The sequence below is a fragment of the Croceivirga lutea genome, from assembly GCF_014235875.1.
Lineage (GTDB): Bacteria > Bacteroidota > Bacteroidia > Flavobacteriales > Flavobacteriaceae > Croceivirga > Croceivirga lutea.
Genome location: NZ_JACJUK010000002.1, coordinates 57,672 through 288,357 on the forward strand (window position 1 = coordinate 57,672; position 230,686 = coordinate 288,357).

Annotated in this window: 184 protein-coding genes and 2 tRNA genes (2 of these 186 only partly in view); 99 read left to right on the forward strand and 87 right to left on the reverse strand. The window is 35.1% G+C overall.

Annotated features, from left to right (window positions below):
- Positions 1-136 carry the beginning of a ribosome biogenesis GTPase Der gene (gene der / locus H5V42_RS03850; protein ID WP_185781814.1) on the reverse strand. Its footprint begins 1,166 nt before the window's first position, so only the first 136 of its 1,302 coding nucleotides appear in the window; its start codon is at positions 134-136; the stop codon falls past the left edge of the window.
- A gap of 73 nt (positions 137-209) precedes the next feature.
- Here der and H5V42_RS03855 point away from each other — a divergent pair, with 73 nt between their 5' ends.
- Positions 210-722: a GTP-binding protein gene (locus H5V42_RS03855; protein ID WP_185781815.1), complete on the forward strand. Its 513-nt coding sequence runs from the start codon at positions 210-212 to the stop codon at positions 720-722.
- A 45-nt stretch (positions 723-767) separates the two neighbouring features.
- On the opposite strand, the gene H5V42_RS03860 is transcribed toward H5V42_RS03855, so the two are convergent.
- Entirely contained in the window at positions 768-2,309 is a 1,542-nt protein-coding gene (locus H5V42_RS03860) for a choice-of-anchor I family protein (protein WP_185781816.1), read from the reverse strand.
- Positions 2,310-2,529: 220 nt separating this feature from the next.
- Here H5V42_RS03860 and H5V42_RS03865 point away from each other — a divergent pair, with 220 nt between their 5' ends.
- Positions 2,530-3,063 (forward strand): lipid-binding SYLF domain-containing protein, encoded by a 534-nt coding sequence (locus H5V42_RS03865; RefSeq protein WP_185781817.1) that lies wholly within the window; start codon positions 2,530-2,532, stop codon positions 3,061-3,063.
- A gap of 66 nt (positions 3,064-3,129) precedes the next feature.
- Here H5V42_RS03865 and era read toward each other — a convergent pair whose 3' ends face one another.
- The 3 genes from era to H5V42_RS03880 are packed head-to-tail and all read right to left on the reverse strand — an operon-like array spanning position 3,130 to position 5,856.
- Positions 3,130-4,011, reverse strand: a complete 882-nt coding sequence (gene era, locus H5V42_RS03870; protein ID WP_185781818.1) for a GTPase Era — start codon at positions 4,009-4,011, stop codon at positions 3,130-3,132.
- A gap of 11 nt (positions 4,012-4,022) precedes the next feature.
- On the reverse strand, positions 4,023-4,487 hold the full coding sequence (locus H5V42_RS03875; protein ID WP_185781819.1) for an RNA methyltransferase: 465 nt from the start codon (positions 4,485-4,487) through the stop codon (positions 4,023-4,025).
- A complete protein-coding gene (locus tag H5V42_RS03880; RefSeq protein ID WP_185781820.1) occupies positions 4,474-5,856 on the reverse strand; it encodes an alanine/glycine:cation symporter family protein in 1,383 nt (460 codons plus the stop codon). Before H5V42_RS03880 ends, H5V42_RS03875 begins: the two co-directional genes overlap by 14 nt.
- Before the next feature lie 135 nt (positions 5,857-5,991).
- Here H5V42_RS03880 and H5V42_RS03885 point away from each other — a divergent pair, with 135 nt between their 5' ends.
- Positions 5,992-7,515, forward strand: a complete 1,524-nt coding sequence (locus tag H5V42_RS03885) for an InlB B-repeat-containing protein (RefSeq protein ID WP_185781821.1) — start codon at positions 5,992-5,994, stop codon at positions 7,513-7,515.
- A 156-nt stretch (positions 7,516-7,671) separates the two neighbouring features.
- Positions 7,672-7,744 (forward strand) — tRNA-Met (locus H5V42_RS03890).
- Between the two features lie 126 nt (positions 7,745-7,870).
- On the opposite strand, the gene H5V42_RS03895 is transcribed toward H5V42_RS03890, so the two are convergent.
- The gene (locus H5V42_RS03895) at positions 7,871-8,026 is read right to left on the reverse strand and encodes a hypothetical protein (RefSeq protein ID WP_185781822.1); all 156 of its coding nucleotides are present in this window, start codon (positions 8,024-8,026) and stop codon (positions 7,871-7,873) included.
- Between the two features lie 53 nt (positions 8,027-8,079).
- The gene (locus tag H5V42_RS03900) at positions 8,080-11,703 is read right to left on the reverse strand and encodes an alpha-L-rhamnosidase (RefSeq protein WP_185781823.1); all 3,624 of its coding nucleotides are present in this window, start codon (positions 11,701-11,703) and stop codon (positions 8,080-8,082) included.
- Between the two features lie 175 nt (positions 11,704-11,878).
- Here H5V42_RS03900 and H5V42_RS03905 point away from each other — a divergent pair, with 175 nt between their 5' ends.
- From H5V42_RS03905 to H5V42_RS03970, 14 genes are all read left to right on the forward strand, one after another.
- Positions 11,879-12,901, forward strand: a complete 1,023-nt coding sequence (locus H5V42_RS03905) for a GntR family transcriptional regulator (RefSeq protein ID WP_185781824.1) — start codon at positions 11,879-11,881, stop codon at positions 12,899-12,901.
- Between the two features lie 100 nt (positions 12,902-13,001).
- Complete coding sequence (locus H5V42_RS03910) at positions 13,002-15,101, forward strand: bifunctional aldolase/short-chain dehydrogenase (protein ID WP_185781825.1); 2,100 nt, start codon at positions 13,002-13,004, stop codon at positions 15,099-15,101.
- A gap of 85 nt (positions 15,102-15,186) precedes the next feature.
- On the forward strand, positions 15,187-16,467 hold the full coding sequence (locus H5V42_RS03915) for a sugar isomerase (RefSeq protein WP_185781826.1): 1,281 nt from the start codon (positions 15,187-15,189) through the stop codon (positions 16,465-16,467).
- A 5-nt stretch (positions 16,468-16,472) separates the two neighbouring features.
- On the forward strand, positions 16,473-17,837 hold the full coding sequence (locus tag H5V42_RS03920; protein ID WP_185781827.1) for an FGGY-family carbohydrate kinase: 1,365 nt from the start codon (positions 16,473-16,475) through the stop codon (positions 17,835-17,837).
- Between the two features lie 15 nt (positions 17,838-17,852).
- Positions 17,853-19,001, forward strand: coding sequence for an alpha-hydroxy acid oxidase (locus H5V42_RS03925; RefSeq protein ID WP_185782256.1), 1,149 nt, complete (start codon positions 17,853-17,855; stop codon positions 18,999-19,001).
- Positions 19,002-19,022: 21 nt separating this feature from the next.
- On the forward strand, positions 19,023-20,441 hold the full coding sequence (locus H5V42_RS03930) for a purine-cytosine permease family protein (RefSeq protein ID WP_185781828.1): 1,419 nt from the start codon (positions 19,023-19,025) through the stop codon (positions 20,439-20,441).
- Between the two features lie 368 nt (positions 20,442-20,809).
- A complete protein-coding gene (locus tag H5V42_RS03935; protein ID WP_185781829.1) occupies positions 20,810-22,294 on the forward strand; it encodes a serine hydrolase in 1,485 nt (494 codons plus the stop codon).
- Positions 22,291-22,785 carry a hypothetical protein gene (locus H5V42_RS03940; RefSeq protein WP_185781830.1) on the forward strand — a complete coding sequence of 165 codons (495 nt, stop codon included), beginning with the start codon at positions 22,291-22,293 and terminating at the stop codon, positions 22,783-22,785. Before H5V42_RS03935 ends, H5V42_RS03940 begins: the two co-directional genes overlap by 4 nt.
- Positions 22,786-22,793: 8 nt before the next feature.
- On the forward strand, positions 22,794-22,961 hold the full coding sequence (locus tag H5V42_RS03945) for a hypothetical protein (protein ID WP_185781831.1): 168 nt from the start codon (positions 22,794-22,796) through the stop codon (positions 22,959-22,961).
- A 138-nt stretch (positions 22,962-23,099) separates the two neighbouring features.
- Positions 23,100-23,450: a bleomycin resistance protein gene (locus H5V42_RS03950; protein ID WP_185782257.1), complete on the forward strand. Its 351-nt coding sequence runs from the start codon at positions 23,100-23,102 to the stop codon at positions 23,448-23,450.
- A gap of 111 nt (positions 23,451-23,561) precedes the next feature.
- Complete coding sequence (locus tag H5V42_RS03955) at positions 23,562-24,143, forward strand: Crp/Fnr family transcriptional regulator (protein ID WP_185781832.1); 582 nt, start codon at positions 23,562-23,564, stop codon at positions 24,141-24,143.
- Between the two features lie 80 nt (positions 24,144-24,223).
- Positions 24,224-24,637 (forward strand): DUF6326 family protein, encoded by a 414-nt coding sequence (locus tag H5V42_RS03960; RefSeq protein WP_185781833.1) that lies wholly within the window; start codon positions 24,224-24,226, stop codon positions 24,635-24,637.
- Between the two features lie 386 nt (positions 24,638-25,023).
- Positions 25,024-26,166 carry a DUF6090 family protein gene (locus H5V42_RS03965; RefSeq protein ID WP_185781834.1) on the forward strand — a complete coding sequence of 381 codons (1,143 nt, stop codon included), beginning with the start codon at positions 25,024-25,026 and terminating at the stop codon, positions 26,164-26,166.
- Positions 26,167-26,272: 106 nt separating this feature from the next.
- A complete protein-coding gene (locus H5V42_RS03970) occupies positions 26,273-26,953 on the forward strand; it encodes a hypothetical protein (protein WP_185781835.1) in 681 nt (226 codons plus the stop codon).
- Positions 26,954-27,054: 101 nt separating this feature from the next.
- Here H5V42_RS03970 and H5V42_RS03975 read toward each other — a convergent pair whose 3' ends face one another.
- Both H5V42_RS03975 and H5V42_RS03980 read right to left on the reverse strand, forming a co-directional pair.
- The gene (locus H5V42_RS03975) at positions 27,055-27,825 is read right to left on the reverse strand and encodes a 4'-phosphopantetheinyl transferase family protein (RefSeq protein WP_185781836.1); all 771 of its coding nucleotides are present in this window, start codon (positions 27,823-27,825) and stop codon (positions 27,055-27,057) included.
- Positions 27,806-28,345 (reverse strand): hypothetical protein, encoded by a 540-nt coding sequence (locus H5V42_RS03980; protein ID WP_185781837.1) that lies wholly within the window; start codon positions 28,343-28,345, stop codon positions 27,806-27,808. The genes H5V42_RS03975 and H5V42_RS03980 overlap by 20 nt, the downstream gene beginning before the upstream one ends.
- A gap of 484 nt (positions 28,346-28,829) precedes the next feature.
- Between H5V42_RS03980 and H5V42_RS03985 the strand changes: the two genes are divergently transcribed.
- From H5V42_RS03985 to xylA, 8 genes are all read left to right on the forward strand, one after another.
- On the forward strand, positions 28,830-29,861 hold the full coding sequence (locus tag H5V42_RS03985) for a LacI family DNA-binding transcriptional regulator (protein ID WP_185781838.1): 1,032 nt from the start codon (positions 28,830-28,832) through the stop codon (positions 29,859-29,861).
- A 162-nt stretch (positions 29,862-30,023) separates the two neighbouring features.
- The gene (locus tag H5V42_RS03990; protein ID WP_185781839.1) at positions 30,024-32,198 is read left to right on the forward strand and encodes an alpha-glucuronidase family glycosyl hydrolase; all 2,175 of its coding nucleotides are present in this window, start codon (positions 30,024-30,026) and stop codon (positions 32,196-32,198) included.
- A 13-nt stretch (positions 32,199-32,211) separates the two neighbouring features.
- On the forward strand, positions 32,212-32,952 hold the full coding sequence (locus H5V42_RS03995) for an SDR family NAD(P)-dependent oxidoreductase (RefSeq protein WP_185781840.1): 741 nt from the start codon (positions 32,212-32,214) through the stop codon (positions 32,950-32,952).
- A gap of 19 nt (positions 32,953-32,971) precedes the next feature.
- The gene (uxuA, locus tag H5V42_RS04000; protein ID WP_206682537.1) at positions 32,972-34,144 is read left to right on the forward strand and encodes a mannonate dehydratase; all 1,173 of its coding nucleotides are present in this window, start codon (positions 32,972-32,974) and stop codon (positions 34,142-34,144) included.
- 11 nt (positions 34,145-34,155) lie between these two features.
- A complete protein-coding gene (locus tag H5V42_RS04005) occupies positions 34,156-36,837 on the forward strand; it encodes a sialate O-acetylesterase (RefSeq protein ID WP_185781842.1) in 2,682 nt (893 codons plus the stop codon).
- A gap of 82 nt (positions 36,838-36,919) precedes the next feature.
- Positions 36,920-37,918 carry a GntR family transcriptional regulator gene (locus H5V42_RS04010; RefSeq protein ID WP_185781843.1) on the forward strand — a complete coding sequence of 333 codons (999 nt, stop codon included), beginning with the start codon at positions 36,920-36,922 and terminating at the stop codon, positions 37,916-37,918.
- A 2-nt stretch (positions 37,919-37,920) separates the two neighbouring features.
- Entirely contained in the window at positions 37,921-39,408 is a 1,488-nt protein-coding gene (locus H5V42_RS04015) for a xylulokinase (RefSeq protein WP_185781844.1), read from the forward strand.
- 6 nt (positions 39,409-39,414) lie between these two features.
- Entirely contained in the window at positions 39,415-40,740 is a 1,326-nt protein-coding gene (xylA, locus tag H5V42_RS04020; RefSeq protein ID WP_185781845.1) for a xylose isomerase, read from the forward strand.
- A gap of 45 nt (positions 40,741-40,785) precedes the next feature.
- On the opposite strand, the gene H5V42_RS04025 is transcribed toward xylA, so the two are convergent.
- Genes H5V42_RS04025 through H5V42_RS04040 form a run of 4 tightly spaced genes read right to left on the reverse strand, consistent with a single transcriptional unit; the run spans position 40,786 to position 46,383 of the window.
- Complete coding sequence (locus H5V42_RS04025) at positions 40,786-42,087, reverse strand: ATP-dependent 6-phosphofructokinase (protein ID WP_185781846.1); 1,302 nt, start codon at positions 42,085-42,087, stop codon at positions 40,786-40,788.
- Between the two features lie 9 nt (positions 42,088-42,096).
- The gene (gene pckA, locus H5V42_RS04030; RefSeq protein WP_185781847.1) at positions 42,097-43,716 is read right to left on the reverse strand and encodes a phosphoenolpyruvate carboxykinase (ATP); all 1,620 of its coding nucleotides are present in this window, start codon (positions 43,714-43,716) and stop codon (positions 42,097-42,099) included.
- Between the two features lie 31 nt (positions 43,717-43,747).
- Positions 43,748-45,586: an SLC13 family permease gene (locus H5V42_RS04035; RefSeq protein WP_185781848.1), complete on the reverse strand. Its 1,839-nt coding sequence runs from the start codon at positions 45,584-45,586 to the stop codon at positions 43,748-43,750.
- A gap of 5 nt (positions 45,587-45,591) precedes the next feature.
- Positions 45,592-46,383 (reverse strand): universal stress protein, encoded by a 792-nt coding sequence (locus H5V42_RS04040; protein ID WP_185781849.1) that lies wholly within the window; start codon positions 46,381-46,383, stop codon positions 45,592-45,594.
- Between the two features lie 227 nt (positions 46,384-46,610).
- Here H5V42_RS04040 and H5V42_RS04045 point away from each other — a divergent pair, with 227 nt between their 5' ends.
- Together H5V42_RS04045 and H5V42_RS04050 are read left to right on the forward strand one after the other, a co-directional pair.
- Positions 46,611-47,282 carry a DUF2490 domain-containing protein gene (locus H5V42_RS04045; RefSeq protein WP_185781850.1) on the forward strand — a complete coding sequence of 224 codons (672 nt, stop codon included), beginning with the start codon at positions 46,611-46,613 and terminating at the stop codon, positions 47,280-47,282.
- Between the two features lie 107 nt (positions 47,283-47,389).
- Positions 47,390-48,115, forward strand: a complete 726-nt coding sequence (locus tag H5V42_RS04050; RefSeq protein ID WP_185781851.1) for an energy transducer TonB — start codon at positions 47,390-47,392, stop codon at positions 48,113-48,115.
- A gap of 53 nt (positions 48,116-48,168) precedes the next feature.
- Here the strand turns inward: H5V42_RS04050 and H5V42_RS04055 are convergent, their stop codons facing one another.
- Positions 48,169-49,368, reverse strand: coding sequence for a succinylglutamate desuccinylase/aspartoacylase domain-containing protein (locus H5V42_RS04055; protein ID WP_185781852.1), 1,200 nt, complete (start codon positions 49,366-49,368; stop codon positions 48,169-48,171).
- On the reverse strand, positions 49,368-51,215 hold the full coding sequence (locus H5V42_RS04060) for a CBS domain-containing protein (RefSeq protein ID WP_185781853.1): 1,848 nt from the start codon (positions 51,213-51,215) through the stop codon (positions 49,368-49,370). The genes H5V42_RS04055 and H5V42_RS04060 overlap by 1 nt, the downstream gene beginning before the upstream one ends.
- A gap of 147 nt (positions 51,216-51,362) precedes the next feature.
- Between H5V42_RS04060 and hemN the strand changes: the two genes are divergently transcribed.
- The 3 genes from hemN to H5V42_RS04075 all read left to right on the forward strand — a co-directional run bounded on the left by hemN (position 51,363) and on the right by H5V42_RS04075 (position 54,133).
- Positions 51,363-52,721 carry an oxygen-independent coproporphyrinogen III oxidase gene (gene hemN / locus H5V42_RS04065; protein ID WP_185781854.1) on the forward strand — a complete coding sequence of 453 codons (1,359 nt, stop codon included), beginning with the start codon at positions 51,363-51,365 and terminating at the stop codon, positions 52,719-52,721.
- A gap of 33 nt (positions 52,722-52,754) precedes the next feature.
- Positions 52,755-53,576 carry a universal stress protein gene (locus tag H5V42_RS04070; RefSeq protein WP_185781855.1) on the forward strand — a complete coding sequence of 274 codons (822 nt, stop codon included), beginning with the start codon at positions 52,755-52,757 and terminating at the stop codon, positions 53,574-53,576.
- Positions 53,577-53,713: 137 nt separating this feature from the next.
- On the forward strand, positions 53,714-54,133 hold the full coding sequence (locus H5V42_RS04075) for a CBS domain-containing protein (RefSeq protein WP_185781856.1): 420 nt from the start codon (positions 53,714-53,716) through the stop codon (positions 54,131-54,133).
- Between the two features lie 96 nt (positions 54,134-54,229).
- Here H5V42_RS04075 and H5V42_RS04080 read toward each other — a convergent pair whose 3' ends face one another.
- The 4 genes from H5V42_RS04080 to H5V42_RS04095 form a co-directional block, all read right to left on the reverse strand.
- On the reverse strand, positions 54,230-55,744 hold the full coding sequence (locus tag H5V42_RS04080; protein ID WP_185781857.1) for a pyruvate kinase: 1,515 nt from the start codon (positions 55,742-55,744) through the stop codon (positions 54,230-54,232).
- A 10-nt stretch (positions 55,745-55,754) separates the two neighbouring features.
- The gene (locus H5V42_RS04085; protein ID WP_185781858.1) at positions 55,755-57,029 is read right to left on the reverse strand and encodes an acetyl-CoA hydrolase/transferase family protein; all 1,275 of its coding nucleotides are present in this window, start codon (positions 57,027-57,029) and stop codon (positions 55,755-55,757) included.
- 82 nt (positions 57,030-57,111) lie between these two features.
- Positions 57,112-57,381 (reverse strand): heavy-metal-associated domain-containing protein, encoded by a 270-nt coding sequence (locus H5V42_RS04090; RefSeq protein WP_185781859.1) that lies wholly within the window; start codon positions 57,379-57,381, stop codon positions 57,112-57,114.
- Complete coding sequence (locus H5V42_RS04095; RefSeq protein ID WP_185781860.1) at positions 57,382-58,797, reverse strand: MBL fold metallo-hydrolase; 1,416 nt, start codon at positions 58,795-58,797, stop codon at positions 57,382-57,384.
- 242 nt (positions 58,798-59,039) lie between these two features.
- Here H5V42_RS04095 and H5V42_RS04100 point away from each other — a divergent pair, with 242 nt between their 5' ends.
- Positions 59,040-59,495 carry a pyridoxamine 5'-phosphate oxidase family protein gene (locus H5V42_RS04100; protein ID WP_185781861.1) on the forward strand — a complete coding sequence of 152 codons (456 nt, stop codon included), beginning with the start codon at positions 59,040-59,042 and terminating at the stop codon, positions 59,493-59,495.
- Between the two features lie 37 nt (positions 59,496-59,532).
- On the opposite strand, the gene H5V42_RS04105 is transcribed toward H5V42_RS04100, so the two are convergent.
- From H5V42_RS04105 to H5V42_RS04140, 8 genes are all read right to left on the reverse strand, one after another.
- A complete protein-coding gene (locus H5V42_RS04105) occupies positions 59,533-60,240 on the reverse strand; it encodes a sulfite exporter TauE/SafE family protein (RefSeq protein ID WP_185781862.1) in 708 nt (235 codons plus the stop codon).
- Positions 60,241-60,259: 19 nt separating this feature from the next.
- Positions 60,260-60,706 carry a FixH family protein gene (locus H5V42_RS04110; RefSeq protein WP_185781863.1) on the reverse strand — a complete coding sequence of 149 codons (447 nt, stop codon included), beginning with the start codon at positions 60,704-60,706 and terminating at the stop codon, positions 60,260-60,262.
- Positions 60,707-60,754: 48 nt separating this feature from the next.
- A complete protein-coding gene (gene ccoG, locus H5V42_RS04115; protein ID WP_390809391.1) occupies positions 60,755-62,167 on the reverse strand; it encodes a cytochrome c oxidase accessory protein CcoG in 1,413 nt (470 codons plus the stop codon).
- Between the two features lie 37 nt (positions 62,168-62,204).
- The gene (locus H5V42_RS04120; RefSeq protein ID WP_185781865.1) at positions 62,205-63,152 is read right to left on the reverse strand and encodes a cbb3-type cytochrome c oxidase N-terminal domain-containing protein; all 948 of its coding nucleotides are present in this window, start codon (positions 63,150-63,152) and stop codon (positions 62,205-62,207) included.
- Between the two features lie 11 nt (positions 63,153-63,163).
- Positions 63,164-63,340: a CcoQ/FixQ family Cbb3-type cytochrome c oxidase assembly chaperone gene (locus H5V42_RS04125; protein ID WP_185781866.1), complete on the reverse strand. Its 177-nt coding sequence runs from the start codon at positions 63,338-63,340 to the stop codon at positions 63,164-63,166.
- Between the two features lie 2 nt (positions 63,341-63,342).
- Positions 63,343-65,547, reverse strand: coding sequence for a cytochrome-c oxidase, cbb3-type subunit I (gene ccoN, locus H5V42_RS04130; RefSeq protein WP_185781867.1), 2,205 nt, complete (start codon positions 65,545-65,547; stop codon positions 63,343-63,345).
- A 2-nt stretch (positions 65,548-65,549) separates the two neighbouring features.
- Positions 65,550-65,741: a cbb3-type cytochrome oxidase assembly protein CcoS gene (gene ccoS / locus H5V42_RS04135; protein ID WP_185781868.1), complete on the reverse strand. Its 192-nt coding sequence runs from the start codon at positions 65,739-65,741 to the stop codon at positions 65,550-65,552.
- A gap of 135 nt (positions 65,742-65,876) precedes the next feature.
- Positions 65,877-68,273 (reverse strand): heavy metal translocating P-type ATPase, encoded by a 2,397-nt coding sequence (locus H5V42_RS04140; protein ID WP_185781869.1) that lies wholly within the window; start codon positions 68,271-68,273, stop codon positions 65,877-65,879.
- A 121-nt stretch (positions 68,274-68,394) separates the two neighbouring features.
- On the opposite strand from H5V42_RS04140, the gene H5V42_RS04145 reads away from it, so the two are divergent.
- Complete coding sequence (locus tag H5V42_RS04145) at positions 68,395-69,084, forward strand: Crp/Fnr family transcriptional regulator (protein WP_229665598.1); 690 nt, start codon at positions 68,395-68,397, stop codon at positions 69,082-69,084.
- A gap of 90 nt (positions 69,085-69,174) precedes the next feature.
- The gene (locus H5V42_RS04150) at positions 69,175-70,071 is read left to right on the forward strand and encodes a universal stress protein (protein ID WP_185781870.1); all 897 of its coding nucleotides are present in this window, start codon (positions 69,175-69,177) and stop codon (positions 70,069-70,071) included.
- Here H5V42_RS04150 and H5V42_RS04155 read toward each other — a convergent pair.
- The 8 genes from H5V42_RS04155 to H5V42_RS04190 all read right to left on the reverse strand — a co-directional run bounded on the left by H5V42_RS04155 (position 70,068) and on the right by H5V42_RS04190 (position 81,575).
- A complete protein-coding gene (locus tag H5V42_RS04155) occupies positions 70,068-70,295 on the reverse strand; it encodes a hypothetical protein (protein ID WP_185781871.1) in 228 nt (75 codons plus the stop codon). The genes H5V42_RS04150 and H5V42_RS04155 overlap by 4 nt on opposite strands.
- Before the next feature lie 99 nt (positions 70,296-70,394).
- Entirely contained in the window at positions 70,395-72,389 is a 1,995-nt protein-coding gene (locus H5V42_RS04160; protein ID WP_185781872.1) for a protein-disulfide reductase DsbD family protein, read from the reverse strand.
- A 116-nt stretch (positions 72,390-72,505) separates the two neighbouring features.
- Entirely contained in the window at positions 72,506-72,688 is a 183-nt protein-coding gene (locus H5V42_RS04165) for a CPXCG motif-containing cysteine-rich protein (protein WP_185781873.1), read from the reverse strand.
- A 23-nt stretch (positions 72,689-72,711) separates the two neighbouring features.
- Positions 72,712-74,028, reverse strand: a complete 1,317-nt coding sequence (locus tag H5V42_RS04170) for a TolC family protein (protein WP_185781874.1) — start codon at positions 74,026-74,028, stop codon at positions 72,712-72,714.
- Positions 74,025-77,306 carry an efflux RND transporter permease subunit gene (locus tag H5V42_RS04175; protein ID WP_185781875.1) on the reverse strand — a complete coding sequence of 1,094 codons (3,282 nt, stop codon included), beginning with the start codon at positions 77,304-77,306 and terminating at the stop codon, positions 74,025-74,027. The genes H5V42_RS04170 and H5V42_RS04175 overlap by 4 nt, the downstream gene beginning before the upstream one ends.
- On the reverse strand, positions 77,303-78,436 hold the full coding sequence (locus H5V42_RS04180; RefSeq protein WP_185781876.1) for an efflux RND transporter periplasmic adaptor subunit: 1,134 nt from the start codon (positions 78,434-78,436) through the stop codon (positions 77,303-77,305). The genes H5V42_RS04175 and H5V42_RS04180 overlap by 4 nt, the downstream gene beginning before the upstream one ends.
- Positions 78,437-78,641: 205 nt before the next feature.
- Positions 78,642-79,523 (reverse strand): hypothetical protein, encoded by an 882-nt coding sequence (locus tag H5V42_RS04185; RefSeq protein WP_185781877.1) that lies wholly within the window; start codon positions 79,521-79,523, stop codon positions 78,642-78,644.
- 150 nt (positions 79,524-79,673) lie between these two features.
- Entirely contained in the window at positions 79,674-81,575 is a 1,902-nt protein-coding gene (locus H5V42_RS04190) for an ABC-F family ATP-binding cassette domain-containing protein (protein ID WP_185781878.1), read from the reverse strand.
- Positions 81,576-81,640: 65 nt separating this feature from the next.
- Here H5V42_RS04190 and H5V42_RS04195 point away from each other — a divergent pair, with 65 nt between their 5' ends.
- On the forward strand, positions 81,641-82,036 hold the full coding sequence (locus H5V42_RS04195; RefSeq protein WP_185781879.1) for a DUF983 domain-containing protein: 396 nt from the start codon (positions 81,641-81,643) through the stop codon (positions 82,034-82,036).
- On the opposite strand, the gene H5V42_RS04200 is transcribed toward H5V42_RS04195, so the two are convergent.
- From H5V42_RS04200 to H5V42_RS04235, 8 genes are all read right to left on the reverse strand, one after another.
- Entirely contained in the window at positions 82,033-83,085 is a 1,053-nt protein-coding gene (locus H5V42_RS04200; protein ID WP_185781880.1) for an NAD(P)/FAD-dependent oxidoreductase, read from the reverse strand. The genes H5V42_RS04195 and H5V42_RS04200 overlap by 4 nt on opposite strands.
- Positions 83,086-83,170: 85 nt before the next feature.
- Positions 83,171-84,073 (reverse strand): type IX secretion system ring subunit PorN/GldN, encoded by a 903-nt coding sequence (porN, locus tag H5V42_RS04205; RefSeq protein WP_185781881.1) that lies wholly within the window; start codon positions 84,071-84,073, stop codon positions 83,171-83,173.
- 12 nt (positions 84,074-84,085) lie between these two features.
- Positions 84,086-85,657, reverse strand: a complete 1,572-nt coding sequence (gene porM / locus H5V42_RS04210; protein WP_185781882.1) for a type IX secretion system motor protein PorM/GldM — start codon at positions 85,655-85,657, stop codon at positions 84,086-84,088.
- Between the two features lie 56 nt (positions 85,658-85,713).
- On the reverse strand, positions 85,714-86,367 hold the full coding sequence (porL, locus tag H5V42_RS04215; RefSeq protein ID WP_185781883.1) for a type IX secretion system motor protein PorL/GldL: 654 nt from the start codon (positions 86,365-86,367) through the stop codon (positions 85,714-85,716).
- 77 nt (positions 86,368-86,444) lie between these two features.
- Complete coding sequence (gene porK / locus H5V42_RS04220; RefSeq protein ID WP_185781884.1) at positions 86,445-87,830, reverse strand: T9SS ring complex lipoprotein PorK/GldK; 1,386 nt, start codon at positions 87,828-87,830, stop codon at positions 86,445-86,447.
- Between the two features lie 116 nt (positions 87,831-87,946).
- Complete coding sequence (locus H5V42_RS04225; protein WP_185781885.1) at positions 87,947-89,104, reverse strand: formimidoylglutamase; 1,158 nt, start codon at positions 89,102-89,104, stop codon at positions 87,947-87,949.
- A gap of 31 nt (positions 89,105-89,135) precedes the next feature.
- Positions 89,136-91,622: a type I DNA topoisomerase gene (topA, locus tag H5V42_RS04230; protein ID WP_185781886.1), complete on the reverse strand. Its 2,487-nt coding sequence runs from the start codon at positions 91,620-91,622 to the stop codon at positions 89,136-89,138.
- A gap of 121 nt (positions 91,623-91,743) precedes the next feature.
- Complete coding sequence (locus H5V42_RS04235; protein ID WP_185781887.1) at positions 91,744-92,988, reverse strand: LVIVD repeat-containing protein; 1,245 nt, start codon at positions 92,986-92,988, stop codon at positions 91,744-91,746.
- A 168-nt stretch (positions 92,989-93,156) separates the two neighbouring features.
- Between H5V42_RS04235 and miaB the strand changes: the two genes are divergently transcribed.
- The 7 genes from miaB to groL all read left to right on the forward strand — a co-directional run bounded on the left by miaB (position 93,157) and on the right by groL (position 99,976).
- Positions 93,157-94,602 (forward strand): tRNA (N6-isopentenyl adenosine(37)-C2)-methylthiotransferase MiaB, encoded by a 1,446-nt coding sequence (gene miaB, locus H5V42_RS04240; protein ID WP_185782259.1) that lies wholly within the window; start codon positions 93,157-93,159, stop codon positions 94,600-94,602.
- 38 nt (positions 94,603-94,640) lie between these two features.
- The gene (locus H5V42_RS04245) at positions 94,641-95,918 is read left to right on the forward strand and encodes a sigma-54 interaction domain-containing protein (RefSeq protein ID WP_185781888.1); all 1,278 of its coding nucleotides are present in this window, start codon (positions 94,641-94,643) and stop codon (positions 95,916-95,918) included.
- Positions 95,919-95,938: 20 nt separating this feature from the next.
- A complete protein-coding gene (gene lptE, locus H5V42_RS04250; protein WP_185781889.1) occupies positions 95,939-96,451 on the forward strand; it encodes an LPS assembly lipoprotein LptE in 513 nt (170 codons plus the stop codon).
- A gap of 5 nt (positions 96,452-96,456) precedes the next feature.
- The gene (locus tag H5V42_RS04255) at positions 96,457-97,464 is read left to right on the forward strand and encodes a hypothetical protein (RefSeq protein ID WP_313792124.1); all 1,008 of its coding nucleotides are present in this window, start codon (positions 96,457-96,459) and stop codon (positions 97,462-97,464) included.
- A gap of 2 nt (positions 97,465-97,466) precedes the next feature.
- On the forward strand, positions 97,467-97,823 hold the full coding sequence (gene secG, locus H5V42_RS04260) for a preprotein translocase subunit SecG (RefSeq protein WP_185781890.1): 357 nt from the start codon (positions 97,467-97,469) through the stop codon (positions 97,821-97,823).
- 146 nt (positions 97,824-97,969) lie between these two features.
- Complete coding sequence (locus H5V42_RS04265; RefSeq protein ID WP_185781891.1) at positions 97,970-98,242, forward strand: co-chaperone GroES; 273 nt, start codon at positions 97,970-97,972, stop codon at positions 98,240-98,242.
- 99 nt (positions 98,243-98,341) lie between these two features.
- On the forward strand, positions 98,342-99,976 hold the full coding sequence (groL, locus tag H5V42_RS04270; RefSeq protein ID WP_185781892.1) for a chaperonin GroEL: 1,635 nt from the start codon (positions 98,342-98,344) through the stop codon (positions 99,974-99,976).
- A gap of 108 nt (positions 99,977-100,084) precedes the next feature.
- Here the strand turns inward: groL and H5V42_RS04275 are convergent, their stop codons facing one another.
- The 4 genes from H5V42_RS04275 to H5V42_RS04290 all read right to left on the reverse strand — a co-directional run bounded on the left by H5V42_RS04275 (position 100,085) and on the right by H5V42_RS04290 (position 104,001).
- The gene (locus H5V42_RS04275; RefSeq protein ID WP_185781893.1) at positions 100,085-100,798 is read right to left on the reverse strand and encodes a heavy-metal-associated domain-containing protein; all 714 of its coding nucleotides are present in this window, start codon (positions 100,796-100,798) and stop codon (positions 100,085-100,087) included.
- A gap of 122 nt (positions 100,799-100,920) precedes the next feature.
- The gene (locus tag H5V42_RS04280) at positions 100,921-101,274 is read right to left on the reverse strand and encodes a heavy-metal-associated domain-containing protein (RefSeq protein ID WP_185781894.1); all 354 of its coding nucleotides are present in this window, start codon (positions 101,272-101,274) and stop codon (positions 100,921-100,923) included.
- Position 101,275: 1 nt separating this feature from the next.
- On the reverse strand, positions 101,276-103,519 hold the full coding sequence (locus H5V42_RS04285; protein ID WP_185781895.1) for a TonB-dependent receptor: 2,244 nt from the start codon (positions 103,517-103,519) through the stop codon (positions 101,276-101,278).
- A 68-nt stretch (positions 103,520-103,587) separates the two neighbouring features.
- Complete coding sequence (locus H5V42_RS04290) at positions 103,588-104,001, reverse strand: HYC_CC_PP family protein (protein WP_229665599.1); 414 nt, start codon at positions 103,999-104,001, stop codon at positions 103,588-103,590.
- Positions 104,002-104,196: 195 nt separating this feature from the next.
- Here H5V42_RS04290 and H5V42_RS04295 point away from each other — a divergent pair, with 195 nt between their 5' ends.
- The 7 genes from H5V42_RS04295 (at position 104,197) to rodA (ending at position 111,839) form a co-directional block, all read left to right on the forward strand.
- On the forward strand, positions 104,197-104,625 hold the full coding sequence (locus H5V42_RS04295; RefSeq protein ID WP_390809394.1) for a GAF domain-containing protein: 429 nt from the start codon (positions 104,197-104,199) through the stop codon (positions 104,623-104,625).
- Positions 104,626-104,713: 88 nt separating this feature from the next.
- Entirely contained in the window at positions 104,714-106,246 is a 1,533-nt protein-coding gene (gene purH, locus H5V42_RS04300; RefSeq protein ID WP_185781896.1) for a bifunctional phosphoribosylaminoimidazolecarboxamide formyltransferase/IMP cyclohydrolase, read from the forward strand.
- 52 nt (positions 106,247-106,298) lie between these two features.
- Complete coding sequence (locus H5V42_RS04305; RefSeq protein WP_185781897.1) at positions 106,299-107,327, forward strand: rod shape-determining protein; 1,029 nt, start codon at positions 106,299-106,301, stop codon at positions 107,325-107,327.
- Positions 107,328-107,347: 20 nt separating this feature from the next.
- Entirely contained in the window at positions 107,348-108,169 is an 822-nt protein-coding gene (gene mreC, locus H5V42_RS04310; protein ID WP_185781898.1) for a rod shape-determining protein MreC, read from the forward strand.
- A complete protein-coding gene (locus H5V42_RS04315; protein ID WP_185781899.1) occupies positions 108,156-108,665 on the forward strand; it encodes a rod shape-determining protein MreD in 510 nt (169 codons plus the stop codon). Before mreC ends, H5V42_RS04315 begins: the two co-directional genes overlap by 14 nt.
- A gap of 40 nt (positions 108,666-108,705) precedes the next feature.
- Complete coding sequence (locus tag H5V42_RS04320; protein ID WP_185781900.1) at positions 108,706-110,574, forward strand: penicillin-binding transpeptidase domain-containing protein; 1,869 nt, start codon at positions 108,706-108,708, stop codon at positions 110,572-110,574.
- A complete protein-coding gene (gene rodA, locus H5V42_RS04325; RefSeq protein ID WP_185781901.1) occupies positions 110,568-111,839 on the forward strand; it encodes a rod shape-determining protein RodA in 1,272 nt (423 codons plus the stop codon). Before H5V42_RS04320 ends, rodA begins: the two co-directional genes overlap by 7 nt.
- On the opposite strand, the gene H5V42_RS04330 is transcribed toward rodA, so the two are convergent.
- Positions 111,836-112,636, reverse strand: a complete 801-nt coding sequence (locus tag H5V42_RS04330; RefSeq protein WP_185781902.1) for a DNA/RNA non-specific endonuclease — start codon at positions 112,634-112,636, stop codon at positions 111,836-111,838. The two genes, rodA and H5V42_RS04330, sit on opposite strands and share 4 nt — an antisense overlap.
- Before the next feature lie 50 nt (positions 112,637-112,686).
- Entirely contained in the window at positions 112,687-114,882 is a 2,196-nt protein-coding gene (locus tag H5V42_RS04335) for a carboxy terminal-processing peptidase (RefSeq protein ID WP_185781903.1), read from the reverse strand.
- A 195-nt stretch (positions 114,883-115,077) separates the two neighbouring features.
- Between H5V42_RS04335 and surE the strand changes: the two genes are divergently transcribed.
- From surE to H5V42_RS04360, 5 genes are read left to right on the forward strand one after another with little or no spacing between them, the layout of a single operon-like run.
- Entirely contained in the window at positions 115,078-115,857 is a 780-nt protein-coding gene (surE, locus tag H5V42_RS04340; protein WP_185781904.1) for a 5'/3'-nucleotidase SurE, read from the forward strand.
- Complete coding sequence (locus H5V42_RS04345; RefSeq protein ID WP_185781905.1) at positions 115,850-116,137, forward strand: hypothetical protein; 288 nt, start codon at positions 115,850-115,852, stop codon at positions 116,135-116,137. Before surE ends, H5V42_RS04345 begins: the two co-directional genes overlap by 8 nt.
- A 57-nt stretch (positions 116,138-116,194) precedes the next feature.
- A complete protein-coding gene (lpxB, locus tag H5V42_RS04350; protein ID WP_185781906.1) occupies positions 116,195-117,304 on the forward strand; it encodes a lipid-A-disaccharide synthase in 1,110 nt (369 codons plus the stop codon).
- A gap of 8 nt (positions 117,305-117,312) precedes the next feature.
- Positions 117,313-117,876: a C40 family peptidase gene (locus H5V42_RS15195; protein ID WP_313792132.1), complete on the forward strand. Its 564-nt coding sequence runs from the start codon at positions 117,313-117,315 to the stop codon at positions 117,874-117,876.
- Positions 117,876-119,885, forward strand: a complete 2,010-nt coding sequence (locus H5V42_RS04360; protein ID WP_185781907.1) for a ComEC/Rec2 family competence protein — start codon at positions 117,876-117,878, stop codon at positions 119,883-119,885. The genes H5V42_RS15195 and H5V42_RS04360 overlap by 1 nt, the downstream gene beginning before the upstream one ends.
- A gap of 4 nt (positions 119,886-119,889) precedes the next feature.
- Here H5V42_RS04360 and H5V42_RS04365 read toward each other — a convergent pair whose 3' ends face one another.
- Entirely contained in the window at positions 119,890-121,422 is a 1,533-nt protein-coding gene (locus tag H5V42_RS04365) for a peptide MFS transporter (RefSeq protein WP_185781908.1), read from the reverse strand.
- Positions 121,423-121,453: 31 nt separating this feature from the next.
- Positions 121,454-123,664: a S9 family peptidase gene (locus H5V42_RS04370; protein WP_185781909.1), complete on the reverse strand. Its 2,211-nt coding sequence runs from the start codon at positions 123,662-123,664 to the stop codon at positions 121,454-121,456.
- A 133-nt stretch (positions 123,665-123,797) separates the two neighbouring features.
- On the opposite strand from H5V42_RS04370, the gene H5V42_RS04375 reads away from it, so the two are divergent.
- Together H5V42_RS04375 and H5V42_RS04380 are read left to right on the forward strand one after the other, a co-directional pair.
- Positions 123,798-125,093, forward strand: a complete 1,296-nt coding sequence (locus tag H5V42_RS04375; RefSeq protein WP_185781910.1) for a hydroxymethylglutaryl-CoA reductase, degradative — start codon at positions 123,798-123,800, stop codon at positions 125,091-125,093.
- Positions 125,093-125,998, forward strand: a complete 906-nt coding sequence (locus H5V42_RS04380; protein ID WP_185781911.1) for a GYDIA family GHMP kinase — start codon at positions 125,093-125,095, stop codon at positions 125,996-125,998. The genes H5V42_RS04375 and H5V42_RS04380 overlap by 1 nt, the downstream gene beginning before the upstream one ends.
- Here H5V42_RS04380 and H5V42_RS04385 read toward each other — a convergent pair.
- The 7 genes from H5V42_RS04385 to H5V42_RS04410 all read right to left on the reverse strand — a co-directional run bounded on the left by H5V42_RS04385 (position 125,995) and on the right by H5V42_RS04410 (position 133,811).
- Complete coding sequence (locus H5V42_RS04385; protein ID WP_185781912.1) at positions 125,995-128,118, reverse strand: peptidylprolyl isomerase; 2,124 nt, start codon at positions 128,116-128,118, stop codon at positions 125,995-125,997. The two genes, H5V42_RS04380 and H5V42_RS04385, sit on opposite strands and share 4 nt — an antisense overlap.
- Positions 128,119-128,222: 104 nt before the next feature.
- Positions 128,223-129,512, reverse strand: a complete 1,290-nt coding sequence (locus H5V42_RS04390; protein ID WP_185781913.1) for a hemolysin family protein — start codon at positions 129,510-129,512, stop codon at positions 128,223-128,225.
- Positions 129,513-129,514: 2 nt separating this feature from the next.
- Positions 129,515-129,721, reverse strand: a complete 207-nt coding sequence (locus H5V42_RS15155) for a hypothetical protein (RefSeq protein ID WP_188669503.1) — start codon at positions 129,719-129,721, stop codon at positions 129,515-129,517.
- Positions 129,722-129,787: 66 nt separating this feature from the next.
- The gene (lptC, locus tag H5V42_RS04395; protein WP_185781914.1) at positions 129,788-130,390 is read right to left on the reverse strand and encodes an LPS export ABC transporter periplasmic protein LptC; all 603 of its coding nucleotides are present in this window, start codon (positions 130,388-130,390) and stop codon (positions 129,788-129,790) included.
- Complete coding sequence (locus H5V42_RS04400; RefSeq protein WP_185781915.1) at positions 130,390-131,760, reverse strand: hypothetical protein; 1,371 nt, start codon at positions 131,758-131,760, stop codon at positions 130,390-130,392. Before H5V42_RS04400 ends, lptC begins: the two co-directional genes overlap by 1 nt.
- 41 nt (positions 131,761-131,801) lie before the next feature.
- Positions 131,802-133,079, reverse strand: coding sequence for a hypothetical protein (locus tag H5V42_RS04405; RefSeq protein WP_185781916.1), 1,278 nt, complete (start codon positions 133,077-133,079; stop codon positions 131,802-131,804).
- Positions 133,080-133,811 (reverse strand): type III pantothenate kinase, encoded by a 732-nt coding sequence (locus H5V42_RS04410; RefSeq protein WP_185781917.1) that lies wholly within the window; start codon positions 133,809-133,811, stop codon positions 133,080-133,082.
- A 118-nt stretch (positions 133,812-133,929) separates the two neighbouring features.
- Between H5V42_RS04410 and H5V42_RS04415 the strand changes: the two genes are divergently transcribed.
- The 4 genes from H5V42_RS04415 to H5V42_RS04430 all read left to right on the forward strand — a co-directional run bounded on the left by H5V42_RS04415 (position 133,930) and on the right by H5V42_RS04430 (position 136,693).
- Positions 133,930-134,002 (forward strand) — tRNA-Phe (locus H5V42_RS04415).
- 75 nt (positions 134,003-134,077) lie between these two features.
- Entirely contained in the window at positions 134,078-135,049 is a 972-nt protein-coding gene (locus tag H5V42_RS04420) for a phosphotransferase (RefSeq protein WP_185781918.1), read from the forward strand.
- Entirely contained in the window at positions 135,046-136,341 is a 1,296-nt protein-coding gene (locus H5V42_RS04425; RefSeq protein WP_185781919.1) for an ADP-ribosylglycohydrolase family protein, read from the forward strand. The genes H5V42_RS04420 and H5V42_RS04425 overlap by 4 nt, the downstream gene beginning before the upstream one ends.
- A gap of 124 nt (positions 136,342-136,465) precedes the next feature.
- Positions 136,466-136,693, forward strand: a complete 228-nt coding sequence (locus H5V42_RS04430) for a hypothetical protein (protein ID WP_185781920.1) — start codon at positions 136,466-136,468, stop codon at positions 136,691-136,693.
- 25 nt (positions 136,694-136,718) lie between these two features.
- Here the strand turns inward: H5V42_RS04430 and H5V42_RS04435 are convergent, their stop codons facing one another.
- Entirely contained in the window at positions 136,719-138,275 is a 1,557-nt protein-coding gene (locus H5V42_RS04435; RefSeq protein WP_185781921.1) for a glycoside hydrolase family 32 protein, read from the reverse strand.
- A gap of 76 nt (positions 138,276-138,351) precedes the next feature.
- Here H5V42_RS04435 and H5V42_RS04440 point away from each other — a divergent pair, with 76 nt between their 5' ends.
- Genes H5V42_RS04440 through H5V42_RS04460 form a run of 5 tightly spaced genes read left to right on the forward strand, consistent with a single transcriptional unit; the run spans position 138,352 to position 141,961 of the window.
- Entirely contained in the window at positions 138,352-138,840 is a 489-nt protein-coding gene (locus H5V42_RS04440; RefSeq protein WP_185781922.1) for a rhodanese-like domain-containing protein, read from the forward strand.
- Between the two features lie 21 nt (positions 138,841-138,861).
- Positions 138,862-139,500 (forward strand): TIGR04282 family arsenosugar biosynthesis glycosyltransferase, encoded by a 639-nt coding sequence (locus tag H5V42_RS04445; protein ID WP_185781923.1) that lies wholly within the window; start codon positions 138,862-138,864, stop codon positions 139,498-139,500.
- Positions 139,481-140,296: a purine-nucleoside phosphorylase gene (locus H5V42_RS04450; RefSeq protein WP_185781924.1), complete on the forward strand. Its 816-nt coding sequence runs from the start codon at positions 139,481-139,483 to the stop codon at positions 140,294-140,296. Before H5V42_RS04445 ends, H5V42_RS04450 begins: the two co-directional genes overlap by 20 nt.
- The gene (gene arsM, locus H5V42_RS04455; protein WP_185781925.1) at positions 140,293-141,258 is read left to right on the forward strand and encodes an arsenosugar biosynthesis arsenite methyltransferase ArsM; all 966 of its coding nucleotides are present in this window, start codon (positions 140,293-140,295) and stop codon (positions 141,256-141,258) included. Before H5V42_RS04450 ends, arsM begins: the two co-directional genes overlap by 4 nt.
- 13 nt (positions 141,259-141,271) lie before the next feature.
- On the forward strand, positions 141,272-141,961 hold the full coding sequence (locus H5V42_RS04460) for a TIGR04283 family arsenosugar biosynthesis glycosyltransferase (protein ID WP_185781926.1): 690 nt from the start codon (positions 141,272-141,274) through the stop codon (positions 141,959-141,961).
- Positions 141,962-142,069: 108 nt separating this feature from the next.
- Here H5V42_RS04460 and H5V42_RS04465 read toward each other — a convergent pair whose 3' ends face one another.
- The 6 genes from H5V42_RS04465 to H5V42_RS04490 form a co-directional block, all read right to left on the reverse strand.
- Complete coding sequence (locus H5V42_RS04465; protein WP_185781927.1) at positions 142,070-143,041, reverse strand: N-acetylmuramoyl-L-alanine amidase; 972 nt, start codon at positions 143,039-143,041, stop codon at positions 142,070-142,072.
- A gap of 130 nt (positions 143,042-143,171) precedes the next feature.
- Positions 143,172-144,173, reverse strand: coding sequence for a glycoside hydrolase family 113 (locus H5V42_RS04470; RefSeq protein WP_185781928.1), 1,002 nt, complete (start codon positions 144,171-144,173; stop codon positions 143,172-143,174).
- Positions 144,174-144,232: 59 nt separating this feature from the next.
- A complete protein-coding gene (locus H5V42_RS04475) occupies positions 144,233-145,243 on the reverse strand; it encodes an N-acetylmuramoyl-L-alanine amidase family protein (protein ID WP_185781929.1) in 1,011 nt (336 codons plus the stop codon).
- A gap of 166 nt (positions 145,244-145,409) precedes the next feature.
- Positions 145,410-146,666, reverse strand: a complete 1,257-nt coding sequence (locus tag H5V42_RS04480; protein WP_185781930.1) for a POTRA domain-containing protein — start codon at positions 146,664-146,666, stop codon at positions 145,410-145,412.
- 115 nt (positions 146,667-146,781) lie between these two features.
- Positions 146,782-147,669, reverse strand: coding sequence for a hypothetical protein (locus tag H5V42_RS04485; RefSeq protein ID WP_185781931.1), 888 nt, complete (start codon positions 147,667-147,669; stop codon positions 146,782-146,784).
- Positions 147,670-147,687: 18 nt separating this feature from the next.
- On the reverse strand, positions 147,688-148,416 hold the full coding sequence (locus H5V42_RS04490) for a DUF547 domain-containing protein (protein WP_185781932.1): 729 nt from the start codon (positions 148,414-148,416) through the stop codon (positions 147,688-147,690).
- 215 nt (positions 148,417-148,631) lie between these two features.
- Here H5V42_RS04490 and H5V42_RS04495 point away from each other — a divergent pair, with 215 nt between their 5' ends.
- From H5V42_RS04495 to H5V42_RS04580, 18 genes are all read left to right on the forward strand, one after another.
- Positions 148,632-149,981, forward strand: coding sequence for an NAD(P)/FAD-dependent oxidoreductase (locus H5V42_RS04495; RefSeq protein ID WP_185781933.1), 1,350 nt, complete (start codon positions 148,632-148,634; stop codon positions 149,979-149,981).
- Between the two features lie 2 nt (positions 149,982-149,983).
- Positions 149,984-151,588: a 4Fe-4S binding protein gene (locus H5V42_RS04500; protein WP_185781934.1), complete on the forward strand. Its 1,605-nt coding sequence runs from the start codon at positions 149,984-149,986 to the stop codon at positions 151,586-151,588.
- Positions 151,588-152,058, forward strand: coding sequence for a toxin-antitoxin system YwqK family antitoxin (locus H5V42_RS04505; protein WP_229665603.1), 471 nt, complete (start codon positions 151,588-151,590; stop codon positions 152,056-152,058). Before H5V42_RS04500 ends, H5V42_RS04505 begins: the two co-directional genes overlap by 1 nt.
- On the forward strand, positions 152,055-152,747 hold the full coding sequence (locus tag H5V42_RS04510) for a glycosyltransferase family 2 protein (protein ID WP_185781935.1): 693 nt from the start codon (positions 152,055-152,057) through the stop codon (positions 152,745-152,747). Before H5V42_RS04505 ends, H5V42_RS04510 begins: the two co-directional genes overlap by 4 nt.
- A 2-nt stretch (positions 152,748-152,749) precedes the next feature.
- Positions 152,750-154,234: a cellulose synthase family protein gene (locus H5V42_RS04515; protein WP_185782264.1), complete on the forward strand. Its 1,485-nt coding sequence runs from the start codon at positions 152,750-152,752 to the stop codon at positions 154,232-154,234.
- A gap of 2 nt (positions 154,235-154,236) precedes the next feature.
- A complete protein-coding gene (gene mptB / locus H5V42_RS04520; RefSeq protein WP_185781936.1) occupies positions 154,237-155,604 on the forward strand; it encodes a polyprenol phosphomannose-dependent alpha 1,6 mannosyltransferase MptB in 1,368 nt (455 codons plus the stop codon).
- A 226-nt stretch (positions 155,605-155,830) separates the two neighbouring features.
- Positions 155,831-156,451 carry a GNAT family N-acetyltransferase gene (locus H5V42_RS04525; protein WP_185781937.1) on the forward strand — a complete coding sequence of 207 codons (621 nt, stop codon included), beginning with the start codon at positions 155,831-155,833 and terminating at the stop codon, positions 156,449-156,451.
- On the forward strand, positions 156,448-157,629 hold the full coding sequence (argG, locus tag H5V42_RS04530) for an argininosuccinate synthase (protein ID WP_185781938.1): 1,182 nt from the start codon (positions 156,448-156,450) through the stop codon (positions 157,627-157,629). The genes H5V42_RS04525 and argG overlap by 4 nt, the downstream gene beginning before the upstream one ends.
- Before the next feature lie 2 nt (positions 157,630-157,631).
- The gene (argC, locus tag H5V42_RS04535; protein ID WP_185781939.1) at positions 157,632-158,606 is read left to right on the forward strand and encodes an N-acetyl-gamma-glutamyl-phosphate reductase; all 975 of its coding nucleotides are present in this window, start codon (positions 157,632-157,634) and stop codon (positions 158,604-158,606) included.
- Between the two features lie 23 nt (positions 158,607-158,629).
- Positions 158,630-159,424, forward strand: a complete 795-nt coding sequence (gene proC, locus H5V42_RS04540) for a pyrroline-5-carboxylate reductase (protein ID WP_185781940.1) — start codon at positions 158,630-158,632, stop codon at positions 159,422-159,424.
- A gap of 40 nt (positions 159,425-159,464) precedes the next feature.
- On the forward strand, positions 159,465-160,589 hold the full coding sequence (locus H5V42_RS04545; RefSeq protein WP_185781941.1) for an aspartate aminotransferase family protein: 1,125 nt from the start codon (positions 159,465-159,467) through the stop codon (positions 160,587-160,589).
- A gap of 1 nt (position 160,590) precedes the next feature.
- Positions 160,591-161,355: a glutamate 5-kinase gene (gene proB / locus H5V42_RS04550; RefSeq protein ID WP_185781942.1), complete on the forward strand. Its 765-nt coding sequence runs from the start codon at positions 160,591-160,593 to the stop codon at positions 161,353-161,355.
- A 2-nt stretch (positions 161,356-161,357) separates the two neighbouring features.
- A complete protein-coding gene (locus H5V42_RS04555; protein WP_185781943.1) occupies positions 161,358-162,296 on the forward strand; it encodes an N-acetylornithine carbamoyltransferase in 939 nt (312 codons plus the stop codon).
- Positions 162,297-162,311: 15 nt separating this feature from the next.
- Positions 162,312-163,088: an acetylglutamate kinase gene (gene argB, locus H5V42_RS04560; protein WP_185781944.1), complete on the forward strand. Its 777-nt coding sequence runs from the start codon at positions 162,312-162,314 to the stop codon at positions 163,086-163,088.
- Positions 163,085-164,152, forward strand: a complete 1,068-nt coding sequence (locus tag H5V42_RS04565; protein ID WP_185781945.1) for a M20 family metallo-hydrolase — start codon at positions 163,085-163,087, stop codon at positions 164,150-164,152. The genes argB and H5V42_RS04565 overlap by 4 nt, the downstream gene beginning before the upstream one ends.
- Before the next feature lie 129 nt (positions 164,153-164,281).
- Positions 164,282-165,562, forward strand: coding sequence for an argininosuccinate lyase (argH, locus tag H5V42_RS04570; protein WP_185781946.1), 1,281 nt, complete (start codon positions 164,282-164,284; stop codon positions 165,560-165,562).
- 112 nt (positions 165,563-165,674) lie between these two features.
- The gene (locus H5V42_RS04575; RefSeq protein ID WP_185781947.1) at positions 165,675-173,102 is read left to right on the forward strand and encodes a BspA family leucine-rich repeat surface protein; all 7,428 of its coding nucleotides are present in this window, start codon (positions 165,675-165,677) and stop codon (positions 173,100-173,102) included.
- A 3-nt stretch (positions 173,103-173,105) separates the two neighbouring features.
- On the forward strand, positions 173,106-174,026 hold the full coding sequence (locus H5V42_RS04580) for a PorP/SprF family type IX secretion system membrane protein (protein ID WP_185781948.1): 921 nt from the start codon (positions 173,106-173,108) through the stop codon (positions 174,024-174,026).
- Between the two features lie 30 nt (positions 174,027-174,056).
- Here H5V42_RS04580 and H5V42_RS04585 read toward each other — a convergent pair whose 3' ends face one another.
- The 5 genes from H5V42_RS04585 to H5V42_RS04605 all read right to left on the reverse strand — a co-directional run bounded on the left by H5V42_RS04585 (position 174,057) and on the right by H5V42_RS04605 (position 178,984).
- Entirely contained in the window at positions 174,057-174,908 is an 852-nt protein-coding gene (locus tag H5V42_RS04585) for a pseudouridine synthase (RefSeq protein WP_185781949.1), read from the reverse strand.
- A gap of 45 nt (positions 174,909-174,953) precedes the next feature.
- Positions 174,954-175,910 (reverse strand): carbon-nitrogen hydrolase family protein, encoded by a 957-nt coding sequence (locus H5V42_RS04590; RefSeq protein WP_185781950.1) that lies wholly within the window; start codon positions 175,908-175,910, stop codon positions 174,954-174,956.
- Entirely contained in the window at positions 175,910-176,815 is a 906-nt protein-coding gene (locus H5V42_RS04595; RefSeq protein ID WP_185781951.1) for a geranylgeranylglycerol-phosphate geranylgeranyltransferase, read from the reverse strand. Before H5V42_RS04595 ends, H5V42_RS04590 begins: the two co-directional genes overlap by 1 nt.
- Positions 176,816-176,824: 9 nt before the next feature.
- Positions 176,825-177,757, reverse strand: coding sequence for a mevalonate kinase family protein (locus H5V42_RS04600; RefSeq protein ID WP_185781952.1), 933 nt, complete (start codon positions 177,755-177,757; stop codon positions 176,825-176,827).
- A 135-nt stretch (positions 177,758-177,892) separates the two neighbouring features.
- Positions 177,893-178,984, reverse strand: coding sequence for a diphosphomevalonate/mevalonate 3,5-bisphosphate decarboxylase family protein (locus tag H5V42_RS04605; protein ID WP_185781953.1), 1,092 nt, complete (start codon positions 178,982-178,984; stop codon positions 177,893-177,895).
- A gap of 83 nt (positions 178,985-179,067) precedes the next feature.
- Here H5V42_RS04605 and H5V42_RS04610 point away from each other — a divergent pair, with 83 nt between their 5' ends.
- Entirely contained in the window at positions 179,068-179,541 is a 474-nt protein-coding gene (locus tag H5V42_RS04610) for a TspO/MBR family protein (RefSeq protein ID WP_185781954.1), read from the forward strand.
- Here H5V42_RS04610 and H5V42_RS04615 read toward each other — a convergent pair.
- Positions 179,534-180,070 (reverse strand): DUF1697 domain-containing protein, encoded by a 537-nt coding sequence (locus H5V42_RS04615; RefSeq protein ID WP_185781955.1) that lies wholly within the window; start codon positions 180,068-180,070, stop codon positions 179,534-179,536. The two genes, H5V42_RS04610 and H5V42_RS04615, sit on opposite strands and share 8 nt — an antisense overlap.
- A 67-nt stretch (positions 180,071-180,137) precedes the next feature.
- Here H5V42_RS04615 and glpK point away from each other — a divergent pair, with 67 nt between their 5' ends.
- Together glpK and H5V42_RS04625 are read left to right on the forward strand one after the other, a co-directional pair.
- Positions 180,138-181,634 (forward strand): glycerol kinase GlpK, encoded by a 1,497-nt coding sequence (gene glpK, locus H5V42_RS04620; protein WP_185781956.1) that lies wholly within the window; start codon positions 180,138-180,140, stop codon positions 181,632-181,634.
- 12 nt (positions 181,635-181,646) lie between these two features.
- Positions 181,647-182,378, forward strand: a complete 732-nt coding sequence (locus H5V42_RS04625; RefSeq protein WP_185781957.1) for an MIP/aquaporin family protein — start codon at positions 181,647-181,649, stop codon at positions 182,376-182,378.
- Here H5V42_RS04625 and H5V42_RS04630 read toward each other — a convergent pair.
- From H5V42_RS04630 to H5V42_RS04650, 5 genes are read right to left on the reverse strand one after another with little or no spacing between them, the layout of a single operon-like run.
- A complete protein-coding gene (locus H5V42_RS04630; protein ID WP_185781958.1) occupies positions 182,364-183,623 on the reverse strand; it encodes a BaiN/RdsA family NAD(P)/FAD-dependent oxidoreductase in 1,260 nt (419 codons plus the stop codon). The genes H5V42_RS04625 and H5V42_RS04630 overlap by 15 nt on opposite strands.
- Complete coding sequence (locus tag H5V42_RS04635) at positions 183,623-184,375, reverse strand: glycerophosphodiester phosphodiesterase (RefSeq protein WP_185781959.1); 753 nt, start codon at positions 184,373-184,375, stop codon at positions 183,623-183,625. The genes H5V42_RS04630 and H5V42_RS04635 overlap by 1 nt, the downstream gene beginning before the upstream one ends.
- 43 nt (positions 184,376-184,418) lie before the next feature.
- Positions 184,419-186,293, reverse strand: a complete 1,875-nt coding sequence (locus tag H5V42_RS04640) for an alpha-amylase family protein (protein ID WP_185781960.1) — start codon at positions 186,291-186,293, stop codon at positions 184,419-184,421.
- Positions 186,290-188,593, reverse strand: a complete 2,304-nt coding sequence (locus H5V42_RS04645; protein WP_185781961.1) for a glycoside hydrolase family 65 protein — start codon at positions 188,591-188,593, stop codon at positions 186,290-186,292. Before H5V42_RS04645 ends, H5V42_RS04640 begins: the two co-directional genes overlap by 4 nt.
- 35 nt (positions 188,594-188,628) lie before the next feature.
- Positions 188,629-189,648, reverse strand: coding sequence for a LacI family DNA-binding transcriptional regulator (locus tag H5V42_RS04650; protein ID WP_185782266.1), 1,020 nt, complete (start codon positions 189,646-189,648; stop codon positions 188,629-188,631).
- Between the two features lie 339 nt (positions 189,649-189,987).
- Between H5V42_RS04650 and H5V42_RS04655 the strand changes: the two genes are divergently transcribed.
- Both H5V42_RS04655 and H5V42_RS04660 read left to right on the forward strand, forming a co-directional pair.
- Positions 189,988-193,086, forward strand: a complete 3,099-nt coding sequence (locus H5V42_RS04655; protein ID WP_185781962.1) for a SusC/RagA family TonB-linked outer membrane protein — start codon at positions 189,988-189,990, stop codon at positions 193,084-193,086.
- 18 nt (positions 193,087-193,104) lie between these two features.
- Positions 193,105-194,673 (forward strand): RagB/SusD family nutrient uptake outer membrane protein, encoded by a 1,569-nt coding sequence (locus H5V42_RS04660; protein WP_185781963.1) that lies wholly within the window; start codon positions 193,105-193,107, stop codon positions 194,671-194,673.
- Positions 194,674-195,090: 417 nt separating this feature from the next.
- Here H5V42_RS04660 and H5V42_RS04665 read toward each other — a convergent pair whose 3' ends face one another.
- A complete protein-coding gene (locus tag H5V42_RS04665) occupies positions 195,091-196,740 on the reverse strand; it encodes a solute:sodium symporter family transporter (RefSeq protein ID WP_185781964.1) in 1,650 nt (549 codons plus the stop codon).
- Positions 196,741-196,896: 156 nt separating this feature from the next.
- Here H5V42_RS04665 and H5V42_RS04670 point away from each other — a divergent pair, with 156 nt between their 5' ends.
- The 6 genes from H5V42_RS04670 to H5V42_RS04695 are packed head-to-tail and all read left to right on the forward strand — an operon-like array spanning position 196,897 to position 209,870.
- The gene (locus H5V42_RS04670; RefSeq protein WP_185781965.1) at positions 196,897-200,193 is read left to right on the forward strand and encodes an FG-GAP-like repeat-containing protein; all 3,297 of its coding nucleotides are present in this window, start codon (positions 196,897-196,899) and stop codon (positions 200,191-200,193) included.
- On the forward strand, positions 200,183-203,521 hold the full coding sequence (locus tag H5V42_RS04675; protein WP_390809392.1) for a VCBS repeat-containing protein: 3,339 nt from the start codon (positions 200,183-200,185) through the stop codon (positions 203,519-203,521). Before H5V42_RS04670 ends, H5V42_RS04675 begins: the two co-directional genes overlap by 11 nt.
- Positions 203,508-206,756, forward strand: a complete 3,249-nt coding sequence (locus H5V42_RS04680; RefSeq protein WP_185781967.1) for a VCBS repeat-containing protein — start codon at positions 203,508-203,510, stop codon at positions 206,754-206,756. The genes H5V42_RS04675 and H5V42_RS04680 overlap by 14 nt, the downstream gene beginning before the upstream one ends.
- A 3-nt stretch (positions 206,757-206,759) precedes the next feature.
- Entirely contained in the window at positions 206,760-208,109 is a 1,350-nt protein-coding gene (locus H5V42_RS04685) for a vanadium-dependent haloperoxidase (protein ID WP_185781968.1), read from the forward strand.
- A gap of 5 nt (positions 208,110-208,114) precedes the next feature.
- Positions 208,115-209,014, forward strand: a complete 900-nt coding sequence (locus H5V42_RS04690; protein ID WP_185781969.1) for a GyrI-like domain-containing protein — start codon at positions 208,115-208,117, stop codon at positions 209,012-209,014.
- A complete protein-coding gene (locus H5V42_RS04695) occupies positions 209,007-209,870 on the forward strand; it encodes a hypothetical protein (RefSeq protein WP_185781970.1) in 864 nt (287 codons plus the stop codon). The genes H5V42_RS04690 and H5V42_RS04695 overlap by 8 nt, the downstream gene beginning before the upstream one ends.
- Before the next feature lie 2 nt (positions 209,871-209,872).
- Here H5V42_RS04695 and H5V42_RS04700 read toward each other — a convergent pair whose 3' ends face one another.
- A complete protein-coding gene (locus H5V42_RS04700; RefSeq protein ID WP_185781971.1) occupies positions 209,873-213,586 on the reverse strand; it encodes a metallophosphoesterase in 3,714 nt (1,237 codons plus the stop codon).
- A 45-nt stretch (positions 213,587-213,631) separates the two neighbouring features.
- On the opposite strand from H5V42_RS04700, the gene H5V42_RS04705 reads away from it, so the two are divergent.
- A complete protein-coding gene (locus H5V42_RS04705; protein WP_185781972.1) occupies positions 213,632-214,849 on the forward strand; it encodes a Pycsar system effector family protein in 1,218 nt (405 codons plus the stop codon).
- Here the strand turns inward: H5V42_RS04705 and H5V42_RS04710 are convergent.
- Positions 214,846-217,218 carry a GAF domain-containing protein gene (locus tag H5V42_RS04710; protein WP_185781973.1) on the reverse strand — a complete coding sequence of 791 codons (2,373 nt, stop codon included), beginning with the start codon at positions 217,216-217,218 and terminating at the stop codon, positions 214,846-214,848. The two genes, H5V42_RS04705 and H5V42_RS04710, sit on opposite strands and share 4 nt — an antisense overlap.
- A gap of 121 nt (positions 217,219-217,339) precedes the next feature.
- Here H5V42_RS04710 and H5V42_RS04715 point away from each other — a divergent pair, with 121 nt between their 5' ends.
- Positions 217,340-218,239: a metallophosphoesterase gene (locus tag H5V42_RS04715; RefSeq protein WP_185781974.1), complete on the forward strand. Its 900-nt coding sequence runs from the start codon at positions 217,340-217,342 to the stop codon at positions 218,237-218,239.
- Here the strand turns inward: H5V42_RS04715 and H5V42_RS04720 are convergent.
- Both H5V42_RS04720 and H5V42_RS04725 read right to left on the reverse strand, forming a co-directional pair.
- Entirely contained in the window at positions 218,232-218,666 is a 435-nt protein-coding gene (locus tag H5V42_RS04720; RefSeq protein WP_185781975.1) for a PepSY-like domain-containing protein, read from the reverse strand. The genes H5V42_RS04715 and H5V42_RS04720 overlap by 8 nt on opposite strands.
- Positions 218,656-218,874, reverse strand: coding sequence for a hypothetical protein (locus H5V42_RS04725; protein WP_185781976.1), 219 nt, complete (start codon positions 218,872-218,874; stop codon positions 218,656-218,658). Before H5V42_RS04725 ends, H5V42_RS04720 begins: the two co-directional genes overlap by 11 nt.
- A gap of 241 nt (positions 218,875-219,115) precedes the next feature.
- Between H5V42_RS04725 and H5V42_RS04730 the strand changes: the two genes are divergently transcribed.
- Both H5V42_RS04730 and H5V42_RS04735 read left to right on the forward strand, forming a co-directional pair.
- Complete coding sequence (locus H5V42_RS04730; protein WP_241731841.1) at positions 219,116-222,730, forward strand: hypothetical protein; 3,615 nt, start codon at positions 219,116-219,118, stop codon at positions 222,728-222,730.
- Positions 222,731-222,857: 127 nt separating this feature from the next.
- Entirely contained in the window at positions 222,858-223,496 is a 639-nt protein-coding gene (locus tag H5V42_RS04735) for a hypothetical protein (protein WP_185781977.1), read from the forward strand.
- Between the two features lie 5 nt (positions 223,497-223,501).
- On the opposite strand, the gene H5V42_RS04740 is transcribed toward H5V42_RS04735, so the two are convergent.
- Entirely contained in the window at positions 223,502-225,679 is a 2,178-nt protein-coding gene (locus tag H5V42_RS04740) for an acylase (protein ID WP_185781978.1), read from the reverse strand.
- Between the two features lie 131 nt (positions 225,680-225,810).
- Here H5V42_RS04740 and H5V42_RS04745 point away from each other — a divergent pair, with 131 nt between their 5' ends.
- Complete coding sequence (locus H5V42_RS04745; protein ID WP_185781979.1) at positions 225,811-227,550, forward strand: ABC transporter ATP-binding protein; 1,740 nt, start codon at positions 225,811-225,813, stop codon at positions 227,548-227,550.
- Between the two features lie 13 nt (positions 227,551-227,563).
- On the opposite strand, the gene H5V42_RS04750 is transcribed toward H5V42_RS04745, so the two are convergent.
- The 5 genes from H5V42_RS04750 to H5V42_RS04770 all read right to left on the reverse strand — a co-directional run.
- On the reverse strand, positions 227,564-227,896 hold the full coding sequence (locus H5V42_RS04750) for a 2Fe-2S iron-sulfur cluster-binding protein (RefSeq protein WP_185781980.1): 333 nt from the start codon (positions 227,894-227,896) through the stop codon (positions 227,564-227,566).
- 76 nt (positions 227,897-227,972) lie between these two features.
- A complete protein-coding gene (locus H5V42_RS04755; RefSeq protein ID WP_185781981.1) occupies positions 227,973-229,031 on the reverse strand; it encodes an NAD(P)/FAD-dependent oxidoreductase in 1,059 nt (352 codons plus the stop codon).
- 70 nt (positions 229,032-229,101) lie between these two features.
- Positions 229,102-229,341: a NifU family protein gene (locus tag H5V42_RS04760; RefSeq protein ID WP_185781982.1), complete on the reverse strand. Its 240-nt coding sequence runs from the start codon at positions 229,339-229,341 to the stop codon at positions 229,102-229,104.
- 3 nt (positions 229,342-229,344) lie between these two features.
- Entirely contained in the window at positions 229,345-230,481 is a 1,137-nt protein-coding gene (locus H5V42_RS04765; protein WP_185781983.1) for an Mrp/NBP35 family ATP-binding protein, read from the reverse strand.
- 115 nt (positions 230,482-230,596) lie between these two features.
- A protein-coding gene (locus H5V42_RS04770; protein WP_185781984.1) for an MGMT family protein crosses the window boundary here: on the reverse strand, positions 230,597-230,686 show its final stretch. Its footprint extends 240 nt past the window's final position; only the last 90 of its 330 coding nucleotides appear in the window; its start codon lies off the right edge, out of view; the stop codon is at positions 230,597-230,599.

The following is a 230,686-nucleotide window of genomic DNA, read 5'->3' on the forward strand; positions in this document are numbered from 1 at the left end:
CGCTTTTACCGTAATGACGGTCTCTAGTAACCCCACTAACGGCATCTACAATAGCTTCTCTACGTTGAATTAAACGATTGAAGAATGTTGACTTTCCAACATTTGGCCTCCCCACAATAGCAACAATGGCACTCATACTAACAAATTTCCGCAAAAGTAGTACTATTTATCACGAAAATTAGATACCTTTTTTGGGCAATCTTTTCAAAATGAGTAATCTGACCAATGAAATAGTTCTAAGACCTAGATTTCAGTTGCATTATAATGCCGAAATCAATGAATTACAATCTGCGTTTCATAACAAAGCCAAGGAACCTTTTACCTTAAAAACCATTGATGAACACGTGTATTTAGGCTTTATAAAAAGTGAACGTACGTTTTGGTCGCCACAACTGCATTTAGAATTGACCTCTTTTGAGAAAGGAAAAAGTAGCATTCACGGCGTTTTTGGTCCGAACCCCACCTTATGGACATTCTTTATGTTTTTGCATTTTGGAGTAGCTACTTTTTTTATCATTCTTGGGATTTTTGCCTATTCTAAGCATGCCTTAGGGCATACTATTACCGGACTTGTAATTGGTATGATAGTAATGTTGCTGCTTTGGATTGCACTTTATGTGTTTGGTAGATTGGGAAAGAAAAAAGGAAAACCTCAAATGCAACAGTTATACAATTATCTTGAAGAACTACTTGAAGGGTATAAAAAAAGCGCAGCCAATTAAAATTGACTGCGCCACGAATATTAAATTCAAATTATGACCTTAAACTTAATTTTGGTAAAAGCTTACCGTTCCACTTACTTCATTGCTCACTACCAATAAGGTTTTACCGTTTGGACTCTCATCAGCTCCAATGACCAAAACTCCTTCTGGACCTATATCACCATTATGTGATAGAATTTGCAGAAAGGTTGGATTGCTAGGATTAGAAACATCGTAAACCATAACTTGGTTGTTTCTTTCTAAACCAACAAACAAAATTTGCTTACCATTGATTTCTTTAACAGTCACCGCTTCTGGCTCAGCACCTTTATCATCACTTCTATCATCTGGCTCTACTCCACCATTAAATGCCTCTGGTGTTAAGTCTAGCGTCTTAACAGCGATATCATTTCCGCTGTCATAAACCAACTGACCGCTACCTGACCAAATGGTAAAAGAACGTGCACCAAAACTGTACAATTCATCAAAATCACCATCGTCATCAATATCCCCTTTTGTAGTTGTAATTTTTAAACGTCCTAAATTTTCTTCGGCCTGTAATTCTTCAAAATCTGGAAAAACAGTAGGGTCTAAAACAATATCTTTAATACGCTCCTCTTCGATGAATCCAGGTTCACCTTCATACTCGCGAGCATCACCCTCATTGGCGGTTACCACATAGTCCATTCCATTTACGCTGTAATAAGCAATTGCATCTGGGTGATAGGTACCAAACACAGGTACATTGCGTAGTTCAAACTTACCGTCTTCATTACTTGGGTCAATTTCATTACCAGGAACCGAGTAATCTTTATACCCTAATGGCACTATAGCCTCAATAGTTTTAGTTTCTAGATTTACTACTGCAACACCATTATTTTCTTGTAAGGTAACCCATGCCGTTTTAGAATCGTCTGAGATAGCAACATATTCTGGTTCAACATCCATAGCTAAAGTAGCGCCAGGACCAAATACTCTAAAGCCCTGAGTTTCTAAAACTTCCTCTTCACCGTTGAAAGCATTAAAATCTAAATTGTAAACCATACCCGTTTCTAGTTCAATTACACTAACATAACCTTCAGGGTCTACTGTATAATCACCGTTAGGCTCACCTTCATTTGCCACCACTAACAGATTACCATCTGGTGAAAAGGTTACCATATCTGGTAATGGCCCCACATCAAAAGCACCTTCAAATGCTAATGATTCTGTATCATATATTTTAATGTAACCTGGGTCTTGTTTAATTTCTGCTTCAACTGCCACGGCCAGTTTACCATTACTAACACTTACACTATTTGGAGCGCCAACACCATTTAATGTTATATCGGCAACAAAAACAGCATTGTTGATGTCAGCTACATCCAATACTGAAACTACATCTGTTTCTGCATTGGTAATAAATAAGCGTTGTGTTAGTGCATCGTAAGCCGATATTTCGGCGGCGCCTTCTCCACCAACTAGAAAAGTTGAAGCGTACTTAAAATTGATGTTTTCAGCAGTGTCTTCTCCATTATCATCATCTGAATGACCTACAAAATCATCTAAATGTTCACATGAAAATAAGACAAGACATAAAATAATTAGGGGTGCTAGGGTTTTTCTCATTTTTTGTTCGGTTTTTATTTTGCATGAAGTTCTTAAGAAGCACAACATCTTATGTTAGCGGAAGGGTAAAAAATGTTTTCCTAATAGTTAAAATCACAACCCTAATGTTAACCCTACAAAAACTCAAAAAATAAATTCTAACACAACTTTAAGTAAAACTAACAATACGTTAACGACTACAGCTTGCTCTAACGGCGTACATAAAGAAACAAACAACAACATGAGATATTTAAAAACAGTTATAGTAGCGTTTACATTTTTTGGAGTGTTAACCGCTACAGCTCAAGACAACAAAACCAAAGAATTGATAAGCGATGCTGAGAAAGCCAAAAGCGATTTAATGTCAAAAAATGAGTCGTTAGCTACCTTTTTTGACAATTCTGCCGGGTACGTAATTTTTCCGAATGTGGGTAAAGGTGGATTAATTATTGGTGGTGCTTCAGGAAATGGCATAGTTTATGAAGAAGGTAATGTGATAGGAAAATCAAACCTGAAAAAATTAAATATTGGTTTTCAAGCGGGTGGCCAAGCAGTTGTGGAGGTTATCTTTTTTGAAACCAAAACAGATTTAGAACGATTTAAAGAAGACGATTTTCAGTTTGCTGCAGAAACTTCAGCAGTAGCAGTAAAATCTGGAATAGCCTTCAATGCAAAATATAAAGACGGTGTAGCTGTTTTTGCCATGCCAAAAGCAGGTCTTATGGCCGATGCCTCTGTAGGAGGACAACGATTTGAGTTTACTCCATTTGAGTAGTAGATTTCATTATTTGAGTTAGTTAGTTAGTAAAAAGGACGGCAATCGCCGTCCTTTTTTTATGTGCTATTGATAACCAAATCGTTTTAATTGCCTATCACTAGAACGCCAGTTTTTATTCACTTTTACATACAACTCTATATGTACTTGTTTATCAAAAAAGGTTTCTAAATCTTTTCTGGCTTCGACACCTACTTTTTTTAAAGCAGCGCCTTTATGGCCAATAATGATTCCTTTTTGAGAATCGCGCTCCACCATTATTACAGAACGAATTCTAATAATTTTATCATCTTCTACAAACTCTTCAGTCTCCACTTCTACCGAATATGGAATTTCTTTTTTGTAATGCAATAGAATTTTTTCTCTAATAGTTTCATTCACAAAAAAACGTTCTGGTTTGTCTGTTAATTGGTCTTTAGGATAGTAAGGTGGACCTACGGGAAGTAATTCTAAAATTCGATTAAAAACTTCCTTAACATTAAAATTAGTTAAGGCCGATATAGGATGAATTTCCGCTCTTGGCAACAATTCTTGCCAGTATTGTACTTGCTCTTCTAAAACCTGTTGCTCAGAAGTGTCTATTTTATTTAATAATAGTAAAACCGGAATTTTGCTATTCTGAATTTTTTTAAAAAAGGCTTCATCTTTTAAACCCTTTTCACCAATTTCTACCATGTAAAGCAATACATCGGCATCTTCAAATGCCGATTTCACAAAATCCATCATAGAATTTTGTAACTGGTACGCTGGTTTTATAATTCCTGGAGTATCTGAAAAAACTACTTGAAAATCATCACCATTTACAATACCAAAAATACGATGTCTTGTGGTTTGAGCCTTTGAAGTAATTATGGAAAGTTTCTCACCCACAAAAGCATTCATTAAGGTAGACTTACCCACATTGGGGTTACCTATAATATTTACAAAACCTGATTTATGTTCACTCATCTTATCTCTTTTTACGTCATTCGCGGTTTTGGCAGATTTCTATCGTACATCACAATGCTTCCCGCTACCGCAACATTAAGACTTTTAATTGATTTAAATTGAACCAAACGATGTGATTTTTCGCAAGCTCTGTTTGTTAACCCATGGTCTTCAGCACCTAATAAATACACACATCTTCTTGGATGATGAAAGCTCTCTAAATCTATAGCATCATCTGTTTTTTCTACACCAACCAACATGGCACCTTTTGGTAAGTTGTTATAAAACTCATCAAAGGTTTTGTAATGAAAATACGGCATGGCTTTAACAGCATGGTGGGTATCACTAGATTGTTTGGCATATCTATTACCAATAGTAAAAATAAAACTAGCCCCTAAGTTTTGCGCTGTACGCCATAAGACCCCTAAATTTTCTGGTGTTTTACCATTTTGTATGCCAATACCAAAAAACTCGTGTTCAAAATTATCTGTGCTCACTTTTTAGCTTCTGAAAATATTTCTTTGCCTCTTTATTCACTTTTGGTGCCAATAACAAAATGGCTATCATGTTAGGTATCACCATTAAGGCATAGGACAAGTCAATTAAATTCTTGACTAAATCTAAAGAGGCTACTGCTGCAAAAACAATCATAATTACAAAATACCAATTGTAAAGTCTTCCTATTTTAGGATTCGTTAAAAACGATAGGCATTTTACGCCGTAATACGAATAGGTAAAGAGCGTTGACATGGCAAAAGCTGCAACGATGACCATCAATAACACACCTCCCCAATCACCTAAAGAACTATTAAAGGCATTTAGGGTCATTACAATTCCACTACCTTCTTCTAAATACGCACCACTTAAAATCAGCACTACTGCAGTAAAGGTGCATACTAAAATAGTATCGATAAATGGCCCCAGCATAGCTACTAAACCTTCTCTTATGGGTTCATCATTTTTAGACTGGCCATGATACATAGGTGCAGAACCCAAACCCGCTTCATTAGAGAACATAGCTCTTCTAACCCCTATAATTACAAGCCCCCAAAACCCACCATTTACAAGTGAATTAAAATTCCAAGCCTCTGTAAAAATTAGTTTTAATGAAGGTAGCACTTGAGAAGCGTTCGCAATCATTACAAAAATCACTGCTAATAAATATACAATCACCATAAACGGCACTAAGGTAGTAGCTACTTTGGCAATCTTTTGTAGTCCGCCAAAAATCACAAACGAACTGGCAATAGCTAATAAAAATCCTATTAAAAGTTTCCAATTAAACACGGGATCATCTACAGTGCCCCCTAAGGCAACAATAGATTGCTCAGGTGTTATCACACTCATAAAAGTCTCTGTAAACTGGTTTGCGGTAAATACGCCTAAAAAGCCAAACATACCCGCAATACAAAAGAAAATAGCCAAGGGTTTGTATTTTTTACCAAGCCCTTGGGTAATGTAAAACATAGGGCCACCTTGTAGTTTTCCTTCAGAGTCGGTTGACCTAAACATAATAGCCAAACTTCCCGAATAAAACTTAATACACATACCTATTAAAGCGGTCATCCAAATCCAAAATACCACACCCGGACCACCATCATGTATAGCAATGGCAACACCAGAAATATTACCTAAACCTACGGTAGCCGCCACTGCAGCTGACAAAGCTTGTAACGAACTAACATCACCTTTTGCATTTTTGTCATCATACTTACCTGAAGTAATTGCTATGGCATGACCAAAATAACGGTAGGGCAAAAATTTTGAAGTTAAAACTAATAGTAATCCGCCTCCTATTAAAAGAATAAACATGGGCCATTCTGTTCCAGAAATGGCTTCAGCTAAAAAGCTATTTAATTTTTCCATAGGGCGTGAAGTTACACATTTTGCACATTTAGCTAGTGAGCACAAAACCCCAGAAAAGAATACATAATAAAATACATTTTATATTTTAACAGCCTAAATTCCTTAGAATTAATATTTTTAAACAAAAACTAACTCATGAAGAAGAATTTTGCATGGGCCATGGTAATGGTCGCATCCCTCCTTTTTATATCATGCGAAAATGATGATTCAGAAGCGCCTACCTTGTTTATGGTAACCATTTCTAGTAGCGAAGGTGGAACAACTAATGCTTCTACAGGCGAATATGCATCTGGAACCCTACTTAATTTAACGGCGACTCCTAACCAAGGCTATGTTTTTGAAAATTGGTCTGGTGATGTTTCTGGCACCCTTGCTAAACTATCAGTAACTGTTGAAGATGATATGACCATAGTTGCCAATTTTGCTCTTGATGAAATTGCCGAAGAACCTGATGAAAAAATTGCCTTTATCAATGAAAATTTAATAGATACTTCAGGCTATATTTTCGCTATTGAAAACGGAGGTAAAACTTGTTTTTTAATGGACCATTTAGGTGCCGTTGTGCATGAATGGACTTTTGAACTTTCTTTAGGGCAAGATGCAGAATTAACTCCAGAAGGCAATTTAATAGGACTTTTTAAAGGCGATACCAGTCCGGTAAATTTTGGAGGTCAAAGTGGAATATTACGAGAAATAGACCCTCAAGGTAATGTGCTATGGGAGTATACTATAATTACTGAAGATGAAATTGCGCATCATGATTTTACGCAAATGCCTAATGGTAATTTATTGGTTTTAGTGTGGTACCGTATTTCTAACGAAGAAGCCGTAGCCGTTGGCTTAAACAATACAGATGATGTTTTTGTTGAAAAAGTTATTGAACTAAATCCTGATACAAATGCTGTTGTATGGGAATGGAAAAGTTGGGACCATATAGTACAAGACCATAATAACACCCTTGCTAGTTTTGGTGACCCTGAGATAGAGAAAGAAAAAATAAATATTCTATACGCCAATAACGGAGTGCACCAATTTGTGGAATTGGGAGATTTAATACACTTTAACGGTATAGCCTATTACCCAGAAAAAGATATTATTGCGCTAAGTGCTAATTTTTACAGTGAGGTTTGGCTCATAGACCATAGTACTACAACTAGCGAAGCAGCAACGGATACTGGCGGACAGTTTAATAAAGGAGGTCGTCTACTCTACCGTTTTGGTAACCAAAAAGTGTATGGTGACAACAATGCGAGCAGCACCTTAAACTTTAATCACCACCCAAGTTTTATAGAAACTAATGATGCTTTAAGCTTGCTCATTTACAATAATAATAATGCTATTGAACAGTCTAGAGCAATGGAATTTTTATTACCAGAGTTAACAAGTACGACAACAATAGGTGTCGAACCTTCGTTACTTTTTGATTTTACTGATGAAGACCTCTATTTTGGTAGAGTAAGTGGGGCTGTACGGTTACCAAATGGCAATACACTTATATGCGAAGGCGATTATGGTTATTGGGAAGTTACTGCAAGTGGCGAATTAGCTTGGAAATACAATGGCCAAGGACAGAACTTTTGGCGTGGATTGTATTACACAGCTGATAGTGAAACCATTCAAAATCTAGCGGCTCGAAGCAATTCTTTTAAAGCGAAATAAAAAACTTTTAAATAGTTGCTAGTGTAAATTTGGTGTATCGTAAAATGCGTTGTATATTTGCCGTCCTGTTTTGCTGAGTAAACCATTTACGTTTCTTAAAAAAACATGAAAGTTTGAAGATTAGTTGCAACCGCAAAGCAACTTTAAAATATATATCGCGGGGTAGAGCAGTAGGTAGCTCGTCGGGCTCATAACCCGAAGGTCGCTGGTTCGAGTCCAGTCCCCGCTACTAGTAAAATCAAGGCTTCACAGAAATGTGAGGCCTTTTTTTGTTTCCCAGTAATGAGTATGGAATTGAGGGTTGAACCCTTGTTGTATTAACTCTGAATTTCGTATGGTGGTATAACCTGATTTATTATAATACTTTAGAACCTTTCGGTTTATTCTTAGCTGCTTCTCGACCTTTAGGAAGAATGCTTCCACCTTTTGCCACTGTGCGTATTGGTTTGAAGACTTGCACTTTAAACTGCAGTATTTCAGGAAAAGACTGGTAATCCGGAAATAGGTTCATCCGGAACAAGAATTTACGACTCAATTAAGGAGTACCTTTTAAGTATAAAATATTTACAATTTTATTTCGAAAGTATAAGTACCCGAATTCAATTCTATCTTAAGACTTTTATCTTTAGTGTCCACCACAAAATGTATCTCCTTTGCCTTTTTTAATTTTCTACCATTAACGGTAATATTTTTTACTGAATTAGCTTCTAGATATAAAGTTGCACTAGTATTGGCAGGCACTGTGGTTTTGTATTTCCAACCATCATCTTGCCACATCCATTCACTTTTAATACGACCATACATACTATCGTAATACCCTTTTGCAAACTTCATTTCTTTTGTAGGGTCTGGCTTAGGCTGTAAAACAAAATGCTTAAAGCCTGGGTTTTTCTCATCTCTTTGAATTCCAAGGGAATAATTGTACATCCATGCGGCTACGGCTCCAAAGGAGTAATGATTAAATGAGTTCATACTATTGTTACCACTAAAACCATTTTCAACTGTATATGAATTTAAACGTTCCCAAATAGTAGTGGCCCCATTTTTCACAGAATACAACCAAGAGGGATATGAAGTTTGCTGCAACAAGCGATATGCGGTTTCACTTTTTCCATTATCAGATAAGGCATGATTAAGGGATGCCGTTCCTATAAAGCCTGTCATAAGCGAATACTTAGGGCGCATAACGCCAAGTTCATCTTCATTTGGCCTTTGTATAGTAGCCACCAAATTAGAAACAGCCTTTTCTTTGTTCTCTTTGTTTAAAACACCCATATTCAATGGAATGGCATATGACGCTTGTGTATCTACAAAGTCTCCAGCTTTTTTTTGTTTGTCCTCTGGCAGTGGTGGTCCAAAGCGCAAACTTTGGTTCCCCAAGTGCAACGATTTTCCAGTAGAGGCATCCACATAAGTCTTATTAAAGAATCTTTTTCGCTCCTCATATTGTTTTTGAAATACTTCAGCATCAGAGCCCTTATCTAACAAGATTGCCGTTTTTGCCAAAATTTCTAAATCTTTTAAATGATATGCTGTCCAAAATGCGGTGTCCTCATTTTTGAATCCCTCTGGGCTTAACCAATCCCCTAAGGGCCCTTCATTGATTATGCCAGTCTCTGGGTCTATTTTTGAACTAAGAAAAGTTACATATCTTTTCATAGCATCATAATGTTCCTCGAGCAATGCCTTATCACCATATTGTTGATAGACCTCCCATGCGACAATGATACCGGCACTTCCCCATAAGGTTCCACCAAAACCGCCACCTACAGGAGCAACATCTGTGAACCTACCATCTTCTCTTTGAATATCCCTCATTGCCAACATATGCCTGCTTAAAAATGGGTCTACATCAGCAAGATAAGTGGATGCTTCCGAAAAGACATTAATATCCCCGCTCCAACCCATACGTTCATTTCGGGCAGGCGTATCTGTGGGAATGGATAAAAAGTTACTTCTCAAAGACCAAGTAATATTTTCCCATAGTTTATTCACTAATACGTTGGAAGTTTCATAGCTGGATGCCAAATTTTTGATTGAACTTACCACCAATCCTTTCACATCACCTAAAGGTAATGGTTCGTCTATTCCAGTAATTTCTAAATAGCGGAAACCGTGGAAAGTGAAACGTGGACGAATGGTTTCTTCACCACCTTTTCTTATATAGATATCTTGGGTCAATGCTGCGCGAATATTTTCCAACATCACCATGCCCACATTGGGATCATACTCTCTTAAATCTGGATACTTTACTTCGGCATATCTCATGGTTATGGTATCACCAGCTTTCCCTGGAGGTAATTTTATTTCGGGAAAACCAACCATATTTTGATTTAGGTCATACACAAAAACATCTGGTCTAACCTCATCGACCCTTACCGGGGTTAATTCTTTTACAATAGAAGGGCTCTCCCCTATTTGCCCTATTAACTCCATATTTTCATAGCTTAATGCATCTGACTCGTACGTAGTGCCTTCTAATGGTACCTGAACTGCGAACTTCCAGTCTGTGTCGTCAAAATCGATGGTCGTCCAGCCTTTAATATTAGCTTCCCTATTGGCGTCATAAGCTTCACCTTGAAAAAAACTGCCATATAGTATGGGTCCATCCGTATATAATTTCCAATCGGTATTATTGGTGGTAATTACCTTCTCTGTTCCATCACTATATGTGACAACCAGTTGTGCCAATAAGGATTGTCTATCCCCAAAGAAATTCCAATTTTCTCCACTATAGGTAATATTTCCACTCCACCAACCTTCACTCAACCATGCTCCCAAAGCATTTTCACTTTCAATAAGATCCGTTACGTCATAGGTTTTATACATGTGTGTTTTATTATACTGCGTAAGCCCAGGGGTAAAATAATCATCACCTACCCTTTTACCATTTAGGTACATTTCATAAATACCTCTAGCCGTAACATACAATCTAGCTTTGGTAACTTTTTCATGGGAAGCACTAAATTCCGTTCTCAACATTGGTGCAGCATTTTTACTCGGATTTGCCAGTACCAATGTGCCTTCTGCTCCCCCAGCTATATACAGAGAACCATTTTTTAGGTTTAAATTCGAATTTACATTAATGTGTTCTGCAAACAACCCATTATAATCAGACTCTTTTTCAAAACCATCTGAAAAAAGAGAAATAGAAGGAGCCCTGAAGTTTCTAATATTAATTTTTGAAAAACTGGCTTTTTGACCAGCACCTACATAAAAGCCAATATCAGCAACCATTGGAAAACTGATATAATTATTTCCAGAACCTACAGGATTGAGATTGATACCCTTAGGGGCCCTTGGATTATCATCTGCATTGGGGTTTTTAGTAAGTTCATTATTTTCATCCTTACCGTTGAGATAGACCCTAAAAATTCCAAAATTACATTCTATGTAAAAAGTATGTTTTTCATTTTTGTTCTTAGCATTTATCAAACCCAAGGGTATTCCATAGCTCTTAAATGGTTTTTCATTACTATCCTCTGGGGCGTATCCCACCCTGTAAATATTAAATTTAGCCAAACCACTTTCCGAGCCATCTACAGCGGCAACATCTAATTCAAAACGTATATAGCTTTCATCTTTTCCAACCTTTACCCCTTGAATATTCATGTCCTTATCCATTAAACGGGTATCATTCCCACCAAATAGAAAGGATGCTTGGTTACTTTTCGACTTGGCATCTAGCTGAAGTGCATATTCTAATTTAAAGACCGACAAATAATGAGAATATAACACCATATCTTCTTTACTTCCACCAATCCATTTCGCACTGTTCCATTGCTCTGAACTTGAATTAGAATCCATTAGTCCCGTTTCAAACCAAGAAGAATTCTCGGATTTTTTATTTTTTTCATCCCAAACATAAAGCTCCCAAGTGTACTTTGTTCTAGATTGTAATTTTTCACCTTGGTAAGGAATTGCAAGAGAGACCTCGCTGTTCACTTTTCCACTGTCCCAGACCAAATCTCCCCTTTCAGAACTCACTTTTATCTGATATGCTGTTTGTTGTTGTCCATGGGCATTGGAATCCGTTTTCATCTGCCAGCTAAAGCGCGGAGTTTCCACATCAATACCTAAAGGAGTTTGCATATATTCTGCAGTAAGCTCCTGCGTAGGAGTTTGCGCAATGCAGTAACAAATTGTAAAAAATATTATAATGGCTAGTTTGAAAGTTCTATTTAGCATGTTCTCATTTAATTTAAAAACAATAAATATTTAGGGTTTTTACCCCAGAAGTTGATAGGTACAATATATTTTTTTATTCATTAAAAACTGTTACGTACAGTTATGTTGATAATGCTTTAGGTAAGAAAATGCGACTTTTTTAATTTACTATCTTAGAAAAAACGTTTTGCAATTTATGCTGCATCTTATTCAAATAATAGAAGATTCAAAGGTTCCCAAGTATAAGCAAATCATAAATTCACTCTTTGCAGCCATTGAAAATGGAGATATTAAGAAAAATGATAAACTCCCTTCTGTTAATGAGCTCTTAATTGAATTCGACATTTCTAGGGATACTATTGTTAGAGCTTATGATTATTTAAAAAAACTGAAATATGTAGAATCTGTCCCTGGAAAAGGTTACTACATAAAAAAGGATGATTTGGTTTTAAAAGCAAAAGTCTTTTTACTTTTCAATAAACTCAGCGCACACAAAAAAATAATCTATGATGCCTTTGCCAAGGAATTAGGAGATAATGCCACTATTGACTTTTTTATTTATGATAATAACTACCGGCACTTTAAAAACCTAATTGAACAAAGTAAATCTAGGGAGTATTCACATTACGCAATTATTTGTCACATTGAGGAAGGCGGTGATGACCTTATCAATTTTATTGAGAAAGAAATTCCCATAGAAAAACTTATTATTCTTGATAAACGTGTAGAACTTTTGGGGCCAAAAGTTGGATGTATTTATCAAGATTTTGAAAAGAATATTTATGAGGCGCTTGCCGAACTAAATCCACAATTAAAAAAATACAAACAGATAAAATTATTACTACGTAAGAAAACCTATCATCCTGTTGAAATAAAAAAAGGGTTTTTAAAATTCTGTGGTCAGTTTGCCTACGATTTTAAAATTGTAGAGGAAATTGAAAACGAGATTATTGAAAAGGACACTGCCTATATTAATTTAATGGAAAATGACCTTGTAACCCTCATCAAAAAGATAAAAGAAACTACATATATTCTTGGCAAGGACGTGGGCATCATTTCCTATAATGATACTCCTTTAAAGGAAATCCTGTTGGATGGTATTACCGTAATATCTACCGACTTTGAACAATTAGGAAGAGAAGCAGCTAAACAAATTGTAAACAAACAAAAACAGCAAAAAGAAAACCCTTTTTATGTGATTCAGCGGAACTCTCTTTGAATTGCTTGCAAGGTAGATTTTAGAAGTAAGAACAGAACTGTACAGAATACTTTTGAATTAATGAATACATAGTTTTGAATCATATTTTTAGAACAACAAAATGGAAGCAAAAAAGTTCAATCACGTAGATTACCTCTGGGACAATGAAAAGGCAGCCGCTTTAGGCGATGATCAAGTTGCCCTATTTCTATACCGTTCTAATATTTTAGGTGCAGATTTAAGAATTACCAATTACGGTGGTGGCAATACCAGTTGTAAAACCATAGAAAAAGACCCATTGACCAATGAGGAAGTTGAGGTGATGTGGATTAAAGGTTCTGGTGGGGATATTGGCACATTAAACAGAGCTGGAATTGCAGGTCTCTACACAGAAAGATTGCGAAACCTTAAAAATGTGTATAGCGGTTTAGAAGATGAAGATCGTATGGTAGGCTTATTTAATCATTGTATTTATGATTTGGATAGCCGTGCACCATCAATTGATACACCTTTACATGGTCTTTTACCATTTAAGCACATAGACCATTTACACCCAGATGCCTTAATTGCTGTTGCTGCGGCAAAAGACAGTGAGCAGGTGACCAAAGAAATTTGGGGAGACACTATGGGCTGGGTGCCCTGGCAAAGACCTGGTTTTGACCTAGGCCTACAATTAGAAAAATGTTTAAATGAAAATCCAGGAATTCGAGGCATTGTTTTAGGTAGTCATGGTTTATTTACTTGGGGAGACACTTCTTACGAAAGTTATTTAAATAGCTTGGAAGTTATTGAGATGGCTTCCGAATACATTGCCAAAAAAATAAAGGAAAAGAGAAATGTTTTTGGAGGACAAAAGGTAACCTCCCTTCCTGCTGATGAGCGAAAAGAAAAAGCTGCACAATTAATGCCATTATTACGAGGTCTTTGCTCGTCTGAAGCTAGAATGATTGGTCATTTTACTGATGCCGATGTTGTATTGGAATACATCAACAGTAATGATTTAGATCGTTTAGCACCTATGGGCACCTCATGTCCAGATCACTTCTTACGTACTAAAATTCAACCCTTAGTACTACAATTGGATACTAATGAAGACTTAACACAAACGGAAAATGTTTTAGACAAGCTAAATCCGGCTTTTGAAAAATACCGCCAAGAATATAAGGAGTATTATGAAACTTGCAAAAAGGATAATAGTCCGGCCATGCGAGACCCTAATCCGGTCATAATTATATATCCAGGTGTGGGCATGTTCAGTTTTGCAAAAAACAAGCAAACTACACGCGTAGCAAGTGAATTCTACATTAACGCAATCAATGTAATGCGGGGTGCAGAAGCCATTTCATCATACACCTCACTTCCAAGACAAGAAGCCTTTGATATTGAATATTGGTTGTTGGAAGAAGCAAAATTACAACGCATGCCAAAAGAAAAACCATTGTCAAGACGCGTAGCATTTGTGACTGGTGCTGGTGGAGGAATTGGCAAGGCCATTGCAGATAAGTTGGCCGAAGAAGGAGCTAATATTGTGTTAACCGATATTGCCGAAGATAGATTAAAAGAGGCGGTTGAAACCTATGCCAGGGACACCGCAAGTTATGCGGTTTGCGATGTCACCAAAAGTGAATCCATAGCGGAAGCCTATAAAAATGCCTGTTTAGAGTTTGGCGGAGTTGATATTGTAGTTCATAGTGCCGGATTGGCCATTTCCAAACCATTGACAGAAACCACCGATAAAGATTGGGATATTTTACAAAACGTATTGGTAAAAGGGCAGTTTGATCTTGCAAAGCAAGGCGTTACCATAATGAGGCAACAAGGTCTTGGTGGTGATTTCATTAACATAGCCAGTAAAAACGGATTGGTTTCTGGCCCAAACAATGTAGGTTACGGTACTGCAAAAGCGGCACAACAACACATGTCTAGATTATTAGCGGCCGAACTTGCTTCTGATAAGATTCGGGTAAATGTGGTAAACCCCGATGGCGTTATAGTTGGGAGTAAAATATGGGAAGGCGAATGGGCAGAAGGTCGTGCAAAGGCCTATGGCATTAGTGTGGAAGAACTACCAGCACATTACGCCAAAAGAAACCTTTTAAACGAAATCATTTATCCTACAGATATTGCCAATGGTGTATTTGCCCTCGTAGGCATTTTAAATAAATCCACAGGAAACATCATTAACGTCGACGGTGGTATGGCTAATGCTTTTGTAAGATAAATAGAATAGTTAATTTGATTGAGGTATTGAACGGGTTTCCACAGCTTTAATTACCTGTGTTTATTCTGCTCAGAAAATTGACAACATGATATTAGAAAATTCCGCCATTGCGGCAGACAATATTAATTTAGCGGAAGCTCAAAACGAGAAATTCGATTTTCTTGCCAATCAACTAACTAAATCGGGTATTGACGTTGATGAAGTTGTAAAAAAGCTAGCCGAATTTCAAGTTGCCATACCTAGTTGGGCATTAGGTGCCGGGGGTACTCGTTTCGGCAGGTTTTCTTTCGATGGCGAACCCGCAACCTTAGAACAAAAAATTGATGATGTAGGAATTATTCACGCTCTAACCCAAACGGCAGGTGCTATATCACTTCACATTCCTTGGGATATTCCTACTGATTACAATGCTATTAAGGAAAAGGCTTCACAACATAATTTGGTTTTTGATGCTGTAAATTCCAACACCTTTCAAGACCAAAAAAATGCAAGGGAAAGCTATAAGCATGGATCTTTAAGCAATATCAGTACAGCCTCGCGTGAACAGGCCATACAACATAATATCGATGTCATAAAGATTGGCGAAAAACTAGGCTCCAAGAGCCTTACCGTTTGGCTATCTGACGGGGCTAATTTTCCAGGGCAAACTAATTTTCAATCGGCATTACAAAATACAGAAGACAGTTTAAAGAAAATATATAAGTCCATGCCCAAAGATTGGAGCTTATTTATAGAATATAAACCATACGAACCTAACTTTTACAGTACGGTAATACAGGATTGGGGCACCTCGTTTATGTTGGCTACCGCCTGTGGAGATAGGGCATATACTTTGGTAGATTTGGGGCACCATTTACCCAACACCAATATTGAGCAAATAGTTGCTACCTTAATGATGAAGGGTAAATTAGGAGGTTTTCATTTTAATGATAGCAAATATGGTGACGATGACCTTACGGTTGGCAGTATTAAACCGTATGCCCTCTTTTTAATTTTCAATGAGTTGGTTCAAGGTATGCAGCATAATCCTCAAAATCCATATCCGGCCTGGATGATAGATGCCAGCCACAATATTAAAGACCCTTTAGAAGACTTGATTCAATCCTTAGAGGCTATTCAAGAAGCTTATGCAAAAGCTATGCTCATTAATCAGAAAAAATTAAAAGAAGCTCAGGCTGCACAAGATGTTACGCTTTGCCAAGAAATTATTCAATCTGCATATAGAACAGATGTTAGACCTTTATTGGCTAAAGCTAGATTGGAAAAAGGTGGTGCTATTTCACCAATTTCTACCTATAGAAATCTTAAAGTTAGGGAGAATTTAATCCAAGAAAGGGGAACTGACTCCATAGCATCAGGCCTATAAAATCAATGGAGAACGTAACCGCCATATTCGATATTGGGAAGACTAACAAGAAATTTTTCTTGTTCGATGCTGATTTTCAAGAGGTGTATAGAGAATATACTTCCATTGAACCGATAGAAGACGAAGATGGTCATCCTACCGAAAATCTTGAAGCTTTACAAAAATGGCTGAAGGAAGTTTTCAATCGAATCCTAAAAGAAGGTACTTACACTATTACGGCCATTAATTTTTCTACCTACGGTGCCAGTTTGGTGCATTTGGATGAAAACGGTGAAGTACTGACTCCCTTATACAATTATACAAAACCATTGTCGAAAGATATTATTGAAGATTTCTTTTCAAAATATGGTCCAGAAGATGAATTTGCAGCTGCAACTGGATCTACCAATTCCGGTATGTTGAATTCGGGCATGCAACTTTATTGGCTAAAATATACCAAACCGGAAATATTTAAAAAGATAAGGTATTCCCTACATCTACCCCAATATATTAGCTATATTTTCACGGGTGTACCCATTAGCGAATATACCAGTATTGGCTGCCACACAGCTATATGGGATTATAGCAAAAAGGATTATCATTCTTGGGTTTACAAAGAAAAGCTGAACACTTTATTTCCAGCTATTGTTTCCACTGAAACGAGCATGAATATGAATTATAATGGCAAACGCATAAAAATAGGTGTGGGAATCCATGATAGCTCAGCTGCACTATTGCCTTATGTTCGTAGTTCTAAAAGGAAATTCATTTTAGTATCTACGGGTACTTGGAGTATTTCACTAAACCCTTTTGAAACCCGCCCCTTATCGGAAGAAGAAGTAAAACAGGATTGTATCAATTACATGCGCATTAACGGTAAACCCGTAAAATCTACTAGATTATTTCTAGGCAACGAATACAGCCTCCAAGTGCAACGATTATCTGAACACTTTAAAGTTTCCGAAGATTATCACAAAACCATAAAATTCGACCCAGAAATTTATCTAAAAATTGCTAATAATCTTAAACCTATTTTTACCTGGAAAAGTCTTCAAAACAACAACCAGATAAATTCAGCTGAAATACCTTATAACACATTTGAAGAAGCCTATCACCATTTAATGATAGAATTAGTGCAACTTCAAGTTCAAAATATTGAAATGGCCAAGGGCGATAATAACATTAAAAAACTATATGTGGACGGTGGTTTTAGTGATAATGATACTTACATAAAATTATTGTCACACTATTTAAAAGATATGGAATTACATACAACGGATTCTTCTTTAGGTTCAGCATTGGGAGCAGCCATTGCGATAGCGGATAACAAGTTAAATTCTAAGTTCCTGAAGAAAAATTATAGTTTAAAAAAACATGTTCCGTTCATTTAAAAATAAACAGTAGTTATAGAGATGAGTTTTGATTCGAATTATCCTTCAGTTGAAGATTTAAGGACAAAAGCAAAATCAAGGATGCCCAAATTTGAATTTGAGTATTTGGATGGCGGTTGTAACGAGGATGTCAGTTTGGCCAGGAATACATCAGATATAAGAAAAGTACAATTAGAACCTCGCTACCTTCAAAATTATGGAACCAGCACTATCAAGACCAAGATTATGGGGATGGAGTTTGATGCACCTTTCGGTATTGCACCTGTTGGGCTTCAAGGTTTAATGTGGCCAAATTCTCCCACAATTCTGGCAAAAGCAGCTTTTAACCACAATATCCCTTTTATATTAAGCACAGTTACCACTATCGATATTGAAAAGGCGAGTGAATTAACCGAAGGTAAGGCTTGGTTTCAACTATACAACCCAGTTGATGATACCATTAGGGATGATATAATTAATCGTGCACAAGCGGCAGGCTGCCCTGTTTTAGTATTACTTTGTGATGTACCAACTTTTGGGTTTCGACCAAGGGATTTTAAAAACGGACTAGCATTACCACCAAAAATGACTTTGACCAACATTCTTCAAATTTTAGGAAAACCCATATGGGCTTACAACACTTTAAAGTATGGTCAACCCACTTTTGAAAATTTAAAACCCTATACGCCTGAAGGATTGAACCTAAAACAATTAGGGGCTTTTATGGACAAAACATTTTCAGGTAGGCTGAACGCGGAAAAAATAAAACCCATACGCGATAAATGGAAAGGGAAATTGGTCTTAAAAGGTGTCGCTTCTGAACAAGATACCAAAGATGCTATAAAAATGGGGTTTGATGGTATAATTCTCTCCAACCATGGTGGTAGACAATTGGATGCTGCCCAATCAACTATCGGAACATTACAAGATATAGCAGCAACTTACAGCGACCAAATAGAAATAATGTTGGATAGTGGTTTACGTTCTGGACCAGATATTGCCAGAGTATTGGCTAGTGGTGCCAAGTTCACTTTTATGGGGCGTTCTTTTATGTATGGAGCGGGAGCATTGGGCAACAAAGGAGGTAACCATACTATTAGTATGTTGAAAACACAGTTTAAACAAGTAATGGATCAACTCTGCTGTGAGCGGGTAGAAAATCTACCTAACCACTTGATAAAATAGTAACCAACCAACATTTAAAATATGAGTCAGTTTAACATTGAAGAAGAAATAGAGGATATTGCTGGCGGTGAATTTGAAAGAACGCCAGTACCACAATCCAAACTGAAGAGTTGGAAAAGCTTTTTAGGGATGTACGCAGGTGAACATGCCGCTGGAACCGAATTTGTAATTGGCCCATTATTTTTGACTACCGGTGTAAGTGCCTTCGACCTAATCATTGGCCTTCTGCTCGGTAATTTAATGGCAGTGTTATCATGGCGTTTTCTAACCTCAGAAATTGCGGTTAAAAGAAGGTTGACACTTTACTATCAGTTAGAAAAAATATGTGGGACAAAGTTGGTCGTTGCCTATAATTTAGCAAATGGTGTGTTGTTTTGTTTCTTAGCTGGAGCGATGATTACAGTATCAGCTACTGCTGTAGGTATTCCGTTTGATATGGAAATGCCCAAACTGACAGATACCATGCCTAATGGTGCTACTTGGATTATCATTGTATTAATTATCGGCGCAGTGATTTCTTTGATTGCTTCTAAAGGCTACGATATGGTTTCCAAAGCTGCCAATTGGATGTCTCCTTTTATTGTATTGGCATTTTTAGTTTGTGGTATCATAGCGTTACAACAATTAGGAGTCGGAAGTTTTTCAGACTTTTGGAATATCTGGGGAGAAGGCAGTGAGCCGTTTCCAGGGCAAATTAAATATACATTTTGGCATGTTTTCTTTTGGTCTTGGTTTGCCAACGCAGCCATGCACATAGGCATGTCTGATCTTTCTGTTTTTCGTTTTGCAAAAAAAGCAAGTTCTGGGTGGGCCACCGCTGCAGGTATGTATGTTGGTCACTACATGGCATGGATAGCGGCTGCTTTGTTGTATGCCGTTTATGTTCAGTCACCAGAAGCTCAAGCTTTGCTCCAACAAGGTGAAGCACCAACCGTAGCACCCGGTCCCCTAGCTTACAATGCTATTGGCGTATTTGGAATTATTGCTGTTGTATTGGCAGGTTGGACTACCGCTAATCCTACTATTTACAGGGCTGGATTAGCTTTTCAGGCCATTATGCCTAAAACTTCGACTTTTTGGGTAACTATTTTAGCTGGATCAATAGCTACAATTGCTGGATTATTTCCTGCCTTTGCCATGAAACTATTGGACTTTGTAGCATTGTATGGCTTTATATTGGCACCTATTGGAGCCATAATAGTTTTTGAACATTTCTTTCATAAACAATCCGGTATTATAACCGATTATGCTGAAAAAGTAAACTTACAATTTAATAAATCGGTCCTGTTCGCTTGGGCGATAAGTTTTGGTCTATTTTATTTTATATCCATTCAATTTGATGTATTTCTATCATTTGTAACACTGCCGGCATGGTTGTTATGTGGAATGCTATTCTTGGTATTCAGCAAATATTCTCAAAAAAAAATAGAATATGTTTAACACGATGATGTGGTAATAGAAACTATGAAATAAAGGTTAGTCTTATTTTAATACTATGTCTACTTAATAAAAACGATTGAAATAGACGCATTGGATTGTGGTTAATATTGAAATTGGAGATAAAATTCGAATTGGTTCACTGAGATATATGATTATGAGCTGCGAATAATATCACATTGCCAACAGGGTTTATAATTAATTGTAGCTTGAATTTTCGTGATTCTACAAGCTCAGCACGAGATTGAAAATCCTTATTTTTAAGCTAAGGTTCGATTATGGGCGGAATGTTGACTGCGTGAAATTCCATAACTAAATCATAGTTGAACCGTTACCAGTAATTTTGACCAAACCTTTCAAATCAATTTTTTATGAAAAAAAGTATTCTAACCATATTATTTCTAACAACCTTCCTCTCCTTATTCGGACAATCTGACGACAATCGTTTAAACGGTATAGAAAAAGAAATAGAAAAGTGGATGGAAGCATATAAAGCTGTTGGTTTATCAATTGCTATAGTAGAGAATGAGGAAATACTTTTTAATAAAGGATTTGGATACAGAGACCTGGAAAATAAAAAACCAATTACAGAAAATACAGTATTTCCTATTGCCTCTTGCTCAAAAGCATTTACTGCAACTTTGGTCGGAATGTTAGAAGCAGAAAACAAACTTTTACTCACAGATAGACCTACCACTCATATACCAAATCTTCAATTTAATACTGCCGAAATGAATACCTCAATTAGTATTTCAGATTTGCTTTCTCATAAAAGCGGAATAGGGCAACTTAACGGAACATTGGTTCTTTTTCCTGAAAATAATCGGCTTAAAATAATGGAAAAACTAAAATATATTAAACCTGAAGGTAAAGTCAAAGAAAGTACTATCTATAGCAATATGGCATATACTATTGCGGGTACAGTTATAGAAGAAATTACGAATAAGAGTTGGGAAGAAAACATTCAACGTAACATATTCTCACCTTTAAAGATGAACCATTCTTTTACTTCTCTAGGGCAGGCTAAGAACACAGGCAATTTTTCGTGGGGTTACGGCTTGTTTCAGAACAAAATCAAGAAAGTAAATTTTGAAGAATATTATGATTACAAACCAGCTGGTGGAATTAGAAGTACATCAAAAGACCTTGCCCATTGGATGTTAGCTTGGTTAAATGAAGGTAAGTTTGAAAACACACAGGTTATACCAGAAAACTTTATAAAAAATGCACGAAAGTTTCACAATTCTAGAGAAGGTGATGATGAACCTAATCTCTATTTTCAGGGTTACGGTTTAGGCTGGAGAGTGGAAGCTAGAAATGGTGAATATAGAGTTCAACATGGTGGTAATACATCTGGTTTTACTACGCTTGTAGTAATCTATCCCTTTAAAAAGTTTGGCATTACAATTTTGACCAATCAAGATGATTCTATACTGCCTTACATTATTGCTGATGCTATTCAAAATAGAATGTTAAATAAAAAAAGTGCGAGTGATTATCCGGTTGTTGTTCAAGATATTTATCAATCAAGTGAGATAAAGAAATCATTAAATAAAGAAAAACCACCATCAAAATCATTAGCATCATTTGTTGGAGAATATGAGCATAAAGGATATGGAAAGGTGAAAATAGTTTTAGAGGATGATAACCTCTATGCCAACTTTCCCACATACAAGTTCTTTTTGGAGCATTTACATTATAACATCTTTGTAATGAAACCATTACAAGATATCTCAGATATTTTTAACCCTGAATTCGCAGTAAACTTTAAGATGAATGAAAATGGAGAAATGGCAGACTTTACAATGAATCTGCAATCTGAACCAGTAGAATTTATTAGAAAGAATAAAGGATGAAGTTTAAAAAAATATTTACAAAGTCATTATTCTTTGTTCCCTGTTATATCATTTTAGTAGTTCTTTTTAATTGGATTTTTAAAAAAAATTTCGACCCAGTTTTCTTGTTCTTAATAGTAATCGTTGCTTCAATAATTACTACACTTTCAAATGTGTTTGATTACGATTATTTTAATGATATTGAACCCAAAGATTATTTAGAATCTCGGCACAAAACCAGTATCGATTATGATAAGAGTAAGTGGAAAAAGCTAGAGAACTTGGAAAACATAATACCCTACAAGCAAAAATTGATTGATAAAACGGATACCAGAATGGAATATCTGATAACCTTTAACTTTCTAAAAGGACAACTTAACACCGCATTAATTTTTACACATAACAATAATAAAATTGATATTCTAATTGAAAAAAAGCCCTTTTCTTTTCTCCCTGACAAATCAAGAAATTACAGAATAATCAGAAGGATAATGAACAAACTAAAAAACTAAAAAGTGTATTGAACCTGAACAATAAAAAATTTGTGACAATTGAAAATAAAAGTGGATTATCCTCTAACGAAACTATTTTTCACTATTTACAAAATGGGAAACTTAAATTGGAATTTGACTGGAATTGGTTGAATGATGATTTATCTGGTGGAAAATCAGCATATATAGAAATTTAATTAAAACCATTTGTAAGATAGCCTATAATTCATTGCAACTAAATTCTTAAAATAAATATTGCTATTAATAATTGACGCGTAGCAAAGTTTAAATTGAAGACAAAAAAGAAAGAAATAATAAATGTTAAAAATGAAATGATGCTAACTGATATTAATCCAAAATTGCCAATGCGCAACAAAGAAGTTACAAGAGAGTTTTATTTAAATAAGTTGGGATTTAAACAAATTGGCGATTATGATGGGTATTTAATGGTGCAAAAAGATAAGATAGAAATTCACTTTTTTGAATTTAAAGAGCTTGACCCAAAAACTAATTATGGACAAGTTTATATTAGAACAGACAATATTGAAGATTTATACCAAATGCTGTTGAATACTAAAACAAGTATTCACCCAAATGGACCACTAGAAATAAAACCCTGGGGTCAAAAAGAATTTTCTGTGCTTGACCCTGACACCAATCTATTGACATTTGGGCAACGTATTTAAATAAAGTACCAACAACAAAACTAATTCCTTATTACAACTAATTTTTTAAACAAAATTCTTGTAATAAATTATCTTTAGTTACAGCGAATATTTTCCTCATCTAAAAAAAGAATGAAAAACCTATTAATCGAATACATATCAGAGCATATTGAATTAAATGAGGATGAAAAAAATGCAATTGAATCGTTAAACATTTTTCATTCAATAAAAAAAGGAGAGGTTCTTTTAAAACAAGGAGAAATATCTCATAAAGGCTATTTTGTTATAAAAGGTTGTATTCGCTCTTATTATATCATAAATGGGGAAGAAAAATCAACAGCTTTTTATACAGAATTAGAGGGTGTTACCCCACATTGTGTACTAAACAATAAGCCTTCTGAGTATTATTTAAACTGTATAGAAGATTCAATTATTTTAATTTCAAATCCTGAAATGGAAGCTGAAATATTTCAAAAATTTCCAAAATTTGAATCTTTATGCAGAATACTGTCCGAAAAACTCCTAACGAAAAATCAAATTGATTTAGATAAATTCAAAATATCTTCACCTGAACAACGATATAAAAATTTACTAGAAAATAGACCTGACCTAGTTCAACGTATTCCGCAACATCAACTAGCAAGTTTTTTAGGAATAAAACCACAATCTTTAAGCAGAATAAAAGCTAGAATGCTAGTTAAGAAAATAAAATAACCGGTTTTGTTAACTTAAGTGAACGTTATACACGTTTCTTCCCATGTAAATTTGTATCCAACAAGTTTAATTTTTAGAAAATGAAAAACACTAAATATCTATTATCTATACTTTGGGTGTTTTTAACAGTTAACTACATCTTTTGTGATGTTTTTTCTCTATACAATTCAAATTTTTTGAATGCATTATTATCTGGTGAAGTTGATGATATTGAATTTACAGAATCATTCTTATTGTACTTCTCCTTTATTATGGAAATACCAATGTTAATGATTATTCTTTCGGTACTTATGGTAGATAAAATTAATAGCATTACCAACATAAGCATAGGGTTTTTAATGCTAATTATACAAATAGGTAGTTTATCAATAGGAACAAATAGTTTGCACTATATATTTTTTAGCGTTATTGAAATAGGTACATTATTTTTTATTGTTCACACAGCTTGGAACTGGTATAAACACACAGTAACAACAAAGAAAAACTACATATAATACTACCAGAAAGAAAATAATTTTATGGTAAAATATATTATTGTGCTTACTAATTAGCATAACATTCAGTTGTAAAAATATACTCCAACCAGCGACTGAAATAACAAACACTGAATTTCATAGATTCTTCGAACAACAAGGAGAAGGACAAATTATTGCAATCAATGACTATAGCATTGAAAACCAAGGATAGAGCATTAGAAAAAGTAAATAGTTTAACAAAATAACTATTACCAAAAAGGTATAAAAGCAATAGCGGTTTGAGTGTTAATTTAAACCGCTATTACTTTAATTTAGGTATCTTGTTTTCTAAACAATAAGTGTAGGCAATTCGCCAATAAGCTTATACCAGACCATAGTTCATCTTTAAAACCAACCAACAATCAATGATAAAATTCTTTAGAAAGATTAGAAGCAAACTACTTTCAGAAGGCAAGACAGGAACGTACTTTAAATATGCTTTAGGAGAAATTATTCTAGTAGTTATTGGAATTTTGATTGCACTTCAAATAAATAATTGGAATGAAAAAAGAAAGACCAATACTATTTTGGAAAATTATTACCATCAAATTATAACAGACTTGGCTAAAGATTACAATAGCATGCATTACGTTTTAATTAATTTAGAATCAAATTACTTAGCTACATATAATGAGTTCATAGAAAAACTCCCAACTCAAAACAGTCCAGAAGAGATTATTTTAAGTTCCGAAATACTTGAGTACACCACAACCGCATACACAAACTTTAACACTAATACTGTAGAAACCTTGCAAGCCACTGGTGATATAAAATTGATACCTACAGCTATTAGAAACAAACTTATTGAACTAAAGAATGACCAAGACAGAGCTTATAAGGCTAGTTATGATAATTATGATAATTTCTTAAAGGAAATAAGTAGAGCAACTGCCTTAGGGTACAATCCTAATATAATACCATTAACTGGTACAAGTAAAGTTCCAAAGCAACTTTATGAAGATTTAAAAATAGAAGATAATTATTCAGAAATAGCCCTAATTATAGTGTCATCATACTTTGCTAAAAATCTAGGGGAACTAGATACTTTTAGAAATTTAAAATCTTTACAAGAAGACGCAAATAGTCTCTTTTTGCTGATTAATAAAGAATTGGGTAACCCATATAAAGATATTGAAACAGTTACAGGAGACTATAAAACTTTAGACAAACTGGTCAACACAGGAAAAACTGTTGACGAAATTATTGCCGTGATTAAAGAACAAGATAGCGAAAACCCAGACTACAATATTTCAGAAAGCTATTTAAATTCTTTAGGGTATTATTACTTAAACACACTAAAACAGCCGAAAGATGCTTTAAAAATATTTGAACTTAATATAGAATTATACCCTAAATCTTGGAACACTTACGATAGTTACGGCGAATGCCTAGTGCGGATGGGTGATATAGAAAATGGTATTAAAAATTATAAAAAATCACTTGAGTTAAATCCAGAAAATCAGAATGCTTTGAAAGTACTTCAAGAATTAATTGAAGATAAACAATAGGTTGATTTTGAAGGAACCGCCTATTTATTTCAGATGGCTTTACAATAACTTTGGTGGTTTGGCTTAACCGCTTTTTTTACTATATATAATGTTTAACTAAATACAGATGACTATCCTGAATAAAATTTTTGGAAAAGGAAAGAATTTTAATTCTAACACCAAAAGTCTACATGGAAAAAGAGAAACACTTTCTCCTAACAGTATGGCTCACGGCTTTCCTATTCAGAAGAGGCATAGCGAAAAAATTATAAATAAAATTGTTGAAATAGAAGCAAAGGAATTTGTTGGTTCGTTTAGTGAATGTCACTTTATCAATTGCGAAATAAAAATTCGCTGCGCTGCTAAGTATACTTTTGTAATGACTAACAATTGTACGTTCGAAAATTGTTTGATATGGGCGCATAAAAAACAAATTGGTGGTAATTGGAATCCTATTTTTAAAGACTGTATATTCAAAGGAAGATTTGAGTTAAGGTTTGAAAACAAATTGATTAACTGTAACTTCTCGCAAGCCAAACTTAGCTATGTAGGGTTACTTAAAAATGAACCACTCCAAGATATTAAAGGGATAGCATACCCCACAATCGCCATACTAAAGATTAGTGAAAATTTTCAGGCTTGGGAGCAGATTAAAAAACCAGATGATTTTGAAGACTTGGTATGGACAAGCAAAAAAGACAGTGGTAGTATTATTATGAATTTAGAAGAACACACAAATAATCCTAAAGAATTATGGAATAACCTAAAAGAATTGCCTTATGTTCAAACCTCCACTACACACACTTAATCAGTTATATTTTACTCTTGATTTTATTACTATAATGCTTTGATTGACTACTAATTAATACTACTTCTAATATATTTTTTTAAAGATTTAGAAGATAAAATCTAGTCTACCTTCAGCACAGTTAAATCATTAATTATACTTTCAGAAATTGTTGGTTCTTTACCTCTAAAACTTGCGTAAGCCATTGAACCTACATGATTGTTACCCACCTTAAAAGAATTTACACAAAGTTTTTTAATCTGTTCAGAGATAAATATATTGTCTGTTCTATGGTTGCCGTTTTTCACGGGTATAGTTACCATACTATCATCTATACCCTTACCCGTTGCTTTTACAATAGCTTCCTTACGTGTCCAAAATTTAAAAAAAGTAGAAAGCGGTGTGCTGCTTTCTTGTATTTCGTTTAAATCTTCACCTTTAAAAACTCGGTTTAAAACCGATTGATAATCATACGATTCATCAATAAATTCAACATCAATACCCACTTCGCTTTTACTAATTGCAATTAAACCGTAAGTAGTGGTATGTGTAACATTAAACTTAAAATCAGTGGCCGCTACATAAGGTTTGTGATTGGCTGTTTTTTGAATAACTATATCCTTGATTGGTCTATTTGTTATTTGAGATAGCAGTAGTTTTAATATTGCCCTACAAATAATAAAGCGTTTACTATCCTCAACACGGATATAACGCTTTGCTCTTGCTTGTTCTTCTGTTGATAATAACGACGTTAAATAGGCTGTATCATTTACCAAATCTGTAAGCGGCAACATAAAAATATGCACGCACGGCTTTTCGCCTTGCAACGGTATAAGTGACTTTTGAAAAGGTTTCCAATTAGGCGTAATCTCATTAATCAGTAATTGCATCATAATTATCTAATTGGTATTGCAGCTTGCGCCCAAAATCTTCAACATTTGGCCGTAAGAACATGGTGTTTTGGTTACCCCTAACCTCATGAACACGAATATTTTTAACGCCTACTTTTTTCCATCCTAAAAATTTAGGTTCATGCACATATTGTACGGTATCACCCGCTTTAAATACATCTACAATTATATCTTGTGGCGTAATTTTATAGTCGAGTTCCGCGCTGTGGTATGCAAAAATTGCTTTACTAGAAAATTCTGGAACAGCTAACCAACCATGATATTCAGCTTCATTAGCTCCAGCATGAATTATATGTTTTTTAGTTCTATGTTGAGCTAGAAAAAGTAACCCAACAATCTTATTACCTAGTAAAGAAAAACTAACTATAGGTTTAAATTCTTCACTATAATTAGCATACCAGGTTAAAATAAAAGACTTAGATTGTAGTGTAGAAAAAGAATTACTTTGCAGGTAGAGATTAGTCCACTGTTTCTGAAAATCTGGTTTATAAACGTATGCCAAAGCTACATTTTCATTAAGTAATTTTGTTTCTAGGTTTAGGTTAAGTTATGTCATTAAGAGTTAGGTAAACAAGTCTCTTTTTAGAAAATTTAGCACAACTAATACTTTAAAACTTGCTTTGTATTTAAAAGTATAGGGTTGCCATTTTCTGCCTATAAATTTCATCTCATTTTAAAACGATTCTTTTTTAAATAAATTTAAAATCGTTTCATTTTATTTCAGTGAGCGCTATAACAATGATAATTTGCTTTGCAAATATTTTTCATTTTCCAATGCCTCGAAACTTTACTCGATAAGTTGTAGGAATTTATCTATTACTCTTTCCCCTCTTCTACAGATTTTCCTCGCCAAAAAGTAGCAAGTAAAAAGCCTTTTATTTTAGTTTGAAAACTTATCCGCTAACACTTTAACCAAATACTTTTAAGTACCTTAGATTCTTAACTATTTGTTGGATTTCAATAAAACGAAATCTTAATCTTTCTCAATGGAAATAAAAAAAGAAGTTACCATCTACGATCTTGCAAAAGAGCTAAATTATTCGCCTTCTACAATTTCTCGAGCTTTAAACAACCATAAAAGTATAAGTAAAAAGACCATAAAATTGGTCAAACAAACTGCTGAAAGAGTTGGTTACAGACCTAACAATTTAGCAGCTGGTCTGCGTAATAATAAAAGTAAAACCATAGGAATTCTTATTCCACACATTAATAGACCTTTTGTTTCCACTCTCATTAGCGGTATTGAAGAAGCCGCCAGAAAAGCCGGATATAATGTTTTAATATCACAATCCTACGATGATTATAAAAACGAGGTTAATAATGCGCATACATTGTACGATAGCAGAATAAGTGGCTTAATTGTTTCACTTGCAATGGAAACAACAGATTTTGCTCATTTTCAACAATTTGTTGATCAGGGTATTCCAATTGTTTTTGTTGATAGGGTTCCTAAAGTATTTAACTCGTATAAAGTTGTTATAGATAACTACAGTGCAGGTTATAAAGCTACAAAACACCTTATTGAAGGAGGCTGTAAAAGAATTGCTCATTTTGCCGGATCACAACACAGAAATGTGTATGAGGAACGTAAAAAAGGATATATAGATGCTTTAAAAGAATATAATCTACCAATAGAAAAAGAACTTATTATACCTTTTAAAACGTTAAGTTTTGAAGAAGGCAAAAAGGTTACAAAAAAGCTTTTAGAAATGAAAAATCCACCTGATGGAATTTTTTCTGCGAACGACACCGCTGCCGTAAGTGCTATTATATGTGCCAAAAAAATGGGCGTTTCTATTCCTGAAGAATTAGCCATAATTGGTTTTAACGATGACCCTATTTCTAGTATTGTCGAACCCGCACTATCCACCATGTCTCATCCAGCGCTAAAAATGGGTAAAATTTCTGCTAAACGTATTTTAGATCATAGTTTAAAAGATTTAGACAAACTATTATCTGAAGTATCTGTATTGAACACCGAAGTTATTGCTAGGGCTTCAACCAAACCTATTTCTTAATTTATGCTATTATTAGCTAAGCAAAAGGATATTTAAATTTTTACGCAATCGGTTGCATTAATAAATGTTTTAATTGTATATTCCGCTTAAATTAACATCACTAATTCAATATTCTTGAGTTTTTAACGTCATTTTTTACCAACTCTTTAAACCCTAACAAAATTGAAACCAAAAAATAACTTTTTACTACTTGTATTAGTACTGTTTGCTTTTAGCGGATATGGGCAAAAAAATGGCTATGACCTTTGGCTTAGTTATAAAAAAATTGATAACGAAACAATTGTAGACCAATACAAAAGTCAACTCAAAAACGTTATTATATATGATGCGGGTGAAACTACGGCCGTAATTGACTTTGAACTTAAAACGGCGCTCAAAAAAATGATGGGGGTTACCTTGAGTAAAGATAATTCACTTAATACCGGCAATTCATTGATAATTGGAAAAGTAAATTCGCTCCCTAACAACATAAGCAAAAATCTATCTTTAACTAATCTATCATCTGACGGTTTTGCTATACGAACAGTTCGAATAAATAACCAAAATAACACGGTGATTACCTCACCAACTAATTCTGGTTTATTATACGGTACATTTCATTTTTTAAATCTTTTACAACAACAAGAAAATATAGCACAACTAGATGTTTTAGATAATCCTAAAATCGATATTAGAGTACTAAACCATTGGGATAATCTTGACAGAACGGTCGAACGCGGATACGCTGGGTTTTCAATTTGGAATTGGCATACGTTACCAACATATATAGACCAACGATATATTGACTACGCAAGGGCCAATGCATCTATTGGGATTAATGGTACTGTACTTACTAACGTTAACTCTAATGCCTTAATCTTAACACCACATTATTTAGAAAAAGTAAAGGCTTTAGCTGACGTTTTTAGGCCTTATGGAATAAAAGTCTATTTAACCGCTCGTTTTTCTGCTCCCATAGAAATAGGAGGTCTTGAAACTGCAGATCCTTTAGATGCTAAAGTTATTGAATGGTGGAAGACTAAAACCGCTGAAATTTATAGTCTTATACCCGATTTTGGTGGATTTTTAGTTAAAGCGAATTCGGAAGGTGAGCCCGGGCCGCAGAACTATGGCCGTACACATCTAGATGGCGCTAACATGATGGCGTCTGTTTTAGCCCCACACAAGGGAATTGTTATGTGGCGTGCCTTTGTATATTCTGAAATTGACCCAACCGATAGAGCTAAACAAGCATATAGTGAATTTGTCCCTGATGATGGTCAATATTTAGAAAATGTCCTAATTCAGGTCAAAAACGGCGCTATTGATTTTCAGCCAAGAGAGCCATTTCATCCAATGTTTGGGGCAATGCCAAATACCCCTCTAATGATGGAGTTTCAAATCACTAAAGAATATTTGGGCTTTGCAACCCACTTAGTTTTTCTACCTAAGTTATTTGAAGAGGTATTACAATCAGACACATTCCAGCAAGGTAAAGGTTCTACAGTTGCAAAGGTTATAAATGGCTCTTTGCATAAAAATGATGATAAACTAACCGGTATAGCTGGAGTAGCGAACATAGGAACCGATTTAAATTGGACTGGACACTTATTTGGGCAAGCAGATTGGTACGGGTTTGGTCGTTTGGCTTGGAATCCAAATCTTGAAGCAGAAAAGATTGCAGATGAATGGCTAAGACTTACGTTTACCAAGGATGAAGAATTCATTAAGCCTATTAAAAAAATCATGCTAAAATCTAGAGAAATGGTTGTAAATTATATGAATCCACTGGGTTTACATCACATTTTTGATTCAGGTCATCATTATGGTCCCGGTCCTTGGGTTTCTAATTTGTCTAGACCAGAGTGGAATCCGGTTTATTACCATAAAGCAGATAAATTTGGTGTTGGTTTTGATCGTACAAAATCTGGGAGCAATGCAGTAGCACAATACGCTCCAGAACTTGCAGAAAAATTTAGAAATATAGAGACATGCCCAGAGGAATACCTCTTATGGTTTCATCATGTTGCTTGGGATTATAAACTTAAAAATGGTAGAACATTATGGGATAACCTTGGTATTCATTACCAAAAGGGTGTTAACCAAGTATCAGAAATGATAGAAACTTGGGAAAAAATAAAACCTTATATTGATGAAAATCAATATCATGAGACCGCAATGCGTTTGCAAATTCAACTTAAAGAAGCCATTTGGTGGAAAGATGCATGTATGAGTTATTTTCAAACGTTTTCAAAAATGGATTTTCCTATTGAAATGGAAAAACCAGCTCATGATTTAGCCTATTATAAATCATTAAATTTTCCTTTTGCCCCGGGTATTCGCCCTAGTTGGCACTAAATAAACCTAGTAAATGAAAAAAAGAGTTGCAATTGTAACCGGAGGTAATTCGGGTCTCGGTTTTGCTACGGCAAAAAAATTCTGTGATAATAACATAACTACCTATATCATTGGAAGAACCAAAGAACGAACCGAAAATGCTTGTAAAGAATTAGGGGCAAACGCAAAACCCATTTTATTTGATTTGGCCAATCTCGAAGATATACCTCAAATGATTGAAGAGATCTACCAACAAGAAGGCCAAATTGATATTCTGGTGAACAATGCCGGAATTAATATGAAGAAAAATTTCACCGAGGTTACCGATGAGGAATTTGCAAAAGTTATCCACACGAACCTATTTAGTGTATTTAGCATAACCAGAGAAGTTGTTAAAAAAATGAAAGTAACTGGTGGAGGTACTATCATTAATATCAGCTCTATGGCAGCTCAATATGGACTACCATACGTAATTGCATATTCTTCTAGTAAGACGGCTATTGAAGGTTTTACACGTGCTTTAGCTGTTGAATTAGCAGAATTTAATGTAAGAGTGAATTGTATTGCTCCAGGCTTTATAAAAACAAAAATGACGGCAGCTGCTTTAGATTCTGATCCAGCACGCAAAGCAAAGGTTTTTGCACGCACACCTATGGGCAAAATGGGTCTACCAGAAGATATAGGAGATGCCGCTTATTTTTTAGCTTCTAAAGATGCAAAATTTGTTACCGGAACGGTACTTCCTGTTGACGGCGGTAATAGCATAGGATTTTAAACCTAAGCTTATGTATACTTTGCAACAAAACATGCGTTGGTATGGACCGCATGATAAAATTCAACTTAGAGATATTCGCCAAGCTGGCGTAACAGGTATCGTAACAGCTTTGCATGAAATTCCCGTTGGCGCTATTTGGGAGGTAAACGATATTAAAAAACGTCAAGAATGGATTCGCGAACAAGGCATGGAGTGGACCGTTGTAGAAAGCCTGCCAGTTCATGAGGATATTAAGCGCAAACAAGGTAATTATAAAACGTACATAGAAAATTACAAACAAAGCTTGGCAAACCTGGCAGAATGTGGACTTAAAGTTGTTACATACAATTTTATGCCCATTTTAGATTGGGTACGCACAGAACATGCTTTTAAAAATCCAGATGGTTCCAAAGCATTATTATATGATGAAACCGCTTTTATCTTTTTTGATGTGTTCTTACTAAAAAGACCTGGTGCAGAACAAAGTTACATAGCTGAAAAGATAGCCGAAGCAAAAACATATGGCGCAACACTTTCCAAGGCCGAAAAGGAAAAACTATTTCAAAATGTACTGCTTGGCCTACCGGGAAGCCAAGATAATTTCACAGCCGAACAAATTCTTAACTTATTAGAAGCATACAAAGGTATAGATGACAATGCACTACGCGAACACCTCATCTATTTCTTATCTGAAGTAGCTCCAGTTGCCGAAAAATTAGGTATGCAATTGGCTATACACCCAGATGACCCACCGTTTTCTGTTATGGGTTTACCTAGAATTGTTTGCACGGAAGCAGATATTGAAAAAATATTAACCGCGGTACCTGTACATGCAAATGGACTTTGTTATTGTACGGGTTCATTAGGAGGTCAACCTGAAAATGATTTAGTACGCATCATCAAAAATCACGGTAAACGCATACACTTTTTACACTTGAGAAATGTAAAACATGAGGCGTACAGGCGATTTAGAGAATCTGAACATCTAAATGGTGACAATCCCATGGAGGCTATTATGGAACAATTACTGCTTTTGATGCAAGAGCGAAACATAAGTCTACCAATGCGCCCAGACCATGGTTTCTTGCACGATTTTGAAGGTACAGAATTATATCCGGGTTATTCTTTGATTGGGCGCTTAAAAGGGCTTGCCGAATTGAGAGGACTAGAAATGGGAATTGCTTATAAATTGAACAGTACAAACCAAAAATAACAAAGAAAACCATGAAGCTTGTAAAGCTATTGTTCTGGGGTTTATTTATGGTAACCACCAATGTAGTGGCACAAATAAAGCTACCACAATTGATAAGTGATGGTATGGTTTTGCAACGCAATGCTGAAACCACCTTATGGGGCTGGGCATCACCAAATGAACAAATAACATGTAGATTCAAAGGTAAAACCTATAAAGCCTCTGCAAATGAAGCAGGGGACTGGAGCATTGTTTTACCAGCACAAACCGCGGGTGGTCCACATAAGATAACCTTTATCGGAAAAAATAAAATAAAACTAGAAAATATCTTATTTGGAGATGTTTGGGTCTGTTCTGGCCAATCCAATATGGTAACGCCTATGGAGCGGGTAAAAGAACGTTACCCTACGGAGGTTTCCAGCGCAGCTAATGATGAAATTAGAAATTTCTTCATCCCCACGGTAACCAACCTTATTTCACCTGAGCAAGATTTACCACAAAGCCAATGGAAGCCTGCAGTCAAAGGAGATATCATGTCCATGGGAGCTGTTTCGTATTTTTTTGCAAAGAAAATTTATGAAAAATACAAGGTACCAATCGGCATTATTAATGCAAGTGTGGGTGGCACGCCCATACAATCATGGATTAGTGAGGATGGATTTAAAACATTTCCAGAAGACCTGAAAACTATTGCACAAAATAAAGATACCAGTTACACCAACCAATTTACAGTGCGCCCCACTAATAGAACTGAACAAAAAGTAAAGGATATGGGCCTATTGGCGAATCCAAAATGGTATAACCCAGAGGCGTCTACAACAGATTGGAATAATTTCTACATACCAGGCTATTGGGAAGACCAAGGAATTAGAAACCTTAATGGTGTTGTCTGGTTTAGAAAAGAAATCACCGTGCCAGAGACTTTATTAGAAACTGATGTAAAATTATTCATCGGCCGTATTGTAGATGCAGACGAGGTTTATGTAAATGGCACCAAAGTAGGCAACATTACCTATAAATATCCACCAAGAAGGTATACCGTTCCAAAAGGTGTACTCAAAAAAGGAAGTAATTCTATTGTAATACGGGTTACCAATTTTAACGGTAAAGGAGGATTTGTACCCGATAAAAACTATGAACTTACAGCCAATGGGGTCAGCGTAGATTTAATGGGCGAATGGAAGTATAAAGTAGGGGAGGTTTTTGGTCCAAAACCCAGAGGCTACAAACCCGGCACCTACAATTCTTTTTGGGCGCAGAACCAACCTACAAGTTTGTACAATGCCATGCTAGCTCCATTAACACCATTAAATGTTAAAGGTTTTTTATGGTATCAGGGCGAATCCAACTCAGGAAACCCAAAAGGCTATGGAAATTATCTTAAGGCATTGCTCAAAGACATGCGCAAGCAATTTAATGCTCCAGAAGCACCCTTTCTTTATGTACAATTAGCCAATTACCAAGATGTAGATTATTTGCCTACAGAAAGTAACTGGGCAACCTTACGATTTGAACAATTTTCCGCACTAACAGAACCTAAAACGGCAATGGCTGTTGCCATTGATTTGGGAGAGTGGAACGATATTCACCCGCTAAATAAAAAAGATGTAGGTGAGCGTTTGGCCCTAGGCGCCCTAAAATTAGGATACGAGGAAGACCTAGTCTATTCCGGGCCTATATTTACTACTTCAAAAGTAGTAGGGAATACCATAGTAATTTCGTTTGATCATATAGGTAGCGGATTGACTGCCAAAGATGGCAAACCTTTACAACGATTTGAAATTGCTGGAGAAGACCAAGAGTTTGTCTGGGCAAATGCAAAAATTATAAACAATACCGTTGTGGTTAGCCATGAACAAATTAAACATCCAAGATATGTACGTTATGCATGGGCAGATAATCCGCAAGGAGCCAATTTATACAATAAAGAAGGCTTGCCAGCATCGCCATTTCGTAATTATGACCCTATAGAATTAAACAAAAAACCATGGCAAGGCAAAAAAGCGGCGGTTGTGCTTACCTATGACGATGCCTTAAATGTACATTTAGACCACGCCATCCCCGTACTGGATTCACTAGGGCTAAAAGGAACTTTTTATGTTTCTACCTTTTCAGAAGCCTTTAGAAATAGGTTAAAAGATTGGAGACAAATAGCCAATAATGGTCATGAGCTAGGCAATCACACCATCTATCACCCTTGTATAGGAAAAGAAGATAGGCCCTGGGTTAATAAAAATTATGATATGGCTACCTATACCGTAGAACGTATGGTAGATGAAATTAAAATCAACAATACCCTACTAGAAGCATTAGATAACAAGAAGAAGCGGACCTTTGCATATACCTGCGGAGATTTTACCGTTAATGGCGAAAATACTTTTATTGAATATTTAAAAGATGATTTGGTTGGTGCACGTGCGGTACGTCCTCAAATGCATACCATTAACGAAATAGACCTTTACAATTTGGATAGTTACCCAATAGTTGGTGAAACGGGTGATGAATTGATTGCCTTGGTTAAACAAGCCATTGAAAAAAAAGCTTTGTTAATATTTCTTTTCCATGGGGTTGGCGGTGAACATGCCATGGACGTTTCTTTACCTGCCCACCGCAAACTATTAGAATACCTAAAAGCTAACGAAACCGAGGTTTGGACTGCTCCTTTAATTGAGGTGATTAGAAATATTGAAACTAACCTTAATCCTGATAATTAAAATCAATCTATCCTTTTTTAAAAGTAAGTCTTTAAATTTTAATTTAGTATCTTAGCAGAACAGACCAGAACAGTACGCTTAGATGGCTTTCAATTTACAGTTTACAATTAATCAAAATAGTACCATGCCTATTTATAGGCAGTTGGTACAAACCATTAATCAAGCTATAGCCAAAAGTCAACTAAATACGGGTGATGCACTGCCTTCTGTGAATCATTTATGTTCTAATTACAACTTGTCTAGAGATACTGTTTTTAAAGCGTATTCGGTGCTAAAAGAAGAAGGCTCCGTAGAATCGGTTCCCAACAAAGGGTATTTTGTGGCTAATGAGACCAGAAAAGTCTTGTTATTAATAGACACCTTTAAAGCTTACAAAGAGGTGCTGTACCACTCTTTTATAGATAGTATTCAAGAAAACACAATTGTTGATGTACAATTCCATCATTATCATTTTGATAATTTTAAAACCATCATCAACAATGCATTAGGTAAGTACACCAAGTATGTAGTAATGCCTTTTAAACATGAAGACGTAAATGCTACTTTATCAAAAATTAACCCTAAAAACCTTTTAATCTTAGATTGGAATACAGAATTTGAAAGTGACTATAACAGTGTATTTCAAGATTTTGGCCAAGGCTTTAGTGATGCACTACAACAAGCATTATCAAAATTAAAGAAGTACCAAAAGGTTAATTTTATTTATCCAACATATACGAATCACCCCGAGGAAAGTAAGCTATACTTTAAAAAGTTTTGTGAAGAAAATAATATCCCCTTCGCAATTAAAACCGAAAAAGATTTTAATACCGTAAACACTGGTGAAGCTTACCTAAGTGTGAGTGATAGAATTTTGGGGAAATTTTTAGCCTATTGCAAAGCAAAAGGTTTAGAGCCGGGAACAAACGTTGGGTTTTTATCTTACAACGAAACCCCAATGAAGCAATTTATTCATAAAGGAATTACTGTGGTTTCCACAGATTTTGAAGCCATGGGAAAATCGGCTGCTGAATTTGTAAACACCAATCAACCCATTCAACGAAAAATTCCAACAACAATTCATTTTAGAAATTCACTATAGCCATGAAGTATTTTATTGGATACGATTTAGGAAGTTCTTTTATTAAAGCATCATTAGTTAATGCAGAAACTGGGGCATGTGTTGCGCAAAGCAAGTATCCTGAAGAGGAAATGGAAATGATTACCCATGAAGCTGGTTGGGCAGAACAAGACCCTAATATCTGGTGGAATCATATTTGTACGTTAACACATCAATTATTGGCAACTTCGAAAGTAGACAAAACAGCTATTAATGGCTTGGGCATTTCTTACCAAATGCACGGCTTGGTAATTGTTGATAGTGATGGTAATGCGTTACGACCATCAATTATTTGGTGTGATAGTAGAGCCGTAGCCTACGGTAATAATTTATTTGAGAAAATAGGAGAAGAAAAATGTACTGGGCATTTATTAAATTCTCCCGGCAACTTTACCTTTTCAAAATTACTATGGGTTAAAGAAAATGAACCCGAGATTTTTGCCAAGACCCACAAGCTTTTATTACCTGGTGATTTTATCGCTTTAAAAATGACAGGGCAATTTACAACTACTGCTTCCGGACTTTCAGAAGGTATTATGTGGGATTTTAAAGAAAATCAGCCTGCAACTTGGCTTTTTGAGGCTGAGGATGTTTCTACTGATTTATTACCAAAGGTGGTTGACACTTTTTCATTACAAGGACAATTAACTGCAAAAGCCGCTAAAGAATTAGGATTAAACCAAGGCACTTCTGTACTTTACCGTGCAGGTGACCAACCTAACAATGCCTTATCCTTAGGAATTTTAGAACCAGGCCAGATAGCCGCTACAGGGGGTACTTCTGGGGTAGTGTACGCCGTTACCCAAGCTAACACCACTAAAGAAACGTTACGAGTTAACAATTTTGCGCATGTTAATCATAATGCAGCACAAAATCGTATTGGAAAACTACTCAACATAAATGGAGCGGGTATAGCCTACAGCTGGATACGTAAAAACACTAAAGGCAGCGCTATTGACTACCCCACAATGAATCAGATGGCCAAGGAGGTTTCGGTAGGTGCTCAAGGGCTGGTCTCTATACCTTTTGGAAACGGCGCTGAACGCATGTTAAACAATACCGATACAGGAGCTGCCATTTACAATATCAATTACAACATTCATGGTCAGTCACACATATACCGTTCTTTTTTAGAAGGCATAGCCTTTTCTTTTATCTACGGAATGGAAATTCTTGCTGGAGACGGCGTTGAGTTTTCGCTGATAAGGTCTGGTAACGATAATTTATTTCAAGCTGAAGTTTTTGCACAAACTATTGCCAATGTAATGAATGTAACTATCGAAATAGTAGAAACTACTGGGTCAACCGGCGCTGCAAAAGCAGCAGCATTTGCCGCAGGGGCTTATCCTTCTTTGGCCAAGGCTTTCGAATTTAATTCGGTTATCAATACAATCAAACCAAGTGCACAAACCGAAGCTTTTATAACTACCTACAACAATTGGAAATTAATTTTAGAAACTAAACATAAATAATATAAAATGGCATTAATAGGAAACAAAGAATACTACAAGGGTATTGGAGATATCCAATACGAAGGTCCAGAGTCTGATAATCCGCTAGCTTTTAAATATTACAACCCCAACCAAGTGGTGGCAGGTAAAACTATGAGCGAACACTTTAAATTTGCGGTTGCTTATTGGCACACCTTCTGTGGTCAAGGTGCAGACCCATTTGGCCCTGGAACACAGCAATTTGAATGGGATAAAGCTTCAGATGCCGTACAACGCGCAAAAGATAAGGCAGATGCAGCCTTTGAATTTATCACTAAAATGGGTTTTGATTACTTCTGTTTTCACGATTATGATTTAATTGATGAAGGAAGCACTTTTACAGAATCTGAAGAAAGATTGGCTACCATAGTAGACCATTTAAAAGAAAAACAGGCTGCCTCTGGCGTTAAACTTTTATGGGGTACTTCTAACTGTTTTTCTAATCCTAGATATATGAATGGTGCTGCTACCAACCCTGAATTTAATGTGGTTGCACGTGCTGGTGGTCAGGTAAAATTAGCCTTAGACGCTACCATGGCATTAAATGGCGAAAACTATGTTTTTTGGGGAGGTAGAGAAGGTTACATGTCGCTTTTGAATACGGATATGAAACGGGAACAAGACCATATGGCGCAATTCTTAACCATGGCAAGAGACTATGCCAGAGCACAAGGTTTTAAAGGTACTTTCTTTATTGAGCCAAAACCTATGGAACCAACAAAACATCAATATGATTTTGATGCCGCTACTGCTATTGGTTTTCTTAGGGAATATGGCTTAGAAAAAGACTTTAAAATGAATATTGAAGTAAACCATGCCACCTTAGCTCAACATACTTTTCAGCATGAATTACAAGTGTCTGGGCAAGCGGGAATGTTAGGTAGTATAGACGCTAACCGTGGAGACTACCAAAACGGATGGGACACAGACCAATTTCCAAATAATGTTCTTGAAATTACAGAAGCTATGCTAACCTTTTTACAGGTAGGTGGTTTACAAGGTGGTGGTGTAAATTTTGATGCTAAAATCAGAAGAAATTCTACTGATTTAGATGACGTTTTTCACGCTCACATTGGTGGTGCAGACGTGTTTGCAAGAGGTTTACTTGCCGCAGATAAAATTATTTCTTCTTCTAAATATACCCAGATGCGAAAAGAACGCTATGCCTCTTTCGATAGTGGAAAAGGTAAAGATTTTGAAGACGGTAAATTATCAATGAAAGATTTATATGAACTTGCCAAAGCAAATGGTGAATTACCATTAACTAGTGGCAAACAAGAACTTTACGAGAACCTAATCAACCAATACGTTTAGTTAATTTGGGCCGGGGCAACTTTTTGTCTCGGCTTTTTTTGTTGTTTACATCGTAAATGGTTGCCCAGTACTCTGTAACACAGAAAACCAAAATTCACTTTCTAAATCTATTTTCTTTCTTTTTTGAGTAACCGCTGAAATAGGTAAATACACAAATTTATTATTCACTCTACCTACTACAAACTTAGTTTTACCCGCCATAGCTCCATGTACAGCGTGGTACGCTAAACCACTACAAAACACACTATCTGTTGGGTTAGCTGGTGCGTTTCTAACAATATAACTAGGGTCAATATATTTTATGGTTACCGGTATATCTCCTTTAAAGTGATTTTTAATTTTTTCTTTCAAAAACACCCCAATATCATCGTGTTGAATATTACCTGATGCATCTTTTCGAACTTCGCTTTTGTTAAATAAATGTTGGCCTGCACCTTCTGCAACTACAACAACTGCGTGACGTTTAGCTACTAAGCGTTTTCTTAGATGGTGTAAAAATCCGTTTTCACCCTCCAACTGAAAGTTCATCTCTGGTATCAATACAAAATTCACTACTGGCATAGCAAGGGCGGCTGAAGCAGCTATAAAGCCGCTATCTCTACCCATGACTTTTACAATGGTAACACCATTAAATGCTCCGGTAGCTTCGTTATGAGCATCTCTTAAGACATTACTCGCAATATCAAATGAGGTTTCAAAACCAAAAGACTTATCTATGATATCAATATCGTTATCAATGGTTTTCGGAATTCCTATTACACTAATATTAAGGCCTCTTTTCTGAATTTCTTCGCCTATCGCATTTGCACCTTTAAGCGTGCCATCTCCGCCTATAGCAAACAACATGTTAATTTTATTTGCCACTAATGTATCAACCATTACACCAACATCTTGAGCTCCTCTAGAAGAGCCCAACATAGTGCCTCCAAAATGATGAATATCTTTTACTTTTTCTGGGGTTAGTTCAATTAGCTCATGACCTACTTCAGGATTCAAACCTTCATAACCGTAGGGAATTCCATAGGTTTTTTCAATATTATAAAAGTAATGAAGCCCCATAACCAAACCTCTAATAACATTATTTATACCTGGACATAAACCACCACAGGTTACTACAGCTGCCCGTGTGGTCTTAGAGTCAAAGTATAAATCTTGTCTAGGTCCAGATTTTTCTAAGCACAGTGGTTCTTCATTGTTTGTTAAACAATGTGTATACCCCTGTAGAGAAACATCATAAATAATGCGTTCACTATCCGGTACAAAATTGAAAATATTATCTCCCCTAACAGTACTTAACTGCAGGGGAGATTTGAATTCACAAGGTCCAAGATTTTCTATCTGAAACATGTTTGTGTTTTAAAAGTGGGCTTCCATTTCATGATGCGAATCAATTAGTGGTCCTCCGTTTATAATTTCTTCTGTTGCTTCACTTGCAAACTTATCAAAATTGATGTGGAAAGAGTGTGCTAATTGTATTGCTTTACTAATGTAAGCTCCTTTTTGTAACCACGTGTTCATTGGGTCTAAAATTTCTGTTGGTACACTTGGGCAATATTTTGGCATACTCAAACCAAAAATGGGATGAACATGATACTCAACCTTATCCAATTCGCCTTCCAAAGCGGCAGAAATCATAGCTCTGGTATATTTTAATTTAATACGAGAACCTACACCGTAAGGGCCACCACTCCAACCCGTGTTTATTAACCATACATTTACCCCAGCCTCTGTCATTTTTTTACTTAACATTTCAGCATAAACTGTTGGGTGTAATGGCATAAAAGGTTCTCCAAAACATGCAGAAAAAGATGGTACTGGCTCGTTAATTCCTGCCTCTGTACCTGCTACTTTAGCTGTATACCCAGAAATAAAGTGATAGGCAGCTTGGCCAGGTGTTAATTTAGATATTGGAGGTAGCACCCCAAATGCATCACAGGTTAAAAAGAATATATTCTTTGGATTTTCGGCAAAAGATGGTGTCTTTATATTATCAATATGATCTATAGGATAACTCACACGAGTGTTTTGTGTAATTGAGCTATCAAAGAAATCAACTTCTTTTGTGCCTTCTTTAAATACAATATTTTCGAGCAATGCTCCACGCTTAATTGCTCTATAAATATCGGGTTCTTTTTCCTCGGTTAAATCAATAACTTTTGCATAGCAACCTCCTTCAAAATTAAATATAATGTTGTCGGCGGTCCATCCATGTTCGTCATCTCCAATTAACTTTCGAGCAGGGTCAGCAGAAAGGGTGGTTTTACCTGTACCTGATAATCCAAAGAAAATAGCTGTATCACCTTCTTCACCAACATTTGCCGAACAGTGCATTGGTAATACATTTTTTTCGGTAGGTAAGATTAAATTTAAGGCTGAAAAAATACCTTTTTTCATTTCACCGGTATATGCAGAACCCCCAACCAGTGCAATCTTTTTAGTAAAATTTAAAATAGAAAAATTACCTGCAATAATACCAAACTCACCAGGATTCTGAGCTTCATAACCCGGTGCGCACAGTACTAACCATTCTTCTTCAAAGTTTTCTAACTCCTCTTCTGAAAGTCTTAAAAACATATTTTTGATGAAGTAGTTAGACCAAGGATACTCAGTAATTACACGAACATTCATTTGAAATCTTGGGTCTGCACAAACTGCAGCATCTCTCACAAAAACTTCTTTACCTGATAAATAGTTTACAATCTCGTTTTCTAACTTGTCAAAATTTGCAGGTGAAATGGGCTTGTTAATTCTACCCCACCAAACTTTGTCTTTGGTATATTCATCTTTTACCAAAAAACGGTCTTTTGGTGATCTACCAGTAAATTTACCCGTATTTACGGCCAAGGTTCCGTTTTCTGTTTCTACACCCATGCCTTTTTCAACAGTTAATTGTTGTAAGGTCTCAGCGTCTAAATTCCAATGGGCCTCTACATTTTTTAGGCCATATTTTTCTAAATTCTCCATAGTTTCTACCATGATTCTTTATTTTATTGTTTTAAAGGTTGATTCAAAATTTCCATATCAAAGGCACTAATGCTACCGTTGACAGAAAAAACAAAAACAGTAATGGGCCACCGACCCTTACATAGTCTATAAATGAATACCCGCCAGCGGATAATACCATGGCGTTAGTTGTCGTACCTACGGGAGTTAAAAATGCTGTTGAAGCACTTATGGCTACCGTTATTAAAAATGGCTTGGGAGAAACCCCAAGTGATGTTGCTGCTATTATGGCTATGGGTGCCATTAAAACTGCTGTTGCAGAATTGTTTATTGTTTGGCTAAAAGCAGTAGTTAATAAAAATATACCTGCTAAAAGGGCCGTTGGGTGTATGCTACCCAAAGCATCTACTAATGTTGTAGCTGCCAACTCAGCGACTCCTGTTTTTTGTAATGCCAACCCCATAGGAATCATACCTGCTATCATAACTACACTTGTCCAGCTAATGCCTTTGTAGGCTTTTGTGATGGGCACACAACCGGTAAGCATCATTATACCTGCACAAATAAGCGCCGCAATTGCACCTGGTAATAATTTGAGTACCAAAAGCACAATCATTAAAACCAATGTTCCCAACGCTATGTAACTTCTGGCGTTTAGTGTTGCTACATTTTTAGATAATGACTCTGGACTACCAGATATTACTATGTTCTCATACATAGACTTTAGCGCCTCTATATTTTCCCATTTACCACGAATTACAAAAGCATCTCCAGCGTTTATTTTAATTCGCCCAGTTAAGGGTCTATTGTTTCTAGAAGCACCGACCAACTGAACATTAAACATTTCTAGGTAGTTACCTAAGTTGATGGTTCTGCCTACAAAAACTGATTTTGGTGTTATCAGCATTTCAGCCATACCCACTTCTTGATTGATTAATTCTTCTTTAAGCGAATCTTTTTCTTTTGGTGTAGATACTACCCCTAAACTATACTGTACAGCAAGGTTGTCTACAGCCTCGGGTTCGCCTTTTACCGTAATAATATCATGGTAACGCAAATCTGTATCTGGGTCTGGTAGCTCAACATACAATGGTGTTTTTTGTTGTAACGGACTTGGGTGACGCCTTTTTAAGCGCATTACTGCAACCTGATGATTTTTTTCAAAACCCCAATCGGCAATCTTTGTATTAATTAATGGCGACATAGAGCGAATTCGAAGCCTGTATAAATTTTCTCCAACGCTAAACCCTTCAATCCATTTATGCATTTCTTGGTCAATATCAGCTGGCTTATTTCCCGTTTTTTTATTAGGAAGCAACCGATATCCCAAATACCGGAAATACAATATACTTATCACTAAAAGAGGAACTCCTATAAGTGAAAATTCAAAGAACGAAAAGCCTTCAAAATTGTTCTCTACTAATGCATTACTTGCAATAATATTTGGTGGTGTACCGGTTAAGGTTAATAATCCACCAGTGTTTGAACCAAAGGCTACTGGCATTAGCAATTTAGATGGCAGTGTACCTGCATTCCAAGCAGCGGTAACGGTAACGGGTAAAAGTGCTGCGACAGTTCCTGTATTGCTCACAAAACCAGATAGTAAACTTGCTCCTAGTGTTACAATAACTAATAGTTTAGGAACACTTTTACCTGCCCATTGTACAAAGCGCTGACCAGCAAGAGCTGTCCATCCGGTTCTTGAGAGTCCTTCGCCTATGATAAACAAAGCAGCAATCATTATTACAGTTGCATTACTAAAACCACTTAAGGTTTCTGTCATTGTTAAAACTCCTGTCAAATAGAGGGCTATCAATGATAATAGTGCCACTACATCTGGCGGAAACTTACCCCAGATAAACAATACAATGGTAATTATTAGAATTACTAAAACTTCAACCATATTGACTAGTCTAGTGTTAACACAGGCACTTTTGAGTGCAGCGTTAAAAGTTTGGTAAGTCTACCTTGAGAAGCTTTAGTTTTCTGAGAATGATTTCTTGGTATAATGGCCAATAAATCAATCCCTTTTTCTTCTATATAATCATATATTCCTTGTTCTATATCTTGGTTTTTCTCAAAAGAGTGCTCTGCATAAAAATGCTCTAAATAATATTCCAAAGACTCTTCATTAGTTTCTACCTCAACTTGCTCTTCATAAATAGACTCTGAATAGATAGTAAGCACGTGGACTTGAGCATTAAATGTTCTTGCTATATCTAATAGAAAATCTAAAACTTTAGGCTCTTCTATTTCTTCTTTACCTAACACTAATGCTATTTCTTTAGGTTGTTTGCCCTCTAAACCAAATGGAACAGAAATTACAGGACAATCTGCTTCTAAAACTAAATTAGATGTGTTGGTCACATGCTCATCTAGGCTTTTATCACCCATTGTACCCATAATTATTAGGTTAGCTTGTGTAGTCTGCTGAAGATTTAAAACGGTTTGTAGCATTGGCCCTTCCACCATTCTAAACGCTGGTTGAATTTTTAGTTTAACATTAAACTTTGCTACCGTATTTCTAAAGTTTACTTCTGCTTCTTTAACATCAATATCTGTAAAAGATGTATTACAAGCGTAAACCGCAATAATTTCAATTGCATTTTGATAACCTGCAAAACTTAACCCATATTCTAATGCAGTTACTGAAGCCTCTGAAAAATCGAACGGAATTAATACTTTTTTAATAGTGCTCATACCTTAAAATTTTTGATTGAATTAGTAATCAGTTCAAAAGTAGTAGTAGTCCTATTTTAAAAACATGACAATCATCAGGTTTGAAAAATTTCACTTTAAGTTGATGTTAAATCTTACATACATGATATTAATCATGTTAATCGCTACTTTTTTTTGAAAACCTTGCACACGTCTTTTGATACTATGTTATGGTAACACTACTACCTCTTAATTTCAAAAAGATGTTGATGGCTGTTTTAATTGGCTTTATTTCAACCCAAAACTTTGCACAACAAACTTTAGAAAACAACTTAGGCACTTGGTATGTCTTATCTGGCAACGCACAATTAAATGAAAAATGGAGTCTACCCTTTTGCGGAATTCTTAGAGAGTACAACCTAGCAAGTGCTACCGAATTTGGTTTTGTACAGGCTGGGGTAGGGTATCAAATTACCCCTACTACAAAACTATCTGTTGGCATAGCGTATTTAGATAAAAACCCTTTTGAAAGTAGTTTTGATGAAGGTGATACTAATCAGTTTTGGCTTTATCATGAGCTTAAGTACAAAAGCTCTAAAAATTTTTCTCACCGCTTACGTGTTGAAAATCGATGGTTTGTAAATACAGATGAAACCTATTTAAAATCTAGAATTCGATATCGGCTACAATACACCTATGCCTTAACTAATAGTAGTTATTTAAAAGTTTTTGAAGAACCCTTTTTAGGTTTACATGAAGCTCATATTAATCAAAATCGGTTTTATTTGGGGTATGGGCGCAAATTAAATCAACAAATGAAACTCGAGTTAGGGTACTTAAAACTACATGTGGGCAAAAACAATTTTGACCGTATTAGAATGACACTATTAATCAATACTAAATTATTTTCTCCAAAAAATCATCTATTCGCAAATAGATGATATTATCAAAATCGCAATTTATTACCTACAAAATTTAAAAGTTGATAAATATCATGTTTTAAATATCTATGTAATTATACATTTATCATAAGAAAATGTTTAAAGTCATGGAACTAAAGAAAAACCCGCAAGCAGATTTAAACAGAAATAGTAGTCTTTATTTTGTTATTGGATTAACTATTGTCTTGTTTTCAACTTGGCGTCTTTTGGAACATAAGACGTACGAGCAAGTAAAAGAATATGAAACCACTTTAAATGTAGTGGATGATATGACAGAAGAAGTACCTATTACCCAAAACTTTAATACTCCGCCACCCCCACCTCCACCCTCTGCCCCTAGTGTAATTGAGATTGTTGAGAATATGGAGGAGGTTGAAGAAACCGTAATTGAAAGTACAGAAAGTAGTCAAAACACCGCTGTTGAAGAAGTTATTGTAAGTACCGATGAAGTTGAGATTGAAGAAGTTGAAGAAGATATTGTAGTACCCTTTGCAGTAATTGAACATGTACCCGTATTTCCAGGCTGTGAACAGTTAGCTTCTGAGGCTGAAAAAAAGGCTTGTTTTAATGAAAAAATGCAACTACATATCCAAGAAAACTTTAAATATCCTGCTACCGCCCTAGAATTGGGTATTACTGGTAGAGTTTTTGTTCAGTTTCAAATTGATAATAAAGGGTATGTAAAAGGAATTCGTACTCGTGGCCCTGATAAACTTTTAGAAACTGAAGCTGAACGTATTATAGCTTTATTACCCAAAATGAAACCTGGTGTACAACGCGGTACTAGCGTAAAAGTAAACTACAGCATTCCTATTAGTTTTCTTATGCAGTAGTTGGGTTTATACTTTAGTTAAAGCCCTGAGTTATTAAGTTAGCTCAGGGTTTTTTATGTAAACCAAGGTGCGTTTTTATACATGGCTAATTTAGAATTGTATTCACGACTCTTAAGTATAAGGTGATGTTCTCCTTGACTTCTTGCTCTATAACCTAAAAGATGAAAAATAGGTTTAGCCAAAAATCTTGCTACCCTTTTATTAACTCTAAGTATATGTATATCATTACTATCTCTAGTAACCCCAGGTAGAATAGTAAGCACACTATCTAACCTAAAACGTCTCACGTATTTTGATACCGTAAGAAAAAGCATAGGTATAGGCCTGATAAGATAATAAGCCTCATTACCGCTTTTCTGATACAAAGGCATAAATATCTGTGTATTATGTGTAGAAATCACAGCTCCATTATGGTCATGTGCAAAAATTTCTCCCTTTGTTAAATCTTGAAAATTTGTATACCCAGGTTGCATTTGGAAGGACTCGTTAGAAGATACAAGACGTTGAAAATAGATTTCAAAGAATTTTTTTTGATAATTTCCCGCCTTTAAAATACTTTGCTTTACGCTTTCAAAAATGCTAGAATGAACATTGTAAAAGCCTGTTAATATTAAGGTATACCAAATAAAATTTTTGGCATTTTCAACAGCCTCTTCACTAGTATGTTGACCAGATTCAAAACCTATAGAAACATAACCTAATTCATTTAAATAACTTAAGAGCGCCCCATTTAAATATTCTTCAATACCCAATATCACCGGCAACGGATAATTTTTAGTAAACTTTCGATTTAAAAGGCTATCATTAATAATTAAAAAAGGAATTGTATCACTAGAGGTGGTATGCAAATCGATAAAATAAAAAGGTGGTTCACAACTGTCTAAAATTTGCAATAACATAGCGTACAGTTCTTGCATCTCTTTTTCCTCAGCGTTTAAAGTGCCCAGTTTTGTTTTAATATCTAAACTTTCTAAACGCTGGTCTGCCCAAATTCTATTTAAATCTTCTTGTTGAAAGCGAATGTTTTTAGAAAGCGCATTTAAATTTCCTGATAAGGCAATGAGCTCTCCTTTAAAGTCGTTTGCATGTTCTTTTATGCTTAGAAACACCTTTTTAAGTGCAGAAACTCCGGCTGGTTCATTACCGTGAATACCTCCAAAAAAGATTAGGGTTGGCCCATTATACTTTCCTTTATAATGACCAATTACCCGCTGTTTTACAGCTAAAGATGTAAACATTGAATTGTTGGCCATTAATCTAAATCTTTGGTACTTAAGATGCCTATAACCAACCCATCTTTACATACGGGAAGGCAGCCAATTTCATGAGAAGAAAACAGCTTTTCTGCTTCTGCAATTGAAGCTTCTGCATCAATGGTAATAGGATTTTTTAGCATTACCTCAGAAACCTTATAATCGACTGTGTCTACCATCAAATCTTTTTCTTGTAAATAATTTGTTGTTAAAAGACCAACTAAATCTCCTTTGACATTTTCAATTGGCATGTGATTAATTGCATTCCATTTCATTATCGCTTTTGCCATACTCAAATAATCGTGTTCTTGTAGTTTAAATAAACGAGTAGACATTATATCTTTAACTATTACCTCATTCTTTTCTGTTTCTTCAATTTTTACATCTTCCCATTGATGTACTGGCAAACCTGTTTTTTGTTTTTCTACAATAGCTTTTGTTAACGCTTTTAATGCCGCTCTTGTTTTAAAAGTTGACCTTAGCTTTCTATAGTTTTGAATTTGCCACTGGTCACCGGTTCTGCCCTTTACTCTTTGCTCAATAATTTCTAAAAAATGCTCTCTTTCTGCATCATCAACACCAAACTTTTGTAACCCTAAATGTGCAATCGGCAACAATTTGTGAAGTACTAATTTTTTAGCAGAATATTCTTGACCGTCCCATAGAAACAATGTTTCCTTACCTGTTCTAGCGGCTTTAATAAAATTGGTTTTAGCCACTTTAAAGTCCATCTGCTCTGGCATGTTATCATATTTCTTTGGTCTGCCAACCATCAAGCCTACCCAAAAAGCAAAGTTTGCTATTTGGTCAACTACAGTTGGCCCTGAGGGAATATATCTATTTTCTATTCGTAAATGTGGTTTACCACCGCCTACACCATAGCAAGGTCTATTCCAACGGTAAACCGTACCATTATGCAATTGTAGCGCTGGTAATTTGGGTATTTTATCTTCTGCAATGAGCTTTGTAGAGTACTCCTCTATTTCTTTTATCAGTAGCACATTATGCGTACTAATACTTTTTTTATACATATTGGCTACACAGCCTGTTTCCCATTCATCTCCAAAGCCTACTCTTGGCGCTTGGTCTACTAAAGCATTGGACGTTTTACGGGTATCTAAACTTTGTTGAAATAAAGCTATTCTGGTTTCTTTCCATAATTCTCTACCCATTAGCAAGGGTGAATTACAGCAAACTGCAAGAACAGGTCCTGCAATGGCTTGGGCCCAGTTATAACTCGAAATAAAGTCGTGTGATGGTATTTGCAAATGCAATTGAAAACTGGTATTACAAGCTTCAAACATTACAGAATCGTGTTTTAAAAACAATTCATCAGCACCTCTTATTTTTAAATCAAAATTAGAACCCTTGGTATGTGTAAGAATTTCATTTAGTGCTATATATCTGGCAATAGGGGTCAAATAGCTTAAATCCACTTCTTTTTTACCAATAGTGGGTAAAATTCCTGCTAATAATATATCTGCACCTAATTTGTTGGCTTTTTGCCTAACACTATCTAAAAACGTGTTTAGTTGATGGTTAACTTCACTAAAACAATTGGTATGTAATTTTAAAGGCTCTAAATTGAGTTCTATATTATAAGTTGCTAACTCGGTAGTAAACTGTTTATCGTTTAACGCCTCTAAGAGTTTCAAATTTATGGGTGCGGGCTGATAATCTTTATCAATTAAGCATATTTCTTGCTCTGCCCCAATTCGAACAATATCATCTTCAAACCTATTTGCTTTTAGCAATTGTTCTAAAGCGGTAATATCATCAATAAGGTGCTCAATAAACTTCATGCGCACCTGCTCATTGGTTTGAATTTCAACGATTTTTTCACCCATACCTTTATTACTATACAGCCAAATCTAGAAACATACTCCAGAATAAACTATGACAATTGTCAGAATTACAACCTTTTACGATTGAACTGATAATTGTCATATTTTTTGATTTCTAGGTCTTATACTTTTGGAATAAATACTAAGCAAATGTGTGGCTTAACAACAAAATATAATGTACCTGGTCCTAGGTATACCAGTTACCCTACAGTTCCGTACTGGAACAATGAAGATTTTTCATCTAAAAATTGGAAACTTCGTGTAAAAGAAAGTTTTACTAATTCTAGTGATGAAGGCATAAGCATTTATATACACCTGCCTTTTTGCGAAAACATGTGTACTTTTTGTGGTTGTCATAAAAGAATTACAAAAAGACACGAACTCGAAGACCCTTATATAAAAGCGGTTTTAAAAGAATGGAGTCTTTATAGAGACCTTTTAGGAAAACGTCCGCTAGTAAAAGAATTGCACTTGGGTGGAGGAACACCAACCTTTTTCTCTCCTGAAAACCTTTCGAAACTTCTGAACGGAATATTTAAAACCGTTACCGTAGCTAAAAATGCTTCGTTAAGTTTTGAAGGTCATCCAAACAACACTACAAAAGAACATTTACAAGCGCTTTTTAACGTAGGTCTTAAACGGGTGTGTTATGGTGTTCAAGATTATAACAAAACGGTTCAAACTGCCATAAATAGAATTCAAACCTATGAAGAGGTTGAGCAAGTCACCAATTGGGCAAGAGAAATCGGATATACCTCTGTGGGGCACGATTTAATTTACGGATTGCCTTTTCAAACTCTTGAAGATGTTATCAACTCAATTGAAAAGACAAATATTTTACGGCCAGACCGCATTGCTTTTTATAGCTATGCCCATGTCCCATGGAAAAAAGGGAACGGTCAACGCGGGTATAAAGATGAAAATTTACCCACCGCAACCCAAAAAAGAGAACAATACGAAATTGGTAAAAAAATGCTCCTTAACATGGGGTATAAAGAAATTGGCATGGACCATTTTGCTCTTGAAACAGACGAACTGTATCAGGCACTAGAAAACCAAACGCTGCACCGAAACTTTATGGGATATACTCCTAACAAAACAGATGTTATGATTGGTTTAGGTGTTTCTAGCATAAGTGATTGTTGGTCTGCTTTTGCTCAAAATGTAAAAAATGTAGAAGAATACCAGCACTTGGTAGCTAATAACATTATTCCGGTTTATCGCGGACATTTACTTACCCAAGAGGATGAATTGGTGCGCAAACAAATTTTAAATTTAATGTGTAACTACGAAACCTCTTGGACCATTGAAGACGAAGCTGTTATTGATTTTAAATCTATAAAAGATAGCTTGGCAGAACTTGAAGCTGATGGATTATTAACCATTGGCCAAAGACAAATCTTAGTCTCTAAAAAGGGACGTCCTTTTATTAGAAATATAAGTATGGCTTTTGATTTGCGTTTACAGCGCAACAAACCAGAGACACGCTTATTTTCTATGACCGTATAACTAATGACCTTATGGTCGTAAAAAACTACTCCTATGAAAAGTATATTAGTACCTGTTGATTTCTCTAAACAGTCAGAAATAGCACTTAAAAAAGCAGCGCATTTAGCAAAAAAAAATAATGCCGAATTATATGTGCTTCACATGCTAGAAATTGCACCTTCTTTAGGTCAAGGTGGCGACTATATTCCACAAGCACAAATTGTTCATCTGATTAAAATAATTGAAGAAAAATTAGAAAAATTTCTTCAAAAACCTTTCTTAGATGGCATTAAGGTTACTCCAATAATTAAACATTACAAGGTGTTTTCTGAAGTTAATGAATTGGCTCAAAAACACAATGTAGATTTAGTAGTAATGGGTTCTCATGGAACAGACGGATTAGAAGAGTTTTTTATTGGTTCAAATACAGAACGTGTAATCAGAAGTTCAGAAGTTCCGGTATTAGTAGTAAAAGGAGAAATTGCCGACTTTTCTGCTGACCGCTTTGTGTTTGCATGTGACTTTAAAGAAGAAAATGTTAACGTGGTAAAAAAAGCTGTGGCATTTGCTGAAGCATTAGGTTCAGAAGTTAAGCTCGTTTATATTAATACTCCAGGTGATGCGTTTATGAGTAATGAAGAAATCTACGATAGAATTTCTAGATTTTTGAACATTGCTAGACTTGGCTTAGAGGTTGATATTTATAATGATTATACCGTTGAAAAAGGTGTGCTGAATTATGCTGAAACTAATGCAGCAGATATTATTGGATTACCCACACATGGCAGAAGAGGATTATCACATTTTTTTATGGGTAGTATAGGTGAAGATATTGCTAATCATAGCAAAATACCGGTGATTACCTTTAAAATCTAATCATAATTTTTTTGGTTTCTTGAGTTTTTAAAAGAGGGTTTAACAACATGTTAAACCCTCTCTTTTTAGTATGATATTTATCATAAATTTTGACATTTTAGGTGACTATCTTTAAGTAACAAATTAAAAAAGAGGCCATGAGAAAACGAGTTCCGATTACAGAGATAATGACCAAAAATTTGGTAACCCTTACAACAAAAGATGATTTGGTAACTGCTGAAGAGTTGTTTAAAAAACATCGTATAAGACATATTCCGGTTGTATCTGGAAACAAGATTAAGGGTATTCTTAGTTACACTGATTTAATGCGAATTAGTTTTGCTGATGCAATTGATGAAGATGAGCAAGATGTAGACACTATGGTTTACAATATGTTTACCATTGAACAAGTAATGGTCAAAGATGTAGCCACTGTACCTATTCAAGCTACCATCAAAGAAGTAGCTCAGTTTTTATCGGTTAAAGAATTTCACGCATTACCGGTAGTAGATGGAGACGAATTGGTTGGTATTGTGACCACAACAGATTTAGTTAAGTATTTATTAGAACAATATTGAAAAGTCCCGGTTCTTTTGGTAGAATCGTGTTTAATTGCTTAGTTTTTTGATGATTGAGAGGGGGGTTGGTTACCTCCCTCTTTCATTTTTATTGATTTAGGCTAAGCCTCTTTCTACAAAGTCTTTTGCAATACTTAATGCACGCAACGAGTCTTTCTTTTTAGAAACATGCGCATCCATTTTATTGAGAATATTTCGTAAAACCCGTATAGCTTCAACAATATGTGGTCCTTTATTTAACATTACACATTCTGCTCTTGCCCCTTGTGCAGCATCACTAATTTCTGCTCGTGTTGGTATTCCTTTCTTGGCCAAAGTCTCTAAAACTTGAGTTGCCCAAATCACTGGTATATGTGCAGCTTCACAAAGCCATAACAACTCTTTTTGAACTTCTGAAATGCGTTCAAATCCTATCTCTACGGCCAAATCGCCACGCGCTATCATAACACCAATAGCTTTTCTTTGCATACCTGCTAGCAAAATATCTGGGAAATTATCAAACGCTTCTTGATTTTCAATTTTAAAAACAACCCCTATATCATCAGCATATAACGCTTTTAACTTACTGTATAGCAAAGCTACGTCTTGGCTATTTTTTACGAAGGAATAGCCAATTATTTGAGCATGTTTACAAGCATAAGGCAATACCGCTAAATCATAAGGCGTTAGTGCGGGTAAATTAAGTTTTGTAGTAGGTAAGTTTATACCTTTTTGGTTACCCAGTTTAGGTTTAAAACACTGTTGAATTTCTAAGGTAACAGCATCTTTATTTTTTTTGATAACCTTTGCATGTATCATACCATCATCAAATAAAATAGTCTCTCCGATTTGTACATCATCAATTACTTGTGACAGGGTAACACCTATAATTGCAGCACTCTTTTGTTGACCAGAATTACTGAAAACTGATTTTTTAGTTGGCACCTTATTTTTTGACAATACTAAACGCTCTCCTACTTGTACAGGAATACTTTTCTTTGTGCTTATTGCTTCACCTTTTTTATTATAAAAAACAGACCTGATTTTAGGGCCGGCTAAATCCATATAGATAGTAATTGATTGACCGGTAATTTTTTCAGCTTTTTTAATATTTTTTACTATAGCCTTCCAAGTAGATTTATCGTCTTTACCAAGATTAATTCTAGCCACTTCCATACCTTTTAAAGCCATTTGTACTATCATTTGATAATCTTTGGCAGCTTCTTTAGGCATGGTCACCATAATTCTTGTTTTATATACCTCTGAAGAACCGCCAAATAGCTTGTTAGTATTTTTAATTAGTAAAGCTCTACTAGCCTGAAAACCAACTCCAGTACTTGTCTCTTTAAAACCTACCTCATTTGCTAGTTGGTATAAAATGCGAGAAACAGTTTTTAAATTTGAGAGTACATAACCTTCGCCAGTTCTTAAAGAGGATAATCCTAATTCTGACAACTCATCTTGTAAATACCTCAAATCTTTACTACGTAAGAGTAAATAATGCACTAAATTCTTGGCACTCAAAATTAAATCTTGATGCACCTTAGCTACTGTCTTCTCAGATGATTTTTGGCTTTCTTCAATTGCTAAGCTTAATGCTTCAATTTCTTTTGACAAGGTTGCAATTGTCATATAAATTAGTTTACAAGATTACATGAAAACGTTCAAAAGCATCTTTTAGTAATTGTTCTCTTTGGTCTGGATGCGCAATTGAAATTAATGCCTTAGCACGCTGTTTTAGATTTTTTCCAAATAGATTTACCACACCATATTCGGTGGCTACATAATGCACATGTGCTCTTGTAGTAGTTACCCCAGCGCCTTGTTTTAAAAACGGAACTATTTTAGAAACTCCTTTTTTAGTGGTTGACGAAATAGCGATTATGGGCTTACCACCTTTAGAAAGTGATGCTCCCCTAATAAAATCCATTTGACCACCTACTCCAGAAAATTGATATCCACCAATGGTATCGGCACAAATTTGACCGGTCAAGTCAATTTCTATAGCGCTATTAATTGCAGTTACTTTTGGGTTTCTTCGAATTCTAGCGGTATCATTAGTGTATGCAGAGTCTCTAAAATCACATATAGGATTGTCATCTATAAAATCATATAACTTCTGTGACCCAACAGCAAAACAACTTACAATTTTACCACGTTTTACCGCTTTCTCTTTACCGTTTATTACACCACTTTCTAGCAAGGGTAAAACACCATCAGAAAACATTTCGGTATGTATACCTAAGTTTTTATGATTACCCAAATTTGATAGTACAGCATTTGGTATATTACCTATACCCATTTGAAGGGTTGCCCCGTCTTCAATTAAAGATGCTACGTGATGTCCTATTTTACTTTCAATTTCTGAAATACTGTTTGATGCATGCTGGTGTATTGGCCTATTTACTTCTGCAGCACACACAATTTGGTCTACATGTATAATACCTGTACCATGTGTTCTTGGCACTTGCGGATTTATTTGTGCTACTATTTTTTTTGCTGTTCTCACAGCTGGGAGCGCCACATCTACAGAAACCCCTAAAGAACAGTACCCGTGTTTATCTGGTGGTGAAACCTGAATAAAAGCAACATCAATAGGCAATATGTTTTCATAAAACAACCTAGGAATTTCACTCAAAAATATGGGAATATAATCACCATAAGAGTTGTTTACACAACTACGTACATTACCGCCAACAAAACAAGAATTTAGTTTAAAAGCTTGGTTATAAGGCTCTTGAATGTATTTGGCATCACCTTCTGTATGTATAGATATAAGCTCAACATTTTCAAGGTTTTTGTAATTATTTGTAAGGGCATCTATTAACTCATTGGGTGTCATGGCTGCCCCTTGAAAAAAGACTCGGTTGCCAGATTTTACTTCTTTTACTGCGTCTTCTAAACTAACTATTTTCATGTTTTTGTTGTTTTTTAAATACGTGAAGGATTACCCTAAAGTATAGGATAATCCTTCACAATTACTATGTATCAGAACAAATTTATTTTGAAAATTTACCCATACCACAGCTTACAAAAGACTTGGCAATATGAGTAAAATCATTGGTATCACTAATCTGTGGATACCCCATTTTATTTAATTCTATGGTCACTTTTTCTAGCAAAGCATCATTTTCAGTAGTAAATTCAACCGTACTATTTTCTATATCAATAGAAAGATTGGTGACACCTGTAATTTGCTCTAAATTTTTAGAAATGGTTTTTGCGCAACCACCGCATTTTAAATTTTGAATTTGAATTTGATTTTTCATTTACAACATTGTTGTGGGTTCCACATAATCTGTTAACGTCACATTTTTGGTTTTAATTTCTGCAAAACCACCTGCGACATCAACAAAATTTTTCCATCCTCTTTGTTTTAATATCGATGCTGCAATCATACTACGATAACCACCAGCACAATGTAAAACAAAAGGTTTTTCTTTAGGAATCTCAGCCAAATATTCGTTGATACGATTTAGAGGAACATTTACTGCACCAACTAGGTGTTCAGCATCAAACTCACTTTTCTTACGCACATCTATCACCAAATTTTCTTCGGTGTTATACGCAGCTTCAAAGGTATCAGCATTAATACGCTCAATAGTTTCAAAATCTTTACCATTGGCTTTCCATTTTGTAAAACCACCTTCTAAATACCCCAACGTATTATCATATCCTACTCGAGCCAAGCGCGTAACCGCCTCCTCTTCGGTCCCTGGTTCAGTGACCAATAATATGGGTTGTTTAACATCTAAAATCATTTCTCCAACCCATTGCGCAAAACTACCTTTTAGTCCAATATTAATACTATTTGGAATATAACCTTTAGCAAATTCTTCTGCCTCACGTGTATCTAATACTAAAGCATCTGTTTCATTGGCGGCAGTTTCAAAAGCTTCAATAGACAAGCCTGTAACTCCCCGCTCTAAAATAGTATCTATGCTTTCATACCCTTTAATATTTAGTAAAACATTTTGAGGAAAATAGCTGGGTGGGGTTGTTAAGCCTTCTAGAAGTTCATTTATAAACTCCTCTTTACTCATATCTGCCCTTAATGCGTAATTTGTTTCTTTTTGATGCCCTAAGGTATCTGTGGTTTCGTCACTCATTTTTTTACCACATGCTGAACCCGCACCGTGATTAGGATACACAATTAGGTGGTCTGGTAATGTCATTATTTTATTTCGAAGTGAATCATACAAATGACCGGCCAATTTTTCTTCTGTTAACTCTGAAATAACATGTTGTGCTAAATCTGGTCTACCTACATCGCCAATAAAAAGGGTGTCCCCTGTTATTATACCATGTTCTTCCCCATTTTCATCAATAAGTAAATAGGTAGTACTTTCCATGGTATGACCTGGAGTGTGAATTACTTTAATCTTATAATCGCCAACTGTAAATATTTGGCCATCTTCTGCAACAAGGGCATCATACCCAGGTTTTGCTGTGGGGCCAAATACTATTGTTGCGCCAGTTTTTTCTTTTAAATTTAGATGCCCACTTACAAAGTCTGCATGAAAATGGGTTTCAAAGACATATTTAATTTTAGCACCATCATTTGTTGCACGATTTATGTAGGGTTGCACCTCTCTCAGCGGGTCAAAAATTGCTGCTTCTCCTTTACTTTCTACATAATAAGCCGCATGGGCTAAACAACCTGTATAAATTTGTTGAACTTTCATTTTGTAACGATTTTAAATTTAGCATGAAACTAAATTATATTTTACTGATTATCACTAACTTTAGTTACAAAATTAGCTCGATTTTAAAGGGTAAAATATGACAAAAATCAGTTTTTATACTTTAAAATACACCATCCTAAAATCTTTTAATTTACCTATGGGTAAATCGGTTAATATTAGCTGTATTAATTATGTATTTAAAGGTTATTGTCGTATCTTATAAATAGCTTAAAAATCTCCTCATGATTGAAAATTTAGACATTAAGGATTGTTTAGCCATTTTAGGGGCTAACCATATAGGCAGACTGGGATATGTTTTTGGACAAAGTCCGTTTATTTTACCCATTACCTATTATCATGACCCTGAAGAAAAATGCATTATAAGTTATTCTTCTGAAGGTCATAAAATTGATGCTATGAGAAGATATGACATTGTAGCTTTGCAAGTAGATGAAATAAAAGGTATTCATAACTGGAAATCTGTAATGATTCAAGGCCATTATGACGAGTTAACATCGAGTGATGCCAAGATATACCTAAGACGTTTTGCTGATGGGGTAAACAAAGTTATTTCTAAAAACAATCAGCAAACCCCTCAATTTATAAAAGACTTTTCTAACAAATTAGACCAGAAAGGTTTACCTATTGTTTACCGAATTGTGATTACTGAAATTATTGGTAAATGCAGAACAGCTTAGGTCAAACAAAGTGTTAAATAATGATTATCAGTTCACACTAATGACATTCAATGGCACTAGAAGCCATATCTACAGTACTTGGTGCAGCAGGTGATAAATAAGGTATACCTAGCCCCATTCCTCTAATAATAAAAAGCACTCCAACGAGCACCACAAAAACAGGCACTAATTTTCTGAATTTTGCTTTAGTTTTGGGTGTAAATAAGGTGCTAAAATATACTGCCGTTGTCATTAACGGTATTGTTCCTAAACCAAATACCGCCATATAAAGACTACCAGAAACAGCATTACCCATGGCTATAGCTCCTAACAAGGCCATATAGACTAATCCGCAGGGTAAAAAACCGTTTAAAACACCTATGGTTAAAAATGTATCTGGAGTTCTTTTTTTAAGCTCATTACCCAATTTAGACTTGACCTTTCCAATAATGGTATAAACTGGTTTGGTGATACTAAATTTTGATACATAACGTGAGGGTATTAGCACTAAAAGAATCATAAACACACCAATCACAATAGAGAGTTTTTGCTGAAAGCCAAATAATTGAAGTCCTTTACCTACCAAGCCAAAAGCCAAACCCATTAAGGCATAAGAAAATATTCTGCCAAGGTGATATAGGGAGAGTTGAAAGATTTTTTTGGTATTGTTACTCTTATCTAAAGGTAACATAAAAGCAATTGGTCCACACATGCCCAAACAGTGTAAGCTTCCTAAAAGACCCAAGACCAAAGCTGATGCTACCATGTTTACGTTTTAAAAGCAATTAGTAAACTAATTTTTCTTTATGTAAATAGGTTTTACCTTTATATTTCCAGTTAATGGTAATGTCCCACCGACCGTCTAGCAAGCGGTTGTCAGGTATGAGCAAATGTGTGTTGGATAGACTTATGGGCAAGTCAAAATCCAATTGCTTGTTCGACGGTCTGTATAGGGACACGTTACCAGTTATTTGGTTATATTCATAATTTTCTGGGAAAGTGATTAATAAGCCACCTTCCACTATTTGTGTTGTTAATACGGCGCCAGATTCGTAGGCAGATTTTTGAGAATCTATTTCGTTTTGGTAGGCCAGTTCTTTTTTATAATAGTCTTTAGTAACCAATTCATGGTCTGCTCTAGCATCAGCATTCATTTGAATAACGAAATACATGATAAAAGCAATAAAGCTTATAAACGCTAAAACGATTGATGTTCCCCAATTTATCTTCATCTCTTTTTATATTTAAATCCTACCCCTATTGGCTTTGTATCGAGTGTTTTAATTATAGCTTCTTGGAGCTAAAAATTGTGTAATAGCCGTTTCAATCATATCATCACCGCTATATACTCCAATTTTTAATTCATCTTTATCACCTGTTAAGGCTGAAGCATTTATTTCTATAAATAATGTACCCTCGGCTAAGTCTTGTGCTGGAACCAAAAACCTATCTTGAGAAACCATCTTTATTTCTCCGTTATGCGATAGTAACTTAAAACTTACTTGCTCTACGTCTTCTACCGTTTTGTTTACCAACTTATAGGTGTATACATTGCTAATAATATTGTTTTCTTTTCTTTCGTATAACTGGCCTGGCAATCTTAAAATATTAGCCTCTAAATCGTTACGCAAAAACAACATTCCTATTAGTATACCTGTGAGCACAGTTAACACAGCAGCATAACCTTTCATTCTAGGGGTAAATCTGAACTTTTGTTTGGTATTAATTTCATGCTCGCTTGCATATCTAATTAAGCCTTTTGGCTTATCTATGCGCTCCATGATGGTGTCACACTCATCAATACAAGCGGTACAGTTTACGCACTCTAGTTGTGTACCGTTTCTGATATCGATACCTGTAGGGCACACATTTACACACTGAAAACAGTCTATGCAATCACCATGGCCTAAGGCTTCTCTATCTTCGTTTTTACGGAATTTTTTTCTACCGTTTTCTCCTTCACCCCTTTTATGGTCATAAGCAACTACAATAGATTTTTCATCTAGTAAAACACCTTGCAGTCTACCGTATGGGCAAGCTATAATGCAAACTTGTTCACGAAACCAAGCGAATATAAAATAGAATACTCCTGTAAATATTAATAACGGAATTAGGGTTCCTAAATGACTAAAAGGACCTTGGGTTATGTATAGTATTAACTTATCACTACCTATGATATAGGCTAAGAAAACGTTTGCTACTAAAAATGAAATAATAAAGAAAATTATCCATTTTAAGACTCGTTTTCTAATTTTCTCACCGGTCCACGGTGCTTTTTTTAAACGTATTTGTGCTCCACGGTCACCATCTATCCAATATTCTATTCGTCTAAAAACCATTTCCATAAAAATGGTTTGAGGACACATCCACCCACAAAATATTCTACCAAAACCTACGGTAAAAAGTGCTACAAAGACTACCCCGATAATCATTGAAATAACAACCAAATGAAAATCTTGAGGCCAAAATGGAAAACCAAAAATATTAAACCTTCGTTCTAAAACATTGAACATCAAAAACTGATTTCCATTGATTTTAACGAACGGTGCAGCAAATAAAAACAGTAATAGAAAGTAACTTACGTATTTTCTATATTCGTAAAACTTACCACTAGGTTTTTTAGGAAACATCCATGCTCTTTTACCATCTTTGGTAATAGTTGCAATTGAATCCCTAAAATTTTCTTCTTCCATTTTCTGCATTTTTTTGTCTAAAGCAACACTCTTAACCTTAATTCATAACCACAGCTTGCGTGCTATCTGCAACTTGTTCTGGCATGGTTTCTTCTGTTGGTTTAGGAGCATTTTCATCTATCCAAATTTCACCTTCTGCGTCTTTTGGATTAGCAGCTGTTGTACCTTGAAACTGCAACACATAGCTAGCTACTTGAGCAATTTCTGATGGTTTTAAACTTGCTTTCCAAGCTACCATACCTTTACCGTCTCTACCACCTTCAGAAATTGTAGTAAACACGTTTTTAATGCCACCACCTAAAATCCAATACTCATCTGTAAGGTTAGGGCCAATACCGCCACCACCATCTGCCATGTGACAGGCAACACAATTGGTTTCAAAAATGGTTTTACCGGCAGAAAGGTCACTTGCATCTGTCAATACCGTTACGGTAGATGCATCTACTAAATCTTTTGCTGTTTTTTTGTATTCTTCAATAGCAATTTTAGCTGCAGCCACCTCTTGTTCATACTCTAATTTTTGGTCATAATCTCCTGCAATGTGGAACCTTACCAAGTAAATAACTGCAAAGACAATTGTAGCATAGAACATATATACCCACCATGGTGGCAACACATTATCTAGTTCTCTAATACCATCGTAATTATGGTCAAGTACAATTTCTCCTTCTTTTTCTATAGCACGACTTTTAGTAAGCTTGGCATACATTTGTTTACCCCAGGTCCATTCCCACTTTTTGTTTTGCTCTGCTAAGTATTTAGCTTGAGCTTCTTTTGAAAGCGTTTGAAACATTATGTTTTCAATGGACTTTAGAATGGCTTCAATAGCTACTAATATTAGCAACACCATTAACAAAAAGAACTGTGTAACCGGATACGCAATAATTGCAGGCTGGTCTCCAGAGTCTATAAAATACTCCATCGCCCCCCAAATGATGAAAAATAATAGTGGCACTCTAATCCACCAAGGTATTCTAGAAATCATAATCTTATTTGTTATTGGTTGTTATTTTCTAAAGGCATTTCACCCATTTCTTTTATATGCTCTTTTCTTGCCGTGAATACCCACCAAAATAATAAGGTGAAAAACACGAAGAAAATTAGTAATGATATCATGGGGTAGGTAGCTACCCCATCTATTGTTTGCATGTGTTCTTTTACGAATTTTAACATCTCTAGTTTGCGTTTTGTGACAATAATTCGTCTGTTTCTTTTATTTTAATATCGGTTCCTAAACGCTGTAAATAAGCTATTAGGCTGACGATTTCACGGTCGCGCATTTCAACAAATGGTAAGCCGTTTTCTTGAGCATATTTCTTATCTGCTTCATAGGTTTTTACAAACTCTGGGTCAGCGTATAAGTTTTTCTCTATTTGTTCTGCTTGCATTGCCATGGATTCTTGGGCACTTGAGATATCTTCATCTGTATAAGGAACCCCTAGTTTAACCATGGTTTTCATTTTGGCTTCAACATCACTTCTATCATGTTCATTTTTAACTAACCATTGGTATGCAGGCATAATAGAACCCGCGGAGGTACTTTGAGGGTCATACATGTGATTTAAATGCCAGTTATCAGAATACTTTCCGCCAACTCGCAATAAATCTGGACCTGTACGTTTACTACCCCAAAGGAAAGGGTGGTCATAAACAAACTCGCCCGCTTTAGCATATTCTCCGTAACGTTCTACTTCACTTCTAAATGGTCTAATCATTTGAGAGTGACAACCTACACAACCTTCTCTGATGTATAAGTCTCTACCTTCTAATTCTAGTGGTGTGTAAGGTTTAACACTGGTAATCGTTGGAATATTAGATTTAACCATTATGGTTGGCACAATTTGAACTACACCACCTATAAGGATAGCTATGGTTGCAAATATGGTTAAACGCACTGGTCTTCTTTCTAACCATGTATGGTAGGTTTCTCCTGCGGTTCTTCTACCCGTTACCTTAGCTAAAGCTGGGGCTTCTGCCAATTCATCTTCAACTTTACTACCTTTTCTAATGGTTGCCACAACGTTGTATAACATTACAAATGCACCAATGATATATAAACTACCGCCGATTGCACGCATCCAATACATAGGAATGATTTGTGATACCGTCTCTAAGAAGTTACCATATACCAATGTACCATCTGGGTTAAACTCTTTCCACATTAAGGCCTGGGTAAAACCAGCTACATACATTGGAAGTGTGTATAAAACAATACCTAGGGTACCTATCCAGAAATGGAAATTTGCCAATCCTTTTGAGTGTAATGTTGTCTTAAACATTCGTGGCACTAACCAGTAAATCATACCAAAGGTTAAGAAGCCATTCCAAGCTAACGCACCAACGTGTACGTGAGCAATAATCCAATCACTAAAGTGTGCAATTGCATTTACGTTTTTCAAAGACAACATTGGTCCTTCAAATGTGGCCATACCATAACCTGTAATAGCCACTACCATGAATTTTAAAACAGCATCTGAACGAACTTTGTCCCAAACACCTCTTAAGGTTAAGAGACCATTAATCATACCTCCCCAAGATGGTGCAATTAGCATTACAGAGAATACTACCCCTAAGTTTTGGGCCCAATCTGGTAAAGCTGAATACAATAAGTGGTGAGGACCAGCCCAGATATAGATAAAAATTAATGACCAAAAGTGCACTATAGACAATCTATAGGAGTATACCGGTCTGTTAGCAGCTTTAGGAACAAAATAATACATAAGCCCTAAAAATGGCGTAGTTAAAAAGAATGCTACGGCGTTATGGCCATACCACCATTGTACTAATGCATCTTGAACTCCAGCATAAACCGAGTAACTTTTTAAACCTGTAACTGGTAATTCTAAACTGTTAAATATGTGAAGTACAGCGACAGTAACAAATGTTGCTAAGTAGAACCAAATAGCCACGTAGAGGTGACGTTGTCTTCTTTTAAGAATGGTTCCAATCATATTCCACCCAAATACCACCCAAACTACTGCTATAGCTAAATCTATTGGCCATTCTAACTCTGCATATTCTTTAGATGTAGTGTAACCTAAGGGTAAGGTTATTGCAGCAGCTACGATTATTAACTGCCAACCCCAAAAGTTAATATTACTTAATGCATCACTAAACATTCTGGCCTTTAGCAGACGCTGTAAAGAATAATAAACCCCTGCAAAAATTGCGTTACCTACAAAGGCAAAGATTACCGCATTGGTGTGCAATGGTCGTAAACGTCCAAAACTTAACCAAGAGATACCATCTGTAAGGTTAGGGAATAAAAACATAAAGGCCAACAGCAGCCCCACAGCCATACCAACAATACCCCAAAGAATGGTGGCATAGAGGAATTTTTGTACGATTTTATTATCGTAATGAAATTGTTGTACTTCCATAATTATTCAGTTTCACTTTTATTTTGGTTATTACTAGTTGTTGTTTGCTCAATTAATTCATCTTCGAATAACATTCGAACAGATGGAGTGTAGGAGTCATCATACTGGCCCTTTTTTACTGAAAAAACGAATGCAGTAAAAAAGACCACAGCGACACATACACTAATGGTTAATAAAACATAGATTACACTCATACCTATTTTGAATCTGGTGGTAAAACTACTGGCTCACTATTCAGATTAAAATGACATTTATCAGGTTTACTCATTTTGTTTACTATTTTTTTATTCTGGTAATTATCAAGCTTATAAAATGCCATTACACCATCTTTATATTTTTGATTTTTCGTTTTTTTGACTATTAATCTTTTGTCCGTAATAGTTCACCGCAATTGTTGTAAACACTACAATACTTATAGAACTAAGCGGCATTAGAATGGCTGCGATTACAGGTTTTAATTGCCCGGTAACCGCAAAGAATAACCCAATTAGGTTGTAGCATAGCGAAAAAATAAAACTCGCTTTAATAATTTGAATTGACTTTTTTGAAAGCGCTAAAAAATCTGCTAACAACGTTATCTTTTTTGCATCTAAGATGGCATCACAGGCGGGGGAGAATACGTTAATATCTTCTGATACAGATACACCTACGTTACTCTGGGCTAAAGCTCCAGCATCATTTAAACCATCGCCAATCATTAATACATTAGAGTGCGATTGCATGTTTTGTATAAACTTGAGTTTATCTTCTGGTTTCTGATTAAAAAACATTGGCATTTCAAACGGAAATAACGCTTTTAAACGCTTTTTTTCGCCGTCATTATCTCCTGAAAGAATAACAAGCTCATAACCTTTACGAAGCTTTCTCAATAACCCAGAAATACCCTCTCGGTATTTACTTTTAAACACAAATTTGCCCTTGTAATTGGCATCTGCCACTATATGAACGGCTGTTTCTGATTTGTTTTTGTCAGCATTGCCAACATAACTAGCAGAACCTATTTTGACTGTATGTCCGCTTTTTTCACCAATTATGCCTTTACCAGTTTGCTCTTTAAAATCATCTAATGTTGAGATTTTTTGGTCTTCTAAAATGGAATACAACTCTCTACTTAACGGATGGTTAGAAGCACGCAATGTATTTTTTAATAGCGATGCTTCATCATCTGTAAGTTCCATACCTTCATAAATAATGGTATTACCAGAATTTGATGTGAGTGTTCCAGTTTTATCAAATACTAGGGTATCTATTTTGGCCAATCTTTCAAGTGTATTGGTATCTTTTAAATAGAACCCGAGACGACCAAAAATCCGAATCATGTTGCCCAGAGTAAAAGGCGCTGCCAAAGCAATAGCACAAGGACAGGCAATTATTAAAACTGCGGTAAAAACATTTAATGCTTTACTAGGGTCGTACCACAACCAAAAGGCTGAGGATAAAATAGCGATAGTTAATACGGCAATGGTGAATCTTTTACCAATAGCATCGGTAAGGGTTTGAAACTCACTCGACTTATTTTTTGTAAAGGCAGCATTCTCCCATAATTGCGTTAAATAGCTTTGGGATACAGACTTCAATGCCTCCACTTCTAAAACGCCTCCTAATTGTTTTCCTCCAGCAAATAACTTGTCTCCAGATTTTTTTTGAATTGATTCTGATTCTCCTGTTACAAAGCTATAATCAATTTGAGCCTTACCGTCTATTAAAATAGCATCAACAGGTAATATTTCTTGATTTCGAATTAGAATTCTATCACCAGCTTTGATGTCATAAATTTCAATTGTTTCTTCAGTTTTACTTTTTGTTATTCTAGTAACCGCAATAGGAAAATACGATTTATAATCGCGTTCAAAAGAGAGATATGCGTACGTTTTTTGTTGAAAAAAACGACCTACTAATAAAAAGAATACTAACCCAGTTAGACTATCAAAAAATCCGGAACCGTAGTCAAAAACAATATCTGCTGTACTTCTTAAAAATAAAGTCAATACACCTAATGCAATAGGCACATCTATGTTTAACAATTTAGAACGCAATCCTTTTATTGCAGAAATAAAGTAGTCCTGCGCTGCATAAAAAACTACTGGCAAGGAAAAAGCAAACATCAGCCACCTAAAAAAAGGTTTGTATTGGTCTAGCCAATATTCTTGCACTTCAAAATATTCAGGAAAAGAAAGGAGCATAACATTACCAAAAGAGAAACCCGCCACCCCTAATTTATAGAGTAAGCTACGGTCAACTTTTTTCTTTGCTGCTGAATAATCTTCTAAAGAAATAGTTGGTTCATAACCAATTCTAGCTAAAAGAATAGCTAAATCTTTTAAGGTTAGCGCTTCACTATTGTAGGTAAACCGCGCCTGTTTTTTTGGAAAATCTACTTGAGATTGTTTTACTGCACTATTAAGTTTATGTAAATTTTCTAAGACCCAAATACATGAACTGCAATGCATGTTTGGTATATGAAATTGCACCACCTGAAAACCTTCCTCATCAAATTCTAATAGCTTTTTGGCGATTTCTTGGTTGGCTAAAAAATCAAATTTATTGGCAATCTCTATTGGTGTTTTACCCGCTGCAGCCTCTAAATCATAGTAACAGTCTAAGCCATTAGTACTAAAGATTTCGTAAACTGTTTTGCAGCCATTACAACAAAATTGTTTTTCATCAAAAACTATTGCTGAATTATCACAAGAGTCACCACAGTGAAAACATGTAGAAGTTTTCATAATACATTTGCTAAATACCTGCTACAAATGTCTACTATGGAATTTACTCAAAATATGATAATTGTCAGGTTTTACTTAACTTACTAACAGTAAATTTGTAAGGTCAGGTAAAGCAAAAGTTATGGAAGAATCTAGATGTGAAAATTGTATAGTTCGACAGTTTAACGCGCTACGAGCAATGAACAAAGAAGAGTTAAAAGCTGTTTCTGATTCTAAAGTAACCAAAACCGTTAAAAAAGGAGAACCTCTTTTTGAAGAAGGTGAAAAACTTGGTGGCGTGTTTTGTGTAAGAAACGGAGTTTCAAAACTTTCTAAATTAAGCGAAAACGGCAAAGACCAGATAATTAAGTTAGCTACAAAAGGTGAGGTTATTGGTCAGCGTTCTGTAATAGCAGAAGAATCTACCAATTTATCAGCTGTAGCAGTTAGTGATATGGAGGTCTGCTACATTCCAAAAGAAAGTATTACGAATACCTTACACAAGAACCCAAACTTTACGCTGGAGGTTTTAAGACATATGGCCCATGACCTAAAAGAAGCCGATGATGTTATTGTAAATATTAGTCAGAAAACTGTAAAACAACGTATAGCAGAAGCTTTTTTATATCTACAAAACTTTGGCCTAGATGATGAGGGTTATTTTAAAGTAATGTTATCTAGAGAAGATATTTCTAATGTAGTTGGTACTGCTACTGAATCAGCTATTAGAATTATTTCTGAATTCAAGAAAAAAGACCTTATTAAAGCTTCTGGCAAAAAACTAGGAATCAAGGACGAAAAAAAACTTAGAGACTTAGCTGAAGGATTTTAACTTTCAGAAAATTCAAAACTGATAATTGTCATAGAATACTGCTCTAACCTAAGGTAATTTTACGCTATCCAAAAAAAAATCCTTAGGTAGATGAAAAAAATATTAATCCCAACAGATTTCTCTGAAAACGCTTGGAATGCCATTAGGTATGCCATGAGGCTGTTTGCTAATGAAGAATGTAAGTTTTATCTACTAAACACCTACACTCCAAGTATACCTAGTAGCCGCTTTATGGCGCCCATTGTTAATGGCAGTAGAATAGAAGATGCCATGCGCTGTAGTTCTGAGAATGGTCTCAAGAACACCGTTCAACTCATAAAAGATGATTTTAAAAACGATAAACATGAGTTTGAAACCATTTCTTCTTTTAATTTATTAGTAGATGAAGTAAAAGATGTAGTAGACACTTTTGGTATTGATTTAATAATAACAGGTACAAAAGGGGCTTCTGGATTAGATGAAGTGTTTATGGGAAGCAATACTGTGCGCATTATTAAAAGCACCAAAAGATGTCCTGTATTAGCTATTCCACAAAATTTTGATTATAACCAACCCTCAGAAATTGCTTTTGCAACCGATTTTAATAGGTTTTATTCACAATCAGAATTAAAACCTTTAATTGAGCTAGCCAAAAGCTTTAATGCCACTATTAGAATTGTACACGTACAATATCAGATAAAAGCACTAAACGAGATGCAGCAGTTTAATTTAGATATGCTACGCAAGTATTTTGGAGAGGTTGAACATTATATTCATACCGTTTCTGAGCTAAACTCAATCTCACAAACACTAGAAATTTTCTCCAAGGAACTCGATATTCATTTGTTAGCTATGTTAAATTATCAGCATAGCTATATGGAGCAGATGACTCGTGAACCCATAGTTAAACGCACTGCCTTTCACACGCAAATACCGTTATTGGTAATTCCTGAATTAGGTATGACACTATCTAGCACTAAACAAATAAAAGAAGAGGAGGTTTATTAAGAACCTTCTCTTCCTATTGGGTTGTCTTCATAGAAATCTTCAAAAACCTTATCTGTAGTATAATTGTCTGTTAGCACCTTATAGACCATAACTACTATCATAGCTTGCCCAAATACTGTTAAGTAAAATACCCAGTTAAATGGAAAGTTCATAGTAACCATAATAGTAACGGTCACTAATAATAGTGTGGTAAACGCTACCATACTCATTGCAGAAATTTTCATAGTCTCTTTTTTATTTTCAAGATACTGAAAATGAGACATTCAAAACAATTAATAAAACTAGCTTAACACGGTTATAACTATTTATTACTGCTATTAACGTTATTTTTTGAAGTTTGCAATACCTGTAGACAACCAGTCAAAATACTTATCTGCATTTGGTGTATAGGCAATTGGTGTAATCAGATTTTCTTCATCATGATTCATCAACACATAGAAAGGTTGTGAATTTGCTTTATATTTTACAGTCTGAAGTTCACTCCATTTTTGACCAATATTTCTAAGTTTTTTACCTGGTCTTAATTTAGATTCCGCTATTTCACCTTCGGGCAAAGGTCTTTTATCATCCACATAAAGTGAAATTAACACCACCTCATTTTTTAAAGCGTTTAAAACTCTGGGTTCTGGCCAAACATTTTGCTCCATCTTTCTACAGTTTACACAAGCCCAGCCAGTAAAATCAATCATAACAGGTTTGTTTACCTTTTTGGCATAGGCTAAACCGTTGTCATAATCATTAAACGCCAAAATATCGTGTGGGGCTAATAAATGTGCACCTGTAGGTATATCCACAGGAGCATCACTATTTGTACTCCCCGTTTTGGAATACCCTACTCCATAAGGAGATTCGCTATATTCTAACGGTGGTGGAAAAGCACTAATTAATTTTAAAGGCGCACCCCATAGACCTGGTATTAAATAAATGGTAAAACTCAAGGTTAACAGCGCCAACAGTAGTCTACTAACAGATATGCTATTGTTATCACCATCATGAGGTAATCTTAGCTTACCCAATAAATAAAGGGATAAGGCCCCAAAAATAGCTATCCAAATTGCAATGAAAACTTCACGTTCTAGCAAATGTAATTGTAGAACTAAATCTGCTTGCGACAAAAATTTAAATGCAAAAGCCAATTCTAAAAAACCTAAAACTACTTTAACCGTATTTAGCCATCCGCCAGATTTAGGTAAAGAATTTAACCATCCAGGGAAGGCAGCAAACAATGCAAAAGGTAAAGCAATGGCTAAAGAAAAACCTAACATACCCACAATTGGAGCAATGCCTCCTTTTGAAGCTGCTTCTACAAGTAAAGTCCCCACAATAGGGCCAGTGCAGGAAAAGGAAACAATAGCCAATGCTAATGCCATAAAAAAGATACCAACAAAACCTCCTCTTTTATAAGATTGCTCGTCAATTTTATTTGCCCATGAACTCGGAAGATTTATCTCAAAAGCTCCTAAAAAAGATATTGCAAAGACCACCAGCAGTAAAAAGAAAATAAGGTTAAACCAAACATTTGTTGCTAAGGCATTTAAAGAATCTGCTCCAAATATTGCCGTTACTGCTGTACCCAACAATACATATATTACTATAATTGAAATACCGTAGATAATAGCGTTTCTAATACCCGCAGCTTTATTTTTACTTTGTTTGGTAAAAAAGCTAATGGTTAATGGTATCATGGGGAACACACATGGTGTTAGCAAAGCCACAAAACCGGATAAGAAGGCTATGATAAAAATGCTCCACAAACCCTTATTTTCTGTATCCGAGTCTTCATATACTATCTCAGCCGAAGCCTCTTTTGGGTTGGTCTCTAGAGGTTTGCTTTCTTGAAGTGTTATCGGAATACTACTTTCTGAAATGTTGTTAAAATCAAATTTTAAATCAACCTCTGTTGGGGGTAAACACTTTTCATCATCACAAACCATAAATTCTACTGATGCCAATGTCTCTGCAATTGGTTCATTCAGAATTACTTTTTGCTTAAATACAGCTTCATTTTCAAAAAACTTTATGGTCATTTGAAAAACCTTATCATCTACCGTATGCCCTATACCTTCAAGGGTTTTACCTTCTAACTTTAAAGCATCATTTGCCTCATCATAATAAAAAGTTGTTGGTATTGGCCCATCTTCTGGTACTTCTTGAGCATATAAATGCCAACCACTTTCAATTGTAGCAATTGAAACTAAATAATACTCTGAATCTGAAATTTTTTCTACCGAGGTTGACCACTTAACGGGCTCGTATAATTGAGAAAAGCTAAGATTTACTAAGAGAAAACAAAGAAGAATTGTAAATTTCTTTACCATAAGTTAAAAGCTTTGTCACTACATTTTTACAAAATTACGGCATTACGCAAACATGAGAATTGAGCTACTGTATTAATTAACGCGTTTGGTAAACTTTAAACGAAATTCTCAATTGATTATTGACCTAATTCTGAGGCTTCAAATTGAGTAAGTTCGTTAGCCAAGAAATAGGCCGTAACTTCTATAGGATTACAACATACTTCGCAATCTTCTACATAGCTTTGTTGACGAATTGAAGTATCTAATAACATTGATATTTCTTCCCAACAATACGGACATTGAAAAAAGTGTTCAAACATTGTTATTAGCCTTAAAATCTTATCTAAATATTAGTATTTAAAAGCTGCCCTATAAGTTGTAAATACTGTAACTCTGATAATTTAGCAGCATATTTTGCTTGATTTTTACTGGTTTCGGCGTTAAGTAGATTAATCTGAGCTTGTCTTAACTCCACAGAGGTTATTTGACCTAATTTGTAACGCTCATTTGAACGCTCAAAATTATCTTTAGCAGTAACCACATTTTGTTCTTGTAACTTAAAAACTTCTAATCTGTTTTCATAGTTACCTTTTGCATTTGCAATATCTCTTCTCACTTGTTGCAAAAGCTGATTTTTTAGATACTCTTGATTATCTCTAAGAATTTTGGTGTTTTTAACTTGAGTTATTCCACCACCACCGTCAAATAAATTCCAAGTTAAATTAACACCTCCGGAAACACCTGTAGAAGTGCTTGCTGCTAAGAATCCTGTTGGAGGAAAATTACTTTCATTCCAACCGTAAGAACCTGTTAACCCAATGGTGGGTAGAAAAACAGACCTTGACGACTTTAGATTATATTCACTAATTGAAATGTTCGACTTAGCTTGTAATAAGCTCACATTGTTTTCTTCTGAACTTTCATAAAAACTATCTAGGTCTATAGGATTGATAAATGCAATTGTAGTATCTACTTCAAAAGCGGTTTGCATGTCTTCATTAAGCACAACATTTAAATCTCTAACGGTATTTTTAAGTAGTTGTCTTTCTGTCATTAAATTAATACTGTCATTTACTAAATCAACCTGTGCATTTAACACATCTAATTTGTTACTTTGACCATATTCAAAAGCATACTCTGCACGTTGTAAACGTTCTTGAGTGTTGGAATACGTGTCTTGCAAAACTTGAATATTCTCAGATATACGGGCTACCTCAAAATACACTGTAAACAATTGTACAATTGTTGTTTCAATAGTTTCTCGGGCCTGCAATTCACTTAAATTATATTCTTCTTTTAAACGCTTGTAGTCATACCAACGCCCCATACCATCGAACAACGTATAATTTAAATTTACACTAGCATTGTATCGTGTTGTTTCAGCACCATCAACAACCGCAGTATTGCCATCTTGAAAGGTAGCTTCTTGGTTGTTTTTATCGTAACTGGCCCCAGCTAAACCAGTTAATGTTGGTAAAAATCCAGAGTTTAATAACGCTTGGTTGTTATCTGCGATATCAACATTGTTTCTGGCAATTTTTATTCCAAAATTATTCTCTAAAACCTTATTTATAGCCTCTTGCTTTGAAAGGATTTCTTGTTGAGCAAATACGAATTGGGAGGCTAGAATAATTGTTACTATAACACTTGTGATTCTCATACAAGATTATCTTCTAATTCTTTTGATTCTACTTTATAGCTAGCATGATGATTTGCACTGTTGATTACAGTTTCTGATTTTTCCATGAACTCTTCTTCATGCTGCTCTTTTATTGCACGTTCAACTTCTTCTTTAGTTACTTTTTCTCCGGTTATCAACCACTTCACAAACACTTTTAAGCTATTACTGAACGATAAAAACAAGGGCAATAACAAAAGAGTTAAAACCGTTGCAAAACCAATACCAAAAGCAATTGCGATAGCCATTGGTTTTAAAAATTGTGCTTGTCTGCTTTTCTCTAATAATAACGGCGCCAAACCTGCAATTGTGGTTATTGAGGTTAAGAATATAGCTCTAAATCTTGATCGGCCTGCTTTATATAATGCAATATTGAAAGACATACCTTCTTGCAAATTTGAATTGAATTTACCTATAAGCACCAGGCCATCATTCACCATAATACCAATTAAGGCAATGATTCCCATTAAGGATAAAATATTTACAGGAAAACCAATTATATAATGCCCCCAACCTACTGCTGGCAAACAAAACGGCACCAATAGTAACAGTAATAAAGGTTGACTAAAACTTCTAAATGTAAAAGCTATGGTTATATAAATAAGAAACAAAAATGTAAGTCCTACAAATCGTAATGAGTTAACAAACTTTAAACGTTCTCTGTTTTGCCCCTCATAGCTTGGTGTAATTGTTGGATATTTTGATAAAATATCTGGCATTACCTCTGTTTGCACCCATGTCATCACATCTGGCGCACTAGTTTTAGGGTCTTTTAAATCTGCATTTATCTGAATTTCTCGTCTACCATCTAAGTGATTAATGGCCACATCACCCCTTGCAATTGAATACGATGCAATCTCTTTTAAAGGCACGCGAGCCCCCGTTGGTGTTAGTATACGTATCTCATCTAAGTCTGTAATAGAAGACCTATTTTCACGGTCATATCTTACCCATACTCGAATCTCATCTTGTTGTCTTTGAAAACGCTGTGCTTGTACCCCAAAGAAACCTGCACGAACCTGACTCATAACATCTCTCAATGTTAGTCCCATTAAATATGCGTTTTCTTTTAATTCTAAACGAATTTCTTTAATACCTGCAGGGTCGTTATCAGATATATCTTTTAGTAGGGTATTATTGTTAAAAGCAGTTTTTAATTCTTCTTTGGCTGCCTTTAATTCTTCAATATTATTTCCTAATAAGGAAACCGAAACCGGACTTCCACCAAAATTTCCTCCTGAACCATAAATAAGAGATTCTACCCCAACTACCGGGCCAACCAACTCTGATAATCTATTGGTTATCATATCTGCAACAATAGCATCTGGTCTATCCTCTCCAGGTAATAAATTAATTTGAAGGGTTGCTTGAGAAGAACCCGGACCAAGATTTTTTATGACATTTTCAAAAAGAATTTTATCTGTTCCTTGCAGGTATTTTTCTGTTAGTTCTTGATTTACAATCTCTGCCTTTTCTTCAATTAATGAGATGATAGAATCTGTAACTTTTTCGTTGGTTCCGTTAGGCATTTGCAGTTCAACCGAAATCCTATCACTCGCTACCCTTGGAAAAAAGGCTGTTCTAATGATTCCGCCACCTACAGAGCCAAATGATAGCATCAAAATCACTACAAATAATGAAAAAACTAGTATTTTATTACGTAACGAAAAACGTAAAACAGGACTATAAAGCTTGTCCCGCATCCAACTCATAATCTTATCTCCGAATTCATTAATTTTTCGAAGCTTAGAGAACAGTACAGCTATACCTTTTTTAGGTTGATTCTCTTGTTTTGTTAATGCCTTTGAATGCGCCAAATGTGCAGGTAAAATAATAAGTGCTTCTACTAGTGATACTACAAGAGTTAAAATAACAATCACTGCAACTTCACTAAAAAACTCACCAATTCTACCATCTAAAAACAACAATACAGCAAAGGCAAGAACCGTGGTAATTATAGCCGACACAATGGGAGGTATAACTTCCATAACACCGTCTAATGCGGCTTGCACTGGCTTTTTACCTTTTTCATAATGCTGGTAAATATTTTCTGCAATAACAATACCGTCATCTACCAAAATTCCGATAACGATTATCATTCCAAACAAGGAAAGTACGTTGATAGTAACCCCCATAAATGGAGCAAAAGCAAACATTCCTAAAAAGGCAACTGGCAAACCAAATGCCACCCAAAATGCAAGTCTAGTGTTAAGAAATAAACTCAAAAAAATGAGTACTAGAATAATACCAACAATGGCATTCTCTGTAAGCAATGCCGTTCTTTGATTTAGCGTTTTTGAAAAATCACTGGTAATATTAAGCTGAACGTTATTGTACTTTGCATTAAAATCTTCTATATAGGCCTTTACTTTATCTGCAGAACCTACCAAATCTTCTGTATTTGTGCTGGTAACTGTGATATTTACGGCTAAATTACCATCGTAGAAACTAGAGTTAGGTGTTTCAGAAAAACGGTCTCTTAAAATAGCAACATCTTTTAAACGAATAGTTCTGCCAGTTTCATCTGCCTTAACCACAAGGTTATTTAGCTCATCACCATAATAAGAACGATTATTAGCTCGTATTAAATATTCTTCTGCATCAGTTTTAATGTTACCACCGGTAACTAAAATATTTGCGTTTTCTACTGCATTGGCAACCTCTTGAAATGATACCCCATAGGCTAAAAGGTTATTTTCATTTACTGCAATTTCAATTTCCTCAGCCGGATATCCAGAAACTTCAATTTGAGAAATACCATCTATGGTACGTAAGTCATTTTCAACTTGTCGTCCAATTTGTTTTAAAGTAGCCAAATCTATTTGATCACCAGAAACTGAGAAGGCAATTGTAGGCCTTACCACATCTAATTTAGCTACCACTAAAGGCTCCATACCTGTTGGAAAAGTTGGAACTCTGTCTACGGCATTTTTAACCTCAAGTAGCATAAAGTCAACATCTCTACCTTTTTCAATCTCAACATTTATAGTACCACTATTTTCTCTAGATGTAGAGGTAACACGCTCCACACCTTGCAAACCCTTTAGGTTGTCTTCAATTTTTAAAACAACACCTTCTTCAATTTCTTGAGGAGAGGCACCAGGATATGTTATGGTAACAATTATGTTTTTAGACTCGTTTAGTGGAAAGTATGAAGACTTTAATGAAAGCGCTCCAACTATACCAAAAACAATAAATGCAATAATTATTACATTAACTGCTACATGATGCTTTATAAAGTATGAAATTAACTTTCTCATTCTACTGTTGTATTTTTTTCTTTATACACTTGAACAAGCATACCTGGATATGCTCCAACAACAGGTCTCGTGATAATTCTTTCCCCGTCTGGTACATTTTTTAGTACTACGGTCTTATCTGAAAAATAAACAGGATTAACATCAATAACATCTAAAATAGAATCTCTTACCACATAAATTTGATTGTTATCTAGCATTAAAGACCTATCTATTTCAATAGCATTAGGTTCTTGTCTAGCTTCTAATTTAGCTTCTAAATATTGACCTTCTTTAAGGTCTGCGTCTACCACTTCTATAAACACGGTAATTGTTTGGGTAGCTAAATCTACCCTACCATTTACTCTTGATACCTTACCCGTATAGGTTTTGTTTTTCTCTAAATTTTCTAGATTAACCGTTTTACCAACCTTTAGAAACTCACTATACGATTTGGGTAAGGCCACCTGTAGTTCATAAGTGCCTGTTTTTATGAATTCACCTAATTTTTGTCCAGACCGCACCAGGGTACCCTCAGAAACCAAAGCATCTGCTAAAACCCCAGTAAATGGAGCGGCGATAACGTATTTAGATAAACGTTGCTCTAAGTTTTTTACGTTATAAAAACTAGTTAATATACCTTTACCCGAAATAAAATATTTCTCTTTCTCTGAAGTAAACTCAGGTAAAGCAGGTGTAGCCTTATCTAGCTCATAGCTCGCCAAGTAATTTTGCCATTTATCAAAAACTTCTGGGTAATCTAATCGCAAATCAGGCATTATAGAAGTAAGTAAATTATAATAATTACTTTTTGCTGACTGCACACTAGCCCTATATTCTGAAGCATCTATTCTAATGAGTGTTTGCCCTTTTCTATATTCTTGCCCCGTTTTAAACAAATAAGCACCTGGTCTAAATACACCTTGTACTTCAGCAAATAACTCTACTCGTTCTTTAGCCACCAAATTTCCATTTGCTGGTACTACAATATCAATTTCTTTGTTTGTTACTGTGTCTACAAATACAGTTTTAACAACTTTACTAGGTTGTGGACGCCTTTCTTTTTTGCTAGCTATGATAGCTTTTGCGCCAAAAAATGATGCTACGATTAACAGTAATCCTAAAACAGAAAGAATAATATATCTCGAATTCATAAGAACAAAATCGATTGGTGTTGGTTTAAGCCGTAAAACTATTTGTATTAGTCTCGTTTACAGGTTAAATATTTCATAAAATAAAAAGGAAAGTACCGCAACAACGCATTAAACAGTCTAAACAACAATTTTTTACCCGTAAACATCAAAAAAAAAGGGGACGCCTCCCAACGTCCCCAAACCAAACAAACTAAAGTATAACTAACTACTCATTCTGGTCATCTTCAAAAATGGTTTCTGCATACCTTGTTTTTTGAAGATTGATTTCTTTATAATCAGAATTTGTCTTTTTATCGTCTGTATCAAAAACTAAAAACTGACCTTTATTCACATTTTCTAATCCTTCAAATGAATTGAAGTGATTGTTCTGTATTTGAAATATTTTTACGTTCGTTAATTGTGCAATCTCACTTGGTATTGCACCCTCTAAATTATTATTTGCCAAAACCAACTCTTTAAGTTGCCCACAATTACCAATTGTATTTGGAATACTACCTTCTAACCTATTATCAAACAATCCTAAACTATTGAGCTTCGTTAATTGACCAAAGGTCACAGGAATGGTACCTTCAAAATTGTTACTTGAAAGATTTAACACCTCAAGCTCTTTTAAATCACCTAAGCTTTGAGGAATTGGACCACCAACAAAATTGTTAAACAATGACAGCTCTTGTAGTTTATTCAACTTGCCAATATTTTCTGGCAAAGAACCTTTAATTCTATTCATTTCTAACTTTAAAACCCTAAGATTTTCTAACTCAACAATATCTTTTGGAATTACTCCCGTTATATTATTAAAAGCAAGATTTAAGCGCTCTAAATGTTTAAGCTGACCTATGCTTTCTGGCAAGCTTCCAGAAAGATTGTTATTAAAAAGGTTGATTTCTGTTACATGACCATCTTTAATTACAATCCCCGCCCATGTAGTTATGTCAGAATTTAAATTCCAAGATGTGGTCCATTTTTCACCATTTGTATTTTCATACAAACTCAACAACGCTTCTTTTTCTTTTTTAGAAACTGTATTTGCGCTAACTAAGAAAACACTTAGAAAAAAATAGATACCTAATAGCAATCTTGTAGTCATTTGTTGGTTGTTTTGTATTTATTTTCTTACAAATTACGAAGAAGATTAATGAACCACCAAAAGTTGACGCCCTATTTTAGGCCAATTGTTGTGTAATGATTGGAATTTGTTGTGAGCGGATTAAAAATTGTGGTAGGTTTTTTCTTACTTTTAAGGTTCTAGATGCATTGAAACCTCTTCCCATTCTTCCATTAGCGTTTCTAGATGCTTTTTCTTAGCATGATAATTATCAAAAAATGAAGGGTTAGAAGCTGTTTCATTGTAATTAACCGCTAATTCATGGTCCATTTCTGCAATTTCATTTTCATGAGCAGCAATCTTTTTTTCTAGTGAACTGAGTCTGTTTTTAAGAGATTTTTTTCTCTTTTGGGCCTCGTAATCATCAGCTCCTTCTTTTATAATTACCGATTTTTCTTGTTCTTTTTTCTCGATATCCCTGAAATCATCAGTCTTTTTTTGTTGTAAGAAAAAATCAATATCTCCTAAGTATTCCTTAATCCCACCATTTTTAAATTCGTACACCTTATTCGAAAGACCTTGTAAGAAATCTCTATCATGGGAAACTAATAGTAATGTGCCTTCAAAATTGTTTAAGGCTTCTTTTAAAACATTTTTTGATTTAATATCTAGATGGTTTGTAGGCTCATCCATAACTAAAACATTGAAAGGTTGCAATAACATTTTTGCTAGAGCCAATCTATTACGCTCACCCCCAGATAATACCTTTACGTGTTTATCAACATCGTCACCTCTAAATAAAAATGAACCCAAAATATCTCTAACCTTACTACGATTTTTTTCATTTGCAGCATCAATCATGGTGTCTAGAATGGTTTTTTCACCATCTAAATATTCTGCTTGGTTTTGGGCAAAGTAGCCTATTTGCACATTATGACCCGGTTTGCAATCTCCCTGATAAGGCAACTCACTAACCATGATTTTAGCCAACGTACTTTTACCTTGACCATTTTGACCTACAAAGGCAATTTTACTTCCTCTTTCAACAAGTAGATTAATGTTATTTAAGACCTGCTTTTCTCCATAGGCTTTAGAAACTTTTTCTAAGTTCAATACAACCTTACCAGGAACTACAGAAACCGGAAAACGAAGATTCATTACTGCGTTATCTTCATCATCAACTTCGATAATATCTAGACGGTCTAATTTTTTAATTAACGATTGCGCCATTGATGCTTTACTAGCTTTTGCTCTAAACTTTTCAATAAGTTTCTCGGTCTGCTCAATCTGTTTTTGTTGGTTCTTTTGGGCGTTTAATTGTTGTTCTCGAATCTCATTTCTATAAGCCAAAAACTTTGTGTACGGCTTATTGTGGTCATATATTTTACCAAGAGATATTTCTATAGTTCTATTGGTAACATTATCTAAGAACATTTTGTCGTGAGAAACAATAACTATTGCCCCAGAATAACTTTTTAGAAAATCTTCTAACCAAATTATCGATTCAATATCTAGATGGTTGGTAGGCTCATCTAACAGCAATACATCGTTTTTTTCTAGTAATAACTTAGCCAGTTCAATTCGCATTCGCCAACCACCAGAAAACGTATCTGTTTTTTTATTAAAATCTTCTCGCTTAAAACCTAAACCTTGCAGAATTTTCTCGGTTTCTCCTTGGTAATGGTATCCTCCTAAAATTTCGTACCTGTGTGTAACATCAGTAAGGTTTTCCATTAATTGATGATAACCCGTACTTTCATAATCTGTTCTGGTTGCTAAATCTGAGTTTATTTGAGCTAATTCTTGCTCTAGCTTCATCAACTCCTCAAAAGCTTGGTAGGCTTCTTCTAGAACAGTTCTACCAAAAACAAAATCAATATCCTGTCTAAGAAAACCAATCTGAACTTCTTTTTCTTTAGCTATTACACCTGTATCAGCTTGATTGTCTCCCGCCAACAATTTCAACAGGGTAGACTTACCAGCTCCGTTTTTACCTATTAAGCCAACACGATCACCCGCATTGAGTCTAAAAGATATTTCCTCAAATAAATATTCTCCATTAAATGAAACAGATAAATTGTGTACGTTTAGCATTCTGTAATAAAAGTTACAATGGTAGAACCACCTTCTTCGTAAATTTGTGATCTAATTAAATGCAAATGTTAAAAAAAGGTTCAAAACTATACAGCATTTTAACAGGAACTTGCCCTAAATGCCATAATGAAAGCATGTATGAGAATAAAAATCCATACGCAATTTCTCAGCTTTTTAAAATGAATGAAAGATGCTCTTACTGCGGAACTAAGTACAAAATAGAACCTTCTTTCTTCTATGGAGCAATGTATGTAAGCTACGGTTTAGGTATTGCTTTTGGTGTTGCTGCATTCGTAATTAGCTACTTATTTATTGGAGCTAGTCTTAAAGCAAGTTTCATAGCCATTGTTGCCACCTTGGTTGTATTTATGCCCGTAATCATTAGACTTTCTAGAAATATTTGGATAAACTTCTTTTTTAAATACGACCCAGAAGCTGCAATATCTTCCACAAAAGCTTAAGCTTTATATCGTTTTCTAAAACGATTGATATTCATATCTACATCTAATGCCTTACCCTCTTCTATTAGGTTAACTAATTGTTCTGATGCATAAGGGCCAATGAGAACCCCTCTAGAGCCAAAACCGTTTAAAACATAAAGTTGTTGATATTCTGGATGTTGTCCAACTAACGGTCTGCGGTCGGCCACCGTGGGTCGAATACCTGCCTGATGTCCTGTAACCTCATATTTTGTTTTTAAAAAAGAGGATGCCTTCTCTATTAACTCTTCTTTAGATTCTTGCGTTGGTGTATTTGTTTTGTCTTTCCATTTATAGGTAGCACCAAGAAGGTATTCATTGTTTTCTAATGGAATTACAAATGCACTTGATTTTATTACACTATTTTCTTTTAAATCTGGAGCAGTAATTTTTAGAAGTTCTCCTTTTGTACCATTTAAAGGCAGATAGTTAAAATAGGGGTTAGATTTTAATCCATACCCCTCACAAAACACAATCTGCTTAGCAGAAACACCTTTATAGCTAACACAATTTGTATTTAATTGAAGTTCATTAAAATCGAATTTCTGGATAGCTATTTTATCTTGCTTGGTTAAATACGCTTTATAATTGGTTAGTAATGTTTTGGTATCTATTCTTCCTGTTTGAAGCACTTCTCCAAAACCAAAAGGAGCATCTAATTGATTGTTTTGATTTTTGACAATAGTGGTAGAAAGAAACGAACATAACCTTGGATTATCAGAGGCTTCAAACCATAAGTTTTGTTCTTCAATTGAAGCAAATTTGCGAAGAACACGCATCTTATAGTCTAGTTTCACCTGTAACTTTTGCTCTAATTTTTCATAGAATGGCATCGCAATTGGCATTTGAATATCGGCTTTCCATGCCAGAGAAAAACGTTTTAGAATTACCGGATTGTACAAGCCTCCTGCAACTAGCGAAGCTTGTTGAGAATTATCAGAAAATACGTGATAGGTTTTACCTGCCTGTTCTAAACGTTCACAAAGTGAAATACCCGCTAACCCTAATCCTACGACCAAATAATCTAACATTATGCAAAGGTAGGGGTTGCATATAAAAAAACGTCCCGAAAAAATCGGGACGTTTGTTTTGTTGAATTGGAATAGTATTCTGAGCTTAATATGCCCACATGTCTTGTTCCCTATCGCGAATATTTTCTTTTATTCTATTCGCTTCTAATAACTGGAACAAAGCATTATCAAAAACGTAATCGTCAATTTCTCTATCACCTTGAACATTATCTTCTTTATAAATGGTGCCGTTGAATCTTCTAGCATTTAACAACATATCAAAAGATATGGGCTGAGCAGAATTGCTTTGATTAAAGACTTTAGCTTTATGCAATATCTCTCTTGCGCTAGGATACCAAACCCAAAATAACTCTACTTTGTTTTGGTTTGGATCCATAGATTCATCATCTATAAAGTTAACATCTGGTGCAACTGGAGCAATACCTAATAAACGGTATTTTAATTCTCCTTGTCTTTTGTCAAAATACCAGATGCCTTTGATTCTGTACTCTTCAATGTCAGCAGCATCTAAGTCTCTTCTGTTAATAAATTCTTCTGAAACTTGTTCACCTGCATTCAATTGTTCGTAACCTAAATCAGTGGTATCGACTTTTTTAAGTGTAGCACCTAGTTGATCAAGAGTACGCTTATCTGTAAAATAAGGGTCTACATAAACATCAGTTAATTCACCTGATTTAATAGCCTTCATTAATACGTGATAAAGTGATCTTCTATCTGCCCCTATATCTACCGTATCTGTTGGATAGTATAAAGGAAAATTTACTCTCTCATCTAAATCTATAACCTCCCACACTGTTTTTGACCAAAGTATATCGCGGTCATCAACATAACCGTATGGTAGCGGTGCATCGTCGTCTGCCAATTTTTGAGACTCTGTTTTCTTTCCAATATCTTCTGGCTTTTTGGCATTTAAAATATTTGCCTGAGCCGCCAATGAAATAGGCAGAATACTTAGTGCTGAAATCAACAATACATTTTTCCAATTCATAATCGTAATTCTTTAGTTTGTCAACTCTACAACTACAGGAGATACTTTCTTTAATTTGTAGCTTCTGTTGTTAGAAATATATGCGTTAATATCAAATATTTGAACTGCGTCTCCTCTTTTTGCTCTTTTAAGGGCAGACTTAGCTTGCGCATTTAATTTATTACCGTTAACTACTACGGTTGGTTGACCTGGAACTTTAAATTTAAAACCATTAACACCAATGTTAAGGTCAAAATCAAAGTCATCTAACAAGGCACCAATTGTAGCAATTTCAAGGTTTCTACGAGGCATTTTTGCACTACCTGCTTCACCACGGACTGTACCACTAGGTCTTGGAATATCTTTAATTCTAAACTCAGTAGTTGAACCTACAGGTGTACCATCTGGTAGTGTACCATTTGCTCTAATACTTACAGTTCTACCAGTACCAGGATTCATTACATACTTGCTACCGCTTCTTTTACTTAAACCAGGAGCAGAAGCTGTAACTTTATTATCTGGAATACCAGGAATAGAAATTGTCATTGGGTTAGCAACACCACGATAAACCACATTCATTTTATCAGCAGAGATTACTGCAGAATTTGGTTTATTGATAGTTGCAAAACTGTTATTTATCTCAACAGGAATTTCTTCACCATCTTGCATAAATACCATAGTACCTTTTATTTCGTGGTCACCGGCTGCACCAGCACCAACTAATAACTGAATACCACCAGCTTCTAATTTATAGTCTTTGCCTTCAGCTAGTTTTCTACCATCCATAGTTAAGTCAGCCTTAACAGGAGTAGAGGTTTTGTCTGTTTTACTAATGATAATTTTACCATCGTACTTTTCACCACTGTAGAAAGCAGACTTTGAGGCTGCTAAGGTGGTAGCAAAATTTTTCAACGATACCGCTTCTGTTAAGTTACCTTCTAAAAGACCTTTTAAAACCTCTTGTTCAGTAGTCTTAATATCAGCTTGTAATTGTGTAATCTGAGCTAAAGAAGCTACCATTGGGTAACCTTCGTAGTGGTACTTAATCCAATCTTGACGTGTACCATCTCTTTTCTCAACTTTACCATCTTCTCCACCAGTAGAAAAACGAGTAGCAACTGCTTCTTTAACATCGTTTAACTTATCTGCTGGCAACGCTTTAGTAACGCCTTCACGATAGTTGTTAATCATATCTAGGAACTTTTGTCCTTCTGGAGTTAAGTTGTCACCCTGAAAGAAGTGGTTGTCTAAGTAATCAGACTTATCCATTACTACATAATCTTTAGGATCTTCTACTTCAGCAGTCATTCCTTTTTTCAAATCTTCTAAATACGTAAAGTATTCAGTTGATAATCTTGATACTTCTTGTGCGTTTTGAAAGAGTACACCGTATTCTTCTGAGTTTTCAGAAGCTTTGGTTTCTAAACCTTCAAAGAAAGCCAAGTTATTTTCTGTCATTTTAGCATTAGAAGTCTCTAGCTTTTCGTTCATTAGACCGAAAGCTGCAAGAACCTCTTTGCTCATATTCAGGGCCAACATCGCGATGAAGATTAGGTACATTAAGTTTACCATCTTCTGACGTGGTGATTGTTTTCCTCCTGCCATTTTTTCTAATTAGAATTTAATTAATGATTTGGGTTTGGTTTCAACTAGTGTTCTAATTAGTTTTTGCCGCCCATGGCTGTTAACATACCACCATACACACCGTTTAAAGATGAAAGGTTGGTTGCTAAAGATTCCATTTGGTCTTTTAAAGCACCTGCGTTTTGTACTACTTCTTCATTAATTGAAGCTTGACGACTAGCGCTTTCTAATTGTACTTTATACAAGCTGTTTAAAGACTCCATTTGAGCTGCAGCATGTGATAATTCTTCTGAATACTTTTTAGTGTGCTGAATGGCATCTGTTGTTGGTGCAATATTTTTAGCAGCACCTTCGAAACTTTTAATGCTTTCACCTAAACTTTCGAATAATTGAGAATCAATATTAGCCTCTTTTAATAAGTTATCTAACTTCTTAGAAAGCATACCTTCTGACTCTTCTATTTTCTGAGCTTCAGCTTTTCTTTCTTTACCTTGACCACCAGCTAATTCTGGGTAAACTAGAGACCAATCGTATTCGTCATCTACTGGTTCAAAAGCAGAAATCGCAAAAATTAATGCTTCTGTAATAAGTCCAACAGCTAAAAGTAGGCCACCTGTAAGTGGTCCAAACTCCCAGTGTAAAATTTTAAATAACGCACCGATGATTACTACCGATGCTCCAAGGCCATAGGCCATGTTAAACAGCTTCTTTGTTGATTTTGACTGTGCCATAATTTTAATTTAATTAAGTTATATAAATAAGGATTTGGTTACTAATTTGTCTCGTAGTGTTCCCATTTTTCCATTTATTATCTCGTACTTCTTTTTCTTTGACTTTCTGAATCTTCTTCTCCCATATAGTCTTGTACGGTTCTAAACCCTATATAGGATCTCGCAGAGTCTTGATATTCATAATCTCTTGTACTTACTTGCAAGAAATAAGCAACATCTTTCCAAGAACCACCGCGAATTACTTTACGTTTATTCTGACCAGAACCTGCATTTGGGTTCATAGTTGATACAAATTCATAAGCAGCTGGGTCGTAGCTTGAGTTTGTCCACTCAGAAACGTTACCTGCCATATTGTAAAGGTTGAAATCATTAGGCTCGTAAGACTTAGCCTCAACGGTATAAAGGGCAGCATCTGCAGCGTAGTCTCCACGTTGTGGCTTAAAGTTTGCCATAAAACAACCTGTATCACTAATAACGTATGGTCCACCCCATGGATACGTACCACCTTCGATACCTCCTCTTGCTGCATATTCCCACTCTGCTTCAGTTGGTAAACGAAATTGATTTACAAATTGTCTACCTCTACTTTTTTGATCGTCATTTTTGAATTTAGTTCTCCAATGACAGAAAGCTTTTGCTTGTTGCCAGTTTACACCTACTACTGGATAATCGCTATAAGCATCATGCCAAAAGTAATCGTTGTGCATTGGCTCATTATACGAATATTCAAAGTCTCTAATCCATACTGTAGTATCTGGGTAAATGGGCAATACTTCTTTACGAATAAAATCGCTTCTTTTACCAGATTTAGCTCTTGCTGCAGCTTCAATGTCCATCCAGTTATACTTGTATTTCAACTGTTTAACATTGATAGTGCGCTGACCATTGTAAGTTTCTTCTTCAGACAAGTAAATAGAATCCATTATTTCAGCATAATACTCATCTATATATTCGTCTGTTTCCCAAACTAGGTCAATATCTTTATTTAGAGCGTACCCTTCATAAGGGTCATCTCCCATACCCAGATAATTGTCTAATTTATATTTTTCCCAAACGGATAGATTTGAAGTATCTGCGGATTTAAACGCATATTCTCCAATAGTATCTTCGTCGTCTGGACCCAGACCTAATTGGTCTGATAATATAGCAAGCTTAGTTCTTACAACAGAATCTTTAACCCACTCTACAAACTGGCGGTACTCACTATTGGTAATTTCTGTATCATCCATGTAGAATGAACGCACTGTTACGGTTCTCGTCGGGGCATTTAATAATTTTCCTTGATCCTCTTCGGCTTTACCCATGACAAAGGAGCCACGTGGTATAAGTTCCATTCCATAAGGTTTCTCGGGATACCATTTCTTACCCTGCACACCAACTAATTCACCTTTAGATCCTGATTTGGAACCACAACTGGTTAATAAAAAACCAAGCACTAATGATGTTAAAACTAGTTTTCTCATACTTTAGGTTATAAATTCGGGTTTACTAGATTAATAGAGTAACTCATTTTCATACTCTAAAACTTCTTTTTATTTATAATATTGTATTGCTCAAAATTTATTGAGCAAAAAAATATTTAGTTAAAGCCTTTTTTATAAGCTTTAAACCACCGCTCCGGAATTATTTGATTACATGCATCAAAATAATCTTGCTCAGTGCAGGGTAATAACGATACCGAATTTGATTTAGTATGATCTTGGTAAATAGATGGTACTTCTACCCACCATCTTTCTGTTACATGGCTTTTGTAGAAAACCAACTCCTCGTCCTCTGTTGGAACTGTGAACTTTGTAAAGTCTTCGCTCTTAGAGCTTGGCATTTCTTTTACTCTAAAACCAAGACCTTCTATGAAATACCAAATTATCTGGGAAACTAATTGAAAACAAAGTGAACTGTTTTCAATTTCATAAATACCAAAAAGATTTACTTGGTCACTTATACCCGCATAGCGCGCAAGGGCACAGATTTCTCTTCCTGTAAAACCATTTGGTGAAAAGTTTGATAGCATGCCTACTTCACTAGCAGCAACTGCACGCATATCTAAACTTACAAGATTACAGCTACGCAATACTGGTTCTGCCAAGGTAATATCTGAAGCAATTTCTCCTAACCGATACGAATCAAAAAATAAACGCTCCATTAAGTCAATTTCTTCTTGGGCGTTAAAATAGGTTTGATAGCCTAGATTTGAAAAATTATATAAGTTATTTGGTTTATCTGTGATGACTTTGCTCATGTACGATTGTGAGGAAACTAACTCATCATCATCTCCAAAATCAAAACGACTATCAATGGAAACCAAATTAACCATAGGCTTAATATTATCAAAAGCTCTATAGGTAGGAAAAGTAATATCTTGGGTAGCGCCTAATACTATTGGAATAATTTTTTCTTCTAACAAACCAGCTACCACCTCTTTTACTACAAAGTAAGTATCCTCAATAGTTTCCCCTGGCTCAATATCTCCAATATCAATGATAGTTGCATTCCAATTGCCTTGCATTAAGCGATAAAATTGTATGCGTAAGGCATCTAAATCTAACTTCTCAGGTTTTTTCTCAAATGCATTTCTAGATTCCAGAACTCCAAATATGGCTACTGTTGCATTAGCAAAAACAGGTAAACCTTTTTTTTCTGTGTGGATGTGAATGCTTTTTCCAATAGACTGCGGTGGCAAGAATTCTGTAAATGCCAAAACCTTGTCTTTAACAGGAACTAGAAAATCAAATGCCATAATTCAGACGATTTGCAGGGGATTAATAGGTTTATTTTTTAGTTTTTGCTTTTGTTTTTCTTTTCTTAGGGGTTTTCTGCTCAATTAATGCTTTTACCTCATCTAACGAAAGTGCATTGGGGTCTACATCTTTTGAAATCTCAACTTTTATTTTGCCCTTAATAATGTTGTGACGTCCCCATCTTGCTTTTTCAATTCTTATTTCTTCCTCAGCCCATTCGCGAACTACTTTTTCTGCCTCTTTTTTCTTTTTAGCTTCAATTAGTTCTTCTATATCTTCCTGGGATAAATTATCAAAGTCATATTTTTTATTCACATTGATAAACATTCCATCCCATTTCAAGAACGGCCCAAAGCGACCAACCCCTTTAGTTACATCTTTACCTTCGTAAGCTGCAATTGGGGCATCTGCTTTTTGTCTTTCTTTGATAAGCTCTACAGCGCGTTCCATATCTACATCAAAGGCGCTCTCACCTTTATCTAAAGAAATAAATTTTTTACCAAATTTTACATATGGCCCATATCTACCAACATTGGCTTCTACTTCTTCACCCTCAAAAACTCCTAGTTTTCTCGGTAATTCAAAAAGCTCCATGGCTTCTTCAAATGATATGGTATTGATAGATTGGTCTGGTAGTAAGCTAGCAAATTGCGGTTTTTCTTCTTCTTCTGAAGTTCCAATTTGTACCATTGGGCCAAATCTTCCTAATCTTGCTGAAACCTGTCGCCCTGTTTTTGGGTCTGTACCTAAAATACGTTCTCCACTTGCTCTATCAGCATTTTCTTCAACATCTTTTACGGTAGGATGAAAATCTTTGTAAAAATCTTTCATCACTTTCTGCCAGTCTTCATCACCTGCAGCAATCTCGTCAAAATCTTCTTCAACCTTAGCCGTGAAATTGTAGTCTAATACGTTGCTAAAATGTTCTACTAGAAAATCGTTCACAACCATTCCAATATCAGTAGCTACTAATTTTCCTTTTTCAGAACCTACGGTTTCCGTTAGATTTGATTCTTTTATAGCTCCTTTTTCAAGTAACAATTCTACATATTTACGTGGCGTACCTTCTAAAGTACCTTTTTCAACATACCCTCTATTTTGAATGGTTGAAATTGTTGGAGCATATGTAGATGGTCTACCAATACCTAATTCTTCTAATTTTTTAACTAAAGATGCCTCTGTATACCTATAAGGCGGTCTTGTAAAGCGTTCAGTAGCACTAATAAATACGTTTGACAAAGCATCACCAACTTTCATATCTGGCAACAAACCATCTTGCTCGTCTGTATTGTCTTCATCATCTGTGCTTTCTAAATACACTTTTAAAAAACCGTCGAATTTTACCATTTCTCCATTTGCAGAGAATTGCTCACTATGCTTAGAGGCGTCAATTTTTACATTGGTTCTTTCTAACTGCGCATCACTCATTTGAGATGCTAAGGTTCTCTTCCAAATTAGTTCATAAAGTCTTGCTTGGTCTCTTTCTAATGAAGGACTTTGCATAGCCATATTAGTTGGTCTAATAGCCTCGTGTGCTTCCTGCGCTCCTTTTGCTTTACCCTTAAAATTTCTAACCTTACTATACTTTTCACCATAGTTTTCAATAATAGCTTCTTTGGCAGCGTTGATGGCTTCGTTAGAGAGGTTAACACTATCTGTACGCATATAAGTGATTAAACCAGCTTCGTATAAACGCTGCGCAACCTGCATTGTTCTAGACACATTAAAATACAATTTTCTAGATGCTTCTTGTTGCAAGGTTGAAGTAGTAAATGGTGGTGCTGGTGATTTTTTAGCTGGCTTTTTATCTAAGTTAGCTACTGAAAAATCTGAACCTATATTTTGATTTAAAAAAGTTTCCGCTTCTTTTTTACTAGCGAATGTTTTATTGAGTTTTGCAGAAAACGAATCACCACTTTGGGTTTTAAATTCAGCTTTTATTCGAAAGGATGCTTCTGGTTTAAACCCTTCTATTTCTCGTTCTCTTTCAACAATTAGTCTAACCGCTACTGATTGTACTCTACCTGCAGATAAACCTGGTTTTATTTTTTTCCAAAGCACTGGAGACAACTCATAACCCACTAGTCTATCTAAAACCCTTCTAGCTTGTTGTGCATTTACTAGGTTATAATTTATGTCTCTTGGATTCTCAATAGCCTTTTGTATAGCTGCCTTAGTAATTGAATTAAAAACAATACGTTTTGTATTCTTATTAGACAAACCCAATTCTTCAGCTAAGTGCCAAGAAATGGCTTCTCCCTCACGGTCTTCATCACTCGCCAACCAAATTACCTCTGCCTTTTTTGCTAGGTCTTTTAGTTTTTTCACCAAAGGTTTTTTGTCTTTATCAACTATATATTTTGGCTCAAAATTGTTTTCAACATCTACTCCTAGCTCTTTAGAAGGCAAATCAGCAATGTGACCAAAACTTGATTCAACTTGAAATTCTTTTCCTAAAAATTTCTCTATTGTTTTAGCTTTTGCTGGAGACTCAACAATTACAAGGTTCTTCGGCATTCGATTGGTTTTGAGGTAACAAATGTATAGGATTTTTTATTTTGAATTCGACTACTCAACCGTTTTAAACAAAAAACCCCGCTTAAAAACGGGATTTTTCGCACTAAATATTTATACTTAATTAATTCAATTGCAGCTCACTAATTAGGGCAATGTTGTTCTCCAAATATTTATATTGATAAAGCATGCCATCACCAACCATTAACAAATGTTCGTCTAAAGGAATTACATCAAAAGTGACGATGTTTTCAAAATGATTCAATTGTGGTAAGTCTGGTACATTACTCTTATTGTAAACCTTTAAACCAGAAGACCCATCACATATAAATAATTTATCCCCTTTAATTCCTAAGCCATAAGGTTCATCCATTGGATACATAACTTCTAACTGTGGATTTTCAATAGTAGAGATATCCACAATATATAAGCCGCTTTCTGTTGCACCGCAAAAATTTCCTCCTCTTAAAGTTACATAAGCATACTTATCATCAACAACTACGGGGTCACAAGCAGTGCCATGTTGAAATTCAGAAACAAATGTTGGTTCTGCTGGTGTGGTAATATCATATATATACATACCTCTCATACTGCCCAAAAACAAATAATTGTCTTTGTTGAAAATAGTTTCAATATCAAAGCCAGCAAACACCGGGTTTAAAGTTTCTGGTGCTTCTAATCTAGAAATATCGAATACATTAATATTATGACTATCTACCGCGTATAAGTACTCATCAACAATTTTAAATCTTGCTAAAGACCCACCTTGTCCGGTTCCACCGCCAGAATCGTTTGCTGCTTCAGCAAAGTCTACCATTCTAGCTTGCATGTCTTCTACTCTTCTGCGTTCTGTAATTACCTCCCAACCAACTAAAACCTCATTTTCATAATCTATTCCTTCCCATTCAAAAATATCTGCAGCAGGCCAAACTACATTGTCTGGCAATACATCTAATAGCCTATTTACAATTACAATATTTGAAATATCAGAAATATCTAATACCACTAAATCAGCTATGCTATCTGCGTACAAATAATCGTCTTTAATTGAAATATCAACATTACCGGCGATTTTAATAAAGGCAATTTTTTGAGGATTTTCCGGATTTGAATTATCAATCACATGAACTCCTTTGTACTTATCATTGATAAATATGTAATCTTGATACGCATATATTTTACCAGATTCATCTATAGGTTGCGGTGCAATTACATCAACACTTGTTGCAAATTCTTCTTTAGACATTACTAAAGGTTTGGCAACTAAATAATCAGCATATTCACCGTCTGGTTCATCATTAAGTAATTCACAAGAACTTAAGGTGAATAAAAAGCTGAGTAGTAAAATTGGATAGCAAGTTTTTTTCATGAGATTTTTTTTGTTTAATGATTAGATTGATAATCATGCTTTTATGATGAAAACTATTAAACAAAGTTGCGCTTAACTTTCTTAAAATTTTCCTGTCAATTTGTCACTAAATCATATATTCAGCTATCTTTGCTGCCCCAATGTAGAAAGATGAACGAAAGGGAAACCATAGAAAAAAAAATAGACGAAAGTATTCAAGGCTCTGCTTTAAATACAACAAATAACGCTAAAAACGGCCGTAAACTTTATATTGAAAGTTACGGCTGCCAGATGAATTTTTCTGATAGCGAAATCGTTGCTTCAATTTTAGCAAAAGAAGGTTTTAACACCACAAAAGAGCTTAACGAAGCAGATTTAGTTTTGGTAAATACTTGTTCAATTAGAGAAAAAGCTGAACAAACTGTTAGAAACAGGTTAGTTCATTTTAATGCTCTAAAAAAGCAAAATCCAAACGTTAAAGTTGGCGTTTTAGGCTGTATGGCAGAACGTTTAAAAAGCAAGTTTCTTGAGGAAGAAAAAATTGTAGATATGGTTGTTGGACCAGACGCCTACAAAGATTTACCCAACCTAATTCAAGAAATAGATGAAGGTAGAAATGCTGTAAATGTTATTCTTTCAAAAGAAGAAACTTATGGTGATGTTGCCCCGGTTCGTTTAAATTCTAATGGAGTAACTGCATTTGTTTCTATCACCAGAGGATGTGATAATATGTGTACTTTCTGTGTTGTGCCTTTTACAAGAGGTAGAGAGCGCAGTAGAGACCCGCAATCTATTCTTGAAGAGGTAAATGAACTTTGGAAAAAAGGTTTTAAAGAAATCACACTACTTGGTCAAAATGTAGATAGCTATTTATGGTATGGGGGCGGACTTAAAAAAGATTTTGAAAAAGCCACGGATATGCAAAAAGCTATCGCCGTAAATTTTTCAGGCCTTTTAGATATGGTAGCCAAGGCACAACCTAAACTGCGTATTAGGTTTTCAACTTCTAATCCGCAAGACATGACCTTAGATGTTATTGAAACCATGGCCAAGCATAAAAACATCTGTAATTATATTCATTTACCAGTTCAGAGTGGAAGCAATCGTATTTTAAAAGCAATGAATCGCCTACACACCAGAGAGGAATATTTTGAATTAATAGCCAACATTAGAAGAATTTTACCTGATTGTGCTATTAGCCAAGACATGATTGCTGGTTTTCCAACAGAAACTGAAGAAGACCACCAAGACACACTCTCTTTAATGGAGTATGTAAAATACGACTTTGGCTTTATGTTCGCCTATTCTGAAAGACCAGGTACCATGGCAGCTCGTAAGCTCGAAGATGATGTTCCTAAGGATGTAAAAAAAAGGCGTTTACAAGAAATTATTGCCCTACAGCAAGAACATAGTCTTCTTAGAACACAACAACATTTGGGTAAAATTGAAGAAGTTTTAATCGAAGGAACCTCTAAAAAATCTGACGCCCATTGGATGGGTAGAAATTCTCAAAACACTGTTGTTGTTTTTCCTAAAGCGCATTATAAAGTTGGTGATTTTGTGAATGTAAAAATTAATGATTGTACTTCGGCAACCTTATTAGGTGAAGCTATTGACTACAGTGATAATAATTAGTATTTCCCGCCACGGCGGAAATTAGGTTAAAAAAATTAATGGAGAACATACAAGCCATAAAGCAACGCTTTGAACTTATAGGTAATGACCCCAAGTTTAATAGAGCACTTGAAAAAGCCGCGCAAGTAGCCCCTACTGATATTTCTGTATTAGTTACTGGTGAAAGTGGTGTTGGTAAAGAGGCTATCCCTAAAATAATACACTCCCTTTCTCATCGTAAACATGCTAAATACATTGCCGTTAACTGTGGAGCTATACCAGAGGGCACCATTGACAGTGAATTATTTGGCCACGAAAAAGGTGCGTTTACAGGCGCTACTCAAACCCGTAGTGGTTATTTTGAAGTTGCAGATGGTGGTACCATTTTTTTAGATGAAGTTGGTGAACTACCCTTAACTACTCAAGTACGCTTACTAAGAGTTCTAGAAAATGGAGAATTTTTAAAAGTAGGTTCTTCTCACGTTCAAAAAACTAATGTTAGAATAGTTGCAGCCACTAACATTAATATGTTTGAGGCAATTAAAAAAGAAAAATTTAGAGAAGATTTATACTATCGTCTAAGTACCGTTGAAATCACCATTCCTCCGCTTAGAGAGCGTCAAGAAGATATTCATTTACTGTTTCGAAAATTTGCCTCTGACTTTGGTCAAAAGTATAAAATGCCTACCATTAGACTTTCAGAAGATGCGGTTGTACTTTTACAAAAATTCAGATGGCCTGGTAATATTAGACAATTGAGAAACATTGCCGAGCAAATTTCAGTTTTAGAAGAAAATAGAAATGTTAATGCTGCTATCTTAAATTCTTATCTTCCTTCTAATGCTGCAAGTTCAAATTTGCCTGCAGTAGTAGGTCAGCAACAATCACAAAGTGATTTTAGCAATGAACGAGAGATTTTATACAAGGTGCTTTTTGATATGAAAAGCGATTTAACAGACCTTAAAAAACTCACTTTAGAACTACTTAAAAATGGAGACAGTGAAAAAGTTCAAGAAGAAAATGAAGCCTTAATTCATAAAATTTATGGTGATGAGGATGCAAAATACGAGACTGAAGAATACCGTTCTGAAGTATTGCACCTACCAGAACCCATTGCGCATACAGATACTGATGTGCCTGCTAGAGAAGTCAACAATGACCCCTATCATTTTGCTGAAGAAATTGAGGAAGAAGAAACCCTATCTTTACAAGAGAAAGAAATTGAATTAATCAAAAAAGCTCTAGAACGTAATCGAGGAAAACGTAAAGCGGCAGCATCTGAACTAGGTATTTCTGAAAGAACCTTATATAGAAAAATTAAGCAATACGATTTATAGCGAGAGCTTAAAAATTATAAATGAAAAAGCTACTATCCTTATTTTTTGTTACCATTTGTATTCTTACTCTAGAAAGCTGCGGTTATTCTTTTACAGGAATAAGTACAACTGCTGAATCTTTTCAGGTTGACTTTTTTCAAAATTTTGCTGCCCAAAGTCCAGGTTCAACCTTTGAGCCAGGCTTAGATAGAGATTTCACCAATGCATTGCAAGACCAAATTACCGGTCTTTCTAGCTTAAATCTTGCGAGTGATAATGCTGAATTAGTGTACGAAGGTGAAATTGTGGAGTACCGTGTTACACCAATGACAGCTACATCAAATCAAACTGCGGCACAAAATAGATTAACCATAACCGTTAATGTTCGTTTTTTTAATAAACTAAAAGAAGACGATGGCTTTGAACAACGTTTTTCTTTTTTTTATGATTTTGATGCTAGTCAGTTACTTGAAAGTGTAAAAGGCGAAGCACATGAAATAATTTTTGAACGAATCACTCAAGATATTTTTAATGCTTCATTAGCTAAATGGTAATAGGTATGATGAATGTTTCAGACTTTTTTAGCTTGCTTAGAAAATCAGACACTATTTTGTCTCCTAAACAAACCAGAGACCTTGAAGAAATGCTAGCTGAATACCCCTACTTTCAAACAGCAAGAGCTCTTTACCTTAAAGGACTTAAAAATCTGGAAAGCTACAATTACAATAAAGAACTTAAAATTACTGCTGCACATACTACAGATAGAGAAGTTCTTTTTGACTTTATTACTTCAAGAGATTTTGACCAAAACAAAATTGCCAACAATATTATTGGCCGTGACCGTAAACTAGAAGAAACTGACACTATTGCAGAAGTAGTAGAACCTAGCCCAACAATCAATACCTTTTTAGGTGAATCTGATGAAGAACCGTTACCTCAGCGCAAAAAACATGCAGATGATATTCTTGACCCTAAATTGTTTAGTAACAAAGAAGACAAGCAAGAAATTGAGGATGATGTAGAGAGCTCAGATAAGTTAAAGTCTGAAGAAACTACTAAAGTTGATGGTATTGAAGATACGATAGGTAAACAAGTTGTAGACCACAGTAACAAGCCTGCTGATGCACCTCTTGAAGCTGAAAATCTGCAAGAATCACCAGAAGAACAATTAAACTTAGGCAAACCTTTACAGTTTAATAAAAATGAAAAACACTCTTTTATGGAGTGGCTTCAACTTACCAATCAAAAGAAATTTGAAAAGCCATTACCTAAAGAGCAAGAAAAAGAACAAAAGAAAAAATTTGAGCTACTTGATAAGTTTATACAATCAAATCCAAAAATAATTCCGGTTGAGAAATTAGAATCTGAGGTAGATATTTCAGAATCGACTTCTATAGCTAAGAATGAACTTATGACAGAAACGCTGGCTAGGGTCTACTTAGAACAAAAGAAGTACAAAAAAGCAATTAAAGCGTTTAAAACATTGAGTTTGAAATATCCAGAAAAAAGTAGTTTCTTTGCCGACCAAATTGAAGCAATCAAGCGATTGCGAAAAGATAAAGACTGATAATGAGTACGTTTACGATTTTCCTGATTTTGATTATCATAGTATGTCTGTTGTTGATTTTGGTAATCATGGTACAGAATCCAAAAGGTGGTGGACTTTCTTCGTCTTTCGGCGGAGGTGGAAACCAAGTAGTTGGTGGTGTTAAAAAGACCGGTGATTTTTTAGATAAAAGTACTTGGACCTTAGCCACACTGTTAATTGTATTAATTCTTCTTTCCAACATTTCATTAAAAGGAAATTTTGGAAGCACTGAATCTAAGGTTTTACAAGGTGATGGTGTTGAAAATACAGTGCCAGAGGCCCTACCAGATGAAAATCCAACAAGTAATGAAGCTAGTCCGTTAGACACGCTTAATTAATAGCATATTCTAAAAACTTACAAAATGCCAGCTTGAAGTGACAAGCTGGCATTTTTGTTTTAAAAAGTGTCAGTTTTTTGCGGATGGCATAATTTCTGCCTCATAGAAGTCATAATTCGAAAATTTAACAACTAAAAAATAATCAAATGGCTAACATTAAACCATTAGCAGACAGAGTGCTAATTGAGCCTATGGCTGCTGAGACTAAAACTGCTTCTGGCATCATCATTCCTGATACTGCCAAAGAAAAACCACAAAAAGGTAAAGTTGTTGCTGTAGGTCCTGGAACTAAAGATGAGGACATGACAGTAAAAGTTGGTGATTCTGTTCTTTACGGTAAATATGCGGGTACTGAATTAAAGTATGAAGGTGCTGATTACCTTATTATGAGACAAAGCGATATTCTAGCTATTGTTTAAATCAATTCTCATCCTCGAATTACTTTCGAGTTTTCAAAAAATTAAATTTTAGTTTAATACGTATTATCCTGAAAAATCAGGAATAAAAAAACAATTAAAATGGCAAAAGACATAACATTTGACATAGATGCAAGAGACGGCCTTAAAAGAGGTGTCGATGCATTAGCAAACGCGGTTAAGGTAACATTAGGCCCTAAAGGACGTAATGTAATTATAAGCAAATCTTTTGGTGCACCACAAGTAACAAAAGATGGTGTAACCGTTGCAAAAGAAATAGAGTTAGAAAACGCCCTAGAGAATATGGGTGCACAAATGGTAAAAGAAGTTGCTTCTAAAACCAACGACTTAGCCGGTGATGGAACAACAACAGCCACTGTTTTAGCTCAAGCAATCGTAAAAGAAGGTTTGAAAAACGTTGCTGCTGGCGCTAACCCAATGGACCTTAAAAGAGGTATTGATAAAGCGGTAGAAGCTATCGTGGCAGATTTAGAAAAACAATCTAAAACTGTTGGTGATTCTACTGATAAAATAAAGCAAGTAGCTGCTATTTCTGCAAACAATGATCAAGCTATTGGTGATTTAATTGCTCAAGCCTTTGATAAAGTAGGCAAAGAAGGTGTAATTACTGTAGAAGAAGCAAAAGGTACAGATACTTACGTTGATGTTGTAGAAGGTATGCAGTTTGATAGAGGTTACCTTTCTCCTTATTTCGTTACAGATTCTGAAAAGATGGTTACCGAATTAGAAAGTCCTTACATCTTATTATTCGACAAGAAGATTTCTTCAATGAAAGACCTATTACCAGTTCTTGAGCCTGTTGCGCAATCTGGTAAACCTTTATTAATTATTGCTGAAGATGTTGATGGTGAAGCTTTAGCAACTTTAGTAGTAAATAAATTAAGAGGTTCATTAAAAATTGCTGCCGTTAAAGCTCCTGGTTTTGGTGATAGAAGAAAAGCAATGCTAGAAGATATTGCTATCTTAACTAATGGAACCGTAATTTCTGAAGAAAGAGGCTTTACGTTAGAGAACGCTACAATTGATATGTTAGGTACCACTGAGCGTGTTACTATAGACAAAGACAACACTACAATTGTTAATGGTTCTGGTTCAGCTGATAACATTAAAGCTCGTGTAAATCAAATTAAATCTCAAATTGAATCTACAACCTCTGACTATGACAGAGAAAAGCTTCAAGAGCGTTTAGCTAAGCTTGCAGGCGGTGTTGCTGTACTTTATGTAGGTGCGGCTTCTGAGGTTGAAATGAAAGAGAAAAAAGACCGTGTGGATGATGCATTACATGCTACAAGAGCTGCCGTTGAAGAAGGTATTGTAGCTGGTGGTGGTGTAGCCTTAGTTAGAGCTAAATCAGTATTAGATAAGGTAAAAACTGAAAATGCTGATGAAGCAACTGGTTTACAAATAGTAGCTAGAGCTATCGAAGCTCCAATCAGAACTATTGTATCAAATGCTGGGGGGGAAGGTTCTGTAGTAGTAGCAAAAATCTTAGAAGGTAAAGGAGATTTTGGTTACGATGCTAAATCTGACCAATATGTAGAAATGACAAAAGCCGGTATTATCGACCCTAAAAAAGTAACTAGAGTTGCTTTAGAAAATGCCGCTTCTGTTTCTGGTATGATTCTAACTACTGAGTGTGCATTAACTGATATTAAAGAAGATGCACCTGCTGCAATGCCTCCAATGGGCGGCGGCGGAATGCCAGGTATGATGTAAGACATCAAAAACTATAATAAAAAAGGCCATGTGATTCACATGGCCTTTTTTATTCAATTTAATTTTCTAAGTAACTATTCAACCAATATTGAAAAATCTTTTGAGTTATTACATCATAAACAACATACTCACTGCCATTATTAGCATTACTGAGTTTTCAATAAAAGTAGCCTCAGTCATTGGTAAATTTAATGCTGTGCCTAAACACGCACAACGAATGCTTTTCTTATCCAATAAGGTTTTTGTTACGCCAACGGTAGTAATTCCTAATATCACGATTGTTGCAATTAAGGCTACCTGAACCTGAAAACGCATTAAAAACATAAGACCTAAAAGCAATTCTAAAAACGGGTACACCCAACCATAAACAGGTATTGCTTTTGCTAAGGGGTCGTACATTTTAAAACTCTCTGGAAAACCTTTCAAATCTAAAAATTTAAAGAAGCTAAAAACTATGTAGAATAATCCCATAAAATCTAGCATTGCACTTTGGGTATTCCAATCATTAAAATTCAGTAGCATAGAAGCTACAAACAAATAGGCAAAAATCAACAACAACGGTTTTAATTGTTTCAACTTAGATTCGCTTACCGGCAGCTCAAAATTTTCATCTTCACCGCTTTGAATAGTTATTGTATATTTTTCTGGTAACGCAGCTTTTAGTTTTGACAACGGTATATGTTTAAACATTGTTATAGCTGCTTTTGATTTTTCTAAATCTATATCAACCTCTTGTATATCTTCTAGTTTTTCAAGTTTTTGCTTCACTGATGCCACGCATCCGTTACAGGTCATACCAGTAATAGTATATGTATGTTTCATAATTATTGAGCGTTCAAAAAACGACTTCATTTTATCTGTAAACCTTTAAACTTAACAAAAAACAGGTTGAAAATTCTACCTCTCAACCTGTTCCAATGATAAATCTTTAAAAAAGTGGTTTTTTAATGTTTTTTAGAATCATCTGTGTCATCTTCTCTGTACTTACAACATGCATGAACATTATCGTAAGCTTCTTGTGTTGCCTTCAGTTCTTTTGAATCATGACCTACAGCTGCTATGGCCATTTTAACTTGCATAGAATTGGTTTTTCGCTCATCAATTACCAAGGATAACTCATGCGTAGGAATAGCCCAGCTGGCATACTTTACCCCATCAACACCTAATGCGGCTTTCTCTATTCTCATTTTACACATTTCACATTTACCATCAACGTCAAACGTAAGTTTTTTGTTTTTCTCTTGAGCGTTAACGCTAAGGGCCATTAAAAAACTAATAATTAAAACTATCTTTTTCATGTTATAAAATTTTATATCTAAGTCCGGCATATACCATTCTACCCATTATAGGACCGTATACAATGGTGGTATCAAAGTTTGTTCCAAAAGGATTATTTGCTCCAATAATTGGCATATTTTGCGTAAAACCCGTTAAATTTTCTCCACCTACATACATTTCAAATTTTGGTGAAAACTCACGTGTAACTTGTGAATTCATTAATACGTATGCATCCGCAAATTCTCCTAATTGGGTGGCCGCAGGGTTTGCTTCTGTATTAGGCAAACGTTGTTGACCTACTGCATGCATTGTGTAATCAAATTTCCAACGTGAATTGTTCTTAATTTTTGTTTGATATTCTAAGTTGGTAAAAAATCTATTTTTAGCCAAAAGTGGTTTTTGTAAAAGCCCAGTTTGGTAGGTAGTTTTTACATCATAAAATTTATAGGCCGTTCTAACTTTAAAACGCTCTAACAACTCATGACTTAATTCAATTTGAAGGCTATTTGCATAACTTTCCCCTTCTAAATTTGAAAAAACTACTTCTTCTGCATTTTCCCAATCAACCACAATTTGATTTTCAAAATTGGTACGATAAAAATCAACACTAAAATCTCCTTGTCTATTAAACAACGTAAAACCCTGCAAAAGGCTCAAACCAAAGTTGGTAGCCTTTTCTGGTTCAAAACCATAAATACTACCTCCATTGCCCAAAAGTTCAATTCTTCTAGAGCTCGCAAACATTCGCTGGTTTTCTGCAAAAAAGTTAGCTGCTCGCCTACCCATGCCAAAAGAACCACGTAAACTTGCGCGCTCCCAAGGCGTATATCTAATATGTAAACGGGGGGTGAAAAATTCACCCAGTCGATTGTGTGAGTCAAAACGTAAACCAGCTGTTAAACTCAACTTCTCCAAATTGGTGTAGGCATACTCAAAAAATGCACCAAAAGAACCATCTGTTCTGGTATACCTTACATTGTTAACCAACTCATTATAATCATCAATAGCAAGGGTTAATCCAGTTTTAAACTTGTGTTGCGTATTACCTATTATAGAATTGAATAACAAATTTGAATACACGCTTTGGTGTTCAATATTGTATTGGTTTAGACCATAATACGATTCTTGGTCATGTATACTATACGAAGCTTGAAAACCAAAGCTTTGAAACGGTAAATTAGGAAATACATAACCCAATTTCACTGAAGAGTCAAACCGTTTTGTATCAATCTCACTACCCCAAAGATTTGAGTTAGCTCTATTTTCTGGCTCAAACCCTTCTTGCCCTAATTGTTTACTATCAGTAAGGTATCTTAGATTTAAAAAACTCACCCAACCCGTTTCTGGATTTTGGTACTGCCACCTATTCATTACGTTAACTTGATTAGCCAATGGAGCGTCTAAAAAACCATCACCATTGTTGTCAACTTCAATATCTCTCCTATTGGTATGTAAATACAAACCTGTACTCCACTTCTTAGAAAGCTTTGTGTTATAATGGGTGTTTAGTTCCAATCTCCCATTTCTGTTCCCATAAAGGTTTACGAATAAAGGTACATCTGTTAACGGTTTCACCAACTCGGTATTTATCTGACCAGATATACTCTCATAGCCATTAATAACGCTACCCATACCTTTTGTTATCTGAATACTTTCAACCCAAGTACCTGGAGTGAAAGTTAGACCAAAAGTTTGCGATGCACCTCTAACCATTGGAATGTTTTCTTGAGTAATTAGTATATACGGACTTGTTAACCCTAGCATTTCAATCTGTTTTGTACCCGTTATGGCATCATTGAAATTAACATCAATAGAAGGGTTAGTTTCAAAGCTTTCTGATAGGTTACAACAAGCCGCTTTTAACAATTCTTCACTGCCGACCGTAACTACATTTTGAGCACTGAAATAGGACTTTTCTAGCGATTCTCTCTTATCTTGAACCACTACCTCATCTAGTTGGTTAGCAGGCTTAAGTGCTAATTTAATTTTAGTAGGTTTATCTATAAAAAGTGTATCGGTTTGAAAACCAATATAGCTAACCACTAACTTGTTATATTCGTTTGAAAAAGAAATGGAAAAATAGCCATCTTCGTCTGTGATAGTTCCAATTGGGGAGTTTAACCAATATATATTGGCTCCGCTCAAACCTAATTCTTCACCTGCTGCGGTGGCTTCAAAAATTTGACCTTCTACTTTATCTTCTTGTGCGTATGCTGAAAGCTTTATTACTATTAAACTGGCAAGTAGCCAGAAATGTTTTTTCATTAGTTATGTATTTGATTTATAATTCAATTAATTGGGTGCTATCAAACACCATTCTAGAATTGATAAAATCAAATTATATAGACTTGATAAAGTTCTTGAAAATCTTTTTTGAGGAGAGGTGGCGGGTCATTAAAATCTAATACGGCATGTTCAGAATTAGAATTAAAAGATTCTAAAAACGAAAAAACATAGGACTGTAAAACCCACTGTTGCTGAAAATCTAAATCTTGCCAGGTTACCTTTTGTAAATCATCTTGACCCTCTAGAGTAAAAGATTCGTCACCACAGCAATGCGAAGTTTCTTGGTCAATTTCCAACAATTTTAATGCCGCTTCCATTCCACAATCTTCAGCGGAATGAAAAAAAGCAATATCCATAACTCGCCCCATGCAAAAATGCTTATCCACAGTCCAAGAAACTGTAGATAGTAACACTAAAAGCGCCAGAAGCGAATTAATTATTTTATGAATTACTGCTTTCACTTGGCAAATTTACTTAAAATCATTAGGTTACACGCTAACACCAACTCCATTTAACTTTTTTTAAACTTCTAACAAAGCCTATTAAGTTGATTTAAATTCTATTAAAGTGATGTCAAATTTTGTAGGTATCTTTTTTAATACCCAATTGAAATTTATCTTCGCAAAAAAATTACTGTGAAACACCTCAAAGACTCCATAACACTTATTATTTCTGATAGCAAAAAAACGGCTGAGGCTAAAATGCAGGCTATATGCGATTTACTAAGAGAAAATGTAGAATACTATGATTGGGTAGGCTTCTATTTTAAAAATGGAGATAAACAAGAATTGTTATTAGGCCCTTATGCAGGTGAAGCAACAGACCATACTGTAATTCCGTTTGGTAAAGGAATTTGTGGACAAGTAGCTGAAAGCAATCAGAATTTTGTAGTGCCAGATGTTTCTGCCCAAGATAACTATATTGCTTGCAGCATAACCGTAAAATCAGAAATTGTAGTTCCCTTATTTAAAAATGGAGAAAATATTGGTCAAATTGATATTGACTCCAACACGCCTGACCCATTTACCGCAGAAGATGAACGTTTTTTAGAATGGGTAAACCAGCAAGTGGCTTCAATAGTTTAAAACTTAGCCTTTTTTGTTGATAACCCAACACAAAAATTCTTTTTAAAAAAAGTACTTTTGAAGCTTAATTTTTCCACGTTACGCACCCATGAGTACTACAAAAAAAGCCAGCTCGGCACTTATTTCAGTTTTTCATAAAAACGGTCTAGAACCTATTGTTAAAAAACTTCATGAACTTGGAGTTACACTTTATTCAACAGGAGGTACAGAAAAATTTATAAAAGACCTCAACATTCCTGTTGTTGCTGTTGAAGAAGTAACTAGTTATCCTTCTATTTTGGGAGGCCGTGTTAAGACGCTACACCCTAAAGTATTTGGTGGTATTCTTAACCGTCAAGACAATCCGTCTGATATGGCGCAGATGAAAGAGTACAATATTCCGCAATTAGATATTGTAATTGTAGATTTATATCCTTTTGAAAATACTGTTGCCAGTGGTGCTTCAGAACAAGATATTATTGAAAAAATTGATATTGGTGGTATTTCATTAATAAGGGCTGCAGCCAAAAATTATAAAGATGTACTCTGTGTGTCTTCAATGGAAGATTATGCAGAGTTTTTAGAAGTTATTTCTAGTGATAACGGCGCAATAACCATAGAGCAGCGTAAAAGTTTTGCTGCCAAAGCTTTTAATGTTTCTTCGCATTATGATGCTGCTATTTTTAATTATTTCAACAAAGATGGTAAAGTAAGCGCGCTTAAATTAAGTGAAACCAAAGGTCAGGTTTTACGTTACGGTGAAAACCCACACCAAAAAGGTTTCTTTTTTGGAGATCTAGATGCCATGTTTGACAAACTGCATGGCAAAGAACTCTCTTATAACAATTTACTAGATGTTGATGCAGCCGTAAATCTCATGGAAGAGTTTAAAAATGACGAACCAACTTTCGCTATTTTAAAACATAATAATGCTTGTGGTCTTGCTACTAGGCCGACAATTAAAGAGGCCTATATAGATGCTCTAGCAGGCGACCCAGTTTCTGCTTTTGGTGGTATTTTAATTGCCAATAAAGAAATAGATGCAGCTACTGCAGAAGAAATTCATCAATTGTTTTGCGAAGTTGTTATAGCCCCTTCTTACACTGCTGATGCCTTAGCAATTTTAAAAGGAAAAAAGAACAGAATTATTCTAGTTCAAAAGCCTGTTGCATTACCAAATAGCTTAGTTAGAACTTGTTTAAATGGTGTACTGCTTCAAGACAAAGATGGTGTAACTGATAAAAAAGAAAATCTAACAACGGCTACAAAAGAAAATCCTTCAGACCAGGAAATAGAAGACCTATTATTTGCTTCTAAAATTTGCAAACACACCAAGAGCAACACCATAGTATTGGCTAAAAACAAACAATTATGTGCAAGCGGCACTGGCCAAACTTCTAGGGTTGATGCCTTAAATCAGGCTATACACAAAGCAAATCACTTTAAATTTGATTTAGATGGTGCAGTAATGGCTAGTGATGCGTTTTTTCCATTCCCAGATTGTGTTGAAATTGCTCATGATGCAGGCATTAAAGCCGTAATTCAACCAGGTGGTTCTATTAAAGACCAGCTAAGTATCGATTTTTGTAATGAAAATGGGGTTAAAATGGTGATGACAGGTACACGTCATTTTAAGCATTAATTTGCTTACATTTGATGCTAGTCTTAGTTTAACCCAGTCTTATTAAGTTTTTATGGGATTTTTTGATTTTATGACCGAGGAAATTGCCATTGACCTTGGTACAGCCAATACCTTAATCATACATCTAGATAAAGTTGTAGTTGATAGCCCTTCTATTGTAGCTAGAGACCGCGTAAGTGGAAAAATTATTGCCGTTGGTAGAGAAGCCAATATGATGCAGGGTAAAACTCATGAAAACATTAAAACTATTCGACCGCTTAAAGATGGGGTGATCGCAGATTTTGATGCCTCGGAAAAAATGATAAACATGTTTATCAAGAACATTCCTGCATTAAAAAAGAAATGGTTTCCTCCCGCTTTGCGTATGGTTATTTGTATTCCTTCTGGTATTACGGAAGTTGAAATGCGTGCAGTTCGTGAATCAGCAGAAAGAGTAAATGGCAAAGAAGTCTACTTAATTCACGAACCTATGGCGGCAGCAATTGGTATTGGATTAGACATTATGCAGCCAAAAGGTAATATGATTGTTGATATAGGTGGTGGTACCACAGAAATTGCTGTTATTGCTTTGGGCGGCATTGTATGTGATAAATCTGTGAAAATTGCAGGTGATGTGTTTACTAACGACATCATTTATTACATGAGAACCCAACACAATTTATATGTCGGAGAAAGTACTGCCGAGGCTATTAAAATTGAAATTGGTTCTGCCACAGAGGATTTACAATCTCCACCAGATGATAAATTAATACAGGGTAGAGATTTATTAACCGGTAAACCCAAACAGGTTTCAATTTCATATAGAGAAATTGCCAAAGCCTTAGATAAAAGTATTTTACGTGTTGAAGACGCGGTAATGGAAACCCTTTCACAAACACCGCCAGAATTAGCCGCAGATATTTATAATACCGGCATTTATATGGCAGGTGGTGGCGCAATGCTACGTGGTTTAGACAAAAGACTTTCACAAAAAACAGATTTACCTGTTTACATTGCTGAAGACCCTTTAAGAGCCGTTGTACGTGGAACCGGAATAGCACTTAAAAATTTAGAACGATACAAGAACGTATTGATTAAGTAAACATAGAATCAGCACATTGAATGCAGCGGATTTTAAATTACATCCTAGGTAATAGAAATACAATTCTGTATTTGTTTCTGCTACTTATTTCATTGGCTTTAACCTTTAACGCACGTTCTTATCATCAATCTAAAGCTTTTAATAGTTCCAAATGGGTAACTGGAACAACATATGAGGTTTCAAACAGTATTTCATCTTATTTTAATTTAGGCGAAGTCAATAAAAACCTAGTTGAAGAAAATAAACGTCTGAGAAAACAATTATTCAATATTCAACAATTACCAGAAAACAAATTAGACACAAATAACTTAAGCTTTGAATTAAAAACTGCCAAGGTTGTTAAGAATAGCTTTAGCTCACCGAGAAACTACATTACTATTAATAAGGGAAAGAAACAGGGTCTTGCTCAAGATATGGGAGTTATCACCCATATTGGAATTTTAGGTATTGTAGAGAATGTGTCTACTAATTTTGCTACTGTGCAAAGTGTACTAAACACCAATTCTCGTATAAACGCAAAAATTAAAAACACCAACTATTTTGGCTCTTTAGAATGGGATGGTAGAAATTATAAAGAAGTACAGTTGATAGATATTCCTCGTTCTGTTCCTTTAGTGGTAGGAGATACTATAGTTACCGGGGGTATGTCTAGCATTTTCCCAGAAAACATCCCTATAGGAGTAATTAAAAAATATAGCTTAAATCAATCTCAAAGTTTATTTACCATAACAGTGGGTTTATTTAATGACATGGCTAATTTAAATACTGCCTATATCATCTCTAAAAAAGACAGACAAGAACAATTAGATTTAGAAAACCAAACTATTAATGCTAACCAATAATGTTGTTTTAACGGCTGCTCGGTTTGTGTTATTAGTCTTAGCACAGGCGTTGATTTTTAATAATCTTGGATTTTTAGGTTATATCAACCCAATGATTTATGTATTGTTTGTGTACTGGTACCCAATTAGTAAAAACCGCTCACTTTTTTTAATTCTATGTTTTGCGTTAGGGTTTATGGTTGATTTGTTTTCAGACAGTTTAGCATTGCATTCTGCTTCAATTTTAACCGTTGCTTTTTTGCGTCCTTTATTAATGCGTTTTTGTTTTGGAGCAAATTTTGAATTTCAAGGCTTTACCTATAAAAATACTACCTTAATTCAACGAGTATCTTATCTAACCTTATTAGTTTTTATTCATCATACTTTATTCTATACTTTAGAAATTTTCAGTTTTTCTCATTTCCTACTAATTTTGAAGAAAATTATTTCTGTAGGCTTTGTTTCCTTATTTATTTGCTTGTTGATTAGTTCTTTGTTTGCTTCTCAGCAAGATTAGAATTATCTTTTAAAAATCTGTAGCTAAACATTTTACCCCAATGAAAAAACTACTTTTATTTTCTATTGTAATTTTCGTAGGAGTCGTTTTTGTCGGCAGGTTATCCTATATGCAACTATTTAGCTTTTCTACAAACCAAGTGTTAGATGACCCTGCTATTAAAACCGTTTATGATTACCCAGAACGGGGCTATGTTTATGATCGCAATGGAGAATTATTAGTTGGCAATCAACCTGCCTATGACGTAATGGTAATTCCGAGAGAAACTAAATCTCTAGACACCTTAGAGTTTTGTAATCTATTAGGTCTTACAAAAGGTGAGTTTCTTACCAAAATGAAACGTGCCAGAAAATATTCTACCCGTTTACCATCTGTATTGGTTGGACAATTATCTAAAGCGGATTATGCTAGCCTACAAGAAAAGATGCGAAAGTACACTGGTTTTTATATTCAAAAACGCTCTTTACGGGATTATGACACCAATAGCGGTGCTAATGTATTAGGGTACATTAGTGAGGTAAACGAGACTGATTTACGAAATAACCCTTATTATACTTCAGGCGAATTAATTGGCAGAACCGGAATTGAAAAACAATATGAGGAAGTTTTAAGGGGGCGTAAAGGAGTAAAGTATATTCAAAAAGACCGTTTCAATAGGGTTATAGGCTCATATAAGGACGGCAAACTAGATACATTACCCAAACTAGGTAAAGAAATACATATTACTATTGATAAACATCTACAAGAATATGGTGAAAATTTAATGGTTGGTAAACGTGGTGGTATTGTAGCCATTGAACCTACTTCAGGAGAAATTTTAGCCATGATTTCTGGTCCAACTTATAACCCAGCTTTACTTGTAGGTAGAGAGCGTTCTAAGAATTATACCAAATTACATTATGATAGTATTGCTAGACCTACTTGGGACCGCTCTATACTTGCAGAACCATCTCCTGGTTCGCCTTTTAAAACGTTAAATGCCCTTGTAGCTTTACAGGAAGGTGTGATTACTCCTGAAACAAAATTTACTTGTTACAACGGATTTTTTGTAGGTAAACACAAAAGAGGTTGCCATTGCGGCGGTGGAGTTAGAGACTTGAACTCAGGTATTTTTAACTCTTGTAATGCTTACTTTGCTGGAACATTCAGAAAAATATACGGTAAATACGAGACTACAGATGAAGGGCAAGATGTATGGGAAAAGCATATGAAAAGTTTTGGTTTAGGAAATTATCTAGGCGTTGATTTACCTACAGGTAGACCTGGTAGAATACCAAGCAAAGAATACTATGATAGAGCATATGGAGATGGCAGATGGGTCTCATCATTTATCATCTCAAACTCTATTGGCCAAGGTGAGGTTGCTGCAACTCCAATACAATTAGCAAACATGACGGCCGCAATAGCCAATAAGGGCTGGTACTATACCCCACATATTATTAAAAGTATTGGAAATTCTGGGGCAATTGACCCGCAATACACTGAACGCCACTATACCACCATAGATAGAGAACATTTTACACCAGTGATTGAAAGTATGGCTAATGTATATAAATACGGAACTGCCAAATACATTAGAATTCCAGATATTGAAATTGCAGGAAAAACAGGTACTGTAGAAAATTACACCATTATTGATGGCAAAAAAACGCAGCTCACTGACCACTCATTATTTGTTGCCTTTGCCCCTGTTAACAAACCAAAAATTGCCGTTGCGGTATATATTGAACATGGGTATTATGGGTCAAGATACGCTGGCCATATTGCTTCTTTACTAATTGAAAAATATCTAAAAGGTGAAATTACCAGAACTGATTTGGAGAAAAGAATGTTGGAAAAAACACTTGAAAAAGAATATGCCAAACCTTTAAGCGGTGAACCGTTCAAAATAAATGAATATGTATGGTAAGACGTATTGATTGGATTACCATCTTACTCTATGGTCTTTTGGTATTTATAGGATGGATAAACATTTATAGCACCACCTTAAATGAAGATTTTTCTTCATTCTTAGATTTTTCTACACTATATGGTAAACAGCTGTTTTTTATACTACTAGCTTTTATACTTGCCATCGGAATCTTTTTTGTAGAATCAACATTTTTTGAACGATTCGGAAGCCTTCTGTATATTATTTCTTTAGTTCTTTTATTAGGACTATTCTTGTTTGGAAAAACAATTGGTGGAGCTAAATCTTGGTATGATTTAGGAATTTTTAATTTTCAACCATCTGAATTTGCTAAGATCGCTACAGCACTAGCCTTAGCTAAATATTTAAGTGATATACAAACAGATATTAGAAGAGTTAAACATCAATGGTATGCCATTCTAATTATCTTAATACCAGCTATTTTAATTTTACCACAACCAGACCCTGGTAGTTCTCTGGTATATTTTGCCTTGTTTTTTGTTTTGTTTAGAGAAGGTTTACCTATTATTTATCTGGGTTTAGCACTAATACTCATAATGATATTTATTTTTACATTAATGTACGGTGTGGTATGGGTTGGTATTGGTTTAGGCTTACTTACTTCTCTTGTGTTTTTATTTAAAAGGCCTACCGTAAAAATACCTACACGACCTTTACTAATATTTATTGTCAGCTGTTTATTAATATCGTTATCTGTACGTTTTGTGTATAATGAGGTATTTGAACAACGTCATAGAAATAGATTTGACCTGTGGTTGAGAATTGAAAAAGACGAACGCAAACTCAATGAAATTCGAAAAACAATTGGTTACAATACATTTCAGGCAGAAAAAGCAATAGAATCTGGTGGTTTAACGGGTAAAGGTTTTTTAGAAGGCACCAGAACTAAAGGTGATTTTGTACCTGAACAGCATACCGATTATATTTTTAGCTCTTTAGGTGAAGAATGGGGATTTTTAGGAACCGGATTTGTGATTTTAGTTTACACCCTTCTGTTTTTGAGATTACTCCAATTAGCAGAAAGGCAAAAAAGAGACTTTTCTAGAATGTATGGCTATGGCGTAATTTCTATACTTTTTATTCATTATTTTGTAAATATAGGTATGGTTATTGGGCTGCTACCTACGGTCGGAATTCCATTACCATTTTTTAGTTATGGCGGTTCTGGTATTATCTTTTTTACCGCTCTACTTTTTATTTTCTTGAATTTGGATGCGAATCGACTTAAAGAGGGAATTTTTTAAAATTTCCATCCACTTTTATCAACTTTCGATTCTATATCGTGCTCAACTTTATCTGATAATTTGGCTAAGAAATCTATACCAGTAACACGTTCTAATTCATCTATAGAAACCAAAAAGCTCTGAAGATTTTTGTTTGAATCTTTATTGGGAATTAAAAAAGCCAATGCTTCAATATTATCGTTATTTTCTTTCAAAATTACTTTGTAAAAAGCCTTAGGCACATCAACATCTTCAGAGCCTATCTCAGGTAATCCTTTCTCTAAAACACCGCCTGTAATTACATATACCTGACCATATCTTTTGGTCCAATATCTAACCTTTTGTTCTAGTTCATTCCAAATTCCGGCATTAAACTTTCGATTTTGCGGAGAAATATTACTCGTATAAAAAGTTTCATTGTACGCCTGTTCTGAAAATCTACGGTCTCCTGCAGGACATAAATGTCCTCTATCATAACCTGAATTTTTATAGTTACGCCAATCCGCAGACTTGCTTTTTACTTTTGGGTCTTCAATAAAATAAGGACGCTCTCTATCATCGTAAGTTAAATGGGTTTTCTTAAGTACATAGGCCACCCACTTGGCTTGTTCATGCGGTTCGCTATAAGCCAACATGTAGTAATTATGCGTAACTATCTGTTCTCCCCTAGTATTTGGTAGATAGTCTGGATTAAACTCAGAAACTGAAGATTCACCAGAATTATTAGAATACGTTGCTGGAGTGTAAAAGTTCTCTATAGCCCAAAACAAGATTATTAATAGGGCAATAATAATTGAATATGTAGTTTTTTTATTCATAAGAAAACCCCGCAATAGCGGGGTCTCAATATATAAAATTCGGTGTTCTACTACCCTTTAACTCCAGATTTTTTTACTGAAGACTCAAAAGAAACCTGCATATCTTGCAATACATTTACAGCTTCTTCAACATAAATGTCTTTTGCAAGTTCTTTATGCCATCTGTCTCTTTTTTCTCTTAAAATAGGGTCTTGAGTAAATAATTCTTGCTCATATTGAAGTGATTCAAATGTTAACTTAGAATCATATTCTCCAATCTTTTTAAAGAAATCAGATTTTGCTTTATCAGCTTCTCTGGTACTCTTGTAGCTCTCGTAGTTTAATGAAACCTCTGTTTCATCTTGCTGCTCTCGTAACCATCTGGCATTGTCATCAATTAATTTCAATTGTGGATTCTGTGCCATTCTAGCGTTACTGTTTGCTATTATTTCTTCGAAGTTGATGTTTCCATTCCAGAATTGATAATCTGCTGGAGTAATTTTATCCCAACCTAATGGATTATCCTGGTCTTTCTCACCTAAATCAATATAACTGTATCTATCTGGCACAACAATATCACTCTTTACACCTTCTAATTGTGTTGAACCGCCATTAATTCTGTAAAACTTTTGTGTAGTTAATTTAATGGCTCCTAAATCACCATGCTCGTTACTTCTTACAATATTGTCTAAAGGAATCACATTTTGGACCGTTCCTTTACCAAAAGTTTGCTTACTGCCTAATACAATTGCTCTTTTATAGTCTTGCATAGCCGCAGCTAAAATTTCAGATGCTGAAGCTGATAGTTCGTTTACTAAAATTACTAATGGACCATCCCATTGAATACGCTCATCTTTATCTTCATGAATTTCTTTACGAGCTCCTGCTGAACGTACCTGTACAATTGGTCCATCTTTAATAAATAAACCGGCCATATCAACAACGGTTTTTAATGAACCACCACCGTTGTCTCTAAGATCTAGAACTAGACCTTCCATACCTGCTTTTTTAAGACGTTCTATTTCTTGCGCAACGTCGGTAGCTGCATTACGTTCTGTATAATCTTCAAAATCTACATAAAATTTGGGTAGATTAATTAACCCAAACTTGCTATTTTCTTTAATAACTGTAGCTGATTTGGCATAAGATTCTTCTAGCTCTACAACGTCTCTAGTAATAGCCACTGTTTCTACATTGCCATCCACCTTTCTTACCGTAAGTTCAACCGTAGTACCCTTTGGTCCTTTGATAAGTTTTATAGCATCATCTAGGCGCATACCAACTATATCTATAGGTTCTTCTCCTTGCTGGCCAACTTTTATAATCTCATCTCCTACTTCTAAACTTTTTTCTCTCCATACTGGACCACCAGAAATGATTTCTACAACTTTAGCTCCTTCTGGTTTTTTCTGAAGTCTGGCGCCAATACCTTCAAACTTTCCTGAAATATTAATGTCGAACTTATCTTTTTCTTCAGGTGCAAAATAAAAAGTATGTGGGTCAAATTCGTCTACAATTGTATTTACATATTGTACAAACCAATCTTTACGTTCAAGGTCATCTACAAAATCAAAAAACTCATCTAAAGTCTTTTTGGTGCTTTCTCTAGAAGCGGCTTCAACTTCTGCAAGCGTCATGTTTTTTAACTCTTTGTTTTCTGAACCAATGTTGGTTTCTACATCTACACTTACCATATCTGGCCCTGCGGTATCTGAAGATGAACCAGATAAAGCTGTTTTTCTGATTGTTACCTTGTTGTCATAAACACCTAATGAGTTGTATTTTAATTGTTTACGCCATCTTTCTTTTAGCTCTTTTCTGTTTTTAGCGTATGGCTGTTCTTTATAATCAATATTAATATTTTCGCTTACATTAAAATCGAAAGGTTCATTTAAAACTTCAGCATAAATTTCTCTAGCTTCGTTCATACGCGTGGTTAACCTTTGATATACCAAATTAAAAAATGAAATCTCTGTATTTTTTAATTGGTCATCTAATTGGTATTTGTATTGCTCAAATTCCTTAATGTCTGACTCTAAAAAATAGCGTTTAGTAGGGTCAATAATATCTAAGAAATCTTCGTACACATTAGCTGAGAAATTGTCATCAATATCTTTTGGCTCATAATGACCTCTTTCTAGAACATATGTTATTAAGTCTAGAAGAAGTTTATCCTTATCGTTTTCTTCAAAAGACTTGTTTGTAAAACTGCAAGAAGCTACAGCAATTAACATCACAACAAATGCTAAGGCAAAATTCTTTTTCATAGGTGGTTTTTAATGGGACAGGATTAAAAAAACCGAATCACCCGTCATTTTTAAATTTAAAATTTTCTCCGTAAACATCTAATATACAGAAAAAATCATGCCAGCTTTGAAGCGTTGACATAATTTTGTGATTCATTCAAAAGACTCCATATCCTTAACGAAAAACGTACATTTATAGCTTAAATTATCTCTACCATGGAAAAACCATTGATTTTGGTTACAAATGATGATGGAATTACAGCTCCCGGACTTAGGTCACTGATTGCTTTTATGAAACAAATTGGTGAGGTTGTAGTGGTGGCACCAGACAGCCCACAATCTGGGATGGGGCACGCCATTACAGTTGATAATACCCTATATATTAAAAAAGTTGTTATAGATAAGGAAAATGGCGCTCCTTTAGAAGTAAGTTGTAGTGGAACACCTGCTGACTGTGTAAAATTGGCACTGCAAGAGATTCTTGACAGAAGACCTGACATAGTAGTTAGTGGAATCAATCACGGCTCTAATGCTTCTATTAACGTTATTTACTCTGGAACTATGAGTGCAGCAATTGAAGCTGGACTTGAAGGGGTACCTGCAATTGGTTTTTCGTTATGCGATTTTAGCTGGGAAGCAGATTTTTCTGGTTGTGAACATGCCATTAAAACTCTTGTTTCGGAGGCTTTAACTAATGGAATGCCTAAAGGAACAGTATTAAATGTAAATATTCCAAAGACTAACGGTGCTGCACCTAAAGGTATTCGTATTTGCAGGCAGGCCAGAGCTAACTGGAAAGAGAAATTTGACAAAAGAAAAAGTCCATCTGGAAAAGAATATTATTGGTTAACTGGTGAATTTGAATTACTCGATAAAGGTGAAGATACAGATATTCATGCTTTAGAAGACGGATATATTTCTGTTGTTCCCTGCCAATTCGACTTAACCGCTCACCATGCCATACCACAACTAAACAACTGGAATTTAAATGACTAAAATTCAAAAAGAAACCTTAATTGGTTTTTTCGTTGGTGTAATTGCCAACACCATAGGAACCTTGCTTTACATCATCTTATTCTCTGACCTCGGCATTGTAGAAACCTATAATGCTGCGGTAAAACAAGAACACATTGGAAGCCTTTTGGCACTTGGAGCCATTCTAAACTTAATTGCTTTTTTTGGCTTTTTAAGATTAAAACGAGACTACCGAGCAAGAGGAGTAATGATTGCTACTGTTCTTACAGCATTAGTAATTTTATATTACAAGGTTTTTTAAAGCGATTCACATCGATGGTTTAAAGAAAAACGAAGCCAAAGGTTTTAAGTCGAAAAAATGAAATACTACATAATTGCAGGGGAAGCTTCTGGAGATTTACATGGCTCTAACTTAATTAAAGCCATACAACAAGAAGACCAAAACGCAGATATACGCTGTTGGGGTGGAGACTTAATGCAAAATGCTGGTGGCACCCTTGCAAAACATTATAAAGAAATGGCTTTTATGGGGTTTTTAGAAGTAGTCAAAAACCTGAATTCTATTTTTAAAAATATTTCTTTCTGTAAAGACGATATTGCTAGTTTTGAACCAGATGTAGTTATTTTCATTGACTTTTCTGGCTTTAACCTTAGAATTGCCAAATGGGCTTACGAACAAAATTTTACTACAAATTATTACATTTCTCCCCAGGTATGGGCCTCCAGAGCAAGCCGCGTTCAAAAAATAAAAAAATACATCAATCAGATGTATGTAATTTTACCTTTTGAGAAAGACTTTTATGCGCAATACAATTATGATGTAAGCTATGTTGGCCATCCACTTTTAGATGCTATTGCTGTTGCTGAAAAAATAGATTTTGATTCATTCGTTGCAAAACATAAGCTAAGCCCAAACAAAAAAATAATTGCCCTTCTTCCGGGGAGTAGAAAGCAAGAGGTGGAAAAAATGTTAGGTATTATGTTAGCTACTGCTGATAATTATCCTAAATATCAATTTGTAATTGCAGGTGCACCCAGTTTAGATGACACTTTCTACCAAAAATTTACCTCAACAAAAGATGTTCATTTTGTCTCGAATCAAACTTACCCGCTTTTACAAAATGCTCATGCCGCTTTGGTAACTAGCGGTACGGCAACATTAGAAACCGCTCTATTTAAAGTACCGCAAGTGGTTTGTTATAAGGGCAATTGGATATCTTATCAGATTGCTAAGCGTATTATCACCCTCGATTATATTTCTTTGGTAAATTTAATTATGGATAAAGAGGTAGTTAAAGAACTCATTCAAAACAACCTAAATTCAAAAAATCTAAATCATGAGCTTAATAAAATATTAGAAGACGCTCATAGGCAAGTTGTATTAAAACAATATGAAATACTTGAGCAAAAACTAGGAGGTGTTGGAGCAAGTAAAAAAGCGGCGCAGCTAATTGTGAAAAATCTATAATTTTGAGTGTGGAAAAATTTCAAAACCTAACTTTAACCAAAATACTTCTTTTTATTGGAGTTTTATTTTTAGCAAGCTGCGGAAGTAAAAAGAACACTGTTAAGCGTTCTAACAAAAGACCCACCGTAACTGTTGATTCAAAATCTGTTAATAAGGCTTACAAAAGAGATATTAAAGAATCTAGAGGTAATACCGCTGATAATGTTATTACAACTGCTATGACATTTACGGGCACCCGTTACAAATTTGGAGGTATTACTAAAAAAGGTATGGACTGTTCTGGTTTAATTTATGTTTCGCTTTTGGAGCATGATGTAGCCTTTCCCAGAGTTTCTTATCAAATGGCTAATGAAGGGGAGCGCGTTAATTTAAAGAATGTTAGAGGTGGCGATTTACTCTTTTTTAAAACCTCTAAAAATAGTAAGCGAATCAATCACGTTGGCTTAGTTGTAGCCGTGAATGGAGACGATATAAAATTTATTCATTCTACAACGTCTAGAGGAGTTATAGTATCGTCTCTTAGAGAAGGTTTTTGGAATAGTACTTTTATTAAAGCAACTCGCATTTTATAATGCCAGCGTTTAATTTTATTTCGGTAAAATTAGCGCTCTGTCTTATAATAGGCATTTTACTTGGTTTTTATTTCCCTATTAAAATTCATCTATTAGTAGTAGTACTACTTTGCCTACTACTACTATTACTTGTGTTACTCATAAAGAAATCCGCTACTTTAAACGTGGGTTTTGGTGTTATTGCTGCTTTTTTAATGATAGGTATTGGCATGTTAAGTGTTGGTCTTGCAAATCCAATCTTTAAATCTAATCACATATTAAATAATACTTCAAATCAGCCACATATTTGGCAAGGTAAGGTTATAACTACTCTTAAGCCAAGTTCTTTTTCAAACCGCTTAGTTGCGTCTGTGAGCTATCAAGACTCTACAAAGGTTGTAGGTAAAATATTGGTAAATTATCCGCTAGAAATTGACAGCATTAAGATAGACCATGAACTGGTGTTTTTTACTGAAATATTACCTGTAAATCCGCCATTGAATCCACATCAATTTAATTACAAATCTTATTTAGAAAAGCAAGGTATTTACCATCAAGTGTATCTAAAAAACGAAGATTTATTGGCAATTTCGATTAAATCAAGGTCATTAAAAGGCATAGCCAATTCTTTTAGAACACAACTAATTAAAAACTTAAGAAAATACAATTTTAGCGATGATGAATTTGGGGTAATTCAAGCATTATTACTTGGAAAAAGAGATGAAATTTCAGATGAAACCTATACCAATTATCAAAAGGCGGGAGCTGTTCATATATTAGCGGTTTCTGGTCTACACATAGGTATTTTACTTTTTATTTTACAATACGTACTCACCCCATTAACTTATTTACCTAAGGGCAAACAACTACGAACTTTACTTGTAGTAATCATCTTATGGGGATTTGCTTTTTTAGCAGGTTTATCTCCTTCTGTGGTGAGAGCGGTAACCATGTTTTCTTTCATTGCTTATGCCATGAATCTCAACAGGCCTACAAATACATTTAACATCATTGCACTGTCAATCTTTTTTATTCTTTTATTAAATCCGTTGTTTTTGTTTCAGGTTGGGTTTCAAATGAGTTATGCCGCAGTAATTGCTATAGTTTGGATATACCCAAAATTACAACGATTATGGTATCCTAAACCACTGCTAATTCGTAAGCTCTGGCAATTATTGTCTGTGAGTTTTGCCGCTCAGTTGGGTGTCCTACCTTTAAGCCTATTTTATTTTCATCAGTTCCCAGCATTATTTTTTGTTTCTAACTTATTAATTGTTCCATTTTTAGGAATAATTCTAGGTTTAGGCATTTTAGTTCTTTTTTTAAGTAGCTTCAATAGTCTGCCAGACTTAGTTGCTACCGGATATAGTTATTTAATATTTGGTATGAATACTATTGTGGCATGGGTAGCGCAACAAGAGGCTTTTGTTTTTAGGGCTATTTCCTTTGATAGCGTTCAGTTATTGCTTTCGTATTTGATTCTGTGCTACTTACTATCTACTAGTGTAAAACATAATTACAAGAAATTGGTTCTTACCTTAAGCCTTATTGTGATATTTATTGGTTGGGGCATATACCTAAAGCATCAAGCCTCTATAAAAAGTGAAGTTATTTTATTACACCAATCTAGAAAAACAATTTTACTACATAGAAATGGTCTTGAGCTACAAGTGTTATCCTCTAAAACTAATGAGCTAAATGCTACAATTACCAATTATAAAATCGCAGAACGGATTTCAAAGATTTCAACTAAAAGCTTAAAAAATTCGTATGCAATTACTAAGAAAACTATTTATAGAATAGATAGTTCTGGGGTATACTCTGCAAATTTTAAAACCGACTATTTACTATTGACAGATTCACCAAAAGTAAATCTAAACAGAGTTTTAAATATTCTTGAACCTAGGGTTGTTATCGCCGATGGTAGTAACTATAAGACGTATATTAAAAGGTGGCAAAAAAGCTGTATGGATAAAAAAATCCCTTTTCACTATACGGGTGAAAAGGGAGCTTATTATTTTGAACAGTAAATTTCTAGTGAACGTTACCCATTAACTTCTTAATTAAAGGAGAGGCCAATAATACAATTACACCCGCACCTAGAGCATATTTTGCAATTAGCATAAAACCTCCGGTATACACATCTAAAGTATCAAAACCACCAATGTTAGCATCGGAACTTTCAATTGCCATTTGCTTACCTATAAAACCTACTACCTGAAATGCAAATGCAGAAGATAAGAACCAAACTCCCATAATAAAAGCAATTATCCTTTGTGGCGCAAGGTCTGTCATTTTAGATAATCCAACAGGTGACATAAATAATTCCCCTACAGAAATTAAGAAATACATCAGTAACAAATAACTAAACGGTACCAAGCCATCTTCATTGGCGCTACCACCACTATTTGCTAAAATATAAAAGCTAACACCTGCAAAAAGTAGCCCTAGTCCAAATTTATATGGGGTTCTTGGATTCATTTTACGTTTAGTTAGCCAAGTCCACATCATTGAAATAGGAATTGCTAAAATTATAATCCACATAGAATTCAATGAATTGGTTTGTGCTGCCGTCATTATACCTGACAAATCCACGTTACGAGAAGCAAAGAGCGTAATTACACTACCAGAAAGTTCATGAAAACCCCAAAAAATAGTCATAAAAAAGGTGAACAAAACAGCCGCAAATAACTTTTTACGCTCATCTGGCGTAGCCTTTACCATTACGTAGGCCATATACCCAAGAACTGCAAAACCAATAAAATAAAATAATAGGTTTACAATATTTGTGTCTCCAAACATAGTTCCTTCTGCACCTAAAGGTTTATAAGAGGAAAGTAAATAAGCAATTAATGGAGCCGACGCAATTGCTAATATGGTAACTAAAACACCTTGTTTGATTCCTGCTATGGGTTTATCGATAGCTCCCGTGGCTGGTGGCAATCCTCTATCTCCAAACACCCCTTTTTTAATTCCGCTCCAAAAGAAAATAAGACCGGTTAACATTCCTATTCCAGCTAAACCAAAACCATAATGCCATCCATATTTAGCAGCTAACCAACCACAAAGTAAAGGAGCAATCCAACCTCCAATATTAATCCCCATATAAAAGATGGTGAATCCAGAATCTTTTTTAGGGTCTCCTTTTTCATATAGTGTACCTACAAATGTGGAGATATTTGGTTTAAAAAAGCCATTACCCACAATAATTAAAGATAGCGCTAAGAAAAATGCAATGTTATGTTCTACTGCAAGTACAAAATGCCCTATCGACATTAAAATACCGCCCAAGAAAATAGATTTTCGCATTCCTAAAATAGAATCTGAAATTCTACCTCCAACAACAGTTGAAGCATATACTAGAGAACCGTAAGAAGAATATACAGCTGCCGTGGCATAATCACGCTCTACAAGTTTTTCAAAAATTACTTGCACCATATAAAGTGTAAGCAAGGCGCGCATTCCATAAAAGCTAAAACGCTCCCATAGCTCTGCAAAAAAGAGATAAAACAAACCTTGCGGGTGGCCTAAAATTTGTTTTTCACTAGCGGGTGAAATCTGTGACATATATCTATTTATTTAGTTAGTTGGCTGTTTATTATCCTTTAATTTCCTCTATAACCGGAGTGTCTTTTTTAGGACGCTCTACCAGCTTTTCTTTAACGAAAGAAGTCATTTTTTGATATAAATGCTTACGGGTGTTACCACCATAAATACCATGGTTTTTATCTGGATAGATGGCCCAATCAAATTGTTTATCAGCTTGTATTAAAGCCTCGGCCATGCGCATAGTATTTTGCAAATGAACGTTATCATCACCTGAACCATGAACTAAAAGATAATCACCTTTTAATAGCTCTGGATAATTAAATGGCGACTCATTGTCATAGCCTCCCGGATTTTCTTGAGGCGTACGCAAAAAACGCTCTGTATAAATAGTATCATAAAAACGCCAGCTAGTTACTGGTGCTACTGCAATAGCCATTTCAAACACATCACTACCTTTTAATAAAGAGTTGGTACTCATGTGACCACCAAAACTCCATCCCCAAATACCGGTTTTGGCTTCATCAATATATGGTAATTCACTTAGTTTTTTAGCAGCTGCAATCTGGTCTTCTGTTTCATATTTTACCAAATTTAAATATGTGGTTTTTTTAAAATCTCTTCCCTTGAAACCTGTTCCTCTACCATCAACACAAGCAATAATAACATCTTCTTGCTGTGCTAACATTTGATGCCAGTAATCATTAGTACCATTCCATCTATTAGCTACTTGCTGAGAACCAGGACCACTGTATTGAAACATAAATAAAGGATACTTTTTAGAAGGGTCAAAGTTTTTGGGTTTAATCATGTACATGTTAAGTTCATTACCATTAATTTCAATGGTTGAGAACTCTTTATTACTTAATTCATAACCAGACAACTTTTCTTCTAACTCCTTATTATTCTTAATATCTGCCACCTTTTTACCATCTATAGCATTGTGTAAGGTAAATTGATATGGGGTTGTAGTACTAGAGTACGTATTTATAAAATAGGTGAAATCTGTACTAAATGATGCTGAATTGGTTCCTGCGGTTACAGCGAGTTCTTTTTTGTCTTCCCCACCACTAGAAATACTATACACCCCTCTATTAATAGAGCCATTTTCTACTGATTGATAGTAGATTCTATCATTTTCTTGGTCGTAACCGTAATAATCTGTCACCTCCCAATCGCCTTGGGTTATTTGGTTCATTAGATTACCATCCTGGTCGTATAAATAAATATGATTGTAACCATCTTTTTCACTTGTCCAGATAAAACTATCATCAGCCAAAAAAGTAAGATTGTCATGTATGTCTACATAGGCATCATCTTTCTCTTCCAATAATACTTTAACCGTATTATTTTTGGCATTTACTTCATGTAGCTTTAAATGATTTTGATGACGGTTAATTGTTTGTACACTTAAATAATTTGGGTTATTCATCCACTTAATTCTTGGAATGTAGTATGCCTCTCCTAAATCTACTTTTGAAATATCTCCGGACTTTACATCAATCATATGTAAACTTACTACAGCATTAGCTTCACCTGCCTTAGGGTATTTAAATTTGTCTTGCTGAGGATACAATTCTTGACCATAAACATCCATTGAAAATTGCGGAACATTAGTTTCATCAAAACGGATAAAAGCAATTTTACTACCGTTGCTATTCCATTCAAAAGCTTGTACAAAAGAAAATTCTTCCTCGTACACCCAGTCTGTAATACCATTGATTATTTTTCCCTTCTCACCATCATTTGTAAGCTGTGTGGTGGTTTCTGAAGCTAAATCAAATAAATATAAATTGTTATCATAAGCAAAAGCAACTTTAGAACCGTCTGGTGACAACGTAGGTTCTTGAATCTTTTTATCTGAAATCTGAACTATTTTTTTGCTTGCCACATTATAAACAAAATATATACCCAATCTTGAACGCCTATAAATAGATTCTACATCAGTGGCAAGTATAATTTGCGACTCATCACCACTAAACTCGTAAGATGTAAACATGGGTATAATTCCGCCAGAGGCAACAATAGTTTCAATTTTTTGTTGCGTCTTGTAGTCGTACTTATCTAAAGAAGTACCTCTAGGATTTCTATTAAAATTAAGCACGGTGTATTCCGTTCCATTATTCATAGACCTTAAAGCATCCATATATTCTGTACGGAATTCTCCACCCCAGATTTCGTCTAATGAAATCTGTTTTTGTTGTGCAATTGAAAAATTAAAGAGTGAAATCGTGAAAGTGAGTAAAAACACGAATTTTTTCATGAAAGTTATTTTTATTTTAAACCTACCAAGTTTACTAATAATTTATCGAAAAAGTAAACTTTTAGCAACAAATAGCTCTCTAAGCCCAAGGTAAAAAGCCGAAAGAATTATATTTGAAAACTAAGTTAGATGTATGCAAAAACCGGTAAATGGGTTTTCTAAGTTCTCCAAAGAAGAAAAAATAGATTGGGTTGCTCAAAACTTTTCTAAAAACCCCCAAACAACAAAAAAAATTCTAAGAACTTATTGGAACTCAAACGAGGAGTTACAAAAGATTCATGATGAGTTTATTGAGAATACGCTAACCAATTATTACCTGCCGTTTGCTGTTGCTCCTAATTTTATGATTAACCAGCAAATGTATACCATACCCATGGCTATTGAGGAAAGCTCTGTGGTTGCTGCTGCAGGTAATGCTGCTAAGTTTTGGTCAACCAGAGGAGGGTTTAAAGCATCTATTCTTGGAACAGAGAAAATAGGTCAGGTTCACTTTATGTTTAAAGGAGATGCAAATAAATTAGAGACTTTATTTAATACAATAAAACCTCAATTTTTCATAGATACTGAAACCATCACCAAAAACATGAAAAAACGAGGTGGTGGTATTACTTCAATTGAGCTACGTAACAAAACCGAAGAATTACAAAATTACTATCAACTGCATTGCACTTTTGAGACTTTAGATGCCATGGGTGCAAATTTTATCAACTCTTGTCTTGAACAATTTGCAAAAACTTTAGAGCGAGAGTCAGAAAAAGTAGATTTAGATATTGAAGTTGTCATGAGTATTTTAAGCAACTACGTGCAAAACTGCGTAGTTAAAGCAGAGGTTTCTTGCCGTATTTCAGACGACAAAAGCCCTTCTTCTATTTCTAAAAATTTTGCCGATAAAATTATACAAGCTGTTGCTATTGCCAAAGCAGAGCCTTATAGGGCCGTTACACACAATAAAGGTGTAATGAATGGTATTGACGCTGTTGTTCTCGCTACAGGCAACGATTTTAGAGCCATTGAAGCTGGTGTACATGCTTACGCCGCAAAAGATGGTAAATACTCCAGCCTAACACATGCAAAAATTGAAAATGACACTTTTTATTTTTGGATTGAAGTACCTTTGGCTCTAGGTACGGTTGGCGGCCTTACTAGTTTACATCCGCTTGTTAAACTCGCCTTAGAAATACTACAACAACCCACAGCTAAAGAACTTATGCAAATAATTGCCGTAGCTGGCTTAGCTCAAAATTTTGCTGCTTTACGTTCATTAGTTACCACTGGTATTCAGAAAGGACATATGAAAATGCACTTACTTAATTTACTTAACCAAGCTGGAGCTGATGAACAAGAAAAGAAACAATTAGTAGCTCATTTTAAGGATAGAGAAATTAGCAATGCAGCTGTGGCAGAAGCTTTACAAAATTTGAGAAAGTAATGGTGCAAAAATACTATAGCAATGGTAAGTTATTGCTTACTGGTGAATACGCAATTCTAGACGGAGCCGTTGGCTTAGCCGTACCTACTAAATATGGTCAAACATTAGAATTTAGTTATTCCAATACAGATTCACTTTTATGGAAAAGCTATGATGCTGACAAAACGCTTTGGTTTGAGGTAGAATACGCACTAACTCTAGAGCACACCAGAACAACTAATGATAAAGAAAAAGCGACTATACTTTTGAAAATACTTAAAAAAGCGAAGGAATTAAACCCCGCATTTTTAAAAACAAGCCAAGGTATTGTAGTAGAAACGCACCTTTCATTTCCTCGAAATTGGGGGTTAGGAACATCGTCAACTTTGGTGAATAATATTGCTCAATGGGCCAAAATTGATGCTTTTGAGTTATTAAGCAAAACACTAGGAGGTAGTGGGTATGATATTGCCTGTGCACAAAATTTTCAGCCTATCTTATATCAATTAGATTTAGGTCAACCTAAAATCATACCAGTGCTTTTTAATCCAGAATTTAAAAAACGTCTATTTTTTGTTTACCTCAACAAAAAGCAAGATAGTAGAGAAGCTATTGCTAACTATAGACAACAACGTTTTAACAAGCAAGAATTACTTTCGAAAGTAAATACAATTACTCAGCATATGCTTGAGGCTAAAACTATTGAGGAATTAGAATCTCATATCATTGAACATGAACAAGTTCTGGCAAATGTTTTAGGACAATCGCCAATAAAGCGAAAATTTCCTGATTATTTTGGAGCTATTAAAAGTCTAGGAGCTTGGGGTGGCGATTTTATTCTTGTTACTGGAAATGAAAAAACCCCTGACTATTTTAAAGCCAAGGGTTTTGCTACTGTTATTTCTTATGAGGATATGGTAATTTAAAAGAAATCTGCTCTGTTATCCTCAATTTCTGCGCTTTCTTTTAATGCATTAAATACTTGTGTATTAACAGCATTTCTATTTTGATTACTTAACGTAGTGCCAAAGGTTGCATAGTTAGGTAAACTAATAGCGTCTTCCTTCTTGGTTACCTTTACCATAAAAACACCTGTTTCGCCCTTTAGTAAGCCAGAAGTTTGATTTTCTTCCATAGCTAAAGCTGTACCTACAACCAATGGTTCACGACCCGCTCCTGGAATGGTTGGAGCTTTGGCGGTAACTGCGGTTGCAGTTGACTGTGTAACATTGTTAGATGATGCAAACGCAGACATGTCTTTACCTTTATTTGCTGCAATTATCTGCTCTGCTTTTCTTTCTTTTCTTAAAATTGGTAGTACGGTGGCAGAAGCATCTTCTGAAGCCATTACCCCTTCTTTATACTTTTTGGTTACTTGAACTACTGCATAACCAGTAGCTAAATCAAATCTTCTAATATCACCAACTTCAGTGTCTGGACTAAATGCCCATTGCACTACATTACGTTGTTGACCTAAACCAGGTAAGTTCTCATCAAGCGCCTTAACTTTATTTACAGGCCTAACAATATATTCACTTTTTTCTGCAATAGAAGAAAAGCTTTCTGCATCAGCCTCAGTGGTTTCCATTTCAAACTTTGTTGTCTCTGTAAACAAGTTACTAGTTGTAGTTTCAGAAGGCTGTACTTCTCTTGAAAGGTTTGCAATTTGAACAACATCTTGTTTATCATCTATTTTAATGATATGAAAACCAAACTGAGTTTCAACTAAACCAATAGAACCAACTGAATTGTTAAAACAGAAATCATTAAACTCATCAGCCATTATTCCTTCTTGGAAGTAACCTAAATCTCCTCCTCTAGTAGCCGTAGGACCGTCTGAATTATCTCTAGCCAGTGCCGCAAAATCAGCATCTGACTTTTTAGCTTCTACGAGAATTCTTTTTGCTTCTGCCTCAGCTTCTTCTTTTGTTCTTTTTACTTCAGGATTTGCTCTTGTAGCCCCTTCGTAAGCAAATAAAATATGACTAGCTTTTACTGAACCATTTGCTTTACGACTAACCATTTTAGTTACGCTGTAATAACCTCCATCTTTATAAGGACCGTAGATTTGACCAATTGAAAGTGCCATAATTGAATCAGCGGCTATTTGTGGTAAATCTTTTTTCGCTTTGTAGATAGTATCAAACTTAGTATCAGAATATCTGTCTAAAAAGGCCGCATAATCTGTAGTATTTTTAAATCCAAGAATAGTATCGTTTCTATCTGTACTTTCATTGTATTCCACTGCATCATCTAGCACTTTAACAATAGCTGCTTTTATTGCAGACTCATCTTCTTCAGATGCTTTCTCTTCAAAAAACACAAAACGAATATCTCTCGCTGGTTCTTGTTTAAAATCATCTTTATGTTCATTAACATAAGCCTGAATTTCAGATTTAGAAATTGTAATGGTACTATCAGGAATAGCGTTGTAAGGTACTCTTACATATTGCATATCTACCTTATTGCCCTGAAGTTTATAATCAAACTCTCCTTCTGATAATGTAGCTCCAACACCTGCCTTTACTAAATTAAAATACATCTGCTCTTTGGCATACTGCATAATGTTTTTCTCATCTTGTAACCAAGCATCATAACGCAAAGGGTCGTTAGCTTTCCAATCGGCTATTGCATTTCTAAAAAGCTCTGCATTAAAATTACCATCGCTATCAACAAAATCTGGAATTTGAGCGTATCCTGGATTTGTTCTTACGTAATCAACAATTTGGTCGCTTTCAATAGCAATACCTAATTCCTCAAACTGTTGATCTAGAACTACTCTTCTAACTTCTTGGTTATACACATTGTTTACCAATTGTGTAGTTGAGAAATTTGGTCCGTACTGTCTAGAAGCACGTTCCATTTTTCTTTGAAAGTCTTCTCTTGCGATAGCTTCTCCATTAATTTCTGCGATAGAAGAACCTACTTTAGCTCCACCTAAATCATTGCTATTAAAAATACCAGAAATCACAAAAGCGAAAAGCGCTAAACCAATAATTAAAATTAATACTGTAGTACGCTTTCGAATATTGCTTAAAATTGCCATTTATCCTCTAATTTTGGTGGGCGAAAATACCATTTTCTTTTCAAAAAAGAAAGTAGTTATTTTCCTTATTGATAAGGTGTTTACGCCTTTTAATAATTTAAAATTTATTCTTCTTTTAACACCTGAATACTTACCATATCTATTTTGGTGTTCGAAACCTCTACTATTTGAAATAAAAAGTTTTCAATGGTTATTTCTTCCCCTTGACCAGGAATTTGACCGGTATTGCTAACTATTAAACCTCCTAAGGTTTCATAATCTTCACCTTCTGGCAACTCTAGCTTATAAGTCTCATTAACATAATCCACTTCTAAACGGGCAGAGAATTTGTAATTAAATTCATCTAATTGCTCTTCATACAAATCTGTAGAATCATGCTCATCTTCTATTTCACCAAATAATTCTTCTACAATATCTTCTACTGTCATAATACCAGAAGTGCCACCGTATTCATCTAAAACCACAGCTATACTTTTTCGTTTTTTGGTGAGCACATTTAAAATTTCATGTATAGACATGGTTTCTGGTACAAATTCAACAGGTCTTAAAATACTTTTAATGGTTTTTGGTTTTTTAAACAGTTCATAGGAATGTACATATCCAATAATATCATCAATGGTCTCTTTATAAACCAATATTTTAGAATACCCTGTATCACTAAAGAGTTTTGCTAAATTTTTAGGCGTGTTATGAAGTTCAATTGCCATGATTTCTGTTCTGGGTATCATTACTTCTCTAGCCTTTACTTCAGAAAATTCTAATGCATTTTGAAATAATTGTATTTCAGAATCAACATTATCCTCTTCTTCAACTGCTTCTAATTGCTCCGAAATGTAATCGCCTAGCTCTATTTTACTAAACGCCAACTGTATTTCATCACCTTCTGTTCTAAAAAATACTTTCAAAACAAAATCTGATACCTTAATAACAAACCAAGAGATTGGGGTAAATAATAAGTAAAAAACATATGCCGGAAACGCCAATATCTTTACAAAAGTGTTCGCATAAATCTGAAACAATACTTTTGGTAAAAACTCGGCGGTAAGTAAAATTATTAATGTTGAAATCACCGTCTGTGATAGCAAACTAAAATCTTGCAATAATAGGTTTACCAAATTGTTAGCTGAAGGTAGAAAGGTTTTAAACCAAGCCATTAGCTTGTCTCCCATAAAAAGACCATACACCACTAAAGCAATATTATTACCAATGAGCATTGAGGCAATAAACTTTGATGGTTTTCTTGTAATCCACCCAAGAACTTTAGCCAAAAATCCTTCTTGTTTTTTCTCTATTTCAATATGGATTTTATTAGCTGAAACAAAAGCTATTTCCATTCCTGAGAAAAACGCAGAAAAGAGTAAAGCAGTGCTAATTATAAGAGATGAACTATCCAAGATTATTGGTTTTGATTCTCTCGCTTACGTTGTTCAAATTTTTTATAATAATGTCTTCTAAAGAAGAAGTTGAATCCAGTCACCAAAGCAAGCAAAATAAAAATATAGGCTTTATTTCTATCTCCCTGCCAATTACTTACCGCCATAAAAACTGATAATATCGAAACTATCAGATTAATGTAAATGGTATATTTTAAAAATCCTTTCATTTTTAATTTCAACTAATTTTGATTCAAAAGTATATCTTCAAAATCAATAAAATGCTGTCTTTGTAATTATTCTTCTTCACTTATGGTCATTAAACCATACGTTTTGTGCGCATTAAAATAAGTGAAATCGTTATTGAAGTCCATACCCTCACCGTCCATTATGGTTCCATCTTCAGGGTTAGTGTAGGTAAATTTTGCTTCAGTAAATATCCATTTTTTAGCCCTATCCCAATATAACTGTGGTGTTTCTAGTTTTTTACCGTCATGACTTGTAATTACCACATTACCTTGCAAATCAATAATATTAGTTTCAGAATACATAATGCCATAATCTGCTACAACTGTACTTTTTTTACCTTCTTTATCATAGAAGTCTACCTCAACACCTTCTGGAAATAATTGATGCGCAAATTTTAAATTATCATAATTCTCATTTAACGGACTACGGAGCGTAAATACCAATTTGGTATCAGAAGAATCTTGTGAAGATAACGGTTCAGTTATTTCTGTATATGTAACTGTAAAGTTTTTGGCAACACCCTGAGGAAAAACCCGCTCACTTACCTCTTGCCCTACTCTTTTGTAATTATCCTTACAGCCCACAAAAAGGATTGCCACGGTAAAAACCGTGGCAATGCTATATAGTGTTCTCGAAGGTATTTTCTTCATTATAAGGCAGGTACTTTTACGCTACCACCAACCCAACAGCTGAAAGATATAGTTTGACCAGCCTTGCCTGAGTTAAAAATCATTGTTTTGTCTGGAGCTTTAGCTCTATAACTTGCTGCCGCTCTGCTTGCTGAACCACTTACAGAAGGGTCAACTCTTGCACCTTTTTCTGCAATATTAGCCGCCATCCAGTAGATTGCTCTTTTTTCAAAAGTATCTTTACCACATGCATTAGCACTTGATGCTACCAAACTAGCTTCTAAGATATAAGCTCTACCGTTAGATGGATTAGCTTGAACTGCTTTTCTTAAATAACTTCTAGCTTGAGACTTACTGCTTCTACGTACTATAGTGGCAATTTTGTAAAGAATATTTGACTTTTTAACAGCATCTGCTTCTAACTCAACAGCTTTGTTAAAATCAGCAATAGCTCCATTCTTGTCACCATTTTTAGATTTCAAAGTACCCAAATAAACATATACATCTGCAGATGGATCTAACTCTGCCTGTACTTCTACCATTTTAGCAAATAAAGGATCATCTGTACATTCTTTGGCAAACATTCTACCTACAGCACTCTTAACCCATTTAACATCTCCTTTTTTAGCATCGAAATTTTTCTCGTATAAAGGAATTAGGTTACTACAATCGGCTAGTTTACCTAGTTTAGCATCAACACTTTCAGATACTTTACCAAGTGCCTCTGAATTTCTACTGTAAATACCTAAGTTCTTTTTTTCTTTTGAAGAAATAGTACCCGCTTCTTCTTTTGCTAAAAGCTTGGTAATGTTATTTGTATATCCCTTATTAATGTTATCCATTTGCTCAACTACAGCATCATAAGTATCAAATACTTCTTGTATGTCTTTTGCACCTGAATCGTAAAGGTTTACTAAACTAGAGAAGTATAGATACAAACCTTTTGGATTTTTAAATGATGTTGGATTAGCTTTGAATTCGGTATCCATCATATCAAAAACCTGCTTATCAGAAGCCATGTTTTGTTGATCCATTAAGATTGCCTTATCACTAATAACATCACCTTTTGGATATTTAGAAGCAAAATATTTATTAGCATCATCATAAAGCGATAAAAGCTCTTGAACATAACCGTCTTTATCTGCTCCAGAAGAGTTTTTAATTTTATGCTTTAAAATTCTTTCTCCGTAAGAAATGTTTGCCTTGTTTAAATCTGGGCAATCAGTCATTACTTTTTTCCAGGGCTCATAAGCGGCATCGTAATTTTTAACTTTTGCATGCTCTGCGTAAATTGAAAGATTAGTCATACACTCAGGATTTTGAGCCTGGGCTACACTTAAACCCGCCGACATAATCACTGCAATCATCGTTAAGTAGTAAGTCTTTTTCATCTTATTAATTTTGAAGTGGTTAATGTACAAATTTTTATAATTTAATCTATTTGTCTTTTCTGGAACCATTTGGCGTTCAATGACAATCCTAAGTTCACTTTGAAATAACTTTCCTCTATGAGTTGCGCATCTGTGGTTCCTCTTCTGCCGAGTTCAAACCCAACGTTTAAATTTGAGAATCTATCTACACCAACACCAGTGAGTGGAAAACCTAGTCCAAAAGTTATGCCAAAGTTGTTTATATCTTTTCCGTTTACCACCATTCCGGTTTGATCATAACGCAAACCTGCACGATAAGTTACCCGTTTTAAAAAGCTTGAAAAGGAAGTATAATCAGGAATCCAATAACCACCTAATGATAGTGTAGACGCATCATCATAACCCACATTATCTAACTGTAAGAAGGCATTTTCAAATTCGCTATTCTTTTGCGTGCTGTATTCACCCGCTACAAACCATTTTTTTTCTTCTCCTAAACCTAAACCGAGCGTAAAAATGGTTGGTACTCTAATAGAAGTTCTATCAAGATTTTGTGCAGCTAAATCCACATCTATAACCTCGATATCTTGACCCGTAGTTAACGAAAATGATCCTAAACTTTGCTCGTTATCAGCATTAAGGTTTACTTGAGTATTTGCACCTAAAAAGGAAAATAGTTTCAATTTATCGGAAATCATTGGGGTGTAATTCAAGGTGTAATTAAAATCAAAACCTTGAATTCTTGAAGTTCTATCATCTATAGTTCCCAACTGCACACCTTCTACACTCTGTATTCTTGTGTATTCAAACCTACCAAAGTTGTAATTAACAGTAGCACCAAGCGTTAAATTCTTTGCTGCCTGAAACCCAAGCGACATGTAAACTCGGTTTAAACCACCTTCACCAGAAAATGCATTGATAATTTCTTCGCCTTGTGTATTAGAAGAAGTTTGACTTAGGCTATAACCTACAGAAGAGTATGGCAACAAACCAAAACCTAAACCTATATTTTTTCCTAACGGCAACCCTATAGCTAAATAGTCTAGATTAGTTACCGATGTATTTTGCTGCTCATTAGCATCTTTAAGCCTAAACTCTTTATGACCAATACCCGCCGCATAGGTTGTTAGTCTTAGGTTGGAGTATGCCGCAGGGTTTCTTAAGTTAATGTGGATACTATCGGCATACATGCGTAAGCCACCCATCATTTGATTCTCAACTGTACCTACATCTCTAAAATCTCCAATACCAAAGAAAGAATAAGGTGAAACGGTACCATTTTGTGCAAAAATCCCATAAGACGATAGGCACATAAATGCAATCAAAAGTTTCTTAGCCATTTATTGTTTGTTGTACTCCAGTAGGTGATTTAATCCTTCTAGCAAAAATTTAGAATTCGCAAATATGATATTTTTTAAGCGTTTAGCAAAAAAATGCGAATCGCCCCCTGTTAAAATGACTGTTAAATCTTTAAAACGTGCGTTATATTGGTTGATTACACCATCAACTTCTTGCAAAACTCCATTTAACACTCCACTATGCATACAGTTTTCTGTTGTATTTCCAATAAAGTCAATTAGCTCATTTTGGGGTTCTAATAATGGTAATGAAGCCGTATGCTCATGCATAGCTTTGTAACGCAAACCTAAACCTGGAGAAATAGCTCCTCCAAGATACTCTCCATAATCATTTACCATATCATAAGTTATGCAGGTACCTGCATCAATAACCAAAACATTTTTACCCCGGTAACTACAATAAGCCCCTGCTGCTAACGCAATTCTGTCTACCCCTAAACTTTGAGGAGATGCATAACTGTTTTTAAAGGGCAATTTAGTTTGCGCATCTAAAACATGTACCTTACAGAATAAAGAAAGTACCTGAATTTCATTTTTTACCTCACCCCCAACAGAAGCTACCAAGGCCCTTTTTATTTTAGGATGTGAGTTAAAAACTGTTTTTATAGATTCAAGAAAATTTTCTCTGTGACTAATTTGGTCTTCAACCAGACCATTTCTATCAAAAACACCCAGTTTTATTCGGGTGTTACCAACATCAACAACTAGATTCATAACACAAATATGAGCAATTGATAGGCATTCTTGAATGCTTTTTTGTTATTTTTATTTGTATATCTACAAATTGAAATTATATTTGCACCCGCCTTAACAAAAAGGCACTTGAAATACTGGTACCTTAGCTCAGTTGGTAGAGCAACGGACTGAAAATCCGTGTGTCCCTGGTTCGATTCCTGGAGGTACCACTTCAACGAAAACCCACGCATTAGTTGCGTGGGTTTTTCGTTTTAGGCTTTCCCCGTATCTTGTAAAGAAAAAAATTGAAAAAATTTTCACTCGACTCTTCCTTTACAGCCATTGAAAACTATTTAAAACTACAAGGTGTAATTCAACCCAACGAATTTATAATTGCAGTGGAAAAACCAGGAGAAGGTAATATGAATGTGGTTTTACGAATTAAGACTGATGTTACTTCTTACATTTTAAAGCAATCTAGAGCATACGTTCAAAAATATCCTCAAATACCTGCCCCTTTACATAGAATACAAGTAGAATACCAATTTTACAATAACCTTAAGAAAAGTAAAGCTGCACGTTCTTTCCCAAAGATTTTGCATTTTGATCCCAATAATTACACGCTTATACAAGAAGATTTGGGTAACATTCAAGACCTTACTACAATTTATGACCAAAAAAGTATAGCTCCATCTGACGTCACCTCTTTAATAGAACTCGCACAGTTGATTCATAAAACTCCAATTAAAAACACGCCTCTAAAAAATAAGGAGCTACGGCAATTGAATCACCAGCATATTTTTGTACTACCTTTTGAACAAGAAAACGGTTTTAATCTAAATGATGTACAAACCGGATTACAACAATTAGCTGAGCCTTTTAAAAATGATGAGGAATTAAAAACCATCATCAAAAGTCTTGGAGAATTGTATTTAAGTGAAGGAGAGGTATTAATTCATGGCGACTACTACCCTGGTAGTTGGGTAAAAAGACAAAATTCGCTCTTTGTTATCGACCCCGAATTTAGTTTTTTAGGCTTCGCTGAATTTGATTTGGGTGTAATGGCCGCCCATGTAATTATGGCAACTGGCAACAAGCAAATTTTTACCGATATTAAGAATTCTTATACTGAAGATTTTTCGATGAAAATAACTCAACAAATAGCTGGCATTGAAATTATGAGAAGAATAATTGGGTTAGCGCAATTGCCGCTAACTAGAAGCCTATCAGAAAAAGAACGTTTACTTGTACTAGCTAAAAACCTAATTCTACAATGAAAAAATATGCGCAATTATTAGTTTTAATTCTTCTTTCAGCCTGCGCCAAAGAGCAAAAATCGAGTATTAACATACCTTCACCAAACACCAGTTTTTCTCAAGATACTTTTGCTATTTCTAAGGAAGACTATTATGATAAAGTTTTGGGAGCGCTTGTAGGCTCTGCAATAGGTGATGCCATGGGTGCTTCAACAGAAATGTGGCACAGAGATAATATTCAATTAAAATATGGCTACATAACAAATTTAACCCCGGCCTTACGAGTTCAGTCTCCTGAGGGTACTTGGGAGCATAACTTACCGGCTGGAGCTACAACTGACGATACTCGTTGGAAAATGCTTGCAACAGCCTACCTTACCGCTAATCAAAACAACCAAAACGCTGAAAATTTTGTCGATTTTATTCTAAGCTATTACCAACAAGAAGTTGAAAAGCTAAACACCAAAGAAACATTTAATAGTACCGATTTTTTAGATGATGCTATTGAAAAAATAGATTGGATTAAAGAATGGGCTAGGGTTGCTCAGGCCTATAAAAAAGGAACCTCTGCTTATCTTGAAGCCTCTAACAGATTTTATGGCGGTGAAATGTCTTGTGCTGGCCAACTTTACACACCCATGTTTGGCTTATGGGCCAATTCTCCTGAAGAAGCCTACGTAAACGCCTATGCGCATTCTATTTTTGATATAGGCTACGCTAAAGACATTTCTGGTCTAGTTGCAGCTTTAACCAACAAAGCCATGCGTACCCAAAACATAGACTCTTTAATTACAACTACTCTTGTTGTAGACCCCCTAAAATACCAAGATAGTAGATTGGTTGGTAGAATTTCTGCAGGTATTACCGAAACTTCTTTAACAGCAGTATTACTAACCCAAAAAGAAGCAAAACTGGATAGTTTATTTATTGATAAAAATATCGTAGAAATGCCAAATTCATATCCCAGAACTGAGTTAGACTGGGCAATTGAAAACATGTTATTTTTATATTTAGAGGAAAACGAAAAAGCAATTGCGTTCCATTCGGGCGAAATTTACCAGATACTAATTACTGCACTTAAATATGCTGATGGAGATTTTGAAAAATGCATGCAATTTATTGTAAACTACGGCAGAGATAATGATACAGTTGCCGCTGTAGCTGGCACTATTTTAGGCGCAATGCATGGCTATAAAAATTTACCCAAAGACCTCAAAAACAAAGTCATTAAAGTAAATAAAGAAATAATGGGAATAGACCTAGAAGTACTGGCTTCTAAGCTAACCCAAGCCAAGTACCAACAAATCAATTGAAAATCAATGATTTTGTTGTAAACTTCATAAAAATATATTAAATATTAACTTGGTGTTTGAGAATTTAACATTTTGTCGTATAATGGCGGATTAATAATTATACTTTACAAATTCTATATAAAAAATGGCAGACGATTTGCTACAATTGGCCACTGAGTTTGAGAATAGAAAACTCAGCCATATGTCAACGAGTGACAGGGTGGCCGCTTCACGTGAGGCTAAAAGCCTCATACTTTCGATAAATGAAATCTATAAGAAGACTAAAGATGCTGACCTTATGGATGTTATGAAACGATTGACGGAGAAGAAAAAGAAAATTGAAAAACGATTAAAGGGTAATCCTTTAACTTAAAAAAAGCCCCAAATTGGGGCTTTTTTTATTCCCAAATACTATAAACTTCTTGTACTGTAAAATCTTTTATTACCATTTTGGTATTAGAAAGGTTCTTGAACTCTATTTGATTATAAGGTTCACTTGGAAAAATTTGTTCTGTCATAACACCTTCTCCTTTATTAACAAACAATTCTGAAGAAGAAGCGTCTACAAATACCTCCCAAGCCATTGGATTTGCTGACTTATCTTCCAAAATCATATAATGTAATTTATTTCCAAAATCATAATTAAAACCGGTATCGCCAGAATTAGTTCTATCTACCATGACCATATGTTCAACTGCTTCATAGATAAAACTCAAACTTTCTTTTTTACCATTAGATAGGGTTAGACTAAGGTCTTTTCTAGGTAATTGTAGACTTATTTTTGATTGATTTAAATTGGCTACCTCCACAACTTTTGATTCACCCGGCGCCAAAGAAAATTCAGTTGTAGCATCATTTTTTAGAAGGCTTTGTAAGCTTTCCACTGGGTAATTCACCAACACATACTCATCTTCAATTTTTTTGAGTTTTAAATCTCGCGGAAGCGTCATTGCGCTTCGCCAAGTTGTTGTAGGGGTTTTTAAAGCATACTGCCAGTTACTCATCCAACCAATAAACTTTCGTTTTCCATCAGGCGTATTGTTATACGTTACTCCAGCATAATTATCTGTTCCCCAATCTAACCACTTAAAATTTTCATGTGCTGCTGTAAAGGTTGTGCCATCAAAATCACCTACAAAATATTGTGTTCCACTGCCCCCATTTGGTGCACCAGAACCTATACTAATTATCATCACCCACTTTTTTTCTCCTGTTTCTTCAACCACTAACGGAAAAAGGTCTGGACACTCCCAAACTCCGCCATGCGCCCCATTATCTTCTCCAAAATCACTGATATTATCCCATTCTTTGAGATTTTTTGAACGGTAAAACTTAGCATGGTCACCCGCAACTAAAATCATAATCCAACTTTCAGAAGCCTGGTGCCAAAAGACTTTAGGGTCTCTAAAATCTTTAATTCCGGGATTTTTAATTATGGGATTATCCGCAAATTTTGTCCATGTTTCTCCATTATCTAAACTGTAAGCTATGCCCTGACTTTGCCCATCTATTTCTCCCCTTTTTTCTTTATCCATAGAAAAATAAGTGTATATAGCCACCAAAGGCACTTTTCCATTTGACCCAAAACCTGAGGTATTATTCTTGTCTACAACTGCACTACCCGAAAATATAGCTCCTATCTCATCAGGATATAAGGCTATTGGTTTGTGCTCCCATTTTACCAGGTCTGTACTTGTTGCATGCCCCCAATGCATTGGGCCCCAAACCGTAGCATTAGGGTAATATTGATAAAATAAATGGTAAACTCCTTCATTGAAAACCAAACCATTAGGGTCATTCATCCAAGATGTTGGTGGAGAAAAATGATATTGCGGACGATGCTTTTCTTGATATAAGACGCTGTCATCACTTGCTAATTGTTCGGCTTCTTTAGGGTTGTTCTTGCAACATACCAATAGCAATATGGCAGTTATACTGGTAACTTTTTTTAACATAAAATCAGCTTAGTTTGAACTAAAAATAAAGAATTTTAAGCATTGTATTTTTAGGTTAATGTATCTTTGATTCGCTATGAGAATACACTACATACTGTTTTTGCTGTTTGTAATACCTCTAGGTTGTCTACCACAGAAAAACATTGACAAAACTCTAGAAAAAATGAATAGTGGGTCAGTTTCTTACGTAACGCCACAAGAACTACCTAACCAAAAAGTTGTTTTATTGGATACTAGAGAACTCGAAGAATTCAAGGTAAGCCATTTAAAAGATGCTCTTTGGGTAGGTTATAAAGATTTTGACATTACTACCGTATTAGAAAATATTCCTGAAAAAGAAACACCAATTGTTGTGTATTGCTCTATTGGTGTAAGGTCAGAAGATATTGGAGAAGAACTTCAAAAAGCTGGTTATACCAATATCAAAAACTTATATGGCGGAATCTTTGAATGGAAAAACCAGGATAAAGTCGTAATTGATTCTTTAGGTCAAGAAACAGAAAATATTCATGCTTATAGTAAGTATTGGGGAAAATTGTTGACCAAAGGAAACAAAGTATATTAAACATTTAACCAACTTCATCGATTGAAAAACACTACCGAAAACCTTTTACTGATTTTCACTAGAAATCCGGAATTAGGTAAATGCAAAACAAGATTAGCAGCAACTGTAGGCGACAAAACTGCATTAACCATTTATAATTTTTTATTAGAACACACCTTTGCAATCACTAAAGAAATTTCTGCCCACAAACAAGTCTATTATACCGAAGAAATTTGGGAAGATGATGTTTGGGAAAGTAGTATTTATGACAAAAAACTACAAGACGGCATTAATTTAGGTGACCGCATGCAAAATGCCTTTCAAGCTGGTTTCAAAGCAGGTTTTAAACGAATTGTTATTATTGGGAGTGACATGTATGATATTAGTAAAGAAGATATTGAACAAGCTTTTATAGCGCTTCAAAATCATGATTTTGTAGTCGGCCCTGCTGAAGACGGCGGCTATTATTTATTAGGAATGACCAATTTACATGAACCTCTATTTCAAGATAAAGTTTGGGGCACAGGAACCGTACTTAAAAACACGCTTTCTGATTTAAAAAATAAAAAGTACACTACTCTTTCTATTAAGAACGATGTAGATGTGTATGAAGATATTGAACATATAGATGCATTTCAACCCTTTTTAAAAGCGTATAAAAATGACAAAAAAACAACTTGAAGAATCAGCCGCATACTTAAAAAGTAAAGGTTTTGAAAAACCAGAAATTGGTATTGTTTTAGGTACTGGCTTGGGGCAATTGGTTACTGAAATTAAAGACCAAACCGTAGCCCACTACCATCAAATACCATATTTTCCTTTAGCCACCGTTGAATTTCATTCTGGAAAACTCATATTCGGAAGCCTTGGTGGAAAAAAAGTGGTAGTTATGCAAGGTAGATTTCATTTATATGAAGGCTATGATTTTGTTGACATTACCTACCCTATTCGTGTAATGCACGAGCTGGGAATTCAAAAACTATTTATTTCTAACGCGGCAGGAGCTATAAATCTCGACTATAAAAAGGGAGATATGATGCTGATTGAAGATCATATAAATCTTCAGGGCGGATCTCCCCTAGCTTTTAAAAATGTTGGGGAATTTGGAGAACGATTTGTTGATATGAGTGAACCTTACAATCTAAAAATGCGTAAGGTTATTGAACAATTAGCCGACAAACATAACATCTCGTTAAAAAAAGGTGTTTATGCCTCAGTGGTAGGACCACAATTAGAAACTAAGGCTGAGTACAGAATGTTGAAAATTTTAGGTGCAGACGCGGTTGGTATGAGTACCGTACCCGAAGTAATTGTTGCCAACCACTTAAAGTTACCAGTAGTAGCAATTAGTGTGTTAACAGATGAATGTGACCCAGATAATTTACAGCCAATAAATATTGAAGAGATAATTAAAATTGCGAACCAAACCGAACCAAAAATGGTAAGGTTGTTTAAAGAATTAATAGAAGAAATATGAGCTATTTAGATGCGACTCAAGATTTGTATAAAGAAGCTGCACTAACCCCAGATGTAGGTCTTTGCTGCACTACAAACCCTATTTGGCAGTTCCCCGGACTATCTATTCCTAAAATAATGCAAGAAATGAATTATGGCTGTGGTAGCACCGTTTCTGCACAAGATTTAGTTAATAACCCCAAAATACTTTATGTAGGCGTTGGCGGCGGTATGGAACTTTTACAATTTTCATATTTCTCTAGACAAGTAGGTGGCGTTACAGGTGTTGACTCTGTAGATGAAATGTTAGAAGCTTCTCGCAAGAACTTTAAAATTGCAGAAGAAGAAAATGATTGGTTTAAAAGTAACTTCGTTAATCTTGTTAAGGGTGATGCATTAAACTTACCTATTGAAAATGAAAGTATTGATGTTGCGGCTCAAAACTGCCTTTTCAATATTTTTAAAATGGAGGATTTAAAAAAGGCGGTTGCTGAAATGTATCGCGTTTTAAAACCGCATGGTAGATTGGTTATGAGTGACCCCATTTGTGAGCAACCTATGAATAACGAACTCAGAAATGATGACCGTTTAAGGGCGCTTTGTCTCAGTGGCAGTATTCCCATGAAAGATTATATTAAAGTGCTTACAGATGCCGGTTTTGGAACTATAGAAATACGTGCTAAACACTCTTATAGAGTTTTAAGTCCTAATCATTATCCTACGGAAGAATTAATTCATATTGAATCTATTGAAATAGCTGCCATTAAAGACCCAATGCCAGAAGATGGCCCATGTATCTTTACCGGCAAAACTGCTATTTATTACGGTAACCAAGAATATTTTGATGACGGCGCTGGCCATGTTTTACTTCAAAATCAACCGCTTGCAGTATGTGATAAAACAGCCGCCGCATTAGCTAAAGCTGACCCACAAATTCATGTAAGTGAAAGCACTTTTCATTATAATGGAGGTGGTTGCTGTTAAGTAAATTAAGGTAATGTCTTTACTAAGTATTATCATACCCGTTTTAAATGAAGAAAATAACATATTGAAGCTGCTTGAGCACCTCAAAGCAGCTTCTTTTGATTTTAATAACATTGAAATAATTTGCGTTGATGGCGGAAGCACTGACCAAACTATTGTACAGTTAAAAAATTCAGAAATACCCTTTAAAATATCTAAAAAAGGTAGAGCTCTTCAGATGAACGCTGGTGCTGAAATGGCTAAAGGCAAAATCTTATATTTTTTACATGCAGATACCTTGCCTCCTAAACATTTTGACTTACATATTAGAAATGCTGTTCTTAAAAACTGGCAAGCTGGTTGTTTTAGAATGCAGTTTGCTCCATCAAACTTATTTCTTGATTTTTTCGCGTTTTTAGCGCAATTTAATTTGCCTATATGCAGAGGTGGTGACCAATCATTATTCATCACCAAAAGTCTATTTGATAGCAATTACGGATTTAATACAACGTATAAAATATATGAAGATGTGGAGTTTACAAACAGACTCTACAAACACGTAAATTTTAAAATACTTAAGTCAAAAGTGATTACCTCATCTAGAAGGTATCAACAAAAGGGATTTTTAAAATTGCAATATCATTTTGGAATTATTCATTTAAAAAACCTTTTAGGAAAAGGTCCAAATGATTTACATAATTATTATCAAAAATACATTGCTTAAAAAGAAGGAATAGGAAATAATCTTAGGATATTTTTTGTTCATATAGTGTCACAAAATTCCAATGTCCACCCCACTTGACATTCGGAAGTACCTTCCGTTAGACAACTCCTATTCCTGTAGTTCTATTGTTGCGTAATCATTAAAAATTCCGCTCGTTATGGTATTGGTTAACCATGTTTTATTTGGCTTAACCCTTACTCTGCCTTCTGCTTTTACATTAGAAGTGTTTTCTATTTCTAATAATGTTAACGGAGGCATTGCATTCTTTGCTAGGTACACATTGTTTTTTTGCGCAAAAACTTTGGTAAAATCTTTACCCGTTGCAATTTTCTTTTCTTTTAAAATATTTTGAAGATTGTGTGCAAAACGCTTTCCCTCTGAATTATCATCGTGGTAAATAGAAACTTTATGATAAATACTGTTATCTAAAGCCTCATCTAGATTGATTACTACCAAACGCTGGTATTTTCCAAAATTCTTAAGATAGGCACTATTAATAATATCAACATATTCTCTCATATCTTGTATTGGAGCCATTGGAGCTTCTGTCTTACTTGTATATTCAAAAGAACCTATATCTGAGACTTGGTCTTCTGCATTGCCTTTAAGAAGATAAACTTTGGCCCCATTTACCATTAACTCTTCAGCGATAGAACGTAAAACCTCTTCTTTTAAATTACTTAGCTCTGCCTTTTCATCTTCACTATTAGAGGCTAACATTAAATAAATTATCGCATTTTTAAGATGGTCACTTTTGGTATTTAAAAGGGCAAGTTCTTCATTAAAAATGGCCGTTTCTGTACCTTTTTCTAGGTCCATTTTAACACCCATGTTTTTGTAAGAGTCTTCCACCAAAGGAATAAAATATTGCTTGCCTAAAACCAATTCACTCCCATTCTTGAGATTTTCTTTATTAATGGTCAAAAACTCGCCGTAGTATTTTACGGGATCTAATCCTTCTTTTCTTAATAGGGAAAAAATACCGTCTCCCTGCGCTGCAGTTACAGTATACATTTCTTCTTGAGCTGTTGTATATAGCCCAGAAACGAGTAACGTAAAAATTAAAAATATGGTTCTCACAAGATTGATTTAGTAGTCGGGGTTATAACAAATATAGTATCTAATCGATAAAATGCAAAAAACATCGATAAAATGTATCGTATTTTTTTAGAGAAACTTCTAAATACTATCGAAATGCGCTGTAAACAAATTATAATTTACCGTAAAATGATTGAATTACCTTTTCGGCCGGTTTATTCTGTGGTGTAAATCTGTTGTCTGCTTCACCACCTACTTCATCATGTCTTAGAAACCATTTCCAAATAAAACCGCCCATAAACCAATCTTGACTCCAAAATTCTTCAAATGTCACCTGTAGTGCATCTGACTGTGCTTCTAAATTCACATTGGTTTCATTACGGTCTACGAGCCAAGGCTTGTGGGCTGTATAATCCATACTTCTATACCCAAACTCTGTAAATAACACTGGCCTATCTACTTCTTTAGATTTTTCGTACAACTCTTTTTTCCACTTTTGCCAACCTTCTTTCATTTGTTCTTTAGAAGGATGTTGTGATTCTGAAAGCGGAAAATAGGCATCAACCCCTATAAAATCTAAATCGTCCCAAAAAGGTGTTCGGGTATATTCATCCCAATTAGCAGCATATGTTAGCTTACCTGTAAAGACCTCTCGAATTTGCGCTATTAATTGAAACCAATATTCTGGTCTATTTTTTACAAATTCTTCAAGCTCTGTACCAATACAAAAGATATCGGCATTGGTTTCTTCTGCTAAACCAGCATAGGTTAATACAAAATCTGTATAACCCTCTTCTAAGGTTTTCCATTCTTCTTCTGAATTCATTACCAAATCACCGGTGAATTGACCGTGCCGTATCCATATTTGAGGTTTGACCATAACCTTTATACCATTGGCGTGTAACTGTTCTATATATTGCTTTCCGCCTACTTTTGTCTCACCGAACCATTGTCTTTCACTATTGTGAATTACTACCGGATTATTTATATCACTTATAAATCCAAAAGGCATTACAGCAGCGTAATTGGCATTTATTTTTAAAATAGGTTCGATATGTACTTGCTCAGCCTTTTCTCTAGAAGCTACGAAACTAACACCATTGATTTTTTGGACAGATTGGCTAGCACAAGAGAGCGTGAGCAAAATAGGAAGTAGTACTAAAAGTCTTTTCATAGGTAGTTGATTACTACCTAAATTAAAGTAAATCAACCTATTCAACCAAAATATTAAGATTATTTTGCATTTTTAATAGTAGCCGTTTCATAGTCTAAAACAATTCCCTCAAAAATCCATTTTGCTAGAGCCTGCCTGTTTTCTGGGTCAAAAATGCGTTTTTGGTCTTTTTTATTTTTAATATTTCCAATTTCGATATATGCCATTGCCGGCAAAGTTTTTTTAACCAAATACAAATTACTTCTTTCAGAAAAAGTACCTGTGTAAGTTCTGTTGGGTTGAAATTGTCTGTATTTCTTTTCAAAAGTTTCATGAATACTCTTAGCTAAGTTCAATCCATTTTTACTTTTTTCATGATGATAGAAAAAAACGTCTATATTTTTTCCTTTAGTTCTACTATCAACATGGGTAACTAATAACCTTTGGTACTTACCTATATTTTTTCTGTATAATTCATTTACCTTTTTAGTTCTTTGCTCTAAACGTTCAACTTGGTTTAAAGGTATTTCTTCTTGGTTCAGCAATTTTTCATCGGTATCTAGTTCTAAAGCTCTAGCATTTCTAATACCATCGTTTTCATCTTGAATGATTATATGTACCTCAGCACCATTAGCAATTAATTCTCTAGCCAGTCTCAAGGTAACATCATAGGCATATTCATCTTCAGACACAACAACATCTCCATACTTAGCGATGGCCCCAGGGTCAGGACCACCATGCCCCGAGATTAAATAACATACCGTCCCCGAAAGTCTATTACTTATAGAATCTACTACTTCATAATCTTTACCAAAAATTGCATATCTAGTTAATTGTGCTTTTTTTAAGGCATCTGTCTTCTTTGGTAATTTATATGTTTTACCCGCAATTAGTTGGTTATCTTTTGTTATGTAAGCGCTATTTAACTGAATGAATGGCTTTAAATACTCAGAGGGGCTCATTTCATTTTTTCGTAAAAGCGAAAAAATGCCATCACCGGTCTCAGCAACTACTGTTTGTAAAGAGTCTTGTGCACTACTAGGTATGGCAAGAATAAAGATTAATACTATGTACGCAATTCTATTTTTCATAATCCAACAACATATTATTCCGATACAAATATTTTTAATTATTTGCCATCATTCTTAAAAAGAGAAAAAAAGTATATTTATTTAATCAACAACAATCTTACCGTTTTATTCATTATTGTACATTACTTACAAAGTAGACTGCAACAGTTAACTGTTACTTATACATTTAAAAATACTGTCCAATACCAAACACAAATCCTTTTGTGCTATTAGAGGTAACTCCATACCCATAATCAATTCTAAAAATCGCATTAAAAATTCTTTTATGCATAAATCGAATTCCTATACCTGGGTAAATTCTGAGATTTTGTTTTTCTGTGAAATCGCCCAAATCTCCCCCAGGATTTCGCCAACTACCCCCATCAATGAATATATTACTCTGCATAACAAACCAATCTTTCTCTATTAATGTATGTCGGTATTCTGTATTAAGTACTATGGCTGCGGTACCTCTATCTATGATATTACCAACACCTCTAATGTTTAAATTATTATCTACAGCGAAAGGGGCAAATGGAGTATTAAAATTACTAGCCAATCCGAAACGTAAACGTGTTGCCCAATTACCTTTTTGACCCACTCTTTTATAGAAGGCAAAATCATTAAAGCCAATCCAAAAATCTGGTAATTGTTCACTAGAACTTGTAACCATTTGCAGGTTTAAATTGCTTTTAAAGCCGTCTAAAAAATAATAATAGTAATCTATCTTTTGGTAGTTATATAAAAGCTTCAGTAAAAACTTATCTACTTTTAATTCTTGCGGCACATTGGGGTTAGTCGCACCAAACAAATACTGATAATCCTCTATAAATATATTGAAACCCAACTCAAGCTGATTTTTGTTATTGATTTGGTAAAGCCCCAAAAGTTCTATTGCATGGTTATTGTATTTGTAATCTGCCGTTCCATTCTCTAAAAAAACAGGTTCTTGGGTAGTTAAATCTTGATAATTTAGAGCTAAACCAACTTTTTTAGAAAACAGAAATGGTGCTCTAATATTTAGTCCATAAGAATTAAAAATATCATATTGATAGAAAGCGCCCAAAGTGATGTTTTCCCCTAAAAAATTAAACTCTTGCAAACCCACTCTAAAGGCAAATTCATCATTACTAGAGGTGTAAATGTTAGCAAACGGGATAATAGTAAAGTTTTCTTCTACATCATATATTACCTTAACCTCTGAATTGGAAAGTGGAACAACCTTAAAAAAGGCGTGAGTAATTGATGGTAGCTGTTTTAATCTATTAATATCTTGATGTAAAACTGTAGAATCTAGCCTTTGCCCTAATTTAAGCTGAGAGATACGTTTTACTAAAGTTGTTTTTGTTGTTCGATTACCTTTAATTTCAAATTCAGACACTAATTCTTGACTCCCTAAAGATTGAGCTAGAAATAAAAGCAATAAAACTACTTTTTTAATCATAAGTTTAAGCTATCCTAAATTTTGAATAGCGTAATTTATTTTACTGTATTTAAACAGCTAAAGTCCTTTTCAAATACCAAAATTTGAAAGGACTTTTATTAAAAAATCACCATATTTAAAATACAGCTCTTAAACCTAAATTAAAGGTTTGTCCCAAACCGGTATCTGTACCTCTTACAAAATTGGTATACAATGCCTCTACATTTAATTCTTGTGTTAATTGGTATTTAACCCCACCCCCTAATGCCGTAAAATTTTGCGTAAAATTATTACCTAGATTTAACAATTGTGAGTGTTGAACCAAACCTAAGACCGTGAATTTTGTGCTTGGAAAATAACTTAAAAAAACACCTGGCGTTAACCGCAAACTATTATTAGCAAAACTATCTTGTTGATTTCCTAAATTTAGTTCAGAATTTAGTTCGGTGAATAATTGCCATTTATCTTGGGCAAAAGAATAATCATAAAAAAATCTATTTTGCCAGATATATCCTTTTTGGTCTAAAAAGACCCCGTTTTCTGTTTCATTATCAACTAAAGGAATAAATAATGCACTCTGAATTGAAAAGTTGTTTATTGACTTGAATGGGGTAAATTTTATAGCTGGAGCAAAAGAAGTAAACCCTGACCTTGCACTGCCTTCTTCCCCGTCAAACGATAAAAAATCAAATATTCCTCTACCACCAACGGTATTCGACCTAAATTCTAACAACAAACCTAAGTTTACTCTTTTGTTGTTACCAACCCCCGTAAAAATATCTAGGGTAGATGTAAAAAAAACATTTCTGGGAATATCACCATTAAAGGTATCTTCTGTCTCTGTATACAGATTGTTAAACCATTTAATATCCCATTGCCCTTTACCAATAAGTTTTGAAGGAGTTAGGTTCTGTATATTACTGCCTTGTTTGTTTTGAACAATAGATTGATTGTCTTGAGCTATTAAGTTTAACATAGACAATATAAATGCAGCCACTAGTAAGTGGTTTTTTAAATTTTTCATAATATTAAGATTACGTTGTTATTTGATACTATTAAGCGTCCAATCGTATGGGTAATAGCTCACTTTAGAAGAAGGGTCTAATTTTTCTGTTCTAAACTTGTTTATAAAGTCAATTTCATTGCTTCCGTTTTTTACAAAATCTGTTTTGTACCACTCAAAAATTTGTGATAGCAATACTTTTTTGCCTTTGACCCTAATAAAATTTGGATTGTTTAAAGCGAGTTCTGTTTGTTTTTGAAGTTGATTTTCTAGTTTACTAGGCACATAAGCTTCATTAATGATAGGCGGACATCCCAAACCAGCACATACCAATACAAAATGAAATCTTGCTTCATCAGGAAAATTACCCCGCAGCACTTTATTTTCAATATCGTTAAGCGAAATTTCTTTTCCTCCAATGCTGTGTTTTGTAGCATCAAAAAAACCAGTAATTGCTAAGGGCGACTTTACAGGATATTGTTCAACAATGCCGTTAATTACAAGCAAATTATAAGCATTAACCCAAAAGGCTTGATACGCAATAGGCTTATTCTTATCAACTTTAATATTCTTAGCAAGATTTATCAAATCTTTCAGTTGGGCAGGGTTCATTTTTATTTTTTCGTAATCTACTTTCCCATCACTTACATAGGTTTGAAAGAATTCGTTAGACTTAGAAAAAAAAGACTCTAATTCTTGAGCTAAACCAAGCTGAAACCAAGCAGAAAAGAGCAATATTAGTATTGGTTTATGGATTATCTTTTTCATAACAATTTTTAATTTTCTTAAAGCTTATGTCGAACAAAAATCAAAAACCCTACAAAATATCTAAATTTTAATCCATTTTTTTGATGATGTTTCGTGTTCGAAAATTAGGGGTAATACTTACAATTATTATTAAATTTATTTCTATTCTAAATTAAAAACTGCTTGTTAAGTTTCTATCTTTAAAAGCGACACACCTTTAAACTGCTAACAACTTCATGGAACATGTGGTCATCATTGGTAATGGAATAGCGGGAGTTTCCGCTGCCAGACATATTAGAAAGCTATCAGATAAGCGAATTACTTTAATTTCAGCCGAGACAGATTATTTTTTCTCTAGAACTGCATTAATGTATGTCTACATGGGACATATGAAATTTGAACACACACAACCTTATGAGAATTGGTTTTGGAAGAAAAACAACATCAATTTATTAAACGCTTTTGTCACCAACGTTGATGTTGAAAATAAGATTTTAAAAATTGCCAATTCAACTGATGTCTCTTATGATAAATTAATTATTGCTACAGGTTCTAAACCAAATAAATTTGGATGGCCAGGTCAAGATTTAAAAGGCGTTCAGGGCTTGTATTCTAAACAAGATTTAGATAATCTTGAAGAATATGCACCAAATAAAGAGGTATGCAAGAGAGCAGTAATTGTTGGTGGTGGATTAATTGGAATTGAGTTAGCAGAAATGCTTAGAAGTAGAGATATACCTGTTACTTTTTTAGTAAGAGAAAGTAGCTTCTGGAATGGAGTATTACCAGATGGAGAGTCTACCATGATTAACGAACATATCTTAGAACACCATATAGACTTAAGATTAAGCACTAATCTTAAAGCCATAATTGATGACGGTAATGGAAAAGTGAAATCTATACTAATTGAAGAAACCGGTGAAGAACTACCTTGTGACTTTGTAGGTTTAACGGCCGGGGTTACTCCTAACATTAATTTTTTGGAAGATTCTACAATTGAAACAGGAAAAGGAGTAAAAGTTAATAGACTTTTAGAAACCAGTTGCAACGATATTTATGCTATTGGTGATTGTGCAGAACAGCGTCAACCCATTGGTAACAGAAGACCTGTAGAGGCTGTATGGTATACCGGAAGAATGATGGGCGAAACGGTTGCCCAAACTATTTGTGGTAATCCAACTGAATATAAACCGGGGCACTGGTTTAATTCCGCAAAATTTCTCGATATAGAATATCAGACCTATGGTTGGGTTTTTGGCAAAAAGGGGAGACCTGAATATGAAGCGCAATTTCATTGGAGACATCCAAATGAAAAAGTTTGTATTACCCTTTCATTCCATAAAGAAAGTCGACAATTTCTTGGTATTAACACCTTTGGAATTCGAATGCGCCATGAAATTTTTGACCGCTGGTTAACGCAATCAAAAGATGTGGACTATGTACTATCTCATCTAGCAGATGCCAATTTCGACCCTGAATTTTACAAAAAGTACGAAACCTCTATAGTGGCCAAATACAATTCAGATTTTCAAAAAAACCTGAAATCGAGAAAGAAAAGCATAAAAAGAATATTTCAATTTAACTAACAATGAGCAATTACGACAGAAGCATGGCACTCACTGGTCAACCTCCAGTAAGCCTTAGCACAAATCAGAAATTAGCAACCTTGGTTGGCATGTTTGGTCTAGCTGTTTTATTACTAGCCGCTTTTAATATTAATTTTCCCAATAAAACGTTATGGCTAACTATTGCCCTAAGCTCCATATTTTCAGGCACTATTTGGTTTGCTTGGGATGCTTATCTAGATAAAGCTCCGGGTATTAAAAATGATGGAGTATGGTTCAAATCTATCTCTAGTCGTGGTCTTTGGGGTTGGGTAGCTGGCATAGCCCTTACAGGTTTTTATATTGTACTTTATTTTTTTCCAGAATATTTAGGCTTAGTAAAAGATGGTGACAACAAGGGTGTTATTGCTTTATTCGACCCGTTGAGCAAAGCATTAAGTGGTAATCCAGCAAGTCAATGGTTTGTTTACGGCACTTTATATACCGTTGCTATTTTAGCTTTTGGTATTAAATTCTTATGGAAGTATAGACATAATAAGTATGAGCGCATACGCACCATGAGCGTAATGTTTTTTCAAACCGCATTTGCCTTTATTATTCCAGAATTAATGGCACGTTTAAATGGAAGTTCTGTCTTAAACGGTGGCAGTTTACCCTATTACGACCTTAAAAACATTTGGCCTTTAAATTATTATAATTTTGAAGGTTATCGTATTAAAAGTTTTGTGAGCTCTGGTGATATTGGTCTCGCTCTTTTACTTTTTGGTATTGCTTCTATTTTTATAATTACCCCAATTCTTACCTATCGTTTTGGTAAACGTTGGTATTGCTCTTGGGTATGCGGTTGTGGGGGTTTAGCTGAAACTGTTGGCGACCCTTTTAGACAATTAAGTGATAAATCACAATTTGCTTGGAAAGTAGAACGATGGGTAGTACACAGTGTTGTGGTATTTGTTACCTTGATGACAACAGCCGTTATTTATTCGTATCTGGGTAATGATACTAGTAAATACTGGCTTACTAAACCTTCTTTTTTAATTGGTGTTGCCACATTGCTAACAGCCGTCTTTGTTTGGGCAATGGTATTTAAACGCAATCAGCTACAAAAAGATGCCAAATATGGAGCAGTAGGTTATTTCGTGATTATAATGTCTTTAGTAGCTTTTCACTTTTTAAGTGGTGAAGGCCAAGTTTTTCTATTTAAATCTGAAACCTTAAGAAAAACGTATTCGTTTTTAATTGGCAGCATATTTTCTGGAGTTATCGGAACAGGGTTTTATCCCATTTTTGGTAACCGAGTGTGGTGTAGATTTGGTTGTCCTATGGCAGCTATTTTAGGGTTTCAACAGCGTCTCTTTTCAAAATTTAGAATTACCACTAACGGGGGTCAATGTATCTCTTGTGGTAATTGTTCTACGTATTGCGAGATGGGAATTGATGTTAGAGCATATGCCCAAAAAGGTGAAAATATTGTTCGTTCTAGTTGTGTGGGCTGCGGTATCTGTTCCGCAGTTTGCCCAAGAGGTGTTTTAAAATTAGAAAATGGCCCGTTAGAAGGTAGAATTGATAGCAATCAAGTTTTATTGGGTAATGATGTGGACTTAATGAAATTGGTAAACCAAAAGTAGTGTCTCGAATTTTACTTACCATTCTGCTTACCACTGGTTTTTTAAACAGTAAATTTTATCATCGTGAATTCTACGATACGGGTAAACTCAAAGCACAAGGTTGGTTTATTGATTTTAATAAAGAAATGTATTGGACTTATTTTTACGAGAATGGTAAAATAATGGAGTCTGGACACTATAAAAACAATCTCCGTGATGGGTACTGGTATTTTTATTCCAAAGATGGAAAGCTAGAGATGGAAGGACATTTCAATAAAAATCAGAAAGTAAAATGGTGGTTATTTTATGATAAAAACGAAAAGGTAAATCACAAATGCCAATTAAAAGATGGTGTTAAAAATGGTTACTGTCTTAAGTATAGAAATGAGGAATTAACTTCAGCAGAAAAATTTAAAGATGGCAAAAAGGTAAAAGAATGGTTTAGCTTTGCCAGCTTCAAGAAAGAAAATAAACTTTCAGACTTAAAATGACATCCTCAATTAAAGTTATTATACCCGCCTACAACGAAGAAGATTCTATAGGGAAAGTCATCGCAGAAATTCCAGATATTGTTTCAGAAATTATTGTTGTAAACAACAATTCTTCTGACAATACAGCCAAAAACGCAAACAAAGCAGGAGCAACTGTTGTTGATGAACCTCAACCCGGATACGGTAATGCATGCTTAGCAGGAATTAATTATATCGAAAATCAATCCAACTTACCCCATATTATCGTATTTCTAGATGGAGATTACTCTGATTACCCTGAAGAACTGTTAAAGATTATTGCACCAATTCAAAATGAAAACATGGATTTGGTTATTGGTGCTAGAAAAAAAGAGTTACGAGAGCCTGGCTCTATGACTCCACAACAAGTTTTTGGCAACAGTTTGGCAACATTTTTAATGAAATTGTTTTTTGGGGCTAATTTTACGGATTTAGGTCCTTTTAGAGCCATAAAATATGAATCTCTCAAAAAATTAGAGATGAAAGATAAAACTTATGGGTGGACCGTTGAGATGCAACTCAAGGCAATTCGTAAAAATCTGGCTTACAAAGAAGTACCTGTGCGTTACAAACGTCGAATAGGCGTCTCAAAAGTTTCTGGTACCGTAAAAGGTACTATATTTGCAGGCATAAAAATTTTGGGTTGGATTTTTAAATATAGTATCAAATGACAATAGGTTTAACCATAGCATACATCATCATAGGAATATACAGCATTGCACTAATGCTTATATTCTTTTATAGCCTTGCGCAATTAAATTTGCTGGTTAACTATTTAACGTACAAAAAACAAAATGAAGAGGCCCCTAAATACAATCTTCTAGACCCTCGTGAAATTCCATATGTTACTATTCAGCTCCCCGTATACAATGAAGAATATGTAATGGACCGCCTGTTAGACAACATTGCAAAAATTGAATACCCAAAAAGTAAATTAGAAATTCAAGTTTTAGATGATTCAACTGATGACACGGTTATAAACACTGCAAAAAGAGTTGAAGAATTAAAAGAAACTGGATTAGATATAGAACACATTCGTAGAGAAAATAGAGTTGGTTTTAAAGCTGGTGCCTTAAAAGAAGGTTTAGCAATTGCCAAAGGTGATTTTGTCGCCATTTTTGATGCAGACTTTATGCCAGAATCAGATTGGTTAAAAAAGACTGTTCCTTATTTTAAAGACCCTGAAATTGGAGTGGTTCAAACCCGTTGGGGGCACATCAACAGAGATTATTCGACCTTAACTAGAATTCAAGCTTTTGCTTTAGATGCGCACTTTACGCTAGAGCAGGTAGGTAGAAATTCTAGAGGGCACTTTATAAACTTCAATGGTACGGCTGGTATCTGGAGAAAAGATTGCATTTTAGACGCTGGTAATTGGGAAGGTGATACCCTAACTGAAGATTTAGATTTAAGTTACCGTGCGCAGCTTAAAAACTGGAAATTTAAATATCTAGAGGACGTAGAAACTCCTGCAGAATTACCTGTAGTAATGAGTGCAGCGCGTTCACAACAATTTCGTTGGAATAAGGGTGGCGCTGAAAACTTTAGAAAAACAGTAATGACTGTAATTTCTGCTAAAAACTTAGATTTTAAAACTAAGTTTCATGGGGTTATGCACTTATTAAATAGTTCAATGTTTCTTTGTGTATTCTTGGTTTCGATTTTAAGTATTCCAATGCTGTACATCAAAAATACCTACGGACATTTGTCTTGGGTTTTTGAAGTAACTAGTTTCTTTATAGTATCTACAATCATCTTATTCTTCTGTTACTGGTTCACATATCGTAGTATGCAAGGTGGTGGTTTTGACAAGTTTGTAGATTATATAAAACTATTTTTCACCTTCTTCTCTGTAGCTTTAGGCTTGTCTTTACATAACTCTATTGCCGTTTTAGAAGGGCATCTAGGTAAACGAAGTGAATTTGTTAGAACACCAAAATTTAATATCAACAATCTTACTGATAGTTGGAAAGGAAACAAGTACTTAGCTAAAAAGTTATCTCCTAATATGATACTTGAATTTGCACTTATGTTATACTTCTTATTTGGAATGTACAGTGCAGTTCCCTTAAATGATTATGGTTTATTTCCATTTCACTTAATGCTATTCTTAGGTTTTGGATTTGTATTCTTTAAAAGTTTAGTAGCTAAAGCATAACAATGCTTTCTATTTTAAAACAGCATAAACTCCCCTTACTTTTAGTATGTGGGAGTATTTTATTTTACACTGTTTTTGCGTATGATTTTGATAGAGAAGACTTTATTAAGCTTATAACACTATACGCTGCACTCTTTTTTTTACACCTTAAACTTATTCAATTTCAACAGTGGAATTTTAGTTTTCTATTTGCAACAGGAATCCTGTTTAGACTTGTTTTTATTGTAGCTCTTCCAAGCTTATCTCAAGATTTCTATCGGTTCATTTGGGATGGTGAACTAATTACTCAAGGGATTAATCCGTATGCATATACCCCTAATCAAATTGTAATTGAAAGCGTACACCTAGGTCAAAACATAGCTATACCAAATCAGGCAGAACTGTACCAAGGAATGGGTGAACTAAGTGCAAAACATTATAGCAACTACCCTCCTATAAATCAACTTTTATTTGCCATGAGTACTTTCTTAGGGTTTGGTTCAATTTTAGGTAGTGTTATTTGGATGCGCTTGTTTATAATTATTGCAGATGTAGGCACTGTTCTAATTGGGAGAAAACTATTGAAGGAATTAGAAAAAAAGGAATACCTAATTTTCTTTTACTTTTTAAACCCACTTGTAATCTTGGAACTAACCGGAAATTTACATTTTGAAGGTATTATGTTTTTCTTATTTATTACAGGATTTTATCTTATCACCAAGAACAAGCTACTTTCGGCAGCTCCTATTTACGCGGCTTCCATATTTTTAAAATTAGTTCCATTACTCTTTCTACCTATCTTCTTTAAATATTTAAAATTTAAAAAAAGTATTCTATTTTACACCATGGTAGTTGGTTGCTGCGCACTGTATTTACTACCGTTTATAAACGAGAATTTGCTTGATAATTACCAAAAAACCATCGATTTATGGTTTTCAAATTTTGAATTTAATGCAAGTATCTATAACCTCGTAAAGTATGTTTTCGTTACTTTTTTCGAAGCTAAACCTTGGGAGCTCATCATTACTTATGGCTCTTTAGTCAAAGTAATCTCGGTATTCATAATTCTGTCTCTAGCGTTTATCCCAAAAAACAACTCTCCAAAACAAGTATTAACTTCTATTTTAATTGTTTTAACTGCGTACTACTTTTTATCTGCAACCGTTCATCCTTGGTATATAGTTTTTTTGGTGGGCTTAGCTGTTTTTTCAGATTTTAAATATCCTATTGTCTGGTCTGCAGCTGTAATCCTAAGTTATTTTACGTATTCTCAACCTAACTTTGAAGAAAATCTTTTTCTTATTTCTTTAGAATATATATTGGTTTTTGGGGTTTTGTTTTTCGAAGTTTTTAAAAATCATAACATTATTAATAGTATTCGTAAAAAGTAATCACAAAATGTTGAGCATCTAAGTTTTTTTATACTTTTACCTCATAATGAAAGAACAGAGACACATAGCTATAACTAAAAACGCGAGTATTCCATCTCCCGTTCGTCCGTTCTTTGTGCGCCGCCGTCGCCCGTAAGGGTGCCAATATACTATTGGGATTAGGTGTGTCCATTCCCGCTTTTCGTAAAAATCTAAATTCATTTTTAATTTAATTTATTCATCAACGATGAAAATTGTTGTTGCTAACGCATCGCATTTAAAATATGCACAAATCATAAGCGAGACTATTACAGACTCTGCAAAAGTTCGTGGTACCGGTATTGCCAAACGTACCCCAGAATATATTGCGCAGCGTCTACGAAATGGTAATGCTATCATCGCTTTAGATGACGATAAATTTGCAGGATTTTGTTACATCGAAGTTTGGGGCAATAAAAATTTTGTTGCAAACTCAGGTCTAATTGTACATCCTGATTATAGAGGCGAAGGTCTAGCCAGCAAAATAAAACAGCGCATTTTTGAATTATCCCGAGAAAAATTTCCGGATGCCAAAATCTTTGGCATTACTACAGGACTTCCGGTAATGAAAATGAATTATGCTTTAGGTTACAAACCTGTAACATTTTCAGAACTCACTGATGACCCAGATTTTTGGAAAGGCTGTCAAACTTGTAAAAACTTTGACATTCTTACCAGAACAGAACAAAAAATGTGCCTCTGTACTGGAATGTTATATGACCCAAAAGAAAAAAATAACCATCCAAAAGCTGAAAAAATAAATTCTAAAACTTTTCAGCGATTAAGAAGTATTAAAGAAAGCTTACTTATAAAAAAGAAAGAAAAATGAAAAAATTAGTATTGGCTTATAGTGGCGGACTAGATACATCCTATTGCGCCATGAACTTATCTAAAGAGCATGGTTTTCAAGTACACGCGGTAAGCGTTAACACAGGTGGTTTTACACCAGAAGAAATTAAAACCATAGAAGAAAAAGCATTGGCTTTAGGGGCTAGCACCTATACTTCTATAGATGCCGTACAGAATTTTTATGATAAAGTGGTTAAATACCTCATTTTTGGCAATGTACTTAGAAACAACACCTATCCCCTTTCGGTAAGTGCAGAACGTATTGTACAAGCGGTAGAGATTGTAGAACATGCCAAAAAAATTGGGGCCAAATATATTGCTCACGGTAGTACCGGAGCGGGTAACGACCAAGTACGTTTTGATATGATTTTTCAAACGCTTGCTCCTGAAATTGAAATTATAACTCCTATTAGGGATAACAAACTCGCAAGAGAAGAAGAGATTGCTTATTTACAAGCCAATGGCGTGGATTATTCTTGGGAAAAAGCTAAATATTCTATCAACAGGGGACTTTGGGGTACATCTGTAGGTGGTGAGGAAACCTTGACCAGTGAAAAACCCTTGCCAGACAGTGCTTACCCTAGTCAACTACAAGAAAAAGAACCTACCCAAGTAAGCCTTTCTTTTGAAAAAGGCGAATTGGTAGCGATTAATGGCGAAAAAGATACGCCCGTAGCCAATATTGAAAAATTAGAAGCTATTGCCAACAAATATGCCATAGGTAGAGACATTCACGTGGGTGATACCATAATAGGAATTAAAGGTAGGGTTGGATTTGAAGCGGCCGCACCATTAATTATCTTAAAAGCCCACCATTTGCTAGAGAAGCACACCTTGAGTAAGTGGCAGCAATTTCAAAAAGAACAACTGGGTAACTTCTATGGTATGTTGTTGCATGAAGGCAACTACCTAGACGAAGTGATGCGCAACATAGAAGCCTTTTTAACCGATACACAGAAGAACGTCACGGGCGAAGTATTTGTTAGCTTGTACCCTTTCCAATTTAGATTAGACGGAATTAAATCACCAAACGATTTAATGAATGCCTCTTTTGGTAGCTATGGCGAAATGAACAAAGGTTGGACTGCAGATGACGCCAAAGGCTTTATTAAAATCTTATCCAATCCGGGTAAAATCTCTAATCACGTAAACGGCTAAATATGGCTAAAATTGGAATAATCGGAGGTTCTGGCTATACAGGAGGCGAGTTGATTCGTCTGCTGCTAAACCATAGCGATATCACTATAGATTTTGTATACAGCACTACCAGAGCTGGCAAAAAAATTAGTAGTGCCCATGCCGATTTAATTGGCGCTACCAACCTTACTTTTACTGGGGAAGTTAACACCCATGTAGATGTTGTTTTCTTGTGCTTAGGGCATGGAAATTCTAGTAACTTTTTAAAGGAACATAAATTTTCTGAAGAAACACTTTTAATCGACTTGAGTAATGATTTTAGGCTTCAAGCAGATGCTACATTTCAAGGTAGAACTTATGTTTACGGCTTACCTGAACTGAACAAAGAAGCGATTAAAAAAACAGATGCACTGGCTAATCCAGGTTGTTTTGCTACCGCTATACAATTAGGGTTATTGCCCTTAGCAAAAGCCGGAATGCTTCAAGATGATATTCATGTAAATGCGGTAACGGGCAGTACGGGGGCTGGTGTAAAACCAGGGGAAACTACCCATTTTAGCTGGCGAAACAACAATGTGAGTTGGTACAAACCCTTTACACATCAACATTTAGGGGAAATTGGCGAAAGCTTAAATTCTTTTAGCAACCCTACAGGTAAAATTTATTTCTTACCCAATAGAGGTAATTTTACTAGAGGGATATTGGCTACCACCTATACCAAATTCAATGGTAGTGTTGAAGAAGCAAAAAGTCTGTTTACAGATTTCTACAAGGAGGCCAAATTTACCCAAGTGGTAGATGACCCCATTCATTTAAAACAAGTGGTGAATACCAATAATTGCCATATTCACTTGCACAAACATGATGACATTTTGCTGATAACCTCTGCCATAGACAACCTTTTAAAAGGTGCTTCTGGACAAGCCGTACAAAACATGAATTTGATGCTAGGTTTTAAAGAAACCAAAGGATTAAAATTAAAGGCAGGCGTATTTTAAAAACCAAACCGTAAAACTTTACCATGAAAATAGCAATTATAGGAACCGGGAACTTAGGCCAATCTATTGCCAATGGCATTCTAAATTCTAATGGTGCAACCAGTATGTACCTTACCAAACGTAATCCTGATAAATTAAAGCATTTTGAAGATTACGGTAATGTAACCGTTACGGCTAGCAACGAAGAGGCGGTCACTAATTCAGATATTTTAATTTTTGCCGTGCAACCAGGTCATTTTGAAGCTATTTTGTATGATATTAAAGACCAACTCACTGAAAAACATGTGGTAATTAGTGTTATAACGGGTTTTTCAATTTCTAGAATTGAGTCTATCATTGGTGCAGACAAATACATATTACGTTGTATGCCCAACACCGCTATTTCCGTAGGCAAATCCATGACCTGTATTTGTAGTAATGGGGTTGGTAAAAAACGAGTGGACTTGGCCAAAGCTATTTTTAATAGAATGGGACATACCTTGGAAATTCCAGAAGAGCAAATGCAAGCGGCAACCGTGATTTGTGCCAGTGGTATTGCCTTTTGGATGCGTTTAATACGTGCAACCACACAAGGTGCCATACAATTGGGATTCGAATCTAAGGAAGCGCAAGAATTAGCAATGCATACCTGTAACGGCGCAGCAGCTTTATTAATTGAAACCGGCAACCATCCAGAGCAAGAAATAGACCGTGTAACCACACCAAAAGGTTGTACTATTGAAGGTTTGAATGAAATGGAACACCAAGGATTGAGCTCTTCCCTAATCCAAGGTATTGTAAGCTCATACAAGAAAATTAGTGACATAAAAAACACCTAGACTTAGGTTATATAGCCTAATAACTAGAAAAAACAACAGCATGAAATTATTTGATGTTTACCCTTTATATGATGTTACCCCTGTAAGCGCAAAAGGCATTGAGGTAATTGATGATAAGGGTCAAAAATACTATGATTTCTACGGCGGGCATGCCGTGATTTCCATAGGGCATTCCCACCCACATTATGTTAATATGCTTACCGACCAATTGCAACAAATTGGTTTTTATAGCAACTCTATAAAAAATCCATTGCAAGAGGCGTTGGCAGAGAAACTAGGCCAACTCTCTGGCTGTGAAGATTACAACTTATTCTTATGTAATTCTGGAGCAGAAGCCAATGAGAATGCTTTAAAAATGGCATCGTTCCATACCGGGAAATCCAAGGTCTTGGCATTTAAAAAAGCCTTTCATGGGCGTACCTCAGCTGCAGTGGCTACAACGGATAATCCAAAAATAAACGCACCTATAAATCAACAGCAAAAAGTAACTTTTATTGATTTTAACGATGTCGAAAACTTAAAAGCAGAACTAGCTTCAGGAGACTATTGCGCGGTTATTTTAGAAGCCATACAAGGGGTTGGTGGTTTGGATGAACCCACAACCGAATTTTACCAGCTTATTCAAACCGAATGCAAAAACCACGGTGTAGTACTTATTGCAGACGAAGTACAGGCCGGTTTTGGTAGAAGTGGTAAATTCTTTGGATTTCAACACCATAATATTAAACCAGATATTATCTCAATTGCCAAAGGTATGGGTAATGGGTTTCCCGTAGGTGGTATCTTAATTCATGAAGATATTAAGGCTTCTTATGGGTTGTTGGGCACTACTTTTGGTGGTAACCACCTTGCTTGTGCCGCTACCCTGGCGGTTTTAGAAGTTATAGAAAAAGAAGACCTGTTAACCAATGCGCAAGCCATGGGTGCCTACTTCACAGCAGAGGCAGCCAAAATTCCGCAAGTAAAAAAGGTAAAAGGGAGAGGGTTAATGTTGGGGCTCGAGTTTGATTTTGAGGTAGCAGAACTTCGCAAAAAACTCATTTTTAATCAGCATGTATTTACGGGCGGCGCAGCCAATAAACAGGTACTTCGGTTCTTGCCAGCGTTAACTATTGGCAAAGCAGAAATCGATTTGTTCTTTAACGCTCTAAAAGCGGAATTGTAGCATGAAAAAGCGCGTTCTCATCAAAATTGGTTCTAACACACTGACCAAAGAAACAGACCAGATATCCCGTGGTAAAATAGAGGATATCGGCAGGCAATTGGCGGTATTAAAAGACCAATACGAATTTATCTTGGTCTGCTCTGGGGCCATTGCAACAGCAAAGCAATTTGTACAATTAGAACACACCGGTAAAGACATTAATGTTAAGCAAGCCTTGGCAGCTATTGGTCAACCCCGTTTAATGCATATTTTTCAAGAGAATTTTAGAGAACTGGGCTTATTTACATCGCAATGCTTGTTTTCGTATTCGGATTTACGGGATGACGAATCGCGCCAGAACATAAAAAACACCATTGATGTGCTACTACAAAATAACGTAGTACCCATCATTAATGAAAACGACACTGTAGCCACAGAAGAGATTAAATTTGGCGATAATGATAAGCTGGCGGCCTACACCGCAGCCTTTTTAGAAGCAGATTTACTTATAATCGCTACCAATACCAATGGCGTATATAGCAAAGCATCTATGGAAAATGGAACACCAGAAACCATTTTAGAAGTGCATGATTTGCAAGCCATGCAAAAGGAAATTAGCACAGCAAAATCGTCTCACGGAACAGGTGGCATGCAATCAAAAATAGAAGCTTCGGCAATAGCACAAAAAGCACATATAGAAACTTGGATAGTGAACGGCTTATTGGATAATTTTATCCTAGATAGTTTTAATGCCAAACAGCCTTTCACCAAAATAATAGCAACATAACAATGAAGCATTACTTACATATCAACGATTTAGACAGTTTACAACAAACGGTACAAGAAGCTATCGAACTAAAAAAAGAACCCACCCAGTTTAAACAACTAGGTGCTGGCAAAACCATTTGCTTGTTGTTCTTTAACAATAGCCTACGTACCCGTTTAAGCACACAAAAAGCTGCCATAAATTTAGGGTTAGATACTATTGTTATGAATTTTGGTAGTGAAGGCTGGCAGTTAGAGTTTGAAGAAGGAGCCGTAATGGACCAAGGTAAAGCAGAACACGTAAAAGAAGCAGCACAAGTGGTGAGCCAATATGCCGATATTGTAGCGATACGTGCCTTTGCTGGTTTAACCGACAAAGAAGCTGACGAGGCCGAGTTGGTCTTAAACGCCTTTAAAAAATATGCGAACATTCCCGTAGTAAATATGGAAAGTTCTGTTGGGCACCCCTTACAAGCATTGGCTGATGCCATTACCTTAGAAGAAAATAAAATTGCCCAAAAACCTAAAGTAGTTTTGTCTTGGGCACCACACCCACGCGCTTTGCCGCATGCGGTTGCCAATAGTTTTGTTGCGATGATGAAATTGCAAGATGCCGATTTTGTAATTACCCATCCAGAAGGGTATGAGCTAAACCCGGAAGTAACAAAAGGATGTAAAATTGTGCACGACCAAGAAGAAGCGCTTAAAAATGCGAAGTTTGTATACGTAAAAAACTGGAGCAATTACCAAGATTACGGTAAAGTAAAAAACACCGATAGCAATTGGATGATGACCAAAGAAAAATTGGGGAAGGCCAAGTTTATGCACTGTTTGCCAGTACGTAGAAATGTGGTAGTAGAAGATGCTGTTATGGATAGCGACCAAAGCCTATGTATGGAACAGGCCAACAATAGAACTTATGCAGCCCAAGTGGTGCTAAAACAACTAATAAAAGACCTGTAAGCTGCTACAAATTAAATGGAAGATTTAAGCATAGTTAAAATTGGTGGTAATATAATTGAGGATAGCGATGCGCTAGACCAGTTTCTTACCCTTTTTGCGCAATTGCCCGGTCATAAGATTCTGGTGCATGGTGGTGGTAAAAAAGCAACCCAGTTGTTACCCAAATTAGGAATAGAACCAAAAATGGTGAACGGCCGCCGTATTACCGATGCAGCAACTTTGGAAGTGGTTACCATGGTTTACGGTGGACTTGTAAATAAAAATGTGGTGGCACAATTGCAGGCTAAAGGTGTAAATGCTATTGGACTAAGTGGTCCGGATGCGAATACCATACAGGCACAAAAGCGCCCCGTTACTGAAATTGATTATGGGTTTGCCGGCGATGTTAAAGGTGTTGGTGGAAAAACCATTAGCCAATTGATAAGTATTGGATTAACTCCCGTATTTTGTGCCCTAACGCACAACCAAAAAGGACAATTACTCAACACCAACGCAGACACCATTACCTCAGAAGTTGCCATTGGTCTCAGCGACTTTTACAACACAACCATCTATTATTGTTTTGAATTGGATGGCGTACTAGAAGACATCAACAGAAAAGATTCTTTAATTAAACATATTGATACAACTACTTACGATGCCCTGGTAGCAAAAGGCGTTATTGCAGACGGCATGTTGCCTAAGATGCATAATTGTTTTCACGCCCTAAAAAATGGTGTAAAACAAGTTAAAATTGGAAATTTAGGAATGTTTCAAACAGCAAACACCAACTATACAACATTGGTTTTATGAAGTTAGATAAAAAAGCTTTGGGCACAGAAGCCCTAGAATTACTAAAACAATTAATTGCTATTCCTTCTTTTTCTGAAGAAGAAGATGAAACGGCTACATTAATAGACAATTGGTTGCAAGGTCATGGGGTGACAACCAAAAGACAGTACAATAATATTTATGCTTTTAACAAGTATTATGATGAAAGCAAACCCAATTTATTATTGAATTCCCACCACGATACGGTGAAGCCCAATAAGGCCTACACCAAAGACCCTTTTAATCCGCATATAGAAGATGGTAAATTGTATGGATTAGGAAGTAATGACGCCGGCGGTGCTTTGTGTTCCTTGTTGGCCACTTTTGTACATTTTTATGAGCGAGAAGATTTGAGCTATAACATTATCATGAGTGCCACGGCAGAAGAAGAAGATGCTGGCGATAAAAGTATTTCGGCCTTATTACCTATTCTTCCAGAGATTGATGTAGCTATTGTAGGTGAGCCAACCCAAATGCAATTGGCCATAGCAGAAAAAGGCTTAGTGGTTTTTGAAGGAACCGTAGAAGGCACACCTTCGCACGCCGCCCATCCTAACGATAATAATGCCATTTACAATACCATAAAAGTGTTGGAATGGTTTAAAAACTATCAATTTGAAAAGGTATCCGATGTTTTAGGCCCTGTTAAAATGACGGTTACCCAAATTAACGCGGGCAGCCAACACAATGTAGTACCAGCACAGGTAGATTTGGTGATAGACACCCGTGTTAACGATTGTTACACCAATGAGGAAATTAATGAAATGCTACAGCGTGAAGCACCTTGTAAACTAAGACCTAGGTCGTTGAACTTAAGTAGTAGTTCTATTCCTATTGAGCATCCGTTGGTGCAATCTGGTATTGCTTTAGGTAGGGAAACTTATGGTAGCCCTACACTATCAGACCAAGCAGAACTTAGCTGTCAATCTTTAAAATTAGGTCCCGGGTATAGTCCAAGAAGTCATTCAGCAGATGAGTTTATCTATGTTGATGAAGTGTACGAAGGGGTACAGCTTTATATTGATATTTTAGAGGGATTTTTGTAGCCCCCTAGCCCCCAAAGGGGAATAGTTAAGTGACGAGGAAAATAATTTGAATTAAATAATATCAGGTCGAGCGCAGTCGAGACCTTAGAATAAGATTCCTGCATTTGCAGAAACTGTAAAAAAAGAACTATGAAACTCTGGGACAAAGGATTCAGCACTGATAAAAAAATAGATACATTCACTGTTGGCAACGACAGGGAACTCGATTTACTATTGGCCAAGTATGATGTTATCGCCTCCACAGCGCATGCAAAAATGTTGGCCAAAGTAGGATTAATTTCTGATGATGAAGCGAAGCTTTTGGTAAAAGAATTGGCTGCCATTGGTAAATCTATTGAAAAAGGAGACTTTACCATTGAAGATGATTTTGAGGATATGCACTCTAAAATTGAGTACATACTCACCGAAAAATTGGGAGATGTAGGTAAAAAAATTCATACCGCACGCTCTAGAAATGACCAAGTTCTAGTGGCTATGCAATTGTATTTAAAGGCAGAACTCACAGAAATCAAAAGTCAGACCAAGCAGTTGTTCAATTTACTGATGAAACTGGCCGAGAAACATCAAAAAACGCTTTTACCCGGTTATACGCATTTGCAGATTGCCATGCCTTCTTCTTTTGGATTGTGGTTTTCCGCCTATGCAGAGAGTTTAATAGACGACTTGTACTTTGTGGATGCGGCATATAAAATTACAGACCAAAATCCGTTAGGTAGCGCAGCTGGTTATGGCAGTTCTTTCCCAATAGATAGAAGTTTTACAACGGCAGAATTGGATTTTGCTACACAAAAATACAACGTAGTTGCGGCGCAAATGGGCCGTGGAAAGGTAGAAAAGGCAACGGCTTTTGGTATCTCTAGCCTAGGAGCCACCTTGTCTAAAATGGCTATGGATATTACCTTGTATATGAGCCAGAATTTTAATTTTATTTCCTTTCCAAACGAGCTCACCACCGGTAGTAGCATAATGCCTCATAAAAAGAATCCGGATGTATTTGAGTTGATACGTGCCAAGTGTAATAAAGTACAAGCTACGCCCAATCAGTTAATACTAATTATGAATAATTTACCAAGTGGGTATCATAGAGATTTGCAATTGGTGAAAGAAGTAATAGTACCGGCTATACAGGACATGAAAGCTTGTTTAGAAATGTTACACTTTAGTTTGAAAGAAATAAAAGTGAATGCAGCTATTCTAAGTGACACCAAATACGATTACCTCTTTAGCGTAGATACGTTGAATGAAATGGTTAAAAACGGTATGCCGTTTAGAGATGCTTACAAAACCATGGGTAAGGCCATAGAAAATGGCAATTTTAAACCCAAAAGAGATATTAAACACACCCATGAAGGTAGTTTGGGAAATCTGTGTTTAGAAGAAATTAAAAAGAAGATGGAAAAAATTAGTTGAAATACCTAAACCTAAAAGAAAGGCTTGTACGCTACCAAATTCTTTAATAAGACAACAATTTCTTTTAGGTCAAATATAACGCTCGTAAGTTGTTGGTAATTAACCAAACAACATGAGTAAGACCCACTTTTTATTCATTTTTCTACTTATTGGATATTCAGCATTTGGCCAATCTTTTAGATCTACATGGAATACCACTAATATAGAATCTGGCTCTTCCGCCAACAACCAGATTACTATACCTACCAACCCTGCCTATACTTACAACTATACAGTTTATTGGGGAGATGGTAATTCTGATACTGGTGTTACTGGCAACATAACCCACACGTATGCAACCCCTGGTACGTACACCATAGAAATTAGTGACACTTTCCCTGCTATTTATTTTAATGACGAAAACGCCAGCGATAAACTAAAAATCTTAGAAATATTGGCTTGGGGAAGTCAACAATGGCAAACCATGGAAAATGCCTTTTATGGTTGCGAAAATCTCAATTTCGATGCTATTGATGCGCCAGATTTATCCCAAGTTACAACGCTGCAAAACATGTTTAGGGGCTGTGAAGCCTTTAATGGTATTGTTAATAATTGGGATGTTAGTACCATAACTAATATATCAGGCCTCTTTCAAGAATGTATCGTTTTTAACAGACCATTGGATTTATGGAATACAGCCAATATCACAGATATGTCTTACACCTTCCACAGGGCAAGAGCATTCAATGAACCCTTAGACAATTGGAATGTAGCATCTGTTACAGATATGGAGTATTTTTTATCTGAAGCTTCTTCTTTTAACCAAAACATCAATAATTGGAACATATCAAATCTCACCAATTTAATTGGAACATTTAGATACACAAGCCGATATAATCAGCCCTTAGATAATTGGAATGTGACCAATATCACAGATCTTACCGGGACTTTTCAGGGCTCTGCATTCAATAGACCAATAAACAATTGGAATGTAAGTAATGTAGTTTCCATGGAAGCCACCTTTAGAGAATCACAATTCAACCAGCCCATAAACTTATGGAATGTGAGTAATGTAACCAATATGTCTCAAATGTTTCATAGAAACCGAACATTTGACCAACCTATAAACAATTGGAATGTAAGTAATGTTACAGATATGTCTGGGATGTTTGATGGTTGGATTTGGGGAGCAGTCTTTAACCAACCATTGGATAATTGGGATGTGAGTAATGTAACAGACATGGAATACATGTTTAGAGATAACTCTGCCTTTAATCAAGACATTGGCATGTGGGATGTTAGTGGGGTAACCAACATGCGGGGCATGTTTGAAGAAAACCCAGCCTTTAATCAAAACATTGACAACTGGGACGTTAGCAATGTCACTATAATGAGTTATATGTTTAATGAAGCTACTGCATTTAATCAGCCATTAAACTCTTGGAACATCAGCAATGTTACTGCAATTGAAGGAATGTTTTTTAGGGCTACTGCATTTAATCAACCTTTAGGTAATTGGGATGTATCTAGTGTGGATGGCCTTAGAGATATGTTCCGGTCAGCAACTAATTTCAATCAAGATATTAGTTCATGGAACGTTTCAAATGTTACACGGTTTTCAGCAATGTTTTTAAATGCTGGTTCATTTAATCAAAATCTTGCTAATTGGAATGTTGCAAACGCAACGCAAATGAGCAATATGCTTTCTAATAGTAGCTTATCTCAAGAAAATTATGATAACACCCTAATTGGTTGGGCGGGCCAAACAGTACAAAATGGGGTAAGTCTAGGTGCTAACGGACTACAGTATTGTGATGCACTAAATCAAAGACAAGGATTGATAGATACAAACGGTTGGACTATTACTGGGGACAGTGTGAACTGTTCTTATGTGCTCTGTACAGAAATTACCATGCCAGCGGCAGGAGACAACATGACACCTGCCAATAGTGATATTAGATGGAATCCTGCTCCAAATGCGGACGGGTACAGAGTTACCCTAGAAATTGAACGCGGTGGCTCTAGAAACTATGCTACAATTAATGGGAACGTTGCTAATAATTATGATGTCGGCAATACCATTGGGTTAGATTTTACAAATGAATTTCTACCAGGCGATACCGTTTATGTAACGGTTGTACCTTATAATACCGAAGGTCCTGCAACAGGTTGCCAAGAACTCTCCTTTACAGTTGTTGAAAGCTGGGTGAACAGTCCAGATGCCTTTAAATTAACATATGATACTAGCATAACAGAATCGGGGTCAACGCCTACCAATCAGTTAAAAATTGAAGCAAACACCGGTTATCCAGATTATCTAACATATAATTATTCTATTGATTGGGGAGATGGGCAATATAACAACAATGTTACTGGTGAAATTATACATACCTACTTAAACCCCGGTGTTTATACGGTATCAATTATAGGAGATTTTCCAGCTCCTTATCATTGGGTAAGTAATTCTGACCATATCAAACTTATATCTATAGACCAATGGGGCACACAAGTTTGGCAATCTATGAATTACGGATTTTATGGTTGTGCAAATATGGAATACAACGCAACGGATGTACCTAATCTTTCTCAAGTCGAGTTAGCCTCTAACATGTTTTCTGGCTGTACCTTATTTAATGGTGCAATAGACAATTGGGATGTAAGCAATATTACCAACATGCAGAGCATGTTTATTTCTGCACGTAGTTTTAACCAACCTCTAAACAGTTGGGATACAAGCAATGTTACCAATATGTACGGAATGTTTGGGGCTGCTCAATTATTTAACCAACCTTTAAACAATTGGGATGTAAGCCAAGTGACGAACATGAATTTTATGTTCGCCCGAACGGAGGATTTCAACCAAGATTTAAGTAGTTGGGACACTGGTAATGTTACAGATATGGGACGTATGTTTCAAAGTTCAGAGGCTTTTGACCAACCTTTAAACAGCTGGAATGTTAGTCAAGTAACCAATATGTCAGAAATGTTCCAAAGAGCAGAGGTATTTAACCAACCCTTAGATAACTGGAATACAGCTAATGTAACGGACATGTCTGCCATGTTCTATGATGCAGAATTGTTTAACCAGAACATCAATAGTTGGGATGTATCATCAGTAACAGATATGAGCCAATTGTTTTATGCTGCAATAGCATTTAACCAACCCTTGAATAACTGGAATGTTAGTACCGTTACCAATATGACCTCTATGTTTTCTAGAGCTGAAGCTTTTGATCAAAATATTGATAGCTGGAACGTAACCAATGTAATTAACATGAATAGTATGTTCAATTACGCCATCTCTTACAATCAACCCATGAACAGTTGGGACGTAAACTCTGTTGTAAACATGAACGGCATGTTTAGGGGTGCCCAAGTATTTAACCAACCATTAAATAATTGGGACGTTAGTGCTGTTGCCAATATGAGCAATATGTTTGAACATGCCGAAGTATTTAATCAACCCATAAATACATGGAATGTAAGTTCGGTAACGCTAATGCCATCTATGTTCGAATCGGCTTTTACTTTTAACCAACCTTTAAACAGTTGGAACGTTGGTGTAGTTACCAATTTTGATTCTATGTTCAAAGAAGCAGAAGCGTTTGACCAACCCCTTAATAATTGGGATACAGGTGAGGTTCAAAATATGGCAGAAATGTTCTATGGAGCTACTGTATTCAATCAAGATATTGCTAGTTGGAATACCTCTTTCGTAACCACTATGCAAGAGATGTTTAGAGAAGCAAGTGCCTTTGACCAGTCACTTGATATCTGGAACGTTGCCTCTGTAACTACTATGCGAGGTATGTTTCAGGATGCTACAAGCTTCAATAGCTCAATTAACAACTGGAACGTTCGTGGTGTTACCACTATGCAAGACATGTTTAATGGTGCTAATAGTTATAACCAAAGTTTAAACAACTGGCGCGTAAATGGAGTGACCAATATGGAAGGGATGTTCTACGGTGCTAGTGCGCTTGACCAATCTTTTGATCAATGGTTAATTGGTACCGTTTCTATGCGCAATATGTTCCATGATGCTACGGCATTTAATCAATATTTAGGCGATTGGAATATAGAAAATGTAACCAATATGCAAGGCATGTTGGATGATACTGCCCTTTCAAGAGAAAATTATGACAATACCTTAATAGCTTGGTCAGAACAGACATTAACACCAGGTATTAACCTTGGGGCAAATACGCTACCCTATTGTGATGCAGTTGAAGAACGCCAATCTATGATAGACAATTTTGGATGGACTTTTACAGGTGATGTTCTCGATTGTCCTATTCCCGAATGCACCCAATTGGTTGCACCGCTAAATGGAGCAACGGACGTTCCTGTGAATACGAATATTACATGGGAAGCGGTTCAGTTTGCGCGAGAATACAAATTATTTGTTGGCACCTCACCCGGAGGCACAGATATTTTAAATAATGAAGTGGTAGTGAATAATACCTCATTTGAATTTGCTGCAGACTTTAACCCAGATGTTACGGTTTATGTTACCATTATCCCATCCAATGAAAATGGCGATGCGGTTGGGCCTTGTACTGAAGAAAGTTTTACAGTAACAAATAATCCACCAACTGTACCAGATTGTACCAATCTGACCTTACCGTTAAACAATGCTACCGATATTTCTTTTGATACGGATTTAAACTGGAACGCGGTAAGTAATGCAGATGGATATAGAATCAATGTAGGAACAACCTCTGGAGGCACGGATTTAGTTAATAATGAAGATGTAGGTAATGTAACCGAATATGATTTTTCTACGGATTTACCGGAAAACACTTTAGTTTATGTAACCATTATCCCTTACAACGAAGTTGGGCCTGCTACAGCTTGTACAGAAGAGTCTTTTAGAACTGAGTTTATTCCAGTTCCCCCTTCATGTACTACAATTGCTAGCCCAATAAACGGTGCTGTAGATGTAGCTATTGATACAGATTTAAGCTGGAATGCCGTTGCCGACGCTACCGGATATTTGGTAAGCGTAGGTACTACTTCTGGTGGAATAGAAGTTGTTAATAATATAGATGTAGGCAATGTTACCACTTATTCTTTTACGGCTGACCTTCAAGAAAATAGGATGCATTACGTTCAAATTATTCCCTACAATGCTGTTGGCGATGCCTCTGGCTGTTCAGAAGAAATATTCACAACCGGAGCAGGAAGTTTATCAAATCCACCCAATTGCACCACAATTAACAATCCATTAAATGCAACAACAGATGTGGTCATAAATTCCGATATCAGCTGGAATGCTGTAGCCAATACAGATGGGTATTACCTTACTGTAGGCACCACTTCTGGCGGAACCGATATTTTGAATGCAGAGGACGTGGGTAATGTTGTTACCTATGACTTGCCTGCAGATTTACCTGAAAACACGGAGATATTCGTAACTATTGTTCCTTATAATTCTTTCGGAAGCGCTACCGGATGTAACGAAGAATCCTTTACCACCGAAACCCTGCCAACTGTACCCAGCTGTACTAGTTTAAGTTCACCGCTTAATGCAGCTACCGACGTTTCAATTGCTACCGATTTAAGTTGGAATGTTGTGGCCAATGCTGATGGCTATTACTTAACCGTGGGTACCACTTCAGGGGGAAATGATATTTTGGATAACGAGGATGTCACAGGCTCTACTTTTGACCTGCCCAACAATCTACCTGAAAATACCGTAATATTCGTATCTATTGTTCCTTACAATGCTGTAGGAGATGCTTCCGGATGTATAAAAGAATCCTTTACAACGGAAACTCTAGCTACAATACCTAGTTGTACTAGTTTAAGTTCACCGCTTAATGCAGCTACGGACGTTTCAATCTCAACTAATCTAAGTTGGGACGCCGTAGGTAATGCTGATGGTTATTATTTGACCGTTGGTACCACTTCAGGAGGAAATGATATTTTGGATAATGAGGATGTCACTGGCACTGCTTTTGATTTGCCAGCTGATTTACCAGAGAACACACAGATATTCCTAACCGTTTTACCGTACAATGGGGTTGGTTCAGCTACAGGTTGTACCGAGGAATCCTTTACAACGGAAACTCTGGCCACAATACCTAGCTGTACTAGTTTAAGTTCACCGCTTAATGCAGCTACGGACGTTTCAATTTCTACCGATTTAAGTTGGAATGTTGTGGCGAATGCTGATGGCTATTACTTAACCGTGGGTACCACTTCAGGGGGAAATGATATTTTGGATAACGAGGATGTCACAGGCACTACTTTTGACCTGCCCAACAATCTACCTGAAAATACCGTAATATTCGTATCTATTGTCCCGTATAACGGTGTGGGCAATGCAACGGGCTGTACCGAAGAATCGTTTACCACCGAAACCGTGGCCACAATACCTAGCTGTACTAGTTTAAGTTCACCGCTTAATGCAGCAACGGACGTTTCAATTTCTACAGATTTAAATTGGAATACAGTTGCAGATACAGACGGATATTACCTTACGGTTGGTACTACTGCTGGTGGAAATGATATTTTGGATGCTGAAGATGTAACTGGAACCACTTTTGACCTAACTACAGATTTACCTGAAAACACGGAGATATTCGTTACTATTGTTCCTTACAATGGGATTGGAAACGCCGTTGGGTGTATTGAAGAATCTTTTACTACAGAGATTGAACCCACCATACCAGAGTGTACAAGTTTACTACAACCTCAAGATTTAGCTATTGATGTCTCAGTGACGACAACTTTTGAATGGTCAGCAGTTGCTAACGCTGATGGCTATATAATAAATATTGGAACAGCTATTGGTTCATATAACATAATTTCAAATGAAGATGTTGGTAATACCACCACGTTTAATCTATCGGAAGATTTACCAGAATCAACAGAAATATTTGTTTCAATTACTCCTTATAACACAGTGGGTAACGCTGATAATTGCATTATTTCTTCTTTCATAACCGAAGATATTCCTCCAACACCACCTAGCTGCACCTCAATAGTTTTACCCGAAAATGGAAGGTTTAATGTTGCAGTCGATACCAATATTAGTTGGGAAGAAGTTCCTGAAGCTGAAGGCTATTTTATAAGCATAGGAACAAGTGATGATAAGGGAGCAATCATAAATAATTTAGATGTAGGATTAGTGACTTCATATGAACCAAATGAAACGCTACCATATAACGAGCAAATTTTTGTGATAATAACGCCGTATGTTGAAAACATAACTTCATCTGACTGCAATACCTTTTCATTTTCCACAGAAGATGAACCTAAAATAGAATCTAAATACGGTTTCTCTCCAGATGGAGATGGCATTAACGATTATTGGACAATTAATGGTATTGAGCAATACCCAGAAAATACCGTAATTATCTTCAATAGATGGGGAGATATGGTTTTTAAAATTGAGGGGTACAATAACACATCAAATGTATTTACAGGTGAAGCAAACGTGCTAACAAGTTTTGGTGCTAACAGCTTACCTGAAGGCACCTATTTCTTCCAAATTAATATACCTGAACAACACAACCTTAAAGCTACCCAAGGATACTTGGTATTAAAAAGATAAACTATGATAAAGAATATTCTTACCTTATTTTTTATAGTTATTATCGGACTTCACCACTCTGATGGACAACAAACGCCCTCATTTACAGAGTACAATTATAATCCGTTTGTTATCAATTCAGCATATGCTGGGGTTTTAACGCAAAGTGAAGCTAGCTTAAGCAATATTGGTTTTGGCAACCAGCAATTTAGTGGTATGCCACGAACCTTAGCATTTACTTTTAACACCCCCATTTCAAGAAATAAAATGGGTATAGGGTTTGGTTTTATAAATGACGAAATAGGGGTTACCTCATCGACTCAATTTTTTGGAGCATATTCTTATAAGATTATTTTGAACGATAATGTACACCCTTATTGGAAAGTATATGATAAGACATTTATTTCGTTTGGGTTAAATGCCGGATTATTACTTTACAATCAAGATTTACAAAGTCTTGCTATACAAGATGATGGTAATTTTAGTGAAAACGTAAGTACCACCTTACCCTCTATGGGGGCTGGAGTATTATTTGGTCATGCTAATTTCTTTGCTGGAATTTCTATACCTAACTTATTGGCAGATACCTTTTCTAATCAAGATAATTTAAAACTATCAAGACCTGTGTATGCATATTCAGGATATCATTTTATAGTAAATAAATACCAACCTAGTTTTATTCTTAAACCTAGTTTTTTGATTAAGTATGAAAATGGAGCTCCACTACAAATAGATAGTAATCTTTCTTTAAGCTATAAAAATGTGTTTGAAATTGGTGCTGGGTATCGCACAAGTAGTACGTTAAATGCATTTTTAGGCTTGTACATTTTAAACAATTTTAGAGCTGTTTATAGTTATAGTCAGGGTAGCGCAGATTCGCCTTTAGGAAATACCCATGGTATAATTCTTAGCTATAGAACAGGAAATGGCTTTGCCTTTAGATGATATTTTATCTGAATAATGAATGTCTGTAATCTAAATCATTCCAAGATTAATTACCTCTTGGCTGGTTAAGAAACGCCAATGACCTCGAGGCAAATCTTTTTTAGTTAAACCGGCAAAAACAACCCTATCTAATTTAGAAACTTCGTAGCCTAAATGTTCAAAAATTCTTCTTACTATTCGGTTTTTACCAGAATGAATTTCAATACCAATCTCTTTTTTAGAAGCACCCGTTACATAGTCAACTTCATCTACTTCAATTTTTCCATCTTCTAGTTCTAGACCTTCTCTAATTTTTCGTAAATCAGCTATTGAAACGTTTTTATCCAAAAATACGTGGTAAATCTTGCGTATGTTATGCTTTGGATGTGTCAACTTTTTAGCCATATCTCCATCATTTGTAAATAACAATAAGCCTGTTGTTGCTCTGTCTAATCTACCAACGGGATATAGTCTATTGTTAGATGCACTACTGATCAATTCCATTACCGTTCTTCTACCTTTTTCATCTTTTGTTGTAGTGATAAAGTTTTTAGGTTTGTTAAGTAGTACATACTCCTTTTTTTCTGGATTCAAACGTCTTCCATCAAAACGAATATCGTCTGATTTCTTAACCTTGTACCCCATTTCTGTTACAACCTTGCCATTAACAGTTACACTACCTGCTGCAATGTAAATATCAGCATCTCTCCTAGAACACATTCCTGAATTGGCGATGTACTTATTAAGTCTAATTAAGTTGGGGTCGCGTTTTACTTTTTGTGAAGAATTGTTGCCTTCTTGCTTTCTTTTAATTGGAGCATTACCCCTTGCAAAGCTTTTTTTTCTGTCTTTGCCACCTTGTCTACCTGAGGCTCTATTGCCCTTGTTGTCTGATCTCGTCATCAGTCATAAATTTTGGCAAAGGTAGTTATAAGCTAATTGCTTAAGCTATTTATTTTCAATAATTTCAATTGTTGACTGTCTTTCTCTATTGACAATTAATTTGGTTACATCTGGTCTAGAATAATGCCCTACGGGGTCAAAATTCTGACGTTCTTCTAAAACGCGATTAAAATCTAACGTGTGGTAAAAAATACCTTCTTTAAAAGTTATGGGTTCTACTTCCCATTTACCATCTGGTCCTGCAATTGCGGAACCTCCATTTGCTAACGTATCAGGGCAAGTTTCTAAAATTTGCTCTAGATAAGGGGTGTCTTTTGGAAAATCGTGTTTGGTCATTAAACCAGATACTGATATTACATAACTGCGAGATTCTCTTGCTATAAAACGGGTAATATCTTTAGTATTATGTAAACTTCCGGGCCAAACTGCTATATGTAAATTCTCACCTTGACCATAAAGAGCTGCTCGTGGTAAGGGCATCCAATTTTCCCAACAATTTAAACCCCCTACCGTAAATTTTTTGAGTGGATGAACTCGTAAGCCATTACCGTCTCCTGGAGCCCATGTTAAACGTTCGTCATAGGTTGGTTGCAATTTTCTATGGACTGATTTTATTTGACCTTCTTCATTTATATACACTAAAGATGCATATATGCTATGCCCTCCTCTATCTTTGGCTCTTTCTATAATACCTATGTAGATGGCGATATGATGTTCTTTAGCCATTTTTTTTAGAACATCTAATTCACCACTCTCTGGGTCTATAGCATTTGTAATATAATGTGCATGTAGTTGTTTATTAACCTTTAAATTCCAAGCTGCCCCGTTAGTATATGCTAACCAAAAAGGATAGCCTGGTAAAAGTGCTTCGCCAAAAACAATTAACTCGGCCTTTTCTTTTGCGGCTTCGCTAATAGAAGATTCAATTTTCTCTAATGTTAGTTTTTTATTTAGCCAAACTGGAGATATCTGAGCAAGTGCTACTCGTAGTTCGTTTTCCATTATAAAATTCGGTTTAATACCAGATTAATATCAATAAGCAATATACTGAAAACACCCACCACAATTATAAATTTCAACAGGTTGTGTAGCCAAATAAAATGCTTTTTACTAGTAGCTTTCCAAAGTAATAGTAAAGCTATAAGTAATAAAACCATACTACTATAAAAGTAGAGATACATATAACCCACATTAAATTTTGTAACCAATAACCAAGAGGGAACTAAGGTTAATACAATTAAAAGACCTATTAGAACTTTTGAACGCTTTACCCCATACAGAATTGGTATTGTTTTATAGCCTTGGGCCATATCACCTGCTAAATTTTCTAAATCTTTAATAATCTCTCTTGCAGAAATAAGCAAAAACAAAAACAAGGCATGAACAAAAATTACAGTTTCAAAATTTCGGTAATACACAAAAACCACAAAAAATGGAGCTATAGCTAAGGTCGCAGAAACTAAATTACCTATGAATGGTAGCCGCTTAAGTTTGTGAGAATAGAGCCATATTCCAAAAATATAAGCAGCAAAAAATAATACAGCTTTAAAGGAAATATAGCTGGCAGCTACTACCGCTAAAAAATTTAGTATAAAATATGTGGTTAACTTAAATCTTTGAGAAACAAGTCTGTCTAACTTGCTTTTATAAGGTTTGTTAATTAAGTCTTTTTCAGCATCATAAAAATTATTAATTATATAACCAGAAGCTATGGCGAGTGCTGAAGCAGTAACAATTAAAAACAGATTAATATCAAAAACAACCTCTCGTAAAGGTAAGTCCGGAGCTAATATGTAAATAGACGCTAAATATTGAGCAAGCGTAATTACAAGTATATTGTAACCTCTTACAACAGAGAACAAACTAAGTACTTTAAAAAGTAGAAGTTTGTGTTTTCTATTTAACATTTGAAATTATTAGAAGTTGTAGACAACCTCTAAGTTATGGCCTTCTAGAGACTTTCTAGCCTTGCTAATATCTTCTGTAAAGCCGAGAATATAACCACCACCACCTGAGCCACATAATTTAAGGTAATAGTCGTTTGAATCTATACCTTTTTGCCATAGCTGGTGAAATTGTTGTGGAATCATGGGCTTAAAATGGTCTAAAACTACGTTTGAAAGCTGTTTTACATGACCAAATAATCCTTTAACGTCTCCATTTAAAAAATTCTCAACACAGGCATCAGTATGTTTTACAAATTTGTCTTTTACCATATTTCGAAAACCCTCTTGCTTCATTTTCTCCATAAATATTTGAACCATTGGTGCAGTTTCGCCAACAATTCCACTATCTAATAAGAAAACAGCTCCTTTACCTTCTTTATTCTGAGTGGGTAAACTCGTAGATTCTATATTGTCTTTTGAGTTAATTAAAATGGGTAAACTCAAATAACTATTTAAAGGGTCTAAGCCAGAAGACTTACCATGGAAAAAGGATTCCATCTCCCCAAAAATTGCTTTTAATTTTAGTAATTTCTCTCTAGTTAAATTTTCTAATACGGTAATCTTGTTAAAAGCATATTTATCATAAATGGCTGCAACTAATGCTCCACTACTACCTACACCATACCCTTGCGGAATTGAACTATCAAAATACATTCCGTTGGCAACATCATTTTTTAGACTATCTAAATCAAACTCAACTATACCTTTTTCTTGAATAGTGCTTAAATATTCTGCGAAATTTTTAAGTGCATTATTTGAACTCAATGCCTTACCTTCTAACTCATCTGAAGTTTTTAAGGCGCCTTTGAAAAAGTTATAAGGAATAGAAAGGCCTTTAGAATCTTTTATAATTCCGTATTCTCCAAAAAGTAGAATTTTAGAATAAAACAATGGTCCTTTCATACTATCGTTTTTTAAGATATTATTTTTGTTTAACATCTGTTGGATTAAAATTAAACATTTTTTCAGTAGTATAAACTACAATTGGCATAACTTTAATCTTGTTTGGCTATTTGAAACGTAAAAATCTTCAGTTAATTACAAGCTAATTAATTTTTTCGACCCATTACCAACGCGGTCGCAAATATAATGTCCATTTTCGCAGTGAACAACTAATTCATCCTTAACAAATTGAATAGTTTCTGTTTTCTCCGCTTCGGGATATAGCAAGTGAACATTGGCTCCAGCATCCAATGTAAAACACGCATGTAGACCTGTTTTTTTTCTAAAATTCCAAATCTTTTCAATAATTGCTAATGTTTCTGGTTTCATTAAAAGAAAATAGGGTATGCTAGTCATCATCATTGCATGCAAAGTCAGGGCTTCACTCTCAACAATTTCTATGAATTCATCTAAATTACCTTCTGCAAAAATTGTTTGTAGTTTATTTAAATTTTGATGCGCCTGTTCAAAACGTTTTTCTGCAAAAGGATGCCCCTTCATAAGTCCATGACCAACCGTACTACTCACTGTCTTTTGCCCTTTATGAACTAACAAAATTGTATCATGGTAATTTTCAAAAACTGGAGCCATTTTATAAGGATATTTGACACCAAATAAATCAGAGCTATTTTGAATATGGTCATTTTTTCCCCACTGAATTAATGACCCACTAATGCTTCTACAAGCAGACCCTGAACCCAAACGAGCTAAGAAAGATGCTTTTTTATTAAAAAAATCTACGGTCATCTGAGATTTACTACTACGTTCAATATCTAACAAACATAGAGATAAGGCTGCCATACCACTAGCCGAAGAAGCTATACCACTACTATGCGGAAATGAGTTTGTAGTTTCTATTGTAAAATGATAGTCTTTTAAAAAGGGTAAATAGGGCTCAATTCTCCTAAAAAAAGTTTCAATTTTCGGCTTAAAATCTGGTTTTGGTTCCCCTTCGAACAACAAGTTGAAAGAAAAGTTTTGGCTTGGTTTTGATAGCTTTTCAAATGTTAGGTTTGTTCTTGTAGCACATGCATCTAGTGTAAAACTAATTGAAGGATTAGCCGGAATTTGATTTTCTTTTTTTCCCCAATATTTTACCAAAGCAATATTGCTTGGTGATTTCCAAGCTATTTTACCATTATTTGGAAGATTTAGATTGGTTGAAGGAATAAATTCTGACACTACCATTTAAAATTGCTTTTTTAGCAAAGATAAGATGCAGTTACCGATTTAAATAAATTGTTATTTTAGTGCATAGAGAGTTTTATTTAGTGAAAAGGAAAATCTTCAAAATTATAATTGCAGTTGCTATATGTCTTCTAGTAGGAGCATTGTCAAGCATTGCTACCCAATCATCTGTTAACGACTGGTATTTGACTTTAAACAAACCTAGCTTTAATCCTCCAAATTGGATTTTTGCCCCTGTTTGGACAATTTTATATGTGATGATGGGTGTTGCTGCGGGTATTGTTTGGGGTAAAGGCTTCCACCATATTTGGGTTAAAACCGGGCTATATCATTTTGGATTTCAATTACTCTTAAATGCTATGTGGAGTCTAGTATTTTTTGGTTTGAAAGAACCCTTTTATGCGCTTTTAATAATCATAGCTTTAGCCATATTAATTGTACTTACCATCAAATGGTTTAATGTAGTAAGCAAAAAGGCTGCGTGGTTACTTGTACCCTATCTGCTTTGGGTGATTTTTGCAACTGCACTTAACTTTAAAATTTGGGAACTTAATTAGTTGAGGCTATATCAAGCATCTTTTTCATAGTTCGTAAATTTCTAGTAGTAGCTAATATGTTTAGCTTTTTCTCAATAAGGTTGTTATTAAGTTTAGCCTTACCCATACCTGCTTTACATACCAAGTAAACACAGTTTTCAGCAACCTTGAATTCTTCATTTTTAAAAGATTCTATTTCTAACTCAGTAATTAAATTATGTTCTGGCTTCTGAATTAACAATACAAAATAATGTTTATTCTCTTCAGCTAATTTATTAAAGGGATTTCTATTTAAAATTACCTGTATTTCCTCTGGGGTAGCTACAAAAGTTGGTACAGTAAAACCATAAGTATCACTAATAGCTTGTCTAATTAAATTACCTACTTCTGTTTTATCCTTGTTGCTGCGAACAAGAATATTTCCACTCTGAATATATGTCACAACCGTATTGAAACCTTTTGTTAGTAGTAGTTGTTTTAAATCGGCCATTTTAATCTTTTTTTGACCACTTACGTTAATACCTCTCAGAAAAACCAAGTAAATTTTCATAAGACCCAAATTAATAAATCTAACTACAATAATTTTATTTAGTATTTTAAAAGACTGAACTAACTGAATGAATACATATATTTTAGCATTAGACCAAGGAACAACTAGTTCAAGAGCGGTTGTTGTTGACAAAAAAGGAAAGATAATCTCTGTTGCTCAAAAGGAGTTTTCACAACTATTTCCTAAACCAGGATGGGTTGAACATGATGCCACTGAAATTTGGTCTACACAAGCTGGTATGGCCGCTGAAGCTGTGACAAAAATGGGCTTAGAAGGCTCACAAATTGCTGCCATTGGAATAACAAATCAACGTGAAACAGCCGTAGTCTGGGACCGTATTACCGGAGTTCCCATATACAATGCTATTGTATGGCAAGATAAAAGAACTTCCGATTATTGTGATGAGCTTAAAAAACAAGGAAAAGTTGAACTGATTAGAGAAAAAACAGGATTGGTAATTGACTCGTATTTTTCTGCCACCAAAGTAAAATGGATTTTAGATAATGTTGAGGGCGCCAGAGTTAAGGCCGAAAACGGCGAGCTAGCTTGGGGCACTATTGACTCATGGTTAATTTGGAAAATGACGCAAGGCAAATTACATATTACTGATGTCACCAATGCCTCACGCTCATTACTATTTAATATTAAAACCTTAGAGTGGGATGCCGAGTTGCTAGATTTGTTTACCATACCCAAAAGCATGATGCCTAGTGTTAAACAATCTAGTGAGGTGTATGGCTATACAAGTCCTAATTTTTTTGCAAATAAAATTCCAATTGCCGGTATTGCTGGTGACCAACAAGCGGCTCTATTCGGTCAAATGTGCACCAAAAAAGGTATGGTTAAAAACACTTATGGAACAGGTTGTTTTATGCTCATGAATATTGGTGAAGATGCTAAAACTTCTACCAACAATTTACTTACCACAATTGCATGGCAATTAAATGGCAAAACCACGTATGCTTTTGAAGGAAGTATATTCATTGCAGGGGCAGTTGTACAATGGTTAAGAGATTCTTTAAAAATTATAAAAACATCATCAGACGTTGAGAAATTAGCCGCTTCTGTTGAGAATTCTGAGGGCGTTTATTTTGTGCCTGCATTTGCAGGTTTAGGTGCTCCCCATTGGAATCAAAAAGCTATGGGTACCATATTTGGTTTAACTCGTGGCACCACTGATGCTCATATTGCTAAGGCTGCTCTTGAGGCTATAGCTTACCAAACAATGGACGTATTAAAAGCCATGGAAGCCGACGCAGAAATAGCAATAAAAGAGCTAAGGGTTGATGGGGGTGCAACAGTGAATGACATGCTAATGCAATTTCAAGCAGATGTTCTCAACACAACAACGGTTAGACCAGAAGTTATTGAAACCACTGTGATGGGTGCCGCCTATCTAGCTGGTTTAGCAGTTGGTTATTGGAATAGCCTAGAAGAAATTCAAGAAATTTGGAAAATAGATAAAAGTTTTGAACCTACTAGCGAACAAGAACATATTAAAGAAGGTATCAAAGGATGGTATAAAGCCATTAAAACACTTCAATTCTGGACTGAACAACACTAAAAACTAACTAAAATGACTCCATTTATTGCAGAAATTGTGGGCACCTTTATTCTTATTTTATTAGGGTGTGGTGTTAATGCAAATGTTTCTTTAAACAAAACCTACGGTAACGGGTCAGGCTGGATAGTAATAACTACCGGCTGGGCTTTTGCAGTTTATTGTGGTGTTGTTGTAGCGGGTCCACATAGTGGAGCGCATTTAAATCCTGCCGTGACCATTGGCTTGGCTGCCGCAGATAAGTTTTCTTGGAATGATGTTCCACTTTTTATCATTGCCCAATTTGCTGGAGCAATGCTAGGTGCATTTTTGGTATGGTTAATCAACAAAGACCATTTTAATGCCACAGAAGATGGCAACACTAAAAGAGGAGTTTTTTGCACTGCTCCAGCCATTCCAAACATCCCAGTAAATCTTTTAAATGAAATAGTAGGCACTTTTGTATTAGTTTTTGTTGTTCTTTTTTTTACTGATGCTACTTTAAATGAAAATGAGCCTGTGACAATTGGCTTAGGGTCCTTAGGAGCCTTACCTGTAGCGCTGTTAGTCTGGGCTATAGGAATGTCTTTGGGGGGTACCACTGGTTATGCTATTAATCCTGCAAGGGATATGGGGCCGCGTATAATACATGCTATTTTGCCACTGAAAAATAAAGGTGATAACGGCTGGAGCTATTCTTGGATACCTATTGTAGGCCCAATTATTGGCGGTGTTTTATCCGCATTTTTGTTATTAGCGTTGAGCTAAAGACGCCGCTACGTCTTGCGCTGCTATGTAAGCACTTGTCCATGCGTTTTGAAAATTGAAACCTCCTGTAATAGCATCAATATTTAAAATTTCGCCAGCAAAATATAGTCCTGGTACTAATTTGCTTTTGTAGGTCTTAAAATCAATTTCCTTTAGGTCAACACCACCGGCAGTTACAAACTCCTCTTTGAAGGTACTTTTGCCCGCTACCTGATATTCCCCTTGGGTTAATTCCTCAGCAAAATTATGTAAAGTAGCTTTTGAGACATCGGCCCAAGTAACACCTTCACTAATGTCAGAACTGCGACAAAAACTTATCCATAGTCGTTGGGGTAGATTAACTGCCTTTGTTCTTAAAATTGTTTTTTTAGGTGTTTGTTTTTTTACTTCCATAAAATAGGCCAAGAGTAATTCTAAATTGTATTCTGGTAGCCAGTTTATTATAATTTTAAAAACGTAACCCATTTTATTTAAATCTAGTGCCCCCCACGCAGAGAGTTTTAAAATTGCAGGTCCGCTTAGACCCCAGTGTGTTATTAAAACGGGCCCTTCTGCGTGTAAACCTAATTTTGGTTGGGCACTTTTAGTTTCGACCTTGCTTTCTTTAATCTCTACATATGCATTTGCACTTATACCTTGATTTCCTTTAAGACGCTTGTCTTGTATATTAAAGGTAAATAGCGAGGGTACTGGCTTACTAATGGTATGGCCAAGCAGTTTAAGCTTGTCCCAAATTTTAGAGCTACTGCCTGTTGCTAAAACAATCTTTTGAGAAAAATAGGCTTTATTAGCTGTAACCACTTTCCAGACATCTTCTTCTTGGCTATGCTCAAAGTCTTTAACCTGACTGTTTTTTAAAATCCGGATATTTAATCGCTCTGCTTCAACTAAAAAACAATCAATTATAGTTTGTGAAGAATTACTTTGTGGAAAAATTCTACCATCTTCTTCAATTTTAAGGGGTACACCACGCTGTTCAAAAAAAGAAATAACATCACCTGTCATATATTGGTGAAACGGACCTAAAAGCTCTTTTTCTCCTCTAGGATAATTTTTTGCAAGTTCTTTAGGAAGAAACTCAGCGTGGGTCACATTGCATCTACCCCCGCCAGAAACTTTAACCTTGCCAAGTACCGTTTTACCACGTTCAAAAATAGCTATAGAAGCACCTGGATGCGCTTCAGCTATATTAATGGCAGCGTAGAAACCCGCAGCTCCACCACCAACAACAATTACATCAAACATTACAGCGCCCTTTCTGGATAATTGATGAAAATACCATCAACCCCATAATCGCGCATTTTTGCAATATCTGACGGTTCATTAACTGTATATGTATATACTTTGAACCCTTCTTCTTGTATTGCTTTAATATTTTCTTTGGTAACCGTTTTATACCACGGATTAATTGCAATTGCATTTAATTCTTTGGCAACAGGAATGGCTTTTGTTGGGTCTTCATCCTCAGTTAAAACAGCAATTGCCACATCAGGATTGATTCTACGCATTTCGCGCAACTCATCCCAATTAAAACTAGAGATTACAAAATTGTCCCAAGACCAACCACGTTCTCGCACGTAATAATCCATAATAAAATTAACACGGTCAGAAGTTTCAGCGCCTTTCAACTCTATATTTAAAGCCACTTTGTTATCAATAGTTTTTAATACATCTTGTAACATTGGAACTTTATGATTGCCATCTAGAATTAACTGTCTAACCTCAACAATATAAAAGTCTTCTATATTTCCGGTTGCATTGGCAAGTCTATCTACTGTGTCATCATGAAAAACAACTATCTCACCACTTTTAATTTTAAAAACATCAATTTCTATCATATCTACACCCAAATCGAGTGCTTTTTGAACGGATGCAATTGTGTTTTCTGTTTCGTGCCCCATAGCGCCTCTATGGCCAATAACTAATAAATCTGTTTTCTTCAAATTGCAAGATGCTAGCAATAATAGTAGGGTTAATGTTAAGTGTATTTTTTTCATTTTATAGTGATTTAAGGTTCTCAAAAATAAAAAAGATACCGCTTTATTTTTGTTCAATTGAAAATATAAATGATTCTAGTGGTGCAATATTTAAGGCTATATGACCAACACCATTAGCTATTTTTAGTTCTGATTTGTGCTTACCGTTTAGTTTATCTGTTAACGTATAATTGCTTTTATTTAAGTCCCATTTTTGCACCACCTCTGGCGAAAGTTTAAAGTCAATGTCATACCTTTTTTGTGTGTCAAAATTAGATATGATTATTAATTTTTCTTCATCACTCCATCGAACAAAAGAAAATATTCTGTGGTCATAAGTATCTGTATTTTCTTTATTGTAATAATGAATTTCTTGATATGGCCCCATTAAAGCCGAACTTTCTAAAGTGAAGTTTAAAAGGGTTTTGTAAAACGTTCGAAGCTCTTTTTCTTTATTGGTAAGCTGACCGCCATCAAATTTTTTATTATTAACCCACCTTTGATGAGCGGGAACCCCAATGTAGTCAAAAATTGAAGTTCTCGTTGGACTACCAAAACCGGCATCTTCAGAACCGTCTTCTCCAACCTCTTGTCCAAAATAAATCATAGTTGGTGATGTACTAATGGTAGCTGAGACTACCATTGCAGGTTTAGCTATGTTTGCATCATTTACAAATTCTGGACTTGAAATTCGTTGTTCATCATGATTTTCTAGAAAGTGAAGCATATGATGTTCAATATCTTGCATGCCAGATTGCACGGTATGTATATGGTCTGTCCAACCGTAACCTTTCATAATATGCTTAAGACTATCATATAGCTCTACCTTATCATAGAGATAATCCATTTTACCCTTTCTAATGTAATCTCTGTAGAGATTTGGATTGTAAACTTCAGCCAGTAAGAACGCGTCAGGATTTTTCATTTTTATGGATGAGTTCATAAAACTCCAAAATTCAACAGGTACCATTTCAGCCATATCAAAACGAAAACCATCAACTCCCATTTCTAACCAATACAAAGCAATATCTCTAAATTTATACCAAGAGCTGGGTAATGATTTTTCCTTCCAAAAATTATAATGTTCTTGATAATCTAATTGGTCATAACCTTGGGGTAGTTCTTCAAAATCTTTGGAGCCATCTGGTCTTACACCATAATTAATTTTAACAGTCTCATACCAATCATTAAAATCTGGCTGTGATAATCTTGAACCATTACCCGTCCATTTTGCCGGTACTTCTAAAAATTTTGAATCCTCTAATCTATTAGAATCGCCTCCTAAAGGTGAATACCAGTCTGGCCAATTAGGTACTTTAAATTCAGAATTGGGAATGTAATAATAATTGTTATCACGAGCATATTCCAGAGAAGAATCATCTTCTGCACCAAAATCGGAAACACCTTTAGGATTTGTTTTACCCGCATAATTACGAGCAACATGATTGGGTACAATATCTATTAGAACTTTTAGCCCATGCTTATGCGTTCTTTGAATTAATTCTTGAAACTCAACAAGTCTATTTTCTGGATTAATGGCTAAATCAGGATTTACATTATAATAATCCTTAACAGCATAAGGTGACCCGGCTCTACCTTTTACCACATCTGGGTCATCATTACTAATACCAAATGCCGTGTAATCATTAATTACTGCATGGTGCGGCACACCTGTATACCAAATATGGGTAACACCTAATTCTTTTATTTGATTTAACGCTACATTATCAAAATCAGCGAACTTACCAACCCCATTTTCTTCAATTGTGCCCCAAGGTTTATTTGTAGTGTTGGTGTTGCCAAAAAGCCTTGTAAAGACTTGATACACCACTTTTTTTCTGTTTTGCATAGTGGGTTTAGAATTCACTTGCTTTTCTTCGGTTTTACAAGAATGTAACACCATTGCTAAGCAAGTAATTACTAGATATTTAATTTTCATGCTTTGATAGCTTCACCAGACTTAAGCACCAAACGCTTGTCATTAACTCTGATTGTCATTTCTTCATCGCCAGACATTTCATAAAATGACCCCTCTTTAGTAACAGTCACTTTAATAATCCTATTTCTAAAATTGATTTTAAAAGAGTAAGAATTCCAACCTTCTGGTATTCTGGGGTGAAAATTCAATTTGTCATTTAATATTCTCATACCTCCAAAACCCTCTACAATGCTCAACCAAGTTCCTGCCATTGAGGTAATGTGTAGGCCTTCTTCTACCTCTTTATTATAATCATCTAAATCTAATCTGGAGGTTCTTAGGTAGAATTGGTACGCCTGGTCCATTCTATCAAGCTTCGCTGCTTGTATACTGTGAATACAAGGCGAAAGTGAGGATTCATGCACCGTAAAGGGTTCATAAAAATCAAAATGTTTCTCCAATTCCTTTGTAGTAAAATGGTCTTCAAAGAAATAAAAACCTTGTAGAACATCAGCTTGTTTAATATATGGTGACCTTAGTATTCTATCCCAACTCCATTTTTGATTTATTGGTCTGTTTGACTTTTCTAAATTTTCAACAGTTACCAGTTCTTTATCAAGAAATCCGCTTTGTTGCAAATAAATTTCATGTTCTTTTGAGTAAGGAAAGAACATACTATCTGCAACTTTTTTCCACTGCAACACTTCTTCATCAATAAGTTTAGTTACTCCCATGATACGTTGGTAATCATCCTCATATCCTTCTTTAACCTTGTCTAATTGCTCAATTGTATAATCTATACACCATTTTGCAAGGTAGTTGGTATACCAATTGTTGTTGACATTATTTTCATATTCATTTGGTCCAGTAACCCCTAGAATAACGTACTTTTTCTTTTTCTCTGACCAATTAGCTCTTTGATGCCAAAAACGAGCAATACCAATTAACACTTCAAGTCCCATTTCTGGTATGTAACTGTAATCGCCAGTAAAACGATAATAATTAAAAATAGCAAAAGCAATAGCGCCATTTCTATGAATTTCCTCAAATGTAATTTCCCACTCATTATGGCATTCTTCACCATTCATTGTTACCATTGGGTATAATGCAGCACCGTTTTTAAAGCCAAGCTTTTCTGCATTTTCAATTGCTTTTTCTAAATGATTGTATCTATATTTTAACAGATTCCAAGCCACAGTTTGGTTTTTTGTTGCCATGTAAAATGGCAAACAATAAGCTTCTGTATCCCAATAGGTGCTACCACCATATTTTTCGCCCGTAAATCCTTTTGGACCTATATTTAATCTAGAATCTGTACCTAAGTAGGTTTGATTTAATTGAAAAATATTAAATCGAATACCTTGTTGTGCTTTAACATCGCCTTCAATTGCAATATCAGCCATCTCCCAAATAAGACCCCAGGCTAGTTTTTGAGCTTCAAGTAAAGCATCAAAACCCATAGCTGTAGCCTGGTTAATGGCATTCTCAGCTGCATCAACTAATTTATCTTCAGGGTGATTTCTATCTACGGTATATCCACCAAATTTTACAAGTTGTATTTGCTCACCTTTTTTAACTGATGCATTGTACTCAAAACCTATTTTTGTTTCTTCCTTGAGCGTATTTGTATGAGTTATTTCCTTATCACCCACATTAACTTTTGTATTCATATAGGTACATACTTTGAAATTAGTTTTCATTGTATGTAGTTCAATAAAGGCGCTATTTGCTTTTTCTAAAATATTGGTGGTGTTCCAGAATTTATCATCCCAGTTACTATCTTTATTTGTTATACCGCTATCGATATAGGGCGTTAACTGCACATCCGCATCTTTATTAAGAATTTTAATTTGGTATTTAATGGCTCCAACCTCGTCGAACTTTAGACTTAAAAATCGAGTAGAAATTACTTCTAACTGAACGGCGTTTGGCAAAGTAGCTGTAAAACTTCTTTGGTAATAACCTTCTTTCATGTTAAGCTCTCGCTTAAAATTTTGAATTGAAGAACAAGTATTCAAATCAAATACCTCACCATTAATTTTTACATGTATACCAATCCAATTTGGAGCATTTAATACTTTGGCAAAATATTCTGGATATCCATTCTTCCACCAGCCAACTCTTGTTTTATCTGGATAGTATACACCAGCTATATAACTACCTTGAAAAGTATCGCCTGTGTAATCTTCTTCAAAATTGGCTCTTTGACCCATGGCGCCGTTTCCTAGGCTAAATAAACTCTCTGAAGATTGTATGCGTTCTTTATCAAAGTCTTCTTCTAGAATAGACCATACATTGGCCTTAATATAATCTTGATTCATATGTTGTATGCTGAAAGTTTTTTGGGCAAACTTAACTAAAATGTGGATTCTCGTTCAATTAAGGTGGGTGCTATAATCTTGGTTTGGTAATTTGGTTCTTCATCTTCTTCATTTTCAACTCTATCAATCAACATTTTAGCTGCCATTTCACCCATTTTTTCGCCATGTTGTGCAACAGAAGTGATAGCAGGATTGGCATGTTGAGCTAACAAACCATCTGTAAAACCAATTATTGAAATATCATTTGGAATTTCAAAGCCTTTTTTCTGAAGTACACGCATGGCAAAAATTCCAAAAATTTCATTGGTACTTAATATAGCATCAGGTTTTGTTCTTTCTAAAAATTCAGATATAGCTTTATCATCAACATCCATAAAAGGTAATTTCAATATAAAATCATCTTTTACTTTAACTCCAGCATCCTTTAATGCTTTTTGGTATCCTAAATTCCTATTTAAACTAACGCTAAAAAAATCTTGCGTTGTTAATAAAACAATACGTTTTCGACCTTCATCAATTAATTTTTTTGTTGCTACATAGGCCCCTTGAATATCATCAATTACTACTTTATCACAATCTATTTCATTGGTAACACGATCAAACAACACTAATGGTATACCTTGATCTGTAACTTCTTTTAAATGATTAAAATCTTTTTTCTTCTCGGTACCAGCAGATAATGACATGATAAAACCATCAATACTACCGTTAGCAAGCATTTCCATATTAATAACTTCTTTATCGAAAGATTCATCTGAAAGACAAACAATTACGTTATACCCTTTTTCTAAAGCATAATTTTCAACACCTCTTATTACCGTAGTAAAAAAGTGATGCACAATATCTGGAATTATTACTCCGATATTTTTAGTTCTTTTATTTTTAAGACTTACCGCTATGTTATTTGGTTTATAGTTGTAAAGTCTAGCAAAAGCTTGAATCTTTTCTTTAGTATCTCTACTTATTTCTTCACTATTCTTAAGTGCCTTTGAAACCGTAGAAATAGATACTTCTAACTCCTTAGCTATATCTTTTAGTTTAATCTTCTTTTTTATCATTCTATTCAACCCTTAATTCAACTAATTTAAAGAACACTTGAGTATTGACAAATGGTTAATTCTTTAACAGTCTTAATCCTACTTTAATGAAAATTCACTAAGCTTTTAAAAATACCTATATTTGAGGAAAAATTGTTAAATACCGAATTTTATGTCGTACATTTTTACGAATTCAATAAATTTCGCTTGTATGAATTGTGTAAACGCTGTTTTTTAAAGTTGTTAACACGAAACCGTTTTCGAAAGTGTTTAGCATATTCGAAACAAGGTTTTAACACTATTTTTACATATGTTTAACTCTTGAATTTAAATTAACTAAACTTAAAATTAATTTCTATGAAGATCACGCTTCTTAAAAGCTTGCTTCTTTTTAGTGCATTTTTAGTGGTAAATGCACTGCAAGCTCAGACGGTATCTGGTACTGTTTCTGACTCCAATGGCCCTTTACCGGGAGCCAGTGTTGTGGTTAAAGGAACTACCAACGGTACTCAAACTGATTTTGACGGTAATTACACCTTGAACGATGTCGATTCTGGTGCAACTATTGTCTTTAGCTACATTGGTTACTCTACACAAGAAATTGCTGTAGGTGGTCAAACAACCATTAATATTACTTTGCAAGAAGATGCTCAGGCTCTAGATGAAGTAGTTATTATAGGTTATGGTCAAACTACTATTAAAGATGCTACTGGTGCTGTTGCTGCAGTAACGTCTGAAGATTTTAATGGTGGTGTTATTGCTTCTCCAGAACAATTAATACAAGGTAAAACTGCTGGTGTTCAAATTACGCAAACTAGTGGTGAACCTGGAGCTGGGGTTGAATTAAGAATTAGAGGTACAAACTCTGTACGTTCTAATAATAATCCATTATTTGTGGTTGATGGAGTGCCATTGGCTGGTGACGATACTTCCGCTAACGGTCAAGATACTGGTTTTGGTTCAGCAGGTTCTAGAAACCCGTTGAACTTCTTAAACCCAGCTGATATTGAAAGCATAAGTGTTTTAAAAGATGCTTCTGCAACGGCTATTTACGGATCTAGGGGTGCTAATGGTGTTGTTATCATTACTACTAAAAGTGGTAGATCAGGCGGTGGAAACTTTGAGTTTTCTTCTCAATTAAGTATCTCTAGCCCTGCCAATGAATATGATTTGTTAAGCGCTGGAGATTATTTACGAGCTGTTGGTGATTATGGAGGAAATGTTGCGAACGCGAATTTCGGTTCTAATACAGATTGGCAAGATGTGGTTACTAGAACAGTAGCTTCTCAAAACCAAAACTTATCATGGTCTAACAACTACGGTGATGGAAACATAAGAGCTACTTTTGGTTATGGAAAACAATTTGGTGTTGTTGAAAACTCATCATTAGAGCGTTTAACCGGTAGATTAAACTGGAGCCACAGGTTCTTTGATAACAAATTGAGCTTAAATTTACAAGCAACTGTTTCTCGAGTTAACGATGAAGCTCCGCCAGTAAGTGGTAGTGCTGGTTTCCGTGGTGACTTACTAGGTGCTGCTTATTCAGCAAATCCAACTTGGCCAAACAATGCCAATTTTAATCCTCAAGTTGGTTTACCTGTTCCATCTAATGTTCTAGAAAACACGCAAAGTGTTTCTAATACAAATCGTTTCTTAGGAAACTTTTCAGCTGAGTATGCATTTACCCCTGAATTAAAAGGTAAAGTAACTTTTGGTTATGACACTTCTGAATCAACCAGATACTCAATGACAAACGCTAATATCATTGGTCTAGATAATGGATCTGCTGGTAATGGTAGAGGTAATGTTAATGATATTAACGTTGAAAACAGATTATTAGAAGCTACTCTTAACTATACTAAAGAATTTGAAAACTCAAATATTGATGTATTAGTTGGTTACTCTTTCCAAGATTTTGGTAGAGAAGGTAGAAATGTTCAAGGTTGGGGATTCAGTACTACAAACTTAGATAATATGGGTACTGATTTAGAAAACTCAGCAAACACTATTGAATCTTCTATTTCTGGTAGCTACCAGCAGTTTGGTATTGGTACAAACCAATCTGAGATTTTTGTTAATAGATTATTCCCTTCTGTTCAAACTGATTTTATTGCTCCTGAGCAAATTGCTGTACGTTCTATTTTTGCTGATACTTTTGATTTTACTGATGAGTTACAATCATTCTTTGGTAGAATTAATTACTCCATTGCAGGTAAGTATTTATTTACTGGTACGGTTCGTGCTGACGGTTCATCTCGTTTTGGTCCTGACAACCAATATGGTATTTTCCCTTCTGCCGCATTTGCATGGCAAATTGGAGAAGAAGATTTTATTGGTGAAGCTATCTCTACATTAAAACTTAGAATTGGTGGTGGTATAACTGGTAACCAAGAAGGTTTAGGGTATGGTAACTTTGTTCGTCGTGAAAGATATGGAGGAACTGGTATCGCAAACGACGGGGCTATCAATGGTATTCCTGGAACTGGTGTAGTTTCTTTCGTAAACAACTCACTTAAATGGGAGGAAACCTTACAATATGGTGTAGGTCTTGACTTCGGTTTTAACAACGACAGACTTTCTGGATCTATTGACGTATACCGCAAAGAAACAAACGATTTATTATTGAGCTTACAATCTGCACAACCTGCTCCACAGCCATTTGTGTTTGATAATATTGATGATGGTAAAGTGATTAACCAAGGTATTGAATTTGCTTTAGGATATGATGTAGTACAGTCTGAAGATTTCAACTGGAACGCTTCTTTCAACATTGCTTACAATGACAATATCTTTGAAGATTTCCCAGGTCAAATTCCTGCAGGTACCATTAGAGGTCAAGGTCTTTCATTAGCCTTTGCTCAAATTTTAGCTGGTGGTCAACCACTATTTTCTTATTATTTAAGAGATTTCCAAGGATTTGACGCTAATGGTCAACCAATTGGTGATGTTCAGCAATTTGTAGGCGAAGATGCCTTACCAGATATCAACGCTGGATTCTCAACTAATTTTAGCTATAAAAATTGGGATTTTTCTGCATACTTAGCGGGTCAGTTTGGTTTCTCTGTGTATAACAACACTAGAAATGCATTCTTTACTGCTGGTTCTATTGGTAATGCAAGAAATGTAACTTATGATGTTCTTACTTCAGGTGAAGCTCCAAATGCTGCAGCAGAAGTATCTACTCGCTTCTTAGAAAAAGGTGACTTTGTTCGTTTACAAAACGCAACCATTGGGTACAATGTGCCTCTAAAAGGTGATGGTTTGTTTAAGAGCTTAAGATTATCTGCTACAGGTCAAAACTTGTTCTTAATCACTGATTACAGTGGATTAGATCCTGAAGTTAGTGTTCAACCAGGTTCAGGTGACCTTTTAAACGGTCTTCCAACTGCTGGTATAGATTACACAGCTTTCCCAAGACCTCGCACAATAACTTTTGGTCTTAATGCTACTTTCTAATTAAAAAAATTGAATAAAATGAAAAGAAATCGAATTAAACTATTCATGCTTACTGCTGCTACAGCGGTCTTAGCAGTCTCTTGTACAGATTTAGAGATTGAAGCAACTGATTCTATCATTGATGAGTCTACCGCTACTGGTGGTACATTTAATGGGGTTGAAGACCCACAAGCATCAATTGATAACATTTATAACGGATTTAACGGTATAGGTGACCAAGCTAACTTCTATGCTTTACAAGAAGTAGCTGGTGATTATGAGTTAGTACCTACAAGAGGTACAGACTGGGGTGACAATGGTATTTGGAGAACTTTACATGCGCACACTTGGGATCCAGGACACCAATACGTACTAAACGTATGGAACAACTGGAACCAAAGATTATTCTTAGCTTCTGAGGTATTAGACTCTAGAAGTAATGCATCTGCCGATGAAATTGCAGACGCAAGCTTCTTAAGAGCTTTCTCAACATGGGTTATCATGGATATGTACGGTCAAGTTCCATTTAGACCAGTTGATGCTGGACCTCAAGAAAATCCAACTGTTCGTACTAGAACTGAAGCGTTAGCAGATGTTTTAGCTGATATTGATGTAGCAATTGCTGGTTTACCTTCTGTTGCCGCTGGCGATGTTGATAACCAAAGTAGAGCTTCTAAAGCAACAGCACGTTTCTTAAAAGCAAGAGTGTTACTAAATGCACATGTTTATGATGGTACTGGAACTCCTAGTTCTGCTAACATGCAAGAGGTAATTGATTTAGTTGATGAAATTGCTGCTGAAGGTTACGCTTTAGAAGATGACTTTTTTAACATTTTTGAGCAATCTGCTGACACTGAAACTATTTGGTGGTTACCAACTGGTGTAGGTAATCGTATCTGGAATGGTATGCACTACAACATCGTATCTCCTGACAACGGTGGAGGTGGTTGGAATGGGTTCTGCGTTCTATCAGATTTTTATGATTCATTCGAAGGACCTGCCGATACTAATCGTGCAGGAAATGGTCAAGAAGAGCGTCGTGGTTTTGTTCCTAATCCTGCAGACGGAAATATTGAAGAAACTGGTGGTGTAGGATTTGGATTCTTAGTAGGTCAACAATACGGTGCTGATGGTGAACCATTAACTACTAGAAGTGGTCAACCATTACAATTCACTAAAGAATTACCTGGATTAGTAGGTAACGGTGAAGACACTGGTATTAGAACAATTAAATATCACCCATTAGGTGATGGTGGTTCTTTCAGAGCTCATGAGATTATCTTTAGATATGCTGACGCTCATTTAATGAAGGCTGAAGCTATGTTACGTAATGGTGGTGATGCTACTGCTATGGTAAATGAACTACGTGTTCTTAGAGATGCTACTCCACTTGGAACAGCTACTTTAGACGATATTTTAGCTGAAAGAGGTCGTGAGTTATACAAAGAAGCTATCAGAAGAACTGACTTGATTCGTTTTGACCAATTCACTAAAGATTGGCAGTTCAAAAACCCAGATGCAGTTGGTGATGCAAACAGAAACTTGTTCCCAATTCCAACATTAGCATTATTATCTAATCCTAACTTAGTTCAGAATCCTGGTTACTAAGAAATTAGATGTTTTAATTACAATAAAAGCCCGCTTTAATAGCGGGCTTTTTATTTACCCTGAGTTGCAAACTTATTAACTTCTAGTTGCTTGAATTACTTAAACTAGAACAATAGCTAAGTTTAAAAACACACCCACCCTTATAAATTAGAGCAAAATAGAACGAATACTGCAATAGGAGTTTATAACTTAAAACCATCCTTCTAAAAATTCTTTCCAAGCTTATATTAATCCTGTCCCAAAATAATAACCCATATGCAGGGCTACTGTTTTTGACAATACCTCATTACTACTCAAGTATAAAGTTTACATAATTACCAATTCTATTATCTTTTGCATTGTAAAACATATACTGATAGAAATAAAAAAAAGGATGATTTTACAATCACCCCTTCAGATTATCTAGCTCTTAATATACTACTTAGCAAACATTACATAAATAGCTACAACAACTAGACAAATAACTAAACCAACTTGTTTAACATACTTATAAGGTGTTATTTCAACTTGTTTGGTATACTCTTGCACATAAGCTTCACTTCTAGGCTTAAAATATCCTATAATTAACATAATGGCTACATTTAGTAAAAATAGTATCGCCATTATATGCAAATAATGCGGATAAGCTTCCGCTTCAATTATTCGCAACGTAGTTTCATCTGTAATTCCTTTTGCTGCTGCTGCCTCTAATGCTGTTCCAACTCTATTTGGACCAATTATAAACTGACTAACAATGTAAAGTCCAGAACCTAAGAAAATTGCAATTTTTGCAGCAATAGCAGGTACTCTTTTGGTTAAATATCCTACAACAATAATTGTTAGAATCGGAATGTTATAAATACCATTAACCTCTTGCAAATAATCAAATATACTACCTGCACTATCTATTAATGGCGCTATAAACATTGCTGCCAAAGCTAGACAAACACCAAAAACTTTTCCATACTTTACAACTGTTCGTTCTGATGCTTCTTTGTTAATATGCTGTTTGTATATATCTAAACCAAAAAGGGTTACAGAACTATTTAACACACTATTAAAAGAACTCAATATTGCACCAAAAAGAACGGCAGCAAAAAATCCTACTAATGGTTTTGGAAGCACTGCTCGCACCAATTCTCCATAAGCCATATTAGAAGCTATTTCACCATTGAAATATTGGTAAGCAATCATACCAGGAAGAACTAGTATTACAGGCCCCAAAATCTTAATAAATGCAGCTAATAACAACCCTTTCTGACCTTCAGCTAAATTTTTGGCTCCAAGAGCACGTTGAATAATTTGCTGATTTGTACCCCAATAAAATAACTGCACCAACATCATACCCGTAAATAGGGTAACAAAGGGGACTTCTTGCCAAAATTCACCTGTTGAATCTAAACGCTCCGCTTGATTTGCAGAAAGTGATTCTAACCCTTCAATTACGCTACCATCACCAATAGCCATTAATCCAAATACTGGGATTAAAATACCCCCAATTAAAAGTCCAACTGCATTTATACTATCAGATACAGCAACTGCTTTTAACCCACCAAAAACAGCGTAAATTGAACCAATTACGCCAATACCCCAAATACATATAATTACTGATGTTTTATCTGAAACATTCAGCAATTCTGGAATATTAAACATGCCGCTTATAGCAACTGAACCAGAATATAAAATCACGGGTAACAGCACTACTACATAACCTGTTAAAAACAGGCCAGAAGTAATGGTTTTAGTAGCCACATCAAACCGTTTAGCTAAGAACTGCGGCACCGTTGTTAATCCTCCTTTTAAGTATCTAGGTAGTAAAAATATAGCAGTAACCACCATTGTAATAGCAGCTAAAGTTTCCCATGCCATAACAGATAACCCATCTTTATATGCACTACCATTTAACCCAACAATTTGTTCTGTTGATAAATTGGTCAATAATAAAGAACCTGCAATTACTCCAGCAGTCAGACTTCTTCCGGCAAGAAAATAACCATCAGATGTTTTTTCGTCAGTTTTTCTAGTTGCTAAATATGCTATTAGTCCCACTAAGGCGGTAAATCCTACAAACGAGAGAATGCCAATCATGATTTATTAGTTTAGTTAGTTGTAAAATCAGAATTATTCTTAAAGTAAAAGAAATCAGACCAAAATAACACAACCTTAACAATTTTTGTACATCTATCTTAAAAACTTCTGACAATTAGATTCATTATCTTGCAAAGCCAATTACAGAAATGGAGAATGATTAGGGTTTTAAAGGCATTTTTTCTTTTAATTGTACTAGTAGGCTGTAATGAAAAAAAACAATCATATGTATTTTCAGAGCTCCCTTCTACTGCTACTGGAATTCAATTTTCAAATACACTGAAGCAACATCCAGAATTAAATATTTTAACCTATCTGTACTACTATAACGGTGCTGGGGTAACTACTGCTGATTTTAACAATGATGGTTTAGTTGATATTTATTTCACCAGCAATCAAGGGGCTGACAAACTATATCTAAATCACGGAGATTTTAAGTTTACGGATATTACAACCATTGCCAATATTAACAATTCTAGTGGTTGGTCAACTGGGGTTACACAAGTAGATATTAACGCGGATGGGTTATTAGATATTTATATTTGTAAGGTTGCTAACTACAAAAATCTAGCAGGTCATAACTTATTGTATGTTAATCAAGGAATTAATGATGATGGCATCCCCATTTTTAAAGAACAAAGCAAAGATTTTGGTTTAGATTTTTCTGGATTTTCTACACAAGCCGGTTTTTTAGATTATGATTTAGACGGAGATTTAGACATGTACTTGTTAAACCATTCTGTTCATCCGAACCGAACTTATGGTAAAGGTGCTAAAAGAAAACAAGTTGATGCATTTGCAGGAGATAGACTTTACCAAAACAATGATAGCTTCTTTAAAGATGTTTCTTCAACTGCCGGAATTTTTCAAGGAAGTATTGGCTACGGATTAGGGATTTCAATTGCAGATATCAATAATGACCGTTACCCTGATATCTACGTTGGTAATGATTTTTTTGAAAACGACTACCTCTACGTAAACCAAAAAAATGGCACATTTAAAGAAGTTATTAGTCAAAAAAATCCTTTAGGCCACACTTCTCATTACTCTATGGGCAATGCACTAGCTGACCTTAATAATGATGGATTACAAGACATTATCTCTCTAGATATGCTACCAGAAAATTTAAAAACCTACAAAACTTCTGGTTTAGAATACGGATTTCCTATTTACCAACAATATTTAAAAAATGGGTACAATCCGCAGTTCATGCAAAACACATTGCATTTAAATAACGGCAATACTTTTTCAGAAATTGCTGAATTATCTGGAATTGCAGCTACAGAATGGTCTTGGTCTCCTTTACTTGCAGATTTTGATAATGATGGTTTAAAAGACATTTACATAACCAATGGAATCTTGGGTGCTACCAATGATATGGATTACATGAATTTTATTGCCAATGCTGATATTCAAAAACGTATTGAAGGTGGTATGAAAAGTTCTGACATGCCATTAACTAAAGAAATACCGGCTAAAAAAGTAACCAATTATTTTTTCAAAAGTGCGAACGGCTACTCCTTTAAAAATGTTACTAAAGACTGGTCGCCAACATCAAAATCTTTCAGCAATGGGGCATCTTATGCCGATTTAGATAATGATGGAGATTTAGATTTAGTGGTTAATAATGTAAATGAAAAGGCCTTTATTTTAAAAAACAACAGTAATTACAATCATGGTTTTTTAAGGGTAAATCTGGATGGAGAAAACTCAAATAAATTTGGAGTTGGATGCAAATTAGTTCTGTACCAAAAAGACAAATCTCAGACCTTAGAACATTTTCCAACAAGGGGTTATTTATCTGCAGTATCCAATACGCTTCATTTTGGTTTGGGTAAGGGCAAAATAGATTCTTTATTGGTTTTATGGCCTTCTGGAAAGTCTCAAATACTGAAAAATATAGAATCCAATACATTGCTAAGACTAAAAGAAAATGAGGCTCAGAATACCATTCCTGAATTTAAAGCAAAATCCAACTCTTTTCTAAAGTCAAAAATGGGTATAGGTTTTTTGCATAAAGAAAATGGCTCATTAGACTTTGACCGTGAACCATTAGCTCCTTTTGCCAATTCTAATTGGGGGCCAACTATTGCAGTTGCAGATATTGACCAAAATGGTCTTGAAGATATTTTTCTTGGAGGAGCAAAAAATCAAGCTTCCAAGCTTTTTTTACAAAACACCGATGGTACTTTTATACCTTCTCAAAATGAACTATTTGAGCAAAGCAAATTAAATGAAGATACCGCTTCACTATTTGTAGATGTAAATAATGATGGTTTTCTAGACTTAATTGTGGCCAGTGGAGGAAATGAATTCAGCAATGGCACGGCAATTCAACCACGATTATATGTAAACAACAAGGGTATTTTAAAACTTAACAAAACTGGCTTTCCTACTATAGAAAGCAATATTTCTTCAATAAATAGTTTTGATTTTGAAAATGATGGTGATTTAGATCTCATTTTTACCTCAAACACCATTCCAGGAGCATTTGGTAAAACCCCTAAGCAATATTTATTACGTAATAATGGAGATGGCAAATTCACAAATAGCACAATAGATTTGGCTTCAAAGTTTGCAATGGTTGGTAACGTTACAGAAAGTGTTGTCTTTGATATAGATGAAAATGGTTATGCTGATATTATTGTCGTTGGTCAGTGGATGCCAGTTACGTTATTTCTTAACAACGGTAAAGAACTAAAAAAATCTAACGTAGATGCATTTAAAAACACAAATGGACTATGGAATACTATTCACGCAACTGATTTTGACAATGATGGTGATTTAGATATCTTCTGCGGTAATTGGGGGTTAAACTCTAAACTTAGTGCCAGCGCTGAAAAACCTTTGAAATTGTATAGAAATGATTTTGATGGTAACGGTAAAGTTGAACCATTGGTTACTTATTTTCATGGTGATATTGAAACTCCATTCGCATCCAAAGATGATTTAGTAAAACAACTTCCTTTTTTGAACAAAAGTTACCTTTCTTACCATGAATTTGCATCTGCAAGTGTCTCAGAGTTATTTGGTAATGACAAACTCAAAAAGGCAGAACAAAAATTTGTTACTGAACTTAAGAGTTGTTACTTCGAAAATATGGGTAAAGGAAAATTCAAAAAGCATCCACTACCCTGGCTAGCTCAACAAGCTCCTATTTTCGACATAATTTCAGATGATTTTAATAACGATAATAATACCGATATTTTAATTACCGGAAACAACTTTGAAATTAACACCCAACTTGGTCGCTTAGATGCTTTACGAGGGTTATTTTTGCAAAACGATAAAAATGAGGGTTTTAAAATTGAAATCACTCAAAACTTAGAAATACTTGGTGCTGTTAGAAACAGTAATACCATAACTATACAAAATACCAAAAACTATATCATTGGTCAGAACAACGGTCCATTGTTAATGTTTGAGAAACTAAATGAAACAAATGAGAATTAACCTTAGTGTTTTACTAATGATTGTATTATTTGCTTCGTGCAAAAAACAATCTAATGTCGTAGAAGAAAAAGAAGAAAAAACCCTGTTCACTTTGCTTTCTCAAGAAGAAACGGGTGTTACATTTAACAACGCTGTTGAAAACCAAAAGGACTTTAATATTTTTAAATACCGCAATTTTTATAATGGAGGTGGCGTAGCTATTGGTGACATTAATAATGATGGCTTAGCAGACATTTTTCTAACAGGAAACATGGTCGCAAATAAACTTTACCTAAATAAAGGAGATTTTAAATTCGAAGATATTTCAGAAAACGCGGGCGTTACTGGCAACAAACCTTGGTCTACTGGGGTTATGATGGTTGATGTTAATGCCGATGGCTTACTAGATATTTATGTTAGTAACGCCGGTAATATGGAGGGCAACAATCATGATAATGACCTCTACATTAACAATGGTGATTTAACTTTTACAGAAAAGGCAAAAGAATTTAATTTAGCCGAAACAGGGTTTACTACACATGCTTCCTTTTTTGATTATGATAAAGATGGTGATTTAGATGCCTACATACTTAATAATAGTAACATCCCGGTAAGTAGTTTAGGTTATGCCGAGCAACGAGAGGTAAGAGCACAAGATTGGGAAGGTGTTCCGCACATTTTTAGAGGTGTAGGTGATATGCTTTTACGTAATGATAATGGAAACTTTGTAGATGTTAGTGAAGAAGCCGGTATTTATGGAAGTTTAATTGGCTTTGGCTTGGGTGTTTTAGTTACAGACATCAACAAAGACCAATGGCCAGACATTTATGTTTCTAATGATTTCTATGAAAGAGATTACCTCTATATTAATCAAAAAGATGGCACTTTTACTGAAGAAATTAAGAACTATACCTCTCACCTAAGCCTTTCTGCTATGGGTATTGATATTGGTGATATTAATAATGATGGTAACAATGATATTTTTATAACTGATATGCTTCCTGAAGCTGAACAACGTGTAAAATCAGTAATGGAATTTGAGGGGTATAATGTTTATAAACTTAAACAAAGTAAAGATTTTTATCAGCAGTACATTCAAAACACTTTACAACTCAACAACGGCAATGGCACCTTTTCTGAGGTAGCCTATTTCAGTGGTGTAGATGCCACAGACTGGAGCTGGGCTGGTTTAATGTTTGATATGAACAATGATGGTTTTAAAGACATCTTTGTCTCAAACGGTATTAATCATGACCTTACAGATTTGGATTTTGTAGACTTCTTTGCTAATGAAATTATTCAGAAAATGGCATTAACAGGCCGCAAAGAATCCATAGATTCCATCATTAACAAAATGCCTATTAAACCCCAACCCAACTATGCTTTTAAAAATAATGGAGACATTACTTTTAACAACGCTAATAAAGAATGGGGCTTTGAACTTCCTACACGTTCTAATGGGGCTGCTTATGGCGATTTGGATAACGATGGTGATTTAGACCTCGTAATTAATAATGTAAATACGCCTGCCTTTATTTACAAGAACAATAGCGAGTCTATGACCGACCATAATTTTATAAAACTAAAGTTTAAAGGTGAAGGCAATAACACATTTGCCATTGGAACATCAGTTGATTTTTACTTTGGAGACAACATAGTTAACCAAGAACTCATGCCCTCTAGAGGTTTTCAGTCTTCAATGGATTATGATATGACGTTTGGTCTTGGAACATTTGAAAAACTTGATTCTATCAGAGTGGTATATCCCAACAATAAAACGGTTACATTAAAAGATGTTCAGGCTAATCAAACCTTAACACTTAGTCAAGCTGAGGCAACCCAAATCTACAAACCATCTAAACCTTCTGCTACAAAAACCTTGTTGAACGAAATTGACAATAGTAAGCTAATAGCTCATAAAGAGAATTTTTACAATGACTTTGATTTTGAAGGACTCATTTATAAAAAAATATCTCAAGAAGGCCCTGCAATGGCTGTTGGTGATGTAAATGGTGATGGCCATGAAGATGTTTTTATAGGTGGTGCTAAAGGTGAAGCCGGCACGTTATACCTACATAGTGGTAAAGGTATTTTAACTAAAACGAGTCAGAACGTTTTATTCGAAGACAAAGATTTAGAAGATGTTGCTGCAACTTTTTTTGACGCTGATAACGACGGTGATTTAGACCTTGTAATTGGTTCTGGCGGTAACGATATTAACTTAGACCGCAGCTACTACAAACCACGCCTTTATATGAATAATGGTAAGGGTAAATTTAGTAAAGCTGAGAAAGATTTACCTTCTGTTTTTAAGAATATTTCAACCATTGCGGCACATGATTATGACGCAGATGGCGATGTTGACCTTTTTGTAGGTTCAAGAAGTGTGGTTGGTGTTTATGGGGTAAATCCTGAACATATGCTACTTCAAAATAATGGTAATGGTGAATTCACCAATGTTACAGAAAAGTCTGGTTATGACTTAAAAGATGCAGGCATGGTAACCGCTTCTGTATGGGTAGATATTGATGGTGATACTAAAAAAGACTTGGTAACAGTCTCTGATTGGGGAACACCTCAAATTTATAAAAACTCAGGACGTAGAATACGTAAAATAAATTCTTCCTTAGATAGCTTATCAGGATGGTGGAATACTGTTGAAACTGCAGATTTAGATGGTGACGGTGATATGGATTTGGTGCTAGGTAACCACGGTGCCAACCTTCATTACAAACCAGAATTAGACAAACCAATGAAAATTTGGGTAAACGATTTTGATAACAATGGTACAATTGAGCAAATAGTAACCCAAACTGAAAATGGTGGTGATTATCCTATTCTTCAGAAAAAAGAAGTAACCGCTCAGTTAGTTTCGCTAAAAAAAGAAAACTTAAAAGCTTCTGATTACGCCAGTAGAACTATTCAAGAATTATTTCCAGAAAACGTAATTGCAAAATCAATTGTAAAACCTGTAAATTTCTCAGAATCTGTAGTTGCTTACAATGATGGCAGTGGTAACTTCACTGTCAAAAAATTACCCTCTAGGGTTCAATTATCATGTGTTTGTGGCATTACTTGTACCGATGTTAATAATGATGGTAATCTAGACCTAATTATGGCAGGTAACGATTTTGAATATAAGCCACAATTTTCTAGGCTAGATGCTAACTACGGTAATGTTTTAGTAAGTAATGGAAACCAAGATTTTGAATGGCAAGACTATCAAAAAAGTGGATTCTTTATAAGAGATGAAGTAAAAGACTTAAAGCAGTTTGCAGACAAAGCAGGTAACAAATTTATCATTGCAGCAATTAATGAGAATAAACCTAAAATCTATGCGCTTCAATAAAGCTTTTATTTTATTTTTTGGTCTTCTTGTTCTTTGTTGTTGCAACAGTAAAGAAGGTAGCCTATTTTCCCATCCTAAGGCTACTAAAACTGGTGTAACATTTAAAAACACTTTAACCAGCACAGATGATTTAAACATTTTAGATTACCTCTATTTTTATAATGGCGGTGGTGTTGCCGTTGGTGATATAAATAATGATGGTCTCCCAGACATTTATTTTACCGGTAATCAAGTTAAAAACAAACTGTATCTCAATAAAGGCAACTTACAATTTGAAGATATTACTGAAAAAGCTGGGGTTGCTGGTAATAGCGAATGGAATACCGGTACTGTCATGGCAGATGTTAATGGTGACGGTTTTCTAGATATCTACGTATGTGCAGTTATTGGTATAAATGGCTTTAACGGGTTTAATGAATTATTTATAAACAACGGTGATGGCACCTTCTCAGAGCAAGCCGCCAAATATGGTCTAGATTTAGATACCTACAGCAGTAATGCTGCTTTTTTTGATTTCGACTTAGATGGTGATTTAGATATGTACCTTCTTAACCACGCTGTACATACCGAAAACTCTTTTGGTAGAGTCAATCTCAGATACGAACGTAATTACGAAACTGGAGACCGTCTTCTCAGAAATGATAACGGAAAATTTATTGATATAAGTGAAGAAGCTGGTATTTATGGTGGTATAAATGGTTATGGTTTAGGTTTATCAATAGCAGATTTTAATACTGACGGATATCCTGATATCTATGTTGGTAACGATTTTCATGAAGATGATTATTTTTATCTGAATAATGGAGACGGCACTTTTACTGAAAGTTTAAAAAACCATTTTGGACATACTACTCGTTTCTCAATGGGTAATGATGTTGCAGACATTAATCATGATGGTTTACCAGATTTAATTTCTTTAGATATGTTACCAGAAGAAGAAGTTCCACTAAAAGCTTCTGAAGGCGATGATAACATTCAAACCCAACGTATACGTACAGAGCAATACGGTTATCATTATCAGTTTACGCGTAACATGCTTTTTGTAAATCAACCAGATGGTAAGTTTCTAGAAACTGCGTTAACTAGTGGAGTTGCCGCAACAGACTGGAGTTGGAGTGCTTTATTTGCTGATTTTGACCAAGATGGAGAACAAGACCTTTTTATTTCTAACGGTATTCCTAAAAGACCCAACGATTTAGATTTTATCAAGTTTGTTTCTAGTGATGAAATTCTAAAGAAAATTGACAACACCAAATTAGTAGATGACAAGGCACTAAGTTTAATGCCTTCTGGTAATAGTCACAATTATGTTTTTAGAGGCAAAGGTAAACTTGGGTTTGAAGACTTGTCTAATGCGTGGATTACTAAAGACACTTTGATTTCTGGTGCTACTGCATATGCTGATTTCGACTTAGATGGAGACCTAGACCTTATTACTAATAATCTCAATGAAGAAGCAAAATTTTACATTAATCAAACAAACGATGCTAACAATTATATAAAGCTAAAGTTTAAGTATTCAGAAAAAAACTCGCACGGCATTGGAACCAAAGTTTACGCATATGTTGCTGGTAAGTTGTCTTACAAAGAATTACAACCTTCTAGAGGTTTTCAGGCGTCTTCAGAACCTATAATTCACTTTGGGTTTGGCCAAGAAGAAACTATTGATTCTCTTAAAATTATTTGGCCCAACAATCAATTTCAAGTACTTACTCAGGTAAAGACTAATCAAACCTTAACTATTCAGCCAGAAAACACAAAACCCGTTAAATTTAAAGCTGATACTAGACCTAATAACCTACGATTTCAAAAATTAGAAGAGAAACTAGGATTAGACATTACGCATAAAGAGGATAATTACATTCATTTTAATCGTGAAAAATTAATCCCATATCAGGTTTCTGACAGAGGTCCTGCTGTTGCTTTTGAGGATATTAATAACGATGGTAAAAAAGATTTTTTTATTGGAGGTTCAAAATTTATTGCCAATCAAATTTACCTTCAGCAAGACTCCTTATTTGTTAGAAAAAAAATGCCTTTTGTAAACAATGATTCTATTAAAGAGGTAACTACCATTGCAGTAGTTGATGCTAATGGTGATTTACAAAATGATATTATTCTAGGAAGTGGCGGTGCTGACTTTTTCGGAAATGCAGAAGCACTTACCGAAAGTTATTTTGTGGCAAGCGATTCCACTTTCACTAAAAATTCTTTCCCTGAAATTTTTGAAAATACCTCGGTGATAATTCCCTATGATTTTGACCAAGATGGAGATGAAGATGTTTTTGTAGGTAGGCAGTCTATAACTGCAGCTTATGGCAAAAAACCAACCTCACAATTATTAGAAAACACCAACGGTAAGTTTAAGCCTGTACAACAAGAATCTTTTGCAGATTTAGGTATGGTAACCAATGCTGTCTGGAGTGATTTTGACGGTGACAATCAAAAAGATTTAATCGTTGTTGGTGAGTGGATGCAACCGTACTTTTTTAAGAATACTAACGGAAAATTTACGCCAATATCTTCTCCAAAAATTACTGGTTTATGGCAAAAAATAGCCCCTTTTGACATAGATGGTGATGGTGATCTAGACTATTTATTAGGTAATTGGGGTACCAATTCTAAATTTAAAGCAACTGCAAACGCTCCAATGAAAATGTATGTTTCAGACTTTGATACTAACGGAACTTCTGAAACAGTGGTTACAATTCAAAAAAATAATAAAGAATATACGCTCGCTACTCTTGATGACTTAGCGGGCCAAATGGTATCATTAAGAAAAAAGTTTACTAATTACCGCAGTTTCGCTGGCAAAACACTGTTAGAGATTTTTGATGAAAATCAATTAAAAAAAGCAAAAATTCTAGAGGTTAACACTTTAGAATCTGGCTATCTAAAAAACAACAATGGTGAGTTTACCTTTGTTCCATTTACCCTTGAATTACAATTGGCTCCAATTTTAGAATTCTCAATATTTGATTTTGATAAAGATGGCAAAGTAGAAGCCTTAGCTGCCGGAAATTACTTTGGTGTTAAACCATACCATGGTCGATTTGATAGTTTTCCTGGAGCATTGATAAGTAATGAAAATGAAGTAATTTTAGGTGGTAACTTAGGGCTCGATTTTACACAAAAATCTATTCGAAAACTTCAAGTTTTTGAATTCAACGGCAAATTCTATTTACTTGCGGTTTTTAACAATGAAGAAGCACAACTATACCAAATAAATACGTAAAAAATGTTGAAAAGAATTTACATCCTATTTGGGGTAGTAATTTGTTTTACTGCCTGCAAAAAAGAGGTTAAACCAATTGAAATTTCTCCAGAACAATATCATGCTTCTATAGATAAAGTTACAGAGGTTATGATTCATGATATTTTCTCGCCACCTGTAGCAAGTAGAATATACGCATATCCAAATATTGCTGCTTATGAAATTTTGTCTCAAAAACACGAGAATTATAAATCTTTAAACGGTCAATTGCATCAATTAACAGCAATACCAACTCCAGAAGAAAATCAAACAGTAAATTATGAACTTGCTGCGCTAATTGCGCATATGCAACTTAGTAAAAGCTTAATCTTTTCAGAAGAACGTATAGAGGCGTTTCAAGATAGCCTTTACACCCAATGGTCTGCTGTCAATGAAGAAGAATTCAACAACTCAAAAACCTATGCTTTACAAGTGGTAGACCACATTAAAGAATGGATGAGTAAAGATAACTATAGCCAAACTAGAACTTTTCCAAAGTTTTCTGTAAACTCTGAAGACCCTTCTCGCTGGCAACCAACTCCACCTGCATATATGGATGGTATTGAACCTCATTGGAGTAAAATTCGACCTTTTGTTATTGACTCTTCCAATCAGTTTACACCCACTCCACCACCACCATTTTCTATGGAAGAAGGCTCTGATTTTTATAAAGAGGTTAAAGAGGTTTACGATATCAGTAATGAAATCACTCAAAAAGGAGATTCATCAGAAGAAGTAGCAATTGCTAAATTTTGGGATTGTAACCCCTATGTTTCGGTTACTCGAGGTCACCTAATGTTTGCTACTAAAAAAATAACACCGGGTGCCCATTGGATTGGTATTGTGAAAATTGCGGCAAAAAAATCGAATTCTGATGTAATGGAGACCATTTATGCATATACCAAAACTTCAATAGCTATTGCCGATGGTTTTATAAGTTGTTGGGATGAAAAATATCGAAGTAATCTAATTAGACCTGAAACCTTAATCAACCAACATATTGATGAAAGTTGGGAACCTGTTTTACAAACACCACCGTTTCCAGAATATACTAGTGGTCATAGTGTAGTTTCTGGTGCCGCCTCAGAAGCGCTAACCAGTATTTATGGTGATAATTTTGCTTTTGATGATGATACAGAAATTCCCTACGGATTACCTGTACGTTCTTTTCCATCTTTTAGAAAAGCAGCAGAAGAAGCAGCTATCAGCAGAATGTATGGTGGTATACACTATAGAGCTGCAGTCGAAGTAGGCATTAAACAAGGTAGAGACCTAGGTACTTTTATAGTTGACAATCTAGAAATGAAAGTTGACCAAAACGTAGCAAGCAATTAAGGTAAATGAAGAAAGTTTTAAGTGTAATTTTATTTGTAGCGGTAGCGGCTTTAGTCTGGTACTTGTTTATAAATCCTTACGATTATCGAGTTCGGTTTAAGGCAAACACTTTTGCAGGTGCTATAAATCAAACCATAAAGACATGGGATAAGACCAAAACCGTGGTTGAACCTGTTATCCAAGAAGGAGATATTTACCATTTAAAACAACAATTAAAATTTGGTGATTCAATACAAACCTACAATTGGCAGATAGAACCTATAGATGCTACTACTTCTTTAGTTAAAATTGGTATTAAAGACAAGAATAATAGTTTGTTAAACAGATTAACCATTCCGTTTAAGGATACTGATTTTGAAAATCGAACTAAAAAAGAATTGCTAGAATTTAATGATGTACTCTCAGAACACATTAAAATTTTTAAAGTAAAAATAGAAGGCGAAGAAGAGTTAGGAGCCACCTCTTGTGCATGTGTTTCTTTAGCAGGACCTCAAATGTCTAAAGCTAACGGCATGATGCAGAATTATAACTATCTCAGCTCTTTAGTAAGCCAGTACGACATTGAATTAAATGGTAGACCATTTATTCAAGTAAATCATTGGGATATGCAAAAAGATAGTATTTCGTACGACTTTTGTTTTCCCATTATCCCATCAGAGAACCTTCCAGAATGGAAAAATATCTCGTATAAAAAGTTTTATGGCGGAACCATGCTAAAAGCTATTTATAATGGCAATTATATTACTTCTGACAGAGCTTGGTATGCTTTATTAGACTATGCAGATAAAAATAATATAGCCGTTGAAAACACCCCTGTAGAGTTTTTCTTTAACAACCCTAATATGGGGGTTAATGAAACCTCTTGGAAAGCAGAAATTTATTTACCCTTAAAAGTCAATGATTAAAAACCTAAGTTTCTTTTTACTTTATTGCTTTGGCTTTTTACTAGCCAATTGCCAGAATCACGGTAAACTGGAAATTGTAACAGATTTACCTTCTAGTTTAAAAGAAACCTCTGGGTTAGTATCGTATACCAATTATAGTTTTTGGGCTATTGAGGATAGTGGAAACGCTGACCGTATTTATCAACTAAATTTTAAAGGCGAAATTCTAAAAGATTTAAAGGTCAAAAATGGGAAAAATCAAGATTGGGAAGACTTAACCAAAGATAAGCTCGGCAATATATATATTGGTGACTTTGGAAATAATGCTAACACCAGAAAAAATCTGGTAATTTACAAGTTGCCGAATCCTGAAATTGAGCCTGGTGACAAAATTGATGCTGAAAAAATTGAGTTTTCATATCCTGAACAAAAAGAATTCCCACCTAAAAAAGACGCACTTTATTTTGATGCTGAAGCCTTTTTTCATTGGAACAAAGCTCTTTACCTTATTACAAAGAATAGAAGTAGACCTTACGATGGTAAAGCTTACATCTATAAAATACCAGATGAGCCCGGAGAGTATAAAGCTGAATTAGTTACAGAGTGGACCATTTGTGAAGATGCCAATTCTTGCTCTGCTACTTCTGCGGCCATATCTGAAGATGAAAAAACCATTGCCATTCTAACATATGGTAAATTGCTACTGTTTACTGATTTTACCTCAGCTAATTTTGTTCAGGGAAAGCTAGAAACTATTGACTTAAATTATAGGTCACAGTTAGAGGCAGTTTGTTTTCTAAACAATTCAACATTGCTTTTAGCAGATGAAAGAGTTAAGATTACGGGTGGTAATTTATATCAATTTCATTTGAATTAATCTTAGAATCCAAAACCTACTCCAAAGGCAAAACGCAAGCCATCATCACTATTAAACAACCCAAAGTTTGCTGAAATTAAATCAGAGCCATTAACAAAAAAACCGCCCCCATAGGAGGTATGCCAAATATTTGAATTGTCGTTATCTAACCATACTCTACCATAATCAAATCCGCCATAAATACCAGGTGTTATGGGTAATAGGCTTGTTTTAGCACGTCTAAAACTGTAACGGATATCTGTATTTTGATAAAACGATTTTTTTCCATTAAATCGTTGAAAACGAAAACCTCTTAGACCATTATTAGCCCCGATGTTTGCTGCTTGATAAAACTCAAAATCGTTTCCAATATTAAAATGTGCTTTTGCTTTAGTTGCAAACACCAATCTGCCATTTGGTATTAGTTGCCTATCATAACCTAAACTCGGAATAATATACCCATAAGACCGGCCAGACTGGCTCAAATTAGTCTTAAAACCACCTTCGAGCTGTATTTCCATACCCAAGGTTGGAAAGGCTTCATTATCAAAATTACGATAGGCATAAGACGCATTAACCCCAAAAAAATCTTGTTGCGTATCTCTCCCTTGTCCTGAATAAAAATCTTCAATAAATCTACCTTCAGTTTCTTCAACATCATAATTTTCGTAAGAGGCTCCAATCTTTGCAACAGAACCCATTCTGCCTCGCCAAACCAAAGAAGGATTTATAGTTATGGTTCTTATTTTAACTCTATTAAAATCTAAATCAAGTTCATCATCATTATTAATGGTTTCATTACCAAAACCAAAGAAATTTCTACTAAAATTAGGCGTGGTAAATCTAGATGCTACTTCTAAATTAACGCCTTCTATTACGTTTGTAAACTCACTAGAATGGCTAAAATCTAATCCGCTAGTAGCAAAATAAAAATAACCCGCTAAGGTATGCTGTGAGGTAAAGGGGTTTTGTCTAAACCCATTATAAGTATAGGTGTTTGTAAACCCAAGTTTTACACCGTCATCAGGATTAAATCCAATAGCTGGCAAAAACTGATTGTTACTGGCTTTAATTTTTAGAAATTGATAGGTGTTAGTGTCATAATCATTGATTTTTTTATGTTTACCACCTAAGGCCTCATCATAAGTGTTGGGCTTTTCTTTGAAATCATAGGTCTTTATATTCTTAGCAGCAACAGCTATTTTATAAATATCGTTGTTATGACCACCAACTAATCTAATTTTAATTTTTCCTTGATTGGATGGTATTTCAAAAACATCATCATCATCTAAACCATAAACCCAAATTTCTTTTGTGAGACTAGGGTCAAAAGTTTTATTGTAAAATAAATCTTTCTTTTTTCCTCCTTTAATTCTGTAAACTTTAACTGAAACCGACCCATCTGTTAGCCCATTTAATTCAAAATAATCATCTTTATCTGTACCTGTAATAACTGTGTATTTATTAAGCACTTTGTAATATGCTTTGGCAGTTTCAACCAAATTAGCCTTACGTGCTAATAACACTTCTTTAATTTTTGGTGCAGTTGCTTGCCTTACCTCTGGCGGAAAAGCTACTAATGATTTGTCTACAATTTCTGGCGAAATGTTATTTTGAATAAACTCAGCCTCAGCAATCCATGTATCTAATGTGGTTTCTGATAAAAGAGCCATATCTAATGCAAAGGTCATTGGTGAAGAATTAAACCCCTTAACACTTTTAATTTCTTTGTTAAACCCTTCAAATAAACGCAACGCCGGAACTGTTCTAGAGGCAAATTTCATGAGTGCACCATCTCCCATTATCGAAAATACTTGGTCTCTATCTCTGGGAATTGGTCTAAAGATTTTATCACCATTTTCTTGTTCTACCTCAACCCAACGCCATTGGTCTGTATGGCGGTCCCAATCGCCTAACAACATATCAAACAATCGAGCTCTAACGTACATGGGCTTATCTAGCTTATACTCTTCATCTTCTCGCAGTTTTTCAATAAAATCAGTTGTGCTTTCTATTTTTTTAGCATAGCCAAAACTGGCAATATTATGACCTTCAGAGGTATGTTCTTCAATCATATATAAAGCATTACCAAAATCTGTATTGTAACCACCAAGCGCTTCTTGTTTTGGCACATAGAATAATTTAGGATTTGTATGATATAAACCAACAGCATCTGACAACTCCCCTACTGCAAAAGGAGCATATGGATGGGAGCCCGTATAAAAATCTTGAAGCAAGGCTTCTGTTGCAGTGTCTTCAAATTCACCAATTACATATTGGTCTTTAAATGCTAAGGATTGCAGATAAACTTCAGCGCTTTTGCGTAGGGCACGCATTACAAATTGCCGACCATCTTTATGTTCTAAACGTAATGATAATGATTGATGCCCACCTCCTTTTTTAACCGGTTTTAAACCGCCATACAAGGTGTCTAAATTAACTGTTGGTGCTTCAATTTTTGTACTGTAGTATTTTCGATATCTATCACCCCAAATAGCTTTGTAAAAACCAGATTTATCGGTTTCTTCTTCTGAATAGATAGAAGCCCTTACGGTTGGTAGAAATTCGTCTACATTCTCATATTTTTCAAACTGTTTTTCCGCCGGTAAAACTGTAGTGCTGTAGATTAATTCTTCTGAATCTTCTTCAACGCCATAAAAATCCACTGTAGAGGAACCATCTTTAAAGACTTTTAGTATTGCATACCCCATCATACCTGTTGAAAACTTACTACCATTTAATAGTCTTGTTGCTCCTTTTTTAGCTCCTGAACCGCTAACAATTTGCGGAGTGTTTTCTTCTACAATGTATTGTAAAGTATGCTCATGACCAGAGACAAAAATGACCTTATCTGAAAACTGTGCTAGCGTTACAATTCTATTTTTTAAATCGTTATATATTTTGCTTTGTTGGTCAGCAATACTAGCGCCTGAAGTTTTTCGCAGTTCGTTAATCACAGTACCCAAAACAGGCAATGGAACTTTTACATGACTAGAGGGATAAAATTGTTTTTTAAATGAATACTGCCCGCCATGTGGACCATAAGTAAACATGGGATGGTGTAATGCTATTATGGTAGTTTTTTGTCTACTATCTTTAATTTCGTCTTCTAACTCTAGCAAAAAACGTTCACGGTCTTTTATTTCACATTTATCATTAATATCTGGTCGATTGTTCCAATTGGTTAAGTACCATTCTGTATCAATTGTAATTACTCTTACATTATCACCAGCATCAAAAGCTTCTATTGGACACCCATTCTCAGGAAAGAAAACCTCTTTACTACCCAATTGTTCTTCAATGTAATTCTCCTCTCTTTTTAAACCTATGAGGCCTTCTGTATACCAATCATGATTACCAGGAATAAAAACACGTTTACCTTTAAAATTTTCAAGGGTTTTTAGTTGTGCATCTAAATGATTTTTAGCCTCTAGATAGGCAATAGTTGAATCTTTAGGGTCTGGTAAACCAGCTGGATAAATATTATCCCCTAAAAAAATTGCTGTACTCTTTTTAGATGCAGTATCTAACTTGGCTTTAAAACTTATGAGCGCTTTATTCATACCTCCCATAGGTGATAAACCAGCATCACCAATTAAATAAAAAGTATGAGCAACTTTTTTGTTTGGCATAACTGATTTACCATCAAATTCTTGTTGGTATTTTGCTTTATAGGTTGCACACCCAAAGAGCAATAACAATGCCATTGCAGAAGTTGCAATTTTTTTCAAAGCCATATGTTCAATGCAATTTTTGTATTTTGGAATCATCAATATACAACTATGTCAGAAACCGTTCAAAGAGCAGAGGAGTTTGTTACCAACCTTTTAACTAATTCTTTAAATTCTAGTTTTTTATACCACAATTTTAGACATACACAAAGGGTAGTAGAAAGTACAGAAGAGCTTATTGATAATATAAAATTAAAAGATGATGAACAAGAGGCTTTACGCTTAACCGCTTGGTTTCATGATACTGGATACACAAAAGATTTAGAGAACCATGAAGCGCATAGTTGTGAAATAGCTAAGAAGTTTTTAACCGAACAAAAAACTGATGAAGACCAAATAGCTTTGGTAGAAAAACTAATAATGGCTACCAAAATGGGCCATGAGCCAGATGGTTTGTTAGAAGAAATTATTAGAGATGCAGATTCTTCTCACATTGGTCAAAAGAGTTATCTAGAAACCTCTGATTTACTAAGGGAAGAATTATCATTATTAGGAAAGGCCAGCTATTCTTCAGAAGAGTGGAGAGAAAAAAACATTAAAATGTTCAGAACCAAGCATAGATTTTATACAGACTATGCAATTGAGAATTGGCAATCTAGAAAAGACAAAAATCTTAAGAAATTAATCAAAGCAAAAAAGAGTAGAAACCAACTAGCTAAAAAAGAAAAATTAAAAGCTCAATTTAAAAGTGAAAGTCCTGAACGTGGAATACAAACCATGTATAGGGTTACAATGAGAAATCATTTAAAACTAAGTGATATTGCTGATACAAAAGCTAATATTTTATTGTCTGTAAATGCAATTATTATCTCTTTAGTTCTTGCAAATTTAATTCCGAAACTAGATAACCCTTCTAATGATTACCTGATTATACCTACAGCAATATTTGTATTATTTAGTATTGTTTCTATGATATTTGCTATTCTTGCTACTAGACCAAACGTAACTAGAGGAGAGTTTACAAAAGAAGATGTTGAACAGAAAAAAGTAAATCTACTTTTCTTTGGTAATTTTCATAAAATGGAATTACCAGATTACGAGTGGGCCATACAAGAACTTATAAAAGACAAAAAGTTTGTGTATTCAACCCTTACCAAAGACTTGTATTTTCTTGGTGTAGTGTTAAATAAAAAATACAACCTTTTACGCTGGACTTATACCATTTTTATGATAGGAATGATTTTATCTGTAATATCCTTTTTTGTGGCGTTAGAATTTTATGGCCCTGATAGAGTATTAGAATTACCAACCCCTACACCAGATAATTAACTCTTAAGAGTTTCCATTAAATCTGCGTAGGTATAGGTTTTTTCTGGCTCTTCATCTTTTTTGTACAAGATTTCTGCGCGTATTGCTTTAAGGCCAGTAATACCTTGCAAACCTTCTAGTTCCACAACCTCAACATTATTGGTAAAATAGCCTTTAGATTTTAAGAAGTTAATGTAACGTAGGTATTCTCGCTCATCTTTCTTTTGTGAATAAACTATTGCTAATTTACCTTTTTGGGTAAGTCGTTCTTTAGTTCCTTTAATGTATGATTTATCAATTCGCTTTTTTATAACCTCATATCTTGCATTGTACGTACCATCCACATCGAACTTCTTTTCATCCATTCTAAATCTAATTGCCAAAGGCGTACTGTAAACCAAAATCAAAGAAGTAACATCTAAGGCTACTGGTAACTCTGGTTTTAAGCTATAGTACTTGTTTTCCATCTCACACATAACTTGTAGCTGCCAAAGGCGTAAGTTGTTTAGGTATAATGGATTAAATTCTTGTTCGTTGGCAATAGACTGCCCAATGTATAGATTATGCTCAACCCCGTCTGTTTTGTAACGTTCAAAATAGTGCGGATACATTAATTGGGCTTCTTGTTGTTTTTCATCAAGCAAAGCTGCAAGTTGCATATTTGTTTCGGTAACACTTTCATCATAATTACGTCTGTGGTCGTAATAGGATTCTGTTCCCATATCTATGGTACTCTGGTATGCTTTAATCTTGTTGGCTAACTTATCGTTAGTTTTCTTTAAATGTTTAAAAACAGGATTAATCTCATCTTGAACAAAATCAAAAATTGCCTGTTCACTATTAGAATACAAGACGTCTTTAATGTCGTCTATATAACTATTCACTCTAAACATAAGCTCCTCGTAAATAGGTAACTTAAGTGTTGAAAGCGCTTCATTCAAAATTTTAGAGATTTCTGAAAGTTGAATTAACAAATCTCGTTGAATGGCTATATTTCTTTCTTTTGAAGAATCTTTAATATCTATTTGACCATAGAGTGGATAAACTTCTTTAAAAACAATTTCATTAAAAACAGGTCTATGACCCATAGTTTCCATAGTCATAAACTTTTTAGCTTCTTCTTGAAACTTCCAGTAAACTGAGTCATGTACAGTAGTGCATTCATGCTGAATTACTGCATCAATCATATTTTTTTCTTCTTCTATAGAACGCAATACCGCAGAGACAATAAATGGCATAACATCTTCTAATTTTGTAGCGTTTATGCTATTTAAATCATTAATGTTAGGCGAAACAATTTCTAAAACACCTAGCAAATTGCCGTCTTGTGCAATTGGCGCTAGAATAGCACTATTGAAACCCTGTTCGTATAAATTTTTATAAGGTTGACCGTTATTTGACTTTTTTACGCATTCTTTCAAATTTGCAATTGCAAATGATGTAGTTTCACCTATTAATTTTAAATAGGAGTGGTCACATAACATGCTATGGCAAGATTCTGCCTCTTGTTCTTTTAAGATAAAGCTATCAATACCCTTACCGTATATTTTGATGAATCTATTGGAATGAGAATCGTAGCCAGAGAAACCCACTTTAATATCTTTTAGTCTAAACAAAGACCTAAACGTGTCTTGAAAGTCGCCCATGAAGGTTTCACTTTCACGCTTGCCTTTTCCGATTAAGGTAGATTTAATCTCTGAAATAGAATGTTCAGCGGTTACATCAAACAAATTAGAGATAACAAATCCTTTAATTAAAAAGCTATGAGGTGGTATTGTTTTTTTCCATAATTCCAAATTTTCAGCATTAGCCAAAAGCTCGTCGTAGTCTTTTTGAGTAAGCTTTTTTGCCTTATCTGTGGGTATAATCTCCACAAAATCTGCATTATATAGAATTCTATAATGTCTCATTACACCGTTTGCATCTGGTATATCGTAAAAAAGTGGTCGTTTAAAATCTAAATTAAATCCATAATAAAAATTTAAAATTACCGTGGCTTGCATTATATACTGCATTTCATCTCCCATAGTTCGCATTTCTAATTCAAACTCATCACCAGCATCTTTTAAGATTTGCTGAAAACGAGCTGTAGAATTAAATACAACGCTATTGTATGCTACAGATGCCGCCTTAATTTCATTATGGGTTAAGGCCGAAGGAAATAAATCTGCTAGAATAATTCTAATAACATCTTTGTGTTGTTCAAGTATCTCAAGGTCATCAAAACCTTCTCTGAGAATAGGATAGGGCTCAACAGCTTTGAGTACCTCTTCTGCTCTTTCTACTTGTAAATGGTCATCACTAGTAAGTAACCCCTCATAATGTTCTAGGAGTTTATTGAAACTTATTAGCTGCAAAAACGGGGTCTCTGTTTGTTTACCCTTTCTCATAACTTCTTGGTCGTTAGATAGCCTGTAAAATTACAAAATCCTTAAATGGACTCCTGTTAAAGGAATCTTTAAGGTATTCAGAAAGATTTGTCGCATATTTAAGCTAAATATTACATTTAAAATGTCATCACAAAAAAGATTACAACGAGCGTACAAAAATGCGAAGCGAATTACCTTTGATGACACCTCTAGATTTATTGTGTTCAGCGATTGTCATAGGGGTGATAATAGCTTTGCTGACGACTTTGCAAATAATCGAAATATCTATTTTCATGCGTTAAATCATTACTATAGAAATGGTTTTCAATATTGTGAATTAGGTGATGGTGATGAATTATGGGAAAACATCACTTTTGAGTCTATTTTTGAAGCCCACAAAAACGTATATAAACTACTAAGAGAATTTCACTTAGAAGGCAGACTACATATGGTTTGGGGCAATCATGATATGGTTTATAAAGATGCCGCCTATGTAGAAAACAACTTAAGTCATTATTTTGAACCAATTGATGGTACAGACAAAGAACTATTTGAAGGTATTGAATATAATGAAGCACTAGTACTGCAGCATGAGACTACCCAACAAGAAATATTTTGCACGCACGGCCACCAAGCAGATTGGTGGAATTATGTTTGCTGGAAAGTAGGCAGGTTTTTGGTTCGTATTCTATGGAAACCCCTACAGGTTGTTGGTATTGCTGACCCTACAAGTCCGGCCAAAAACTACAAGGAAATGATTAGAATTGAAAAGCGAATTAAAAAATGGATTCTGAGTAACAATTTAAAGATGACCATTTCTGGTCATACACACAGACCACGGTTTCCTGAACCAGGGCAAATACCTTTTTTTAATGATGGTAGCTGCGTACATCCAAGAAGTGTTACTGGAATTGAAATTGAAAACGGACATATTTCCTTGATAAAATGGAAAATTGACACAAAAATAGATGGCACCTTACAAGTAGTACGGGTATTGCTAGAAGGCCCTCAAAAACTCGCAGATTATATGAGAGCTAATTAATTATTTGCCCGTCAGCCTTAAATTCTACATCTTTTTTATCCTTACCATCTTTTAGCTCCACATCATAAAACATACCTTTTGAGTGATGCTGAACTTCTTCTACCTCGTTAATATCCCAATCATCATATTTCTCCTCTAAAACGTCTAAGATTGCTTTTGGCAAATCATCTTCATCAATACTACGTTCAGTTTCAATCCAACTACCATTTGGTTTATAATCTGCTCTATATTTTTTACCATCAATTTTAAAATTGGCCTCAAAATTTCCGTTTTTATCAGTATGCCAATCTGGGTCATTTTCACCAGGATATTTTTGTTCAAAATTTCGCTGAACTGCATCTGGCACCTGCCCTTGACTTTCTGCACAACTTCCAAAAGTCAGCAAAAAACAACTTAAAATTAAGATTGTATTTATTCTAATTGTCATCTGTTTCTCCATCTAATTCTTCTTTTACATCATCATAGGCACCTTTAATTTCTTCCCCTGCTCTTTCTGCTCCATCTTCAACCTCATCTGCAACTCTTTCAATTTCGTTATCGACATCATCTGTTTCTTTTTTTGTTTCCCTGCAAGACACTATTAATAGTGAAAATAACAGACCAGACAAAACAACTGATTTTGTATATTTTTTCATAACTGTATTATTTAATGGGCAAAATATAGAGACAATTTTTGGGCTCAATCCCTAAAAATAGAGTTTGGGTTAAACAAAAAATCTATAGCATTAACATTTGTTGCTTTTTATAACCTAATTGCCAAGATTACTTAAAATAATAGTCAAATTGTTTAAAAACATCCTTTATTCAAATCATAAACTTACTTCAATTATTGCCTTACTAGCTATGCTAACACTTGGTTCATGCGCAACCTATACTATGCAGCAGAACAAAAAGCTTAAAACCAATACTTCAACCAACAAAAACATAAAACATAGTATTTATCTTACTGGAGGATACGGTGATGTTGCAGATAAAAAAGTACTATCGTTATTAAAAGATGAACTCTCCAAAGCAAGTGAGAACGCTACTCTACTATTTACCGGAGATAATATTTCTAAACATCCTAAAAGTTGGGAGGAAGAAAAACAACATATTAATGCGCAACTAGAATTACGAAAAGCCTTTAAAGGGCAAACCATTTTTATGCCTGGTAATAATGAATGGGAAAGTTATAATGTAGATTTAATAGAACATTCAGAAGAATATATAGACGATTTAGATAATGAGAATGTAGAATTTTATCCTGAAAATGGTTGCCCAATTGAACACCAAGTCATTAATGAAGATTTGGATTTGATACTGGTGGATTCTAAATGGTTTATTGCTAACTGGTCTAGAATCGAAAATATAAATAAGTATTGTACAGATATTATTACTAGAAGGCGCTTTCTTGAAGAGTTGGAAGGATATATTAGTGACGGGCAAAACAAAAATATAATTATTGCCATGCACCACCCCATTTTTAGTAATGGTAAGTTCGCTGGTAATGAAACCTTGGCTAATCACTTAACCCCTCTACCCGTTGTTGGAACTATACTCAACTTAATTGAAGATTTAGGAGCATTCGACCCCGCTAGATTAGAATCTAGACGCTATAATTATTTACGTATTATGGTTGCTGCTTTGGCACAAAAATCTGATAGAATAACAGTAGTTTCTGGTCATGAAGAAAGCCTTCAATACCTAAAAAGTGAAAATACACACCAAATAATTTCTGGCTCTCTAGCAAATAAAACCGCAACACATTTAAACACAGAACGAATATCAACTATTGGAGGACAGTTAAAGTATGATGGGCAATTTACTTTTGGTTCTAAAGGTTTTGCCAAATTAGATTATTTTGATGACGGGTCTTCTCAGGTAACTTTTTTTGATGAAAATGGTGAAACACACACCATGCCTGTTCTAGAAAAATTACCAAAACTAGAACCTAATAAGGCGTATCCAAAATTTGAAGCTGGATATAAAACTACTACCATATTAGAACCTGAGGAAACTAAAAGAACCAGATTCTACAAAACCATGTGGGGCGAACGTTATAGAGACTATTTTAGTAAAGAGGTAACTGCACCAATAGTTAAACTAGATACACTTTATGGTGGGTTAAAAGTGACTAAAAAAGGAGGTGGCCATCAATCGTATTCCATACGCCTAGAAGATGAAAATGGTAGAGAATATGCTATGCGGTCTTTACGTAAAGACGCTATTAAATTCTTAAAATTTAAAATACCCGGTGTTGCCTTTAATGAAGAAAACTACGAAGGCTCTTTACCAGAAGACATAATTTCTGACTTTTTCTCAACGGCTCATCCTTTTATGCAGTTAGCTATAAGCCCAATGGCCAGAGCCGTTGAAGTAAATCATTCACAACCAGATTTATTCTATGTACCTAAACAAGATGCCTTAGGTTTTTTAAATTCAGAATTCGGAGATGAACTCTATTTTATAGAAGAAAGACCATCTGATGAACAATTGTATTATAAAGGATATAGAAAAGCCATTGATGAAAAGGGTAGAATAGACGAGTTTGAGAGTACTACAGATATGCTAGAAAAAATCAAGGAAGATGAAGAGTTTTCTGTAGATGAAGAAAGTTTTATACGCGCTCGCGTTTTTGATATGTTAATTGGCGATTGGGACCGTCACCAAGACCAATGGCGATGGGTAGAATTTGAAATTAATGATGACAAAAAAACATTTTACCCCGTACCTAGAGATAGAGATAATGCATTTCCAAAATTTGATTCGTTTTTAATGAAACTTGCAAAAGTTTTTATTCCAGAAACAAGACGATTTCAATCTTTTAAAGATTCTTATAGCAGCGTTAAATGGTTAAACAATGGTGGTAATAAATTAGACCGTGCTGTTTTGGTAAAGCTTCCTCCAAAAGCTTGGGAACAACAAGCCAAATTCATTCAAGATAAGCTAAGTAAAGAGATTATTGATGCTGCATTTAATAGATTACCAAAAGAGGTTCAGGACCAAACTTTAACGCAAATCAAACAAACTCTAATAAATCGACTAGAAACCTTACCTGAGCAGGCAAAAAAATATGGGGAAAGTTTAGCTAAAATGGTAGCAATTCACGGTACCGAAAAAGATGATGTATTTGATATAATTCACTTAAAAGATGGAAAAACCAAAGTGAGTGTAAGAAGACTTCTGAGTAATGAAAAAAATGAACTTATCTATGAACGAACCTTTGATGCTGAATTAACTAAAGAATTATGGATTTATGGTTTAGGAGATAATGATGTTTTTAAAGTTGAACAACAAAGTAACCCAAAAATATTAGTTCGACTAATTGGTGGTTACGGTCAAGACAGCTACCAGATTGCAAACACCAAAAAAACTAGAGTCTACGATTGGAAACATGAAAAAGCCATTTTTGAAAACAAAAAGCCCATTACACAGCTTACCGATGTTTATAAAACCAATACATATCACTGGCGATATTTTGAAGAAAACAATAATATTTTAAGACCAAATATTGGTTTTAGAACAGATGATGGTTTCTATTTAGGTGCTACAAACATTTATAGAAATAATGGTTTTAATATGAACGATTTTCGTCAGAAACATACTTTGGCGGCCAATTATTACTTTAAATTTTCTGCTGTAGAATTAAAATACCAAAGCATTTTTGCCAATATTTTTCCGAAATGGAATTTTGAAATTGATGGGTATTTTACCTCTGACCGTTACTCTACTAACTTTTTTGGCTTTGGTAATGAAACTCCAAACTTAGAAGACCAGTTGGGTAGAGATTTTTATCGTTCTCGATTACAACAAATTAAACTAAAAGCTGGTATTGCCTACCATACGTTAAAGATTAAGGCACTTTACGAATCTTTTAAAACCAAGGAAATTGACTCCCGTTTTTTCACTCCCTCTAACATCAATACCAATGCATTTGATTTACAACATTACGTAGGTGGAGAAACCAGTCTTTTCTACTACAACCAAAACGCAAATGATTTTCCAACAAAATCAATTTATTTTGGGTTAACCGGTGGTTACAAACTCAATCCATCAATAAGTGAAAATAGGTTTGGTTATGTTAGTTTTAATACAAAAATTACTCACAAGGTAATTCCATCAGGTAAATTGGTATTAAGTACTAAAGCCGAAGTTAAGACCAATATTGGCAACAATTATTTCTTTTACCATGCGCCTTCTTTAGGCGGTAATAACGGTTTACGAGGATTTAGAGATGAGCGCTTTTCTGGTAAAACTTATTTTTATCAAACCTCAGATTTAAGATTATTGGTCAAAAGATATGCAACTGCTGTAACTCCAATAACTATAGGAATTTATGGAGGATTTGATTATGGTAGAGTTTGGCAGCCAGGAGAAGATTCTACTAAATGGCACACCTCTCAAGGTTTAGGTATTTGGGTAGGTAGTTTAAATTTTATAACAGCAAGTGCAGGATTTTTTAATTCTTCTGATGGTAACATTATTCAAGTAGGCTTAGGTTTTGATTTTTGATAAAAAAATCTCTTTGCTATTCAACAGAAATCCCAATTCATCGAATTAATATCAAGTTTAACAGGCTTTTATAGGAAAAATGGCGTGGTCTTTGTTAACTTTAGTTTAGAGTAACGACTCATATGCTATGAAAAAACTGTGGTTCTTAGTTTTTCTGCTTGTAGGATGTTCTGCTTTTGCTCAAGGCGGAGATATACCTACAACAAAGCCTTTAAAAATTGGTCCAAACAATAATTTAGATGCAAAGGCCAGTAATCAAGGCTCAGTTTTACGCATGCCTACCATGTTTGACCAAGACAGTTTTAAAGAGGATAACACACCTAACATTCAAATGTTACCAGAAAATGAATTGGTTCAAGCGGGGCACGATATGAAGATAGAACCAAAATTTCTTGCCAAAAAAGAGAAGGAATCTACTCAACATTTTGGAGACCAATACCTTGGTGACTTTTCTACCAAAGCCGCTTTTGTTGGTGTTGTAGCTCGTGACCATGAATATGTAGATGGTGACCGTGTTAAAATTTATCTGAATGGAGAAGTAGTGGAATACAATCTAATGCTTGCCGGTACATTTAAAGGCATAAATATTGACCTGGTAAAAGGTTTTAACCGCATTGATTTTGAAGCACTAAATCAAGGTTCATCAGGGCCTAATACCGCCCAGATAGTGGTTACAGATTCTGAAGGAAATATAATTCATAATAACCGTTGGAATCTTTCAACGGGTTCTAAAGCAAGTCTTATTGTTGTACGTGAAGAGGAGTAAGTAATTTAGTCCCCTGGCTTGTATGTGCGTTGCGCTCTTTGTAAAACTTCTTCTTTATAATAAGCTACCGTTTTCCAATCTTGATTAATATAGCGTTGTGTTTGGTCATCAAAATGAGGTGATTTTGGGTCTCCACTTTGTCCACCCGCCAAAATAGATTTGGCTTTTACTTTATCTCCAAATTCAACCACTGCAGCAAAACTATTACCTCTAGTACCGTATATTTTTCGGGTATTATTATTGTAACGTGCACCATAAGCTGCTAGCGCGCCCCATCTTCCACTAGCAAAACCAACGGCCTCACTTGGCTTGTCATCATCAAATGCTTGTTTAATGGCACCATTCAATCGTTGGTAACGGTTAACTTCTCCCCATGGAATTTCCCAAGTTCCAAAATCATTATCTAGTTGGTCAACAGTAGCTTCAAATAATTCTAATTGTTTACTAGCAGGTACAAAGGTGGAAAACTGTTCAAATAATTCCATTGGTGATTTAGGTCTTTGAATCTCTCCAGAATACCCATACTCCATACATTTTGTGCCATAATAATGTGCTAAAGTCATAGCAATAGCGTCTTTAGATGTGTTATAATCCCAATTTTTAAGTACTGTTATTGCTTGTTCTAGATTAGGAGATGGCAAAGCTTCATAAGCATTTACTAATTGTGGCAATAAGACCTTAAAAGCAGGTAGGTAAGGGTCATGAGCTAATTTTATTAAACTATCAATGGTGTAACCCTTTCTATCTTTTAAAAGTTCAATGGCATGAACTCCTCTAAAATTTTCTTGGTCTCTAGACATATATTTAGGATAATCGTTGCGTTTTGGACTATCATCTAAAGCGGCCGTGTATGGTGTAGAGTTGCAGTTTTGAATCCAGCCTGTAGCCGGATTTTTAATTAAAATATTCTCGGTAACCGTATGCAAACCCTTCCAATCTGTTTTAGGGTTGCTACCATCAACCGGATTGGTATAATCAAAAATGGTATCTCTTCTGGGTACAAAATTACCATGGTAGTACGCAATATTACCTTCCGCATCGGCATATACCGTATTATTAGAGGAATTGGTTCTAATATCCATCATTTTTCTAAACCCATTATATCCATCTTGTTTGGTTCTCACATACGATTGTTCCAAAGCCTTTACAGGTTCCCACATCATGGCAGAAGCTGTCCAGTAACCATTTTCTACATGGGTTATTGGTCCATGATGGGTTCTATAAACAGGAAATTCTTTTTCCGCTAGCTCCAACCCATCTTTATACTTTAAGGTAACCATCATTGAGTCTACCGGTCTTAATTCTTCGCCATATTGATATAAAAGTTGGCCTTCATCCTTTACAATAGTTTCCATAAACTCATCCATAACATCTGTATAGGTGCTTGTATGCATCCAGCCTGTTTTCTCGTTAAATCCTTGGTAAACAAAGAACTGACCCCAGGTTACCGCGCCATAAGCATTTAGACCTTCTTCAGAAACAACATGAACTTCTCCCCTGAAATAAAAAGAGGTATGCGGATTAATAAGCAACATGGCGTTACCACTTTGGGTTAAGTCACCAGAAATAGCAATACCATTAGAACCAGCAGGTTCTGCCATTTCTTCCATTTTTTTTATTTGATATTCTTCTAAAGCTGGTAATTCTAATCCACTCTCGTAAAAAGCTTTTATCTTATTTATAGAAATTCTTTCGATATCTCCACCAATACTTCCTTCACTAAAATACATAGGCATCCAAGGTTCAAAGCGTGTTAGTAATTTAGGTTGAACTTCTGGGTGTGTATGTAAATAGTAATTAATGCCGTCAGCAAATGCAACGCATAACTTTTGAAGCCAATCTGGAGCACTTTTGTATTTTTCTTTGGCTTCTTCTTCGGTCATAAATAAATTAGCTCGCAAATCACTATACAAGGCTTCCTCTCCTTCAACCTCCGCTAATCTGCCAGTTGCCCAAATATAATTTTGTTCTACTCTGTTAAAATCGTCCTCGCATTGTGCGTATAATAATCCAAAGACAGCATCTGCATCAGTTTTTCCATAAATATGAGGTACGCCAAAATCATCTCTTATGATGGTAATATTTTCAGCTTGGGCTTCCCAATTAGCAACTTCAGCAGAAACTTTTTCTTCAGTTTTACAGGCTGTAACTACTAAAAACAAACAAAAGAGTACTTTTTTCATAAGAGTTAGTTGAATGTGTTTTTAAAGATAACCACTACATAGTCATTTAAAAAATATAAGCGTAGGCAAAAGCTTACAATGAGCAGTGTTTTGAAGTATTTAAATTACCTTGCACCTTTTTCTTATAACACATGGCAGACAAAAAAGTTAGTATACTTAAAGCATTCAAAACCATAATTTGGCCAAGAAGAAAACTAGTGCTCTTAGGGCTTTTGTTAATCATTATTAGTAAGGCTGCTAGTTTTGTTGCGCCAGTATCACTTCGGTATTTTTTAGATGATATAGTACCAAACAAGAATTATGAGCTTCTAAAAATTTTAGTTACCGTAGTTATTCTTGCTTTTTTAGTACAAGCGGTAATGTCTTTTTTATTGACAAAAGTATTAAGCATTCAGGCACAATACATGATATCAGAATTAAGAGCTCAGGTTCAGAAACAAGTACTTTCACTCCCTATTCAATTTTTTGACAACACCAAGTCTGGGGCTTTGGTTTCTAGAATTATGAGTGATGTTGAAGGTGTTCGAAACTTAATTGGAACAGGCTTGGTACAGTTAGTTGGTGGAACCATTACTGCTGTTGTTTCGTTAATTCTTCTCATTAGAATTAGCCCAAGTATGACCTTGCTCACATTTATCCCTTTAATGGTTTTTGCAGTAATTGCACTTAAAGCATTTAAAATAATTAGACCCGTTTTTAGAGATAGAGGTAAGATTAATGCCGAAGTTAAAGGTAGATTAACAGAAACTCTTGGCGGTATACGTGTAATAAAAGGGTTTAATGCTGAAGAACAAGAAGCACAAGTTTTTGAGGTTGGTGTAGAACGTTTATATAAAAACGTAAAAAAAAGTCTTACCGCAACCGCAGTAATGACAAGCTCATCAACTTTTTTACTAGGCTTGGCTACTACAGGAATTATGATGGGATATGGTGGTTACAAAATGATGCAAGGCGAAATAACCACTGGCGAATATTTTGAGTTTACATTTTTACTTGCACTAATGGTGGCTCCTATTGTGCAAATGAGTAATATTGGAAGTCAACTTACCGAAGCGCTTGCAGGCCTCGACCGCACAGAAGAGTTAATGAACGAGATGGCCGAGGCAGATGATGCCAATAGAACCATTACGCTCCATAACATTAAAGGAAATATGGTGTTTACCAATGTTTCTTTTGCTTATGAAGAAGATAAAGAGGTGCTTCATAATATTAGTTTTGAGGCAAACTCAGGAGAAGTTATTGCCCTTGTTGGTAGTTCTGGTTCTGGTAAATCTACTATCGCTGGCTTGGCAGCTACGTTTTTAAATCCTGACGATGGCACAATCACTATTGATGGTCATGACTTGAGCCAAGTCAACCTTAAAAGTTTTAGACAATTTTTAGGAGTGGTATTGCAAGACGACTTTTTATTTGAAGGCAGCATACGTAATAATATTCTTTTTCCACGGCCCGATGCTACTGAAGAAGAATTACAAAGCGCAATTAAAGCTGCTTACGTAGATGAATTCACTGACCGTTTTGATGAAGGTTTAGACACCCTAATTGGTGAACGTGGTATAAAACTATCTGGTGGCCAGCGACAACGTATTGCTATTGCAAGAGCGGTTTTAGCTGACCCAAGAATTTTAATCTTAGATGAAGCTACTTCTAACTTAGATACCGAAAGCGAAGCGTTGATTCAAAAAAGTTTAGCTGAATTAACTAAAGGCAGAACCACTTTTGTTATTGCACACAGGTTAAGCACCATTAGAAAGGCAAATCTTATTCTTGTTCTGGAAAACGGGCATATTGTGGAACGGGGAACACATGACGAATTAATAGCTAAAGAAGGCCGGTATTATAATCTGTTTACCTACCAAGCTAGAATTTAAAAAAGATAGTGCATTATAGTTCTTCTGGAGCTAACTCTACTTCTAAACCATTCATTTCTGGAGCAATATGCAGCTGACAACCTAGCCTACTATTGTCTTTTACATTAAAAGCCTCTGCTAACATGGCTTCTTCGTCATCTGATTTTTCAGGTAATTCATGAGATGATAATACATAACATTGACATGAAGCACACATAGCCATACCACCACAAATACCAATAGTACCTTCTGGAGCCAGTTCATACGAACGTACCACCTCCATTAAGTTCATGTTCATATCTGTTGGCGCATCAACTTCATGCTTTACGCCTTCTCTATCAATGATTGTAATTTTTATATCTGACATACCTTAAAATCGACTGCAAAAAAAAGAAGAAACCTTTAAATAACCTACTATTTTAATAGGGTATTTAAAGTTTAAATTACTCAATTGCTTTTACTACTGCCTTAGGGGCTTCCTTTTTACTGCCATCAAAACCTGTAACCCCACCAACGGTTGTATATTTCATTACATACTTCTTATCTGGATGAATAATTTGATAAGCACTTTGGCACATTAAAGTTGCTTCATGAAAACCACATAAAATCAATTTTAATTTACCTGGGTAGGTATTTACATCACCTATTGCAAAAACACCAGGAATATTTGTTTGATAATCTAAAGTGTTATCTACTTTAATGGCATTTTTTTCAATTTCTAAACCCCAATCTGCTAGCGGACCTAATTTTGGTGACAAACCAAAAAGTGGAATAAAATTATCAACAACGATTTGAGTTTCTTCTTCGGTAGTAGTTTTTTTAACGGTTACCGATGTTAAGATATCATCGCCATTTAAGGCAACCACTTCCGCTGGTGTAATAAGATTTACTTTACCTAAATTCTTTAACTCTTGTACTTTTTCAACGGAGTCTAAGGCCCCTCTAAATTCGTTTCTGCGGTGAACTAAAGTAACCTCAGAAGCTACTTCTGCTAAGAAAATAGTCCAGTCGAGTGCAGAATCTCCCCCACCTGCTATTAATACTTTTTTGTCACGATATACCTCTGGGTCTTTAATCATATACGCCACACCGTTATCTTCAAACTTTGCCAAGTTCTCCAATTGTGGTTTTCTAGGCTCAAAACTGCCTAAGCCCCCAGCAATAGCTACGATAGGCGCATGATGTTTTGTTCCTTTATTCGTAGTTACAATAAACGAACCGTCTGCTAACTTTTCTAACGTATCTGCGCGTTCACCTAAGGTAAACCCAGGTTGAAACGCCTTAATTTGTTCCATTAAATTATTCACTAAATCTCCGGCTAAAACTTCTGGAAAACCAGGAATATCGTAAATGGGTTTCTTAGGATATATTTCTGCACATTGCCCACCTGGTTGTGGTAAGGCATCTATTAAATGGCACTTTAATTTTAATAAGCCGGCTTCAAAAACAGTAAAAAGACCTGTGGGGCCAGCGCCAATTATTAAGATATCTGTTTCAATCATTTTTTATTGAAGGTAATTTAATTAGCAAATCTATAGTTCATGACTGTTCTATGTCATGATAAATGTCATACTAATTTATATTGATAACTTCTTCAATTTGAGGAGCGTATTTCTTAATTGTCATTTCTACACCACTCTTTAATGTCATTTGATTTACAGAACAACTTATACAATTACCTTCTAAACGAACTTTAACTGATTTATCATCATCTATAGAAACCAAAGAAATATTTCCGCCATCGCTTACTAAAAACGGACGTATTTCTTCCAATGCTTTCTCAACGTTTAAACGAACTTCTTCAGATGTCATTTTTTACTTTTTTACAGCAGCACAACCTGCCATTGTAGTTATTTTAATTGCCTCTGTAGGTGGTAGGTCTTCATTTCTTCTAACCAATTCTTGTACTACATTCTTAGTTAAATCTTCAAATGCCTTTTCTATTGGGCTCGCTGTTTGCAATGCCGCTGGTCTACCTACATCACCTGCTTCACGTATACTTTGTACCAACGGAATATCTCCTAAAAAGGGCACTTCTAAATCCTCTGCAAGGTTTTTTGCACCATCTTTTCCAAAAATATAGTATTTGTTATCTGGCAATTCTTCTGGTGTAAAGTAGGCCATATTTTCTATAATACCTAACACAGGCACTTTAATGGTCTCTTGCTGAAACATAGCAACACCTTTACGAGCATCAGCTAAAGCTATTTCTTGTGGCGTACTCACTACAACCGCACCCGTAACCGGTAATGATTGCATGATACTTAAATGTATATCTCCTGTGCCTGGAGGTAAATCTAATAGTAGAAAATCTAGCTCACCCCAATGCGCATCAAAAATCATTTGATTTAAGGCTTTACTTGCCATTGGACCTCTCCAAATCACTGCCTGGTTAGGTTGTGTAAAAAAACCTATAGACAATAATTTTACGCCATAGTTCTCAACAGGCTTCATTTTATTTTTGCCGTCTACATTCACAGACAATGGTCTTTCTGTTGCCACATCAAACATTATGGGCATAGAAGGCCCATAAATATCTGTATCTAACAAACCTACCTTAAAGCCCATTTTGGCTAAGGTCACCGCTAAATTTGCCGTAACAGTTGACTTACCTACGCCACCTTTACCTGAAGCAACAGCTACTACATTTTGAATGCCTGGTATTGGCTTACCTTTAATTAAATTGGCTTGCGGTTTTGCTGGTGCCGCTACTTTAAGATTCACTTTTATCTTTGCTTTTTCATGAACTTTTTCGTGAATAACTTTAAGTATCTCAACTTCTGTTTTCTTACGCGCTTGTAAACTTGGGTTTTTAATAGTGATATCTACTTCTACCTCTTCGCCGAAAACCTGTACGTTTTTAACCGCACCACTTTCAACCATATTTTGACCTTCGCCAGGTACGGTTATTTTTTCTAGTGCTTTTATAATCTGCTTCTTATCTATCTTCATTCTTCTTTTTCTGCTTAACCGAAATTTTATAAATTTCTAGCATACAAAGATACGGTTTGGAAGCTTGTTTTTGAAACGAATTAATTGAAAGTAAGGATGATGAAATAGCTAAGGCTTATAACAATTCTAGAGAGGGATCCCAAAAAAGCGATTTAAAATTAACCACTTGATTATCTTTTATTTGCACACCTTCATTTTCTAACAA

Bases quoted from the DNA above. Each gene is read 5' to 3' on its own strand.
- H5V42_RS03855 (WP_185781815.1), top strand. From the start codon at position 210: ATGAGTAATCTGACCAATGAAATAGTTCTAAGACCTAGATTTCAGTTG.
- H5V42_RS03860 (WP_185781816.1), bottom strand. From the start codon at position 2,309: ATGAGAAAAACCCTAGCACCCCTAATTATTTTATGTCTTGTCTTATTT.
- H5V42_RS03865 (WP_185781817.1), top strand. From the start codon at position 2,530: ATGAGATATTTAAAAACAGTTATAGTAGCGTTTACATTTTTTGGAGTG.
- era (WP_185781818.1), bottom strand. From the start codon at position 4,011: ATGAGTGAACATAAATCAGGTTTTGTAAATATTATAGGTAACCCCAAT.
- H5V42_RS03880 (WP_185781820.1), bottom strand. From the start codon at position 5,856: ATGGAAAAATTAAATAGCTTTTTAGCTGAAGCCATTTCTGGAACAGAA.
- H5V42_RS03885 (WP_185781821.1), top strand. From the start codon at position 5,992: ATGAAGAAGAATTTTGCATGGGCCATGGTAATGGTCGCATCCCTCCTT.
- H5V42_RS03895 (WP_185781822.1), bottom strand. From the start codon at position 8,026: ATGAACCTATTTCCGGATTACCAGTCTTTTCCTGAAATACTGCAGTTT.
- H5V42_RS03900 (WP_185781823.1), bottom strand. From the start codon at position 11,703: ATGCTAAATAGAACTTTCAAACTAGCCATTATAATATTTTTTACAATT.
- H5V42_RS03905 (WP_185781824.1), top strand. From the start codon at position 11,879: ATGCTGCATCTTATTCAAATAATAGAAGATTCAAAGGTTCCCAAGTAT.
- H5V42_RS03910 (WP_185781825.1), top strand. From the start codon at position 13,002: ATGGAAGCAAAAAAGTTCAATCACGTAGATTACCTCTGGGACAATGAA.
- H5V42_RS03915 (WP_185781826.1), top strand. From the start codon at position 15,187: ATGATATTAGAAAATTCCGCCATTGCGGCAGACAATATTAATTTAGCG.
- H5V42_RS03920 (WP_185781827.1), top strand. From the start codon at position 16,473: ATGGAGAACGTAACCGCCATATTCGATATTGGGAAGACTAACAAGAAA.
- H5V42_RS03930 (WP_185781828.1), top strand. From the start codon at position 19,023: ATGAGTCAGTTTAACATTGAAGAAGAAATAGAGGATATTGCTGGCGGT.
- H5V42_RS03935 (WP_185781829.1), top strand. From the start codon at position 20,810: ATGAAAAAAAGTATTCTAACCATATTATTTCTAACAACCTTCCTCTCC.
- H5V42_RS03940 (WP_185781830.1), top strand. From the start codon at position 22,291: ATGAAGTTTAAAAAAATATTTACAAAGTCATTATTCTTTGTTCCCTGT.
- H5V42_RS03950 (WP_185782257.1), top strand. From the start codon at position 23,100: ATGCTAACTGATATTAATCCAAAATTGCCAATGCGCAACAAAGAAGTT.
- H5V42_RS03955 (WP_185781832.1), top strand. From the start codon at position 23,562: ATGAAAAACCTATTAATCGAATACATATCAGAGCATATTGAATTAAAT.
- H5V42_RS03960 (WP_185781833.1), top strand. From the start codon at position 24,224: ATGAAAAACACTAAATATCTATTATCTATACTTTGGGTGTTTTTAACA.
- H5V42_RS03965 (WP_185781834.1), top strand. From the start codon at position 25,024: ATGATAAAATTCTTTAGAAAGATTAGAAGCAAACTACTTTCAGAAGGC.
- H5V42_RS03970 (WP_185781835.1), top strand. From the start codon at position 26,273: ATGACTATCCTGAATAAAATTTTTGGAAAAGGAAAGAATTTTAATTCT.
- H5V42_RS03975 (WP_185781836.1), bottom strand. From the start codon at position 27,825: ATGATGCAATTACTGATTAATGAGATTACGCCTAATTGGAAACCTTTT.
- H5V42_RS03985 (WP_185781838.1), top strand. From the start codon at position 28,830: ATGGAAATAAAAAAAGAAGTTACCATCTACGATCTTGCAAAAGAGCTA.
- H5V42_RS03995 (WP_185781840.1), top strand. From the start codon at position 32,212: ATGAAAAAAAGAGTTGCAATTGTAACCGGAGGTAATTCGGGTCTCGGT.
- H5V42_RS04005 (WP_185781842.1), top strand. From the start codon at position 34,156: ATGAAGCTTGTAAAGCTATTGTTCTGGGGTTTATTTATGGTAACCACC.
- H5V42_RS04010 (WP_185781843.1), top strand. From the start codon at position 36,920: ATGGCTTTCAATTTACAGTTTACAATTAATCAAAATAGTACCATGCCT.
- H5V42_RS04015 (WP_185781844.1), top strand. From the start codon at position 37,921: ATGAAGTATTTTATTGGATACGATTTAGGAAGTTCTTTTATTAAAGCA.
- xylA (WP_185781845.1), top strand. From the start codon at position 39,415: ATGGCATTAATAGGAAACAAAGAATACTACAAGGGTATTGGAGATATC.
- H5V42_RS04025 (WP_185781846.1), bottom strand. From the start codon at position 42,087: ATGTTTCAGATAGAAAATCTTGGACCTTGTGAATTCAAATCTCCCCTG.
- pckA (WP_185781847.1), bottom strand. From the start codon at position 43,716: ATGGTAGAAACTATGGAGAATTTAGAAAAATATGGCCTAAAAAATGTA.
- H5V42_RS04035 (WP_185781848.1), bottom strand. From the start codon at position 45,586: ATGGTTGAAGTTTTAGTAATTCTAATAATTACCATTGTATTGTTTATC.
- H5V42_RS04040 (WP_185781849.1), bottom strand. From the start codon at position 46,383: ATGAGCACTATTAAAAAAGTATTAATTCCGTTCGATTTTTCAGAGGCT.
- H5V42_RS04045 (WP_185781850.1), top strand. From the start codon at position 46,611: ATGGCTGTTTTAATTGGCTTTATTTCAACCCAAAACTTTGCACAACAA.
- H5V42_RS04050 (WP_185781851.1), top strand. From the start codon at position 47,390: ATGGAACTAAAGAAAAACCCGCAAGCAGATTTAAACAGAAATAGTAGT.
- H5V42_RS04055 (WP_185781852.1), bottom strand. From the start codon at position 49,368: ATGGCCAACAATTCAATGTTTACATCTTTAGCTGTAAAACAGCGGGTA.
- H5V42_RS04060 (WP_185781853.1), bottom strand. From the start codon at position 51,215: ATGGGTGAAAAAATCGTTGAAATTCAAACCAATGAGCAGGTGCGCATG.
- hemN (WP_185781854.1), top strand. From the start codon at position 51,363: ATGTGTGGCTTAACAACAAAATATAATGTACCTGGTCCTAGGTATACC.
- H5V42_RS04070 (WP_185781855.1), top strand. From the start codon at position 52,755: ATGAAAAGTATATTAGTACCTGTTGATTTCTCTAAACAGTCAGAAATA.
- H5V42_RS04075 (WP_185781856.1), top strand. From the start codon at position 53,714: ATGAGAAAACGAGTTCCGATTACAGAGATAATGACCAAAAATTTGGTA.
- H5V42_RS04080 (WP_185781857.1), bottom strand. From the start codon at position 55,744: ATGACAATTGCAACCTTGTCAAAAGAAATTGAAGCATTAAGCTTAGCA.
- H5V42_RS04085 (WP_185781858.1), bottom strand. From the start codon at position 57,029: ATGAAAATAGTTAGTTTAGAAGACGCAGTAAAAGAAGTAAAATCTGGC.
- H5V42_RS04090 (WP_185781859.1), bottom strand. From the start codon at position 57,381: ATGAAAAATCAAATTCAAATTCAAAATTTAAAATGCGGTGGTTGCGCA.
- H5V42_RS04095 (WP_185781860.1), bottom strand. From the start codon at position 58,797: ATGAAAGTTCAACAAATTTATACAGGTTGTTTAGCCCATGCGGCTTAT.
- H5V42_RS04100 (WP_185781861.1), top strand. From the start codon at position 59,040: ATGATTGAAAATTTAGACATTAAGGATTGTTTAGCCATTTTAGGGGCT.
- H5V42_RS04105 (WP_185781862.1), bottom strand. From the start codon at position 60,240: ATGGTAGCATCAGCTTTGGTCTTGGGTCTTTTAGGAAGCTTACACTGT.
- H5V42_RS04110 (WP_185781863.1), bottom strand. From the start codon at position 60,706: ATGAAGATAAATTGGGGAACATCAATCGTTTTAGCGTTTATAAGCTTT.
- ccoG (WP_390809391.1), bottom strand. From the start codon at position 62,167: ATGGAAGAAGAAAATTTTAGGGATTCAATTGCAACTATTACCAAAGAT.
- H5V42_RS04120 (WP_185781865.1), bottom strand. From the start codon at position 63,152: ATGATTTCTAGAATACCTTGGTGGATTAGAGTGCCACTATTATTTTTC.
- H5V42_RS04125 (WP_185781866.1), bottom strand. From the start codon at position 63,340: ATGTTAAAATTCGTAAAAGAACACATGCAAACAATAGATGGGGTAGCT.
- ccoN (WP_185781867.1), bottom strand. From the start codon at position 65,547: ATGGAAGTACAACAATTTCATTACGATAATAAAATCGTACAAAAATTC.
- ccoS (WP_185781868.1), bottom strand. From the start codon at position 65,741: ATGAGTGTAATCTATGTTTTATTAACCATTAGTGTATGTGTCGCTGTG.
- H5V42_RS04140 (WP_185781869.1), bottom strand. From the start codon at position 68,273: ATGAAAACTTCTACATGTTTTCACTGTGGTGACTCTTGTGATAATTCA.
- H5V42_RS04145 (WP_229665598.1), top strand. From the start codon at position 68,395: ATGGAAGAATCTAGATGTGAAAATTGTATAGTTCGACAGTTTAACGCG.
- H5V42_RS04150 (WP_185781870.1), top strand. From the start codon at position 69,175: ATGAAAAAAATATTAATCCCAACAGATTTCTCTGAAAACGCTTGGAAT.
- H5V42_RS04155 (WP_185781871.1), bottom strand. From the start codon at position 70,295: ATGAAAATTTCTGCAATGAGTATGGTAGCGTTTACCACACTATTATTA.
- H5V42_RS04160 (WP_185781872.1), bottom strand. From the start codon at position 72,389: ATGGTAAAGAAATTTACAATTCTTCTTTGTTTTCTCTTAGTAAATCTT.
- H5V42_RS04165 (WP_185781873.1), bottom strand. From the start codon at position 72,688: ATGTTTGAACACTTTTTTCAATGTCCGTATTGTTGGGAAGAAATATCA.
- H5V42_RS04170 (WP_185781874.1), bottom strand. From the start codon at position 74,028: ATGAGAATCACAAGTGTTATAGTAACAATTATTCTAGCCTCCCAATTC.
- H5V42_RS04175 (WP_185781875.1), bottom strand. From the start codon at position 77,306: ATGAGAAAGTTAATTTCATACTTTATAAAGCATCATGTAGCAGTTAAT.
- H5V42_RS04180 (WP_185781876.1), bottom strand. From the start codon at position 78,436: ATGAATTCGAGATATATTATTCTTTCTGTTTTAGGATTACTGTTAATC.
- H5V42_RS04185 (WP_185781877.1), bottom strand. From the start codon at position 79,523: ATGACTACAAGATTGCTATTAGGTATCTATTTTTTTCTAAGTGTTTTC.
- H5V42_RS04190 (WP_185781878.1), bottom strand. From the start codon at position 81,575: ATGCTAAACGTACACAATTTATCTGTTTCATTTAATGGAGAATATTTA.
- H5V42_RS04195 (WP_185781879.1), top strand. From the start codon at position 81,641: ATGTTAAAAAAAGGTTCAAAACTATACAGCATTTTAACAGGAACTTGC.
- H5V42_RS04200 (WP_185781880.1), bottom strand. From the start codon at position 83,085: ATGTTAGATTATTTGGTCGTAGGATTAGGGTTAGCGGGTATTTCACTT.
- porN (WP_185781881.1), bottom strand. From the start codon at position 84,073: ATGAATTGGAAAAATGTATTGTTGATTTCAGCACTAAGTATTCTGCCT.
- porM (WP_185781882.1), bottom strand. From the start codon at position 85,657: ATGGCAGGAGGAAAACAATCACCACGTCAGAAGATGGTAAACTTAATG.
- porL (WP_185781883.1), bottom strand. From the start codon at position 86,367: ATGGCACAGTCAAAATCAACAAAGAAGCTGTTTAACATGGCCTATGGC.
- porK (WP_185781884.1), bottom strand. From the start codon at position 87,830: ATGAGAAAACTAGTTTTAACATCATTAGTGCTTGGTTTTTTATTAACC.
- H5V42_RS04225 (WP_185781885.1), bottom strand. From the start codon at position 89,104: ATGGCATTTGATTTTCTAGTTCCTGTTAAAGACAAGGTTTTGGCATTT.
- topA (WP_185781886.1), bottom strand. From the start codon at position 91,622: ATGCCGAAGAACCTTGTAATTGTTGAGTCTCCAGCAAAAGCTAAAACA.
- H5V42_RS04235 (WP_185781887.1), bottom strand. From the start codon at position 92,988: ATGAAAAAAACTTGCTATCCAATTTTACTACTCAGCTTTTTATTCACC.
- H5V42_RS04245 (WP_185781888.1), top strand. From the start codon at position 94,641: ATGGAGAACATACAAGCCATAAAGCAACGCTTTGAACTTATAGGTAAT.
- lptE (WP_185781889.1), top strand. From the start codon at position 95,939: ATGAAAAAGCTACTATCCTTATTTTTTGTTACCATTTGTATTCTTACT.
- H5V42_RS04255 (WP_313792124.1), top strand. From the start codon at position 96,457: ATGATGAATGTTTCAGACTTTTTTAGCTTGCTTAGAAAATCAGACACT.
- secG (WP_185781890.1), top strand. From the start codon at position 97,467: ATGAGTACGTTTACGATTTTCCTGATTTTGATTATCATAGTATGTCTG.
- H5V42_RS04265 (WP_185781891.1), top strand. From the start codon at position 97,970: ATGGCTAACATTAAACCATTAGCAGACAGAGTGCTAATTGAGCCTATG.
- groL (WP_185781892.1), top strand. From the start codon at position 98,342: ATGGCAAAAGACATAACATTTGACATAGATGCAAGAGACGGCCTTAAA.
- H5V42_RS04275 (WP_185781893.1), bottom strand. From the start codon at position 100,798: ATGAAACATACATATACTATTACTGGTATGACCTGTAACGGATGCGTG.
- H5V42_RS04280 (WP_185781894.1), bottom strand. From the start codon at position 101,274: ATGAAAAAGATAGTTTTAATTATTAGTTTTTTAATGGCCCTTAGCGTT.
- H5V42_RS04285 (WP_185781895.1), bottom strand. From the start codon at position 103,519: ATGAAAAAACATTTCTGGCTACTTGCCAGTTTAATAGTAATAAAGCTT.
- purH (WP_185781896.1), top strand. From the start codon at position 104,714: ATGAGTACTACAAAAAAAGCCAGCTCGGCACTTATTTCAGTTTTTCAT.
- H5V42_RS04305 (WP_185781897.1), top strand. From the start codon at position 106,299: ATGGGATTTTTTGATTTTATGACCGAGGAAATTGCCATTGACCTTGGT.
- mreC (WP_185781898.1), top strand. From the start codon at position 107,348: ATGCAGCGGATTTTAAATTACATCCTAGGTAATAGAAATACAATTCTG.
- H5V42_RS04315 (WP_185781899.1), top strand. From the start codon at position 108,156: ATGCTAACCAATAATGTTGTTTTAACGGCTGCTCGGTTTGTGTTATTA.
- H5V42_RS04320 (WP_185781900.1), top strand. From the start codon at position 108,706: ATGAAAAAACTACTTTTATTTTCTATTGTAATTTTCGTAGGAGTCGTT.
- rodA (WP_185781901.1), top strand. From the start codon at position 110,568: ATGGTAAGACGTATTGATTGGATTACCATCTTACTCTATGGTCTTTTG.
- H5V42_RS04330 (WP_185781902.1), bottom strand. From the start codon at position 112,636: ATGAATAAAAAAACTACATATTCAATTATTATTGCCCTATTAATAATC.
- H5V42_RS04335 (WP_185781903.1), bottom strand. From the start codon at position 114,882: ATGAAAAAGAATTTTGCCTTAGCATTTGTTGTGATGTTAATTGCTGTA.
- surE (WP_185781904.1), top strand. From the start codon at position 115,078: ATGGAAAAACCATTGATTTTGGTTACAAATGATGATGGAATTACAGCT.
- H5V42_RS04345 (WP_185781905.1), top strand. From the start codon at position 115,850: ATGACTAAAATTCAAAAAGAAACCTTAATTGGTTTTTTCGTTGGTGTA.
- lpxB (WP_185781906.1), top strand. From the start codon at position 116,195: ATGAAATACTACATAATTGCAGGGGAAGCTTCTGGAGATTTACATGGC.
- H5V42_RS04360 (WP_185781907.1), top strand. From the start codon at position 117,876: ATGCCAGCGTTTAATTTTATTTCGGTAAAATTAGCGCTCTGTCTTATA.
- H5V42_RS04365 (WP_185781908.1), bottom strand. From the start codon at position 121,422: ATGTCACAGATTTCACCCGCTAGTGAAAAACAAATTTTAGGCCACCCG.
- H5V42_RS04370 (WP_185781909.1), bottom strand. From the start codon at position 123,664: ATGAAAAAATTCGTGTTTTTACTCACTTTCACGATTTCACTCTTTAAT.
- H5V42_RS04375 (WP_185781910.1), top strand. From the start codon at position 123,798: ATGCAAAAACCGGTAAATGGGTTTTCTAAGTTCTCCAAAGAAGAAAAA.
- H5V42_RS04380 (WP_185781911.1), top strand. From the start codon at position 125,093: ATGGTGCAAAAATACTATAGCAATGGTAAGTTATTGCTTACTGGTGAA.
- H5V42_RS04385 (WP_185781912.1), bottom strand. From the start codon at position 128,118: ATGGCAATTTTAAGCAATATTCGAAAGCGTACTACAGTATTAATTTTA.
- H5V42_RS15155 (WP_188669503.1), bottom strand. From the start codon at position 129,721: ATGAAAGGATTTTTAAAATATACCATTTACATTAATCTGATAGTTTCG.
- lptC (WP_185781914.1), bottom strand. From the start codon at position 130,390: ATGAAGAAAATACCTTCGAGAACACTATATAGCATTGCCACGGTTTTT.
- H5V42_RS04400 (WP_185781915.1), bottom strand. From the start codon at position 131,760: ATGAAAAAGACTTACTACTTAACGATGATTGCAGTGATTATGTCGGCG.
- H5V42_RS04405 (WP_185781916.1), bottom strand. From the start codon at position 133,079: ATGGCTAAGAAACTTTTGATTGCATTTATGTGCCTATCGTCTTATGGG.
- H5V42_RS04410 (WP_185781917.1), bottom strand. From the start codon at position 133,811: ATGAATCTAGTTGTTGATGTTGGTAACACCCGAATAAAACTGGGTGTT.
- H5V42_RS04425 (WP_185781919.1), top strand. From the start codon at position 135,046: ATGAAAAAATATGCGCAATTATTAGTTTTAATTCTTCTTTCAGCCTGC.
- H5V42_RS04430 (WP_185781920.1), top strand. From the start codon at position 136,466: ATGGCAGACGATTTGCTACAATTGGCCACTGAGTTTGAGAATAGAAAA.
- H5V42_RS04435 (WP_185781921.1), bottom strand. From the start codon at position 138,275: ATGTTAAAAAAAGTTACCAGTATAACTGCCATATTGCTATTGGTATGT.
- H5V42_RS04440 (WP_185781922.1), top strand. From the start codon at position 138,352: ATGAGAATACACTACATACTGTTTTTGCTGTTTGTAATACCTCTAGGT.
- H5V42_RS04450 (WP_185781924.1), top strand. From the start codon at position 139,481: ATGACAAAAAAACAACTTGAAGAATCAGCCGCATACTTAAAAAGTAAA.
- arsM (WP_185781925.1), top strand. From the start codon at position 140,293: ATGAGCTATTTAGATGCGACTCAAGATTTGTATAAAGAAGCTGCACTA.
- H5V42_RS04460 (WP_185781926.1), top strand. From the start codon at position 141,272: ATGTCTTTACTAAGTATTATCATACCCGTTTTAAATGAAGAAAATAAC.
- H5V42_RS04470 (WP_185781928.1), bottom strand. From the start codon at position 144,173: ATGAAAAGACTTTTAGTACTACTTCCTATTTTGCTCACGCTCTCTTGT.
- H5V42_RS04475 (WP_185781929.1), bottom strand. From the start codon at position 145,243: ATGAAAAATAGAATTGCGTACATAGTATTAATCTTTATTCTTGCCATA.
- H5V42_RS04480 (WP_185781930.1), bottom strand. From the start codon at position 146,666: ATGATTAAAAAAGTAGTTTTATTGCTTTTATTTCTAGCTCAATCTTTA.
- H5V42_RS04485 (WP_185781931.1), bottom strand. From the start codon at position 147,669: ATGAAAAATTTAAAAAACCACTTACTAGTGGCTGCATTTATATTGTCT.
- H5V42_RS04490 (WP_185781932.1), bottom strand. From the start codon at position 148,416: ATGAAAAAGATAATCCATAAACCAATACTAATATTGCTCTTTTCTGCT.
- H5V42_RS04495 (WP_185781933.1), top strand. From the start codon at position 148,632: ATGGAACATGTGGTCATCATTGGTAATGGAATAGCGGGAGTTTCCGCT.
- H5V42_RS04500 (WP_185781934.1), top strand. From the start codon at position 149,984: ATGAGCAATTACGACAGAAGCATGGCACTCACTGGTCAACCTCCAGTA.
- H5V42_RS04510 (WP_185781935.1), top strand. From the start codon at position 152,055: ATGACATCCTCAATTAAAGTTATTATACCCGCCTACAACGAAGAAGAT.
- mptB (WP_185781936.1), top strand. From the start codon at position 154,237: ATGCTTTCTATTTTAAAACAGCATAAACTCCCCTTACTTTTAGTATGT.
- H5V42_RS04525 (WP_185781937.1), top strand. From the start codon at position 155,831: ATGAAAATTGTTGTTGCTAACGCATCGCATTTAAAATATGCACAAATC.
- argG (WP_185781938.1), top strand. From the start codon at position 156,448: ATGAAAAAATTAGTATTGGCTTATAGTGGCGGACTAGATACATCCTAT.
- argC (WP_185781939.1), top strand. From the start codon at position 157,632: ATGGCTAAAATTGGAATAATCGGAGGTTCTGGCTATACAGGAGGCGAG.
- proC (WP_185781940.1), top strand. From the start codon at position 158,630: ATGAAAATAGCAATTATAGGAACCGGGAACTTAGGCCAATCTATTGCC.
- H5V42_RS04545 (WP_185781941.1), top strand. From the start codon at position 159,465: ATGAAATTATTTGATGTTTACCCTTTATATGATGTTACCCCTGTAAGC.
- proB (WP_185781942.1), top strand. From the start codon at position 160,591: ATGAAAAAGCGCGTTCTCATCAAAATTGGTTCTAACACACTGACCAAA.
- H5V42_RS04555 (WP_185781943.1), top strand. From the start codon at position 161,358: ATGAAGCATTACTTACATATCAACGATTTAGACAGTTTACAACAAACG.
- argB (WP_185781944.1), top strand. From the start codon at position 162,312: ATGGAAGATTTAAGCATAGTTAAAATTGGTGGTAATATAATTGAGGAT.
- H5V42_RS04565 (WP_185781945.1), top strand. From the start codon at position 163,085: ATGAAGTTAGATAAAAAAGCTTTGGGCACAGAAGCCCTAGAATTACTA.
- argH (WP_185781946.1), top strand. From the start codon at position 164,282: ATGAAACTCTGGGACAAAGGATTCAGCACTGATAAAAAAATAGATACA.
- H5V42_RS04575 (WP_185781947.1), top strand. From the start codon at position 165,675: ATGAGTAAGACCCACTTTTTATTCATTTTTCTACTTATTGGATATTCA.
- H5V42_RS04580 (WP_185781948.1), top strand. From the start codon at position 173,106: ATGATAAAGAATATTCTTACCTTATTTTTTATAGTTATTATCGGACTT.
- H5V42_RS04585 (WP_185781949.1), bottom strand. From the start codon at position 174,908: ATGACGAGATCAGACAACAAGGGCAATAGAGCCTCAGGTAGACAAGGT.
- H5V42_RS04590 (WP_185781950.1), bottom strand. From the start codon at position 175,910: ATGGAAAACGAACTACGAGTAGCACTTGCTCAGATATCTCCAGTTTGG.
- H5V42_RS04595 (WP_185781951.1), bottom strand. From the start codon at position 176,815: ATGTTAAATAGAAAACACAAACTTCTACTTTTTAAAGTACTTAGTTTG.
- H5V42_RS04600 (WP_185781952.1), bottom strand. From the start codon at position 177,757: ATGAAAGGACCATTGTTTTATTCTAAAATTCTACTTTTTGGAGAATAC.
- H5V42_RS04605 (WP_185781953.1), bottom strand. From the start codon at position 178,984: ATGGTAGTGTCAGAATTTATTCCTTCAACCAATCTAAATCTTCCAAAT.
- H5V42_RS04615 (WP_185781955.1), bottom strand. From the start codon at position 180,070: ATGAAAATTTACTTGGTTTTTCTGAGAGGTATTAACGTAAGTGGTCAA.
- glpK (WP_185781956.1), top strand. From the start codon at position 180,138: ATGAATACATATATTTTAGCATTAGACCAAGGAACAACTAGTTCAAGA.
- H5V42_RS04625 (WP_185781957.1), top strand. From the start codon at position 181,647: ATGACTCCATTTATTGCAGAAATTGTGGGCACCTTTATTCTTATTTTA.
- H5V42_RS04630 (WP_185781958.1), bottom strand. From the start codon at position 183,623: ATGTTTGATGTAATTGTTGTTGGTGGTGGAGCTGCGGGTTTCTACGCT.
- H5V42_RS04635 (WP_185781959.1), bottom strand. From the start codon at position 184,375: ATGAAAAAAATACACTTAACATTAACCCTACTATTATTGCTAGCATCT.
- H5V42_RS04640 (WP_185781960.1), bottom strand. From the start codon at position 186,293: ATGAAAATTAAATATCTAGTAATTACTTGCTTAGCAATGGTGTTACAT.
- H5V42_RS04645 (WP_185781961.1), bottom strand. From the start codon at position 188,593: ATGAATCAAGATTATATTAAGGCCAATGTATGGTCTATTCTAGAAGAA.
- H5V42_RS04655 (WP_185781962.1), top strand. From the start codon at position 189,988: ATGAAGATCACGCTTCTTAAAAGCTTGCTTCTTTTTAGTGCATTTTTA.
- H5V42_RS04660 (WP_185781963.1), top strand. From the start codon at position 193,105: ATGAAAAGAAATCGAATTAAACTATTCATGCTTACTGCTGCTACAGCG.
- H5V42_RS04665 (WP_185781964.1), bottom strand. From the start codon at position 196,740: ATGATTGGCATTCTCTCGTTTGTAGGATTTACCGCCTTAGTGGGACTA.
- H5V42_RS04670 (WP_185781965.1), top strand. From the start codon at position 196,897: ATGATTAGGGTTTTAAAGGCATTTTTTCTTTTAATTGTACTAGTAGGC.
- H5V42_RS04675 (WP_390809392.1), top strand. From the start codon at position 200,183: ATGAGAATTAACCTTAGTGTTTTACTAATGATTGTATTATTTGCTTCG.
- H5V42_RS04680 (WP_185781967.1), top strand. From the start codon at position 203,508: ATGCGCTTCAATAAAGCTTTTATTTTATTTTTTGGTCTTCTTGTTCTT.
- H5V42_RS04685 (WP_185781968.1), top strand. From the start codon at position 206,760: ATGTTGAAAAGAATTTACATCCTATTTGGGGTAGTAATTTGTTTTACT.
- H5V42_RS04690 (WP_185781969.1), top strand. From the start codon at position 208,115: ATGAAGAAAGTTTTAAGTGTAATTTTATTTGTAGCGGTAGCGGCTTTA.
- H5V42_RS04695 (WP_185781970.1), top strand. From the start codon at position 209,007: ATGATTAAAAACCTAAGTTTCTTTTTACTTTATTGCTTTGGCTTTTTA.
- H5V42_RS04700 (WP_185781971.1), bottom strand. From the start codon at position 213,586: ATGGCTTTGAAAAAAATTGCAACTTCTGCAATGGCATTGTTATTGCTC.
- H5V42_RS04705 (WP_185781972.1), top strand. From the start codon at position 213,632: ATGTCAGAAACCGTTCAAAGAGCAGAGGAGTTTGTTACCAACCTTTTA.
- H5V42_RS04710 (WP_185781973.1), bottom strand. From the start codon at position 217,218: ATGAGAAAGGGTAAACAAACAGAGACCCCGTTTTTGCAGCTAATAAGT.
- H5V42_RS04715 (WP_185781974.1), top strand. From the start codon at position 217,340: ATGTCATCACAAAAAAGATTACAACGAGCGTACAAAAATGCGAAGCGA.
- H5V42_RS04720 (WP_185781975.1), bottom strand. From the start codon at position 218,666: ATGACAATTAGAATAAATACAATCTTAATTTTAAGTTGTTTTTTGCTG.
- H5V42_RS04725 (WP_185781976.1), bottom strand. From the start codon at position 218,874: ATGAAAAAATATACAAAATCAGTTGTTTTGTCTGGTCTGTTATTTTCA.
- H5V42_RS04730 (WP_241731841.1), top strand. From the start codon at position 219,116: ATGCAGCAGAACAAAAAGCTTAAAACCAATACTTCAACCAACAAAAAC.
- H5V42_RS04735 (WP_185781977.1), top strand. From the start codon at position 222,858: ATGAAAAAACTGTGGTTCTTAGTTTTTCTGCTTGTAGGATGTTCTGCT.
- H5V42_RS04740 (WP_185781978.1), bottom strand. From the start codon at position 225,679: ATGAAAAAAGTACTCTTTTGTTTGTTTTTAGTAGTTACAGCCTGTAAA.
- H5V42_RS04745 (WP_185781979.1), top strand. From the start codon at position 225,811: ATGGCAGACAAAAAAGTTAGTATACTTAAAGCATTCAAAACCATAATT.
- H5V42_RS04750 (WP_185781980.1), bottom strand. From the start codon at position 227,896: ATGTCAGATATAAAAATTACAATCATTGATAGAGAAGGCGTAAAGCAT.
- H5V42_RS04755 (WP_185781981.1), bottom strand. From the start codon at position 229,031: ATGATTGAAACAGATATCTTAATAATTGGCGCTGGCCCCACAGGTCTT.
- H5V42_RS04760 (WP_185781982.1), bottom strand. From the start codon at position 229,341: ATGACATCTGAAGAAGTTCGTTTAAACGTTGAGAAAGCATTGGAAGAA.
- H5V42_RS04765 (WP_185781983.1), bottom strand. From the start codon at position 230,481: ATGAAGATAGATAAGAAGCAGATTATAAAAGCACTAGAAAAAATAACC.